The 230,686-nt window shown below is 61.7% G+C and carries 161 protein-coding genes and 2 tRNA genes (2 of these 163 only partly in view); 85 read left to right on the top strand and 78 right to left on the bottom strand.

Annotated elements, in window-relative coordinates:
* From S7S_RS11700 to S7S_RS11680, 5 genes are all read right to left on the bottom strand, one after another.
* On the bottom strand, positions 1 to 1,266 hold the 5' portion of the coding sequence (locus S7S_RS11700; RefSeq protein WP_008736959.1) for a DUF3336 domain-containing protein. It extends 219 nt beyond the left edge of the window; 1,266 of the gene's 1,485 nt are visible here — the first part of the coding sequence; it begins with the start codon at positions 1,264 to 1,266; its stop codon lies beyond the left edge, outside the window.
* A gap of 148 nt (positions 1,267 to 1,414) precedes the next feature.
* Positions 1,415 to 2,449, bottom strand: coding sequence for a M14 family metallopeptidase (locus S7S_RS11695; RefSeq protein ID WP_052269327.1), 1,035 nt, complete (start codon positions 2,447 to 2,449; stop codon positions 1,415 to 1,417).
* Positions 2,446 to 3,903 carry a glutamate-cysteine ligase family protein gene (locus S7S_RS11690; protein WP_041025988.1) on the bottom strand — a complete coding sequence of 486 codons (1,458 nt, stop codon included), beginning with the start codon at positions 3,901 to 3,903 and terminating at the stop codon, positions 2,446 to 2,448. The genes S7S_RS11695 and S7S_RS11690 overlap by 4 nt, the downstream gene beginning before the upstream one ends.
* Before the next feature lie 24 nt (positions 3,904 to 3,927).
* Positions 3,928 to 4,950, bottom strand: coding sequence for an AraC family transcriptional regulator (locus S7S_RS11685; protein ID WP_008736963.1), 1,023 nt, complete (start codon positions 4,948 to 4,950; stop codon positions 3,928 to 3,930).
* A gap of 2 nt (positions 4,951 to 4,952) precedes the next feature.
* Complete coding sequence (locus S7S_RS11680) at positions 4,953 to 5,657, bottom strand: SIMPL domain-containing protein (RefSeq protein ID WP_008736965.1); 705 nt, start codon at positions 5,655 to 5,657, stop codon at positions 4,953 to 4,955.
* Between the two features lie 159 nt (positions 5,658 to 5,816).
* Here S7S_RS11680 and apbC point away from each other — a divergent pair, with 159 nt between their 5' ends.
* Both apbC and dcd read left to right on the top strand, forming a co-directional pair.
* Positions 5,817 to 6,920 carry an iron-sulfur cluster carrier protein ApbC gene (gene apbC, locus S7S_RS11675; RefSeq protein ID WP_008736968.1) on the top strand — a complete coding sequence of 368 codons (1,104 nt, stop codon included), beginning with the start codon at positions 5,817 to 5,819 and terminating at the stop codon, positions 6,918 to 6,920.
* 97 nt (positions 6,921 to 7,017) lie between these two features.
* A complete protein-coding gene (dcd, locus tag S7S_RS11670; RefSeq protein ID WP_008736969.1) occupies positions 7,018 to 7,587 on the top strand; it encodes a dCTP deaminase in 570 nt (189 codons plus the stop codon).
* 35 nt (positions 7,588 to 7,622) lie between these two features.
* Here the strand turns inward: dcd and S7S_RS11665 are convergent, their stop codons facing one another.
* The 4 genes from S7S_RS11665 to purM are packed head-to-tail and all read right to left on the bottom strand — an operon-like array spanning position 7,623 to position 10,795.
* Positions 7,623 to 8,387: a DUF3108 domain-containing protein gene (locus tag S7S_RS11665; RefSeq protein ID WP_238582895.1), complete on the bottom strand. Its 765-nt coding sequence runs from the start codon at positions 8,385 to 8,387 to the stop codon at positions 7,623 to 7,625.
* Between the two features lie 35 nt (positions 8,388 to 8,422).
* Positions 8,423 to 9,133: a DUF3108 domain-containing protein gene (locus S7S_RS11660; protein ID WP_008736973.1), complete on the bottom strand. Its 711-nt coding sequence runs from the start codon at positions 9,131 to 9,133 to the stop codon at positions 8,423 to 8,425.
* Entirely contained in the window at positions 9,054 to 9,761 is a 708-nt protein-coding gene (gene purN / locus S7S_RS11655) for a phosphoribosylglycinamide formyltransferase (RefSeq protein WP_008736975.1), read from the bottom strand. The genes S7S_RS11660 and purN overlap by 80 nt, the downstream gene beginning before the upstream one ends.
* Complete coding sequence (purM, locus tag S7S_RS11650) at positions 9,758 to 10,795, bottom strand: phosphoribosylformylglycinamidine cyclo-ligase (protein WP_008736977.1); 1,038 nt, start codon at positions 10,793 to 10,795, stop codon at positions 9,758 to 9,760. Before purM ends, purN begins: the two co-directional genes overlap by 4 nt.
* A 134-nt stretch (positions 10,796 to 10,929) precedes the next feature.
* Here purM and S7S_RS11645 point away from each other — a divergent pair, with 134 nt between their 5' ends.
* From S7S_RS11645 to S7S_RS11635, 3 genes are all read left to right on the top strand, one after another.
* On the top strand, positions 10,930 to 12,006 hold the full coding sequence (locus S7S_RS11645; protein WP_008736979.1) for a DUF2066 domain-containing protein: 1,077 nt from the start codon (positions 10,930 to 10,932) through the stop codon (positions 12,004 to 12,006).
* 7 nt (positions 12,007 to 12,013) lie between these two features.
* Positions 12,014 to 12,703, top strand: coding sequence for a DnaA regulatory inactivator Hda (gene hda, locus S7S_RS11640; protein ID WP_008736980.1), 690 nt, complete (start codon positions 12,014 to 12,016; stop codon positions 12,701 to 12,703).
* 255 nt (positions 12,704 to 12,958) lie between these two features.
* Entirely contained in the window at positions 12,959 to 17,041 is a 4,083-nt protein-coding gene (locus tag S7S_RS11635) for a choice-of-anchor Q domain-containing protein (protein WP_144401654.1), read from the top strand.
* Here the strand turns inward: S7S_RS11635 and S7S_RS11630 are convergent.
* Positions 17,035 to 17,313 carry a LapA family protein gene (locus S7S_RS11630; RefSeq protein ID WP_008736984.1) on the bottom strand — a complete coding sequence of 93 codons (279 nt, stop codon included), beginning with the start codon at positions 17,311 to 17,313 and terminating at the stop codon, positions 17,035 to 17,037. The genes S7S_RS11635 and S7S_RS11630 overlap by 7 nt on opposite strands.
* A gap of 417 nt (positions 17,314 to 17,730) precedes the next feature.
* On the opposite strand from S7S_RS11630, the gene sthA reads away from it, so the two are divergent.
* On the top strand, positions 17,731 to 19,128 hold the full coding sequence (gene sthA / locus S7S_RS11625) for a Si-specific NAD(P)(+) transhydrogenase (RefSeq protein WP_035204493.1): 1,398 nt from the start codon (positions 17,731 to 17,733) through the stop codon (positions 19,126 to 19,128).
* Between the two features lie 13 nt (positions 19,129 to 19,141).
* Here the strand turns inward: sthA and smrA are convergent, their stop codons facing one another.
* Entirely contained in the window at positions 19,142 to 19,717 is a 576-nt protein-coding gene (smrA, locus tag S7S_RS11620; protein WP_008736989.1) for a DNA endonuclease SmrA, read from the bottom strand.
* A gap of 143 nt (positions 19,718 to 19,860) precedes the next feature.
* On the opposite strand from smrA, the gene S7S_RS11615 reads away from it, so the two are divergent.
* On the top strand, positions 19,861 to 20,196 hold the full coding sequence (locus S7S_RS11615; RefSeq protein WP_008736991.1) for a PilZ domain-containing protein: 336 nt from the start codon (positions 19,861 to 19,863) through the stop codon (positions 20,194 to 20,196).
* Here S7S_RS11615 and S7S_RS11610 read toward each other — a convergent pair.
* Positions 20,193 to 20,642 (bottom strand): methylglyoxal synthase, encoded by a 450-nt coding sequence (locus S7S_RS11610; RefSeq protein WP_008736993.1) that lies wholly within the window; start codon positions 20,640 to 20,642, stop codon positions 20,193 to 20,195. The two genes, S7S_RS11615 and S7S_RS11610, sit on opposite strands and share 4 nt — an antisense overlap.
* A 143-nt stretch (positions 20,643 to 20,785) precedes the next feature.
* Positions 20,786 to 20,950 (bottom strand): hypothetical protein, encoded by a 165-nt coding sequence (locus S7S_RS19865; protein ID WP_159558476.1) that lies wholly within the window; start codon positions 20,948 to 20,950, stop codon positions 20,786 to 20,788.
* Positions 20,951 to 21,221: 271 nt separating this feature from the next.
* On the opposite strand from S7S_RS19865, the gene S7S_RS11605 reads away from it, so the two are divergent.
* The 3 genes from S7S_RS11605 (at position 21,222) to S7S_RS11595 (ending at position 24,275) form a co-directional block, all read left to right on the top strand.
* Positions 21,222 to 22,679: a phospholipase D-like domain-containing protein gene (locus S7S_RS11605; RefSeq protein WP_008736994.1), complete on the top strand. Its 1,458-nt coding sequence runs from the start codon at positions 21,222 to 21,224 to the stop codon at positions 22,677 to 22,679.
* 14 nt (positions 22,680 to 22,693) lie between these two features.
* Positions 22,694 to 23,176: a hypothetical protein gene (locus S7S_RS11600; RefSeq protein WP_008736996.1), complete on the top strand. Its 483-nt coding sequence runs from the start codon at positions 22,694 to 22,696 to the stop codon at positions 23,174 to 23,176.
* A gap of 385 nt (positions 23,177 to 23,561) precedes the next feature.
* On the top strand, positions 23,562 to 24,275 hold the full coding sequence (locus S7S_RS11595; RefSeq protein ID WP_008736999.1) for an START domain-containing protein: 714 nt from the start codon (positions 23,562 to 23,564) through the stop codon (positions 24,273 to 24,275).
* Here the strand turns inward: S7S_RS11595 and S7S_RS11590 are convergent.
* On the bottom strand, positions 24,232 to 24,411 hold the full coding sequence (locus tag S7S_RS11590) for a PLDc N-terminal domain-containing protein (RefSeq protein ID WP_008737002.1): 180 nt from the start codon (positions 24,409 to 24,411) through the stop codon (positions 24,232 to 24,234). The genes S7S_RS11595 and S7S_RS11590 overlap by 44 nt on opposite strands.
* An 89-nt stretch (positions 24,412 to 24,500) precedes the next feature.
* Positions 24,501 to 24,577: transfer RNA gene (locus S7S_RS11585), tRNA-Arg, on the bottom strand.
* 110 nt (positions 24,578 to 24,687) lie between these two features.
* On the opposite strand from S7S_RS11585, the gene S7S_RS11580 reads away from it, so the two are divergent.
* Genes S7S_RS11580 through S7S_RS11570 form a run of 3 tightly spaced genes read left to right on the top strand, consistent with a single transcriptional unit; the run spans position 24,688 to position 26,420 of the window.
* Positions 24,688 to 25,416 carry a TIGR04283 family arsenosugar biosynthesis glycosyltransferase gene (locus S7S_RS11580; RefSeq protein WP_008737004.1) on the top strand — a complete coding sequence of 243 codons (729 nt, stop codon included), beginning with the start codon at positions 24,688 to 24,690 and terminating at the stop codon, positions 25,414 to 25,416.
* Positions 25,406 to 26,029 (top strand): TIGR04282 family arsenosugar biosynthesis glycosyltransferase, encoded by a 624-nt coding sequence (locus tag S7S_RS11575; protein WP_008737007.1) that lies wholly within the window; start codon positions 25,406 to 25,408, stop codon positions 26,027 to 26,029. Before S7S_RS11580 ends, S7S_RS11575 begins: the two co-directional genes overlap by 11 nt.
* Before the next feature lie 46 nt (positions 26,030 to 26,075).
* A complete protein-coding gene (locus S7S_RS11570) occupies positions 26,076 to 26,420 on the top strand; it encodes an Hpt domain-containing protein (RefSeq protein WP_008737009.1) in 345 nt (114 codons plus the stop codon).
* 704 nt (positions 26,421 to 27,124) lie between these two features.
* On the opposite strand, the gene fdxA is transcribed toward S7S_RS11570, so the two are convergent.
* Both fdxA and mutS read right to left on the bottom strand, forming a co-directional pair.
* Positions 27,125 to 27,448 (bottom strand): ferredoxin FdxA, encoded by a 324-nt coding sequence (gene fdxA, locus S7S_RS11565; protein WP_008737011.1) that lies wholly within the window; start codon positions 27,446 to 27,448, stop codon positions 27,125 to 27,127.
* A gap of 117 nt (positions 27,449 to 27,565) precedes the next feature.
* Positions 27,566 to 30,142 carry a DNA mismatch repair protein MutS gene (gene mutS / locus S7S_RS11560; protein ID WP_008737013.1) on the bottom strand — a complete coding sequence of 859 codons (2,577 nt, stop codon included), beginning with the start codon at positions 30,140 to 30,142 and terminating at the stop codon, positions 27,566 to 27,568.
* A 304-nt stretch (positions 30,143 to 30,446) separates the two neighbouring features.
* Here mutS and S7S_RS11555 point away from each other — a divergent pair, with 304 nt between their 5' ends.
* Complete coding sequence (locus S7S_RS11555; RefSeq protein ID WP_008737017.1) at positions 30,447 to 31,790, top strand: tyrosine-type recombinase/integrase; 1,344 nt, start codon at positions 30,447 to 30,449, stop codon at positions 31,788 to 31,790.
* A 7-nt stretch (positions 31,791 to 31,797) separates the two neighbouring features.
* Here the strand turns inward: S7S_RS11555 and S7S_RS11550 are convergent, their stop codons facing one another.
* Positions 31,798 to 32,814 (bottom strand): prolipoprotein diacylglyceryl transferase, encoded by a 1,017-nt coding sequence (locus tag S7S_RS11550; RefSeq protein ID WP_041025987.1) that lies wholly within the window; start codon positions 32,812 to 32,814, stop codon positions 31,798 to 31,800.
* A 61-nt stretch (positions 32,815 to 32,875) separates the two neighbouring features.
* On the opposite strand from S7S_RS11550, the gene S7S_RS11545 reads away from it, so the two are divergent.
* From S7S_RS11545 to S7S_RS11525, 5 genes are all read left to right on the top strand, one after another.
* A complete protein-coding gene (locus S7S_RS11545) occupies positions 32,876 to 34,366 on the top strand; it encodes a hypothetical protein (RefSeq protein ID WP_144401653.1) in 1,491 nt (496 codons plus the stop codon).
* A 321-nt stretch (positions 34,367 to 34,687) separates the two neighbouring features.
* Positions 34,688 to 35,404 carry an inovirus Gp2 family protein gene (locus S7S_RS11540; RefSeq protein ID WP_008737023.1) on the top strand — a complete coding sequence of 239 codons (717 nt, stop codon included), beginning with the start codon at positions 34,688 to 34,690 and terminating at the stop codon, positions 35,402 to 35,404.
* Between the two features lie 12 nt (positions 35,405 to 35,416).
* Positions 35,417 to 36,097, top strand: a complete 681-nt coding sequence (locus S7S_RS11535; RefSeq protein ID WP_008737025.1) for a YagK/YfjJ domain-containing protein — start codon at positions 35,417 to 35,419, stop codon at positions 36,095 to 36,097.
* A 47-nt stretch (positions 36,098 to 36,144) separates the two neighbouring features.
* A complete protein-coding gene (locus S7S_RS11530; RefSeq protein ID WP_008737027.1) occupies positions 36,145 to 36,342 on the top strand; it encodes a helix-turn-helix transcriptional regulator in 198 nt (65 codons plus the stop codon).
* Entirely contained in the window at positions 36,320 to 37,600 is a 1,281-nt protein-coding gene (locus S7S_RS11525; protein ID WP_008737029.1) for an ATP-binding protein, read from the top strand. The genes S7S_RS11530 and S7S_RS11525 overlap by 23 nt, the downstream gene beginning before the upstream one ends.
* Before the next feature lie 69 nt (positions 37,601 to 37,669).
* Here S7S_RS11525 and S7S_RS11520 read toward each other — a convergent pair whose 3' ends face one another.
* Together S7S_RS11520 and S7S_RS11515 are read right to left on the bottom strand one after the other, a co-directional pair.
* Positions 37,670 to 38,266 (bottom strand): WYL domain-containing protein, encoded by a 597-nt coding sequence (locus S7S_RS11520; RefSeq protein ID WP_008737031.1) that lies wholly within the window; start codon positions 38,264 to 38,266, stop codon positions 37,670 to 37,672.
* A gap of 435 nt (positions 38,267 to 38,701) precedes the next feature.
* Complete coding sequence (locus S7S_RS11515; RefSeq protein ID WP_008737034.1) at positions 38,702 to 39,766, bottom strand: coiled-coil domain-containing protein; 1,065 nt, start codon at positions 39,764 to 39,766, stop codon at positions 38,702 to 38,704.
* A gap of 199 nt (positions 39,767 to 39,965) precedes the next feature.
* Here S7S_RS11515 and S7S_RS11510 point away from each other — a divergent pair, with 199 nt between their 5' ends.
* Complete coding sequence (locus S7S_RS11510; RefSeq protein ID WP_008737035.1) at positions 39,966 to 40,205, top strand: helix-turn-helix domain-containing protein; 240 nt, start codon at positions 39,966 to 39,968, stop codon at positions 40,203 to 40,205.
* Here the strand turns inward: S7S_RS11510 and S7S_RS11505 are convergent.
* The gene (locus tag S7S_RS11505; RefSeq protein ID WP_008737037.1) at positions 40,192 to 41,112 is read right to left on the bottom strand and encodes a recombination directionality factor; all 921 of its coding nucleotides are present in this window, start codon (positions 41,110 to 41,112) and stop codon (positions 40,192 to 40,194) included. The two genes, S7S_RS11510 and S7S_RS11505, sit on opposite strands and share 14 nt — an antisense overlap.
* 59 nt (positions 41,113 to 41,171) lie before the next feature.
* A complete protein-coding gene (locus S7S_RS19620) occupies positions 41,172 to 41,339 on the bottom strand; it encodes a hypothetical protein (protein WP_008737039.1) in 168 nt (55 codons plus the stop codon).
* Positions 41,340 to 41,539: 200 nt separating this feature from the next.
* Here S7S_RS19620 and S7S_RS11500 point away from each other — a divergent pair, with 200 nt between their 5' ends.
* Positions 41,540 to 45,298 carry a hypothetical protein gene (locus tag S7S_RS11500; RefSeq protein WP_035204512.1) on the top strand — a complete coding sequence of 1,253 codons (3,759 nt, stop codon included), beginning with the start codon at positions 41,540 to 41,542 and terminating at the stop codon, positions 45,296 to 45,298.
* A 251-nt stretch (positions 45,299 to 45,549) separates the two neighbouring features.
* On the opposite strand, the gene S7S_RS11495 is transcribed toward S7S_RS11500, so the two are convergent.
* Both S7S_RS11495 and S7S_RS11490 read right to left on the bottom strand, forming a co-directional pair.
* Positions 45,550 to 46,551, bottom strand: coding sequence for a YqaJ viral recombinase family nuclease (locus tag S7S_RS11495; RefSeq protein WP_008737042.1), 1,002 nt, complete (start codon positions 46,549 to 46,551; stop codon positions 45,550 to 45,552).
* Positions 46,548 to 47,057 carry a hypothetical protein gene (locus S7S_RS11490; protein ID WP_238582894.1) on the bottom strand — a complete coding sequence of 170 codons (510 nt, stop codon included), beginning with the start codon at positions 47,055 to 47,057 and terminating at the stop codon, positions 46,548 to 46,550. Before S7S_RS11490 ends, S7S_RS11495 begins: the two co-directional genes overlap by 4 nt.
* Positions 47,058 to 47,332: 275 nt before the next feature.
* Here S7S_RS11490 and S7S_RS11485 point away from each other — a divergent pair, with 275 nt between their 5' ends.
* On the top strand, positions 47,333 to 48,532 hold the full coding sequence (locus S7S_RS11485) for a hypothetical protein (RefSeq protein ID WP_008737047.1): 1,200 nt from the start codon (positions 47,333 to 47,335) through the stop codon (positions 48,530 to 48,532).
* Between the two features lie 10 nt (positions 48,533 to 48,542).
* Here the strand turns inward: S7S_RS11485 and S7S_RS19860 are convergent, their stop codons facing one another.
* From S7S_RS19860 to S7S_RS11445, 9 genes are all read right to left on the bottom strand, one after another.
* Positions 48,543 to 48,686, bottom strand: a complete 144-nt coding sequence (locus S7S_RS19860; RefSeq protein ID WP_008737050.1) for a hypothetical protein — start codon at positions 48,684 to 48,686, stop codon at positions 48,543 to 48,545.
* Between the two features lie 145 nt (positions 48,687 to 48,831).
* Complete coding sequence (locus S7S_RS11480) at positions 48,832 to 49,791, bottom strand: DUF932 domain-containing protein (RefSeq protein WP_008737052.1); 960 nt, start codon at positions 49,789 to 49,791, stop codon at positions 48,832 to 48,834.
* Positions 49,792 to 49,902: 111 nt separating this feature from the next.
* Complete coding sequence (locus S7S_RS11475; RefSeq protein WP_041025831.1) at positions 49,903 to 50,769, bottom strand: IS3 family transposase; 867 nt, start codon at positions 50,767 to 50,769, stop codon at positions 49,903 to 49,905.
* Positions 50,766 to 51,059 carry a transposase gene (locus tag S7S_RS11470; protein WP_041025832.1) on the bottom strand — a complete coding sequence of 98 codons (294 nt, stop codon included), beginning with the start codon at positions 51,057 to 51,059 and terminating at the stop codon, positions 50,766 to 50,768. The genes S7S_RS11475 and S7S_RS11470 overlap by 4 nt, the downstream gene beginning before the upstream one ends.
* Positions 51,060 to 51,118: 59 nt before the next feature.
* Positions 51,119 to 51,613 carry a JAB domain-containing protein gene (locus S7S_RS11465; protein ID WP_008737069.1) on the bottom strand — a complete coding sequence of 165 codons (495 nt, stop codon included), beginning with the start codon at positions 51,611 to 51,613 and terminating at the stop codon, positions 51,119 to 51,121.
* A 76-nt stretch (positions 51,614 to 51,689) separates the two neighbouring features.
* Positions 51,690 to 52,022: a hypothetical protein gene (locus S7S_RS11460; RefSeq protein ID WP_008737072.1), complete on the bottom strand. Its 333-nt coding sequence runs from the start codon at positions 52,020 to 52,022 to the stop codon at positions 51,690 to 51,692.
* Positions 52,023 to 52,245: 223 nt separating this feature from the next.
* Positions 52,246 to 55,281: an efflux RND transporter permease subunit gene (locus S7S_RS11455; protein ID WP_008737074.1), complete on the bottom strand. Its 3,036-nt coding sequence runs from the start codon at positions 55,279 to 55,281 to the stop codon at positions 52,246 to 52,248.
* 11 nt (positions 55,282 to 55,292) lie between these two features.
* Positions 55,293 to 56,420 (bottom strand): efflux RND transporter periplasmic adaptor subunit, encoded by a 1,128-nt coding sequence (locus S7S_RS11450; RefSeq protein ID WP_008737076.1) that lies wholly within the window; start codon positions 56,418 to 56,420, stop codon positions 55,293 to 55,295.
* On the bottom strand, positions 56,417 to 56,962 hold the full coding sequence (locus tag S7S_RS11445; RefSeq protein WP_008737077.1) for a TetR/AcrR family transcriptional regulator: 546 nt from the start codon (positions 56,960 to 56,962) through the stop codon (positions 56,417 to 56,419). The genes S7S_RS11450 and S7S_RS11445 overlap by 4 nt, the downstream gene beginning before the upstream one ends.
* Between S7S_RS11445 and S7S_RS11440 the strand changes: the two genes are divergently transcribed.
* The 8 genes from S7S_RS11440 to S7S_RS11405 are packed head-to-tail and all read left to right on the top strand — an operon-like array spanning position 56,961 to position 65,573.
* Positions 56,961 to 58,094, top strand: coding sequence for a metal-dependent hydrolase (locus tag S7S_RS11440; RefSeq protein ID WP_238582893.1), 1,134 nt, complete (start codon positions 56,961 to 56,963; stop codon positions 58,092 to 58,094). The two genes, S7S_RS11445 and S7S_RS11440, sit on opposite strands and share 2 nt — an antisense overlap.
* Positions 58,094 to 59,113 carry a BtrH N-terminal domain-containing protein gene (locus S7S_RS11435; protein WP_008737080.1) on the top strand — a complete coding sequence of 340 codons (1,020 nt, stop codon included), beginning with the start codon at positions 58,094 to 58,096 and terminating at the stop codon, positions 59,111 to 59,113. The genes S7S_RS11440 and S7S_RS11435 overlap by 1 nt, the downstream gene beginning before the upstream one ends.
* Positions 59,114 to 59,148: 35 nt before the next feature.
* The gene (locus S7S_RS20020; RefSeq protein ID WP_008737081.1) at positions 59,149 to 59,622 is read left to right on the top strand and encodes a PaaI family thioesterase; all 474 of its coding nucleotides are present in this window, start codon (positions 59,149 to 59,151) and stop codon (positions 59,620 to 59,622) included.
* Entirely contained in the window at positions 59,615 to 60,079 is a 465-nt protein-coding gene (locus S7S_RS20015) for a PaaI family thioesterase (protein WP_144401652.1), read from the top strand. The genes S7S_RS20020 and S7S_RS20015 overlap by 8 nt, the downstream gene beginning before the upstream one ends.
* Before the next feature lie 30 nt (positions 60,080 to 60,109).
* Positions 60,110 to 61,660 (top strand): long-chain-fatty-acid--CoA ligase, encoded by a 1,551-nt coding sequence (locus S7S_RS11420; protein ID WP_008737085.1) that lies wholly within the window; start codon positions 60,110 to 60,112, stop codon positions 61,658 to 61,660.
* Between the two features lie 34 nt (positions 61,661 to 61,694).
* Positions 61,695 to 62,855 (top strand): acyl-CoA dehydrogenase family protein, encoded by a 1,161-nt coding sequence (locus tag S7S_RS11415; RefSeq protein WP_008737086.1) that lies wholly within the window; start codon positions 61,695 to 61,697, stop codon positions 62,853 to 62,855.
* 8 nt (positions 62,856 to 62,863) lie between these two features.
* The gene (locus tag S7S_RS11410; RefSeq protein WP_008737087.1) at positions 62,864 to 63,979 is read left to right on the top strand and encodes an acyl-CoA dehydrogenase family protein; all 1,116 of its coding nucleotides are present in this window, start codon (positions 62,864 to 62,866) and stop codon (positions 63,977 to 63,979) included.
* Positions 63,966 to 65,573, top strand: a complete 1,608-nt coding sequence (locus S7S_RS11405; protein ID WP_008737090.1) for a GMC family oxidoreductase — start codon at positions 63,966 to 63,968, stop codon at positions 65,571 to 65,573. Before S7S_RS11410 ends, S7S_RS11405 begins: the two co-directional genes overlap by 14 nt.
* Before the next feature lie 186 nt (positions 65,574 to 65,759).
* Here the strand turns inward: S7S_RS11405 and S7S_RS11400 are convergent, their stop codons facing one another.
* The 6 genes from S7S_RS11400 to S7S_RS11375 all read right to left on the bottom strand — a co-directional run bounded on the left by S7S_RS11400 (position 65,760) and on the right by S7S_RS11375 (position 71,886).
* Positions 65,760 to 66,644 (bottom strand): metal-dependent hydrolase, encoded by an 885-nt coding sequence (locus S7S_RS11400; RefSeq protein WP_008737093.1) that lies wholly within the window; start codon positions 66,642 to 66,644, stop codon positions 65,760 to 65,762.
* A gap of 28 nt (positions 66,645 to 66,672) precedes the next feature.
* On the bottom strand, positions 66,673 to 67,533 hold the full coding sequence (locus tag S7S_RS11395; RefSeq protein WP_008737095.1) for an SDR family NAD(P)-dependent oxidoreductase: 861 nt from the start codon (positions 67,531 to 67,533) through the stop codon (positions 66,673 to 66,675).
* Positions 67,534 to 67,567: 34 nt separating this feature from the next.
* The gene (locus tag S7S_RS11390) at positions 67,568 to 69,070 is read right to left on the bottom strand and encodes a flavin-containing monooxygenase (protein ID WP_008737097.1); all 1,503 of its coding nucleotides are present in this window, start codon (positions 69,068 to 69,070) and stop codon (positions 67,568 to 67,570) included.
* Entirely contained in the window at positions 69,067 to 70,035 is a 969-nt protein-coding gene (locus tag S7S_RS11385; RefSeq protein WP_008737099.1) for an alpha/beta fold hydrolase, read from the bottom strand. Before S7S_RS11385 ends, S7S_RS11390 begins: the two co-directional genes overlap by 4 nt.
* Positions 70,036 to 70,457: 422 nt before the next feature.
* A complete protein-coding gene (locus S7S_RS11380) occupies positions 70,458 to 70,631 on the bottom strand; it encodes a rubredoxin (protein ID WP_008737100.1) in 174 nt (57 codons plus the stop codon).
* A gap of 1 nt (position 70,632) precedes the next feature.
* Positions 70,633 to 71,886 (bottom strand): alkane 1-monooxygenase, encoded by a 1,254-nt coding sequence (locus S7S_RS11375; RefSeq protein ID WP_008737102.1) that lies wholly within the window; start codon positions 71,884 to 71,886, stop codon positions 70,633 to 70,635.
* A gap of 111 nt (positions 71,887 to 71,997) precedes the next feature.
* On the opposite strand from S7S_RS11375, the gene S7S_RS11370 reads away from it, so the two are divergent.
* A complete protein-coding gene (locus S7S_RS11370; RefSeq protein WP_008737103.1) occupies positions 71,998 to 73,041 on the top strand; it encodes an AraC family transcriptional regulator in 1,044 nt (347 codons plus the stop codon).
* Positions 73,042 to 73,170: 129 nt separating this feature from the next.
* Here S7S_RS11370 and S7S_RS11365 read toward each other — a convergent pair whose 3' ends face one another.
* From S7S_RS11365 to S7S_RS11305, 13 genes are all read right to left on the bottom strand, one after another.
* Positions 73,171 to 74,367: a GGDEF domain-containing protein gene (locus S7S_RS11365; protein ID WP_008737104.1), complete on the bottom strand. Its 1,197-nt coding sequence runs from the start codon at positions 74,365 to 74,367 to the stop codon at positions 73,171 to 73,173.
* Positions 74,368 to 74,541: 174 nt separating this feature from the next.
* Entirely contained in the window at positions 74,542 to 77,613 is a 3,072-nt protein-coding gene (locus tag S7S_RS11360) for an Ig-like domain-containing domain (RefSeq protein ID WP_008737105.1), read from the bottom strand.
* A gap of 36 nt (positions 77,614 to 77,649) precedes the next feature.
* Positions 77,650 to 79,050, bottom strand: a complete 1,401-nt coding sequence (locus S7S_RS11355; protein WP_238582892.1) for an OmpP1/FadL family transporter — start codon at positions 79,048 to 79,050, stop codon at positions 77,650 to 77,652.
* Positions 79,051 to 79,175: 125 nt separating this feature from the next.
* Positions 79,176 to 80,408, bottom strand: coding sequence for an NAD(P)/FAD-dependent oxidoreductase (locus S7S_RS11350; protein ID WP_008737107.1), 1,233 nt, complete (start codon positions 80,406 to 80,408; stop codon positions 79,176 to 79,178).
* A gap of 28 nt (positions 80,409 to 80,436) precedes the next feature.
* Complete coding sequence (locus S7S_RS11345) at positions 80,437 to 81,846, bottom strand: cytochrome P450 (RefSeq protein WP_008737108.1); 1,410 nt, start codon at positions 81,844 to 81,846, stop codon at positions 80,437 to 80,439.
* A gap of 30 nt (positions 81,847 to 81,876) precedes the next feature.
* Positions 81,877 to 82,197: a 2Fe-2S iron-sulfur cluster-binding protein gene (locus S7S_RS11340; protein WP_008737109.1), complete on the bottom strand. Its 321-nt coding sequence runs from the start codon at positions 82,195 to 82,197 to the stop codon at positions 81,877 to 81,879.
* Positions 82,198 to 82,334: 137 nt separating this feature from the next.
* Positions 82,335 to 83,582, bottom strand: a complete 1,248-nt coding sequence (locus S7S_RS11335; protein WP_008737110.1) for a ferritin-like domain-containing protein — start codon at positions 83,580 to 83,582, stop codon at positions 82,335 to 82,337.
* Positions 83,575 to 84,327: a MerR family transcriptional regulator gene (locus S7S_RS18880; RefSeq protein WP_144401651.1), complete on the bottom strand. Its 753-nt coding sequence runs from the start codon at positions 84,325 to 84,327 to the stop codon at positions 83,575 to 83,577. Before S7S_RS18880 ends, S7S_RS11335 begins: the two co-directional genes overlap by 8 nt.
* A gap of 8 nt (positions 84,328 to 84,335) precedes the next feature.
* Positions 84,336 to 85,439 (bottom strand): ferredoxin--NADP reductase, encoded by a 1,104-nt coding sequence (locus tag S7S_RS11325; RefSeq protein WP_008737112.1) that lies wholly within the window; start codon positions 85,437 to 85,439, stop codon positions 84,336 to 84,338.
* A 116-nt stretch (positions 85,440 to 85,555) separates the two neighbouring features.
* On the bottom strand, positions 85,556 to 87,160 hold the full coding sequence (locus S7S_RS11320) for a flavin-containing monooxygenase (RefSeq protein ID WP_008737113.1): 1,605 nt from the start codon (positions 87,158 to 87,160) through the stop codon (positions 85,556 to 85,558).
* Positions 87,157 to 88,110: an alpha/beta hydrolase gene (locus tag S7S_RS11315; protein ID WP_008737114.1), complete on the bottom strand. Its 954-nt coding sequence runs from the start codon at positions 88,108 to 88,110 to the stop codon at positions 87,157 to 87,159. The genes S7S_RS11320 and S7S_RS11315 overlap by 4 nt, the downstream gene beginning before the upstream one ends.
* Before the next feature lie 29 nt (positions 88,111 to 88,139).
* Positions 88,140 to 88,967 carry an SDR family NAD(P)-dependent oxidoreductase gene (locus S7S_RS11310; protein ID WP_008737115.1) on the bottom strand — a complete coding sequence of 276 codons (828 nt, stop codon included), beginning with the start codon at positions 88,965 to 88,967 and terminating at the stop codon, positions 88,140 to 88,142.
* Positions 88,964 to 89,908 (bottom strand): metal-dependent hydrolase, encoded by a 945-nt coding sequence (locus S7S_RS11305; protein WP_008737116.1) that lies wholly within the window; start codon positions 89,906 to 89,908, stop codon positions 88,964 to 88,966. The genes S7S_RS11310 and S7S_RS11305 overlap by 4 nt, the downstream gene beginning before the upstream one ends.
* Positions 89,909 to 90,093: 185 nt before the next feature.
* Between S7S_RS11305 and S7S_RS11300 the strand changes: the two genes are divergently transcribed.
* Positions 90,094 to 90,711, top strand: a complete 618-nt coding sequence (locus S7S_RS11300) for a TetR/AcrR family transcriptional regulator (RefSeq protein ID WP_035204639.1) — start codon at positions 90,094 to 90,096, stop codon at positions 90,709 to 90,711.
* Positions 90,712 to 91,624: 913 nt separating this feature from the next.
* Here the strand turns inward: S7S_RS11300 and S7S_RS11295 are convergent.
* Positions 91,625 to 93,178 (bottom strand): phospholipase D family protein, encoded by a 1,554-nt coding sequence (locus tag S7S_RS11295; RefSeq protein ID WP_008737118.1) that lies wholly within the window; start codon positions 93,176 to 93,178, stop codon positions 91,625 to 91,627.
* Positions 93,179 to 93,269: 91 nt separating this feature from the next.
* Entirely contained in the window at positions 93,270 to 94,874 is a 1,605-nt protein-coding gene (locus tag S7S_RS11290; RefSeq protein ID WP_008737119.1) for a phospholipase D family protein, read from the bottom strand.
* A gap of 103 nt (positions 94,875 to 94,977) precedes the next feature.
* On the opposite strand from S7S_RS11290, the gene S7S_RS11285 reads away from it, so the two are divergent.
* The 16 genes from S7S_RS11285 to S7S_RS11215 all read left to right on the top strand — a co-directional run bounded on the left by S7S_RS11285 (position 94,978) and on the right by S7S_RS11215 (position 159,783).
* The gene (locus tag S7S_RS11285; protein WP_008737120.1) at positions 94,978 to 95,703 is read left to right on the top strand and encodes a glutamine amidotransferase; all 726 of its coding nucleotides are present in this window, start codon (positions 94,978 to 94,980) and stop codon (positions 95,701 to 95,703) included.
* A 135-nt stretch (positions 95,704 to 95,838) separates the two neighbouring features.
* Positions 95,839 to 96,738: an AEC family transporter gene (locus tag S7S_RS11280; RefSeq protein ID WP_202966502.1), complete on the top strand. Its 900-nt coding sequence runs from the start codon at positions 95,839 to 95,841 to the stop codon at positions 96,736 to 96,738.
* Positions 96,739 to 96,765: 27 nt separating this feature from the next.
* On the top strand, positions 96,766 to 97,245 hold the full coding sequence (locus S7S_RS11275; protein ID WP_008737123.1) for a CinA family protein: 480 nt from the start codon (positions 96,766 to 96,768) through the stop codon (positions 97,243 to 97,245).
* Between the two features lie 141 nt (positions 97,246 to 97,386).
* A complete protein-coding gene (gene recA, locus S7S_RS11270) occupies positions 97,387 to 98,427 on the top strand; it encodes a recombinase RecA (RefSeq protein ID WP_008737124.1) in 1,041 nt (346 codons plus the stop codon).
* Positions 98,428 to 98,459: 32 nt separating this feature from the next.
* The gene (locus S7S_RS11265) at positions 98,460 to 98,981 is read left to right on the top strand and encodes a regulatory protein RecX (RefSeq protein ID WP_008737125.1); all 522 of its coding nucleotides are present in this window, start codon (positions 98,460 to 98,462) and stop codon (positions 98,979 to 98,981) included.
* Positions 98,982 to 99,206: 225 nt separating this feature from the next.
* Positions 99,207 to 101,807 (top strand): alanine--tRNA ligase, encoded by a 2,601-nt coding sequence (alaS, locus tag S7S_RS11260; protein WP_008737127.1) that lies wholly within the window; start codon positions 99,207 to 99,209, stop codon positions 101,805 to 101,807.
* Between the two features lie 116 nt (positions 101,808 to 101,923).
* Positions 101,924 to 103,153 (top strand): aspartate kinase, encoded by a 1,230-nt coding sequence (locus S7S_RS11255; protein ID WP_008737129.1) that lies wholly within the window; start codon positions 101,924 to 101,926, stop codon positions 103,151 to 103,153.
* Between the two features lie 199 nt (positions 103,154 to 103,352).
* On the top strand, positions 103,353 to 103,541 hold the full coding sequence (gene csrA, locus S7S_RS11250) for a carbon storage regulator CsrA (protein ID WP_008737131.1): 189 nt from the start codon (positions 103,353 to 103,355) through the stop codon (positions 103,539 to 103,541).
* Positions 103,542 to 103,661: 120 nt separating this feature from the next.
* A tRNA-Ser gene (locus S7S_RS11245) sits at positions 103,662 to 103,751 on the top strand.
* Positions 103,752 to 104,700: 949 nt separating this feature from the next.
* On the top strand, positions 104,701 to 145,068 hold the full coding sequence (locus S7S_RS11240) for an Ig-like domain-containing protein (protein WP_169745567.1): 40,368 nt from the start codon (positions 104,701 to 104,703) through the stop codon (positions 145,066 to 145,068).
* A gap of 19 nt (positions 145,069 to 145,087) precedes the next feature.
* Entirely contained in the window at positions 145,088 to 145,897 is an 810-nt protein-coding gene (locus S7S_RS11235; RefSeq protein ID WP_008737138.1) for a peptidylprolyl isomerase, read from the top strand.
* Positions 145,897 to 146,739 (top strand): peptidyl-prolyl cis-trans isomerase, encoded by an 843-nt coding sequence (locus S7S_RS11230; RefSeq protein ID WP_041025985.1) that lies wholly within the window; start codon positions 145,897 to 145,899, stop codon positions 146,737 to 146,739. Before S7S_RS11235 ends, S7S_RS11230 begins: the two co-directional genes overlap by 1 nt.
* 75 nt (positions 146,740 to 146,814) lie before the next feature.
* The gene (locus tag S7S_RS11225; RefSeq protein ID WP_008737144.1) at positions 146,815 to 151,200 is read left to right on the top strand and encodes a Thrombospondin type 3 repeat family protein; all 4,386 of its coding nucleotides are present in this window, start codon (positions 146,815 to 146,817) and stop codon (positions 151,198 to 151,200) included.
* Between the two features lie 101 nt (positions 151,201 to 151,301).
* Positions 151,302 to 158,213 (top strand): hypothetical protein, encoded by a 6,912-nt coding sequence (locus S7S_RS11220; RefSeq protein ID WP_035204642.1) that lies wholly within the window; start codon positions 151,302 to 151,304, stop codon positions 158,211 to 158,213.
* A complete protein-coding gene (locus S7S_RS19615; protein ID WP_144401649.1) occupies positions 158,213 to 158,950 on the top strand; it encodes a hypothetical protein in 738 nt (245 codons plus the stop codon). Before S7S_RS11220 ends, S7S_RS19615 begins: the two co-directional genes overlap by 1 nt.
* Before the next feature lie 404 nt (positions 158,951 to 159,354).
* Complete coding sequence (locus tag S7S_RS11215; RefSeq protein WP_008737148.1) at positions 159,355 to 159,783, top strand: hypothetical protein; 429 nt, start codon at positions 159,355 to 159,357, stop codon at positions 159,781 to 159,783.
* A gap of 128 nt (positions 159,784 to 159,911) precedes the next feature.
* Here the strand turns inward: S7S_RS11215 and S7S_RS11210 are convergent, their stop codons facing one another.
* The 3 genes from S7S_RS11210 to S7S_RS11200 all read right to left on the bottom strand — a co-directional run bounded on the left by S7S_RS11210 (position 159,912) and on the right by S7S_RS11200 (position 163,280).
* Positions 159,912 to 160,289: a 3D domain-containing protein gene (locus S7S_RS11210; protein ID WP_008737150.1), complete on the bottom strand. Its 378-nt coding sequence runs from the start codon at positions 160,287 to 160,289 to the stop codon at positions 159,912 to 159,914.
* A gap of 70 nt (positions 160,290 to 160,359) precedes the next feature.
* Entirely contained in the window at positions 160,360 to 160,833 is a 474-nt protein-coding gene (locus S7S_RS11205) for a hypothetical protein (RefSeq protein ID WP_008737152.1), read from the bottom strand.
* 128 nt (positions 160,834 to 160,961) lie between these two features.
* Positions 160,962 to 163,280 carry a hypothetical protein gene (locus S7S_RS11200; protein WP_008737154.1) on the bottom strand — a complete coding sequence of 773 codons (2,319 nt, stop codon included), beginning with the start codon at positions 163,278 to 163,280 and terminating at the stop codon, positions 160,962 to 160,964.
* Between the two features lie 205 nt (positions 163,281 to 163,485).
* Between S7S_RS11200 and S7S_RS11195 the strand changes: the two genes are divergently transcribed.
* The 7 genes from S7S_RS11195 (at position 163,486) to S7S_RS11165 (ending at position 173,279) form a co-directional block, all read left to right on the top strand.
* A complete protein-coding gene (locus S7S_RS11195) occupies positions 163,486 to 166,122 on the top strand; it encodes a winged helix-turn-helix domain-containing protein (RefSeq protein WP_008737155.1) in 2,637 nt (878 codons plus the stop codon).
* Positions 166,123 to 166,277: 155 nt separating this feature from the next.
* Positions 166,278 to 167,714: a circularly permuted type 2 ATP-grasp protein gene (locus S7S_RS11190; protein ID WP_008737157.1), complete on the top strand. Its 1,437-nt coding sequence runs from the start codon at positions 166,278 to 166,280 to the stop codon at positions 167,712 to 167,714.
* Positions 167,708 to 168,637, top strand: a complete 930-nt coding sequence (locus tag S7S_RS11185) for an alpha-E domain-containing protein (protein ID WP_008737160.1) — start codon at positions 167,708 to 167,710, stop codon at positions 168,635 to 168,637. Before S7S_RS11190 ends, S7S_RS11185 begins: the two co-directional genes overlap by 7 nt.
* A 13-nt stretch (positions 168,638 to 168,650) precedes the next feature.
* On the top strand, positions 168,651 to 169,445 hold the full coding sequence (locus tag S7S_RS11180) for a transglutaminase family protein (RefSeq protein WP_041025983.1): 795 nt from the start codon (positions 168,651 to 168,653) through the stop codon (positions 169,443 to 169,445).
* Positions 169,446 to 169,464: 19 nt separating this feature from the next.
* Complete coding sequence (locus tag S7S_RS11175) at positions 169,465 to 170,187, top strand: proteasome-type protease (protein ID WP_008737164.1); 723 nt, start codon at positions 169,465 to 169,467, stop codon at positions 170,185 to 170,187.
* A 111-nt stretch (positions 170,188 to 170,298) separates the two neighbouring features.
* A complete protein-coding gene (locus tag S7S_RS11170; RefSeq protein WP_008737166.1) occupies positions 170,299 to 171,780 on the top strand; it encodes a RimK family alpha-L-glutamate ligase in 1,482 nt (493 codons plus the stop codon).
* A gap of 134 nt (positions 171,781 to 171,914) precedes the next feature.
* Positions 171,915 to 173,279: an MFS transporter gene (locus tag S7S_RS11165; protein WP_008737168.1), complete on the top strand. Its 1,365-nt coding sequence runs from the start codon at positions 171,915 to 171,917 to the stop codon at positions 173,277 to 173,279.
* Between the two features lie 264 nt (positions 173,280 to 173,543).
* Here the strand turns inward: S7S_RS11165 and S7S_RS11160 are convergent, their stop codons facing one another.
* Positions 173,544 to 174,299 (bottom strand): glutathione S-transferase N-terminal domain-containing protein, encoded by a 756-nt coding sequence (locus S7S_RS11160; protein WP_008737170.1) that lies wholly within the window; start codon positions 174,297 to 174,299, stop codon positions 173,544 to 173,546.
* Positions 174,300 to 174,582: 283 nt separating this feature from the next.
* Between S7S_RS11160 and S7S_RS11155 the strand changes: the two genes are divergently transcribed.
* The 11 genes from S7S_RS11155 (at position 174,583) to S7S_RS11105 (ending at position 190,961) form a co-directional block, all read left to right on the top strand.
* Positions 174,583 to 175,794 (top strand): acetyl-CoA C-acetyltransferase, encoded by a 1,212-nt coding sequence (locus tag S7S_RS11155; RefSeq protein ID WP_008737173.1) that lies wholly within the window; start codon positions 174,583 to 174,585, stop codon positions 175,792 to 175,794.
* Between the two features lie 32 nt (positions 175,795 to 175,826).
* Positions 175,827 to 177,989, top strand: a complete 2,163-nt coding sequence (locus tag S7S_RS11150) for a 3-hydroxyacyl-CoA dehydrogenase NAD-binding domain-containing protein (RefSeq protein ID WP_008737175.1) — start codon at positions 175,827 to 175,829, stop codon at positions 177,987 to 177,989.
* 472 nt (positions 177,990 to 178,461) lie between these two features.
* Entirely contained in the window at positions 178,462 to 178,977 is a 516-nt protein-coding gene (locus tag S7S_RS11145) for a GNAT family N-acetyltransferase (RefSeq protein WP_035204700.1), read from the top strand.
* Entirely contained in the window at positions 178,974 to 179,300 is a 327-nt protein-coding gene (locus S7S_RS18875) for a DUF6916 family protein (RefSeq protein WP_008737180.1), read from the top strand. Before S7S_RS11145 ends, S7S_RS18875 begins: the two co-directional genes overlap by 4 nt.
* Positions 179,301 to 179,329: 29 nt before the next feature.
* A complete protein-coding gene (locus S7S_RS11135; protein WP_008737182.1) occupies positions 179,330 to 179,755 on the top strand; it encodes a DUF6916 family protein in 426 nt (141 codons plus the stop codon).
* A 13-nt stretch (positions 179,756 to 179,768) separates the two neighbouring features.
* The gene (locus S7S_RS11130) at positions 179,769 to 180,272 is read left to right on the top strand and encodes a phage tail protein (RefSeq protein WP_008737186.1); all 504 of its coding nucleotides are present in this window, start codon (positions 179,769 to 179,771) and stop codon (positions 180,270 to 180,272) included.
* A gap of 21 nt (positions 180,273 to 180,293) precedes the next feature.
* Positions 180,294 to 180,791, top strand: a complete 498-nt coding sequence (locus S7S_RS11125) for a phage tail protein (RefSeq protein ID WP_008737189.1) — start codon at positions 180,294 to 180,296, stop codon at positions 180,789 to 180,791.
* Positions 180,792 to 180,803: 12 nt separating this feature from the next.
* Entirely contained in the window at positions 180,804 to 181,328 is a 525-nt protein-coding gene (locus tag S7S_RS11120) for a phage tail protein (protein WP_008737190.1), read from the top strand.
* A 107-nt stretch (positions 181,329 to 181,435) separates the two neighbouring features.
* Entirely contained in the window at positions 181,436 to 189,028 is a 7,593-nt protein-coding gene (locus tag S7S_RS11115; protein ID WP_008737192.1) for an MBG domain-containing protein, read from the top strand.
* Positions 189,029 to 189,175: 147 nt separating this feature from the next.
* Complete coding sequence (locus S7S_RS11110) at positions 189,176 to 190,252, top strand: OmpA family protein (protein WP_008737194.1); 1,077 nt, start codon at positions 189,176 to 189,178, stop codon at positions 190,250 to 190,252.
* A gap of 295 nt (positions 190,253 to 190,547) precedes the next feature.
* Positions 190,548 to 190,961 (top strand): PaaI family thioesterase, encoded by a 414-nt coding sequence (locus S7S_RS11105; protein WP_035204647.1) that lies wholly within the window; start codon positions 190,548 to 190,550, stop codon positions 190,959 to 190,961.
* On the opposite strand, the gene S7S_RS11100 is transcribed toward S7S_RS11105, so the two are convergent.
* A complete protein-coding gene (locus S7S_RS11100) occupies positions 190,962 to 191,363 on the bottom strand; it encodes a DCC1-like thiol-disulfide oxidoreductase family protein (protein ID WP_008737200.1) in 402 nt (133 codons plus the stop codon).
* Positions 191,364 to 191,434: 71 nt separating this feature from the next.
* On the opposite strand from S7S_RS11100, the gene S7S_RS11095 reads away from it, so the two are divergent.
* The 3 genes from S7S_RS11095 to S7S_RS11085 all read left to right on the top strand — a co-directional run bounded on the left by S7S_RS11095 (position 191,435) and on the right by S7S_RS11085 (position 193,930).
* Complete coding sequence (locus S7S_RS11095) at positions 191,435 to 191,734, top strand: DUF1244 domain-containing protein (protein WP_008737204.1); 300 nt, start codon at positions 191,435 to 191,437, stop codon at positions 191,732 to 191,734.
* Positions 191,735 to 191,815: 81 nt separating this feature from the next.
* On the top strand, positions 191,816 to 192,199 hold the full coding sequence (locus tag S7S_RS11090) for a DUF6394 family protein (RefSeq protein WP_008737206.1): 384 nt from the start codon (positions 191,816 to 191,818) through the stop codon (positions 192,197 to 192,199).
* Positions 192,200 to 192,205: 6 nt separating this feature from the next.
* A complete protein-coding gene (locus S7S_RS11085) occupies positions 192,206 to 193,930 on the top strand; it encodes a potassium channel family protein (protein ID WP_008737208.1) in 1,725 nt (574 codons plus the stop codon).
* 28 nt (positions 193,931 to 193,958) lie between these two features.
* On the opposite strand, the gene S7S_RS11080 is transcribed toward S7S_RS11085, so the two are convergent.
* The 5 genes from S7S_RS11080 to S7S_RS11060 all read right to left on the bottom strand — a co-directional run bounded on the left by S7S_RS11080 (position 193,959) and on the right by S7S_RS11060 (position 198,393).
* On the bottom strand, positions 193,959 to 194,561 hold the full coding sequence (locus S7S_RS11080; protein ID WP_008737210.1) for an NADPH-dependent FMN reductase: 603 nt from the start codon (positions 194,559 to 194,561) through the stop codon (positions 193,959 to 193,961).
* Between the two features lie 21 nt (positions 194,562 to 194,582).
* Complete coding sequence (locus tag S7S_RS11075; RefSeq protein WP_008737212.1) at positions 194,583 to 196,409, bottom strand: monovalent cation:proton antiporter-2 (CPA2) family protein; 1,827 nt, start codon at positions 196,407 to 196,409, stop codon at positions 194,583 to 194,585.
* A 13-nt stretch (positions 196,410 to 196,422) separates the two neighbouring features.
* Positions 196,423 to 197,280: a pirin family protein gene (locus tag S7S_RS11070; protein ID WP_008737214.1), complete on the bottom strand. Its 858-nt coding sequence runs from the start codon at positions 197,278 to 197,280 to the stop codon at positions 196,423 to 196,425.
* 29 nt (positions 197,281 to 197,309) lie between these two features.
* Positions 197,310 to 197,708, bottom strand: coding sequence for an OsmC family protein (locus tag S7S_RS11065; protein WP_008737216.1), 399 nt, complete (start codon positions 197,706 to 197,708; stop codon positions 197,310 to 197,312).
* Positions 197,709 to 197,784: 76 nt separating this feature from the next.
* On the bottom strand, positions 197,785 to 198,393 hold the full coding sequence (locus S7S_RS11060; RefSeq protein ID WP_008737218.1) for a TetR/AcrR family transcriptional regulator: 609 nt from the start codon (positions 198,391 to 198,393) through the stop codon (positions 197,785 to 197,787).
* 81 nt (positions 198,394 to 198,474) lie between these two features.
* Between S7S_RS11060 and S7S_RS11055 the strand changes: the two genes are divergently transcribed.
* A complete protein-coding gene (locus tag S7S_RS11055; RefSeq protein WP_008737220.1) occupies positions 198,475 to 198,915 on the top strand; it encodes a PaaI family thioesterase in 441 nt (146 codons plus the stop codon).
* Between the two features lie 5 nt (positions 198,916 to 198,920).
* Here the strand turns inward: S7S_RS11055 and dauA are convergent, their stop codons facing one another.
* Entirely contained in the window at positions 198,921 to 200,648 is a 1,728-nt protein-coding gene (gene dauA, locus S7S_RS11050; RefSeq protein ID WP_008737222.1) for a C4-dicarboxylic acid transporter DauA, read from the bottom strand.
* Between the two features lie 224 nt (positions 200,649 to 200,872).
* On the opposite strand from dauA, the gene S7S_RS11045 reads away from it, so the two are divergent.
* On the top strand, positions 200,873 to 201,202 hold the full coding sequence (locus tag S7S_RS11045) for a four-helix bundle copper-binding protein (protein WP_008737224.1): 330 nt from the start codon (positions 200,873 to 200,875) through the stop codon (positions 201,200 to 201,202).
* A gap of 40 nt (positions 201,203 to 201,242) precedes the next feature.
* On the opposite strand, the gene S7S_RS11040 is transcribed toward S7S_RS11045, so the two are convergent.
* Positions 201,243 to 201,692 carry a CBS domain-containing protein gene (locus S7S_RS11040; RefSeq protein ID WP_008737226.1) on the bottom strand — a complete coding sequence of 150 codons (450 nt, stop codon included), beginning with the start codon at positions 201,690 to 201,692 and terminating at the stop codon, positions 201,243 to 201,245.
* Between the two features lie 254 nt (positions 201,693 to 201,946).
* On the opposite strand from S7S_RS11040, the gene S7S_RS11035 reads away from it, so the two are divergent.
* Together S7S_RS11035 and S7S_RS11030 are read left to right on the top strand one after the other, a co-directional pair.
* Positions 201,947 to 202,219, top strand: a complete 273-nt coding sequence (locus S7S_RS11035) for a hypothetical protein (RefSeq protein ID WP_008737228.1) — start codon at positions 201,947 to 201,949, stop codon at positions 202,217 to 202,219.
* Positions 202,220 to 202,235: 16 nt separating this feature from the next.
* Positions 202,236 to 203,987, top strand: a complete 1,752-nt coding sequence (locus tag S7S_RS11030) for a hypothetical protein (protein ID WP_008737230.1) — start codon at positions 202,236 to 202,238, stop codon at positions 203,985 to 203,987.
* A 56-nt stretch (positions 203,988 to 204,043) separates the two neighbouring features.
* Here S7S_RS11030 and folE read toward each other — a convergent pair whose 3' ends face one another.
* Together folE and S7S_RS11020 are read right to left on the bottom strand one after the other, a co-directional pair.
* Positions 204,044 to 204,595, bottom strand: coding sequence for a GTP cyclohydrolase I FolE (gene folE / locus S7S_RS11025; protein ID WP_008737231.1), 552 nt, complete (start codon positions 204,593 to 204,595; stop codon positions 204,044 to 204,046).
* Positions 204,596 to 204,716: 121 nt separating this feature from the next.
* Positions 204,717 to 205,619: an SDR family oxidoreductase gene (locus tag S7S_RS11020; protein WP_008737232.1), complete on the bottom strand. Its 903-nt coding sequence runs from the start codon at positions 205,617 to 205,619 to the stop codon at positions 204,717 to 204,719.
* A 390-nt stretch (positions 205,620 to 206,009) separates the two neighbouring features.
* On the opposite strand from S7S_RS11020, the gene S7S_RS11015 reads away from it, so the two are divergent.
* Positions 206,010 to 207,020, top strand: coding sequence for an AraC family transcriptional regulator (locus tag S7S_RS11015; protein ID WP_008737234.1), 1,011 nt, complete (start codon positions 206,010 to 206,012; stop codon positions 207,018 to 207,020).
* Positions 207,010 to 207,900 (top strand): formyltetrahydrofolate deformylase, encoded by an 891-nt coding sequence (gene purU, locus S7S_RS11010; protein WP_008737236.1) that lies wholly within the window; start codon positions 207,010 to 207,012, stop codon positions 207,898 to 207,900. Before S7S_RS11015 ends, purU begins: the two co-directional genes overlap by 11 nt.
* A gap of 46 nt (positions 207,901 to 207,946) precedes the next feature.
* Here the strand turns inward: purU and S7S_RS11005 are convergent, their stop codons facing one another.
* Positions 207,947 to 208,612, bottom strand: a complete 666-nt coding sequence (locus S7S_RS11005; protein ID WP_008737238.1) for an outer membrane beta-barrel protein — start codon at positions 208,610 to 208,612, stop codon at positions 207,947 to 207,949.
* A 93-nt stretch (positions 208,613 to 208,705) separates the two neighbouring features.
* Between S7S_RS11005 and rlmM the strand changes: the two genes are divergently transcribed.
* Positions 208,706 to 209,773 (top strand): 23S rRNA (cytidine(2498)-2'-O)-methyltransferase RlmM, encoded by a 1,068-nt coding sequence (gene rlmM, locus S7S_RS11000; RefSeq protein WP_008737241.1) that lies wholly within the window; start codon positions 208,706 to 208,708, stop codon positions 209,771 to 209,773.
* Positions 209,774 to 209,779: 6 nt separating this feature from the next.
* On the opposite strand, the gene S7S_RS10995 is transcribed toward rlmM, so the two are convergent.
* Positions 209,780 to 210,070 (bottom strand): antibiotic biosynthesis monooxygenase family protein, encoded by a 291-nt coding sequence (locus S7S_RS10995; protein ID WP_008737243.1) that lies wholly within the window; start codon positions 210,068 to 210,070, stop codon positions 209,780 to 209,782.
* 59 nt (positions 210,071 to 210,129) lie between these two features.
* Here S7S_RS10995 and S7S_RS10990 point away from each other — a divergent pair, with 59 nt between their 5' ends.
* Positions 210,130 to 211,398 (top strand): MFS transporter, encoded by a 1,269-nt coding sequence (locus S7S_RS10990; RefSeq protein WP_008737245.1) that lies wholly within the window; start codon positions 210,130 to 210,132, stop codon positions 211,396 to 211,398.
* Positions 211,395 to 211,643 (top strand): sulfurtransferase TusA, encoded by a 249-nt coding sequence (gene tusA / locus S7S_RS10985; RefSeq protein ID WP_008737246.1) that lies wholly within the window; start codon positions 211,395 to 211,397, stop codon positions 211,641 to 211,643. Before S7S_RS10990 ends, tusA begins: the two co-directional genes overlap by 4 nt.
* Positions 211,644 to 211,896: 253 nt before the next feature.
* Here tusA and S7S_RS10980 read toward each other — a convergent pair whose 3' ends face one another.
* The 5 genes from S7S_RS10980 to S7S_RS10960 form a co-directional block, all read right to left on the bottom strand.
* On the bottom strand, positions 211,897 to 212,595 hold the full coding sequence (locus tag S7S_RS10980) for a hypothetical protein (protein ID WP_008737248.1): 699 nt from the start codon (positions 212,593 to 212,595) through the stop codon (positions 211,897 to 211,899).
* A gap of 167 nt (positions 212,596 to 212,762) precedes the next feature.
* Positions 212,763 to 213,773 carry a putative solute-binding protein gene (locus tag S7S_RS10975; RefSeq protein WP_008737250.1) on the bottom strand — a complete coding sequence of 337 codons (1,011 nt, stop codon included), beginning with the start codon at positions 213,771 to 213,773 and terminating at the stop codon, positions 212,763 to 212,765.
* Positions 213,774 to 213,943: 170 nt separating this feature from the next.
* Positions 213,944 to 214,960 carry a putative solute-binding protein gene (locus S7S_RS10970; protein WP_008737251.1) on the bottom strand — a complete coding sequence of 339 codons (1,017 nt, stop codon included), beginning with the start codon at positions 214,958 to 214,960 and terminating at the stop codon, positions 213,944 to 213,946.
* A gap of 139 nt (positions 214,961 to 215,099) precedes the next feature.
* Positions 215,100 to 216,044, bottom strand: coding sequence for an esterase/lipase family protein (locus S7S_RS10965; RefSeq protein WP_008737253.1), 945 nt, complete (start codon positions 216,042 to 216,044; stop codon positions 215,100 to 215,102).
* A gap of 301 nt (positions 216,045 to 216,345) precedes the next feature.
* Complete coding sequence (locus tag S7S_RS10960) at positions 216,346 to 217,281, bottom strand: esterase/lipase family protein (RefSeq protein WP_169745565.1); 936 nt, start codon at positions 217,279 to 217,281, stop codon at positions 216,346 to 216,348.
* A gap of 456 nt (positions 217,282 to 217,737) precedes the next feature.
* Here S7S_RS10960 and S7S_RS10955 point away from each other — a divergent pair, with 456 nt between their 5' ends.
* Positions 217,738 to 218,781, top strand: coding sequence for a lipase secretion chaperone (locus tag S7S_RS10955; protein ID WP_008737256.1), 1,044 nt, complete (start codon positions 217,738 to 217,740; stop codon positions 218,779 to 218,781).
* 6 nt (positions 218,782 to 218,787) lie between these two features.
* Here the strand turns inward: S7S_RS10955 and S7S_RS10950 are convergent, their stop codons facing one another.
* Positions 218,788 to 219,726, bottom strand: a complete 939-nt coding sequence (locus S7S_RS10950) for an AraC family transcriptional regulator (protein WP_144401647.1) — start codon at positions 219,724 to 219,726, stop codon at positions 218,788 to 218,790.
* Between the two features lie 298 nt (positions 219,727 to 220,024).
* Here S7S_RS10950 and S7S_RS10945 point away from each other — a divergent pair, with 298 nt between their 5' ends.
* The 6 genes from S7S_RS10945 to S7S_RS10920 are packed head-to-tail and all read left to right on the top strand — an operon-like array spanning position 220,025 to position 229,026.
* Positions 220,025 to 220,900 carry a hypothetical protein gene (locus S7S_RS10945; RefSeq protein ID WP_144401646.1) on the top strand — a complete coding sequence of 292 codons (876 nt, stop codon included), beginning with the start codon at positions 220,025 to 220,027 and terminating at the stop codon, positions 220,898 to 220,900.
* Positions 220,897 to 222,561 (top strand): GH3 family acyl-acid amido synthetase, encoded by a 1,665-nt coding sequence (locus S7S_RS10940; RefSeq protein WP_008737264.1) that lies wholly within the window; start codon positions 220,897 to 220,899, stop codon positions 222,559 to 222,561. The genes S7S_RS10945 and S7S_RS10940 overlap by 4 nt, the downstream gene beginning before the upstream one ends.
* Positions 222,549 to 223,631: a GNAT family N-acetyltransferase gene (locus S7S_RS10935; RefSeq protein ID WP_008737266.1), complete on the top strand. Its 1,083-nt coding sequence runs from the start codon at positions 222,549 to 222,551 to the stop codon at positions 223,629 to 223,631. The genes S7S_RS10940 and S7S_RS10935 overlap by 13 nt, the downstream gene beginning before the upstream one ends.
* Before the next feature lie 10 nt (positions 223,632 to 223,641).
* Positions 223,642 to 224,670, top strand: coding sequence for a hypothetical protein (locus tag S7S_RS10930; RefSeq protein ID WP_008737268.1), 1,029 nt, complete (start codon positions 223,642 to 223,644; stop codon positions 224,668 to 224,670).
* A complete protein-coding gene (locus S7S_RS10925) occupies positions 224,663 to 225,802 on the top strand; it encodes an efflux RND transporter periplasmic adaptor subunit (protein WP_008737270.1) in 1,140 nt (379 codons plus the stop codon). Before S7S_RS10930 ends, S7S_RS10925 begins: the two co-directional genes overlap by 8 nt.
* The gene (locus S7S_RS10920; RefSeq protein WP_008737274.1) at positions 225,799 to 229,026 is read left to right on the top strand and encodes an efflux RND transporter permease subunit; all 3,228 of its coding nucleotides are present in this window, start codon (positions 225,799 to 225,801) and stop codon (positions 229,024 to 229,026) included. Before S7S_RS10925 ends, S7S_RS10920 begins: the two co-directional genes overlap by 4 nt.
* A gap of 70 nt (positions 229,027 to 229,096) precedes the next feature.
* Here S7S_RS10920 and gpmA read toward each other — a convergent pair whose 3' ends face one another.
* Entirely contained in the window at positions 229,097 to 229,843 is a 747-nt protein-coding gene (gene gpmA / locus S7S_RS10915; RefSeq protein ID WP_041025982.1) for a 2,3-diphosphoglycerate-dependent phosphoglycerate mutase, read from the bottom strand.
* A gap of 507 nt (positions 229,844 to 230,350) precedes the next feature.
* Positions 230,351 to 230,686: the 3' portion of an SMP-30/gluconolactonase/LRE family protein gene (locus S7S_RS10910; protein ID WP_008735019.1), read on the bottom strand. Its footprint extends 747 nt past the window's final position; only the last 336 of its 1,083 coding nucleotides appear in the window; the start codon falls outside the window, past its right edge; the stop codon is at positions 230,351 to 230,353.

Genomic DNA, 230,686 nt, shown 5'->3' with positions numbered 1-230,686 from the left:
GCTGAGCGGCTGGCGGGGTGGAATCAGATTGATGTCCCCGACATAGTTCTGGCTGAGCACGGACTTGGCCTTGTCCAGCATCAGGCCGAGGTCGTTGGAATGGACACGGCTTTGCGCAAGCTCCACACCGTAGCGCAGGTTCATGGCGACATTGCGCACCAGCCAGTCGGTCAGCACCGGCAGCGTGCGCGAGCGGTCGCTGGCGCGGGGCAGGAACGGCACGATATGCGGATTGGTCTGGCTGACGATGGAATGGTTGACGCCATACAGGCGCGCCAGCCGGCGGATCGGCAGGTCGTCCTTGATGGAACCGTCAACAAACTTGCGCCCGGGAATATACGGGACTTTTTCGCCTTCGAGATTTTTCGCCCACAGGTTCACCGGCGGGTAGATGCCGGGGATCGCACAGGACGCCAGGGTTGCCTTGCGGATCAGCACGTTCGGTGAGGTGCGCCAGTTCAGCAGCCGGGCATGCTGGTGGCGGTCGTACGGGCTGACCGTGATGTTGATTTCGCGGCCGGTTTTCCGATACGCCTCTTCGAACGTCAGGTCCGGAATGTTTTCTTCCAGGCAGGCTTCCAGGTGGTCGCCGTCCAGCACCGGCGTGCCGCGCAGGATGCCGGTCCAGCCGATATAGCGGAAGGCTTCGAGGTAGAGGTTTTCCGGTTGCAGCTTGCACTGCATTTCGCTGTCGTCATGGGAGCCGACCACGGACGCGATGATCGAGCCGGCGCTGGAGCCGGAGATCACTGACGGCAGCAGGCCCTGTTCCCACAGCGCCTTGCAGACACCGATATGAAACAGCCCCAGTGCTGCGCCGCCGGAGAGCATCAGGCAACTCTGGCCGAAGGCCTGGCCGGTGGTTTCGAAGAAATCCAGTTTGTCCTTGAACGGAAACTCCTCGAACTCGTTGTCGCAGAGGTAATTCAGCGCCGTGCTGACTTCGGCCAGGTAGTGCTCGATCAGGCGCTTGGTGCCGACGCGGGAAAAACGGTACAGCATCGGGTTGGAAATATTGCCCAGGTTGCCGTGCAACCCTTCGTGCAGGTGAAACACCAGTTTGTTGACGTCGCCGCGCTCGCGGGCCTGGCGGATCTGCGCCAGCCGGTTGCGGATCAGTTCGTAGTCGTAATAGGGCGAGCGGTCGATCTCTTTCCAGTCTTCGGCGCCGGAGAGACGGTCATGTTCTTCGCTGGCCTCGCGCCAGGTGGCGTAGTCGCTGGCGTGGGCAATGGCCTGTTCGAGCTGCCGCAGGGCTCGCTTCATGAATGATCTCCCAGTCTGCCACCGGGTGGGCCCGGCGGCCTGTTGTTCTGCTTGTTGTCGCTGTGACAGTCGTGCAATGACAGGCACGACGATATGCCAGCACTTTGCCACATCCGGGGCAGCGGTGTGCGGCTTGATTGTCGGACAGTCAGGGAAGTTTGTCTTGCCCCGGGGCAACGTAAAAGAGGCAGTCGCTGGCCGCGATGTCGGCCCGCCCGGTGGCCATGAACAGTCGCAGTGGCACGCGCGGCGTCAGCGCGTTGTCGCGGATGGCGAACAGCTCGTTGAGCACGGGGCGGCCGCGATGATCGCGGGCGCTCAGGCGGATTTCGCGGGTGTCACGCAGCCACGCCAGCACATCGCCGGGTTGGCTGACATGAAAGTTGCGGGCCTGGATGTCGTGGCTCAGGGTCACGTCGGCGCCGCTGTCGGTGTCGAAGCTCAGGCTGGCGCCCGGCGTCAGTTCCACCCGCACCGGGTTGCGGAAGACGCGCAGGGTGTCGGTAGCCGGTTGTGCCGCGAACAGCTCGGGGCGGCCGCCGAAGCGCCGCAGCACATCGCCGGCCAGCGAATGTGCGCCGGGATCATCGGCGCCGCCGCATTCCACGGTCAGGGTCGGGAACAGGGTTTCGGCGCAGTCCATCAGTGCGCCCAGGCGCAGGTCGGTGACAATCATGTGGTCGCAGAACATGCCGGCCAGTGTGCGATGACGATGGTCGTCCAGTGCGGCCACGGCAAACGCCGGGCTGCGGCCGGAGGTGTTGTGCAGGTCAACGACGGCTTCCGGCCCCAGCGCCACCAGCTCGGCCAGGATCGCCTGTGCGAGCCGTCCCGGTGCATCGTGCCAGGGGGCACGGAAGCAGCGGTTCAGGTCGCGCTGGCCGGGCAGGTGGCGGTGGCTGTAGCGCGGCGGCGTGCGTGCCGCCTCGACGCTGGCGAGGATGATCACCAGATCGGTGGCCAGGCCGTGTTCCACCGCCGCGCGGCCGTCGCGCAGCCACTGGTGGGTGGCGATCAGGCCGGACGGTTCATTGCCGTGCAGCAATGTGACCAGCACCCGCACCCGGGTCGGGTCGGCACCGTGCAGGTGAATCAGGCTGGGGCCGGGCAGGGTGGCGAGCCAGTCTTCCGGCCGGGGTGGCAGGGGCATCACAAACGGGTTGATGTGATGCAGCGGGGTCATGCCGGTAGCGCCCATTCGTGCACGGGCCGGCCGCCGGCCTGATGACGGTGGTAATCCTTCAGCAGGGCCTGTGTGCCGTGCAACGTGTTGCCGTAGTGCTGCAGGCCGCGCCGCAACCAGCGGCTGCCGGTCTGGCCGCTGGCCAGCCGCGCCTGGATCAACGCGCACTGCCGGTCTGCCTCGGCGGCGTCGACACCGAGCGCCGTCAGGCCTTCGCGGGCGGCGGGCAGCAACTCGCGGACGATATCCGGCAGGGCGCGGTCGAACAGTTCCACCTGGGTGGCGCAGGGCCAGACCAGCCGTGCTTCCAGGCCGGCGCGGGCGGCTTCGACAAAATTGTACTCGCCATAGCGGAACGGCAATGCGGTGATCAGGTGGTCGATACGCTGCCGCAGGGTGTTGGCGGCGCCGATCAGGAACGCCGTGCTGGCGGCCATGTCGGCGCCGGTGGGGCCCGCCGGCAGGGCGCGCATTTCAATGCGCAGATGGCTGCCATCGGCAGGATCGAACACCGGCCGGTTCCACAGCCACACGGTGCCCATGTGCTGGCGCAGTTCGGTCAGGGCGGCCGGATCATCGTTGCTGCAATCGGGCAGGATCGGGGGATATAGCGCCACCGCCGAGGCGAACAGTTCCCAGGCGCTGTCCCGTACCCAGCCCTCGCCGAACGCCACCCGTGCCGGTGCGCGCCAGCGTTGTGCCTGCTGGCCACGGCTGTCGATGGATTGCCGGAACAGGGCGATGCGGGTTTCTTCCCACAGGTGCTTGCCGAACAGCAGCGGGCTGTTGCCGGACAGGCCCACGGCCAGCGGGGTGACAAGCTGGATGGCGTTATACCAGCCGGCAAACTCGTGTGCCGGCACGCGCAGGTGACATTGCCAGGAGGTATTGGCGCCTTCCAGCGTGACGTCCTCGTTGCGGCACTCCAGCGTGTCCTGTGCGCCTTCGATGTGGATATGAAACGGTTCGCCGCGAATGCGGCGCAGCCCGGAGGACAACGCCTGATATCGCGGCTCGTCTGTCATGCAGTCGTGGAAATCGGCGGCTGTCAGTGTCGGCAGAATACCGATGGCCAGGACATGGCCCGGTGTATCCAACTGGCCGGCCAGCTGGTTGAGCCGCGCCAGTTGCTGTTGCACGGCCCGGGCGTAATGGCTGAACGGTGCGCCGGCAATGGCCTGTGGCGCCAGGTTGTATTCCAGGTTGAAGCGGTTGAGTTCCAGTTGCAGCAGCGGGTCGCCGGCAGCGTCGAGCAGGGCCCGGTTGGCATGCAGCGGGGTGAAGGCGGTATCGGTGATATACAGTTCCAGTTCTGCCCCGAGGGTCACCGGGCCGTGGTCGAGGCGACCGCTGCGCAACTGGCTGTGCAGCAGTGGCAATTGTTCGCGCAGGCGGTGGCTGAACCGCAGGTAATCTTCATCGCTGTAATGGCCGGTGCAGGTCTTGGTGCCCATTCGCTGCTCCGTGTCAGTGGCCGGTCAGGGTTTTTCCCGGCTGCGGTAGTCACCGGGGGTAATGCCGTTGTGGCGTTTGAAGCTGCGCTGGAATGAGCGGATGTCGGAATAGCCGAGCCGTTCGGCGATGCTGGCCTGGGGCAGGTCGCTGTCACGCAGGTATTGCAGCGCCAGCTGCTGGCGCAATTCGTCCAGCACCTGCTGCCAGGTGGTGCCTTCTTCGCGCAGCCGGCGGTGCAGGGTGCGCATGTTGATGCCCAGCTCGCAGGCGATCTGTTCCTTGCGTGGTAGCCGCTCGCCGAGGCTGGCACGGATCTGTTCGCGGACCTTGTGCGCCAGTGACGTATCAATGCCCAGCTGCTGGAGCTTGCTGGCGGCGTGCGCTTCCAGTGTCGACAGCAGGTGCGGGTCGGGATGGCGCAGGCGCACGTCCAGCACGCGCGGGTCGGCGCGCAGGGCGGAGCAGGGCTGGTTGAAGCGTACTTCGCAGCCGAACACTTTTTCGTAGGCCGCCACGGCGCTGCTGTCGTGCACATCGTGTTCGAACAGCACCAGTTCCGGCGTCAGTGCATCGTTGTTGGCCAGCCAGCGGCTGTAGCGGACCCAGGAGCCGAACACGTTCTCGATCAGATGCCGGCGGACCGGCTGGCGCGTGTGGCGGCAACACCAGCGCACTTCCACCAGTTGTCCGGCGGGCATGACTTCCGTGGTGCCCATGTCGCCGACCAGTTTCTCGTACAGCGCCACTTTCGACAGCGCTTCGTTGAGGGTGGTGGCGTTCATGGCGATATAGCCCATCACACTGTAGGAACCGGGCTGGACGAATTGCGAGGTATGCAGGCCGAACAGGGGGTCCCCGGAAATGGCGATCAGGCGTTCCAGCAGGATTTCAAAGCGTTCGCCGGGGACGCGGCTGTCGGGTTGTCGTGCGGTGGCTTCATCCAGGCCGGCATCGGCCAGGGCGGGGGAGATATCCAGCCCGGCAGCACGGGCGCTGACCAGATACTGGTCAAGCGCCGCGCCGGAAATGCTGCCCAGGCTGGTCATCGTCAGTCGAGCGTAAAGCGGACCTGGACCTGCTGGCGCACGGTCATTTCACCGGCGGCATAGGCGCTGCTTTCGCGTTTGGCGGCCATGTCCATGGCCATCATCATCGGCTGCGGCATGCTGCCGCCCTGTTCCTGCACCAGAATCACCTGGCCCAGCTTGCGGCCGGCAGCGTCAGCCAGTATCTGGGCCTTGCGGCGGGCGTCTTCCACTGCTTTACGCAGTGCTTCTTCTTCCAGTGCAACCGGGTCGGCCAGCTCGGCACCGGCCTGATTCAGTTCGGTGAAGCCGATCTCGGTCAGTGCTTCCAGCAGCGCGGCGTAGTCGTCGATACCGTCAACGGCGAAGTCGATGTCGCGGGCAACGCGATGACCGATCAGTTTGCGCTCCGGTTGCCATTGCCATTCCGGCTGGATGGTGATGCCGGTGGCGCTGACCTGGTTGTCAGGAATGTTCAGCTCGCCCGCCAGTTTGATGGCGGCACCGATCTCGGCGTCGACTTCCTGTTTCATGGCGTTGATATCGTCGCCGGTGCGGCTGGAGACAGCGCGTACACGGAACCGGTCCGGGGTGGCCTTCACTTCGCCGGTACCGGACACATCCAGGGTGTCACGCGGGGCCGGGTGGGTGCCTGCGCCACAGGCGGTCAGGCCGCCGGCCAACAGGGTCAACAGAAAGAAAGTGCCGGTGATGCGGCGGATAGCCATAATCAGGTCCTCGCAGGCTGGTCGTTGCATTGTGCAGAAAGTAGTCGCAAATGTCTCCGGGGCCGCTGCCTTGGCGGTGGCGGACGCGCTGCTTATCATGGCGCACCACGCCACCGGTCATTGCAGCCGGTGTGCCGCTTGAATCTTGCAGGAGGTGTCATGGTTGCCCCGGATCACGCTATCAGACAGGCACTGGCCACAGTAGTGCCCGATGCGCTGGGCTGTGACCTGATCAGTGCGCATGTTTTACAGTCGCTGACGATTGACGACGACGCGGTGTCGTTGGCACTGCGTTTCGGGTATCCCTGCGACACCCGGCTGCCACTGTACCGCCGTCAGGTCGAGCAGGCGCTGGCGCCGGTGCTGGGCGGTCGCGCGCTGCACCTGACGCTGGACTGGCAGGTGCAACACCACCGCGCACAGCAGCAGATGGCGGCATTGCCGAACGTGCGCAACGTGATCGCCGTGGCGTCCGGCAAGGGCGGAGTGGGCAAGTCCACCACGGCCGTGAACCTGGCGCTGGCGCTGGCCGCCGAGGGCGCACGCGTCGGCATGCTGGACGCCGATATCTTCGGCCCCAGCCTGCCGTTGATGCTGGGCCTGCCGGAGGGTACCCGGCCTGGTGTGCAGGAGCAGAAGTATTTCCTTGCGCCGCAGGCGCATGGCATTGAGGTGATGTCGATCGGCTTTCTGGTCGATGCGACAACGCCAGTGGTCTGGCGTGGCCCCAAGGCCAGTGGTGCGTTGCAGCAACTGGTGACGCAGACGCTCTGGCGTGATCTCGATTATTTGATCGTCGACCTGCCACCGGGCACCGGCGACATCCAGCTGACGCTGGCCCAGCGGGTGCCGGTGTCCGGCAGCGTGGTGGTGACCACGCCGCAGGATGTGGCGCTGCTGGACGCCCGCAAGGGCATCGAGATGTTCCGCAAGGTCGGCATCAGTGTGCTGGGCGTGGTGGAAAACATGGCGGTGCACGTCTGCAGCCAGTGTGGCCATGCCGAGCATGTCTTTGGCGAGGGCGGTGGTGCTGCGCTGGCGGAACAGTACCAGACGACGTTGCTGGGCAGCCTGCCGCTGGCGACACGCATCCGTGCCCAGGCGGATCAGGGTACGCCGCTGGTGGTGGCCCAGCCGGACAGCGCCGAGGCCGCGCTCTATATGGCAGCGGCACGCCGGCTGGCTGGCCGGCTGTCGTTGCAGGCCCGTGGCCAGCAGGCGTTTGCCCGCATGGTGATGACCCACACACCGCAGACGCACTGACACGGCCCGCAGGTGATTTATCCGCCCTCAGGCTCTATGATGCGGCGATTCGCGTGGCGCCGCCGCCTGGCGCTGTTTTGGAACACAGGGGAATGGCATGAGTATCAAATCGGATCGCTGGATTCGCCGCATGGCGGAACAGGAAGGGATGATCGAACCTTTCGCGCCGGAACTGGTGCGCCAGAACGACCAGGGCGGCAAGATCATTTCCTACGGTACGTCCAGCTATGGGTATGACGTGCGCTGCGCGGATGAATTCAAGGTCTTCACCAATATCCATTCCGCCACGGTGGACCCGAAGAACTTCGATGAGAAAAGCTTTGTCGATATCCGGGGTGATTATTGCATCATCCCGCCGAACTCGTTCGCGCTGGCACGTACTGTGGAATACTTCCGCATCCCGCGCAGTGTACTGACCATCTGCCTGGGCAAATCCACTTACGCGCGGTGCGGTATCATCGTCAACGTCACGCCGCTGGAGCCGGAGTGGGAAGGGCATGTGACGCTGGAGTTTTCCAACACCACCACGCTGCCGGCGAAGATCTATGCCAACGAAGGCGTGGCGCAGATGCTGTTCCTGGAATCCGATGAAGTGTGCGAAACCTCGTACCGTGATCGCGGTGGCAAGTACATGGGCCAGCGCGGCGTGACACTGCCGCGCGCCTGATCCCTGCCGGCGGGCGCCGTCGCGCCCGCCCGGATTCAACGGTCCTTCAGATAGTCAAACGGCCCTTCGTAGTCGCTCATGCGCAACTCGCCGAACAGCGCGGCGGATTCGATATGGCGGGCGCGCACCAGCAGGTAATCCAGTTCCGGCGCCAGCCAGAATACCGTGCGGCGCTTGCTGTCCTGGTCGCGGCGTTTCTCGATGCGGATGGTGTCCAGCTTGCCGAGTGGCGTATCCAGCGTTTCGCGGCCGACCACATGGATATAGTGGGTGCGCAGGCGCTTGCCGTAGGCTGTGGTGACCTGATAGTCGGTCTGCTCGTCGTTGATCACGCAGCGTGCCTTGAGCAGCATGGTCAGCTCATCCAGTGTGTCAGACGGGATGTCATAGTCCACGCTTTCCTCGCCATCGTCGTCGCTGCGGGTCGTGGCGCTGACACGTGGCGGGTCCCAGAAGAAATCCATCTGGTAATCGCGCTCACGGCGGAAACCGCGAAATGTGTGCATGTAGTGCATGGTGCGCGGTGCACAGTCGAGCCAGCGGAAAATGCTCAGCTCGGTATTCTTCATCAGCATTGAATCAATGCTTAACTGCATGCGGTAGGTGTCATCTTCACCGGCTTCCAGTGACATGTCCGCCTTGATGGTGGTGGGGATACGGCTGACGTTGATGCGATACTCGACGCGGAACGGTTGCAGGGCGTCGTCGTCCGTGTCCACCGTGTCGGCCGCTGCGGCGACGGGCCACAGGCTGAAGACGCACGCTGTGATCAATCCTCGCAAAAACATCGCTCTGCGCATGGTGTCATCCCGGCTTGCAAGAAAAAGGTGGGCGGTCAGCGACGTTTCAGTTCGAGTTCGTATTCGTCGTCGCCGTTGTCCTGGATCATCCTGACCAGGGTGTAATCGAGCTCCGGCGCAAACCATAGCAGGGTGCGTCGGCCGCTGTCATCGTCGCGCACGCGCTCCAGCTTGACGGCATTGAACCGTCCGGCAGCGGTGCGTACGCGCTCTTCGCCAAGGCGTTGATAGGTCATGGGCTCGCGGCGGCGCTCGCTGGCCACGTCCAGTGTGGTGGCGCCGGATTCGCCGCGTTGCAGCAGGCATTGCAGTGCCAGGGTCTGTGACAGGATGTCGGTGGTGTCCGCATCAATCTCGAATTCGCGGCTGAACTCACCGTTGCGGGTCAGGGTGGCGAGGCCGGTGCGCTGGTCGAGTGTGAGGGTGGCCTGGCGCTCTCTGCCGAGGCCACGGCGGTAATTCCCGTAGTAGAGGCTTTGTGGCAGGCACTCTTCGGTCCAGCTGAAGCGGGTCGTCTCGCGGATCTCCCCGAGCATGTTGCGGGCGCGGATCTGCATTTCCCACTGGCCATCGCCGACCGGTTTCAGTGTGCGCTCGGCGCTGATGGAAAAGGGAACGCCGGAGCCGGAAAAACTGTAGGCAAGGGTAAAAGGCGCGACGCCAGGCTCACTGGCCCGGGCGGCAGGGCTGCTCAGCAGTACTAGCAGCAGTGAGCCGATAACCGGTGTCAGGCAGGACTTGTCCATCGAGTTCCACTCCCTGTTCCGTCAGCGCCAGACGATCCGCGGCGCGCCATGCGATCACCAGCGGGTAGAGCTGATGCTCGGCGGTCTGTACGCGGTTGGACAGGGTTTCGGCGCTATCGTTCGCCAGCACAGGCACGCTGGCCTGGGCAATCACCGGGCCGCCGTCGAGCTCATCGGTGACAAAGTGGATGGAGCAGCCGTGTTCCGTGTCGCCGGCATCCAGGGCGCGCTGGTGCGTGTTCAGCCCGGGGTAGCGCGGCAGCAGGGACGGGTGGATATTGACCAGCCGGCCGGCGTAGTGACGTACGAACAGGCTGCTGAGGATGCGCATGAAGCCGGCCAGCACCAGGGTGTCGGCACCGGCGGCGTCAATGCGCTCCAGCATGGCGGTATCGAAGGCCTCGCGGCTGTCGAAGTCGCGATGGCTGAGTACGGCGGTATCAATGCCGGCCGCGCGGGCACGGTCCAGGCCTGCGGCGTCGGCACGGTTGCTCAGCACCAGGCGGATATCCACCGGCAAGGTGCCGGCGTCCCGGGCGTCGATCAGCGCCTGCAGGTTGGTGCCACTGCCACTGATCAGCACGACCAGCCGGTGCAGTGGCCGGTCGCTCGGGTGGTCAGCGATCATTCGATGATGACGTCCGGTGCGCCATCGTGAGCGACGATGTCGCCGATCAGCCAGGCCTGTTCGCCCGCCGCTTCCAGCAGCGCCAGGGACTGGTCCACAGCGTCTGCCGGCACCACGATCACCAGGCCGACACCGCAGTTGAAGGTGCGGTACATCTCCTGCGTGTCCACCTGGCCCTGTGCCTGCAGCCACTGAAAGACCGGCGGCCATTGCCAGCTGCTGCTGTCGATGCGGGCGCGGGTGCCTTCCGGCAGCACGCGCGGCAGGTTTTCCGGCAGGCCCCCGCCGGTGATATGGGCCAGCGCATGCACCTGGCTTTCGCGGATCAGTTGCAGTACCTGCTTGACATAGATGCGGGTCGGGGCCAGCAAAGCGTCTATCAGCGGCACGCCACCGACGCGGGTATCGGCGTCGTAGTCCGCCTGTTCGAGAATGCGGCGGATCAGGGAGTAGCCGTTGGAATGCGGGCCGGAGGCCCCCACACCGAGCAGTTTGTCACCAGCCTTGACCTTGCTGCCGTCAAGGATTCCGTCGCGCTCCACCACGCCGACGCAGAAGCCGGCCAGGTCATAGTCTTCGCCTTCGTACATGCCCGGCATCTCAGCGGTCTCACCGCCGACCAGCGCGCAGCCGGCCAGCTCGCAGCCGGCGCCGATGCCACTGATGACGCGGGCGGCGGTATCCACATCCAGCTTGCCGGTGGCGTAGTAATCCAGAAACATCAGCGGCTCGGCGCCGCCGACGATCAGATCGTTGACGCACATGGCGACCAGGTCGATGCCGACGGTGTCGTGCCGGTCATGCTGCATGGCCAGGCGCAGCTTGGTGCCCACGCCATCGGTGCCGGCCACCAGCACCGGTTCGCGATAGCCGGCGGGCAACGCGCACAGGGCGCCGAAACCGCCCAGGCCCCCGAGCACTTCAGGCCGGCGGGTGCGCTTGGCCACCGGGCCGATTTTCTTGACCAGGGCATTCCCGGCGTCGATATCCACACCGGCGTCCCGGTAGCTGAGGGGGCGCTTGTTGTCCGTCATGATGAACTCCAGGGAGGCGAGGGCGCACATTCTAGGGCCTGGCCGGTGCGATGTCATCGCCGCGCCGGGGTTCGCGCCCGGTCGGGGAAATATGGATAATGGCGCACGTCCGTCAACCGGCCATGATGAGTCCCATGAGCAGACTTCCGCTGTTGCTGTCCCCGTTCTCCCGCGTTGCCCGCCAGACCTTGCTGCTGATGTTGCTGGTCATGGCCGGTGCTGTCTCCGCGCAGACGCTCAGCGAGGTGACCCTGCCGGTGGCGGACCGCAGCACCGAGGCCCGTGGCGCGACCCTGCGTGCCGGGCTGGAACAGATTCTGGTGCGTCTGACCGGCAGCCGCACCCCGGATACCGTGCCTGGCGCAGCGGCCATGCTCGACGCGCCGGAAAGCTGGGTGGCGCAATACGGCTATGTGGGCAGCAATGACGCGCTGCAACTGCAGGCGCGCTTTGATGTGCAGGCGATCAGTGACCAGCTGGCCCGTAACGGGGCGCCGGTGTGGGGCGCAGCGCGGCCCCCGGTGCTGCTGTGGGTGGTCTCCGACCGGGGTGATATTCACAGCCGGGACAGCGACGCGAACTTCATGCAGGCGCTGCACTCGGGCGCCGAGGCGCGTGGCCTGCCATTGCTGCTGCCGGTGATGGACGACACTGACCGCGCGCGCATCAGCGCCTCCGACATCCGCGGCCGCTTTGACCGTCAGCTGCGCGAAGCCTCCCGCCGCTATGACAGCCCGTTGTCCGCTACGGTGGTGTATTACACCAGCGGCCGGCCCAGCCTGCGCTGGCGTATCGTGCAGGAGGGCAGCACCCTGCGCGAGGGCCAGCTCAACGCCGACAGCGAGGCGGCACTGGCCCGCGACCTGGCCGATACGCTGGCGGACTTCATGGCCGACCTGTACGCCGTGCAGGGCAGCGAGGCCCGTCTGGCGCGGCTGGAGATCGATGGCATCAACAGCCTCGGCGACTGGCAGTCCGTGCGCACGTACATTGCCCGCCAGGCCGGTGTGCGTGATGTGGCACTGGGCCGCCTGGACGGTGAAGTGGCGGAACTGCGCCTGGATTTTGCCGGTGACAGCGCCCAGCTGGAGCGCCTGTTGACCCTCAGTGGTGACCTGCAACGCTGCGCCGCACAACCGGTATCGGGCGAGCTGGCCCCGGCCACGGCCCTGACCGACGGCATCTTGCTGCGGCTGTGCTGGACCCGCTGAGCCACGCATGAGTGCACAGCTTCCCCTGGCATTGCGCCTGCGTGACGGCCTGACCCTGGAGACGTTTGTCGCCGGCCCCAACCAGGCTGCCCTGGCCACCCTGTTGCCGCTGCTGGCCGGTGAAGCCGGGCAGCTTTATCTGTACAGCGACCCGGGCCTGGGCCGCACGCATCTGTTGACCGCCGCCGTGGTCCAGGCCGAGCAGGCCGGGCTGCGCGCCGCGCTGTTGCCTGGCCGCGAGCTGGCCGCGCTGCCGCCCGCGTTGCTGGAGGATTTCGACCATTTCGATCTGCTCGCCCTGGATGACCTGGACCTGCTGGCCGGCCGGCCCGAATGGGAAGAAGCGCTGTTTCACCTCTACAACCGCTGCCGGGACCGTGATGCAGCCATGCTGTTCGCGGCCGCCGGCGCGCCGGCGGCAGCCGGTTTTGCGTTGCCGGACCTGCGCAGCCGGCTGGCGGCCGGCCCGGTGTTCCGCCTGCAGCCACTGACGGACGACGCGCTGATTGAATTGCTGCGTGGCCGGGCCGCCCGGCGCGGCCTGACACTGGCCGACGAAGTGGCCGGCTTCATCGTGCACCGGGGCGCCCGCACCCCCTCGGCGCTGCTGGCGTTGCTGGACCGGCTGGACGAGCATGCCCTGGCCCGACAGCGCCGCCTGACCATTCCTCTGGTCAAGGAAGCGCTCAACTGGTAAAAGCTACCGCTTAACAAATTTACAACAGTGACTGCCTTGCCGGCTGGCTAACATTCCGGCAGCCAATAATAAAATGCGCGTTAACTGATTGTTTCTTCTGGCAACATCGTTCCGTTACAGAAAACCCGATCAGAGCGTTGCATAACGGGCGTATCAGGAAAGCGCGTTACACACGGCTACACAGACCGGCGTGACGTGGCAACACCCATACCAAGAATAATTTCAGCGTCGGGCGTGAGCCTGCTGGAGAACAATATGATTTATCACGGGTCGCGGCCCCTCGCTCTGGGGTTGCTGCTGCTGTGCTTGGGTTCCGGGGTAGAAGCAGAAGTTCTGACCATCACCACGACGCAAGATACGTCCCTGCCCGGTGAATGTTCCCTGCGCGATGCCGTCGAGGCAATCAACTTCCGCAAGGAAGTGAATGAATGCCCGGCCGGCAACGGCAACGACATCATCCGTTTTGCCCCTGGAGCCGTGTATGAGCTGGCTGCGCCCCTGGCCTTTGGTGGCCAGACCATCCAGGTGCCGCGCGTGGACAATGAGGGCGAGCCGGTACTGGACGAGAATGAGCAGCCGATCATCGACGATGTGGAGGTCAACCCGCGCGTCACGCTGCAACTGGACCCGGAAGCACTGGAAGACGACGAGGTGGGCGATAACGCCATCCTGGTTGCCGCCCCCGGTGAGCGGATCATCCATGTGCGGGAGAAATCCACCCTGACGGTGTCGGCCATCACGCTGCGCGATGGCGACGTGTCCGCACACACGGAGCCGGAGGGCGGGCTGATACTGGCCGACGGTAACGTGACGCTGCAGGAACGCACCCTGCTCGAAAACGGCCGGGCCGCCATGGGCGGGGCCATCTACCTCACCGGTACCGCGACACTGACGGCGGTTGACGCCCGGTTTCTCGACAACACCGCCACAGTGGATGGTGGTGCGATCAGCATGGCCGATGACTACAAGGGCACGCTGAACTTTTCCCGTTTCTACTTTGCCGGCAATCACAGCGATGGCCGTGGCGGCGTGCTGTTTGGCCGTGGCGCGGTGCTGACGGTGGTGATGCGCAACGGCACGCTGCTGCGCAACAGTGCGGCGGCGGGCGGCACTGTGCTGCATATGGATGCGTTGACCACGACGCAGAATTTTGCCCTCAACAACCTCACCCTGGTGGAGAACGAAGGCACTGGCAGTGCGCTGGGCGCGGTGTATCTGGAGGAGGCCGGCGACAATGATGTGCTGATCAATTCCGTGCTGGTGGCGAACACGCCGTCAGACTGCGCCGGCCCCGGCATGGCCGACCTGACGCTGGCGTATGTGGTGACAGGCCCCGGCTGTGCGGCACCGCTGCCGGAATACACCGCCTCGTCGAACATCCAGGGCGGCGTGAACCTGTCCAATGCAGGCGATATTTCCGTGCTGCGCAATGCGGACGGCCCATGTGTGGTGGGGACGCCGTGTGATCCGATCGAGCTGGATGAACCCGGTTTCCTGCCGGGGTACCTGCCGGAATTCACTATCGCTGCAGGCAGCGGCGTGCCGGCCCTGCTGGACACGGGCAGCCCGACCACCGGCGTTGAATATATCTGCGAAAGCAGCGACCAGCGCGGTAACAACCGCGCCGAACGATGTGATATCGGTGCCAACGAGTTCATGAAGGCGGAAGGGCAGGTCGACAGCTTCAATATGGTGATCGGCCAGACCACCGAGATGGATGTGGTCGCCAATGATCTGGGCGATGCGCTGATCGACTGCAACCTGGTGCCGTCCGGTGAAGAATGCATTCGTGTCGTGATTCCTTCCACCCGTCCGGGCACGGTGATTACGGCGGACATTGACGCAAACGGCTATCCGGTCCTGGTCTACCAGTTTGGCAGCCGTTACGACGGCTACGACTTTTTCGAGTATCTGGTGCACCGCGATGCGTTCGCCGGTATCACCTTTGGTGGTGCGGATGTCGGCGCGCGGGTGGCGGTCTCTTCCCGCCCGGCGTCCGGCATGACCGAGAGCAAGAACGTGGATGATTTCGGTGGCGTGAATCTGTTCTGGCTGGGCCTGCTGGCGCTGGCCGGAGCCGCGCGCCGTGGTCGCCGCGCCTGGCCGCTGCTGGCGCTGTTGTGCGCCGGTACTGCCAGTGCAGCGGAAATTACCGTGGACAGCCTTGATGATGTGATGCCGCCGGCCTACCTGCCGGGGACCTGTACTTTGCGCGAGGCGATTCACAGTGGCATCGACAAGCAGCCGAACCTCAGTGGCTGTACCAACGGCCAGACCGGGCAGGATGTGATCCTGCTGCCGGAAGGCACCATCACGCTGGCGGGCACGCTGGAAATCAGTGCCCAGAACCGGCTGGTGATTGAGGGAGAAGGCGTCGACAAGACCATCATTGATGCGGACGGCGTGGGTCGTCTGTTCACCGCAGGCAGCCAGCTGGTGCTGCGCAACATGACGTTGCGCAACGGCAATGCCGGCGCGGCGGACGGCGGCGCCGTGCTGGCGCGTGCCGGCCTGGTACTGGAAAACGTGCGCGTGGAAAACAACAGCGCGGCCAGCGGCGGCGCCATCTATCTGGCGTTCAATAATGACGAAAGCAGTTCCTCCGCGTTTCGCAGCGTCTATTTCAATGGCAATACCGCGACCCTGGATGGCGGTGCGATGTCAATGTTCGCGCAGACACAGCGGCGCGATCTGGAAATCAGCAGCAGCACTTTTGCCGGCAATGTGGCCGGGCTCAGTGGCGGCGCCGTGGACGCCAACCAGAAGACCGGCTCGCTGGTGGTGATGAACAGCACTTTTATCGGTAACCAGGCCAGCGTCGGCGGCTCGGCACTGGACGTGCGTGACAGTGCAACCTCCTTCAACGTCGTCAACAGCACTTTCATGGACAACACCGGCGGTGCCGGGCAGATCGACCTGGGTGAGCCGCAGACGGGCGAAGCCGGTAACCGGACCCTGTCGAATTCCATCTATGCAGGCATTGACCAGGCGTGCAGCAGCGGCACCCGGCGTTTCAACCGCAGCCTGTTCAATCTGTTCTCCGGCGCGGATGCATCCTGCACGGCGGCCGGCACGGATCAGGACAACACCACCGGCATCGCACTGCCCGACATCCGCGCGGCACTCAATGGCGGCGTACTGTATGAAGCGCCGTCCGGCCAGGATTATGAGTTGCCGCATTTGCCGATTACCGACCCGCTGTTTACCGACATCATCGATGCGGGTAATCCCGCAGCGCTGGCGGAGGGCAGCACGGGTGTTGATGCCTGCCGTTCAGTCGATCTGCGCAACGCACCGCGTACAGCAGGCGAACAGTGTGATCGAGGTGCCTATGAATTGCAGGTGATCACGGCGGTGGAAGACAGTGGCGGCAATGACAACCGTCGCAGCCGCACGGTCGTGTTCGACGTGCTGGCCAACGATGTACCCGGCGATGGTTACCGCTTCCGGCCGGGCACGATGACGCTGACAAAGGTCACCGGCGATGCCGAGCTGCCCGATACGCTGGGCGAGGCCTTTACCCGCCTGCGCAAACGCAATGAAGATGATGAGGTGGTGCAGGGTTATGACGATGTCTGGGGTACCACCAGCGAGGGCGTGAGCTTTGATTATTCGGTGGAGGACATCAACGATCCCGAGCTGTTCTGCGGTGAAGGCCTGAATACGGATGGCTCCACCAACAATCCCACCGATGGCACCCATCTGGATCAGGATTGCGTGGTGGTTTACCGCCTGGACGAGATCGCCGGCCAGCCAAGCCAGGTGCAGTGTGACGCGCTGCCGTATGACGATTATTTCCGCTACACCGTCGAATCCGAGGATTTCACCCTGGATGCCGAGGACGAAGTGCAGTGGGGCGGTCATCGATTGACGACCACAGGGCTGGTCAAGGTGACGATTGCCAACCTGCCGCCGCGTCCGCCGCGAGAGGCCATTCGCCGGACCATCGAGCCGGGTGGCCAGGTGACTATCGACCTGATCGCTGCCGGGGTGCTGGACGTGGACGGCGAGATCGTCGGCCTGAGCCTGCCGGAGTCGGGCCGGCCACTGTTTGCGGCGCGTGATCCGAACACGCGCAAGATCGAGGGCACCGGCATCATTTTCAATGAAGCGGCTTTGACAGTGACCTACATCCACGCCGATACCACCAAGCGTTTCAAGGACACCTTCCTTGTGCGGCTGGAGGACGACTGCGGCTCGAACACCGATGTGTCCGTGGAAATCAATTTCCCTCAGGTGGACGGCGCGGGCGGCAATCTGGGCGGGGGCGGCAGCCCGGCGCCCTGGGCGCTGTTGTGTGGTGGCCTGCTGCTGAGCCTGCGGCGCCGGGTTCAGTAGCGGTCATGTGGCCTGCGTGGCGGCGGCGCATTGCGCCCCGTCCGCCGGCGCAACACCTCCCAGATCAGCGCCCCGAGCACCATCGCACCGAGCAGCAATACCAGCTTGGGCACCTGCGCAACCTGCCAGAACAGTATCTTCAGCGACGTTGGCTCCAGATTCTGGAGCACGATCACTGCCAGCAATAGTATGCCCAGCCAGAACAGCGCCCGCCCCGGCTTGCGTTGCAGCCAGTCCAGCAACTGGCGAAAAAAAGAACGGTCATTGGCCATGCCGGCTCCTTGGGAACCTCTGAATAACTCCCCGGTGGTTCTGCGGGCGCTACAGCATGCAGTAGCAAGGCGCGGCGCGCCGGCAATGGCATCGCCCTTGTCAAGCGACGCAACGCGGCTAATGCGTGCTGTAGCGCCCGCCCTGCGGGGCTTTCCGGGCGGCACCTGCTCCGCGTTGCGACTTCTCGACGTAGCCCGCTATGCCTTTGAAGTCGCGCCTTGATCAGGTGCCGCCCGGAAAGCCAGAACCACCGGGGAGTTATTCAGAGGTTCCCTTGTACGGGTTATCCCTTCCACGATTGGTTACACTCTAGTCGAATAGGGGCTTGGCGATAAGCATCCCTTGGGGGATGATGCGCCTGCACCGGCGGGCCGCCGGCCTGCCTTCAGATCTGTTCGTCTGGTCAAGGAGCTGCTATGAACACCTCTTCCGGTTGGGACCTCGTAGTGATAGGGAGTGGTCCGGCGGGGGAAGCGGCAGCGATGCGCGCTGCCAAGGGCGGTCTGCGCGTGGCCATGGTGGAAGATCAGCCGCAGGTTGGCGGCAGTTGTACCCACCTGGGCACCATTCCTTCGAAAGCGTTCCGGCATCAGGTACGGCAATTGGTGCGACACCGCCGCAACCCGTTGCTGCAGGGTGTCACCGATCTGCCGGACGTCGGCTGGCCGCAACTGCTGAGCCGGGTGAGCGACGTGATCGGCGCTCAGGTCCAGGTCCGCTCCGGTTTTTATTTCCGCAATCGCGTACAGGTGTTCAACGGCCGTGGCAGCATCGCCGGTGAAGGCCGGGTGCGCGTCAACGATACCCATGACCGCGAATGGTTGCTGGAAACCCGCCATATCCTGCTGGCCACCGGGTCACGGCCCTATCATCCGGCGGATGTGGATTTCAGTCATCCGCGCGTCTACGACAGCGACACCATCCTGTCGATGCAGCATACGCCCCGCAACATCATCATTTACGGTGCCGGTGTGATCGGCTGTGAGTACGCCAGCATTTTCACCGGGCTGGGCATGCGCGTGGATCTGGTTAACAGCCGCGAGCACCTGCTGGACTTCCTCGACGCAGAAATTTCTGACGCACTCAGCTACCACTTGCGGGAACAGGGCGCGACCATCCGCCATGGCGAGGAATATGTGGCGGTGGAACCGGACGAAGAAGGCGTGACGCTGGTGCTGGCGTCGGGCAAGCGTTTGCGGGCCGATGCGCTGCTGTGGTCCAACGGTCGCAGCGGCAATTCGCAGAACCTTGGCCTGGAAACCGTGGGCCTGGAGCCGAATGGGCGTGGCCAGTTGCAGGTGGATGAACGCTACCAGACCCAGGTGCCGAACATCTTTGCGGTCGGGGACCTGATCGGCTGGCCGTCGCTGGCCAGCGCGTCCTACGACCAGGGCCGTTTCTGCGCCGGCATGCTGTGCGGTGACCCGGTGCGGCAGGTGGCCAATGTGCCGACCGGGATCTACACCATTCCCGGCATCAGCTCACTCGGGCCGACCGAGCACGAACTGACGGAAGCGAGAATTCCCTACGAGGTGGGGCAGGCATTTTTCAAGAATCTGGCCCGCGCGCAGATTACCGGCGAGCGCACCGGCATGCTCAAGCTGCTGTTTCATCGTGACACGCTGGAGTTGCTCGGTATCCACTGCTTCGGTTACCAGGCCACGGAAATCGTGCACGTCGGGCAGGCGATCATGTCGCAACCGGCACCGCACAACACGCTTGAATATTTCGTCAATACCACCTTCAACTATCCGACCATGGCGGAAGCCTACCGGGTGGCAGCGATCAACGGGCTGAACCGGTTGCGCCGCTGAGTGTGGCGGGCGGTCAGTCGCTGAAACGCTCTCGGGTGCGGCGCCGGTCCTCCGGGGACTTGCGCAGCAGCACGTAGGTGGCGCCAGTGCCGCCGTGCGGCGGTTTGGCAGTGTGGTAGGCGAGCACCAGGTCGAATTCCTGCAGCCAGTGCATCACGTAGCTCTTCAGCCGGCCCGGCGTCGGGCTGTGCTGGCCCTTGCCGTGCGTGATCATCACCGTGCGCAGACCCTGCGCAAAGGCGCTGTTGAGAAACTCATACACCATGACGCGTGCATCGCGCAGCGTGATGCGGTGCAGGTCGAGCCGATCCTGAACTTCGTACTTGCCCAGCCGCAGCTTGCGATAAACACCTTCCTGTACGCCGTTCTTCCGCTCGCCCACGATATCCAGCGGACCGATCTCCGGCACGTGCTCGGGCAGGCTCAATGGATTGGGGTCTTTCAGATGGGTGCGCAGCGCCGCATCCCGCTGGGCGAGCTGGCTCAGGGAAGGCGCGCGGCGCGTGGGCTCCTCAATGCGGTCTGAGGGGGCGAGAGGGCGCACATCGCCCATCTGTTCCAGAAATAGCTTCCGGTCGTGTTTGTCCATCGTGGCTCTGCCAGGATTCAGGCGGTTTCTGCTGTCCATGGTAACGCCTGTGATGGCATTCAGACAGGTTTTGCCATGCTTGCGGCGTCCGGCCAGGCGGCAGACACTGACGCGAGCTGTCGGAGACCAGGGAGGTGACCGGTATGCAGCGGCTGCATCGCGACCCGTTACGGGTCAATGTTCGTGTGGAAGAAGCGGAATCCGGGCGGCCGCTGGGCCATCTGGTTGACCTGTCACTGGGCGGATTCTGCGTCAGCGGCCCGCGCCCGGCGGTCACTGGCATTGGCCCGGTAAAGGTGCGGCTGGTGCTGCCCTGGGCCATCGACGGTGCACGCGATATCCCGCTGGAAGTCGTGATGCGCTGGGCGCGGCCGGTACGCGGGCGCCAGCGGGCAGGCTATGTCATCAGCCACTGCGATGACGATGCGCTGCGGCGGCTGTCCCATCTGGCAGCGCGCTGTGCGGGGCGAGCGGGTTAGGCAGGACGTTGCCGGTAACTGCTGAAGTCAGGGATGTCGCGCAGGTAGCTGCTGTCCATCATCGGCGAGCTCATCAAAAAATCCGCCGTCGCCTCGTTGCAGGCGACGGGGATATTCCAGACCGCTGCCAGTCGCAGCAGGGCGCGGATATCCGGGTCATGGGGCTGGGCTTCCAGTGGGTCCCAGAAAAAGATCAGGCAATCGACGGTGCCTTCAGCAATGCGCGCGCCGATCTGCTGGTCACCGCCGAGCGGGCCGCTTTCCAGGCAGTGCACGGCCAATGCCAGGTTTTCCGCCAGCAAGCGCCCCGTGGTGCCGGTGGCAAACAGCGTGTGCCGGGCGAGTTGCGCGCGGTGCCGGCCAGCCCAGGCCAGCAGGGCCGCCTTGCGATGGTCGTGCGCCACCAGTGCGATCTGTTTGCGGGCGGGGGCGTCGATGGTTGGCATGGACGGCGCGCTCCTTTCAGCGACAAATTGAGGGGAACAGAGGTGTCGGGAAAAACAAAAAAGACCTACGCGCTCTTCGCGAGGCGTATGCAGTGCACCTGATGTAACCAGCGCCGGAAACAGCCGGCGCACTTGTCAGGTGTTCAGTCGTCGAGGTTGCGACGTGACCGCCTTTCCATGGCGGGTGCAGGCGAATCGTCGTTGTGGCGCCGGCGCTGTTCTTCCTTGCGTTGCCGCTGCCGTTCCGCACGGGAGTGGTTCTCTTCCCATTCGTCCTGATCGTAGTCGTCGAATTGACGGCGTCCCATAGCTCTATTGACTCGTGTATTGCAGGTGGAATCCCCGACTGGCCGGGGGCTGCCGCAGCGCCGGAGGGCGTTGCAACTCCATTTTTAATCGGTTTGCGGAAGCTTGTCATCGTTTTTAACCGGCTGTGGAGGTGCGCCTGCGCGGTGGCGCAATGCCAGGTGACACGCGGCAGGTTGCGCCGGTGGCATTCTGGCGGGCGCTCGGGCACTCTTGGCTGCACCGTCCTGGTGCTGTATGTCGCTATCGGGGCAGGGCAGGAGATTCGGGGTCGTGGAACAGATTGCGTACTGGCAACAGCAACTTACAGCGCGGCTGACACCGCTGTATGAACGGCTGTTTGAATACTGGCCGGGCATGGTGGCATTTGGTGGCCTGCTGCTGGCGGTTGCCATGATGTCACACGCGGTGCTGCATAAACGTGATTCGCGTGCTGCGGCGGCCTGGACCGGCCTGATCTGGCTGGTGCCGTTCATTGGTTCGGTCCTGTACCTGCTGATCGGCGTTAATCGCATCCAGCGCCGCGCCCAGCAACTGGTGGCTGATCATCTTGACCAGAGCAGCGAACCCCATCCCGTGGTGCAGCCTCGCCCGGCTGACCAGCATCTGCATTCGCTGGCGGAGCTGGTCGGGCGGTTGACCGGATTGCCGTTGTTACCCGGCAACCTGATCACGCCGATGGAAGCCCGTGATGCCCTGCCGGCGATGATCGAGGCCATCAATCAGGCCGAGGAATCGGTCTACCTGGCCACGTATATCTTCGGCAACGACATCGCTGGTCGCCCGGTGATCGAGGCTCTGGCAGCGGCGGTGGAGCGCGGTGTGCAGGTGCGCGTACTGATCGATGGCATGGGCTCGCTGTACTCCTTCCCGACGGTGATGCGTCGCCTGCGCCAGCGCAGGATCCCCTGCGCCCGGTTTCTCTATTCCATCGCTCCCTGGCGCATGCCGTACATGAACCTGCGCAACCACCGCAAGGTGCTGGTGATTGACCGCAGCATCGGTTTCACAGGGGGCATGAACCTGCGTAGCGGCTACATCCGCGAGCCCGCCAATACGCGTGACCTGCACATGCGCGTGGAAGGGCCGGTGGTGGGGCAGTTGCTGCGCAGCTTTGCCGCCGACTGGCAGTTCAGCGCGCGCGAAACCCTGAATGTGGACTATGTCGGCCCACTGGTCTGCGGCCCGGTGCTGGCGCGCGGCATCAGTGCCGGCCCGGACGCCGATATCGGCAAGCGACGTATGACACTGCTGGCGGCGATCGGCAGCGCCCAGCATGAAATCCGCATCATGACGCCCTATTTTGTACCGGACCAGACGTTGCTCACCGCATTGCAGCTGGCCTGCCTGCGCGGCGTACGGGTGGAACTGGTGCTGCCGGCACGCAACAACATGCGCCTGGTGCACTGGGCGTCGCTGCATCTGCTGCCGTGGCTGGTACACGATGGCTGCGAACTGTATTTTTCGCCACCGCCGTTTGACCACAGCAAGGTGATGACGGTAGACGGCAGCTGGGCGTTGCTTGGCTCCGGCAACTGGGATGCACGCAGCCTCAGGCTGAATTTTGAGCTGGATATGGAATGCTATGACCCGGCGCTGGTAAATGCGCTTCACGACATTATGGATCGTCGACGGCAACAGGCGCAGCGCGTCAGTCTGGAGAGCCTGCGCCCCTACTATCTGAAACGGCTGCGCCATGCGGTCGCCTACCTGCTTGAACCTTATCTCTGACACGGGAGCTTTGCATGCGCCTGGAATCTGGCACCCAACTTCCTGCCCGCGCCGCGCGTTTGTTGCGCGTGCATTACCTGTTCGTGCTGGCGGTGGTCGTGCTCGGTGTCCTGGTCTGGGTGCCGGAAGCGGAAGGCCGGCTGTTGCCGGCCCGCTGGGCCTGTCTGATGGTGAGCCTGTATCTATGGCAGGTGGCGGGCATCTATCTGGCCGGGCTGTTCCGGCAGGACGATGCGCCGCGGCCCGTCGCTGGCCTTGGCCTGGCGTTGTCGATGCCGTTGACAGTGTCGCTGCTGGCCTGGTTGTTGCCCGAAGCAGGGCGTGCCGCAGTGCTGCTGATTGCGCTGATCTGGCTGGCGCTGATTGAGCATTTGCCATCGCAACGTACGTATTGGCCTGCCGCCTGGCTGCAATCCCGTCGGCAGCAGACGCAGTTGCTGGCGGTTGCGCTGGCGAGCGTGGCGGTTGCAGTGTGGTCAGCCGGGCAAATGTATTAGGGCCTGTTCACACTAAATCCATCGGCCTTGTTGAGTCTGCAAGCGCGCCGATCAAGGCGCGAGGAGGCGAGCTTGGTGGCCCCAAGCGACTGACGAGCAACGCGGAGCGGTGCGGTTGCAGACTCAACTCGAAGGGCTGGCCCTGTTTGGCCACCCCGCTGCGTTAGCCGCTGCTCATGTGGGCCCACCACACTACGCACCGGCTGCCTTGCTGGATGGCCAAACAGGGCCAGCAGGGCCGATGGATTTAGTGTGAACAGGCCCTAGGGCCTGGCATCAGCCCAATGCGGCTGTGGTACCATGCCGCGCGCTGCCGTTGAGGGGAACGGCAGGCAGACCGGACAGCAGGTAGTACTTGATGGGGGCAAGGGCTGTTATTCGCAGCATGATGTCGGTGCTGTGTGTGCTGGCGTTGAACGCGCAGGCCAGTACCGGACGCTGGACACTGGTCACGCAGCGGGAAGGCGTGCGTGTCTATATGGCCCATGACGATGACGCCCGCATCAAGACCTTTCGCGGCGAAGCCCGCATTGCGCTGGATGATTTTTCCGCCCTGTCAGCACAGCTGGACGACTATGCCTTCATGGCGTCCTGGCTGCACATGGTGTCGGAGATAGCAGAAATCTCGCGTGAGGATCCGCTGCGGCGCCAGCTGCATGTCAGCACGCGCCTGCCATGGCCGGTGGAAAACCGGGATATCACACTGGAAATGGCGGTCAGCCAGGACCCGCATACTTATGCGGTGGATGTACTGTTCAGGCAAAGCCGCACGCCGTTGCCGGCCCGCGACGGGTATGTCCGCATGCCGTTCATGAACGGCTGTATCCGCTTTTATCCCCTCGCGCCGCCGGACATGGCTGTCACCTATCAGGTGACACTGGACCCGGGTGGGCATGTGCCCGCCTGGCTGGCGAACCTGCTGCTGCGTGATATTCCGTACTTTTCATTGCGACGCCTGGGCCGTGTGGTCAACCAGCCTTTGCGCGACACAGCACGGCAGGCCTATTTCCGCATACCGCCGGGTTGGCCCGGCGGCGATGAACGCGGCAGGACGGTCAGCGCTTCAAGGGACTGCCCGGTCCCATCAATCCCCAGATAATCAGGCCGATCACTGGCAGGATCAGCACCAGCAGACTCCACAGCACTTTGTGAAGGGTCGGTGCGCTCGATTGCACGATCATCACGATGGCGTAGATGACGAGCGCGAGAATGACGAGGCCGAGAATATTGCGCATGTGTGTGCTCCCTGCGTTGCCGGTGAGAAATGATATCTCATCATGCCGGGAGAGGCGCAGCTGCGCCAGCGCTGCGCGGAAAAGGGAAATGGTGCCCCGGAGACGATTTGAACGTCCGACCTAGCGCTTAGGAGGCACTTGCTCTATCCAACTGAGCTACCGGGGCGTGGCGAGTGGCATGGCCAACAGCGGGTTGGCATGCGTCGACGAGGCGCTATTGTAGTATGTCAGGCTCAGGCTGCCACCCCTGTCAGCCGGATGGACTCAGGGTATTCAATGACACTGCATCAGGTAGCGCCGTCCAGTTGCTGGTTATCGGTGATCGTGCCGACACTGAACGAGGTGCGGGGTATTGCCGCAACGCTCGCGCCACTGCAGGCGTGGCGTGCACAGGGTGTGGAAGTGCTGGTGGTGGATGGCGGCAGTGCCGATGGCACGCTGGCCATGGTGCAGCCCCTGGCAGATCGGGTGCTGGTGTCGCCGGCGGGGCGCGCAGCGCAGATGAATGCGGGGGCGGCGATCGCCTCCGCGCCCCTGCTGTGGTTTCTGCATGCGGACAGCAGCGTCACGTCTCGTCATCTGGAAATGTTGCAGACGATGCATGACGTTCAGGGCTGGGGGTTTTTCCCTGTGCGGCTCTCGGGCCGCCAGCCACTGCTGCGGCTGGTCGGTGCCCTGATGACCCTGCGCTCGCGGTTGACCGCCATCGCCACCGGCGATCAGGGAATTTTTCTCTCACGCAGTCTGTTCACGGCCGTGGGCGGTTTTCCACCACAGCCGCTGATGGAAGATATTGCCATCAGCAGGGCATTGCGACGGCGCGCGCGACCGGTCATGCCGCCAGTGCGCATCGGTGTGGACAGCCGGCGCTGGGAGCAGCGTGGTATCTGTGTGACGATCGCGCAGATGTGGTGGCTCCGCTGGCGATACTGGCGGGGGGCTGACCCGGTGCAATTACACCGGCTGTATTACGGTGCGTCGCGGGGATCGCAGGATGGCGGATGAGTTGCTGCTGGTACTCAGCAAAGGCCTGGAGCCGGGGCGGGCCAAGACCCGCCTGATTCCCGCTTGCGGGGAAGCCGGTGCGGACGCGGTGCATCGGCAGTTACTCGCTGCCACGTTACGCCATGGCGTGGCGAGTGGCCGGCCGGTTGAGTGCCATCTGGAGGGAGACCGTCGTCTGGCGGCAGAGACCCTCGCGGTGCCGGACGTCGCCTGGCGACCGCAAGCTGCGGGCGATCTGGGCTGGCGCATGCAGCATGCGCTGGCCTGCGCGCATGCCGCCGGTGCATCGCGGGTGGTGCTGATCGGCAGCGACTGCGGCGCGCTGACAGCGGATTATCTGACCCGCGCCTTCACCGCGCTGACCCGGTATGATTTTGTCTTTGGCCCGGCTGAAGACGGTGGCTATGTGCTGATCGGCAGCGCACTGCCGTCGCCATGGTGCGGAGCGCCGGTATTCACGGGTTGCCGTTTCGGTGGTTCTGATGCGCTGGCCGACAGTCTGCGATGCCTGGCACCGCATGGCCGTGTTGTGCAACTGGCCACGCTCTGGGATGTGGATGATGCCGCCAGCCTGGCACGGGCGCGACGTGCAGGATATCTGCCGCCGGGATGACCGGTGGTGTGCGAAGCAGTAAGGGCCGCTGGCCCGGGAGTGGACGATGGAGCACTTGCCTGTTCTGGATACGGCACTGGTGGCGGAATTGCGTGACATCATGGGGCAGGACTACCCCATGCTGGTGGCTGCCTGGCGACGTGATGCCACACAGCGCCTGGAAGAACTCACTGGCGCCCGGCAGGCAGACAACCGCGAAGCCCTGCGCCGTGCGGCGCATACGCTCAAGGGCAGCAGCAGTAACCTGGGGGCGGCCCGCGTGGCGGGATTGTGTGCTCTGCTTGAACAAAAGACGATGTCATTGAGCGAAGTCGAGATTGACAGCTGCCTGGTCGCCATTGATACGGCGGTCAGCGAGGCAGGCGACGCCTTGCAGTCCACCCTGGACTGACCTCACCCGATACCTCATGCACTGCAAAATCTGTATGCCCGGCCCTGCCTGGTGTTTTGCCCCGTCGCTTTCCCGGTAAACACGTAAAAAAAACCCCTCTCCAAAGAGGGTGGAGAGGGGGGGTTGTGAGCGCTATGTGTGTATAGCGCCTTGGGGGGATGGTTATGGTGTGTCACCAGTCAGGTAATGCTACGACGGCCGCAGAAAATATGCTGTTAAATCAGGCGTATAAATGTAAGCGGTTACAGCGCAAATGCGGCGAAATGTAAGTATTGGCCGCTGCCGGTGGACGTCATGGCAGGCTGGTGGCACAGACTGCTGCCGGACCCGTCAAAGCGGTCAGACAGGGGGGCTTTGTAAGACATTTCCTACAAGGGTTGTAGGAGAAACCATGAACTTGTTGTCCTTCGGAAGCGCTTCTTTGTACTGCAATAATCGTAACTGACTGATTCAATTGTTATTTTTTGTTGATTCAGCCGAAGGTATGAGAGAAAAGTGTGATTTGTCGCATTTGCGGGCCGGGCTCCGCTGCTATAGTGGCTCCTGTGTCGCAGGGAATGCAGTGCACAAGGATTTGCCAGGGACTGGTAGACACGGATGTCGAGGTGAGCGCAAGACGGGTAAGGATCACTCGAAAAAAAGGGCGGCAGGATGCCGCCCTTTTTCTTTGTCTGCTGCCCGGCGAGAACGGGCAGGCGTGCTGATCAGCGGATCAGCTTCTCCAGCTTGTTCGGCACACCGTCCCATTCCTCGGCATCCGGCATGGCGTCCTTCATTTCGGTGATGTTCGGCCACTTCTCAGCCAGATCCGCGTTGATCTGCAGGAACTCTTTCTGGTCTTCCGGCAATTCGTCTTCGGAAAAAATGGCGTTGACGGGGCATTCCGGCTCGCACAGGGCGCAGTCGATGCACTCATCCGGGTGGATCACCAGGAAGTTCGGACCTTCATAAAAGCAATCCACGGGGCAGACTTCCACGCAGTCCGTGTGCTTGCAGTTGATACAGTTCTCGCCTACTACGAAAGTCATAGCGGGTCCTCATGGTATTGCTGTCTCGGGGCGGCGGTAGTCTAGCCAGTTCCCCCTGTTCAGGCAAACACGCCGGGAGGCCTGTAAAGCCGAGTCCTGACAGCCTGTTAGCCAACGTCAAAGCAGCTTCTGCAGACGATAAACCAGTTCCAGCGCCTGGCGTGGCGTCAGATTATCCGGGTTGGTCTCCATCAGGGCCTTCTCGGCGGCAGATGGCCCGGTGGAGAACATGTCCGGCTGCTGCGGCGCGGGGCTCGGGACCGCTCCGGGGGCGGTACCCTGACGGGGGGCCGGGGGCGTGCCGCTTTCAAGCTCAGCCAGTTTCTCCCGCGCCTGACGGATGACGACGGACGGTACCCCGGCCAGCTGCGCAACCTGCAAACCATAGCTGCGGCTGGCCGGCCCTTCCTGTACCCGGTGCAGGAAGACAATATTGTCACCATGCTCCGTCGCGGAAAGATGCGCGTTGAATACGGCGGGCATGTCATCAGCCAGTTGTGTCAACTCGAAATAATGCGTCGCAAACAACGTAAAGGCACGTAATTCCGACGCCAGATGGCGCGCAGCGGCCCAGGCAAGCGCCAACCCGTCGAAGGTGCTGGTGCCACGGCCGATCTCGTCCATCAGCACCAGGCTTTCGCTGGTGGCGTGGTTGAGGATGTTGGCGGTCTCGGCCATTTCCACCATGAAGGTGGAACGACCGCCGGCCAGGTCATCCGAAGAACCGATGCGGGTAAAGATGCGATCCAGCGGTCCGAGCCTTGCGCTGGCCGCAGGCACACCGCAGCCGATGTGTGCCATCAGGCTGATCAGCGCCGTCTGCCGCATGTAAGTGGATTTACCGCCCATGTTCGGGCCGGTGATGATCAGCATGCTGCGCTGGCGATCCAGATGCAGGCTGTTGGGTACGAAGGCGTCATCGAGCACTTGTTCCACCACCGGGTGGCGGCCATCGATGATTTCCAGTACCGGTTCGTCCACCAGTTCCGGTGTGACATAACCCAATGCCTCGCAGCGTTCGGCGAAACAGCACAGCACATCCAGTTCAGCCACCAGGGCTGCCGTTTCCTGCAACAGGCCGAGTTTTTCGGCGAGGATTTCCAGCAGGTTTTCGTACAGGGATTTTTCCAGCGCCAGGGCACGGCTGTTGGCAGAGAGCGCCTTGTCCTCGAACGTTTTCAGTTCCGGCGTGATGAACCGCTCTGCGTTTTTCATCGTTTGCCGGCGTACATAGTCGACGGGTGCCTGCTCGGCTTCACGGCGGGAGAGTTCGATGTAATAGCCGTGCACGCGGTTGTACTTCACCCGTAGCGTAGACAGGCCGGTGCGCTCGCGTTCGCGTTTTTCGATATCCACCAGTACATCGCCGGCGTTCTGACTGATGGCGCGCAGCTCATCCAGCTCTGCGTTATAACCCGGCGCGATGACGCCGCCATCGCGGATCAGCATGGGCGGGTTTTCGATCACCGCGCGTTGCAGCAGATCGGCTTCGTCCGGAAACAGCGTCAATGCTTTCTTCAGGGACGCAAGATCGGCGTCCTGGTCATCCAGCAGGCTGTGCAGGCGGGGCAGGGCATGCAGACTCTGGCATAGCCGCGTCAGGTCACGCGGCCGTGCGGAACGCAGTGCCACGCGGCCGAGAATGCGTTCCATGTCGCCGATATCGGCCAGCACACGGCGTTGTTCCTCGAACAGCCAGCTCTGGCGCAACCGCGCCACACGTGCCTGGCGCTGGCCCAATGCATCGCGGTCGCGCAGCGGCTGGTTGATCCAGCGGCGCAGCAGGCGCGCACCCATGGCCGTGACGGTGCTGTCGAGCACCCAGGCGAGTGTGTGCGTATCACGGCCGTCCAGGGTTTGAACCAACTCCAGATTCCGACGCGTTGCGGCGTCCAGTTGAATGCCCGCACCATGATCTTCGCGGCGCAGGCACCGGATATGCGGCAGGCTGGTGCGTTGCGTATCACGCGCATATTGCAGCAGGCAGCCGGCAGCCGCGATCTCGAGCATGTCCGGGTTGCCGAAGCCACTCAGGTCATGCGTGCCGAACTGTTGGCACAACTGGCGTTTGCCAACCTCAGCATCGAATTCCCACACCGGGCGGGCACGGGCGCCGGTGCGCTGGCGCACGCTTTCCGGCAGCAGGGCGTCTTCACTGTAAAGAAGTTCTGCCGGTTGCCAGCGTTCCAGCAGGGCAAGCAGCGCTTCATGGCCTTCCAGATGCGTGACAGTAAAGCGGCCGGCGGTCAGGTCCAGGCTGGCTGCGGCAATGGACTGGTCCTGCTGCGCCAACGCGCAGATCAGATTATCGCGGCGTTCATCCAGCAACGCTTCATCGCTCACCGTGCCCGGCGTGACGATCCGCGCCACACGCCGCTCCACCGGCCCCTTGCTCGTCGCCGGGTCACCGAACTGCTCGCAGATCGCCACCGATTCGCCCAGCCGTACCAGCCGCGCCAGATAGCCCTCAGCCGCGTGGTACGGCACGCCGGCCATGGGGATCGGCTTGCCATTGGACTGGCCACGGGCGGTCAGGGTGATGTCCAGCAGCCGGGCCGCTTTCTCGGCGTCGCCGAAAAACAGCTCGTAGAAATCGCCCATGCGGTAGAACACCAGTTGGGTGGGGTGTTGGGCTTTGATGCGGAGGTACTGCTGCATCATCGGGGTGTGTTGCGAAAAATCGTCACTTTTCATATCAAGGCTCTAGGCCACAATTTGGCTATTAATTTCACTAAAAACATGAAGTTAGTTTATTTTTCGGTGTTCCGTCATGGTTCGCTGTTGTTCGCCAAAGAGCGCCCCAAGCCGCAAATCTGGTATAGGTTCTAGTATAGCTTTTTGGCCTTGGCCCGATATGACGTGCTATACTGCACCCGACCTATACTGGATTGGCTGTACGCCGCACCAGCTCTGGTTTTCAGCGTTTCGCTTGGAACCATAGGTGTGTGTGCCAATTTATGAGTATCTGTAAATCAAGGTGCGGGAGCATAACAAACCCATGACAACGCCTCTATCCGTCAGGGCCATTGAATCCATGCGTCCGGGCGACAGCCCCAGGACCGACGTTGGCGAAACGCAGGGGCTGCGCGTCACCTGTGCCAAGTCTGGCGTGCGCACATTCATCTACCGTTACCGCAGTCCCGAGACGGGCAAGCTGGTGCAGCTCAAGCTTGGCCACTATCCGGGTCTGAAACTGGCGGAAGCCAGGATGCAGGTCGTCAGGATGAAAGAGCTGCAGCGCGCGGGTGTGTGTCCCAAGGCGCAGCAGGAACGAGAGCTGGCGGCCCAGCGCGAGGAGGAGGAAAAAGCCCGGCGCGAGCAAGAGGCTGCCGCCTTCCTGGTGGCAGATCTGATCGAGCTGTACCTAACCGAGGTCATCGAGGATCGAATGATCAAGGATGCCCGCACCGGCAAGCCGAAGCGGGTGGCAGGCTCCAGAAAGCCAAAAGGGCAGGCCGAGGTCCGCCGCACACTGTACAACGATCCGGTGCGGGTGCTCGGCGACATGCCGGCCGGCGAAGTCACCAGAAAGCACGTGGTGGACCTGGTTCGGAAGATCCTGGCCCGTGGTGCCAATGTGCAGGCAGGTAACGTGCTCAGGGAGCTAACGGCCGCCTATGAATACGCAATCGCCATGGAGAAACTGCCGGAGGACTTTGCCAACCCGGCAATGCTGGCCAAGGGCAGCTTGCGAACGGCCCGGGTCAAGCTGAGCTCGGAGAAGGGGCGTCGGGCTCTGTCCGACGAGGATCTGCGTGCCTTGCTTGCCTGGCTACCGGGTTCCGGGTTCTCGGTAACGCAGAAAAATGTCATCAGGCTGACGCTGTGGACAGGCTGCAGAACAGGTGAGGTCTGCGAAGCCGAGTGGCGTGATGTCGACCTGGAAAAGGGTGTCTGGCACATGCGTGACTCCAAGAACGGGGCCGAGCGTTACGTCCAGTTGTCACGCCAGGCGGTCGAGTTCCTCCGCCAGCTCAAGCTGAACGGCACCACCTACGTGTTCCCGTCTTCCCGATCAGGTCGGCCAATCCAGCAAAAATCGCTGAGCGAAGCGAAATGGCAGCTGAAGCATCCCGAGCAGGTGCAGAACCGCCGTGTCTATCGACCAGAGCAGCGCTGGCTGACGACGATTGAGGACTGGTCTCCGCATGACCTGCGGCGTACGGTCCGGACCGGATTGTCCCGGCTGGGTTGTCCCAGTGAAGTGGCCGAGGCGGTGCTCGGCCACTCCCGCAAGGGGATCGAGGGGACCTATGACCTGCACCGGTACGAGGACCAGTGCAAGGTCTGGCTGCAGAAGTGGGCGGACCATCTGGATACGTTGCTGCGTCAGAAAGGGTAATTCGGAACTACTCTTTGTCGGTCTGGGTGGAGCGCGGTGGAACCAGATCCAGGATGTTCCTTGGCTCCTGCTGTCGACTGTCGTCTGCGGTGTCGGCTTCATCAGGCTGCTCCGAGGGCGCAGGCGATGCCGGTTCCGGCGTGTCGCTGTCAGGTGCGTATGGTGAGTGGTGTGTAGGCTCAACGGTGCCTTGGGGTGCCTCGGGTGCGGAAGTCTCCGTTGCGCTGTCTTCTGAGTGTGGTTCGGGCTTGGTGGCCAGCGAGGTGGGCGGATGCGCGTTTATGTTGCTGCTATCCGTCGATTGCTGATCAGTGCCCCGAATCTCGCTGGATGGGACATAGCTTGCGCGCCTCGCTTTGCTGCCGGCCTTGGGTTTGCGGGTAACCATTAATGCGTTAACAAGCCTGTCTGCATGCAGTTTGGCCTTTGTAAGGCGTCCTGGCGGCGGGCTTTCCTGTCCAGCTTCAATGGCCTCTTGGATGGCCTCTGCCTCGCACAACTCGTACGCCAAGGTCGGAAGCATGGATTGCAGCTCTGAGACTTGCGCCTTTAGTCGCTGGATCTCCCGGTCTTTAGCCCCTAGCGGGTCGGTCGGTATTGGCTTCTTTCTGCTTTCGCGGATTTCCCTTAAGAGCTTTGCGGTCTCCTCTCTTTTCTCCTTTTCAAGGCTGTCCGCCCGTAACACTAGGTAAGAGAAGTACTCGGCTTGAGACATTTTTTGGGCGCGGGCGAGCGCATTGAACCTGTTTCGGATGTTCTTTTCGACGGTCAGATTGACGGCGGGGTCTCCTTTTTTATTCTTTTTTTTTCTGTGCCAGGCGCCTCGCATTCGCTTTATCAGATTAGCAAGGTCGCTGATGGTGAGGGATGAGCTGTTGGTCAGTTCGTATGCGGCCTGGTCAAGTATTCTGCCCGTGATCTGTTGTGACTTGGGGATGGAGATGTGTCTCTTTTTGATTAGATAGTTGACCGCCCAGTTTACCTGCTCGTCATCTGATTTATCTATCCATTCAAATATGTTCATAGCTTTTAAATATCTCACAAATGATTAATTACTAAGTATAATACCAAGTAATTCAATAAGTATGAGAATTAGTATTTATTTTCTAAAAAGGAATATGTTTTTGGATAATAACTTTACTCCGTGGCCCATGCTTTGGGTTCTTGAGCCTCTTTTCATAGAGAAATCTGGTGAGTTCACAGTGTGGGAGCTGTACCTGCTTGCCAGCTTGATTTGCTCCTTTGGTGACAAACCGTCGTGTAGCACTGTCGCGGATCTCGCGCGGTGGTTTGGCATGTCAAATGCCAAGCTTATCGAGGCCAGAAATGGGCTGGAGAAGAAGGGGCTGATAACCATCGAGCGGATTTTGGCAACGGCGTCAAATAAGCAGATCGGACTTAGTCTCAGGGGGCGCTCAAGGAAGGGGCTGAGGATAAACCGGACAGGCATTAAGTCCTTTCTGGGGCTTCGGCGGTTCAGAGAGCTGCCAGATGAGGCAGGCAACGTGTCTGCTGATCAGCGCTTATTGCAAGTATGCCGTTCTCTATTTACCGGTGGTGAACAGAGTATCAGCAAGGAGACGGTGCCGCGTGGTGGCAGAACGGGTATGGACGAAAGGCTACAACTTGAGGGAAAGGTTCTTTTGGCCATCCTTTGGGCCAAGGCTGACGATAAGGGTGTGGTTACGGGGTTGGGTCGCGCCGATCTTGGCAGGTTGGCCGGGTTGTCCCCTGGGCAGGTGGAAAGTCAGGTCGCCAAACTTAAGAGGCTGGGCTATGTGACCGCTTGGGTGGCGGGTCGATCTTGTAAGGGCCTGTTTGGCTTGGGGGCCGGTGTTCTGTTCCTGAACGCTGGGCTGCCTGAAACTGGGTCGAGGCCGTTACTTCCAAAAGTCACCAAAGTTTCGCACAGCGATGTGCTGGCGCAATTCAGCTCCCTTGTTGCGACTGCTGAATCTGTAAGAACCCTTGAGGGCAAGCTGCGAGGTGCTGTGCGTGATAACGGTGCTGAGCTGTCACAGCTGAGCACATACGCGAACGCCTGTTATGACCTATGGGATAAGGTGTGTTATTTCTGTCCTAGTGATAGTTCTCTGCCACCGCCGATGGAGGCTAAGGAGAGGGATCAAGCGGAGCTGGAATCCCAAATAGAGCAGATTTGGCATAACAGGGTTCGGGTAGATCGGGTTTTTCTAGATGCTCCCGTGGGGGCCATAATGCGTTATCAGCGGAACAGGCTGATTGTTTATGCCGGCAAACTTTATGACTCCGGCCCTTCCGCAGTCGATCAGTCACCCGTTCAGGAGGAATGGACTGATTTGGTGCGCGTCATTCGAGAGGAGGCTGTTCCGAAGCGGATTGGACTCACGGAAACGCAATCAACGTGGGTGGCCGGGCTGCTGTTTGGCATTGCGTGGAGACTGGCTGCCGAGGCAAAACATAAGGTTGCAGCGCGAGAGGAACCCCGGTCGGAGCAGATGCCTAGTCACGTCATAAGAATAATTCCTGCAGACACTGCGTATGGGTACGCGGTTGAGCACTATGGACATCAGGATAACGGCGGCTCATCGGCATAATATATTTGCAGAGTGGATAAGGTTGCCGTCGCGGACGGTTGGGGCCAGCGCATAAGCGAGCTGCGATAGCCTTAAGGCCGGTCACAACTGTTGGTAATTAGTAATATATATCCATCACCACCAACGATATCTATCAGTCTTCATATCCATACCAAGCAGCCCACTTGTGTAGGCTGCGTTCACTCATGACCAATATCTATAGCCAGGCCCACGAGGCCTGGCGCTATATCGTCACGTCGGTATGAGATTCGCTGCCACTAGGGCAGCGTAAATAATTACCCGTAGCACCGTTGCTATGTACTTACCAACAAGGAAATAGCAATGAAAATCCGAAACCCAAAGAACAAGAATCTTACCCTCCACTTCGCACCCGACTGGAACGGCATGCCGGTGAACATTAATCGGGGCCCGCTAATCGTGGAGTACCTGGAGGGCATTGAGCGCACGTTATGGGATGCAACTGAGGATCACCTGAGAACGCTGGTTGTCAGGTTCGATCTCCACTTTCCAGCTGACGGGCAGGAGTATGACTCATCCGGTGCCATTACCAGATTCATTCGTAGCCTGAGGGCATTGATTGAGGCGGATCTTGAGCGCAAGCAGCGCGAGGGGAAGCGAGTACATCGCTGCACTGTTCGCCATATCTGGGCCAGAGAGCGGGAGGAGTCCCTGAACCACCACTTCCACGTCGCGATTCTGGTCAACCATGACGACTATCCAAGTACAGGCCCTTATGAGGGGCCTGGTGGACTGGCATTCATGGCCCGGCAGGCCTGGGCTCGGGTCCTGGGAATTGAGTTAGAGAGCTCGGCTGGCCTGGTGCACCTGTGTGGACCGGGAATCGTTATAGACGTGAACTCGGTCAATTTCGGCACCCAGCACAATGCTGCCTTCTTCGCGCTCAGCTATCTGGCAAAAGCGGCGACTAAGGACTACGGAGACGGAGGACGCAACTTCGATCGTACCCGTTGCCCGGGCGCAGCAGATCCGTTCTGGCGGTTAAGTTCTACGCATCCTCGCCACGGCATGAACTTTTAGAAGGAGAATCTCATGAGAAATAATCCCGATCTTCACTATGCGCGATATTGGCGGGGCCTTCCAACGGTAGCGAAGGCAAGGCGTCCATTGATAACTCGGTATCTGGAGTCGCTTTGCACTACCTTGGATAGCGCGATCCAAGAGCACCCTCGAACCGGCATCGTCTATCTGACGGCACGTCAGCCGGCGATTCATCAGTTTGGTCCGGATGATGTTGCCGAGTCCTTCACGTGCGTGTTGCAGGCGTTGATAAATGGGGATCTGGAGCAGCGGCAGCGAAAGGGTTTGAGCGCGCTTCTCTGTCGTGTTCGCTTGATATATCGCACAGAGCAGCGACGTGATGGGGAAGCCATTTATTACTTGGCGATTTTTATTAATCAAGATGTGTATTTTCCGTTGGGCGGTCTCAAAGGGAGTCTTGACGTGGTTAGTCCATGGTGGCCGGATCAGCATGAGGCCATAGGTAGTATGGAGGAGCGCATCCAAAAGGCGTGGGCATCTGCGCTAAAGGTTGAGGTCGCGCAGGGTGCTGAGCTTGTGCGATTTCCTCTCAATGAAAACGAGAGTCTTGATGCGCGGGTGCCTCCGAGCGTTTGGAAGATCTTTGAAAGGCTGAGTGGTTTGGCCAAAGCCGGAAATAGTGGTAGAGGATACAGCCTTGAGAGTTTCGGCTTCATTGATGGAGGAAGTTAGTTTTTACAGCTTATCGCTATGGCATGAGTGAATACCAGGAGCAACTCATGCGACTCATGCGATTAAAGGAAACCTGCCAGATGGCAGGCATTGAGAAGACCACCGCGTACAAGATGATCAACGAGGGCACGTTCCCGAAGCCCGTAAGCGTTGGCGGGCGGGCCGTTCGGTGGGTCTCCACGGAAATCGAGTCCTGGATTATGGACCGGATGGAAGAGCGGGATGCGCTGGCTTGCGAGGAATAAGAAGGTCAAGCCGGCAGCGGTCTCCCGGTGGCTCCGGTTCCTTGCCAGAAAGGGCGTCCGACCAGGCGTGCCGGCGTACCAGAGCTACCGTGACCTGCTGATGCCGATTCGAGTGCTGCTGGGAAGATCCCCAGCAACGGCGGCCGGTGAGGTGGCTTGCAGCTGGGAGCCCGGGAAGGAGATCAACGGGTTCATGATGGTCACGGGCGGATCAGGGTCAGGGAAGACCGAGGCGCTCAAGCTGATTGGCGGCTCGCTGGTGCGCCATGGCATCCCGGTAGTGACCATCGATTTCCATGGGGATGTCCTTTTCGAGGGGCAGAACACGCTTCACGCGCACGTGCGTCAGGCGACGGGACAGGGTCTCAACCCCCTGGCGATAGACAAAACAACGCTTGCCAAAGAGGGACTGCAGGTGAAGATCGCCAAGGAAGTCGACAGGGTCGGTCGTGCGTCTGGTTGTCTCGGGTATAAGCAGGCAGCGTGTCTGCGACGGGTCATTACTGACGTATACCGGGAGTTTGGCATTTGCGAGGACCGCTACCTCGGATGGCGCGTTGTTTCTCCCTCGCTGGGAGACATCGCTGAGCATCTGCGGATGCTAAGTAAACGCAAGGAGGGTATGGAGGGGTTTGATAGGCAGACAGTGAACGCATGCCTGGCCAGGGTTGAAACGCTCTCTTGCAATGCCCTCTTTCGCCATCCGACATCGGTGAGCGTGCAGGACATGCTTGCATACAACATGCGCCTGGATTGCAGTCGACTCAGGGGTGACGCGCAGCTGCTGGCGGCAGAGACTGTCCTGGACATGATCTTTGAGGCGGGCAGGGCAGCAGGTCCGATACCCGTCAACTCGCGCTCTGACTCCGAGCGTTACCGCGTCTTCATCATTATCGATGAGGCCAAGATACTGAGCCTGGGGCGTGGCAACGCTGAGGACTCCAGGCACATCCTGAACGTGTTGGTAACCGAAGGGCGAAAGTATGGCATCGGGCTGATCCTCGCCTCACAGATGACGTCGCACTTCGGCAGCGAGGTGCATGCCATGGTCTCCACTCGCCTCGCCATGCGGCGGATGGACCCGAAGGAAGCCAGGCGAGTAGCGCCCCAGATGGGGCTCATGCCGGTAGATCTGGTGTCCACGGAAAGCCCTGCAGGCACAGCCTATTTCCGAAGCGCCTCTACGGGCGGCACGGTCATGCTTCAAATGGATCGACTGCCAGAGCCCGAGCACCGGGGATTTATCAGTGAGGTTTGATTTGCCTTGCGCGGTACGGGTCCAGTAGCAACGTCTCTTCGTCGACTGGCCGGCAGGTTCAGCAACTGCCTAACCGGCATCGATTAACCAACGAGCAACCTTATCCCGATTCTTGACCACCACCTGTTGAGCTTCGGGAGACCGCTCCCGAGGAGAAGAATCCACCCTGAGCTGCTGCAGCACATAGCTGACAAGCGCGCCCCTTGTGGGAATGCTCAGCTGCATATTTTTCAGCCCGTAATCTCCGGCTATCACGGCTTTCTGGGCGCGTGATAGCCCGGGGGCGGGAATCAGGGTGAGAGTGACCGAGGCATTCCATGCCTCGTTCTGATTCGCGCAGTGGGTTGCCGGCAGGGTGATGCCGGTTGACTCGCTGATTTTGCTCAGGACGAAGTCCCTGAATTCACCGTTCTTCTCGCACCAGACACGGACATGCCAACGGTAGGCCGAGTGCACCACGGTGTGGGGCTGGATCACTCGATACTCTGGTTCTGGGCTGCTCAGGGAGGCGTACTGGATATCCACCCGTTTGCCCTCCCGGCGGGCTTGCAGGATAGGCCGCAGGACTTCGGTATTCAGCTCGCACACCGCCAGGCTCTCAAAGGAGCAGGCCAGGTCCTCCCGGGCGTGCACCATATGAAGGTGTTTGTCCCCGCCCGTATCCATGGATTGAGCTATTTGGAGGGCGAGGAGTGAGAGGTGCGTGCCTGATTGGTAAGGCTCCAGTCTCCCGGCTTCATTCTCCCGAATACATGTTGCTCTCTACAGGGGAATCCGGGCAGTAGTGGATCATTCTGTTCTATTGAGTATATGTGCCGATACCAATATATTGATACGTGAACGGATTGCTCTTAGATGCTGAAGGAGAAACTATTATGGCTCTCAAACCAGGCCCAAAGCCAAAGGCTAAATCAACAGGAAAGCCTGACCAACGTCGACGTGACAATAAAAATACTCCTGGAAACACAAAAGAACTGAAGCCTAGTAAATCATCAAAGAAGTAGAATTAATTTCAGGCGAGAAAAAAATCTATTCTACGCAGTGGAGAGGCTGTCACAAGCAACAATAATAGTTGCTTGTGACAGATAGGGTGAATGAATTTCAGTAGCCGAGCATCCTCGTCCATGCTTTGGCACCGATGGCTTGCTTGTACTCCCTAAATCCGGTGACGTTGTCCTGATAAACCAGCGCAACGGTATCGGCTGGGTAAGCGTAGGGCTTGTCGCTGAATTCGGCTTGCCCTGGGGGTTTCTCCATGATGCCGCCTCCGACGATCATGAAAGACTCGTCATCGAGAATGGTCCAACGGTAATATTCGTATGCCTGTGCTTCTCCAGAACTTGCAAGAATTTCTTTCGCTTCCGCCTGTTTTTGTGTCTTGTACTCTTGATACTCGACATGCTCTGCATCCAGAGCCTGAAGCTTCCCTTTGATAGAGGCAATCTGATCTTTTGCAGCTTTATATTTCGCTTGAAGTGACTTTTCTGTGTCTTCCTCAACGGTTTCTCTGAGGGAGGCTAGGTGAGCGACTCTTGATTGTGCATCGACCATTAGTGCGTTTAAAGAAGATTTGACCCGTTGGTAAACGCCGTAATAGCCATAATCGTCACCTCCGTCCCGAAGTCGCTTCGCCTGTGTAAGTAACGTGGGGATGCCTAGATCATCCAGAGATTCGGGAATTTCGATTCCGTTACTGATGAAGTCATCCGTATCGCGATTCCTATTATTCTTCAGGAAGTCTGTATAGCTGGCATGTCGAGCGTCATATTCGGCCTTTAACTTCATTGCTACAGTTTTGGGATCGCTAAGAAGCTCGCGGGCATCACTTAGCTCTTTTTCTGCCTGGGCTAGTTTCTCGTTTAGAGCTTCGCGTTTGTGGGCTGCCTTGGCGTCAAGCTCTTCCAGTTCGGCATGAATCGCCGCCGCTTTGTTGGTAAATACCGTGTCGTAGCCATTGAAGTAGCAACGGTACTCAACGATGGCGCGCTGACGTTCATCCTTGAAGGCATCCCAAGATGTATTTTTGCAAACCTTGCGATTATCAAAGGCCTCGCCGACGGTGTACTCCGGCTTCAAATCGAGGCGGCCTGTTTTGATCAAGTCGATGTCCGAATTGAAGCAGCCGGCGATGAGGGTGACACAGAGGAGTAGTGGAGCTCTTTTCATAATGCTTTTCCTTGTTTTCGGGAATGTCGGGTGGTGTAGCGGCTGACAGCCGCTGATTGCCACGGATCTCTGGAGGACCTTTCGACACCTATTATCTTCCTAATGACTGATATAAAGGTCGAAGTGTCCTGTATGGTGCGTGGTGCGTCAATATCCACCTTGCCACCCTTCCTCGCACGTGCGTTGAAGGGTTGCGGCTATGGATATCGGTGTTGCGTTTGGTAGAGCGGTGAAGCTTCGCCGTACTGAGCTGGACCTCAGCCAGGAGGAGCTGGCGGATGCTGCTGGCCTGGCGCGCTCCTTCGTTTCCGGTATCGAGCGGGGGGTGTCGAGCGCATCCGTCCAGTCAGTGTGGAAGCTGTCGGTAGCGCTCGACTGCCTGCCGTCTGACCTGTGGCTGTCTGCGGAAAGGGTCTATCGAGACGCTAAGAAGCGCTGACTTCTCCAGCTGACTGGCTGCGGGCACGCTGATCGAGCTTTGCCTTCAGGCCATTGGGAGTGCCTTCGTTTGAGGCTGCCTCAGGGTGCTGCTGGTTGGCCGCTCCTTCCGGCAGAAACTCCTCAACCACCTGCACCCCCTCATCCTCATCGAAGTCGAACGCTGCCAGCCCGAAACCTGCCCGAGCAGCCTCATCCAGAGCCGCCTGATCAATGCCCCGTTCCTTGCGCTCCCGTGCCACGGCCCGGGCGCCCAGGATGGCGTCCTCAAGCGTCTGCTCGTCCCGGGTGGTCAGGTCCACGTAGTAGATCGGTGCCCGGTGGCTCTGGGTGGTGCTTTTGCCCCGGAGCTTCAGCGCCAGTGGCAAGGCCGCGAGCACGCCCCCGGACAACGCGTGGTAGTAGCGCAGCCGGGCGGCGAGTGTGCGGATGCTGTTGTATCCGGTGGTCCGGAATACGAACACCCCCACGTCCTCGTCGTCACCGACGCGCACGCTCAGGCGCCCGTAGGGTTTGCAGGCACCATTGGCGGCCAGCGGGCACTTGTCGGGGCTTGGGCAGGGCAGGGACTGTACGCCTTCCTCGGTCTGCCGGCGGCAGGTCTCGCCGTCGCCCACGCACAGGGAGCGGCCGTTCTGGCGATCGAACAGGGTGTATTCGGCCCGGAGGTTCAGGTCCGGGTCGTCGAACAGCATCCGTACCGAGATTGAGCGCAGCTTGCCGCCCGGGGCGTCCTTGCGCAGCTGCTCGTCCAGCGGGTGAAGCAGCCAGCCGTCCCGGGTCTGGATCTGGGTGGTCAGGGTGAACTGATCATCCTTCTCCGGCAGGCGCTTGCCGTTCTTCTCGACCACGCGGCCGATGCTGATCCGCCCGACGATGGGCGGGGTAATGGCCAGGTTCTTGATCATGGGTATCTCCTGCAAATAGCCCTCCCCGGAGTCGTTCCGGGGAGGGCTATGCGTGGGTGTCAGGTCTGCACCAGAAAGCGGCGCGAACCGGGTTTGGGGATGCCGTACTGGCTGAGCAGATCCGGCTGGTCCTGAAGCAGTCGCTTGCTGTCCAGTACCGTGCTGTCCTGGCTGCGTTTCCAGGACACCTCGTCGGAGGGGAGGAGGGCTTTGCTGCCATCGACCATGGATTGCTGGATGCGCTGCTTGCGAACCTAGAGCCAGTCCATACGGCTCATGACCCTGATCGGGGCAGTGAATATCGCTCGTCACCTGAGTTTGACTATGAGGAGCAATCTGGAGTTGTCGGCAGAGCGAGGTAGACTCTTGCTTGGCGGGCGCGCCTGCAGCGTCAAGCTGGCACCTGATAGTCATAGAGGAACTCTCGATGCGAATAACCGCAACCCATCTCGCACAGTGGTCAGATCAGCGTAATGCTCAAGGCATGCTTCCTGTGCTGGCGAGACGGCTAATCTCGGCAACGGCTCGCATCACTGCACTCGCGATGCCAGGAGGCGACTCGGTCAATGCACCTGGCTGGGATGGCGTCGTAGAAACTGTTGAAGGAAGTCCCTGGGTGCCAAGTGGTGCTAGCTATTGGGAGCTGGGCACCTCAAAGGACTCGGCCGCTAAGGCCGGAAGGGATTTTGAAAAGCGCTTAGATTCGACATCCAAAGCAGATGCTGCTCAAGCTACTTTCGTGTTTGTGACGTCTCGGCGCTGGCCCGGGAAAAGCGCATGGCAAGAGAGCATGAGAAGTCTCAATGTCTGGGCTGACGTCTGGGTATGGGATGCAGACGATCTGGAGGCCTGGCTGGAAACATCCCCTTCAACCGCCTTGTGGCTGGGTATGCAGCTGGGCATTGCTGGTTACGGTATAGAGGCGGTGGAGAAGCGCTGGGAGCACTGGAGCAATCAGTCCGATCCTGCCATTACACCCACGGCACTATTTTCAGGGCGAGAGGATTCAAAAGCCACCCTCAGGAACGCTATTCAGCAGAAGAAAAACTTGATCCCCGTTGTGGCTGACAGCCAATCGGAAGCTGTCACATTCGTCTGTGGGCTGCTGATTGAAGAGGGCTACTCCCAGCGTGCTGCCTGCATTACATCAGAAGAAGGCTGGCAGTTTGTGGACTCCAATCCCGGTATAGAGTTGGTAGTGATTGCCGACAATCGACTGGCTAATTATCGCGCTCCACGTGATGGAATGAGCTTGATAGTGCCTATGGCGTTCGGAGATCAGAACTTCAACCTTAAAGGAATCGGTGCAAGGGCTGCTGGAGAGCATGCCGTAGAGCTTCGCCGACCAAAACCTGATGAGTTCGAAAAGTCTCTGCTTGAACTGGGTATAGCTGCGTCTGATGCTTCCAGATTAACTCGCACCCTAGGAAGGTCCTGGACAGTGTTTCGCAGATGGCATGCACAGAATCCAGCCATACAACGGCCAGATTGGGCTGATGCTGCCGATGTTTCGAGCTTGCTCATTCTCACATTGGCGGGAGCCTGGAACGGAGCATCCGATGGTGATAAGGCGTGCATAGAGACAATTGCCAACAGCGCGTATGAAAAAATTGAAAACGAACTGTTAAAGCTGGTCGCGCTTGATGATGCGCCCGTCGTAAGAATCGGCTCTATTTGGAAGGCCAAAGCGCCGTTGGAGTTACTGCATCTGATGGCTCCCAGGTTGACAGATGCTCTCCTGGACAGGTTTTTTCAGGTTGCGACAGCAGTGTTTCAAAGTCCTGATCCAGTGTTGGAGCTTGAAGATGAAAAACGCTGGATGGCTTCCGTCTACGGGAAGGTTCGAGATCAGTCGGGCGTAATTCTTGAGGCCATGGCGGAATCAATGGCAAAGCTGGGCTACTTTTCTGATAGCGCTGGCCACCTTGCTGTCGGAAACCATGTGCGGAGCTTTGTTGATCAACTTCTGTCCAATGCTGATGAGGAGCGCTGGCTTTCTGTTTCAGGCTTCCTTCGGTCATTTTCTGAAGCTGCCCCCGATGTGTTCCTAAGCGCAATACAGAAAAGCCTGCAGCAGCCTGAAAGACCAGTTACTCGCTTGATAACTGAAACACAATCTTCAGGGGCATTCGGCCGCTGTTGGCATGCCGAGCTGCTTTGGGCGCTGGAGTTGCTGGCATGGTATCCCACTAGACTCGGTCGAATTGCGAGCATCTTTGCTGAAATGTCCGATGTAGAGGTCAAGGGAAATTGGATCAATACACCGTTCAACTCGCTGGTCTCCCTTTTCCGATCATGGTATCCACAGACGGCGGCGTCGAAAGAGATACGACTTAGAACGATTGCCAGCCTTCGAGAGAGATACCCTGAAACGACTTGGAATCTTTTGCTGGCGTTACTTCCTGGGCATCAGGATAGCGCTTCGCCAAATGCAAAGCCTCGGTGGCGGGACGACGATGCAGGCGCAGGAGATGTTGTCACTGATGAAGAAATTAGACAATTCCTTCTCTCAATAGCCGATGTACTAATTGAGCTAGCAAAGGGCAATGCTAGGCGTATTGCGGATCTGATTCCGAAAATTGATCATCTAGATGAGAGCTTCCGTGACAAGGTCATAGCGTTGGTTGCCAGTGCAACGGATTTTCTTGATGAGGATCGGGAAACTGTTCGCAATGCAACCAGAAAGTTTTTGAGTTGGGAAAACTCATTTAATCAAGATGGCAACAAACATGATCGTTACTCGGCTGATGCTCTTAGGCCTTTGTTTGACCTGCTCACTCCAGACGACTTGGTCATCCGGCATGCTTGGATTTTCTCTAATGGCTGGGTCGAACTTCCTGATGGGCAAGAGGAGAACTATGAAGAGGCTGAAAAGACAAGGGCTGCATTGCGTTCTTTGGCGGTCAATGAAGTTTACAGCACACTAGGCTGGTACGGCATAGAGCGATTAGCCATGCAGTGTGGAGACCCTAGGCTAGTTGGTTGGGCGCTGGCGAGGGATTCCTTTGATAATGGCGATTTATCAGTATGGATTTGCGACTGGTATATCAATTTACAGAATGCGGCTTTGCCAGACTCGTTGACATGCGGGCTACTACACGCAATGCCACAAGATAAATTCATCGATTTTCTGCATAAATGTCTGGAGCAGCTTGAAGATAAAGCTGAGCCAGGAAATGCCATAGCCAGCTTTGTCGCGAGCGCGCCGCAATCAATGGAATTATGGGTCATTGTTGAGAATCAGCCGACGGAGGTTCGTGATCATTTTTGGAAGATAGTCAGGCCACTCTACTATCAAATGGATAAAGCGGATCTTTCTTTCTGTATTGAAAAGCTATTGGCCGCTGAAAGACCAAGAACCGCCCTGGAGGCTCTAGGAAGCAGAGCAGGGGATGTGTCCGGGGACCTTCTGGCCGAAATGCTAAAGGGGATAGCTTCAGGCCAAGAGGCTGATGTAGGTCTTGCGCAGCCCTGGCATATAGCTCGTGTATTTGAAGCCCTTTCAGAAGCGGATTTTAGCCAATCCGATCTGGTGGGCTTGGAATTCCTTTACTACCCAGTTCTGAGTCGTGACAAGTATGGGGCGCCTCATCTGATGGCCGAGATACTCAGTAATCCAGATACATTTATCGAGTTGATCTGCCTTCGCTTCAGGCCCCGTGGTGCCGAGTCGGAGTCAGTATCTGAGGACTTGCGCTTTGCAGCGGGAGCCGCCCGCTCACTGATTGATGGCGGGCGGGGTGTTCCGGGAAGAGACCAAGATGGAAGCATTGATCGAGAGCAGTTTTTCTCTTGGGTGAACAGGGTGCGTGAATTGGCAAGGCAGAATGACCGAGAGGCAGCCACTGACTATACGGTGGGCGCCTGGCTATCTGACTGGCCGCTGAACAAGGGTCAGGAATACTGGCCAGATGAAGTCATTGCCGAATTACTGGATCAGGAAGATTGTGAGGACATCAGGCGAGGTTTCTGTACGGGGGTGCGCAACGCCAGAGGAGTTACTTCTCGGATGCCATACGATGGCGGGAAGCAGGAACGTGAAGTGGCAAGGGAGTTCAGGCGCTTTGCTTCTTACTGGGAAGAATCGAAACCTAGCCTGGCCGCAATGATAGAGAACCTTGCCAAATCATACGAGCATGAAGCTCGGCGACACGATGAAGATGGATTGTGGAACCAGGAATCATAATGGAGTGGCTAATCGCCGGGGTGCCGAGATTTAGCCTGCTCCCGAAGCTGCGATCGGTACTGGGCATTTCTCTGGGCTCTCTGCTTTGCGGGGAGAGCGACGCTCCGCCACCGAGCGCATCATAGCGGCACGCAATGAGGCAGAGGCACTGCTTCTGAATACGTTCAGAAAGCTGCCCGCCATGCGCCTCAAGTCGCTACTCGACGTTCTCAAGTACAGTGCTTTCGGTAGGCGGAGCATCGCTGAGGGGCTCATGACCGCACTAGGAAGCGGCGCGAACCCGACTTAATGGTCCCGTACTCCGCCAGCAGATCAGGCTGGTCCTGAAGCAGTCGCTTGCTGTCCAGTACCGTGCTGTCCTGGCTGCGTTTCCAGGACACCTCGCCGCTCGGGAATACCGCCTTGCTGGCGTCACCCATGGTCTGCTGGATGCGCTGCTTGAGGGTCGATTCCCGGGTTTGCAGGCGGCTGAGCCGCTCACGGATATCCAACAGCTCGTCGAAGTCGCCGCAGAGCGAGGCGTTCCCGGACAGGTCCAACACCGTGCCGGCATCGCGGGGGTAGAGCGCCTGCAGGGCGCGCCCCGCTGAATCACTGCCGTCCGCCTCTGGCGGGGTGTCCGTTTCCACGTGATGCCAAAAGGCACGCTCCAGCGCGATCAGGCGCTCGATGACCTCCTCGTCCCGCTCGATCCGGAACACCTGCAAGTCCTGCCCACAGAGCAGCACGCAGACGTCCGCTGCCTGCTTCCCGGTGACCGCCAGCTGATGTTGCACCTGGCACTGAATGTACTCAGGCACCCCATCTCGCCACAGTCGGGCACCGAACTCGCCCGCCGTCTTGCACTCCAGGATCTGTACCGCGTCGTTACCGACCACGGTGTAATCCAGGTTGGCCAGCATCCAGGCCTTGTCTGGGTCCGGATGCTGCAGCACGGCATTCAGCCGACGGACCTTGTTGCCGGTCTTGCGGGCATAGTGCTCGGCCACCACCGGCTCCAGCACATGACCCCAGTACAGCGGTGAACTCATGTCCTCCGGGTCAGGTTTGGGCAAGTCCTGATCCCGGCCGGTCTTTACCATCCAAAGCTCCAGCGGCGACTGGTACGGGTTGAGGCCTACGGCAGTCGCGGCATCGCTGCTGCCGATGCCTTGCTTGCGTACCTGCAGCCAGTCCTCCCGGCTCATGTCCCGGGTGGAGACCAGCCGCAGGGCCGGGCGGTGGTTGTCCTTGCGGATACGGGAGGTACTCATGCCTCACCTCCCGCCAGCTGGTCCAGCCGTTCGCGGAAGCGCTGGTGCAGATTCACCAGGCGCTCGGTGGGAATCTCAGGGTCGTCTTCCTTGACGACGATGTCGCCCTGGCTGAAGAAGGTCACTACCAGTGCGGTAATCATCCGCTCGGCTTCCGCCTGGGAGGGCAGGTCGCCATCGCGCTTGAGAATGTAGTTACCCAGCTGCTCGCCCAAGATGGACACCACCTCGTACTCGAACACGCCGGGAAAATCCTGTGGGCCATACCAGTAGGGCTGCACCTGCTTCCAGATGTCGGGGATGAACTCGCAGACGGCCATGATCAGCTCGACGCACCCCTGACCCCATAACTCCAGGATCGCGGAAGCGCGCCCGCCGTTCTTGGCGTTCAGCATCAGCCCTTCATGCAGGAAGGCGCCCCAGACGGCCATAAGGTGAGGGGAAAGGGATGGCGTTGGGGCGCCCGCCTGCATCGGCTGCTCGTGATGTTCGTTGGTTGGTTTCATGTGTTGTGCTCCTGAAAAGCAAAAAGCCCGCCCGGTTTCCCGGTCGGGCTTGTGATGATTGGTGGTGTTCCGGGGCTGATTGGGTCCCGGGTCACATCGGTATTATGTTTTTGAAAAATGCTGGGATAGGCTACGGGAATAGCGTCGAGCGAAGTGGGTCCGAAGGCATTAGCTAAGGCCACCGGATTTTGATATTCAAGGCTCCGGCAGCGACTGATGGTGGTGGCCAAGGATTGTTGCAAGCAGTCGATAATTTATAGTGGGATGAAAGCCGAATGGCGAAGAAGGTAGTGATCGATTTGCCCTTGGTGGAGACGCCTGTCTTGCCTCCTTTGAAGGATGTGATGACATGGTTCGGCTTGCCAGCGACTCCTGCCGAGGCCGTCAGAGAAATGGCGAGGCGCGAGGGAGTTGCACCGCCAGCAGACTCAAAAACCCTTAGGAAATTGACGTCAAGCGATGGAATATCGACCCGAAAGGCTTCGGAGATCGAATCATTCATCGCGCGAGTAAGTCCAGAGATAGAGGCGCTGTCTGAGTCGGTTTCAGACTGTAAGTACTACAAGCTCTCGAATGGCTGGCAGTGGGACATGTGTATGCGTTCATTTGCTGAAGAGCGATTGCTCGCTCCAGGGCATGCGGCTGGCTTCGTAAGAGAGCGAATCAAATCTGAGCAGCGTCTTATTAAGCGGGCAAGAGAAGCTATAACGAATGGTGGCTCAAATGAAGATATCGCTCGTGTAATTACTGACTCACTGGACTACAAATGCTCGGTTCCGAGAACTGTTGTCGAACGGGGTGTGGAGGGCTGGGTGGTGTTGCTCGCGGATAGCGATAGCCCATCCCAGGCGGCGCTTCTACGGTGGCTACACTACGGCAGAATCGACTTCTACTACCGGCTGCTATGTGAGTTCTCTCTTGATCTCTTGGTGGCCATGAAAGAAGCGCCGAATTTCTCAGAAGTTAAAGAAAGAATGGTGTTGGAGGGGGCGTTCTCTCGCATGGCACCGCAAGAAGGTGGAGCCTCTGATTGGCGGCCATTTGAGGCCCTCATGGATAGCTGGCGATTACAATTAGGCGATGGAAAGCCTTTATCCTGGAGACGGCTTGCTTCCTACATGCCTACGCCTAAACGGCGCCTAGCGGAGACTATGGAGCCAGAACGAGAAAAAGATCAGGCTGCAGCAGATTTCGAGACCCAATGGCGGCGCCTGCATGAGTGGCGTAATGGAACCGTTCCTCAAGACGATCAACTGCGCGCATTCGTGAAAAATATACTGCCCGAAGGATACGACGTCAGACTCTCGCTTCTTATGGCAAAGATATCTCTCGCCTGGAGCGCCTTCATAAGACAGGAGGCAGAGCTGGCAAACTCGCATGGTGCCCTTAAACCAAAGGAACATAACTCGCTTTTGGCGTCGTTCCCTGATTATTGGAATGAATACCGAGATCAGGCCGCTGAACTAGCGGCCTGATCTGGTTGTGTCACTTGCCGCCATTGCGTGCGGCTGCGCGTGTGGCACGGGCAGAAAAGGAGCCCTTAGACACCTTGCCTCCCTGTTGCTGCGCAGTGTTTGACTGAATCCGGCTGGCAGCCTTCTGGTTCATCGGGGTTTTGGTTTTGCTCATGGATATGCTCCTCAGGTTGTTGTTGGAGCGCCCAATATGAGCTATCAGTTCGGGGCTTGGGAGGTGAGTCGCGGAGGGAATTTCTGGGGGCGTTGGTTGGGATATCCAGCCAGCAGGCATAGCGATAAACCTTTCCGGGCAGCGGCTAGGCTACCAAGTCTAAGGTCAGATCCAGTGCTTGCTGCTTTAGCTTGGCCCCATGGCCAAACCAGGCAGAGTCGAGCCGGTAATCATTACTCCGTGCCCGGCGTTCATGGTCGACAAACTCTGTCACCGCGTTCAGCAGGCCATAGGCGGTGCTCCGGCAAGAGGGCAGGTCAGCCCCCCGGCCTTCTCCCTCAAACAGCCCGAGGACTTTCGCCATAGCGCGTTCGTTCGATTTCTGCTCAGCCTGGCCCGGGCGAGGCTGGAACAGGGAACGGATGAACTTCTCCGCTTCCGACTGCCTCACCTTGCGCTCGCTCAGCGTCTTCAGGCTGTACATGAAGTCGTCCCAAGCGGACACGGAAATGCCCATCTGCTTTTTGACCGCCTCCGCATCGAACACGCTGCGGTGAGACACCTTCACGCACTGGGACTGGCCATTGAGCGCCACTGCTAGGGTGTTGTTGCACACCACACGGACACTGGTGAACTGGGCCGTGGTCGCGAGCGTGCCGTCGCAGGCCGTGGCTAGTAGCACGTAGGCATCGGTGCGGTCGTTGCCTTTCAGCAAGCCACTCTGGCCGGTCTTCGCCAGAGCCCAGATCTTCCGTCCGCCCTTCAGGCTGCCGGCGGTTTCCAGCTCGAAGCCGGACTTCTCGGTGAGATCGCGATAGAACTCCATGATCTCCCGGGGCTGTACCACCTGGTAGCGCTGGCTGACCACGGACAGTGGGGCATGGGTGTCCGAGCGATACAGCACCTTGTGGTCATCGAAAGAGAGGATCTCCCCGAGGTGGCCTTTATCGCCATTGATGAATCGGACGGGTGTCTCGCGGATGGTCCAGTCCAGACCGGCCTGTTCCATCCAGACTTCCAGCGGCTGCTTCTCCGCCAGCTTATTGCCCAAGCCATGCCAGGGCGTGCGGCCCACATAGGCCATTTGCTCGACTTGATGTGCCATGGTGTTTCTCCTGTAACGGCATAAACGCCCGGGCCGGAGTGGCCGGGCAATGGGAATAGGGAGGGTTACAGTGAACCTGTCCCGCGAAAACGTACGCCAAGAAGCCGTGAATCAAGCTGCGTGTTTCAGTCTGCTTGCATAGTCATTGGGTGACACGTATCCGAGGGCTGAGTGCAACCTTGTGGGGTTGTAAAAGCCGTGGATGTAGCTGGCAATAGCGTTATGTGCCTCCGCTTTGCTGGCATACGCGCCCGTGACTTCCTCGTTTTTGAGCGTCGCGAAGAAGCTCTCAGCCACGGCGTTATCCCAGCAATTACCTTTGCGACTCATGCTCGGCACGAAGCCCAGCGCAGCGATCATCGCACGGAAGTCACCGCTCGCATATTGGCTGCCACGATCGGAGTGGAACAGCACGCCCTCACCGACCGGCGAAGCGGTCCAGGCATTGAGGAATGCCTGCTGCACCAAGTCGTCAGGCATGCGCTCGGACAGGCTGTAGCCGAGCACCTGCCGGGTTTGCAGGCTGAGTACCACAGCCAGATACAGCCAACCCTCCCTGGTGGGAATGTAGGTAATATCTCCCACCCAGGCCGGCACAGGACTGTCTACGGCGAACTGGCGATCCAGCAGGTTCTGAGCCACCTGCCGCCTGTGCTGGCTATCGGTAGTGCGGGGCTTGAAGCCGCCCTTCACCTTGCCCTGAAGCGCCTCCTCGCGCATCAGGCGGGCAACACGCTTGTGGCCGACAACATGAGCACGGGCTCGCAACGCCCTGACCAGACGTGGACGGCCGTAGGTCCGGCGGCTGACCGCATGGATGGCATGAAGGTCCGCCCGAAGCATCGCGTCTGAATCCCGGCGCGGTGCTGACTGCCGACGCAGGTAGTCATAGAAACCGGACACCGAGACTGCCAGCACTCGGCATAGCAACCTGACCGGAAACAGAGCCCGTTCACGAGCGACGAAGGCGTATTTCACTTGGACTCCTTGGCGAAGAACGCCGTCGCTTTTTTTAAGATTTCACGCTCGATCTTGAGCGTGGCATTCTCGGCTCGGAGCCGCTCCAGCTCACTTTCCAGGTCGCTAACCGGTGCACGCGAGGGTGAGCTCACGGGCCGCTCGGCCCGTGATGCATCCAGCCAGTTGGCCAGTGTTTTGACGGATATATCCAGCTGTCGTGCCGCTTGAGCACGACCGATTGAGCCGGCCAGCGTGACCGCCTGAGCCTTGAAATCGTCTGTGTAGCGACGACGGGGTATACGTTGCATGAGAACCTCCAGGTGCGATGAGAATATCGCTTCCTGGCGTCCGTTTCAGCGGGGCAGGTTCACAGCCAGCCGCGTTCGGCCAGGCTGACCCAGGTGCTCTGTGATACGACGAAGTGATCCAGTACCCGTACGTCTACCAGGCCGAGGGCCTCGGTGAGACGGCGGGTGATGGCCCGGTCCGCCTCTGAGGGATCGGGGCATCCGGAGGGATGGTTGTGCGCGAAGATCACCGCTGCCGCGTTGTTCTCCAGGGCGCGCTGGACCACCACCCGGGGGTAGACGGCAGCGCCATCGATGGTGCCGGTGAACAGCCGCTCGAAGCTGATGACCTGGTGCTTGTTGTTGAGGAACAGGACGGCAAAGTGCTCGTTCTTCTCTCGGGCAAGCGACAGTTGCAGGAAGCGGGCGGCATCCTCCGGGCGGGTCAGGTTCTCCTGGCCGGCGAGATCCTCAAGCAGGATATCGGCGGCGATCTGGACCAGCTGGTCCGGGCTGACATAGCCGCGAACGCGATACAGCCCTTGATCGTTCTTGATGTAGGGTGTTTTGGACATAGGGACTCCAGAAAGCAAAAAGCCCGTACGAGGCGGGCTTGGGGCGGATAGGGGTTAGGGGGCGGATGCTGGCGGATCAGTCGGTATCCACGCTGAACGTGTGTCCGCAATCCAGGCACTCGAAGTTGTCGAGAATGTTGTCATCGACGAAATCGCCAAGAGCAGCGCCGGCAGACCCGCCGGCAATAGCGCCGACTACTCCGCCAAGCAGGGCACCGGTCAGGCCGCCAAGGGCGGACCCGGCAGGGCCAGCGATGGCTCCGACCGTTGCACCGATGCGAGCGCCAGTGGACGCTGCTGCGACGCCGCTGGCAGCACCTGCAACTGTGCCTACTGAGGTGCAGACCTTGCGGCCAGTGTGATGGGCTGCGATCCGGGTGGACCGGCAGCCGGGGCATTGAAGGATCATGGGTTCTCCTGAATTGGCCATGCGCTAGACGGGCTGGAGCGCACCAGGGAATAACTTGGCCAGCCTCAGGAGGGTGTTATGTGTTTGAAGACATCTGCAATATGCCAGGCGCTTCTTGATGGCGTGTTCGGTTTCGGCAAAACTCAGCCGGATTATGTGATCGTCGGCGGACACGTGAGAGCAGGCCGAGTTATGCCAGAATGCGTGGTGTTGAAGAGCATCCTTAGAACCGCACGCGGAAGAAAAGGGCGTACAGCACCGGTACGGCCACCATGGTGAGCACGGTGGCAAACGCGAGGCCGGCCATGATGGTAATCGCCATGCTTGAGAAGAAGGCGTCCCACATCAGCGGAATCATGCCGAGAATGGTGGTGAAGGCCGCGAGGAACACGGGACGCAGACGGCTGACACTGCCATCTACCAGTGCATCGCGCATCAGCTTTCCGTCCTCGACCTGTGCATCGACTTCGTCAATCAGCACGATGGCGTTCTTCATCAGCATGCCGGACAGGCTGAGGAAGCCGAGCATCGCCATGAAGGTGAACGGTTGCCCGGTGAGCAGCAGGCCGATGCTTACGCCACAGATTGACATCGGCACGATCAGCCAGATCACCAGCGGCTGGCGCACCTTACCGAACAGCAGTATGGAAATCACCAGCATCACCAGGAAGCCGATCGGCACCTGTTGCGCCAGTGACGCCTGCGCTTCGCTGGCGTTTTCATATTCGCCACCCCATTCCAGTACATAGCCTTTCGGCAGGGGCATTGCTTCCAGCGTGCCGCGCAGCTGTCGCAATGCCTGGTCGGCGGTCAGGTCGCCGCTCGGGTCGGCTTGTACTTCCAGGGCGCGTACCCGGTTGCGCCGATGGATCAGCGATTCTTCCGTGGCAATCTCGAGGCCACTGACTACCTGGCTGACCGGCACATAAGCTTGTTCAGCACTGCTCCACATGACGCGATCGGCGAGGCGGCCGACACTGCCGCGCTCGTTCTCCGGCGGACGCACCACGATCGGGATATGGGTGTCGCGCTCACGATAGGTGCCGGCCTGAATGCCGGTGGTGGCAAACAGCGACGACGTTTTCACATCGGCACGACCAACACCGGCGATGCGCGCGCGTTCCTCGTCGTAATGTGGCACCACGACAATTTCCTGGGTCCGCCAGTCGATGCGGATATCCTGCACCACGCCGCTTTTCTCGAACAGCAGTCGTGCCTGTTCACCGAGATGACGCAACACCGCCGGGTCGCTGCCCTTGAAGCGGGCCTCGATCTTGGCGCCGCCACCGGGGCCAAACATCAGTTTCTGCGGATAAATTTCGATGGACGGATACTGCTTTGCCAGGGTGACGCGCAGCTTCTCAATCAGGCCGTCAATCAGGTGGCGATCGGTCACGCGCACAATCAGCTGGCCATAGGACGGGTTGGGCAACTCCGGTTCGTAGGTCAGCATGAAGCGGCTCGCGCCCTTGCCGACAAAGGCGGTGACGGCTTCCACTTCGTCGTGCTCGAGAATCAGTTTTTCCATGCCGGCGAGCTGGCGCGCGGTTTCCTGGATGTCCGCACCCTGGCGCAGCCAGACATTGAGATAGAACATCGGCGTGTTCGACGGCGGGAAGAACGCATGGCGAACAAAGCCGAAGCCCACTACCGACAGCACGGTAATCATCACCAGCGCGGTGATGGTTAGTCCGCGGTTTTTCAGTGCCGATATCAGGATGTTGCGGTACTTGACGTAGCTGGCATGCGCGTAGGGATCTTCGCCTTCTTCATACTGGTGGCCATCGAACAGGTAGTGGCCCATCAGCGGCGTGACCGTAATCGCCAGCAGCCAGCTCAGCAGCAATGAAATGGAAATCACCGCGAACAGCGAGAACAGGAATTCGCCGGTGACATCCTGCGACAGGCCGATACCGGAAAACGCCATGATGCCGATCACAGTGGCGCCGAGCAGTGGCATCTGGGTGCGACGGCTGGCGTCACTGGCGGCATCCTTGGCGCTTTGCCCGCGCTGGATACCGATCAGCATGCCTTCGGCAATGACGATGGCGTTATCCACCAGCATGCCCATGGCGATGATCAGGGCGCCGAGGGAAATGCGCTCCATCTCGATGGCAAACATGGCCATGAAGAATACGGTGCCGAGCACGGTAAGCAGCAGGGTGCTGCCGACGGCGACGCCGACGCGCCAGCCCATGGTCAGGCACAGCACGCCGATAACAATGGCCACCGACAATGCCAGGCTCACCAGAAAGTCATCAATCGCCTTGTCGACCACCAGGTGTTGCTGGTAGATCGGTTCGATGTGCACGCCCAGCGGAATGCGATGGCGAATTTTTTCCAGGTGCTCGCTGACTGCATGGCCGACGTCAACGATGTTGGCGGTTTGCAGGCCCGCCACCGCGAGAGTGAAGGCGCGCTCGCCGTTGTGGTAGATCAGTTCGCTCGGCGTGTCGGTGGCGCCGCGGTACACCGTGGCCACGTCGATCAGGCTGACCTGCTCGGTGGAGCCAGGGCGGCCGATGCGCAATGCCTCAATGGCTGCAACGGAATCAAAACCGGGTTCACCGCTGATGCGGATACGGCGCCCGTCAATTTCCACCGAGCCACCGGACTGCACGCGGTTTTCCGATTGCAGGGTGTTAAGCACCGCCTCCAGCGGAATACCGAGGCTGACCAGGCGTTCCTGGGAAATTTCTACATAGATCACTTCCACCGGCTCGCCGGCGGTGGTGACTTTCGACACGTTCGGCACGGTCAGCAATTCGCGGCGCAGGAAGCGCGACAGTTCACGTATCTCGGCGTCGCTCAGGTCTGGCGCAACCACCGAAAAGAAGATGCCGAAGACGTCGCCGTAATCATCGTAGACGGTGGATTTCACCGCGCCGCGTGGCAGTGAGCTTTGCGCATCGCCGACCTTGCGGCGCAGTTCATCCCACACCTGTGGCATGGTATCGCCGTCGTACTGGTTCTTGATCTCGACCTTGATGATCGACTCGCCGGGACGCGAGCGCGAGGTCAGTCGCTTCAACTGTGGCAGCTGCTGGATGGCGGATTCCAGTGGCTCAGTGATTTCCTCTTCCACTTCGGCAGCGGTGGCGCCGGGGTAGGGTGTGATCACCAGTGCCATCTTGATGGTGAAGGCCGGGTCTTCGAGACGACCGATATTGTTCATGCCCCACAGGCCGCCAAGCAGGCAGGCGAGAATAATCAGCCAGGTGTTGACCGGGCGTTCGATGGAGGCGCGTGCGATATCCATGGGCCGGCCTCTCAGAATCCGTCGAACGGGGTAACCGGCATGTCATCGTGCAACAGTTGCACGCCGGCGCTGACGATCTGTTCGTTACCGGCAAGGCCGGCAACCATGGCGTCGCCCTGTTCGGTGACGCCAAGCACCTTGACCGGCCGGGCGACCACGGCCGATTTTTCCGGTTGGTATACCCACACACGGAAATTGCCTTCGGCATTGCTGTCGAGTGCCGATTGCGGGATTTCATAAATGGTATCCGGTCGGTTGATGACACTGCGTACCCGTACGGTGACGGTCATGCCCGGCAGGATGGTCTTGTCGGCCTGGCGTGCCAGGCCGAAGGTGACGCGATAGGTTTGCGCCACGGCATCCGGTTCGGTTTCGTGTTCGCGGTATTCCAGTGGCAGCGGCTGTTCCGGGTTGTTGCTGAAGATGGCTTCGGCTACCAGCAATTGCGGCGACTCAAGCGCGGCCATCAGGTTTTCCGGCACGTTGATGTGGACGCGGAATTCTTCCACGTTTTGTACGCGCACGATGTGTGCGCCGGCGGGCACGTTGGTGAACGGATCCACCAGGCGTCGTGTCACCAGTGCATCGAACGGTGCGACGATGCGCGTGTAGGCGAGGTTGCGGCGTGCCGTATCCAGCGCGACCTTGCGCAGGTTGTGCGCGGTTTCGGCCTGGTCGAAGTTGGATTGCGACACGGTGCCGCGCTCGAGCAGGGTGCGGGTGCGTTCAAGGTCACGCGCGGCCTGTTCGAGTTGCAGTTCGGCTTCGCGTACCGCGAGCTGGTAATCGGACGGATCAAGTGCGGCAATCAGCGTGCCCTTGGTAACGAAGCTGCCTTGCTGGACCGGCATGTCGATGATGCGGCCGCCGACCTGGAACGACAGGTCAACGGTGTTGACCGCATCGACGCGGCCGACAAAGTGGCGCGCGGCGTCAGCATCGTTGCTGCCGACCTGGTGCAGGCGCACCGGGCGAGGTTCGATTGCGGCGTTGTCATCGCCATTGCCGCCGCAGCGCGACAGCAACAGGGTGAGCACGATCAGGGCGGCAAGGGTAATCCAGCCGTTGCGTCGCTGGGTTGGCGACAGGTTCTGGTAACGCTCGCGCAAGCGGGAGATGGACGCATTGAGTTGACTCATTTGAGCAGGTCCTCGGCAAGCTGTTGCAAATGTTGGTGAAGCCGGTCGCGCTGGTCGGCGGGTACCGGTGAGATATCGAGCAGTTCCTGGAACATCAGGCCGTCGGCGGCGGCCCAAAGTAGCCATGCGGCGGGTGAGTCGCCGTTTTCCGCGATGATGCGTTCGCGCATCTGCTGGATGTGTTGGCGCAATGGATCGAGCAGGGCGGGCTGTTCGGCGACTGCGGTAAGGATGGCCATGGCGACGCTGGGGTCGAGCACATCGGGGTTCATCCGCGTTGCCAGCATGGCGCGCAGGACGCTCCAGGGCTGGCCGGCAAGCGTTTGTTCGTGGTTCGCGCGCACGGCGCTGGTGCGGGCGATCAGGCGTTCGAGCATGGCCTGCAGCAGGGCTTCCTTGCTGGCGAAGTGGTACAGCAGGCCGCCCTTGCTGAGGCCGCTTTCGCGCGCCACCTCATCAAGGGTAATGCGCCCGGCGCCGCGCTCTGCGGCGATCCGCTGGGCGGCATCCAGAATGGTGTCTCGGGTGGAGGGGGCGCTCATGGCGGCTCCGGATACAGTCTACACAGGCTTGTTACTATACCGGCTGGACGGTGTGGTTTTCCACTCCCTTCACGTCCCGTTCGGACGTCGGTCTTGCTCGATCCTGGCTGGTCAATGGAAGTGGTTGATCTGCCGCAGGCGGGTTGATGAGGAGCCCACGCACATTGACATTTGGTTGATCGGCCAAATAAAATCCCCCTCAGGCGCGCTGCTTTCTTTGCCGCTCGACCATTTCGAGGAGCCTTGTCCATGTGGAGGAACCATGCACTCTATTCCCATAAAGCCCCGCAAAGTCGCTTTTGATGTCTCGTCTGTCCCGCGCCACTGGAATGGTGGCGATCCGGTGCTGACGCGCTTTTTTGATGCCCTGTCTGTACATTTCCCTGAAGGCGAGCGGTTTTTTATCCAGTCGGTACGCCACTTTCAGGATCAGGTGACGGATACCCGTCTGCGCGATGACATCCGTCACTTCATCCGTCAGGAAGGTCAGCACGGCATCGTCCATGACCGCTTCAATGACGTCATGGCCAGTCAGGGTGTGGATGTCGAGAAGGTGACAGCCAATCTGCGCTTGTTTATCCGGACCACGCAAAAATACCTGCCGAAGAAATACCAGCTCGCCATGACTGCTGCCTTTGAGCATTTCACGGCCACCCTGGGTGAGGCCATGATCAGCGACGAGAACGATATGTTCCGCCAGGCGGACCCGGTAATGCGGGCGCTGTTCCTGTGGCACGGTGTGGAAGAAGTGGAGCACAAGGCGGTGGCCTACGATCTTTACCAGGGCGCCGCAGGCGGCGGCTATCTGACTCGCGCCTCGGCATTGGTGGTGGCCACCCTGATGGTGCATCTGGTGGTGGCGCCGGTGTTCTGGAATATGCTCAGGCTCGATGGTGTGACTCGCCAGCCCGGTGTCATTCTGCGTGGTCTGAACAAGCTGTATGGCCGCAAAGGCATCCTCACCGGCATGTTGCCGGAGTTTCTGGCCTGGTTCCGCCCCGGGTTTCATCCCTGGGATACCGGCATGCCCGAGCAGGTCGCCGCCTGGCTTGAGGAATATGAAGCGCACGGTGATCCGATGCGGGCCTCGCAGGTTATTTACGGTCCGGCGACAGTCGGGGAGGCTGCCTGATGCAACCCGTCGATGCGGGGGTGTCCGTAGCGGCCGCCTCGGTCAGCCCGATGGTGCCGACGCACCGGCCGGGGCGTCATTGTGGTAGCTCGGCGATTCGCGATCTGCTTGAGTTTCACGGGCTGACGCTGACAGAGGCCTTCTGCTTTGGTCTCGGGGCCGGGCTTGGTATTACGTATGTGGAGCTGCCCGACTCAGACACGCCCTTTATTGTCCACGTTCGTTCGATGGGCTTTGAGGAGAAGGTGTTTGCCACCCTGGCGGTGCCGTTTCATTGGGAGAGCTGGCAGGATCCCTCAGAAGCGGCAAAGGCGCTGGACCGGTATCTGGATCAGGGTCGGCCAGCGCTGTTGCTGACCGACATCTATCATTTGCCGTATTTCAACAGCAGCACCCATTTTCCCGGGCACGCCATTGTGGCGTGGCGCCGTGTGGCTGATGGCGACACCATCATGGTTAGCGATACCGAGCGCCCGGATCTATTGCCGGTGCCGCGTGACAAGCTGGCGCAGGCGCGTTTCTCGCTGTCACCGCCGTTTGTTCACCATGGCTCGTTGTTTGCGCCGGAGCAGCTGTCGGTCGAGCTGTCTACCGAGCAGGTTCGCAGTGCAATCGTTGCTAACGCGACTGCCCTGAAAAATGGCAATCGCCACAGTGGCATTGCCGCTTTGACCACCTGGGTTGATGACCTGCCGCGCTGGCAGGCGTTTGCTAAGTGGCCATGGTTATTGCGTTTTGCCTATCAGGTCATTGAGAAACGTGGCACCGGTGGCGGCGGCTTTCGCACCATGTATGCCGAGTTCCTCGACGAGGCTCAGGCAATGTTGCCGGAGGTCGGTATGGCAGATCTGCCGCGGTTAATGCGCGAATGTGCCACCGCCTGGTCGGCACTGGCCGAATGCCTTCGCAAGGGTTCTGAAAGTGAGCAATTCCCTGTGGCTGCCATTGCTCAGGCAATTGAGGCGGTTTGGGTTGCCGAGTTGCGCTATGTGGATGCCGCATTGACGCTGCAGAACTAAATCAATGCAGCAATAAAGAGGAGCAGGTGGGGAATATGACAGCATCCAGTCCGGTGTCTCCGTCGTTGCTGGCAGCGAAAGCCTTTTTTGGCACAGCGCATCCGCTGTTCAGTGCGCTTGGTATTGAAGTGGAAGAAATGAGCCGGGAAGGCGCCGCCATGAGTATGGCCTGCGTTCATGATGTGCAGGATTGTCGTGGCGCTGCCCACCGGGGCGCGATCAGTACGCTGCTGGATACCACCTGCGGGCTGGCGATCTTTGCACGTCTGGGCGACATGCGGCCGATTGCGACCATTGATCTACGCGTCGATTTCATTGCGCCGCCGACGCCCGGTGAGGGCGTATATTGCAAGGTGACCTGCTTTGCCGTTGCGGGAGAAGTAGCTTACGTCCGGGGTGAGGCCCGGGGTCGCGACAGCGGCAGTCTGCTTGCCTCGACCTCCGGCAGTTTCGCCATCGGTACACTCGGCCCTTCATTTGATCGTGCCGCAAGGAGGAAAGATGAATAAGCTATTGTCGACGGACCCGATTGATGCCGTCAGCGGCACGGGTCCGGAGGTAGAAGCAGCTTTGCCGCCGGTAGCGTTTGGTGATTCCCCTTACGCGCGTTTCCTCGGTATCGAACAGGAAGCAGTCGATGGCGCGCTGCTGTACCGAATGACATTCCGCGAGCAGCATATCGGCAACCCGTTAATCAAAACCTTCCATGGCGGCATCATCGCCAGCTTTGCCGAAGTGGTCGCTGCACGCCACCTGCAGGCTACTGGTGTGCTCGATGACCCGTCTGCCTGCACGAGCATGACGTTCGATTATCTGCGACCTGCCTTTGCCGGCAGTCTGAGGGCCGAGCCCGAGGTGGTGCGTGCGGGCCGGCGCTTTGTCGTCGTGGAGGTCAATGTGTTCCTTGAGAAATCGCTGGTATCACGAGGGCGATTTATCTATCGCCGTCCGAGCATCGGCAACTGATCCAGCCTGCCTTAACAACGGAGTCCTGCCATGCATATTTCGCAGACCTTGCGCCGCGCCGTTCAGCTGAACGGTCAGGGCACTGCCACCGTCTTTGCCAACCGGCGGCAGAGCTGGATTGCCTTCGAGAATCGTGTGGCGCGTTTGGCTGCCGGCTTGATCGGCCTGGGTGTAAAACCCGCTGACCGGGTTGCGATTCTGGCACTGAACAGTGATCGCTATCTGGAGTATTTTTATGCGGTGCCGTGGGCCGGGGCGGCAGTCAATCCGGTCAATATTCGACTTGCGCCGCCGGAAATCGCCTACACATTGAATGATTCCGGCTCCAAAGTGCTGTTTGTTGATGACGCCTTTGCCGCCATGCTGCCGGCGCTGCGGCCGATCCTGAAATCGGTTGAACATGTTGTCTTCACCGGTGACGGCACGCGACCGGACGATTGCATCGACTATGAATCGCTGATTACGCAATCGACCCCCATGGCGGATGCCAACAGCGGCGGCGATGATCTTGCCGGGCTGTTCTATACCGGCGGCACCACAGGCCGCTCGAAAGGCGTGATGTTGAGCCACGACAATCTCGTATTCAATGCACTCAATGTGGTTGCGGAGATGGGCTATGACCCTGACACGGTCTATATGCACGCCGGACCCATGTTCCATCTGGCGGACATGGCCAGCACCTTTGCCGTTACTCTGGCCGCAGGCACCCACGGCATCGTGCCGCGCTTTGATGTTGATACGGTGCTGGCGTTTATCCAGCAGGAAAAGGTGACCAATACGCTGCTCGTGCCGACCATGATCAATCTTCTGGCCTCTTCCGTGCGCATTGGTGAATATGATGTCAGCAGCATGAAACGCATGCTCTACGGCGCATCACCGATGCCGGAGGCCGTACTGAACAGTGCTATGGAGCAGATGCCAACAGTGTCTTTTGCCCAGGGGTATGGCCAGACTGAAGCCTCACCGATCATTACCTCTCTCGGTCCGGAGCATCATGTTCCCGGTGGTGCGAAATTGCGCAGCGCCGGACGGGCGGCGATAGGCGTGGAGGTAATGGTTCTCGATAAGGATGATCAGGAGGTCGCACGCGGCACGGTAGGGGAAATCTGTGCACGCGGGCCGAACGTAATGCTTGGCTACTGGGGAATGGAGTCAGCTACTGCGGAAACCCTGCGCAATGGCTGGCTGCACACCGGCGACCTTGGCTACATGGATGAAGACGGCTTCGTGTTCATTGTTGATCGTGCCAAGGACATGGTGATCAGCGGCGGTGAAAACATTTTTTCGGTGGAAGTCGAAGGTGCCATCTACAGTCATCCGGCGGTTCAGGAGTGCGCTGTGATCGGTATTCCTGATGAACACTGGGGCGAAGCCGTCCATGCGTTGGTGGTGTTGCGAGACGGTGTCAGCGCCAGCGAGACGGAGATCATTGCTCATTGCCGGGAGAAAATCGCTGGCTACAAGGTGCCACGCAGCGTCGAGTTCCGCTCGGAGCCGTTGCCGGTCAGCGGCGCCGGAAAGATTCTGAAGAACGAACTGCGTGCGCCTTATTGGGAAGGCAAGCAGAAGCTGGTGAACTGATTGTTGTTCTGCTGCAGACATCTCGGAGAAGAGTGTGAACCTGGAATTCAGTGACGAAGAATTGGCGTTTCGGGAAACTATACGCCAGTGGATGAAAGCGAATGTGCCGGACGATCTGCGCCGTTGCACCGCCCGCGGCGCAATGCCGGGCAAGGAGATGCAACAGCGCTGGGAGCGCCTGCTCGGAAAGCAGGGCTGGCTGACAGTGACCTGGCCGGAGCAGTATGGAGGCCCCGGCTGGACCGCGACGCAGCGATATATTTTTGATCTTGAGCGCGCATCGGCTGGTGCTCCACCGACCAGCCCGTTCGGGGTCGCCATGGTAGGCCCGGTGCTTTATACCTTCGGCTCGGCGGAGCAAAAGGATCGCTGGTTGCCCGGCATCCGCAGCGGTGAAATGCTCTGGTGTCAGGGGTACTCCGAGCCCAATGCCGGTTCTGATCTGGCATCCTTGAAGACCCGTGCCGAGCGCCATGATGATCACTATCTGGTCAATGGCCAGAAAATCTGGACTACCCAGGCACATTGGGCAGACATGATGTTCTGTCTGGTGCGTACCGACAGCACGGTCAAGCAGCAGCAGGGTATTTCCTTCCTACTGATTGACATGAAAACGTCGGGCATCGAAGTGCGCCCTATTTACTCGATTGATGGCCATCATCATCTCAACGAAGTCTACTTCACTGATGTCAAGGTGCCGGTCGAGAACCTGGTCGGCACCGAGGGTATGGGCTGGACCATAGCAAAGTTCCTGCTGACGCATGAGCGAACGACCATTGCGGGGGTGGCGGACACTCAAAATGAGATCAATCGCCTCAAGGCGGCCCTGGCAGCCATGCCGGACAACTATGACAAGCATCAGGCAGCACGTCGTGTCGCCGCGCTTGAAATTGATCTGATGGCACTTGAGTACACCAACTTCCGCACCGTGGCAGCGACCGACGAAGGAAAGCCTTTTGGGCCGGAGTCTTCCGGGTTAAAGATCAAGGGTACCGAGCTCCAGCAAAGTGTTTCACAGGCCATGGTCGAGCTCGGCGAGCTGATGTCCTTGCCCTGGGATAATGAAGAGCCGATTGGCAATGAGGTATTCAATCGCGCCAGTCGCCGTTACAACTTTCTACGAGCCTGCACGATATACGGTGGCTCCAATGAAATTCAGAAGAACGTATTGGCAAAAATGCTGCTTGGATTGTGAGATAAGCCATGGATTTCAAGCTCTCTGAAAACACGACAATAATCGCCGATACGGCGCGTCGTTACCTGAAAGACAACTACTCGTTCGATGTCTATCGGTCGCAGCTACAGGAAGCGGATCATCTGCATGCTGCGCGCTGGCAAGCGATGCTGGAGCTTGGCTGGTTCGGATTGCCATTTCCGGAATCCTGCGGCGGTTATGGCGGCAACTTGGTGGATGTTGCGGCCATCGTACGCGAAGCCGGAGCGGCTCTGTGTCTCGATCCTTTCGTAGATCTCGTCGTGTCACCCGGCAAACTGCTCGAATACATCAATACACCCGAGTCGCTTGCGATACTGGAGGACGTCATTGCCGGGCAGGCTCGTGTGGCCTGCGGGCTTTATGACCGGCACGCCGGTTATCAGGTGACCAGACCTTCGTTGCGGCTGAACGGCGATCGCCTGTCCGGACAGAAGCATGTGGTGCCGGATGGCGGCTGCGCAGAGACGGTGCTGGTGTCGGCCATGAATGGTGATGAGTTGCTGATTCTGGCGCTGCCGGTTGAGCAATGCCAGATAGAGCGTTACCGCCTGCTTGACGGCGGTCGGGCAGCCAGTCTGACTCTGGATGATCTGGAGGTCAGCGATGCCATGATCCTCTGTCGTGGTGAGGTGGCAAGGCAAGCTGTCAGCGGCTGGTTCGACTATCTGTGTGCGCTGGATTGCGCGCGCATGTACGGTGCCGCCAGTCAGGTTTTCCAGCACACGCTGGAGTACGCCCGCACACGCAAGCAGTTCGGCAAAGCCATCGGCAGTTTTCAGGTAATCCAGCATTACCTTGTCGATATGTTTATCGATCTTCAGCAGCTTGAGTCAATGCTGCTGATGGTACTGGTGAAAGCAGAAAGTGAAACGGTGTCCGAGCGTGCGCGCGCCACGTCCGCAGCAAAAGCCTATTACGCCAGCCAGGCGGTGCGGATTGCCCAGCAGGGCATCCAGATTCACGGTGGTGTTGGTGTCACCGAAGAGCTGAATATCGGTCATTACTTTCGCCTGATCACCCATTGTTCATTGAGCCACGGCAGCCGCGACTATCACGTCAGTCGTTTTATCGAAGCGGAGGCAGCTGTTGATGAGCAAGTATGATTTCATCATTGTCGGTGCCGGTTCTGCGGGCTGTGTGCTCGCTAATCGGCTCAGCGAGGGTGGCCGCTATCGTGTCTGCCTGATCGAGGCAGGCCCCCATGACAACAGTGGTTTCGTTAACGTGCCTTTCGGAGTAATCGGCCTGATCAAGGAAGGCAAGCGCAACTGGGGTTACTATACCTCGGAGCAGAAGCATCTCGGCAACAGAAAGCTCTACTGGCCGCGTGGCAAGACTCTGGGGGGCAGCAGCTCGATCAATGCCATGGTCTACATCCGTGGCCAGCATCAGGATTATGACGACTGGGCTGCCGAAGGGGCATCTGGCTGGGACTGGGAAAGCGTTCGACCGATCTTCAATGCGCACGAGAACAATGAGCATTATCCTGCGGATAGTTGGCATGGCGTTGGTGGCCCGTTGAATGTTACCCGGGTCCGCGATATCAACCCGCTCACGCCGTTGTTTGTCAAGGCGGGCGAAGAGCTTGGCTATCCCCGCAACGACGATTTCAACGGTCCCGAGCAGGCCGGTTTCGGGCTTTTCCAGGTGACGCAGAAGGACGGTCGGCGCTGGAGTGCTGCGCGGGCCTTTCTGGACCCGGCAAGAGCGCGCGAAAACCTGCATATTCTGACCGACACACTGGTTACCCGAGTGCTGATTGATAGCGGCAGGGCAACCGGAGTTGAGGTTTGTGACAGCGCCGGGAAGATTTCAACCATCGAAGCAAGTGCCGAAGTGATACTGGCCGGCGGAGCAATCAATTCGCCACAACTTCTGATGCTGTCCGGGGTGGGTGATCGAGAGCATCTGGCCGAGGTCGGCATTGCCTGCCAGCACCACGCTCCGGAAGTGGGTGGCAATCTTCAGGATCATCTGGACATGACGATCATGGTCAAGGATCGGAGTCGGCAGGCCATCGGCATGTCGCCGTTTTTCGTGCCACGGCTGATCCGGGCGTTCTACGACTATTTCCGTCACCGTCGCGGCTTTCTCGCCAGTAATGCTGCTGAAGCGGGAGCTTTTGTCAGCGTGCTCAGTGAGCCGTCGCGACCGGATGTGCAGCTGCATTTTCTGCCGGCATTTTTGCGTGATCATGGTCGCGAGCTGACGCCGGGATTTGGTTGCACCATTCATGTTTGTCAGTTGCGCCCGAAGAGTCGAGGTCGCATTCGCCTGGCCAGTAAGGATCCGTTGGCCGCGCCCCTGATTGATCCTAACTATCTCTCTCATCCGGATGACATGGCAGTGTTGCGCGAAGGGGTCAAGCTGGCTAGAAAAGTGTTCCACAGCGAGGCATTTTCTCCGGCCTTTGGTGGCGATGATCAGCCTGACGTGAGCATCGTCAGCGACGCGGATATTGAGAAGGATATTCGCGCCCGAGCTGAAACTATTTATCATCCAGTGGGAACTTGCCGCATGGGCAATGACAATCAAGCGGTAGTGGATACGCGTCTGCGTGTCAATGGTGTACGTGGTTTGCGGGTTGCGGACGCATCGATCATGCCTCTTATTATCAGTGGTAATACCAACGCATCCTGCATGATGATCGGAGAGCAGGCGGCACGTTTTATCCTCGAGGAGCAGGGGCGGGCATGATAGCTGACATTATCACGTGCCAACTTCCAGGAATTTCTCCATTGATGGTGGTCTCACAGAATATCTTCCTCTCCATAAGCAAGACTCATGCCGTTGCGGACAGGATGGCGGGATCAGACTCGGAACAATAGAATACGCAGTCGGTGACCGCCATTTTCGCATTGACGGTCACCGAAACGCCGATGGTTAGGCTACGTTGTTGCGGTACTCATGGTATAGATCACCACCCTCCGCGAATAGCTTATCACGCCAACGGCTTTCAAGTGCCTTGGTATCGTGATTATCAGGGTGGAAACATGCGCCCATAAATTCTGGAAGGCGCGGCAAAATGCGGGAAACAAAGCCGCCGCGGCCGAACAGGATACTGAGGCCCTTGATGTTGTCAGGCACGTTGCCCAGTTGGCGGTCCTGGGCCAGCATCCAGCTCCAGGTGATGCCGAGCATCGGTAACAGCACCAGCATGGAGGCCAACGCGGCAGCCACGCGCTCGGTACGGGTATTGCCGACAAGCTCGTAAACGTCATAGGCGACAGCCTTGTGCTCCAGCTCTTCCAGCGCATGCCATTGCCAGATCTTGATCATTTCCGGATCCGCCTGCTGACGAAACTGTTTGTCTTCGAGTAACTGCTCGGCCAGAAGCGCGGTAAAGTGCTCCATGAAGGTGGTGGCTGCCAGACGCGTACTTGCAGGCAGTTTTTCGAGAATGGCAAGGCCGATTCTGACAAATCTGTCTGGCGCCTTCATGTCAAAACCCCGTTCCGCGAGCAGCTCATTCAGGCGGTCATGCTCACGTCCGTGAATCGCCTCCTGACCCATGAACCCGGATATCGCTGCGCGCAGGTTGTCGTCTGTGACGCGGTCTCGGAACTGTCGAACAGACTCCATGAAGTAGCGCTCGCCGGGCGGAAAGAAGCCGGACAGCATGGCAAAGAAGGTGGTGGCGGTAGCGTTACCACCGTAAAAATACTTCGGCATCGATTCCGGAAAGCGGAAATCGATATGGCGTGGTGGAATGCCGACCATGGCGCCAGTCAGCTTTCTGATCGCGGTCACAGTGCTGGATTTTTTCATAAGACCTCCGGTTGTCGGATGATGAAGTTCAGGCGATGCCCTGCGATGTCTTTTTCTTGCCCTGATTCATTCTGAACAGTGCCTCCAACAGGCGTTGATAGCCAGTCGGCATCAGGCGCTGGGCAGTGTCGAGCATTACCGCATCCGCACCCACCAGCACCCGGCGCTGATTCTTGCGCACGCCGGCGAGAATGGTTCTGGCGGCAGATTCCGGTGTGGTCATGGCGATTTTCTCAAACATTGCGGCGATATCTTCTTTGTCGCCCATGCCGAAGTCCCCCATGTCACCCATGCGGCTGTTGCGGGCGATATTGGTTTTGACGCCGCCCGGATGCACCGAGGTGGCGCTGACGCCGCATTGCTCAATGTCCAGCTCCTCGCGCAGCGACTCGGTAAAGCCGCGCACGGCAAACTTGGCCGCGTTGTACGCCGACTGGGTCGGCACGCCGATGATGCCGAAGACGCTGGAAATATTGATGATATGGCCGTCGCGGGAGCGTTTCAGGTGCGGCAGGAATGCCTTGGTGCCGTACACCACGCCCCAGAAGTTGATATTCATGAGCCATTCAAAATTGTCGTAACTCATGTTTTCGACAGTTTCGCCGAGACCGACACCGGCATTGTTCATGATGATATTGACCTTGCCATGCTCGGACACCGTGTCGTCCGCATAGCGATAGACAGCATCACGATCACTCACGTCGACCAGATGGGTGCTGATTCTGACCGGATAGCCGGCCAATCTCTCGACGGTCCCTTCCAGACTTTGCTCACTGATGTCGGAAAGGGCCAGATGACAGCCTTCCCTTGCCAGAGCAATAGCAGTGGCCTGACCGATTCCCGAACCGGCGCCAGTAATGGCGGCGACTTTGCCGGAGAAAGTTTTCATAGTGCGGTTCCTCTTCGTGTTTTTTCAGCGCAGCTCAGCTGCCAAGAAGTTGCTGCACCAGCCCGCGTTTGGATGCATGCAGGTTGACCCCTTCAAAATGCAGCTTGCCATCGTCAAGGTTGCCGTAGCGCAGTGCTGGCAGGTCGCGCAGGTAGTCGTTCAGGTTCTGCCATGGCAGCTTGCTGCCCTGGCGCGGCAGGCGGTCATTGGCACGCTGGATGTAACCCGAGCGCAGGTTCAGGAAGTTCAGGTCGGTCCCGCAGTGCTCATCGTCCACCGGCGTCACCTTGTCAGCACCGATGCTCTTCATATACTTGAGCAGGCGACAGACAAACTCGCAGGCAATATCGGCCTTGAGTGTCCAGGACGAATTGGTATAGCCGAAAACCAGCGCCATATTCGGCACGTTTTCAAGCATCAGCCCCTTGTACAGCATGGTGTCGGGGATGCTGATATCCTTGCCGTCGACACGCAGCGCGGCACCTCCGAACATCTGCAGGTCGAGTCCGGTGGCGGTGATAATGACGTCGGCGGGTAGCAGCTCGCCGGATTTCAGCTTGATGCCGGTTTTGGTTACCGTGTCGATCTGGTCGGTGACCACCGAGGCTTTGCCTTCGCGCAGCACCTTGAACAGATCGCCCTTTGGCACCGCACACATGCGCTCTTCCCACGGATTGTAGTGCGGCTCGAAATGCGTCATGTCGAAATCCGGCCCAAGCTGCTTGCGCGCGGCGGCCAGCAGCAGTCGGCGAATCGCTTTTGGTTTGCTGATAGACAATTTGAAAACGGTCCGCTGAAGCAGGATGTTGCGGGCTCGGGCCATCCGGTATACTGCCATCTCCGGCAGGAATCGGCGCAGATTGTGTGAAATCAGATCCTGTTCCGGCACAGTTGCTACATAAGTCGGTGACCGCTGCAGCATGGTGACATGGGCTGCCTTGTCGGCCATCGCTGGTACCAGCGTCACGGCGGTGGCGCCACTGCCGATCACCACAACACGCTTACCACTATAGTCGTAATTTTCCGGCCAGTGTTGCGGATGAATCACCTCGCCGCCAAAGCGGCCGATACCCGGTATTTTCGGGGTGTAGCCGGCGTCATAGTTGTAATAGCCGGTGCAGTTGAACAGGAATCCGGCGGTAAAGGTTTCCTCGTCGCCGCTTTCCTCGTTTAGCGCGGTTATGGTCCAGCGTTTCTTGCTGCTGTCCCATTCTTCCGAGATGACCTTGAGGCCGAACCGGATGTGCTTTTTGACCCGGTACTGGTTGGCTGTATCTTCAATGTAGTTACGAATTGACGGGCCGTCGGCCAACATTTTTGTATCGGTCCAAGGGCGAAAATTGTAGCCGAGGGTAAACATATCTGAGTCCGAGCGGATGCCTGGATAGCGAAACAGATCCCAGGTGCCGCCCATGCGTTTGCGACGTTCAACAATGCCGTAGTGCAGATCCGGGCACTTGCGGCTCAGGTGACAGGCCGCGCCGATGCCGGACAGGCCGGCGCCAATGATGAGCACATCAAGGTGAGGATGTTTCATAGGGTGACTCCCTGCTTGCTGGGGGAAGATAAAGGGGCCGCATTATTGCTTTCCAGGTCGTAAAGAAAGCGCTGGACTGCAGAGGTAAAAATGCTGTTGCGATCGCCGGCCACCATGTGTCCGGCCTGCTCAAGTACGAGGTAGTGCGCTTGCGGCATCAACGCCATCAGCTCCCGGGCACCCTGGTCGCTGAGAACATCGCTGTGATAACCGCGAATAAGCAGTACCGGCAGGCTCAGGCGGCGCGCCGCCCGGTTCAGCCGGGCCTGACCGAACATGCCTTCATCGCCCTCGGGAATGACAGCGTGATCGAGAAACGCCGGGTCCCAGTGCCAGTGCAGACGGCCACTGCTGTCCTCGCGCAGATTCTTGCGCAGGCCTTGTGCATCCTGTGGTGCCTTGCGTGCGGGGTTATAGGCGGCGACCGCGTCCCGCACCTGCTCCAGCGAATCGAAGCCGTCCCGGTGGCGCCGCATGAACTCGATGATCCGCCGCACCCCGTCACGTTCCAGCCGCGGTGCCACATCCACTAGCACCAGCCCGCGACAGGCCAGTTCAGGGTGTTCTCCCAGCGTCAGCATTGCGGTCAGCCCCCCCATGGAAGCGCCGACAATATAAGGGGTGCAGGGCAGTGACTCGAGTATGGCGCGAAGGTCGCTGATCAGGGCGCGGGCGCTGTAGTCGCCCTGTGGGCACCAGTCGCTATTGCCGTGGCCGCGGGCGTCCAGAGCAATAGCACAGTAGCCGGCTGCGGCCAGCGCTCGGCCGGTATCGGCCCAGGCGTGGCGGGTCTGGCCGCCGCCATGCAGTAGCAGCACCACAGGGGCATCCTGATCACCGAAGCGGGTGGCGCGCAGTACCAGATTGTTGTCACCAACAAACAGCGTGGAGGTACCGTCGTGAGCGGCACTGGCACTGGCACCGGTACTGGCGGCGCGGGCCGAGATCCGATCTTGGTCAGGCATATATGAATCTCTTATTTGTTTGGTTGAGCAGCCAAATGGTATCTGATCACTACCCGGATGAAAAGCCGGGACAACACGAACGGCAGAGGAGAGTCCTGCCACCAGGGGCGCTCGGCTATTCTAAGACCGGGAGTTTCTGGTTGTGCGGGAGGGCGGGTGCGTTCGCTATAGCCGGCCGGCCACCAATCCTGGCCGACAGGTACGCCCGAAGCGCTGCCGCTTGTTCTCGTCAGGCATTCAGCAAAAAAAGCAGGGCCGTCGCCGCGTGACTGGCGTTAGAAACGGGTGGGTCTGCCCGGCGGCGACCCGGAAACGGCGGGGCCGGGGTGTACGCCGCCGGATCTGATGATCCGGCGGACTTTTCGGTTGTTCCTGCACGGCCCTGAAAGCCCGGGCCGCGTCAGCCTTTACTGTGGACGGGTTTACTCCCCCCTATTTTCGTCGCGGACAAAGTCCTCCTTGTGCCGAACACCACAATTGGGGCAGGTGAAGTCCTCCGGCAAGTCGGCGAAGGCCATGGGTGGGTAGCCCTCGCGCGGATCGCCCAAGGCCTCGTCAAACGTATGGCCGCAGCCACTGCAACGGTAAATCGCCATGTCACACCGCCTGCTTACCATAGTGGGCTAGGATAGCGTCCCGTTTGGCCGGGTCGATATTGACCTTGCTCAGGTCTCCCTGAATATGTGGCAGTGCCAGCAACCGCTTGTCCATCACCCGATACCATAGCCACGGGATGTAGGCGACCAGGAACATGCCGAAGTAACCGTTGGGTAGCTCCGGAATGTTGTCAAAGTTGCGAAGACTTTGATATCGGCGTGTTGGGTTAGCGTGGTGGTCCGAATGACGCTCAAGGTGAAACAGCAGGATGTTGCTGAAAATGTAGTTGGCATTCCAGCTGTGGTGAGGCTGACAGTGCTCGTAGCGGCCATTTTCCTTACGCTCGCGCAACAACCCGTAATGCTCGATGTAGTTGGCGCTGGTCAACTGGAACCAGGCCCAGAAGTTGTGAATCAGAAGAAACGGCACCATGACCCAGCCGAAGGTGGCAATCAGTCCTACCTGTATGACTGCGCTGAGCGCGTAGGACTGTAGGATTTCGTTTTCGAGGCTCCAGACTGATTTCCCCTTGCGCTGTAGCCGTTGCTGCTCTTCTTCCCAGCCGCGACGGAAGGCGCCGGGAATTTCCCTAAGCATGAACTTGTAGATGGATTCCCCCATCCGTGAAGAGGCCGGATCCTCCCCGGTGGCAACATCACGATGGTGGCCGCGATTGTGTTCCACGCAGAAGTGGCCGTAGGTGCTGACCGCCAACGCGAGCCGGGCCAGTCGGCGCTCCAGCAGCGGTTTCTTGTGGCCAAGCTCATGCGCCGTGTTGATGCCAAGGCCGCTGTAAATGCCAGCGGTCAGGGCGACGGCTACCATAGCCCAGAGGGACAGCTCCGTGGTGCCGACAAACCAGGCCATCGCAAACAGCACGATAAAATGCATCGGCACGGTCAGCCAGGTGAGAATGCGGTAATATCGGTCTTCTTCCAGCTGCGGCACCAGTTCTTCGGGCGGGTTGTTTTCGTCAGAGCCGAACAGATTGTCGAGCGCAGGGACCACGCCGTACAAAAAGACCAAGGGCGCAAGCAGGGCCCACTCGCTAGTCAGCCAGAAATAGCCTGCCACACCGGATACCGCCAGAAGAGGCAGCAGGATGGATGCCATCCACAGATAGCGTTTTTGATCGGTGTACTGGATCAGCCCCTTTTCGGGGTGGTTGATCTGATAGGTTGTGCTCATTGTCAGCACCTCATTCAGCGGGTTGTTGTTTTTGATCGGCCACCGAGCAATGTGGTGTACGATCATGTTTTCCTGACTCTACGGAGCTGGCTCGCACGGGGACATTTCACTTAATGACATCTTTATAGTCATTTAATGACATGAGGCGTTATGGCCCGATCAGAAAGGAGTGAAACGATGGCTGGTGTTTCGGCTGCCTATGTCCGTCTCATTCTTCAGGGAGAGATTTCGGCGGACCGCCTGCTGGCCGGCACGGGCCTAACGGCAGCTACCCTTCGAGATGTGGAGTTTGTCCCTTGGCAAACGCTTGCCCGGGTATTTGAACGGCTGGATCAGCATCAGGGCGAGCGCGAGCCCGAATGGCCGATTCGGCTGGGTGAGCGTCTCAACATTACTAGTCATGGTGCGGTGGGCTTTGCCGCCCTGACCGCCGCCACGGTCGGTGAGGCACTGGAAACGCTGGTAAGCTGTTATCGTGCGCGTATTACCGCCGTCGAGCTGCTGCTGCATGAGGAGCAGGGCAAGTATGTCCTGTCCCTGAAAGACCTGACTGGCGACAGGGTGTTTTTCTGTCGGGTGGCGCTGATCATCATGAAAGTGGTTGAAGCGCTGCTCGAGGCGCTGCTCGGCCAGCTTCCCGCCAGGGCCGTGCAGCTGACCCTGCCGAATTGGGTGGCGGATGTCGGTTCTGTTGCCCGGCTTTACCGGGCGGATACGCAACCTGGCAGCCGCTTTGCTGTTGCCCTTCCCGTTGCCTGGCGCCACCTGCCCTCGCCCCTGAGTGAGCCGACCGCACACCGGGAAAACATCCTCGAAAGCCGCCGGATCATCGGTCAGCGCGGTGGCTTCTCCACCACATCCGGGATGGTGGAGTTTCTTGTGCGTAATGCCCTGGAAAGCGGTTCTGCCGAAACTGTGAAGGCGGGCGTGCCGCCAACACTTGAGGCAGTGGCAGGGCGGATGAATGTCACTTCCCGCACTCTTATCCGTCGTCTGAGGGCAGAGGGAGCAAGCTACCAAGGTATCGTCGAGTCGTTGCGTCAAGAATACGCCCGGCGGCTGCTCACTGATGCAAGGTTGACTGTGGCGGATGTGTCTCTGCGTCTGGGCTACACCGAGCCGGCCAATTTCGGCCGGGCTTTCCGGCGCTGGTATGGGGTTTCGCCAGCGGCCTGGCGGAAGCAGGCTCCTGGGGCGGCTGGCGGGAATCCGGGGAGTTGATGAAACAGTGCCGAAATATTTGTCTGCGCGGTGATTTCCGTGCGGATTTTGTCTGGTATGCGAATGAGCGTCAGCCCGATCGAAGCAGTATTCGACGACCAACGTAAGCTCGCAGGTATTCTGCAAATATCACGCAGCGTCAGTCATGGCCTCTACCCGGTTACGACCGGCTTGCTTCGCCCTGTAAAGGGCTTTGTCAGCGGCCTTGAGCAGATCGTTGAGGTTGTTGATCCCGGATGCCGGGTAGACGGCGACGCCGAGACTTGCCGTGACGGGGATCGGGTAATCGTTTGCCCGGATATCGGTGAGGGCAATTTTCCCGCGAATACGCTCGGCGATGGCCAGCGCCGTGTCCAGCGTGACCCCCGGCAGAAGGATAACGAATTCTTCGCCGCCAAAGCGGCCTACCTCGTCATAGCGGCGCGCGCAATTCATCAGGATATCGCCCACCGTCACCAGTACCTCGTCCCCGGCATGATGCCCCCAGGTGTCATTGATCTCCTTGAAATGATCGAGGTCGAGCATGATGCAACCGAAGCCTGATGTCGCCCCGGTCGGCATGCGCTGGGCTCTTGCGAGCTCCTTCTCGCCGCGCTCCAGAAGGGCGCGACGGTTGGTCAGCCGGGTGAGCCCGTCGATGATAGACATTTCCCGATAGAGGCTTTCGCGCTCCACCCAGCGGCGCACCGCAGCGACGCAGACCCCGAGCAGCATGAGCAGTACCGAGCCGGTAATGATCTGTATGGCCAGCCAGCCGGACACCGGTTGGCCGTCGATCAGCATCGGTGATCGCTGGAACAGCGGGGCATGGGGCCAGAGGTGGTAAATATCGCCGGCGACGGTGAAAACGACAGTCAGGGTGAAGCCTGCGATATAGGCAAGCCGCACCTTGCCAACGTCGGCCAGTGCGGAGGCGATATTGATCCCCAGAAACAGCGTCAGCAAACCGTTGCTTAGATGGGTGCCGGTCAGGAAGCCGGTCGTCATAACGCTTGCCATAAACAGGATAATCAATGCGTTTTCGAGTGCCGGATAATCGGAGTGAAAGGCGCGCCGGTAACGGGCCTGCAGCAGATAAACGCTGAGTACCACAAACTGGGTTGCATAAAGCGTGAGTAGGCCATAGCCGACTCCCCGGTTGATATATTCCGGGGCGAAGGCAAGCGCGAAGGCGAGGGCGCCGCCGAATAGTATCGGTGCCAGCATGACCAGAGCGGCCAGTAGGATCAGCCGTTCTATCGGCCTCCAGTCGAGCGGATTGCTGAACCAGCTGAACTCGTCCTGGAAATTCCTCTGGTACATGGGCCTGTTTTTGTGGTCTGGCATTGGCATCAGGGTTCCTTTCCACGGTCGTTTATTCAATCCGCCTGTTTCTTGCTGCTCAATAGCGTATGGCATGGGACAGGATGGCGTAGCCGGGTTGCAGTGAGCAAAAAGAGCCCCCCGGAGGGGGCTTGAACGGGCTGGTTAGGAAAACGGGCCGGGATGAGCCGGTGCATACTAGAAATCTTTCACCGGCAGGAAGGTGAAGGTCAGGTCCACGGCAAGGGGCGGTACTTCCAGTACTACACCGGCAAGACCAATGCCCAGCAAGTCTATATTTGCGGGTATGACCAATGGGTCAGGATTTCTTACCTTGAGAACCAGTCGGCCATCGTCAACGAAGCGCAACGGGCCCTCGAGCGTAACATTTTCGACGCGCTTGCTGCGGATATCATGACCAAGCTCGATCAGAAGTCGGGGTTCCAGCTCCGGCGCGTCGATCAACAGGTCAAAGGTCGTGCTGAACCAGGGTCCGTCCGCTGTATCGGTGATAAAGCCCTGGATTGGCTGGTTATCCTTATAGTCTAGCCGCAGTACGAGAGGCCCCGTATTCAGCGGGATGGTGATCAGGCTTAAGGCGCGTGCCTCAAGAAAAACGCCGGTTGTAGTCAGGGTGTTGGGGAACACGTCGGCCATGATGGCGCCTGTAGTCCAGTCGTCCGTGTCGGGGTTGCCGTCGAGTAGGCGTCGGTTGACCTCCGCCTCTGCATCATAACGCCGGACTCCGGCCTGCAGGGCGCCGCTGGCGACGTAGACGAATCGTTTCTCTGGACAATCCTCGCCAATAGAGCAGCCCAGATTGGCACTCGTCACCACCCCTGAGGTACTGACAAGTCTCATTCCAAGAACATTGGGCGGTATGACAAGAGTACCGCCGACGTCCTGCACACCTTGTTCCGCACCATCCAGCACAAGATTGGCATTTACATCTGCCGCCGGCAGTGATCGCAACGAAACCACGGTGAAGCGACGATCTTCGCCACTGACGAGGAAATGGTTGACAAGGTTCGGCCCGCCTTGGCGGGGGCCGGGGGCAGTGCTGCTACTTTGTGATATCTGGCGGGTCTGGATGGGGGCGCCATCGAGTGCGCAAATCGCATTAACACCGCAGTTCACGGTATTGTTGGTTGAACGCAGGGTATAGCGATACAGGCTACCCACCTGCCAGGGTCGATCGGGGTGAAACTCGATCCTTTGGGGCAGGATGGTGAGGTGACCGGGAATGGCTTGCCAAGTGCCATCTTCGATGCGGCGCTCAACAAAGAAAGTGCTTTCGTTAACGCTTCCGGGATCAATGCTGCGGTTAAAAATTACCCGCAGACTCTGCTCCACGAAGAGCTCCGGGATCGGATAACGCGGGTCATCGCTTTGGCCGCCGTCACACCGGCCATTGCGCCAGTCCTCCTGCGGACCCGTGAGCACTGCGTCAACCAGGGCACAGGGATAGCCTGGGTAGACACTGGCAATCAGGGGGGATCGAAGGTTGGCCGGACTCCCGCCGGGAAGAACAAAATCAGCCAGGCGCAGATAAAGGGTCTGATCCTGATTGAGTGGATTGCCCTGAAGATCTCGCAGTAACGACGTCAGGGTTATCTCGATGTCGATGTTATGAACAATCTGGCTGCCATCGATAATAACGGTCGCGCCGTCATGCCGCATGGGGGCAAGATCGGGGGCAACCGGTGCGCCGTCAATGCTCACCTGAATGGCGCCATCAAGCAACACGGAAGCCGGGTCTAGCGGTTTGTTGAAGTTCAGAATAATCGGGTCCCCCGGCCGGGCGTTGGGTTGAAAATCATCACCCGGTACCCAGGACTGCAGCTGCAACGGGCGGGTATCCTCGACCGGTACCGGGGCATTGCGCTGATCGGCATAGGCCTCCATGCGGAAAGACAACAGCCCGGAAGCTCGTTCGAGACCGAGCACTTCCGGTTCCGCCACACCAACGGCATCCAGTACCAGTACACCATCCTCCACGATGGCCAGACCAGCAATCTGTATATGGAGCAGGTTCTGGCTGAGTGCGGCGTTGGTTTCAGTTCCCTCGGCCGTCATTGCCACATCCATATTCAATAGCGCATAACGTGGTGCATCGTCAGCACTGCTGAGCGGGTTGGGGATCAGATAACCGTTGGCATCGGTGAGCAGCGTGACCAACACACCGCCGGATTCGAGGCCGGAGTCAACTTCGCCAATAATGTTGATATCCACCGGCGAGCCGCGCAGCACTGACCCAGCGGGCACGCGTAGCGGCACGGCGTCCGGGAAGTCAGGGACAAAGGCGAGATCCGCAGCAAGATCGCCGACCAGATCCGTGCTGCTGTCATTGCCAATAATGAATGACCTTACCGGGACGGAATTCAACGGTTCCCCGGTAAGGCGTGACAGCATATCAGGCTGCTCCTCACCGAGTGTGCCGACTCTGAGAATGGCCGTTTCCCTCGGCATTGTCTGCATCGGCGTGAACCGGCGCTCTAACGAGGGAAACGTTTCATTTTCTCGACTGCGAACACCATCAATCACAAGCCGGTGCTCGACGCTACCAAGATCGTTCTTGGGGTCAAGCGCGAGATACCGCCCCTGCAAGTACAGGGAGGCCTCGACAAGCATGTCGTTGTTGTCAAGCAAGCTGACGGTTTCACCATAAGTTACGCTGGCAGGGTCAAGCGTTCGGTTGAACACCAGGCGCAAGGTATCCATGTCACCGGGATGCGCCGCATCCGGGTTGTCAACCAGTAACGAGGCCTGATCCAGTGGGGCCACCGATAGCATGGCAAACGGACCCGAGCCAACCAGGTCCCGGGAGCCGGACTGAAGCCCGGCAGTGTGGAACCGGAAGTCATCAAACGGTGCCGGATTGATCGACCCAAGACCGTCTCCGGTGAGCACCAATTGGTAGCTGCTGTTGGCGACCAGGGGGGCAGCGGCAGGGCGCAAAACCAGCCCGCGGCCTTCGCTGACAATTTTGTAATCTACCGTGACAACGCTGTCGTCCGGAAGGTGACGAAGCTGCACTCTGTTCTCGATATCCGCAGCAACGTCGTCGTCGAGGGCTTTTGAAAATCTAAGCACAACGGGAGTGCTGACGGGCACCTCGTCCTGGTCCGGAAAAGGAAACGCAAAAATCAGGCTGTCCGGAGGCTGCCATGGGTTGGTGATCTGGCCGGCATCGTCACCACAGCCGACGATAAGCGAGGCAAGTATTAACGTGGTCATAAGGTGGTGAACGGGAACGGGCATTCTGCTCATTGTTATTCTCCTCTACTTCGCACCCTGGATCAGGCATCAGAACTTCAGCGAAGCTGATGCGGAAAATACATGAATGTCGCCGTCGGCCTGAACCCGTTCATAAGGCTGCGGATCTGTGGGTGAATTGATCGAAAGCAGATCGAATTCGGCCTTGTCGAGCTGCTGATACTGATAGGCAACGCCAAACTCTAGGGGCTGCTTGACGACGGGAAAGTCATTGAAGCGATAACTGGCGCCGACGGCGAAAATCTTTCTGTCGGAATCAAGGAAATTCACATCCTGTGATTGCGTGGATTTAAGCGGTGAGTCCTCCACGGAAATACCAGTATGGAATTTCAATGCGTCGGACCACTGATAGCTGGCACCGAGGCGCACGATGGTGATGTCATCAAAGCGGGTATTGGCCTGATCGCGAACGGTGTCACCGGCGAATCTCTTCTCCAGCTGCGACCAGCGATGCAACTCAACAGATGCCGCAAATTCCAGTTGGTTAACGGGGTACAGCAAGCCGAACCCGAGAACCTCGGGTTGATAAGAATCGATGGTGTCGAGGACGAGATCCAAGCCAGGCTCGGGAATCACCCCTGGAATGACCACGTTGGCGTCCACAGACACGCCAAAATCACTTTCGTCACGCCAGAACAGGGCTGTTTCAAGCGCATCGAGGCCAAATGGCAGGCAGTCGCTGGACCCACACAGCATCTCCCCTGGCCGGAGCGTTACGCCGACGGTCGGGGACAAGGAAGGGGAGGCCTCCAGAGACAGCTTTTCGGTATCAGTATTGCCGGCGAGATCGCTGACGGCTTCAAGCCGGGCGTTGGCGCCAAGTGTCAACCGGAAGGATAGCCCTACATCGACACCGCGCAGGAGGTTGCCGACAGCGCCGCCGAACGCCAGATAAAGCGGCTGGGACTGATAACGCAGAAACTGCCCTTGCTCCGACGTATCGGCCTGAAAGGGCAGAATATTGCCGGAATATTCGTCGACGCCGACGTTCAGGCCAAAATAGACCGGCCCGATAGAATCCGAAGCGCCCGCGAGCCGCGTTTTCAAGCCGAAAAGCAGCAGCTCCGAACTCTGATCGTTCAGCACGTTATTATCACGTACGAGCGGTGCATCGCCGCCAAGGGATTTGGCGCGCAACTCCTGATCGCCATGCTGAAGCACTGCAATGATTTCACCCTCCGCGGAGCGCGCCATGGCGGCAGGATTGTAGTAAACCGCGAAGGCACCTGAGCCGAACGGGCTGAATGCCATGGCTGTTCCGACATTCAACGGACCAAGACCATAAGTGTTTGCGGTGTCTCCGGCGCCCGCCATCACTGGCGAGCTGCACATGGCTGCCATCAGGGCCATAACCCAAGAAGTGACGGGGGCCGCCAGAAGCTTCATTCCGCTTCTATTCGTACTCTTGTTGTTAAGACGTGAATCCTTCATCTAGGGCACCTCACGACGCATTTTTATTTGTATGACCAACCAAAATAACGATTGCAAGAAGTTCTGGCAATAAGAAGTAGGTATGAATATCGCGGCCTTATGTTACGGACTAAGGCCAATTGGCTTCATGCTAGCGACTTGATGTCAAACTCGATGTCAGCGAGTAACTGCGCGTCTACGGTAGCTCGTCGGGCAACCAGCTTCTTTCCCACCATAAACGCCAATGGCATGTTCACGGCATCGACCGCGACAACATGGCTGTTTCGAAGGTAGAAAACCGCAAACGTTTCGCTGTCCGGGCTCCCTCGGACCACGCTTTGATCATGACCTGCGGAAAGACCCACCATCTGCAAGCGAACACCAAACTGATTCGACCAGAACCAGGGCACACTGTCGTAGGGTTTATTTTCCCCCGTCAGCATCGCCGCCGCTGTGCGTGCCTGATCAACCGCATTGGAGACACATTCCAAGCGCTGCGTGTTGTCAAAAAAAAGATTGCGGTGACGTGTGCAGTCGCCGATTGCCAGAATGGAAGGATCGTTAGTCCGTACATACTGATCAACGAGAATGCCATCGTCGCAGGTGATACCGGCGGCTTCGGCCAGATCCGTTTCGGCGACAACGCCGATAGAAACAAGCACGACGTCGGCGGGCACACATTCACCGTTGGCAAGCAAGACGCCCTCAACATGGCCCTGATGCCCGATTTTGAAACCCTTTACCGCAGAGCCCAGACGCACATCTACGCCGGCGCGAGTATGCTTGTCATGCAGGAAAGCTGACACTTGTGGCCCGGTCACTCGCTGCATCAAACGCTCAGCGGCTTCCAGAACGGTAACCTTGACGCCGCGCTTGGTCGCGCTGGCGGCGACTTCCAGGCCGATATACCCGCCACCGACAATCACCAGTCGTTTTCCGGCGGCTAATGCATCGCGAAGGTGATCTGCATCAGCGATATCATGCAGGTAATGAATTCCGGTTGATTCAACCCCGGGGGCACTCAGTCGGCGAACCTTCGAACCAGTGGCCAGAACCAGTCGATCGTAGGTTAATGTGCTCTGATCCGATAACGAGACGCATCTGTTGGCGCGGTCTATGCTGTCCACACGCACACCGAGGCGTATCTGAAAGCCGGCACTTTCGTAGGCAGAGAGTGGCTTCATCAGCAGAGCTTTCTGGTCGGTCTCACCAGAGAGGTACGCTTTTGACAGCGGTGGGCGCTGATAGGGTGGATAGGGTTCCTCTCCAACCAGAACCACCGTGCCCTGATATTTTTGTTGTAGCAGGTTTGCCAGAAGCGCACCTGCAGCGTGTCCACCGCCAACAATAACCGTCGTATCCTGCTTTTGTTCTGTCATGGGCCTGTCTGCGCCTTGAGTAGGTTTGTCAGTCCTTCGCTGTCAGTTTGACCATCAATGTTGAATAGCCACGGACAAAGTTTGACTGCACCCGTTCAGGTTCGCCGACCACCTCGATATTGTCGAAGCGCTTGAGAAGTTCCTCCCAGAGTATGCGCAACTGCAATTCCGCCAGGCGATTGCCCATGCAACGATGGATGCCGTATCCGAATGCGATATGGTTACGCGCTTCCTTGCGATCGATAACAAGCCGGTCCGGGTTTTCGAACTTTCGTTCGTCGCGGTTTCCTGATGCGTACCACATTATGACACGGTCCCCTTTTCTGATGGTCTGGCCGCCAACTTCGACATCCTGGGTTGCTATACGTCGCATATGCGCCAAGGGGGTCTGCCAGCGAATTATCTCGGATACCATGTTGGGTATGAGATCCGGGTTCGCTTTCAACTTGGTGAACTCTTCGGGAAACTGATTCAACGCCAGCACACCGCCACTCATTGAGTTACGTGTGGTGTCGTTACCGCCAACAATCAACAGGGCGAGATTGCCGATGAACTCCATCGGCCGGTTGATCAGGTCCTTTGTGTCGTCGTTGCTCTGCATCAGGCTGATAAGGTCAAAGCCAGGTTCTTCGCCAGCGGCGCGGCGTGCTTCTTTGCTTCGCCAAAGTGTTGAAAAGGCCTGAGCCATGTCGGCTGCGTCATCAAACATGGCACCTTCGTCAGAAAACTCGCCGCCGGTTGCTTGCGCGGCGCCAGACAATCGGTCGGACCAGTCAACCAGCTTGTGGCGCTCCTCATAAGGGAAATCAAGCAGCGTGGCCAGCATGCGACCGGTCAGCTCTTTCGATACCACAGGCACCCAGTTGAAGGGGACGCCCAGCGGCAGGCTGTCAAGCACCTCTTCCGTGCGGCCGCGTATCAGGGTTTCCATTTCCTTGAGGTTCTTTGGCGCTACCACGCTTTGCACAGCCCGACGCTGAATGTCGTGCTTGGGTGGATCCATGGCGATAAACATCTCCACCGACAGGCCGTCTGGCGGGTCGCCCAGCACGATCTGCGGCTCGGAAGAAAACAGCTGATGATTCTTGTCAACAAAGAGTATGTCTTCGTAACGCATCACTGACCAGAACGGGCCAAAATAGCTGCTTTTCTGATAGTGCACCGGCGCTTCATCACGTAGACGCTTAGCATAGGTATCCCACTGATTCTGCCGATAAAGGAACGGGTTGCTGAGGTCGATATCCTCGAGTTTCAGGGTTGTCACATCGGCAACGGGCTTCTCGATAAAATTCGGTGCCGGTCGACTGGCACCAAAGATCTTCTTTTTGGCCGCCATGACATTCTTGAGGGCCCGAATCTGAAGATGCATTGGGATAATGCGAGAAGTTGCGTTGACGATTTTCGTCTGGGTCGTGGTCATATTCTGCTTGTTGGGCATGTCTGTCTCCTCGGTACGATGATCGTCGGATTACATCTGGAATTCTGGTAGCCGAACAGTCATGCCATCCATGTTTTCGGTGGCTTCAACCTGGCATCCCAGCCGCGATGTCTGGCTTCTTTCGGGCGTCATCGACAGCATCTGTTCTTCCGTTTCACTGATGGCACCGGTTTTGTCGAACCACTCGTCGGGAATGATCATATGGCACGTACCACATGCGCACTCACCACCACAATCCCCATCAATGCCTGGAATCGCATTGTCGACAGCAACCTGCATCAGGGTGATGCCAGCCTCGAAGTTCACCGCATGTTCCGTATTGTCGTGCTCGATAAAAATGATTTTTCCCACAGCTTATCTCCTCAAAGTACTAACTTGCGGGCAATGGCCCGGGTATTTCAGTTGCTTCAACATTTGGATCAACGCTTCGGAGCCGGCGAGCTGATTTGTGATCGAACTGATTTGCGATGGCTGCAGCAGGTCCATGCTCAGGCCGCGTTACGGGCATCCTTCATGGCCTGTTCAGCCAGTTTGTCGTTGTCGCGCAACAGGTCCTGTTCGGTCAGCTCGCTGGCGTTCTTGCCGCCCACATAGGCCATCAAGCCAGCCTTCTCGTAGTAGCTTTCCATGCGCGGCGACAGTAGGCCGATATATTGCAGGTTCGGCACCAATCGCTGGAACATGATGCTGCGGAACTTGGTCATGGCTGGTGACTCCGACATCAGCCGGTTCCAGGTGGCACGGGACAGCTTGTGAGCAAACCATTCGTCATAGATCTCATGGGCGAAGAAACGGTTGCGCATCAGCATGGCGACCTCGAAGGCCCAGTCCTCACGCTCACGCAGTTCTGTCCCGCTGAGGTTTTTGGTGAAATGTTCGCGCAGTGCCAGCACGCCATAGTGGACATGGCGCGCTTCATCCTGAATCACATAGCGCAGCAGGTTTTTCAGCAGCGGCTCGCCAGTCTGGTTGTACATGGTCGAGAAGGCTCCCAGTGCCAGACCCTCAACCATGATCTGCATGCCAAGAAACTTGATATCCCAGCGCGAATCGGTGAGCAGGTCGTCGATGATCACGAACAGGTTGTCGTTGACCTTGTACATGCGCTCCAGCTTGGTTTCCAGATAGCGCAGGAACACCTCCAGATGGCGGCCTTCATCCATCACCTGGGTGGCGCCGTACAGTTTGGCGTCGACCCATTTGACCGACTCGGTGCACTGGGCAGAGGCGTAAAGTGCACCCTGTTCGCCGTGCATGAACTGCGACAGCATCCAGGCCGAGAAGTGGTAGGTCAGCTCCTGCTTTTCCCTGGCGCTGAGCTTGATGCCTTCAGCTTCCAGATCATCAAAGGGAATAAAGGGCGTGCTGCCGAGAATCGGTACTTCCGGGTTCATCGGGTCGACCTGGGTGCTCCAGTCGAGCTGCCATTCGCCATCCCACTGATTGGCGACGGCGCGACGGTAGAGGTCGTACATTTCAGGAAAATCCGAGCCATAGTTGAGGTCGAAATGCACCGGGTGGCCGGACTTCATCAGCACACCATCCTCACTCTTGCCTTTTTTCTGCCATAAGCCACGGTAGGCCGACGGCAACATGCTGATGCCAACTTTCGGGTCCCGTATCTCGGCAACCAGGGAAATGTTTTCCAGTACCTGGGTGACCTTGTTCTGCATCTTCAGGGGCATGCCATTCAGCATGCGCTCCAGTCTGGGTCGGGCGATCTTGCTGTTATCCATGGTGAGGCTCCTCGGACGATTCGGATGGTGTTGCGTGCGCTGCCGCGTCGCTGGCAGTGGCATAACTTTCCAGCAGCGCGGCGATCTTGCGTTCATGGCGCAGGGAGACCAGCCGGTTGATAGCCGGTATCACGGTGTGCAGCAGGGCGTCGGTTTCCTTTTCACTCAGGTTGTGCAGGCGTTGCTGGAAAAAGGTCACTTCCTGCTGAAACAAAAGGTCCGCCGCCTGATTGATATAGGCCATGTCGCGTGGGCTGAAGCCGCGCGCGGGCGTCAGGCCGGCGTTGCGCAGCAGGGCCCACAGGCGCAGCGTTTCGGCCTCGTCCTGATCCGCTATTTCGTTATCGTCGGCCGACAGGAAATGGCCGGCGCGCAGCTCGGCCAACTCGGCATCGGAAAGTGCCAGTTCGTCGGCCAGTTGTTCGGTGCGCAGGCTGTTGTCGGCGTCGGCAGTCTGGTTGCCCAGTTTGTGCCGCCGCAGGCGCGCCAGCGTGGCGAGCTGATCCGGGGTAAAACTGAGCTGTGTCTGATCTGCCAGCAGACCCTTGATCGCTTTCAGTGACAGCAAGTGCTCATCGCGCAGTGAGCGGATCAGGGTCAGACGCTGGACATGCTCTTCACCATAAAGCGCGGTGTTACGCGCGGTTTTTTGCGGGCGCGGCAGCAATCCTTCGCGCAGATAGTAATGAATGGTCTCGCGGCTCACTCCGGAGCGACGCACCAGCTCGGCCATACGCAGGTTCATGGCGGCGCTCACAGTCCGGTCTCCGCTACCTGCACCACCGCCTTGCTGTGCGGCCAGGCGCAGCAGGCCAGTGTCTGGCCTGCCTGACGCTCGGACTCGGTCAGGCAATTGGGTTCATCAGTGGCGACATCGCCTGTCTCGATGGTGACCTTGCAATGACCACAGCCACCCATGGTGCAGCTGAACTGCAACGGCACGCCGCCACGCAGGCCGGCCTCCAGCAGGCTTTCGCCCGGACGCACGGTTACCTCGTGTTCGCTGCCGTCGGCCAGTCGGAACTGCACCGGATGCGGGTCGGCAGGGTGCGGGCGTCTCTCGTCGGAGCTCTGGGTGAATTGCTCCGTGCTGATCGCCGTACTACTGATGCCCAAGTTCAGCAGCGCTTCACGCAGACTGCTGTTGAAGGTGTCCGGCCCGCACAGGAAGTAATGTGTGCCCGGTTGTTGCGGCAGGGCTTCGGCGCTGATCCTCCCCTGTTGACCTTTCCAGCGCTTGCCCGGCCGGGTGAGGTAATAGCTAACGCTCAGGTTGGCATGCGCACTGACCAGTTGCTCAAGACGGTCCCTGAACAGAATGTCTTTTTCGCGACGATTGCCAAAAAGCAGGGTAATCGGGGTTCTGCACCGGTCAATCTCAAGCAGCTGTTCAAGCATGGCCATGATCGGGGTGATGCCGGAGCCGGCGGCGACGAAGGCGTAGTGGGCCGGGACGCTGTCCGGCAGCAGGAACTCGCCGCTGGGACCGGCAAACTGGAGAAGGTCGCCGGCCTTCAGTGCGCTGTTGAGGTGGCCGGACATACGCCCCCCGGCAATCGCCTTGCAGGTGACGGTAAAGGCGTTCTGATCAGGCAGCTGGCTGAGGGAGTAGGCGCGCTTGATACGCGCGCCGTTCACGTCGGCGATCAGTGTCAGGTACTGCCCGGCAGCGGCGTCACAGGGCTTGTCATCCATAGGCGCAAGAGTAATCGACACGGCATCTTCGGTCTGCCGCTCGACCGCTGCTACGCGGGCCTGCCGGTACAGCTGCTCCGGTCTGACAAAGCGTGTCCAGCGACTGGCGCTGGGGCGCGGGCCGGCAACGATCAGCGAGGGATGAAAGGCGGCTGTTTGCATGGGGTTAAATCCTGATTCTGACAAATCATGTAGTGCAGAGTAGCACTACATGATTTGTTTGGCCATACAGCCAAATGTATTATTTTCAGTGTCCGAGCGTGCTGGAGGCGGTCTCGTCAGGACGTGCCGGGGACCAGCCGGGCATGGGCCTTTATCCGGGCAAGATCCGGGATGTCGGGCGGATCCGGGTAGCGGCTGAAGCGGTAATGGTCCATCGGCAGGTGTTTCGCCCGCCACAGCATCTCCATCGAGGTGGAGGGGCGTAACATCGGCGCGTCCCCGTGATGATCGAAGTAGTAGCTGTTCGACAGGGCGCAGTTGTGATTCAGGAACACGGTGTTCTGCTGGCGTTTCTGGATGTCGCGGAAGTAGGCATCATGCTCGGATTGTCGAATTTCTACCCGCGTTGCACCACGCTTGTTGGCCTCGCGAATGCAGCGTGAGAGGTGGATGGCATTGCCCTCCACCATTTTGAAGTAGGAGGTGCCAATCAGCGCGTAGGGGCCGAGCATGATGTAAAAATTTGGATAGCCCGGCACGGTCAGGCCCTCATAGGCTTGATAACGGTGGTCGTGCCAGAATTGGCCCAGGTCGACGCCGTTAGTGCCGATCACCTCGAAGGACGGAATATTGCCCTTCTCGAAGGTCTTGTAGCCGGTGGCCAGAATCAGGGTATCGATGCGCCGTGAGCGACCGTCGCTGGTGGTGATGCCGCGCGCGGTGATGTGCTGAATCGGGGTGGTCACCAGCTCGACATCCTCGCGGGCGAAGGTGCGGAAATATTCGTTCGAGAAGGTGGGCCGCTTGCAGCCGAAACCGTATTTCGGTGTCAGTTTGTCCCAGAGTTCGGGGTGATCAGGCAGCTGCTCGCGCAGGTTGTTGATGCCGGCCTTCTCACACATTCGCACCAGCCAGGGGGCCTGCCGATAATAGATCGCCGACAGCACCATAAGGGTTTCACTGGCGGCATCGGTGGCGCCGCGCAGGCTGCGTTGCAGCCCCGGCGCGAACCGGAACAGGGTCTTGAGCCAGCTCGGCAGGACACGGTCCGGCTTTTTCAGCACCCAGATCGGGGTGCGCTGATAGACATCCAACTGCTTGGCCTTGCCGGCAATTTCCGGGATCAGCTGCACCGCCGTGGCGCCGGTGCCTATCACGGCGACGCGCTTGCCCGTCAGGTCGAGGCTGTCAGGCCAGCGGGCGGTATGGATGACCTCGCCCTCGAAACGCTCCAACCCGGAAATATCCGGCATTTTCGGCGAGATCAGTCCGCCACCGGCGGAGATGATGTGGCGCGCACGAAGTTGCCGACCGTCGTCAAGCTCGATCACCCAGAGGTGGTTGGCGTCGTCGAAGCGGGCACGGGTGACTTCCACGCCAAAACGAATCAGCGGATAGATACCGTACTTGCTCGCCACCCGGCGCGTGTAGTGGTGCAGCTCGTTGCCCGGCGCGAATACCCGCGACCAGTTGGCGTTCTGCTCGAACGAAAACGAATAGGTAAACGAGGTGATGTCGACGGCGATACCCGGATAGCGGTTATCGCGCCAGGTGCCGCCGACATCCTCGCTGCGTTCGAGAATCAGGATGTCGTCGATACCATCGGCGCGCAGCTGGATGGCAACACCGATACCGGAAATGCCGGCGCCAATGATGATGACCTCGTGGTCCGGGACGATGGTCTGTGTGCTTGCCGGTCGGGTAAAGGCGGGCATGTTCATGCCGGGGCTTCGCTGACAACAGTGGCGGCCTGCGCCGGGCGGTCCGCAGACGTGCTGCCGGTCGGGGCCAGATGCCGACGCAGGGCGCTGACGATGATGCCGAAATCGCGGCGGGCTTCCGGCAGCAGAAAAGTAAATACCGGCCAGACATGGGGCAGATCCGCCCGTTCCAGGAGCTGTACCGGCACGCCGGCATCACGGGCACGCTGGGCTACCGCATGGGCGTCATCGCGCAGGCATTCCTCGGCACTGACGGTCAGCATCAAAGGCGGCAGACCGCTGTAGTCCCCCAGACAGGGTGAGGCGTAGGGAAGTGTCGGGTCGGCCCCAGCCAGATAGACCCGGGTGGCGACATCAATCATGCGGCGCGACAGCATGGCATCGCTGTCACTGTTGGCCTGCCGCGACATCAGTTCACCACGGGCATCGGCGCCGGGCGAGATGGCCAGCGCGCAGGCCGGCATCGGCAAGGCCAGGTCACGAGCGCGCAGCAGGGTAACCAGGGTCAGATTGCCGCCGGCGGAGTCGCCGGCAATGATCATCGGGCGCGGGTCATCAAGCAGCTCGCGGTAGACAGCCAGCGCATCGTCCGGGGCTGCCGGGTAGGGATGCTCCGGGGCCAAACGGTAGTCCGGCAGGAACACCCGGGCGTTGAGTGCCTTGGCCAGACGCCCGCAAAAATTGTGGTAGGTCGCGAGCCGCCCGCCAATAAAGGCGCCGCCATGAAGGTACAGCACTGTCACCGTCGGGTCCGGCGAGCTGAGCCACTGGCCCGGCACCCCGCCAACGCGGGCGTGTTGCAGGCGTACGCCCCGAGGTACCGGCGAGGGCGCCAGCGGCGCATTCATCACCCGACGCAGGTGGCGCACCAGCTTGTCCGGATCACGGATGTCACGTTTGACGCCCACGCGCAGCATCAGCTTCATTATGTTGGCAGGGATCGAGGCCATGTCGACTCCTTGTATCCTGATGTCAGTGGTTAATCGGCCAGCAGCCGGTAGGTTTCGCCGACCGCCCGGGCGTACAGCCGTGGCGCCAGACGCTTCAGTCGCCAGGCGATGCGGCCATCAATCTGCGGCAGCATGTACAGATCACCCCGGTCCAACGCATCAAGGGTCTGGCGTGCCACCCGGTCAGCATTGGTCAAGGCAAACCGGGTCATTGCCGAGCGGGCAAAATCCCGGCGCCGTTCCGGTAATCGGCCATCCTCAACGATATTGGTCGGTACCACGGTCGGGCACAGGGCGGTGACGTGCACTCCGGTGCCAGCCAGCTCCGCTGCCAGTGTTTCCGACAGTGCCAGCACCCCGGCCTTGGTTACGTTATAGGTGGTCATTTCCGGGGCGGCGCCGAATGCGGCGGCGGAGGCAACATTGATGATGCCGCCGTAACCGAGATCGCGGAGCGCCGGGGCAAAGAAATGACAGCCGTGGATAACGCCCCAGAGATTGACGTTCATGCACCAGCGCCAGTCATCTAGTGATACTTCGCCGATCGGCCCACCGAGACCGACGCCGGCATTGTTGATCACCAGAGTCACCGGGCGGCCAAGCAGGCCCTCGGCGTCCTCGGCCAGCGATTGCATCTGCGCCGCATCGCCAACATCGCACTGCCGGGCCACCGCGTGACTGCCCAACGCCCGCAAACTGCTGGCCACCTGAGCGGCGCGTTCGGCATGGATATCGACACACACTACGGCGCCGCCGCGGCGGGCCACTTCATAGGCGAAGCTGCGACCGATGCCGCTGCCAGCGCCGGTAATGACCGCAGCGGCACCGCGCGATGGCGGCAAGGGCTTTTTCTTCATGCCTGTCCCCAAGCCGCCTCGGCTGTGGGTGCCGGGGTTGCCCCCCGGGCTTTGCCAGCACGGTGATCACGCAGTGCCTGATAGGCCTGTTGGGTATCGCCGGTCTTTTCGTAGGCCCGCTTCCAGATACGGATCACCTCCCGGTTGTCATCATCCCAGGGGTGGAAGGTCGGCGAGAAGTAGGGCAGCACCCCGCCGAGCACCTTCGAGAGAATGCCCGGGCGCCAGAACAGGACTTTCAGCATGTGTGCCGCCGAGCGCAGATTCAGCACCTGCCGATCCTTGTACAACAGATAGGTCTGGTTGCCGATCATGATCGGGAACCCCAGCGCGATGGCCAGCAGCATGCCGCTGGTGCGCAGCCGGTAGCTTCGCAGCCCGCCGCCACTGGCGTCGACAAAGACGTCGAAGCTGACGCTCTTGTGCTCGGTCTCCTCGACGAAGTGCCAGTACAGCATGGCGCGCAACTCCGGGTGGGTATCGTCAAACAGCTCCGGGTGCTCAAGTAGCACCGACGAGATAATGGCGGTGAAATGCTCGAAGGCGGCAGCGATGGAGCTTTGCATGTCATCGCTGAGGCGATGTTGCAGCTGCTTGCGGATCAGTTTGAATACACCCTCGACCTTGTCGATCGGCACCCCGTGTTGCACGCCGATGGCATTCATCTCGTCGTGTTCGCGGGCGTGGATGCGCTCCTGACGGATGAACTCGATGGCGGCCTTGCGTACTTCCGGGTCATCGAGCTTGTCCAGTTGCCGACGGGCCGAGTTCATCACCCAGCGCTCGCCATCCGGTACTGCGGCGAGAATGGCGTTCATCCAGTGGGTGGTCCAAGGATCATTGTTGAGCCAGTGGCGCGCGACATTGTTGACATTCATCGGGAAATGGATGTCGCGGGTGACCACTTCGTCGTATCCGATCTTGCGATTTGCGAGGGCCATGACATTGCTCCTGCAAGGGGTGGACTTGTTGGGAATGTATTTGGTTGGTTGGCCAATTACAATGATGCGCAGGTTACAGTGCGGAGAAATATGTATAGCGGTGCGCCCTGTGTAAGGGGGCGGAGTGGTTCAGGCGTCGGCATGCTAGACTATTTGGCCTGCGGCCTGCAGTGAAAGGGGGGTATGTGAAAAAGCGAAAGAAACATCAGACCAGACCGGTCGCTGAGTCTGACCGGGAGTTTGTGCTTGCTGCGGCGGCCGCCCTGTTCCGGGAGCGGGGCTATGAGCGCACCACGGTCAAGGAGATTGCCGAAGCCTGTGACATGCTGCCGGGCAGCTTGCACTACCGCTATCCGTCCAAGGAAAGCCTGCTGGTCGATCTTATGAGGCTGGCACTGGAGCAGGCCTCGAGTGCGCTTGCCCGTGCCACGGTCGGCGTGTCTGATCCGGTTGAGCAGTTGCGTCGCGGCATTAACGCCCATCTTGACCTGCTGGTTGACGGCTCGGACATGGTTTACGTGCTGCTGTTTGAATGGCGCTCGCTACGCGGAGAGGCGCGTCAGGAGATGATCGACCTGCGCGATCGTTACGAGCGGCTCTGGGCCGCCATGCTGCAATCTCTGGCCAGTCAGGGCATCATCCGGGCCGATGTTGATCTCAACCTGCTAAGACTGTTCGGTCTTGGCGGGCTTAACTGGGTGGCCACCTGGTTTGATAAAAAAGGCCGTTATTCACTTGAGGATATCGGTAATTTCGTTTGGCAGTTGATCAGGGATGCCGTTATTAACCAGGCGGACCGTTAGCCAGGTTTGGTGAATATCAATGGGCCAATGCCATCAGGCGACTCGGCTCAATATTTGGATATTACTGTGTGCATTGGTCGTCGATTGAGGGCGACGGGAGAGGTTGGCATGGAGGCCGGGCTGTTGTTCTTTCAGCGCATTTCTATGGGGCTTGGGGTTGAGTGCCAAATAGTCGTGCTTCCCGGCGAGACTATTGCCGAAGGCGCTTATGCCTCAGTCAATATGGGGCTGCGTCTGTAGTGATTTAGAACGCATGGAGCGTCCGCGCTTGGCTCTCCGCTTAGCGGAAATACTTCGTCCGTTATGGTTCGCAGATATTCATGGAAATCCGGCGCGCTGGTATAGCTTTTAGTATAGCTTGTGACCCCTAAAAACACTTTAACCTATTGAAAATCAAGGAACACACGCTGCTGCATCATGGGTGTATGGGCGCTGAGATCGTCCTTTGACATGGCGGCGGTATCTGCCTTCGTAGCTCTGGATTGGGCGGTATTCCGGTCACTTTGCGCGGCGGCCGGTAGGCGAAGCCTGCGAGGATAGCAAAGCTGTGGCGCGGGCTCTATTGGCGCGAGACACCGTTTTGCGGAGGCGCGCCGCCGGCAGGCATCGTTCCACCCCCCGGCGTTGGTATCGTCACCCAGCTACGTTCAGCGCACTGCGCCGTTGTGAGAGCGCGTTACAGCCGGATCTGGATTGCCGTGAGGGTTACCAGGCCTCGGGTAATGTGATGATGATCATCAAGGCATCGTGGCCTGGCGACGATTGTGCTCCCCGCCAACGGTGTCGCTGTGCCGGACAAGAGATCCCCGGCCCTGCTCTGCCGGGTCGATGCCGGTATATCACTGGCGGTCCTTGGTGAGACGACTGGTGCAACGGAACGGCTGGGCGCCCATTGGGAGCCATGCGCCACACGTTACAGTAGCCATTCGATCGGCAGCCACGACAACACCTTTACCCCCAGACGCTTGAGCAGGCTGGTGCCGGGTTCGCGGGCATGGATGATTTCTTCGTCGCCACGCTGCTCTGTCCAGTACAGGCGCCCGCGCGCATCCTGTTGCACGCGGTAGGCTTCTTGCGGAATGCGTTGCTCGAACGCGTCGCTGATGGCCCCGGCCAGCGTCGGGCTGTCGATGACAAAACCCAGCTCGGTGTTCAGCCGCGCGGAACGCGGGTCGAAATTGAACGAACCGATAAACACAGTGCGGCGGTCCACGGCAAAGGTCTTGGCGTGCAGGCTGGAGCCGGAACTGCCGAACGGCCCGGCGCTCTCGTTACGGCCCGGTGCGCCGGGTTGCCGCTGGGTTTCCAGCAGGATGATGCCGGCTTCCAGCATGTCGCGCCGTCGCTTGGCATAGCCGGCATGCACGGCTGCCACGTCGGTAGCCTCCAGTGCATTGGTCAGCACGCGGACCCGCACGCCGCGCGCGGAGAGGGCCGCCAGTGCCCGGACACCCTCGGCGGTCGGCACAAAATAGGGCGAGACCAGATCAAAACTTTCGGTCGCCTCGCCGATCAGTGCCGGCAGCGCGCTGATCAGCAGTTCACTGTCGTCGGCGTCGCCCAATCCTTTGGCCGGATCATCACTGACCAGGCGGGTCGGCGCCCATTCAAAGCGCAGTGCATCCAGGGCGATATGGTCGCCACGCGCCTGCGTCTGCAAGGCCTGCAGGTACTGTTCAGCGCGCGGATCATGCTGCGCCTGTTGCGCGGCATCGGTCAGCGCCGCGAGGCGTTCTGCGCTGACGGCCGGCAGAATCAGCGATACCGGATAGGACGAACCACTGGCCCAATAGCGATCAAAATCAAGGGCGGTTTCCCCGACCACCGGGCCGATGGCGAGCACATCCAGGTCGGAAAACAGCAGGCCGTCGGTGGCGGCAAAATATTCGTCACCGATGTTGCGTCCACCAATGATGGTGGCGCGCTGGTCTGCCGTGAATGATTTGTTGTGCATGCGCCGGTTGGCGCGGGAAAAATGCGTGATGAAGCCAAGCGTTTTCGGCTTGCGGATACTGAACGGGTTGAACAGCCGTACTTCCATGTTCGGGTGCTGGTCCAGCGCTGTCAGTACATCGTCCATGTCACGGATGCCGTTGTCGTCCAGCAGCAGTCGCACGCGCACGCCCCGGTCCGCCGCATCGTGCAGGGCTTCCAGCAGCAGTGTGCCGGTAATGTCCATGTGCCAGATGTAGTACTGCACATCCAGGGTGCGCTCCGCGCTGCGTGCCAGCATCATGCGCGCGGCAAAGGCCTGGCGTGGGTCGGCCAGCGGCAGGATGCCGGACGTGCCGGGGTGATGACCGGTCAGCGGGGCGGTGGCGGCGTCCAGCCAGGCGCCCTGCAATGCCTGTTCGGGCAGCACGCGACTGTCGACGCGATCGTCCAGCGCGGGCAGGGCACAACCGCCAAGCAGGGCCAGCAGGCTGCCCAGTATGAAGGTGCGGAGCGAAACGCCGGTGGGCGTCATTGCGCGCTGGCCCCTGTGGTGGAGGTGATCGGGGAAGCATAGCGGGCCCGAAGCAGCCCTGCCATGCGTTGCGTTGTCATGCCTGACGATGTCACAGCATCCATTCGATTGGCAGCCAGGACAGTACCTTGACCCGCGCGCGCTTGAACAACCCCACCTTCGGATCACGTTCAAAACGCTGCTCGTTGTCGCCGTGCTGTTCCGTCCAGTACAGTTTGCCCCGCTCGTCCAGATGCACCGCGTAGGCTTGCCCGGGTACCTGCTGGTCGAACACATTGCTGATACCCCGGGCCAGCACCGGGCTGTCGATGATGAAGCCGAGCTCCGTGTTCAGTTCCGCCGAACGCGGATCAAAATTGAACGAACCGATAAACGCCTGGCGGCCATCGATGGCAAACGTCTTGGCATGCAGGCTGGCGCCGGAACTGCCGAACGGACCAGCGCTCTCATTGCGCTCCATATCTTCCGACAGCTTGCGCATTTCAAACAGCTCGATGCCAGCGGCCAGCATGTCTTTTCGATAGCGGGCGTAGCCGGCGTGTACGGCGGCCACGTTGGTGGCTTCCAGCGAGTTGGTCAGAATGCGCACGCGCACACCTCGCTGGCTCAGAGATGTCAAAAGCGCCACACCGGGCCGGGTGGGGACGAAGTAGGGCGAAATCAGGTCCACGGAATGTTCTGCGGCCAATAGCAATGGCGGTAGCTGGCTGATCATCAGGTCACTGCGCGCAGCCTTGCCGAGGCCCTTGGCCGGGTCGTCGCTGATCATGCGGACCGGCGCCCACTCGAAGTGGATCTCGCCGCTGTCGAGGCGATCGGTAAAGTGGCTGGCTTCCAGTAGTCCGAGATACTTGACCGCGTCGTCATCCCGCCCGGCCTGTTCCACTGCTGCGTCCAGTAACGACACCCGGTCGTGTTTCGGTGCCGGTAATATCTGCGCTACAGGATAGGCGGACTGGCTGGCCCAGTAACGATCGAAATCCGTGGTCACCTGCTCCGCCGCCGGGCCGATGGCGAGCACATCCAGATCGGTGAACTGCACGCCGGTGCTGGCGCCGAAATATTCGTCGCCGATATTGCGGCCGCCGATAACCGCCACACGCTGGTCGACGGTGAAGGATTTGTTGTGCATGCGACGGTTGGTGCGCGGAAACCCGGCCAGGAAGCCGAGCATCTTCGGTTTGCGCAGGGCAAACGGATTGAACAGCCGGATCGTCATGTTCGGGTGCGTGTCCAGCGCGGCCAGCAACTCATCCATGCCGGGCACGCCGTTGTCATCCAGCAGCAGCCGCACACGCACCCCCCGGTCGGCCGCGTCGTGCAGTGCGTTCAGCAACAGCGTGCCGGTGACGTCCTGGTGCCAGATGTAATACTGCACATCCAGCGTGCGTTCAGCGCTTTCGGCCAGCACCATGCGGGCGGCGAACGCCTGGTGGGCATCGGGCAGGGCGATCAGGCCGGAGAGGCCGGGATGGGCGTTGGTCAGCGGCAGCGTGGTGCTGTCCAGCCAGGTGCCGTGCAGGGCGCCGTCCGGCAAGCGCTGGGCGTTGAGGCCCTGATCCACAGCCGGCAGGGCGCAGCCGCCAAAGGACAGGTAGCAGAGCAGGAGAAACAGCAGTCGGGCGAAGGGCGGCATGGTCTGGTCCGTGATCATGGCGTCCTCACGATCATAGCCGCCGGCAGCGCCGACAGCCATGCGTATGCCGGCGGACCAGATGGTACACTTCGCGCCGTGCTGTAACCGGACCTCTCCGGTGAGGCCGGAGAATGAAGCTGCATAGTGAGGTTGGAGAATATTGATGGCGTCCAAGCCGATTCTGATTGCCTGTGCTGGCCGCACCTTCCCCGGGATCAGCGCCCGCCTGGGCGATTTCGACAACTGGATTGCCGATGGCCTGGGTGAACATCTGCCGGTGACAACGCTGGATATCCGCGAGGCAGATACCTTGCCCGCCGCCGACACCCTGGCCGGCGTGGTGGTGACCGGCTCGCACAGCATGGTCAGCGACCGGGAGCCCTGGAGTGAACGTGCGGCGGACTGGCTGCGGGCATTGATCGGGGCGGGTGTGCCAATACTGGGCATCTGTTACGGACACCAGTTGCTGGCACACGCCTTCGGCGGGCGAGTCGACTATCACCCCGGTGGCATCGAGATAGGGACGGCCGACGTAACGTTGCTGGAGCAGGCGCGTGATGATGCCTTGTTCGGCGACACAGCACCGCGTTTCGCCGTACAACTGGTGCACCGCCAGTCGGTGCTGGCGTTGCCGGAGGCTGCCGTCCTGCTGGCCCGGGGCGAACATGAACCTCATCAGGCATTTCGTATCGGTGCATGCGCCTGGGGCGTGCAGTTTCATCCGGAATTTTCCGCAACTGCGATGCGTTGCTACATCGCGCAGATGGCCGACGTGCTAACCGGGCAGGGGCGTGATCAGGCAGCGCTCGCTGCCGAAGTGCGTGACACGCCGCAGGCGACGGCGCTGCTGAGCCGTTTTGCAAAGATCGCGGCGCATGCGCAGCAGTGACCGCGGTGAGATGCACCCCGACTTTCGCCCAATAACCACCCCATGCGCGCAGGCGCAGTGGTACACTGCGCAGCCATCATGTGACCTGCCGTGCCGGCGGGTTTTTTCGTTCACGCAATCTGCAGAGGCGAGTCAGTGAGTGCGCTGTGGCTGGTGGTGATCTGTATCGGTGCCGGGGCGATTGCTGCCCGTTTCCGGCATCCCGAGGGTTTGGTGCCTGGCCTGAACTGGTGGGTGTTGCATGTGGCGCTGCCGGCGCTGGTGCTGCAGCAGATCATCCTGCTGGAATGGTCCAATGACCTGTTGTTTCCTGCCGTCGCCATGTGGCTGGTGTTTGCCGGTGCCTGGCTGCTGATCAGCCTGGTGGGCCGCTGGCGTGGCTGGAGTCGCGGTCAGGTGGGTGCGCTGGTATTGACCGCCGGGCTGGGCAACACCTCTTTTGTCGGTTATCCCCTGATCGAAGCGCTGCGCGGGCATGATGCGCTGGGTGTGGCGGTGATCGCCGATCAACTCGGGTCGTTTCTGGCGTTGTCGTCTGCCGGTGTCATCGTGGCCGCGCTGTACTCCGGCCTGCGGGTTCACCCGGCAGCGCTGGCGAAACGCGTGGTCACTTTCCCTGCCTTTATTGCCCTGGTGGCGGCGCTGCTGCTGCGTCAGGCCGGTGGCTTGCCGCCGGTCCTGATGGAAGTCGCCGGGCGGCTCGGCCTGACGCTGACGCCGCTGGCGCTGTTTTCGGTCGGCATGCAGTTGCGGCTGCGTGCTTCCGGTCATGACCTGGGTCCCATGCTGTACGGCCTGGGCTGGAAACTGATGCTCGCGCCGTTGATGATATGGGGCATTGCCATGGCCATCGGCGCGCCGCCTGCGTCGGGCGATATCGCCGTATTGCAGGCGGCCATGGCGCCGATGATCACCGCCGGTATTCTGGCACAACAACACGGGCTGGCGCCGTCGCTGGCGAATCATATCGTCGGCATTGGTATCCTGCTGTCTCTGGTTACGGTGCCGCTGGCCAATTATCTGCTGGGCCTGTAGGCATCGCGCCGCAACGGAGGGCATCACGTGCGACACTGGCAACTGGCAAAGGAAGTGGGTGAGGCGCTGGGTCGGGCGAAGGTCTCCCTGGCCACCGCGGAATCCTGCACCGGCGGCGGTATCGCTGCCGCCATCACTGATATCCCTGGCTGTTCCGGCTGGTTTGAACGTGGCTTCGTGACCTATTCCAACGCCGCCAAGATGGACATGCTCGGCGTCCCCGCCGCGTTACTGGATGAGCATGGCGCGGTCAGCGGCCCGGTGGTGCGGGCCATGGCCGAGGGGGCGCTGCAGTACAGCCTGGCGGACATCAGCGTGGCGGTCAGCGGCATTGCCGGCCCGGACGGTGGTACGCCGGACAAGCCGGTGGGCACGGTCTGGTTTGCCTGGGCTCGCCGTGGCGGCCGTACCGACATTCACTGCCAGTGCCTGTCCGGCGACCGCGATGCGGTACGCGCCGGTACCATCGAAATTGCCCTGCGCGGCGTGCTGGCGCGGCTGCGCTGAGCCCTGATCACATTCCCGTTTTGCCGGGGTTGCAGGGGCAGGCCCTCCTGAGCATAATACTGTCCATATTAACAGTGTCCGGTCCCGGGCCATCCCCTGTGCCATTCACCACCGAGCATTCACCACCGAGAGGGTTTTGCAATGGATGACAACAAGAGCAAGGCGCTGAGCGCTGCGCTGTCCCAGATCGAGCGTCAATTCGGCAAGGGTTCCGTGATGCGCATGGGTGATCGCAAGCGCGAGCCGATGCCGGCCATCTCCACCGGCTCCCTGGGGCTGGACGTGGCGCTGGGCATCGGTGGCCTGCCAAAAGGCCGTATTGTTGAAATCTATGGCCCGGAATCCTCGGGTAAAACGACGCTGACTCTGTCAGTGATTGCCCAGGCCCAGAAAAATGGCGCCAACTGCGCCTTCGTTGACGCCGAGCACGCGCTGGACCCGGACTACGCCGAGAAGCTGGGCGTCAACGTCGATGACCTGATCGTCTCCCAGCCGGACACCGGCGAGCAGGCGCTGGAAATCACCGACATGCTGGTGCGCTCCGGCGCAGTGGATGTGGTGATCGTCGACTCCGTGGCCGCCCTGGTGCCAAAGGCGGAAATCGAAGGCGAGATGGGCGACCACCACGTGGGCGTACAGGCACGCCTGATGAGCCAGGCGCTGCGCAAGATCACCGGCTCGGTGAAGAACGCCAACTGCCTGGTGATCTTCATCAACCAGATCCGCATGAAGATCGGCGTGATGTTTGGCAACCCGGAAACCACCACTGGCGGTAACGCCCTGAAATTCTACTCCTCCGTCCGCCTGGACATCCGCCGCATCGGTGCAGTGAAGCAGGGCGACGAGGTGATCGGCAGCGAAACCCGCGTCAAGGTGGTCAAGAACAAGGTCGCGCCGCCGTTCCGCCAGGCTGAATTCCAGATTCTCTATGGCAGTGGCATCAACAACCTGGGCGAAATCCTGGACATGGGCGTGCAACTGGGCCTGATCGACAAATCGGGCGCCTGGTATGCCTACAAGGGTGACAAGATCGGCCAGGGCAAGCAGAACGCCTGCGATTTCCTGCGGGACAACCCGCAGGCACGCGATGAAGTCGAAGCACAGATCCGCGCCCGTCTGCTGGCTCCCGTGAACAAGGAGAGCAGCAAGGAAGAGGCACAGGTGGTCGAGGAAGAGGATTGATTTACCAGCCTTGCTGAGCGGGGTGCCACAGCATGATCGGTGACGATATCGATGGCGCTGGCCGTCGGGGCACCGCATCTGCCGGTGATGATCCCCAGGCGCGTGCGGCAGAAATGCGGCGTGTCGCGCTGGGCATGCTGGGGCGGCGCGAATATGCCCGCGCGGAACTCCAGCAACGTCTCACCAGGCGCTTCGGCGAGGACGCGCCGGTGGGTGCGTTGCTGGACTGGCTCGAAGCACAGCGTTTCCTCGACGACACCCGCTACGCCGGCATGCTGGTACGTAGCCGGATCGAGCGTGGGCAAGGGCCGCTGCGTATCCGGCAGGCGCTGCAGCAGAATGGCGTGAGCAACCTGCTGGCGGAGCAGGCCCTGGCCGAAGCCGGTTGCGACTGGTTTGCGCTCGCCGCCGAAACCTGCCGCCGTCGCTTCGGTGCCGGGCCGCCAGCCGACCTGAAGGACAAGGCCCGCCGGCTGCGCTTTCTGCAATATCGCGGTTTCACCGCAGACCAGTGCTTCGAGGCACTGGATGGCGATGGCGCTGCCTTCGACTGATCAGCGGCCCGGTGTGCCCGGGCCTGTTCGTCACTGAAGATACGTTCCCCCGTGGAGGGCTCCGCGCTGCCATCATCCCCCCCCCGGAAGGCAGGGTGGGGCTCTCCGCGTTCTAACCTGCCTTCAACCATTGCATCAGGCCCTGCGGTCGCATGGCGCCTGCATTCTGGCCCCGTTATACTTGCCGCTTTCCGTCATACCCCGACTGATACGACAGCGAGACTTATGAAGAGCGCCGACATTCGCCAGGCTTTCCTTGATTACTTTGCCCGCCAGGAGCACGCGGTTGTGCCGTCCAGTTCCCTGGTGCCGGCGAATGACCCGACCCTGCTGTTCACCAACGCCGGCATGAACCAGTTCAAGGACGTGTTCCTGGGCCGGGAGAAACGTGACTACACCCGCGCCACCAGCAGCCAGCGCTGTGTGCGGGCGGGCGGCAAGCACAACGACCTTGAAAACGTCGGCTATACCGCACGCCACCACACTTTCTTCGAAATGCTGGGCAACTTCAGCTTCGGCGACTATTTCAAGCGCGAAGCGATCCGCTTCGCCTGGGAGTTCCTGACCGTTGACATGAAACTGCCGCCGGAACGGCTGTGGGTCACGGTCCACATCTCCGACGACGAAGCCGCCGACATCTGGCTCAAGGAAATGGGCGTCAGCGCCGAGCGCTTCTCGCGCCTGGACGAAGACAACTTCTGGCAGATGGGTGACACCGGCCCCTGCGGCCCCTGCTCGGAAATCTTCTACGACCACGGCGCCGACGTGCCGGGCGGCCCGCCGGGCTCTGAAGGCGATGACCTGGACCGCTACATCGAAATCTGGAATCTGGTGTTCATGCAGTATGACCGCCAGCCCGACGGTGAACTGGTGCCGCTGCCGAAACCCTCCGTGGACACGGGCATGGGGCTGGAGCGGATTGCCGCCGTGATGCAGGGCGTCCACTCCAACTATGAGATTGACCTGTTCCAGGCGCTGCTGAAGGCGGCTGCAAAAGCCACCGGCACCCGCGATCTGGAAGAAAAATCCCTGCGCGTTATTGCCGACCATATCCGCTCGGCCAGCTTCCTGATCTGCGACGGTGTCATTCCGTCCAATGAAGGCCGTGGCTACGTACTGCGCCGCATCATCCGCCGGGCACTGCGTCACGGGCACAAGCTTGGCTGCGAAAAGCCGTTCTTCCACACTCTGGTGGGCGCGCTGGTGGAACAGATGGGCGAGGCCTATCCCGAACTGCGCGCACAGCAGGCGCGGATCGAAAAAGCCCTGCTGGCGGAAGAAGAACAGTTCGGTCGTACCCTGGCCCAGGGCATGAAAGTGCTGGAACAGGCTGTCAGCGGCCTCGAGGGCACCGTCATTCCGGGCGACGTGGTGTTCACCCTCTATGACACCCACGGTTTTCCGCCGGACCTGACCGCCGACGTGGCCCGCGAAAAAGGCCTGTCCATTGACAGCGCCGGGTTTGAGGCGGCCATGGAAGCCCAGCGCCAGCGCGCCCGGGGTGCCGACGCCTTTGCCAACGATTACAACGACCGCCTGCAGATCGACAGCGAAACGGCATTCTCCGGCTATGAACTGCTGGATGACGACGCCAGCATCGTGGCGCTGTATCGCGAAGGGGAGCCTGTCCAGACCCTCAACGCCGGCGACGATGGCCTGGTGGTACTGGACCGCACGCCCTTCTACGCCGAATCCGGTGGCCAGGTGGGCGATACCGGCCTGCTGACCGCCGGCGACAACCGCTTCCGCGTGGCCGACACGCGCAAGCGCCAACAGGCCTACGTACACCACGGCAAGCTCGAACAGGGCAGCCTGAGCGTCGGCGACACCGTCGCCGCGCGTGTCGATACCCGCCGCCGCCGCGCTGTCATGCGCAACCACTCCGCCACCCACCTGATGCATGCCGCCCTGCGCCAGGTGCTCGGCGAGCATGTTGGCCAGAAAGGCTCGCTGGTGGGGCCGGACTACCTGCGCTTTGACTTCTCCCACGGTGAGAGCGTGAGTGCTGAACAGATCGCTGAAATCGAGCAGCTGGTGAACGAACAGATCCTGGCCAACAGCCCGGTGACCACCGAACTCATGGATATCGACGCCGCCCGTGCCGCCGGCGCCATGGCGCTGTTTGGCGAAAAATATGACGACCAGGTGCGCGTGCTGACCATGGGTGAAGCGGCCTTCTCGAAAGAGTTGTGCGGTGGCACCCACGTCGCCCGCACCGGCGATATCGGCCTGTTCAAAGTAACCGCCGAAGGGGCCTCCTCGGCAGGTGTGCGCCGTATCGAAGCCGTTACCGGCGAACAGGCGCTGGCCGCCGTGCGGCGCCTGTCAGACACCGTCAGCCGTGTCGCAGCGCTGGTCAAGGCGGCGCCGGACCAGGCGGCTGCCCGCGTCGAACAGATGGTGGGCCGGACCCGCGAGCTGGAAAAAGAGATCGAGCGCCTGAAGCAGAAGCTGGCCTCCGGTTCCGGCAACGACCTCAGCAGCCAGGTCAATGAGATCGGCGGCGTCAAGGTGATCGCCACCCAGCTCGACGGTGCCGATGCCAAGACGCTGCGCACTGCCGTCGACAGCCTGAAAGACAAACTCGGTTCAGCCGTGGTGCTGCTGGCGGCCGTAGACGGCGACAAGATCAGCCTGGTGGCTGGCGTCACCGACGATCTGTCCGGCCAGTACCCGGCCGGCGACCTGGTGCGTCATGTTGCCAGTGCCCTCGGCGGCAAGGGCGGTGGCCGTGCCGACATGGCACAGGGCGGTGGCAGCGATCTGCAGGCCCTGCCGGCAGCACTGGCCCGGGTGGCCGACTGGATTGCTGCACGCCAGGGCTGACGGGGCTTTGCGCGGCCGGCTGTCACATATTTGTACAGTCGCGCCGCGCGGCCTCCATGCATCTTTGCTGCGCAGATGCTAAAGTAGCGCGCCCTTTTTGCTGACAACTTCTTTATATGGCCCTCATCGTACAGAAATATGGCGGTACCTCGGTCGGTACCGTGGAACGCATCCAGGCGGTGGCCGAGAAGGTGGCCAAATTCCGTGCCCGGGGGGATCAGATCGTGGTGGTCGTGTCCGCCATGAGCGGTGAAACCAACCGCCTGATCGAACTGGCCAAGGGGATCACCGACGAGCCGACACCTCGCGAGATGGACGTGCTGGTGTCCACTGGCGAGCAGGTGACCATTGCCCTGTTGAGCATGGCTCTGCACAAGCTCGGTCTGGATGCCCGCTCCTACACCGGCTCACAGGTGCGCATCCTCACCGACAGTGCCCACACCAAGGCGCGCATTGAGGACATCGACGACCACAACATGCGCGCCGACCTTGATGCCGGGCGCGTAGTCGTGGTGGCCGGCTTCCAGGGGGTCGACGCTCAGGGCAACATCACCACCCTCGGCCGTGGCGGCAGCGATACCACCGCCGTGGCACTGGCCGCCGCGCTGAAAGCCGACGAGTGCCAGATCTATACCGATGTGGATGGCGTCTATACCACCGACCCGCGTGTGGTCGACAACGCCCGCCGCCTGAACACCATCACCTTCGAGGAAATGCTCGAAATGGCGAGCCAGGGCTCGAAGGTGCTGCAGATCCGCTCCGTAGAGTTCGCCGGCAAATACGGCGTCCCCCTGCGTGTGTTGCACAGCTTCCAGGATGGCCCTGGCACCCTCATTACCGTCGACGACGAGGTAGATATGGAAAAGCCGGTTATCTCCGGGATCGCCTTCACCCGTGATGAAGCCAAGATCATCGTGCGCGGCGCGCCGGATACCCCGGGCATCGCCTACAAAATCCTCGGCCCGGTCGGTGCGGCCAACATCGAGGTCGACATGATCGTGCAGAACGTGGGCAAGGACGGCGCCGCTGACTTCACCTTCACCGTGCACCGCAACGACTTCAAGCGCGCCCAGCAGGCCCTGCGCAACGCCTCCGAAGAGCTGGGCAACCCCGAGATCATCGGCGACGACAAGATTGCCAAGGTATCCCTGGTGGGCGTGGGCATGCGCTCACACGCTGGCGTGGCCTCGAAAATGTTCGAGGCCCTGGCAGGCGAGGGCATCAACATCGAGATGATCTCCACCTCGGAAATCAAGATTTCCGTGGTGATTGCCGAGAAATACCTGGAACTGGCCGTGCGGGCGCTGCACACCGCGTTCGAACTCGACCAGCCGGTCGCGGGCTGACAGAATGACCCGCCCGGCGCCCCCGGGCACCGGGCGGGTGACTGCTGGCGGCAAGACATCGCCGCCGGCATGCTGCATAATGATCACCCGCATCAGGGAGCGGGTATGTGGTCCCGGGCCCAAGGAATCACCCGGAGGTGCCGACCCCCTGAGCAGCGGACATGCGCTCATTTACTGAAGGACCCAGGAGGGACCAACCATGCTTATTCTTACCCGGCGAGTAGGCGAAACCCTGATGATCGGTGACGATGTCACCGTGACCGTGCTTGGTGTCAAAGGCAACCAGGTGCGTATCGGCGTCAACGCGCCGAAGGAAGTCGCCGTGCACCGCGAAGAAATCTACCAGCGGATCCAGCACGAAAAAACGGCGGATGGAGACGCTGTCTGATTTTTCCCCAACCGATTGTATTAGGGCTGGGATTTCAGATCAGAAATGGTATTATGCCCGCGGTCGGCAAACGCCGACCCCGAGCTTGGCCGGCAGTGTTGCCAGGCCCTGCAAAAATCCGGTGAGGTGGCCGAGTGGCTGAAGGCGCTCCCCTGCTAAGGGAGTATACGTTAAACCGTATCGAGGGTTCGAATCCCTCCCTCACCGCCAGACATAAAAAAACCCGCGCACTGCGCGGGTTTTTTTATGTCTGGCGGTGAGGCTTGGCATGATGAAAACCCCCGTTCGACAAGCCGCCGCAGGCGGCGCAGGACGTCATCGCAGATGACGGGGCGCAGCCCCGAGCGCGTAGCGCGAGTCAATCCCGACCGATGCCGCAGCGCCCAACCTGCTTGAGGTACTGCGCGGTTTTTTTATGTATTTGGTTCGGGCCCACCGTTTCGACCAGCCGTTAAGACGGGGGCCGTAGGTCGGGTAGAGCCGAAGGCAAAACCCGCCGGCATCGTTCGGGGACCTGATTCGATATCCATGCCTGCCGGAGCGACTCGGGGCCAGGCGTCATAGAAAAAGGCAGGGCGAAGGCCCTGTGCATGCTGCCGAAATCAATCCTGACGGATGCATCCCCACAAGGAACTTGTTGTCGCGATGTTTTCGGTCCGAACGCATCAAAATAATTAGTGAAACAATCACAACCATTATGAAGGGATTATTTCAGGTACCCCGATGCAGTGCCCGGAACTGTATGCGGACAGGGAGCTGGAGCTTTGAAATTCTATGGAATTTCCAGAATATGGATTATCAGATCATTACTCATGAAATGATATCTTAATGATATTATTCATGTTTGATTAAAATGCGCACGATCAATTTTTTTCCGACGAATGACATGCAGGGTGCATACAAAAATAATTGTTTAGTTTCATGCGTTTGAAGAGTTATGCCCCGTCTTTGCTCCATATATGCCTGATTTTGACGCAATCTTTTCGGTTGTCGTCTTGCATCATCGAACATTATTATCGGTGCCGCTGCCATTTTCCGGGGGAGAAAGTGGTGGTCGATTTTAGTTCGGGGCCTGTCTGTCAAGTCGGGGAATCCAGGAATTCAGCTCTAGGGAAGGTGTCTTTTGCTTGCGGGGATGCTGCCCGCGGGTATCCGTCTGTTGACCAGAATCACCGCCATTACTGGAATAATGGTGGCGGTAGCTCATGCTGCGGCGGACGATATCCGTGTCGAATCGGTAATTAACCACACCTCATCGGGGCCGGTGCCCTATGTCGTCACGCTGGGTGAATGTGATGACGTAGCGAGACTTGCCACCCCGGACAATGCCGGCCTGGTGATGACACGTGATGCCCGTCGGGGTGTCTGTGAAGCGCGCTTCTCGGCCTCGGGCGCGGAGCGCTTGTCACCATCCGTGATCGTGCATCGATTGGACGGCAGTACAAGTACTCTCTCCGAACAGTTCCCCTCAGCGGATGACACAGCGCCGCAGCTTGCCTATGTGGGGTTGGGCATTGACGGCAATGACCAGGCACAGCAACTGGTGCTGCAATTACAGGCTTCCGACAACGTTGATCTGCGCTATGTGTCGGTGGATGTGCTGGGGGTGCGTGCATCCACGTTACGTGCCGCTGGCGGCGTGCTTGGTGCGGTGGAGGATCAGGCGTTCGCACACGTGTCCGGTTTGCGGGCTTATCCCGTGGAGCATGGTCAGAACAATTTCAGCATTATCGTTCCGCTTTCTGAAATACTCAGTGCTGAGGCCATTGCCAGTGATGCGATGGTCATTCTGGACGCGCGCGCGGTGGATGCGCACGGTAATGAAGCCGCTTTGTCGAAAATCGCCTTTGTAGGCGGTGAAATCAATGAGCGCGTGGACGGCCTGAATGTGATGCCGGGCCGCCTGGTCCTCACACACCCGTTGCAGACCCCGGCGCTGGTGCCGGTGGCGCAGTTCCAGTTCCGGGGTGAAGTCGCGTTGCCGGGCGCAGGCAGTGGCGTCAGTTACGTCAGCAGCAATCCGTCCGTTGTCGGCGTTTCTGCCAGTGGCATCGTCTATCCCCTGGCAGAAACCCAGGGTGCACCGGTCATCATCACCGTCAGTTATCCCGGTACCACGAGCGTTCAGGTTCCGGTCACGGTGGACTTCTCGGTGACCATGGAAAGCCTTCTGCTGGAAGGCGTAGACGACAGCAACCCGCTGGTCCTGCCACGCCTGAATCGCTTTATCAGCCTGCCGCCCCTGTATGCCGTGCTCAGCAATGGCGAACAGGTGGCGATGCCGGACAACTGGCGTCGCCAGGTCGAGATCGAAGAGGACCAGGGCCTGCTGGAAAGCAATGGCCAGGGTGATCTGCGCGCGCGCGGGGCGATCCACGGGGGAGCGCCGGCACGCGTACGGTTGCGTCTCAACGAGGCGCCTGGCCTGAGTCTGAGTTTCCCGGTGCATGCGCATGACGCAGCGCCCGACGTGAGCCTGCAGGCGCCAGCCTCGGTGGCGGTGGGCGAAGAACTGATCATCGGCGCGGTGGCCACGGATGATGTGGCCATCAAGCGAGTGACTTTCCTGGTGGATGGTGCGCCGCTGACGTCGGACGAGACAGCCCCCTACGGCATGACCTTGCCGGTGGGCGAGAGCCTGCTCGGCAAGACTCTATCGGTGGCCGCCATGGCGGTGGACAGTGCCGGCAACCAGGCCTTCACACCTGCGCAGGACGTGGCAATACAAAGCCAGGATAAACCGCTGGACGTGCCGGGCATGCAGATCGAGGCACCGGCAGATGGTCAGCGCGTGGTGGAATCGTTGCCGTTGACGGTACAGGTGGCGCGTAATCTGGGTGGTGAATTCGCTGAACCGGATGGCCTCGTTCGGCAAATCCAGTTGACCCTGGACGGCCAGCCCGTGGGGCAGATCGGTGCGCCGCTGTACGAAACGCGCCCGGGCGGTGACGGTGAGGAAGTCTTTGAAGTCTGGCGTGGCCGCATCACCTTGCCGGCCGTGTCGGCACGGGAAACCTCACTGGCGTTGCAGGCGACGCTGATCGGCGCGGATGGCGCCATGCAGGCATTGCCGGCACAGCTGATCCGGGTGCTCGCCAACCAGCCGCCCTCGGGGCGCGTCATGGCGCCAGTGGAAGGGGCTTCAGTGACGGCCGGCAGTCCGGTCAGGGTATCGGTGCAGGCGGTGGATGATGCAGGCCCGCTTGGCGTGGAGGTGGCACTGCTGAACGGCGAACAGGTGATCGCTACGCAGGTACCCGCGCAGGCACAGAGCGAACTGCCGCGTGATGCGCTGGACCCCGTGGTGTCGCTGCTGTCGTTTGACGTGCCCACTACACAGGAAGACATGGGCCGGCAACTGGCGCTCAGCGCCCGTATCACGGATTACCACGGCAAGGTGTTCCGTACCGAAGCGGTTCGCGTCAGCGTCGTCGGGGATCAGCCGCCGACGGTAGCACTGAGTCACCCGCAGGAAGGCAGCGCCCATGTGGCCGGGTTACCGCTGGATATCCGTGCCCAGGCTGTGGATGACGTTGGCATTGAACGGGTGGAATTCTACCTGGATGGCCGGCTGGTAGGGTCGGACTATCAGGCCCCCTACACCGTCACCGTGGCCACTGATCCGATCCAGCGCGAAGAGCAGCGTGTAGTGTTGAGTGTACGTGCGTTCGACAGCGCCGGGCAGCAGGGCGATGGCGCGCCCGTGGCGATTGTACTGGGGCATGATGAACAACCGCCGGTCATCAATCTGGCATCGCCAGTGATCAGCGAAACCAGTGGCGGCACGGATATCGCGCCGCTAATTGAAAATCAGCAGTTCGTTTTCAAACTCACCGGCTACGACAACGTCGGCGTGACGGCACTGGAAGTCAGCGGCCTGCGCCGCGCCGCCAACGGCCGTCTGGTATTGACCGGCCAGCCGGAAGACATGCTGGATCAGAACGCGTTACCGCTTCAGTCACTGCCAGGTACCGCCAACGGTTATTCGGCAGCCGCATTGGTCAGCGCGCCGGCATTTTCCGGTACCGGCACCCAGGATATCTATCCGCTCAGTGCCCGCGTACGCGACCAGGCGGGCAATGAATCGACACTGCACTTTGCCGTGGCGATCCGCGCCGACCAGGCGCCGGAAGTGAGTCGGCTGTCCGCGGATAAACCCGCCTATGCGCTTAACGATACCCTGTTGCTGGGTGTGCAGGCGGTGGATGACCAGCAGGTGGATCAACTGCGCCTGCGGCTGCGCAATGGCGGCGGCGTCTTGTTGCGGGAAGTGACACACCGCAGTCAGGACGGCGATTTCGTTTCCATGCGCAATGTACAGCATCGTTTTACCTTGCCGCTGGCGGATTTTGCCTTGCCGAACGTGGTGCAGACGCTGAGCGCCGAAGTCGTGGCCCTGGACAGCCTGGGTCAGTCCTCGGCGGCGGTGACGTTGCCGATAGCGGTGCAGGCTGACGAACAAGGGCCGGTGATTACGCTCTATGACCCGACACCACAATCGGTGCTCACCGCCGGCGCGACCGTCACGTTCCAGTGGCGTGCCACCGATGAAAACGGATTGCAGGACCTCACGGTATCAGGCCCTGGCGGCATACTGCTGACGCGCACCTTGTCTGGCCTGGAGCAGAGCGGCAGTTTCACCGCACAAGTGCCGCAGGAAGCGGATGAACTGGTACTCGACGTCACCGGGACAGACCGTTACGGCAACACGGCACAACGTGCCTGGCGCTATGCGGTGATGCAGGATACGCCGCCAGTGATTGATATTCGCAGCCCGGCGCCGGGGCTGCGTGTCCGGGAAGGGGAGCAGCTCTCGGTCAATTTCACCGTCAGTGATGATAAAGGGGTCGAGCAGGCCCGGGTGCTGGTGGAGCAGCAAGGCAACATTCGTTTCGAGAAGGTGTTTACCGCATCGCAGATTGCCGCAGCGACCAGTGCGGGCAATTTCCTGAATGCATTGCTGCCGGTGCCGACGGCCCCGGCGCAGGGCGAAAGCTTCCGCTTTGTGGTGCAGGCCACCGACAGCGCTGGCCAGACCAGTGAAAAGCCGGTCGACGTCATGATTGTCGATGACGAAGAAGCGCCGGTGGTGCAGATGACGCAACCCGCCTCGGACCTCAGCGCCTTGCCGGGGGAGATGCTCTCCATTCAGGGCATCGCCGTGGACGATATCCATGTCGCGGACATTCGTGTGGTGCTGCGCAATCAACAGGGGCGTCATGTGCTGCCCTGGTCGGGCAATCTGGTGCGCTCCGACGAGATCGAGGAAATCCGGCAGCCAAATCCCGGCAGCTTTGGCAGTGTGATCATCGGCCGCCGGCACGTCAGCACCTTCTCCGGCACGGTGCGGTTGCCGCGTGATTTTGTCCAGTACACGGGCCAGATGTTCGAACTGTTGCTTGAAGCCGATGACAAAGGCGTCAACACCGGCGAATCGCCGGCGCGTACCCTGACGATACTGGCCGACGAAGACGCGCCGGGCATCCGCATCGACAAACCCGGCGACGTGGTGGTGGAGCGCACCGACGCGGTGCTCGAAGCACAGATCACCGACAACCTCGAACTGGATACCGTCAGCGTCACGCTGATCGGCCACAGCCAGCAAGTGATCTACAGCGAGCAGGCTGTGGGCACTGATGTGCTGGCGCTGCGCAATGTGGCCATCCCGCTGGAGGCCTACCATCCGGTGCCGGAAAGCGGGCACACGCTCACCCTGCGGGTCACGGCCACCGATACCAGCGGCAATGAAGCGTCACTGAACCAGCACTTCATGCTGTTGCCGGATCAGGCGCCGAATGTGGTGGTGACATTGATGGAACCCGCCGACCGTGCTCTGGCGGGCCGGCTGGCACACGCTGCGCTGGAAGTGCGCGATGACGCGCCGGAAGAAGGCATCCTGACGCTGCCGCTGGTGACCTCGCTGGCAGACACCGTTGAACGCGAGTTCAGCGGCAGCAGCCTGCCTGCCCAGACACCCGCGACCCTCCCTGAGCCATTGATCCAGTGGCAATATCCGGAAGCTGCGCAACGGCCTGTCCAGGTATTGCTGAACGGGCGTCAGGTACTGGCGCTGGGCGCGCAGGCCAGCCTGCGCGGTGTGGCGGAGATCACCGGCGAATTGCGCGTGCAGGCAGAAGGCGCGGTAGTGAGCTACCGCCTGACGCGTCACTGGGATGATGCCTGCCAGCGTCACAGTACGGTCGATACGGTGACCGATCCGGCGCTGCTGCTCTCAGAGTGGCTGGTCGAAGGTGTGGTGGTGCTGGAAGTAGAGCCATTGTTTGACGGTGTGCCCGGGGGATATCCGCTGCGTCGTCTGAGCTTTGAACAGCGTCGCACCGATGCGCTGAGCGAATATGTGGTGGGTGAGCGGCGTCAGTCGATTCGTGGCCGCGCGATCCTGCGTGCTGACGTGGCGGATGCTGCGGCATTCGGTGGCGTTGGTGTATTGCAACTGTTCGCCCCGTTGCGCGGACAAAACAGCCTGGATCGTTTCGGATTGGCTCATGCCGTGCCGGCGGACCTGCCCGGCGTTCGCAGCCTGCAATTGCTGGCGCATGCCACCGACCGCTTTGCGCAGGAGCGCCCCGATCAGGCACTGTCACCGCTGCAACGCTTGGATATCCTGCCGGACGAGCGCGCGCCGTCGCTGTTGCTGAAGACGCCGCAATCCGGGGCCGAAGTGGTACAGGGTCAACAGGTGCCCTTCCAGTTGCAGGGTGACGACGACACCGCGCTGATCCGCCAACTGCGTCTGCTGGCGGCGGACGGCGAGATACTGCACGAACAGGCGGGCCGCTATGGTGTGCCCGAGCAGACATTTGCCTGGCAGATCCCCAATGATATCGCGCCGGGGCTGCTGTCCGTCTTCCTGGAGGCGGAAGACCCTTCGGGCCTGCGCACCAGTCAGGAAGTGCTGTTGCCGGTACGGCCCAATGCACCGCCGACCATGGCGTTGAACGCGTTCCGCAGCTATCGCACAGATACCGGTTATCAGCGTAATTTTACTGAACAAAGCCGCCTGGCACTGAACGAATTCTGGGTGCGTTCCGGCGAACTTTTCCGTGTCGAACTGGAAGCCGAGGACGACACGGCATTGCGCAATATATCGATCAGCCGCCTGACGCCGGAGGGGAGTGAAGTCCTGCTGCACCAGTGGGATTTCCCCGCGCTCTGTCCGGATGAACCACAACAGCGCGTGGCCCGTGTGCAGGATGTGGTGTTCGATCAAGCCGCGCCGACGGAATACGTGCTGCGCGCCGAGGACCGGCATGGCCAGCGCACCCAGCGCCGCTTTATCGTCAATCCGGAAACCAACGTCGCACCGGAGCTGCGCATCGTGACGCCGGCACCGGAGCAGAAAATCGCCGCCGGCACCTTCGCCATTCAGGTCGGCATCGCCGCCAGTGACGACCGCATCCTGTCCCGCAGCGATATCAGCGTCTACGCCAATGGCAGGCTGCTGCAACGCTATGGCAGTGGCAGCGCGACCCTGCCACCGGGTGGAGAAGGCCGTATCGACAACGCCTTCAACAGCATCTACGACAGTTTCGAAGCCCACTACGGCGTCGATGTGGCCAATGAACATGGCCGCAAGAACAGTCCGCATGCGCGGCAGGAAACGTTCCTGCTCGAGCTGCCGGAAGGCATTCTGGCGCAGAACACTGCGCTGGAGATCACGGCGGTCATCACGGACAGTGACGGTGCCACGGGCCGTCATGCGGTGACCATCGAACTGGCGCCGGACGATATTCTGCCGGAAGCCATCCTGGGCCGCCCGCAGGTGGGTGACCGCCTGACCGAGGCCGCCTTCCTGGATGTCCGTTTTGCCGCCTACGATAACGTCAAGGTCCAGTCCTTGGAACTGTATCGCGGTTACGGCGCCCTGACCGCAGACGGCTATGTGCAGAGCGAATTCGGCACACCGTTACGCGTCGAGAACGCCATCCCGGCGGTGGACGCCAACCCGATTACTACCCAGAACATCGATACACCGGACTATGTTCACCGGCTGCAATTGCCACGTCTGCCCACGGTGGCCGAGGCACTGCAAGTGGATGTCGCGGCGGTAGAGCGCCTGGATATCTGGTTCCGTCTGGTGGTGCGTGATGCCTCCGGCAACGTGCGTACCCGTGAAGTCAGCTTCCCGATCCGTGCCGATGAACGTCCGGTGCTGGATATTATCGAGCCGCTGGCCGGCAGCCGGCAGGTCGAGCACGCGCCCCTGTATGTCAACGTCAATGCGTTCGATGATGTGGCGCTGGACAATGTGCGCCTGATCGCACGACACGACGGCCAGGAAATCTATAACGTGCCGCTGTCGCAGCCGCCGTATGCGTTCAGCGTACCGATGCCGGCGTTCGATGCGGAACAGCCCGCACGCAACAGCGTGACGCTACAGGTCGAAGCCATCGACAGCTATGGCGCCGCCTATGGCGATCTGGACAATCATCGCGCCACCGAAACTCTGATGGTGGAAGTGGTCGGCGATGAGCCGCCGGTGGTGGTCATCGCCTCACCGGCAAACCAGAGCAGCGTCACCGAAGGCGAAGTGCTGGTGGTGGAAATCAACGCTATTGATGACGTGGGTGTTGATCGCGTGGCATTGCAGGTGGCCGGTCTGGTCACCGGTGAACGCACGCTGGTGGATTACGAGTACCCGTATGAATTCCTGATTACCGTGCCCTATGGCCAGGCGGGCAAGGACATCGTGCTGTCCGCCGCCGTCACCGAACAGCGGGCTGCTGAGGCACGCACGGTGAACGCCGTGTCGCCCGTGGTGGTGCATGTGGACGCCGACACCGAGGCGCCGGAAATCCAGGTGCAACAGCCGGCGGGTGCCGGCACGGCAGTGGAAGGGCGGCCATTGCCGTTCCAGTTTACGGCGCAGGACAATGTGCGCGTTACCTCGACATTGGTAGAGCTGCTGATGGATGTGAACCGTGATGGTGCTGCGGCCGATGACGAAGTGGCTGCCAGTGTCGCGTTCGTCGCGCCACCGTATCAGTCGGCCTTTACGCTGCGACGGTTTGATGACTATCTGGGTGAGTTGGCGGACGAGGTCACGCAACTGGCCGCGCGCTTGCGCATCACCGCGCGCGATGGCGCCGGCAACGAATCGGTGTCGTCGGTGCCGGTTACGGTATTGCGCAACCAGCCACCGGATGTCACCGCAATCAATATTCTCGACAATCGCGGGTTCTCCCTGGGCGCGGCACTGGCGCAGATCACCGAAGGCCGTCGCATCATTGTCGATGTGCAGGCGCAGGATCTGGAAAGTGGCCTCGGCAGTGTATCGCTGTACCGCAGCCTGGGTGATACCTCGGCGCCGGCAGTGCTGGTGGGCACGGATGTCACCGCGCCGTATCAGTTTTCCTTGCAGGTGCCGCTGGGCCATGTGGGCGAGACGTTTGCGTTCCGTGCCACGGCCGAGGATGTGGACGGCAATCTGTCGCTGATGTCCGCGCCGCGCACTCTGAGGATTGTCGAGGACCAGGCGCCGGGCGCGGAGATTATCCAGCCTGCCAACGATCTCTCCGCCGTGGTTCGCGGCGAGCCCATTACTGTCGCCGTGCGTGTGACGGATGATCTGGGTGCCGAAGGCATCGAAAAAGTCGTCTTCCTGGTCAACGACGAACCGGCGCATACTGCATGGCAGTCGCAGACTGACCAGGGCGGCGGCAGTGCACAGGAAAATATCTTCATGGCGCAACTGTATGCGCCGGAAGGCAGCAAGGGCGTCACACTCCAGGCCATTGCCCACGATATTCATGGCAAGACAGGTACCAGCCAGGTGGTGCGGGTCGGCGTGGTCGAGGATACCGTGGCGCCGGTGATAGAGCCGCTCAGCCCGGTGGAGGGTGATGTGCTGACCGCCGGTGAGCCTGTGTCCGTGGTGGTGGCCATCAGTGACATGGGCGACGAAACGGAACGCACCGTGACCCAGGCCTGGGTGCGCGAATTCCGTGATGCCAGCGGCGTCTGGCAAACGCTGGCGGAAACCTCGCTGGTGCTGAACCGCGACGATACCCGATTGCCGGGTGACACGCGGCCGGTCAGTGACCCGGACAACTATTACTTCATCTACCACGCGGAAATGGCCAACGGCAATTTGCTTCGCCGCGAGATGAAACCGGATGAACGCTTGCGTGTGGTCACGCAGGTACAGACAAGCACACATACCCGCACCAGTGAAACCCGCCACGAAGTGGGCCTGGCGCTGGACCGCCGCCGGCATGTGCTGGCGGCGCACAGTGGTGAGACGGTGTCTGCCGCGCAGCGGCAACAGGCGCAATCCGTCTATTATTCTGCGCTGACGCAATTCCAAGGCGAAGACAATATTGGTGCGCTGCTGGCCGCCTGGAACACGCTCGACCCGTCGCAGATCGATCCGGTCACTGGCGCGCCGGATGTGCGCGCGCTGTTCAGTGATCCACAGCGGCCTGCCATGCGCACCGGCCTGTTTATGCTTGACGCCATGCCAGTAGTGGACGCTGCCGGTGACGGCCACGAATTCCTGTTCTCGTCGCTGCTCAACGGTGCCGCGGAAGTCTTTGCCGGCGCCATTACCGACCTGCACGCGGATGCCTCCCTGGTGCTGGCCGCCAAGGCCGGCCTGCCGGAAACCGGCGTCGTGCGGGCGGAAGACGAATCCGCATTCAGCAACGCTCTGGCGCAGACGATCACGCAGGACCCGGATACCGGGGCGCGGTATCTGGACAACATCGGTGGCGAACTCCTGCTGTTCACCACGCGCAATGGCGAAGGTCAGTTCGGCCTGCCGTATCAGCTGGCCGGCCGTGTCGACATGCCGTTCCCGGAAGTGCTCGGTATTGCGCGCGCCGACAATATGGTACTGGTCGCCAACGGCCACGGCGGCGTACAGGTGGTGGATATCGGCCGCTTCGGGATGCCGTACCGTATCGGCTTTATCAAACCGGATGGCTATGCCCGCGATGTCGTGATCCGCGACGGTTACGCGTTTATCGCGGCGTCCGAGCAGGGCGTAGTGGTAGCCGATATCAGCGACCCGGCACTGCCGATTGTGGCGACGCTGGATACGCTGGGTGTGGCCAACCGCCTGCAACTCGCCGGTGATCATCTGTATGTCACCAATCTTGGCGCTAACGGTCTTGCCGCAGAACTGAATGTGATCGACGTGCGCAATCCACCGCAGCCCTACATGGCGCGCACTATCCGCCTGACACCCCCGCGGGCCGACCACCGTTACGACGGTATTGTCGATGTGCTGGTGGCCGGCAACCTGGCCTACGCCAGCGTGCAGTTGTCGGATCAGGAAGACCAACCGGCGCAATCCGGCCTGGAAATCATCCGTCTGGGCGAACAGAACGCCGACAGCGATGCCACGGTACCGGTCATTACCCATCGCCAGGCAGGCTGGCTCGATTTCAGTGTCCGTGACCTGGCACTGGCCAACGGCGCAGTGGAAATTGCCGCCGCGCGCGGCGGCGTGGCGCGCTTGCAACTGGCCGAACTGACCGTGATGCGGCATACGCCGGTGCATGACGAGACGCAGGTGCCGTCAACGCTGCCACTGGTCAGCATTGAGCTGTCATCCGTGCTGGACCCGGCGACGTCGCTGGCAGACAACGTGCGGCTGTACAGGGGGCAGGGCGAATTCCCGGAAGACATTTCCGATCAGGTCAGCGTGCGCTTTGGCACCCGCGACGGGCAGGACGCGCGCCGGTTTATCGAACTGCTGCCACCGGAAGACGGCTGGCAGGCTGGCGAAACCTATCAGGTGGCCGTGCTGCCGGGGCTGCAACCGTTCGGCAGCGATATGCTGCGAATGAGCAGTGCCTACCGTTTCAGTTTCCATATCTCGTCGGCGGGTGATGCGGACAAGCCGGATATCGTCGATATCGTCCCGGCAGAAGGCGATGTGCGCGGCGGCACACGCGTGACATTGCGTGGCCGCGCATTTGGCACACAGCCGCGTGTGCTGTTCGCAGGGCAGGAAGCCGCCCTGGAAAGTGTGATCCCGGGTGACGAGGGTGCGCTGGATGCCCTGGTGGTGGTGACGCCGCCGAATTATGCTGGTCCGGCGGCCGTCACCGTCATCAACGACGACATGCTGCGCAATACCGTGCAGGCCGGTTTCCGTTATGTAGATGAACTGCGGCTGAGTTTTGTCGATCCGGGCGTGGTCAGTGTTTCGCAAAGCGGCGAGGGTGACCGCGTCAATGTGGTCGGTTTCGGATTCCATCCGGGGGTATCGCTGCGTGCCTGGCCGAGCGAGCAGCCACAACAGGTACAGACCACCTCAGCAGGCAGTGACCGCCTGCAACTGCTCAGTGCCGAGCGCATGAACTGGACGGTGCCGGATTTCGGCACGGCCTATCGGGGTTTCCTGGATGTGGAAGCCGTGGACGATGCGGGCCGTCGCTACTGGCTGCCGCGCGCGCTGTTCTACGGCAAGCTGGAAGCAGCGTCGGTACTGGAAACGGCACCGCCTGTCACGGGTGGGCCGGGTGATGAGCCGGCCGTGCCGGATGCCACACTGTTGCCGCCAGGCCGCATCATGGACCTGGCCGCCGATGACGCCTTGCAACTGATCTATGTACTGGGTCGTGGCCGCTATACCTCCGGGACACCGGGCAGCGGCGTGCTGAGTCCGGAAGCGTTCGTTGCCACCCAGCCACCGGGCTGGATCAGCCTGGTGCATTATCGTCGTGACCAGCTCGACGATGCCGCGCCGATGCTTGGCTTCGGTTACATGAATCTGCCCCAGGCGCTGACGCCAGTGGCCATGACCCTGAGCGACACGCAGTTGTATGTCAGTGCGCAAGGGCTGGACTTCGATTACATCGACGTGCCCTTTGAGGGCCTGCCGCATCTGCTGGTGTACGAACGCGAAACCCGCGTGCCCGACATCGATCCGGATGAAGAACAGCCGCCATCGCTGGACCGTGACCTGCTTTACGCGTTGCCGCTGCCACTTGCCGAAGCGCCGCAACAATTGCTGGTGTCCGGCCAGTTACTGATCGCTGCCGCGAGCGACGGTGTGGCGTTGCTCAATGTCGCCAACCCGACGCGTCCGGGTATCGTGCAGGTGCTGCGCAGTGCGGTCATCAACGGCGCGACGACCTCATTGCGGCCAGTACAAATCCATCTGGAAGGCCAGCATCTGGTTGTCGAAAGCGGTACCTCGACCCGAGCCCATCGGGTGGTGTTCGATCTGTCGGAACCGGGTGCGCCGCAGCTCTCTGCCGTATCCGTGCCGGCGGGCCACAAGGCCGACCTGCGCTGGCGTCCAGTGACGGTCTATGCCCGAGGCAGCACCCTGACCCTGCATGATCAGCGCCAGCCACGTCTGCCGCCGATGATCGGTGCCTACCAGCCGTCCGGTTTTGAATTGCCGGGCGATGTCTCCGGCATGGCCGCCGGCAACAGCCTTGTGGCTGTGCAACTGCGTTATGGTTGCGAGCGGCAAAAAGTCGAGTATTACGTCCAATTGCTGGATGTCAGCCGCAGCACCGATCCTGCGTTGCTCGACGCCATGAAGACCTACGATTGCAATGGCATTGTTGATCGCTACGGCGCGTCACCGGCGCTCACGGGTTACCCGCGCCGTGAGCCGGTGCTGCTGACCGACGATGGTCTGCTGTTGACCGCAGAACAGTCATTGCGCATTACCGACACGCTGGTGATGGATCTGGTGGCGATGACGCCGGAACCGGACAGCGAAGGCGTCAGCCTGGAGAGTCAGGTAGAGCTGCGCTTTACCCATCCGGTGGTGGTGCCCTCGGCGCAGAGCGAAGCGGACTGGCTGGCCCGCTACGTGGCATTGGTGCACGAAGACGGCAGCAGTGAAGGGGAAACCGTTGCGGCGGATATTCACCTCGACAGCACCGACCCGCGCCGTGTGTTGATTGCACCAGCGCAACCGCTGGCCGCGCAAAGCGAATTCCGGGTGATGCTGCGTGGCGATGCCGCCGGGCGTCGCACCGAAGGGTTGTTTGAATACAGCGCCCGCTTCCGCACCGGGCAACGCAGTGGCGATGCGGTACAGATCGTCAGCGTGGAAACACCCTATGTCTCAGTCAACGGCGGGCCGCTGAGCCTGCTGCTGCATCATCCTGGCGAGAACCCCGCTGTGCTGGTGGCTGGTCGCAATGCACCACTCACCTCACTGACCCCCCTGCCGGACGACCTGTTCCGTGCCGACGTGGATGCACCGCCGGGACTGCCGGGCAGCGCCTCCCTGGAGGTCGTCACCAGCGACGGTTCCTCCGACACGCTGCTCGGTGGCGTGCTGTACGTGGAACCGCTGGTGCTGTCATCGCTGTCGCCGGCCACAGGCAATGTGGATGGCGGCACACAGGTCACCATCAAGGGCCGAGGTTTCCGTGCTGATGTGGGACGCCTGCAGGTGTTCTTCGGCAATGCCCAGGCCAGCCCGGATCAGGTCCGTATCGTGGATGAAGGTACCCTGTCCGTGGTCGCCCCCGCTGGCGCGTTGGGCACGGTGGATGTGACGGTGACGCAGGACGACGGCCAGAGCGAGACACTGCCGGCGGCGTTCGAATACCGTCAACCGCCGCAGGCCAATATTCCCCATGAGGGCACCGTGCGTGACATGGTGCTCGATCCCACCGGCACCTGGGCCGCCGTCGCCACCAGTGACATGGTGTATCTGATCAATATTGCCGCCTCGACCTGGACCGCCCGCGCACAGGATCCGTTGTTGCCGGCCGATCTGCTGGCGATGATTGATGAAAATGGCAACGACATTGATGATCGCATTGTGTCACGTATTCGCCTGCCGGGCGGCTGGCAGGCCCAGCGTCTGGCGCTGTCCTTCGAGCGTGGTACGGATCGCATTCTGGTGTCGGCACGGCGCGAACAGCAGGGCGAAGCATCGTCGGCGCTGTTTATCGTTGCTGTCGATGCGCTGGATATCAGCAAGAGCGCCCTGATCCGCGAGTTGCCATTGCCCGGCGACGGCGCGCGCGGTCTGGTGGCCAGTGGCGAACGGGCGCTGGTGACGCTCGGCACGGCGGGTATCGGCATGGTCGATACCTATCTGCATACCCGCGCTTTCCTGCAGGCCAGCCTGGCCATGCCGCACCAGGTGCCGGCGCTGGACGTGGCCGCGTTGCCTTCGGCGGCGGGCGAGGGCAGTCACTATGTCGTGGTGGGCGGCCTGCTGGATCACGCGACACAGCGTCTGCAACAGGTACAGCAACCCGGCGCGAAGGGCTTCCAGGTATTGCGCAATGATGCGGCCGGCGGCCTGCAATGGATCAGCGCGCTGGATATTCTCGGCACCGCCGTGGACACGGCCGGGCACATTGCTGTGGTCGCCGCCGGTGACGGTGGTGTGGTGCTGGTCGATCTGAGCAACCCGCAACAGCCGGTGATCGTCTCGCGCCTGAATGACCTGGGCTATGTGCGCGACATCAGTGTGTTTGGCCATGTGCTGTACGTGGCGTCGCAGGATGGCCTGTCCACGTTCGACATTACCGACCCGGCGGCGCCGCTGCGATTGCACGGCCAGATGGGGGGCGGCAAGGCGCCGTGGGTGGTCACCGCCACACCGTACGGCGTATTGCTGGGCGGTGTCGAGATGACGTCTGTGCTCAACGACGTGATGCTCAAACTGATCAGCGCTGAACCGGGCAACGGTATTCTGGATCGCCAGCCGGACGGCAGCGTGCTGATTCGCCTGCGCTTCAACAAGGCCATCAGCGACTACGCGCCCAATCTCGACAAGGTGCTGTTGCGTAACGCAGCGGGCGAGCCGGTTGCCCATCAGGTGCGCACCGAAAACAACGATCTGCTCGTGACGCTGACGGCACCGCACACCCTGGCGCGCGGTGAATCACTGCGCCTGACCGTGGAACAGGATCTGGCCTCGGTGAAACAGATCGCCGGCCAGCCGCCGCTGGTGCTGTATCGTTTACCGCGCACACAACACCGTGACTTTATCTGGCGTGGCGGCAGCATCGACACGCTGAGCGTGGAGACTGTGCTGCCTCGTCGGGTACTCGTCGGCGAGAGCGCCCGCCTGTTTATCAGTGTTCGCGGAGGGCCGCGTGACCTCGATGATGTCAGCCTCTGGCTGGGCAGCCTGCCGCTGACCCTGCGCAGCGTGGCCGTCAGCGATGACGATCCGCGTGCGGTGATCTACACGGCGGATACGCCGCCTCTGCCGGTGGCAGGGCAGTACGACCTCACACTGCGTGCATTGCGCACGGATATTCCCGAATACGCCACGCGTGCCGGCGCTGTCACGGTCGATGCGCGGCTGGTCTTGCAGGCGGCCACACCGCGCTGGGGGCAGTTGTCCGGTGGCGATGTCATCACACTGACGGGCGAAGGGTTCGAGCCGGGCAACTCTGTGGTCGATGGCATGCAGGTCAGCATCGGCGGTGTGCCGGCGCGGGCAGTGCAGGTGCCGGCGCATGACCGCATGCTGATCACGGTGCCGGCGGGCGCGCCGGGCCGTACCGATATCCGTGTCCAGCATCGCAACGGCCAAAGCGCCGTGCTGGCGGATGCCTGGGGCTACGGCCTGCGGCAACTGGCGCACAGCCAGCCGTCGCGTATCTACCCGACTGATATTCACCTGGACCCGGCCAGCGGCGTGGCGGTGACGACCACCGGCCTGTTCCCGTACAGCGAACCGAATATTGTCAACGTCCTCGGGGCCGAAGTGCCTGATGCCTATCGGCTGGCGACGTTCGATGTCCAGCGCCGCGACCGTCTGCCGCTGGCTGGAGGTGTCTCCTCTGTCGCGGCCACCGGGCGGCCTTACGCAGAAATGGCCCGCTGGCTGACGGCCGGCCAACTGGCGCCGAGCCTGGATTGCTTCCTGACACCGGGCGATTGCGAAGAACATCGCAGCGAAGAAGAAATCGCCCTGTACGAACGCAGCTCCGGCACACGCTACGTCACCAGCACCGACTCCGTGCAATTGCAGTGGCTGGAAGAAATTGAGCAGGGTGTGACACGGCAACGGCTGTATCTGGCCAGTGGCGCAGGCGGCGTGGCGCGTTTCAATGCCGATGACCTCAACGGCGTACAACTGACCAGCCAGTTATTCTCCGAAAGCGGCAACGGTGTGGCCGCGATGCTGAAAAACGGTGATGCATTGTACGCCGCGTCATTCAGTCTTGATCCCGGTGACGCTGACCCTGGCGAGTGCAGCGGTCATTCCACAGGTCAATTCACCGAAGCGCGGCCGCTTAAAATGTACGGCTTCCAGGTGCCGGAAGACCCGGTGCTGATGGGCCAACTGAACGACGTGCCCAGTGGCTACCGTTTGCGCCGCCAGGGCCAGTGGCTGCTGGTGGCGGGGAGTATGAATACCGGCCGTGGCCCGCAACCGGACTGCCCCTGGACCTTCGAATCCGCCACGCTTGGCCAGGGTTCATCCGGCAACACCGTGCAACTGCTGGATATTAACGATCCGCTGCTGCGCCAGAGCCTGGTGTTCGATGGTGTGGTGCACGACGCACTGCTGTATGGCCGTTATGTCTTCGCAGCGGTGGGCGAATCGCTGCAAGTCGTGCACCGTGACCGCACCGAAGAACGGGCGCGCGTTGATTTTGCGGCAGAGCAACCGTCCACGGGCAATGCCCTGGCGCTGCGCCGTTTTGGCCAGTTGCTGATGGTCTCTTCCGAAACCGGCCTGTATGCGGTGGATATTGGCGACCCGATGGCACCGAAAGTGCTGTCCGCCGGTAACGTCGAACGTGCCGAGCAGGTCGCGATATTCCGCGACCGGCTGATCGTGGCTTCCGGCACCGAAGGCATACGTGCCTTTGAACTGCCTGGTGCCTTTGTCACCGCGGCGAGCGTGCTGGATACCGCCGCGCGCTATGCCGGCACCGACGATCTTGAGGTGTTGGCTTTCCAGGCACCCTTGACGCTCGATTTCAATGAAGCTGTCGAGCTGGCGTCGCTGCAGGAAGCGGATGCGTTATCGCTGGTGAACGTCACGACCGGTGAAGCCGTACCGCTGCAGATTATTGACAGCGCTGCCGACGAACAAAGTACCGGCGTGCTGTCGGTGACCCTGGATTTCGCACGGCAGGCGGGCGAGCGCTACCGCCTGGAAGTACATCAACTTCGTAATCTGCGTGGTGGCGACCTGTGGCTGCCGTTCAGCACCGAATTTCGCGTGGCCAGTGAAACGCAATCACAACCTGAGGTGCATGACGTGACCGGCGGCGTGCGCCATCGGGGCGATGACAGCGCGGTCCTGATTCATGGCGACGGCTTCTCTGCCAGTGCCTCGGTGCGTGTCAACGGCATGCCGGTCAGCAGCCTGTACCAGGACGAGCAGACATTGCAGATTCCCGCCGGTGCGCTGGATATGCTGCCGCTGAACCCGGGCATGCACCACCTTACCGTCGCCGACGGCGAACTGGTGGCTCACGCCCCCGGCGCCATCGTGCTGGGCGACACGCCGCAGGGTGTGGACCTGACCCTGTCACCGGACAGCGCTGATACCGCCGGCGGCTATCTGGTCAGCATCCAGGCTGGCCGCGATGTGATTCTGCCAGGCAGCCGCGTGGTGTTGCGTTCGCGCACCAGTGATCTGGAGCTCAGTACGTTGTTCACCCCGGAAGGCGCGGAAATCGTCGATCTGCACGATGACGTGGTGGACCTGCGCCGCTTCACCTTCTGGTTGCCCGGCGTGGTAACGCCGGATGTGTTTGCCGTGTTCCTGCGCAGTGGCGAACGTGAACTGTACGTTGGCGATTTCTCCTATCAACTGCCGGCGGGGCGCCCGCTCGACCTGCCGAATTATCCACCGATGACGCTGGGCGCCGCGCTCAATGACCAGCATCTGCTGTATGTCGGTGTGGCGGACGGGCAGCCGCCCGGTGCCAACAACCGCTTCCTGATGGAAGCCGGTGTCGAAATTTATGATGTCACCCTCAGCGAGCGGCCGGTGCGGCTCGCGCAACTGGCGACCGAAGGCGGCGTGACGGGTCTGGCACTCAGCGGCAACGTGCTCTGGGCTGCGGCCTCTGAGCAGGGGCTGTTGCAGATTGCCGTCAGCGATCCGGCGCAGCCCTTGCTGGTGCGCACGGAAGCCGTCCCCGGTTATCGCGTCACCGATGTAGACCACAATGCAGGCCGTGGCTGGCTGGCCATGGCAGCGGCGTCGGACCTGGGCACCGGTTTCGTGCGCATTATCGATACCGCGTCTGATTATCTGGCTTCGCCGACGGGCGTGACGCCGATTGCCTTCGCCGAAGGCGAGCGGGCCGGGCAGCCCGTGGATGTGGCCTGGCTGGGCGATACGCTGTATGTGCTGCTGGTGCGGGGCACGGGTAACGATCAATCGCTGGCGCTGGCCACTGTGCCCGATGTCACCGATCTGGCGTCGATGACAGTACAACCGTTGGCACAAAGCTCGGTGGGCGAACAGTTGCCGGGCCTGCTGGTGCAGCATGGTCAGGTGCTGGTGTCCAGCGATGGCCGCCTGACCAGTTACGGCTGGCAGCAGGACGACGAACGCTGGGAAGCGGATTACTGGTCCGATATCACGGACGGCAGCGGTGTGTTGACGCGTATGGACGGCAGCATTCTGGTCGGCGGTAATCGTGGCCTGCAGACCACACGTCAGCCGAACCTGTCTGTCAGCGGCGTCACGCCGGCGGACGGCAGTGTGCTGGGCCAGGGGCAGCCGGTACGGATTCGTTTCTCCGATCTGATCAATACCGACATCGCTGCCTCGGCGGTCAATCTCAGTGATGATCAGGGCCAGGATGTGTCGGGCAGTGTGACGCTTGAAGCGGTCAATACGCTGCGTGGTGGCTACATCGAACTGATCCCGCATCTTTCCGGTGACACCACCCTGCATGTGGCGGTCAACGACACCCTGCGTTCGCTGGATGGTCGCCTGTTACAACAGCCGGTGAGTTTCAGCTTCCCGTACCGCGATGCCATGCCGCTGCATATCGAACGTGTTGCCAACGCAGCGTCCGACCGGCCATTTGTCCATGCCGAAGGCGGCGAGCGCGTCGTCATTCACGGCAGCGGCTTCGGCCATAACGCTGCGGCGCTGTCGGTGCAGGTCGGCCAGACCCAGCTGGGTGCCGAGGCCATTGTCCAGGTCAGCGACAGTCAGATCGAACTGGAACTGCCGCCATTGCATCTGGGCGCGCAATCGCTGGCGGCCACGGTCACCGTGCGACGCGACACCCTGCACGCGCGGCTCGACGGCGCGCTGGTGATCGTGCCGCGCCTGGAAATTGTCAGCATCAATCCGCACACCGGCCCGCCCAAAGGCGGCAACTGGCTGGAGATTGTGGGCCGGGGTTTCCATTCCGGCGTGGTGGTGACCGTGGGCGGTCGACAGGCCGGCAATCTGGAACTGCTGTCGGCGAATCGCCTGCGCGTGCGGGTGCCTGGCGGCGCCTTCGGTTATGCGCAGGTGGCAGTGGAAAGCGCGTTCTTTGATGACGAGCGTGCTTACTCGCCGCAGGATTATTTCTATGCCGGCAGTGCCACGGGCACGACGGCCCTGCCGGACGACCGGCCCAGCCCGGTGGCGGCCATCGCTGCCGGCGAACAACTGATCTACGCCGTGACCGGCGGCAGTTATGACATCGAGGATCAGGACGGCCGCGTACTGCGGCGCTTGAACAGCGCGGTGGCGCGGCTGATCGTGGTAGACACTGCCGATGCCGTGCGCCCGCAGGTACTGGAAAAGGCGCTGGCGGACGAGACTGTGCCGTACTTCCACGAAGTGCACGGTGGCCTGCCCGAGACCAACGGCTTTGTGGATATCGCCCGCGATGGCAGCGATCTGTATGTGGTCGGCGGCAACCGCGTGTTCCACTTCGATGTGACGGTGCCGAGCGACCCGATCCTGATCAGCGAAGTGCCGCTGAATGAAATCGTCGGCGGGCAGACGCTGGATGCACGCCTGCGTGCCGTGGTGGCAGACAATGGCCTGGTGTACACGGCCAGCAGCATCGGCATTCATGTATTGCGCCGTGACGAATTCGGGCAACTGCGCATACTGAAACATATCGACCGGTTGGCCCTGGGCGGCACACCGGACCGGCTGGTGCTCGCCAACGATCGTCTCTGGTTCAGCATGGAAATCGGTCGCCGCGTGGCGGCGGTGGAACTGCTCAGTGGTCGTTACGATCTGGTCGCGGATGTACCGACGGTTGATGCCGGTGGCACACGCTTCCGTCCGCGTGACCTGCTCGTGCACGGCGAGACCGTGCTGGTGTCCACCGGCGAACGTGGTTCAGTGGTGGCCTATGAACTCGATGGTCAGGGCGGCGCCCGCTTCGCCGCCGAACGGCCACTGACCTATCTGCTGCGCAACGGCGCGCTGAGTGCCGGCCGCATGACCCTGGTGGGCCAGACGCTGCACGTGGTGGCAGGGCAGGGCGACCTGCAACTGTACGATATCAGCGACTGGCTCGCGCACCGCTTCAGCGACGCACCGCCGCTGCGGCATTATTTTGCCGTGACCGGCGACGTCAACAGCCTGCATGTGACGGCACGTGCGGTCTACATTGGCGCGGCGTTCCCTTACATCAACGGCGCACCGGGCGAAAATCCGGTCAGTGACCTGCAAGCTGTACAGCAACTGGGTGGCAGCGTCAGTGCACTGGAAAACAGCTTGCTGGTGGTGATGTCACACACCCCGGACGCAGAAGCCGCGCACCCGGCCGCCGAGCCCGTCAGCGTGTCGTTCAACCGCCTGCTTGATCCGTCACAGTTCAGCGCCGGTGCACCGCCATTGCTGGACGTGCTGCATAATGGCGCGCCAGTGTCCGGCGCCCTGTCGCACGAAGTGACGGGCGAAGGCAGCCGTCTGGTCTTCCGTCCCGCGCAGCCGTTCCAGACAGGACAGCGTTACCACGTCCGTCTGAGCGCCGGTACCCGTGATCTGCACGGGGCGACGCTGGAGCATGAATACAGTTTCCGGTTTGTCGCTGCGGCAGGGCAGCGTCCGGTGTTCGACAGCATTGACCTGGACAGCGGCAGTTGGCGCGGTGGGGAGGAAATCTCTCTCTTCGGCAGTGGCTTCGACAGCGACACCGTCATTCGCATCGGCGATATCGTACTCACCAGCGACGATTTCCTGTTGCTGACTGCCAATGAAATCCGCTTCCGCCTGCCGGCACTGGCCGGCGCACCCGGCAGCAACCTCCCGGTGGCGATACAGATCATCAACGGCGGCCTGACCACCACCGTAACGGCGACCATCACTTACGTGACCGACCCGAGTATCGAAGCCATCGGTGCGTTCGATCCCGTGGCCCGGACCCTGGACCCGGCCCTGGTGCGCTTCGGCTTTGGCGACAGCCGCCTGATCGCCGTGCAGGGGCAGGGCATTGCCGACAGCACCCGCGTACTGGTGGCGGGCGCGCCGGCACGTGAACTGCAACGGGTGCGTCATGATCGCCTGGTGTTCCGCCTGCCGGATAACCAGATCGGCCCGGTACCGGTCACGCTCTACAACCAGCCGGATCGCACCGACGCGGTGACCAGCGAGCAGTTGGCGATTGATTTCATCGCGAGTGCGCAACTCGATGGCCGCCTGAGCGTCCGCGACGAAGACCGCATCGCGCTGGCCCAGCCGACAGGCTGGGGCCTGTATGCGGGCAACGGTGCCGCCTTGCCGCAACTGATTTCGCAAGTTGATCTGGGCAGCCAGCTGCGCGCCAACGAACAAATTTCAGCGCTGGCGCTTCAGGGCGCCAATGCGCTGGCGCTGACCAGTGCCGGTCGCCTGTTCGTCCACGATCTGAGCAACCCGCTGATGCCGCGCCTGCGTCACCAGTGGGACAATCCCGAGCAACGCGCGCTCAGTACGCCGTTGCTGCACGGCAATGTGATGCTGCTGCGTGACGCGCAGCACTTCCTGCTTGGCACTTTGGCGCCGTTTGCGCTGGCGCCGCACGATGCGCCGGGCCTGCGCGATGCTGTGCTGACCGCGCGCGGTGTCTACCTGCTGTTTGCCGACCGGGTGGAATACCGTCTGTTGGCCGACCCGGATGCCGTGGCCGAAAGCTACCCGCTGCTGATGCTGAACCCGGCACGCCTGCAATGGCGCGACGAGCGCCTGCTGGTGATCGGTGCCGGCGAACTGGAAGTGTTCGATACCCATTTCCCGGCCTCGGACCTGCGCGCCGGGCTGGGCATTGCCAGCCTGCCGGGCCTGCAGGATGCGGCACTGAACGGCGAACTGCTTGCGGTGCTGACACAGAGCGGTGCCAGTAACCGTCGTATTGCGCTGTACGATATCGGGCCGCACGCGGGCAACTATGTATTGCGCAGCGCTTATGTCGCCAGTGTGCGCGCCACTGGTGGCGGCAGCTGGCAACCGCAGGGCGGCCTGCGCTATCGCGGCGACCGGCTGGAATGGCACAGCGGCAACGCCCTGTGGGCGGCGTCCGTGCCGCTGGACAACCTCTGGCGGGTAGGCCCGTCACCCATCGATGGCCCGCGTCAGGAACTGTTTGCGAACAAGACCGGCCGCACCGAAAGCTGGCATGCAGTGGGGCTGGATGTCAGCGCTACCGATGCCGCCGTACCGATCATGGGCTATCAACGTAACCTGGGCGACAGCCTGCGCTTTACCCTGCACGGCGACAATTACCAGCAGGGCGAGCGTTACCGGATCGCGCTCAGTGACACACCGCTGTTGTCCATTGCCGGCGGGGCGGTGCAGTTCGATATGCCCTGGCATCTGGATGCCGCACCGCTGTTTGGTTTCGACACGCCGCAACTGACCGGCCTCACACCGGCCAGCACCATCACCGGGCGCCCGGTGACGCTGGTGCTGAGTGGCCAGCATCTGGACAACGTGACGGCGCTGCGCATCGGCAACGATCTGTTCGCGCCATCGGACTGGCAAGTCAACGCCGATGGCAACCTGCTGCAACTCACCGTGACGCTGTCTGAACCCGGCCTGCATACCGTGGTGGCGACGCTGGCCGATGGCGATGCACGGGTGATGCCCGGCTCGCTCATCGTGACCCAGGCGCTGCGCATGGATGACATCAGCAGTGCAAAAACACCGGCCAATACCGTCAGTGATACACGCGCTACCGATATCACCGTGACGGGTGCCGGTTTTGAAGGTGATCTGCGCGTCCACCTGCTGCGCACGGCACAACAGGAGCAGCCGGCAGACAGCAATCGCGTCACGTTCAGCCGCCCGGCGGGCAGCACGCAATTGCGTCTGCAAACGCAGGGCGGTGTGCCCGGTGAAACATTGCAGCTTGTGGTGATTCGCGAGGCCACCGATGAATTCCTGCTGGCCAGCGAGGCGCAGTGGCTGACGGTGGTCGATGATACCTTGCCGGAGGTCACGCTGGCGCAGCGCCCGGCCTATATGACACCGCTGGAACTGCTCGCCAATGAGGCCATCTCGGTGGGTGGTTTCAGCGTGCTGCGGACGCCGCTGGATTACAGCGGCCAGCCTGCCCAGGACGTCAGCAGCGAGTTCACGCTGCAACAGCTTTCCCCGGCACGCTGGCAATTGCGTCTGCGCGATGGTCACACGCTGTCGCATAACGCCTACTACGATTTCAGCCTGACCGATATCGCCGATACCGCCGGCAATGCCGCCACTGGCAAATACCATGGCGGCACGGGTTCCACACCGCTGGCCGATCCTGCCTTTACGCAGTCGCCGGTGGCCGGCGAGGCGCGTTTCCGTTTTGTCGCCAACGATACGCTGGCACCGCGCAATCTGCGTTTGCAGATCATCAGCGAAAGCGGTCGCAGCGTACCGGCTACTCCCGTCACGCTGGCGGTGGCACTGACCCGTGGTCGCGAGTACGGCCTGCAATTACTCGCCGAAGACAACTACGGCGGCCAGGTGCAGCACCGTTCTCGCCTCTCCAGCCATTACCCCGGTCAGTACAGCAGTGGCTATGTGGGCACCGGCAATGACGGGCGGCTCGCCCAGCGCATCCTGGAAGATTTCCAGCGCTTTGAGCTGGTGGCCGAGAGCCATGATACGCAGGGCAATATCGCACGCGGTAGCTTTGAAGCCCTGCTGCGCGACCCGCAGATTGAACTGGCGGCCTTCCACACCGACCCGGACGAGCCGGAAGAAGCGGTGCGCACCGTGCTGCATTACCGCATCAGCGGCGATGTGGACATGCTCAAGAGCTTGCAGATGCGCGTCACCGACCTGGCCTCCGTGGCGCCGATGAATGCCATGGAAGGGCTGATGCTCGCTGCCGACGGACAGAGCGTGACCGGCAGCCGCAGTTTCCTCAATCCGAAGATCCGGGACATCGCACCGGAGCTGGCCGGGCAGACGGATATCCAGGTGCCGGTCTACCTGGATGCCACCTTTGGCTTCAGCGGCGAAAAACGCATGACGGCGGGTTACACCCTCTACCGTGACCGCACGCCACCGACGCTGTCGATCGTGTCGCCGCAGGACGGTGATTTCATCGCCTTTGATGAACGCACTGATGTGCTGATCCAGGCGTTCGACAAGTACGGCATCGAGCAGGTGGACGTGCGCCGCGATGGCGGCGCCTGGATGACGCTGGATGATCCGCGCCGCTACAGCTTCACCGTCAGCGCCGATGAGTTCGCCGAAGGCGTGGTCCCGCAGGTACAGATTGCCGTACGCGCCAGCGACCCGAACGGCAATGTCACCACGGACGGCATCACGCTGCGTGCCTACGACCCCAGCGAAGGCGCGCCGGAAGTGGCCATTCTTGCACCGCGCAACGGTGACACTTTCTATGAAAACGAAGCGGTGACCTTTGAACTGGCCCTGCGCCAGGTCACCTCGGCACAACTGTGCCTGGATGTGGGCGGTGAACTCTCCGCGCCGGAAGACTGCGTCGCCGTCACGCGCGCGCCGGAAGACGATGAGCGCCGCTTCGTCACACTGCGCCTGCCGCGCACCGGCGAAGACATCGTCGTGATCGCGCGCGTACAGTCCGGCTCCCTGAAAGGCTATGCCTTCCTCAACGTGCGCGCCGACGATGGCCTGAGCCATGTCCCCGAATGGCAGGTGACGCCATCGCAGCGTGTGCTGGCCGGCACCGGTCTGCGTCTGCGCGCCGATGCACCGCTGGACATGGTGGATTTCAGTGCGGCGTCGACGCTGGATTACCACGACCCCGACGACGCAGCACCCGTGTCGCTTCCCATGGCCGGGCTCGACAGCTGGCAGCCGGTGACGGCACAGGGCGAACAACTGCGCATTGACGCAACACTGCGGGATCGCTCCGACAACAGCGTCACCGACAGCCGCACGCTGCACAAGCTGCCCTTCTTCACCGGCGAGCAACAGACACTCTGGCAGAGCCAGCCGGGCGAAACATTGCAGACGCTGGTGCACGCACCCGCCACGGGTACGGTCTGGGCAGTGCGCGATGCCCAGGGCGTGGCCCTTTATGCGGCGACAGCATTGGTAGGCCGCCTGCCGGATGGCGCGGAACTCATCAGCCTCCACGCCGGTGGCAACGCGCTGTACGCAGAGATCGAGTTGCAGGCGCAACGCTATGTGCAGCGTTATCTCAATCAGGGCACACAGTGGCTCGACGCAGGCCGGCAACCGCTGGCCGGTGAGGTGCTGGCGGCGCACGGCAATATGCTCTGGGTCAGCCTGCGGCAGGCGGTGGAATTGCTGATCTTCAATGGGTCGGGTGAGGGCATCCCGGTGGCTGGCCTTGCACTGCGCGAAACGATCCGCGACGCCGTCACGCGCCAGGATCATCTGCTGGTGCTGACCGACAGTGGCATTACCGAGATCGCGCTGGATATCGGCCAGGCGCCGACGCTGGTCAGCGTCGCTGAACATGCCGCCGTGGCGTTTGGTGTGGACCGCTTTGATGGCCTGGCGGTGCAGCAGGATGTGCTCTGGGCCTGGCAGGGGCAGACCCTGGTGCTGCTGCGCACGTTGCCGGCGGGCGCCGGCTGGGCCGCGGGTGATGCCCTGACGATGCTTGCGCCGGTACAGCAGGTCCTCGCAGACGGCAGTCTGCTCCGTGTGTTGACCGGCAGTGGTGCGCAACGTGAATGGACACTGCTGGAGCAGGGCGAAGTCGTTGGCCTGTTGCCGGACAACGGCGCACCGGGCGTGTCGAGTGCCAGTGCCTGGATACAGCCACAGACGGATGCCGGCGGTGACACAACGCTGGTGGCGCGCGCAGTGGATCGTCAGTTGGCAGCCCCGGCACCGCTACTGGATGTCGTCGCGTCAGCGACGGGCGTACACGTGCAGATCAGTGGTCTGGATGCGCGGCGTGCAGAGGCCGTCTTTACGCGCACTGATGGCGGGATTGTGCCGGCGCGTCTGCAACGCCTCGAACGCACTGCGGACGACATGACGTATGTCTGGTGGCTGGATGCCGCTGACCTCAGCGAGGGTGAATCCTTGACGCTGACGCTGCAACAATCCGGGCGCAGCGACAGCTTGTCACTGACGGTACCCGCTGCGGTGACACCGACCACCGGGCAGGCGATGCCGGCGTCGGGTACTGTGTTGGCGCTGTCGGCAGACATGCCGGTACAGATTCCGTTGAGTGCGCCTGCCCAGGCCGCCTCGGCGACCTGGCAGGCTGAAGACGTCCTCGCTGGCGTGACGCGCATGGCGCTGTTCGAAAATGCCGACGGTGAGGCGCGCGCGTGGCAGTGGGCGCGCGCGGCCTCGACGCCGGCCAGCGGCGTGGTGACTTTCCGCGTCGAAGACGCCACGGTGGCGACGCATACCGTGGCCACGGGTGATGTCAGCGGCGACGGCATCCAGGCCACGCTGCTCAGCCCGGCCAATAACAGCAGTTTCCGTTCTGGCGACGCGGTGCCGATCGAATATCGCGTCAGCGATGCGTTGGCGCGCACTCTGAAGCACGTCGAGATCAGCCTGCTGGATTTCAATGGCAACCTGATTCAAAACACACGTCTGGCCAATGCGGCGGGCCGCTTGGCATGGCTGTTGCCGGCGGTGAACCAGCGTGAAGTGTTTACGCTGCGGCTGCGCGGTTATTTTGGCGAGGCGCACGCCTGGCAGGAAACCACCGTGGGGCTGACCGTGCTGCCGGTACGTGGCATCGCTCAACCCGTGTTGCAGGCGCCGTTGCTGGTGCGTGCCGGCGCACAATTCAGCGCCGGCCTGGCCGAGCCGCTGCCGGCAGGCAGCACACAGGTGGTGATCCGTGACGCCTCGGACAACACGCTGGCGCGCGGCACGCAGAATGTGTCGCTGCAGGCACCGGCGGCCGGCAGCCGCCTGCGCGTTACGGCCAGCGCGGAGGACGGCCAGGGCAATCACAGTCAGGTGCAGCGCGCTATTAACGTTCTGCCCGGCTACGACTGGCAGCCCGACGGTACGCTGGCCGCAGATCATCTGTTGCCGGATGTGGATCGTCTGTGGGTGGCCAATGACCGTGACCTGCTGGATCGCCAGGGCACAGTGCTGCGCCGCTTTGACGCGCCGCTGACGTCACTGGTCAGCCTGGGTGACCGCCTGCTGGTCAGTGTGGCGGGACAGGGCTTCCATGTGCTCGACCCGGGCGAGAGTTTCGCCTCGGTGGCAACGCACCCGCTGGCGGACGATATTCAAAGCATCACCCGCTACGGTGAGTGGCTGTTTGTGCAGCTGGCGGACGGTATCCGTGTGTTCCGCGTCAGCGGCAACACGCTGACACCGCAACCGCTGGCCGAGACGCGCCTGCGCCAGTTGCTGGGTGCAGAACAGATCGTGGCGTTGCGCGCGGATGCACAGGGCCTGCTGGTGCTCGACGACAGCGGGCTGCACCGCATCACCCGCGACGGATCGCAATGGACGGTAAACACATTGCACGTCCTGGCAGGGGGTGTGGCACTGGCCCGCGTTGGTGAGGCGCTGGTGATCGCCGATGACCGGGGCGGCCTGACACGCCTTGATCGTCGCGGCGCCTTCCGCCTGCCGGCGACGCGTCCCATCGCGGCGTTGGCCGTGGCCGGTACCGATGTGCTGGCGGCCCTGACCGATGGCCGCACGCTCGCCGTTTTCGACGCCGGCACAGCCGGCACGTTGCAGTCGCTGGGCGATTACAGCCTGCCGGCATTGGGCAGTACGCTGGTCATGCAGGGTGACCGGCTGTACAGCGGCGGTCGTGTGTACCGCTGGCAACAGAGCGGCGCGCCGGTGCTGCTGGCAGACATGACAGCATTGGACACCGTGGTTGCCTCGGCGGCCCGCGACGGTGAATTCATGCTGGCCGGCGCACTGGCTGGCGCGGGTTATGTGCAACCGTCGGCGGAGACCGACAGCGGCTGGGCGTTGCGCCAGCTTGGCGCGCCGTTCACCACGCTGGTGGACAACGTGGCGTTCTCGGCCACACAGGATTATGTGCTCGAACGGGATACCGGATTACTGCACCGCTACCTGCCGGGAGGCAACACACCGGCGCAGACGGTCAGCCATGCCGGACGTCTGCCGTCGCTGCTGCACAGTACCGGGCATTTCCTGATCGCGGTGGCCGGTGACAGCCTGCTGATCCACGATCCCGCAGACCTGAACGAACAGACGGTGTTCACCGTCCTGCCGGGCGACAATATCGTGTCACTGAGCAGCCACGGTGACGTGTTGTATGTCGCCACCGCCAGCCGGCGTCTGTTCCGTCTCAGCGGGCTGGCGTTGCCCTTGCAGGTGCACGACATCCGCCGCACCGATGTGCTGGACGGTGGTGCGGCACAGTTGGCGAACCTGGTCACCAGCGGCGACCACCTGTTCTTCACTGCGGATGATCAATTGCATCGCCTGGATACCGGCTCCCTGCAGGATACGCTGGTGCCACTGGCCGGCACGGTGGACGCACTGACGGTGATGCACGGCCGCCTGTGGGTCGCGCTGCGCGATGGCAGTGACAACCGCTTGATAGCACTCAATCCGTTTACGCTGAGTCAGGACGACGTGTCGTCTCTGCCATTGCCGGCACGCGCCCGTTCACTGGCCAGCAGTGGTGATCGCCTGCTGGTGACGTTGCAGGGCGGCGGCGTGCGTCTGTATGCCGTCAATCTGGCAGACGCCGGTGGCGTGGCCGCGCCGTTGCTGCCCGCGCCGGGCGTGGTGTTCAGTCAGGGCGGCGAACTGAGCCTGAGCCTGACCGATACCTTTGCACTCGACAGCGTGCGCTATCTGGTCAACAACCGCGTCGTTGCTGCACGGCACGAAGCGCCGTTCGATGACCAGGTGCCGGTGCCGGGCTTCCTGCGCAACGGCCAGCCGTTCTCGGTGATTGCCGAAGCCAGCCGCGCCGACGGCACGGTGGTGCGCTCTGTGCCGCGCCAGGTGCTGTTGCAGGGTGAAGATCTGCCGGTCAACGGTTTCCGTGTCGTCATCACCGAACCCACCGCCGGTGGTGTCAGCCATCTGCCTAAGCCGCTGGAAGTGCGCGCCGATGTGCTCGACAGCAGCCTGCCGGTGGAGCAGGTGGAGTTTTATCTTTCCGAAACCACCGATGCGTTTGGTGCCTATCAGATCGACGGCAAACACTACGGCCCGCAGTATGTGATCCGCCGCGACTACGATGAAAGCTACAACGGCCGCTGGCTGAAAGTGCGCGCCATCGACATGTTCGGCAATACCACCGAATCGGCACCGGTGGCGATTCATCGCGTGCTGGATGCCGATGCACCGCTGATCGGCGGCGTTGGCATCGACGAGGATCATCTGCTGGTATCGCCGGGCCGTGTGGTGGAAAAACATCCTTTCACACTGCGCGTGCCGGTCAGCGACCCGGGCAGCGGCGTGGATCGGGCTCTGCTGCGTCGTAACGGCACCATTGTCGCCGCCCTGTTCAGCGACGGTGACCTGGTCTTTACCGAACGCACGGCGCTGCGGAATGACGTACTGGATTACAGCGTCGAAGTGACCGACCGCGCCGGCAACCCGGCGCAGGCGAACTTCAGCCTGCAAGTGGTGGAAGATACCCGTCCCGTGCCGGCGCTGGTGCAACCGCCTGTGTCCGTACTGGAGCAGGGGCCGCTGAAGCTGATCGTGTCAGCGCAGGACGACGTGGCGCTGCGACAGGTGCGTGTGAGCTGGGACAGCTTCGCACTGGGTGCGCGTGAATTCAGCGGCTACACCCGCAGCTCGGGCGAGCTGGCCTTCAACGGCCGTGATCGCCGCGCGGGCCGTATTGCCGAGGTGACGACGGCGACGTTGCTGATCGAGGCGCAGGATGATCTGGGTCAGGTCGGCCAGCTGCAGCAGAGCATTAGCGTACAGCCCGACCGCGCACCACAGATGGACGCGCTGATGCTCAGCCAGCCTGACAGCAATTTCTACGGCAGCACCCACACCGTCAGCCTGAGCAACCTGCTGGCCGTGGATGAAGGGCAGGACGCGGCGGAAATCGTGTTGTTGTCCGAACAGAATGCGGTGCTTGCCTCAAGAACCCTCTCGGCGGGCAAAGGCACGCTGTCGATGACCGTGCGTCTGCCAGACGCTGACCTGCCGGACGACCGTTTCAGTTTCCGCGTGCGCTACACGGATCATCTTGGCCAGCAAGGGCTGTCGGCCCCTTACAGCGTGCAGATGTCGCGCTTCCCGAACGCGCTGCAGTTCGATGACGGCGATGGTTCGCTTAACCCACGCGTGTTCCGTGCCGGTGCACCAGCCCGCTATCAGGTGCGGGTGATCGACAGCGCCGCGCGGCCTGTGGCAGCGCAGACTGTTGACTGGCAATTGCTGCGCGATGGCCAGACCGTGCAACAGGGCAGCGTGAGCACGGGCCTGGGTGGCCTGGCGGACTGGACGCTGGATACCGCATTGCGCACCGGCATTTACGATTTGCAGGCCTCCGTACGTGGTTTCGCCGTACGCAACATTTTGCGTCTGCGTGTCGATGCGGGTGCGCTGGCTGCGGTGAATGTGGCGCATATCCCTGCCGTACAGGCAGGAGAGCATATGGCCCTGTCCATTGAGGCCGTCGATGCCGGTGGTAACCCGGCCCTGCTGCCGGAAGACGCACAACTGCAACTGGCGTTGCCATACCCCGGTTTCTATTTCGGCTTTATCAATGATGCTCAGGCTGAACCGATGGGCGAAGGGCAGCGCATCACCCTGACTCTGCGTTCGCCGGCGGTCACATTGCCGGTGCGTGCAGGCACTGTCGCGGGCCTGTACCAGGGCGAGGTGAGTTTGCAAGGCAACGGTGTGGCATTGCCGGTGCGCTATGACCACGACGAGCAGGTGGCCACCGCGCCTGTGGTGGTCAGTGCGCTGCCGATGGAAGTGGTGCATGCCGCGCCGGCACGCCTTGCCCTGACACTCGCCGGCTTCGATAACCACGCGCAGGGCGAAGCAGACGTCCTGGAGGCGGACGAAACCGCCACGGTACAGGTGAGCCTGGAAGACACCTTCGGCAACCGCGTTTACCAGTTTGCCGACGCGCAGACGGCGTTTGTTGCCACCGTGGCTGTGGACGGCGATGCCACCGTGGAAGGCGAGAGCAGCCATACTGCGACGCTGACCGCCGGCGAAACCACCGTGGCGGTTACCACCACCGTGGCAGGCGAGGTGCAGGTCAGCATCCCCGAGTACCAGCCGGGTGTGGGTGAACTGTTGGCGGAGCCGTTGACACTGAGTTTCCGCAAGCGTCGTCCCGCTGTGGACAACATCGAAGTCGAGCAGGCGGTGAACAGCCTGATCACCCCGATTGCATTGACCTTTAACGAACCACTGGCGATTGAAGGTGTGACGGATACCGGCATCCAGGTACTGCTGGAAGGCCTGCCGGTCGCCGGCCACTGGCTGCTGGACGACACGCTCGCACGGTTTGTGCCTGACACGCGGTTGCCGCTGGGCGAGTGTGTGACGGTGGATACCACGTCATCACCGCTGCTGGGCCTGGCGGAAAGCGATGCGTTGCTGCCGCAACAATTGCAGGCCTGTGTCGCGCCGTTCGCGTTTGCTGTACCGGAGCAGGGCTATCTGCTGGAACAGGCCATGCTCTCGCTGGTACTGGACAGTGAGTCACCGGCCGGGCTGCTGCCTGACCTGTATTTTGACTGGCCGGAGCTGGGCAGCGTGCAGCCGACCCAGATGCCCTGGATGCTCCAGGTACCGTCACTGGCTGAACGTGACGACGGCACGCCTCTGGTCATCAACGCCTATGCAGCCGGGCTTGACGAGGAATATATGGCCTCCGCCAACCGCCTCGAATTGCCGGTGCTCGACCCGGCGGGTGATGTTGACGGCGATGGCCTCAGCAACCTGCTCGAATCGCAGTACGAGGCATTGAACCCGCTGCTGGCCGACAGTGACGGCAATGGTGTGCTGGATGGTCAGGAAGATTTCGACGGTGATGGCCTGACCAACGTGGAAGAAGCTGCGTTGGGTACGTCATTGATCGACAGCGATAGTGACGGCGACGGCCTGGGTGATTACGACGAGGTGAATATCCACCTCACCGATCCGTTGTCCGGTGATAGCGACGATGATGGCCTGCCAGACTTTGTCGAAGTGATTTCGGGCGGTGATGCCACGGATGCGATGGTGCGCTTTATCGATCCGTTCTTCATCACGCAATTGCTGCCGACGCAGAGCGCCGTGACGCTGGACCCGCTGCTGAATCCATATGCCGACCTTGGCCTGACGGTGGTGTTCGAGGCAGAAGGCCGCCGCTATGAGCTGGATGCCGCGCTGCTGGATAGCCACGAACTGCTGACCGTGACCAGTTCGAGCCCGTCCGTTGCGAGTGGCGAAGGTCTGGGTGTGCGTGGGCACGCGCCAGGTACGGCGGTGATGACCCTGGCGCTGCTGGAAAATCCGCTGGTGTCCACACTGGTGTCTGTCACCGTGAACGTGCCGCCGGAACGTGATGCCGACGGCGATGGCGTACCGGATTACCTGGAACTGCTGGAAGGCAGCGACCCGACCGATCCGGACAGCTACCAGCTTGATGGCGCGCGCGTGGCCTCGCTGTCGCTGCCGCAGTCCCTGAGCGTGTCGCTGAGCGCAGGCACCTATCGGTTGCCGCTGGTTGCCCGCATTGATCATGGCGGCCATCAACTGACGGTGACCGGTGCGGCGCTGGACAGTCTCGTCACGCTTATCAGTGCGGACAGCAGCATTGCCAGAAGCCAGCAGGGCCTGCTGGAACTGTTGCGTGATGGCGAGACGCTGGTGACGGCATCGCTGACGGACTATCCAGGGGTCATGGCGTCCACGACACTGACGGTGACACCGTCGGAAGAGGAAATGCCGCTGATTGTGGCATCGAATTCTCCGGTGGATCGTCTGTATCGCGGTGCGGAATACGGCCGGACGGTGTTGCTGGCGGTGGGAGATTTCAGTCAAATTCCCTCGTATGCAGCGATGGATCTGTATCTGGGTAACCAACGTGTTGCGCAGGGCCTTCACGAGTTGTACTCCTGCACTGAATGCGCTCCTGGTGTGTATGCTCAATGGCGTAGTTCCGGGGAACTGGCGCTGGTAATGCCATGGGGAGTGCCCGCTGATCTGCCGGAGCAGATTGAAGTGCGGTTCACGAGTGGTGGCGCGAATCTTCAATTGACCCTGAGGTTTGATGATTATCCCGAAGAGACTTCCTGGAGGATTCAGAATCAGGCATCAGAGGTGCTTCGCTCTGGCGGGAACTATTCTTCGGGCCAGGCAAACGATCAGGTCGTTTATATCGAGAGCCTGCCTGCAGGATGCTATGACTTCCTCATCGAGGATGACTTCGGCGATGGTATGTGCTGTGGTGAGGGAGATGGCGGGTACGAACTGCTGGATCTTCTGACCCATCAGGTGTTGGCTCAAGGTGGCATGTTCGGCGACGCAGACCAGGCTGGTTTCTGTCTGGCTGAGGCGGGAGAGAGTGAACTCATTGCGAGCTTCATGATTCCTTTGCCTGTCCATGATGATGAAGCTGCTACGCTCGAAAACGGGTCGGTATCGCTCACGTACTTTGAAGGTGAAATATTCCGGCCGACCTTTACGCTGCGCTCGTCACCTTTTAACAGTTCACGCGTGACTTATCTGATTGACGGTGAGCCCGTCAACCAGCCGGAACCTGTCTATGTCGACGGTCTGGATGTGTCGCGTCCGGATGCCTTGCCGGTATCGGGACAGCGTATCCGCATGCGGGCCAGTGAGGTCGGCTTGCCCGGCATGGAAGCAGTGCATCTGTACCGGTTCAATCTGCCACAGGAGGCGAGCCCGTACTTTGAGCTGGTTGATTGGGACCACGCCGCGCAGTTGGACTACATGGCGATGATTGTCTCGGTAGCGACGCAAGTGTCGTACCCGTGGGATCTGGCCAATGGGCTGTTTGCAGAGACGCTGCCAGCCGGTGACTATTATCTGGTGCTTATCGCCGGCCATGGCATTCCTGATCGTGAGCCGATGGCCTATACCACGGAAGAGGGTAGTTTCCGTCCGCCGCTGGCTTCGTTCCGCCTGCTTTATGACAGCAGCGCAGCGGTGCCCGTCCACACGCAACCCTATATCTCGTTCACGCGCAACCAGGATACGCAGGCGCATTTCCATGAAATGAACCTGTCGCCGCTGGTCATGGAAACCTGGATGGACGGACGCACGCTCAGTGTGGTGCTGGAGGAATATACAGGCGCCGACACGCCGATCCGTGTTTCACAGCAACTGCTTGGCACGCTGTCCGTGTCGGCGGTAACCGAACCGGCAAGCTGCCCGGCGGTGACGGTACGCCGTACAGGTGATGCCATGCAGATGCCCCTGGTCCGCTATCATGCAATGCCGGTCATCGCTTTCTCGGGTCCATTGGACACTGCTCATGCCTACGCTGTCTGGGGGCTGGAACTGAGTCAGGTTGGCGCGAACTTCATCGGTCTGGCGGACGAGCTTGGCAATTTGCTGCCGAACCAGCCGGATATCGTCGAGCATGGTAATGGTCTGCTGGATATCTATTTGTACAGCGGTATGTACCGGGAACTGGTGGCCCAGTATGGCAGCACGGATACGATCCATTTGCTGGTCGAGAATGCCTGCTCTGGTGAAGAGGATCTGGTACCGCTGACATTGCCGCACACGCTGCATCTGGCGGCGCCAGAGATTCTCGATGCCAGCTATACCGGCTCCGGTATGCCAATGCAGGGTGGTTATGTCGACGTGTCGGTGAAAGACACGGACGGCGATCTGGAGTGGATCGGCGTGAAACGCCTGACTCAGGTGTGCCAGCCGTATGTCTATACGATGGGAGCTGGTTCAACACCGGCATCCTGTCCGGGACAGTGGGTTACCGAGGAAGAAGAGTTGGCGAGCCTGGATCTGCTCTCCCGAGGGTTGCCAATGGGAGGCTATGCCTGGAACCGGAACGCACCAGTCGATACCACGCTGCGCTTGCCCTTCATGCTGACTGAAATGCCTCTGCTGCCCAGTGATGAGCTGGTTGTATTCGCGGGAGACGGCGATGGAAATTATATTGAGTACGCGCTGCCACCAGAGAAACGTCATTACCATGGTGATCGGGATGGCGACGGCCTGCTGGATATCATCGAACTGGATATCGGCACTGACCCTGATACGGCAGATACGGACGGTGATGGCCTGTCGGATCGGGAAGAATATGTCGAGCATGGTACCGATCCGCTGAATCCGGACACGGATGGGGATGGTGTTCCCGATTTTGTCGAATGGGTGTCCGGCAGTGATCCGCTGGACCCGGGCAGTGTGCAAGTGGCATCGCAGTTTGTATCGCGCCTGCTTATGCCTGCGGAAATGAGCGTTTTCCTGTCCGATGCTCCCTATCGGCCCGATGTCACCGCCGTGTTCGAGCATGAAGGCGTATCAGTTTCCTTTAACGCGGGCGCCATTCCCGGATTGCTGCTCTATAGCAGCACCAATCCGACGGTGGCCGAAGTGGAAGGCGGAGCCTTGCGACTACGGTCTGCCGGGCAGGCCACCATCGAAGTATCCCTGGCATCGATCCCTGCACTCAGTGCAACGGGGGAGCTGCATGTCGCCGAAGCCGTAGTGCTGGGCAGGGAACCACTGTATCGCGGTGCGGAATATGGCCAGGCCAGAGTGTTGCTGAAAGACATGGGCGGTGATTTCCACGTCGTCAGTGCCACCCTGGATAACGTGCCGGTTACTGTGGTGAACCGATGGGGCGGTGCCTGCGAGATCTGTGCAGACGGCATTACGCTGCACACTCTCTCGCCGTACGAAGGCCTGCTGCTGACGTTTGATCACGGTGTGCCGCCTGATCTGGAAGGCGAGCTGCGTCTGGCCATTGAACTGGACACCACGAATGGCGGCTACGAAAACCGGGTGGTGACTACACAGCTGGCTGTGCAGGACCTCGAGGGGATCGCCGTGGCCGCGACTGATGCCGTGCAGGAGGAACTGGTGCCTGGGCAGGTGTTGATGCCGGTAACAATAGTGCCCACCGGGGCACATAACTCAACGGAAATCACTTACCTTCTGGATGGTCAGCCAGTGGGTGTCCATCACGCGTTACCTTTGATAGGTGATACCGCACGGTTGCGGACCCGCTATCACTCGGTATCGGTCCCTGAATCACCCATGGGACAGATTCAGTATTTTGGTTTCACCGTCGGACCGCAAGGGGCGAGCCCGGTGTTCCGGAATGTTCGTTATCTTGATCATGTAGAGGTAGCCCTGGCTATTGTTGACGCCACGACGGGTGAGCTAGTGCCTGGTACCGAGGTTACGCTTGAAGAGACGGATGCCTTCGCGCTTGATGTGGCTATCCCGGAAGGTGATTACCTGCTCGCCATGGCGGTGAGCCCTGAAAACAACGATTGGTATGAACAGGGCGCCTCCGGGGACGGGTACTTTTTTGACGACGGTAGTTTCCCGACACCACCACCTGGCGAATACGCGTTGCCTGAGTATGGTGCGGTGCTGGAGTTCCAGCTTGCATATCATCCTCTGATGATGGCACCGCGAGGGGCGGCAGGCATTACCCTTGCGTCAGCTCACAACACGCTGGAGGCATTCCATGTGCGTCGCGAGATGCCGCTTGTAGTGACGGAGGATATGAACGAGGGATTCCTGTCCGTCAGGGTGATGGAGTATCGGGCTCATGGGCTTGAACCGCTGATCACAGAAGTACCGCTTGGTGTTCTGAGCGTTTCTCCGGCGCCAGCGTTTTGCGGCGAGGGGACTGTTGAAATCGTCTCTGGCACATTGACGGGGCTATCCGGGAGTCATGGTTGGTCTTCAATCCCGCTGATGCCGGCTAACCAGCCCGTGATCGACCTGCTTGATTCGATCCCGCTGTATGACACGAGCGGACTACTGGAGTGGGAGCCCGCACAGGACTATATTCCCGGCCAGTATATGCTGCTCAGGGCATCGTCTTCCCTGATGGACATTGCCCTGGACTTTGGTGATGGCCCGGCGGCGGATTCCTTTGCGGTTGCGCCAGGGTTGATCGCAGTGGACATCGGTACCGTTGAACCTGGTTCATCCTACCTTGAAGCGATACTCTCTGAGCCGGGCTGCCCCTCGCATACGCAGGTGTTGCTCGACAGGCCATCCAGTGCCCCCATACTACAGATCAATGATTACCCCGATTATCTGGCACCTGATATGCTCACGGCGGTGTCTGTGACGGCCGTTGACGAAGACGGTGACCTTGACCGCCTGATACTGCTTGGTGAGCGGGCGGCCATCTGTATTGACGATGGCGATTCATGTGACGACCGTCATCTGGTCATGCTGGGTTATCAGACGTTTGCCGAGCGTTACGAGCATCGTGGAGAAGTGGTTGCACGTTTGCCGGCGGTTGGTCATGACCGGGTGGGCGGCAAGATGGATGTGCCGGTTTTTTACTCTGAGCGTCCACTTGATCTGAACAGGCCGGCAGGCATCACTCGAATACATGCCATCCTGATTGATAGTGCAGGCCATGCCACGCTGGTGAGCACCGACGTTGTGGATCTGGGTGACGCCACGGACAGCGACGGAGATGGCCTGCCGGACGCCAAAGAGCGGCTTTTGGGTACTGATCCTCTGCGTAACGATACCGATGGCGACGGCATCAATGACCTGGTCGAAGTCCTGCTGGGAAGCGACCCGGTCTCGGCCTCGGATTATCCCGGTGCGTCGCACATTGCTGGTATCGCGAGTGATATTCAGTGGGCGAGTTCTCCGCAAGCAATTGAACATACGCTCGGGGTTGATGGTGTGCGGGTGAAGCTGCCGGATGTCAGGTTGAATCTTATGGGGCGCGATGTGGTATTGCCTCTGTACCGGATTATCGAACCTCATCAGATATCCGTATCGGAAACCGGCATTGCAGTGGTTTCCGGTGATGCGGAGCGTTATTGTGGTTCTGACGAGTTTGCCTGCCTGATGTCGCAGTGGCTGGATGACAAGTTCGGGTACGGAACAGGTCTTTACGCGTTACGGCCTGGCTTGGCCGAGGTAACCGTTTCCTTGCCTGACGGAGAGCCTGTTACTGTGCCGCTGACCGTCAACCGTCTCTCGGGCCCGATACCCGCTCTCAATCAGGCGAGGGTTCCAGTGGCTCAGGTCTACCAGGGAGGGGATGGTCAGTGGTTCGCAAATGCGATGCTGAACATTGATGCGCCCTACGACGTTGACGCCGTGTATCTGGCTGAAGGTGTGGATGATTACTCCAGCATGTTGTATGCCCCGTCCTGCAGCGGTTGCGGGTCAAGCAATATAGGCTGGGCAGGTTACAGTGAAGCCACCAGACAAATGCGTCTGGATATCAATATAACGCCTTCAGACCCGCTGCCACTCTATGCCGGGTTGTTCAGCGAGCAATACGGATATTTCAGCACCGACGTTGTGGTGCAATTGGACCCACCTGCATCGCCTGCGGTAGTGCATGATCCGGTGTTCAGTGCAGCCTCCCCGGTAGACTCCGGCTATATACTGGAGATGCCTGCTGTTGCCGCGCCGGGCCTCCCTGGCAGTGCCACGCTGCAAAGCGGACTGGGCTTCCTGGCCGAGACCATGCTGGAGCCGCTACGCTGGGTCAATAACCAGTTCATGCGCTACAGGACTACTGTCAGCGCTTCTGTTTACGCCGCGCACCACCGCCGTTTCTGGTTTGATGGGTCCGTGCCGCCAGGTGACGCGCTGATCAATATTGAACTGAACGCTCCTTACGGTATTGTGGCTCGTCTGCTGAGAGGGGATGACGTCAGGTCTGGCTTCGATGTGTCGGATATCGTGGCGGGTGCCGTTGAATATATGGGTGTGGTTGGGGATAAACGTCGTTACCAGGTAGTGGCGCCGGATACGCCGGGGCTTTATTACCTGGTGATGAGTGTGGCCCACGATAATGGTACGCCGGCCATGACTGACGAGCAGGCGGTAGATGGCACCTATAGCTGTTACTCGAGCTCCGTGTGTCGTAATGGCGCATACATCTCTGTAACGCCAGCCGTGCCTGGCTATGCACCCTTTATCGTCTATGAGACGGCCGCCTCTGCCGAGGACGCGGGCATCATATCTTCGCGGCGGGAAGACCGTCTGGAGCAGCCCGATGGTTCTGTACTGTTCCGCGAGTATCCTCTGAATGGCCCGAAGGCATGGCGTTTGCTGGATGAGCACGATGGCCATGCCTGGCAATCTGCTTTGCTGACAATGATGGGCGAAGATGTGGAACGGGTGACCTTGCCTGCCGTACAGATTGCCACTGCTGCCACGTGCCAGGTGGGAGAGGTTTCAGCTGTGTGGCTGGGTGATGGTGCCTATTCCTCCTTGCCAGGTTATGTGGACCTTCCGTCTCCACTTGACGCCGTTGGTAGAATGGTGAACACCGTTATGACCGAGCCAAGAAAAGTGGTTCGTGATTACTACGGTCAGTACAGTGTTTACGACGGTGTGTCGTTGCTTGAGTGGTGGGACAGTGCCGTACGCAGAGAGCACTATCTGGATGATGGCATCTTCGGCATTCGAGTCGAAGCCAGCGATGCCGTGAATCTGTCGCTGCGCAACGTGGGGGATGAGTACTCCCTGCGTTCCCCGGACGGTGTGTACTTCTATGTTTATCGGTATGACTTTCCTGCCAACGCGCAGGATATCCTGCAGATGCAGCTGGTGGACGACGTGTTGCCCTTGAGTATCCGCACACGATGCGGTACGGCGATGGATGTTGATGTCTCGTTGCGCGAGAGCTATCCCGAGCCGGAAATAGTCCTCCTGGATGAGCCGGTTACGCTGCATGCCAACGCGGTGTCACGGGTTGCCTTCACGCTGCGTGATGAACGAAGGGACATTGTCATGCTGGCACTGGGCCTCGATGTGATGGGGCAGACCACAGTGATTGCCGAACAATGGCTGGGTGATCCGCCGCTACTCGATAATGGCAGCGGCACACCCTATGTACGATCGCGATATGGCGTGGACGAGCTTTCCTTTGATATGCCGGTGGCATTGCCGCCGGATATCACACCGGGTCTTTATCCTTTGCAAATCATGTTGCTGGATACGCGGGGCGATTTCCATGTCGAGAGCTTCGAGATCGAAGTGTTGCCGCAGCACAGTATCCCAGGCCTGCCTGCCTGGCAGCCGCCGATATTGCGTCGTGTTCATTTGATCGATGCACCGCCCCCTACTTGATTGATGTGGAGTCTGATAAATGCGTTACCTGAAACCGGTATTGATCGCCTGTGTATTCCTGACGGCGGGCTGCTCGGACGGCATTGCCACCGTGGATGGCCGGGATATTTCCGAACAGGAATTCAATGCCTATCTGCAATCCAAACGCATCTCCCCCGAGAACGCCGAGCAGCGCCGTCGCGCCCTGGACGATTACCTGCACCGCGAGGCACTGGCCGCCGCCGCGCTCAAGGCCGATCTGCTCGACCAGGCGGCGATCGAGGTCGAAGTCAACGAATACCGCAAGCAGCTGGTCATCAGCCGATACTTCGACGCATACCTGCGCGATAACGTGGACGATGCCGCAGTCGCCAACTACTACGCCGCCAATGCGGACAAATATCGCGCCCGCAAGGCGCACCTGGCGCACATTTTAGTGCGCACCCGGCCGGAAATGTCGCAACAGGAACGTGAAGCCCGGCTGACTACCATCACCGAAGCCCTCAGCCTGATTAACCGGGGCGAAGACTTCGCCGACGTCGCAGAGCGCTACTCGGAAGATACCTTGTCGGCGGGCAAGGGCGGCGACCTGGGTTGGATGAAAGAAGGCGCGGTAGCCCCGGCCTTTTCCGACGCAGCGTTCGCGCTGTCGCCGGGCGAAACCTCCGGCATCGTGACCACGCCGTTTGGTTTTCATGTGATTCGCCTGATCGAAGGGCCGCAGGTGGCGAGCCAGTCGCTGCAAAGTGTCGAAGGCGATATCCGTTACCAGCTGCGCCAACAGGCAAAAGATGAAGAGAGCCAGCGCCTGATGTCGTCCGTCAAAGTGACGCGACAGGAGGCCGAGTAATGTCCTGCATCCTCCGCGCCCTGGCATGCGTTACGGGTGTCCTGCTGGTGGTGGGCTGCAGTGAGTCGGCCCCGGAACACCAGGTGCTGGTCACCGTCAATGGCGTGCCGGTGTACGACTATGAGCTGGCGCTGGCCCGCGAGCGGACACTGGGCGAACAGGGCATGCTGCTGGCGGACGCCTCCACTGATCGCAAGGTACTGGAAAGCCTTGTGGCGGGGCGTGCCATGGCGTTGCTCGCAGAACAGGGCATGAGCGAACAGGAGCGTACGGCGCTCGCGCATCAGGTGGCGGCGTGGCGCGAAGAACAGTTGGTCAAGCGTTATCTCTCCGAGCACGTCGTGCCTGTGCCGGTGCCACAACACAGGGTCAACGAGTATTACCAGCGGCACCCGGAGCTGTTCGGGGGCGGTACGCGCTATCGCTATGAACAACTCAGCGTCGCAACGGGCCAGGACACCGCGCTGCGTGACAAAGCGGTGCGCTGGCTGGGGCAGGCGGTCGGGGAAAACGACTGGCAGGCGCTGACGGACGCCGGCCGCACGGCGGGCCTGCCGGTGAACTTCCGCCAGGGCACCGCCGCTGAGTCGCTTGGCAGCGAGACCCTGCGCGCGCGCCTGAAAGCCATGCAGCCGGGGGAGGTCAGCGCCGTATCACTGGAAGCGGGCGAAGCCAGCCTGCTGAAGCTGGTAGCCGTGGAGACGGTGCCGCCACGTCCGTTGTCTGACGTCAGCGATGACATTCGCCTGCGCCTGGCGCCGATGCAATTGCGCCAGGGCATTCGCGAGGTGATGGACCAGGCCACGGCACAGGCGGATATCCAGTATCTGCGGGAAGAATAACCAGGACAGGATGGTTCAATGACAAGGGGATCGAGAGTCGGGGGACTGCTGGCCGCCATCGTGTTGATCGCGGGAATGACCAGTGAGGTTCGTGCGGACACCACGCAGGAATGTACGGCGCTGTTTCCGACACCTGTGGCAGCACACGACCCGCAGGCGAGGCTGTCTTTCTGGGGCGGCCATGTGGCGGGTGGTGCCGATACACTGGTGGCACGCAGCAAGCTGGATCTGTCACTGCTGCCCCTGTCCTGTGGCAATACCGCCTGTGCGATCACCGGCTCGGCTGCCGCGCAAGCCATCCTGCCACCGTTCCCCTCGGCTCAGGGCAGCGCCCGCCTGAATGTGGGCTGGCTGGGCAACGAGTTTTACCAGGGCAACTCCCGCGATTTTCGTGACGTGAATATCGGCCTCTGGGGCACGCTGCGATTGCCGGCGTCCGAACAGCCCTGGCGTATCCGTAACCTCTCCGTCGGGCTGGACGGCACCCTGATCCTCGGGCCGGGTGATTACTGGGTTGAAAACCTGTCCCTGGCGCTGGGTGCGGAACTCAAAGTACAGGGCGAGGGCACGGTGCGGCTGCATGTGCGCAATACCTTTTCCGTGCCGCTGTCGGTGCACTTGAATGCCGGCGGCGAGACGACGCAGCTACTGGTGGTGGCGTACGACAACCTTTCTTTGCAGACCTCCGCCGGCGTAACCGGCTCCGTCTATGCCGTGGGCGATGTGTCTCTTTCTACGGGCGCCAGCGTCACCGGCGACCTGTCGGCGTCCACGGTCAGCCTGCAACTCGGTGCGCGGGTTACTGCCATCAGCGATAGTCAGCGTGGCCAACTCGATTACGGCGATCTGTGTCATAACACCCTCGACCCTGACCTGGAAGTGCCCGACGAAGAAGCGCCGGTCATCACACTCGATCAGCCTGATGGCCAGCGGCAGGAAGCCGCTACGGCCACACTCAGCGGCCATGTCACGGACACAGGTGGCCCGTCTGCCGGTGTGGCCGGGCTGTGGATCACGCGCAGCGACACCGGCGACACCATGCAGGTGGCAATATCCGGCACAGCGTTTTCCACATCGCTGCCTGTCGCGTTCGGTGATAACCATTTCGGCGTGCTGGCACGGGATCATTCCGGCAATGAAACCACCCTCGGCTGGCACGTGATCCGCGAAGATGTGACCGCGCCGCTGGTATCCCTGTCGGGGCCGCAACAGGAAACCGTGCAGCGTTCACCGTTCACGCTGGAAGGCGAGGTGGACGACGGCGAGCACGGTAGCGGTGTGGACACCATTGTCGTCACGCGCGCCGGGCAGTCAGAGACAGCGCCCGTGACGCGCGATGGCAACCAGTTCACTGCAGCAGTGCCCGTGCAATGGGGTGACAATATGCTTCAGGTCACGGTGACAGACGTTGCCGGCAACAGCACGATAGCCGAGAAACAGGTGACGCGCGCAGACCAGATGCCGCCGGACCTGGTGATCCACAATCCGCCCAGCGCCATCGTCGGCGCCGCCACCGTCACGGTGACGGGCGTGGCACAGGACGATACCTATGGCAGCGGCGTCGCCCGTATCCTGGTGGACAACACTTCTGTACCGGGCACCGTTATCTCTGTTACGCCCGGCGCCAACGGCGAATTCAGTGCAAGCATCAACCTGGGCGCCGGCCTGAACCAGATCAGCATCACCGCCGAAGACCAGTTCGATAACCGCAGCGTGGCGGCCATCAGCGTCACGCGCCCGGACCAGGATGGCGATGGCATCCCCGACGACATCGACCCGGACCGCGATGGCGACGGCTACAGCAATGAAGAAGAAATCAGCCGGGGCACGGACCCGGATGATCCGGCAGATTACCCGGACGATGTGGCGCCGGTACTGACGGTGAACAATCCACCCGAAGCGCGTGTGACACGCGCCGATATCCAGGTGACCGGCACGGCGGTGGATGACCGCGCCATGCACAGCGTGACGTTGCTGAATCACCGCTTTGGCACCCCGCTGGCCACCACGTTGCAGTCCGGTGGCCACTACAGCGGTCTGGCGCCACTGGAAGTGGGCGACAACGCCATTACCGTGACGGCCCGCGACGCCGCCGGCAATGAAAGCAGTGAGGTCATTCAGGTGCTCCGCGTCGAGCCGCCGCGGCTGGTCAATGTGTCGCCGGCGCAGGGTGCGATCGTTCATGATCCGGTCGTGACGTTGAGTGGTGAAATTCACGGCGTGCAGACTGCGGAGATGCTCACGCTTCAGGTCAACGGCGCACAGGTGATGATCGGAGACGGCCAGGGCGACGCGCAGACCGGCTTTGTGTATCCATTTGCCGTGACGGACCTGCCTCTGGCCTTTGGCGTCAATCGCTTCGTGCTGCAACTCAACAGCCCGGACGGCCACGACAGCCGCACGCTGGACATCAGCCGCCTGCCGGAAGATGAAGACAGCGTGCCACCGCCGACGCTCACATTGCTGACACCGCTCGATGGTGCCTGGCAGGGGACGGACACGGTGCAGGTGCGGGGCCGGGTAGAAGGGGGGGGCGGTGCAGTGGAGATCACGGTAAACGGCGCGCCCGCCAGCCGGGTAGGGGGCGCAGCGTCGGGCACTTTTTCTTCCTCCCTGACCTTTACCCAGGGTGCCGGCTCATTGACCGTATCCGTGACGGCGACAGACCAGCTGGGACGTGCCGCGACACAAAGCGTGACCGTTTACAGGGACACCGGCGCGCCGGTGATCACCCTGGATAATCCCCTGGCGCCGCTGCCGGCAGATAACCCGGTCAACGAAACGCCCTACCGGCTTGCCGGCACGGTGACCGACCCGCGTCTGGCCGGCATGCTGATCGATGGCGCGCCGGTGATCCTGGCGGCCACGGCGGCGGAAGGCGAATATCGTTTCGTCGCCGATGTGCCGCTGTCTGCCGGCACCCGTACCGTCAGCCTGGAAGCGCATGATCTGGCTGGGAACCGGGTGCGCCAGAGTTACCAGTTCACGCTGTCGCCATCTGCGCTGCTGACGCCCATTCTCCCCGTGGCCAACACCCGCTTTGTAGTGGTCGATCATGCCACGACATCTGTCGTGGCCCGGCTGGCGGGCCAGGCACCCGGCGCCACGGCAGTGGCGCTGCTCGATGGCGAAGCCTTTCCCCTGACCCTGGACGGAACGCTTGTGCAGGGCAACGTGCAATTGCCGGTGGAAGAAGGCCCGCACAGTCTGCGGATCGAGATCAATCACCCTGACGCCGGGCTGGTGGCGGCGGCCAACATACCGATCAGCATTGCCAACCCTTCGCAGCAACCGCTGACGCTGGTGCGGTCATCACCGGCGTCGGATGCGGGCGTGATTGCACCCAACCAGGCCCTGACCTTTCATTTCAATCGCCCGGTTGATCCCGCAATGCTGAATGTGTCCGTCAAAGAAACCCTGCACGGCCTGACTTATATCAACCAGGATGCATCGGGTACGGATTTCCTCCGCGCACAGGGTTACAAGCTGGAAACCGTGCACCGGGCGCTGGAGCCTGTACCGGGCACTGTGGACATCCTGCCGGGCGCCCGCGCGGTCACGTTTGTCGCTGACCGCTACTACGGTTATGGCGCCACACTGGATGCAGAGATCATCGCAGACGGCATTTCACTGGGCCGCGCACGGTTTGCCGTGGAACCCTTGCCGACGCAGGTTTCCGGCAACATCGCCGACCAGTTCGGCAATCCCGTGGCCGGCGTCACCGTCTCCCTGGGCCCGTTGCGCACGACCACGGACGCCAAGGGCGGTTACCAACTCGGTTTTGGCGAGCAGTCCGGTCATGTGGCCGGTGGCGTGACTGAACTGGTCTTCAATCCGGCCATGCAGGATCCCCGTTTTGGCACACGACGGCAGCCCGTCACCGTACGCCAGGGCGAACACAATCAACTCGGCCTGCGCACCTTGCTGCTGCTGAATGAAAACACCGGCTTCTCCGGCCTGCGCAGCGGCGCCACAACCAGGCTCGCCAACGACCAGCTGGAAATTGATCTGACCCAGGCCGTGTTGCATGGCCCGGAGGGGGCGGGCAGCGTCACGGTGAATCCGCAGTTCCTGCCCCTGGAACGCCTCGGCCTGGAAACCACCGGCCTGGTGCCGCTGTTCGGTGTGTATGTTCTCCAGCCTGACAGCCTGCGTGTAGAAGGCCAGGTAGGTCTGTCGATGGCGGTGCCCGTGTATCAGGGTACCCGTGAATGGATGCAGGACGACTCACTGGTGGTCGTGCTGGGGCTGAACGACAACCGCTCCGCGCTTGCGCCGGTGGGTGTCGCGGAAGTGGTCGGCGAGCGCGTCATCCTGCGCCGCGCTTTCCGTGGCCGCTGGCTCGATTATCTGGGCATCGCGCCCGTCACCGAGCAGGCCCTGCCGGCGTTGCAGGCATGGGTTGCAGGCGAGGGTGGCTGGGCCACTGTGCAGACGGCTCTGGGGGCCGGGGGGCGGTGATGAAAAAGACAGTCGCACTGATGACAACACAGCACAACAGAAGAGGTTCAGGGATGTATCGGGGAAGTCGGGGACGGGCGATCAGACTGTGCTGCGTGGTTATGGCCACGCTGCTGTCAGGCAATGCTGCGCTGGCCAGCCTGCTGGGCGCTGGCATGTTTGTGGCGACACCGGAAGTCACGCCGGTGATTTCCCAGGGCTACGTCATGGCCCGCGCCCAGGTGGTCGGCCCCAACGGTGGCCCTATCCTCATCAAGGCCCGCACGCAGGGCAATGCGGTAACGGCCGAAACAACCGAAGTCGAAGAGATCGGCGAGGTCGTGGCGGGTGGCCATCTGGACGGCAGCTACATTCTCTCCGGCGATGAATACCGGGAAGTGCTGTCCCGCTGGGCAACGCTGCGCGCGACACAACCGGAGCTGGCCAGCCGGGCAGAATTTATCACACGGGATATGCTGGCCCAGGGGCTGAAACTCGCCAACGGAGACATCAGTGAGCCGCTGACCTTGCCGACGCACATCCACACGGTGGTGGTACTGGGCGAAGAAGACCGCTTCGGCAAAGATACCCGCCGCCATGTACTGATTGCAGCACCGTTCCTGTTCGACCGGGACACCGCACTGGAAGACAGCGTGTCATCACTGCTCATGGGCGCGGACGGCAACATCATCGACACGGCACAGGGCAGCGGCGTGGGTAGTGGCGATTTCGATGTCGAGGTGTTCACGTATCGGACCGCCTTCTATGCTGAGCCCGGCGCCACGGAACAGTCAGAGCAACGATTGCAGGAGGGCGACGACATCTTCGGCCCGGTGGCCAATGCCACGATTGAACAACTGGGCTGGTACGGCCCCAGCTACGCCCTGACGGGCAGCGATGGCCGCTACAACGTCAATGCGCCCATGCTGTGCATGCGCACCGGCTGGGGCTATTACCTGGTGCCGGGCATCGAGTTCCCGCTGACCCTGACCGTGCCGACGGTGCCCTTCAACCCCAATCGCCTGGGCATCCCGCCTTACTACGAATTGCGCACGGTCTACGCCGCCTGCGGCGATGCGGGCTACCGGCCGAACCGCTTCGATTTCCTAATTGATGTGCTGTGGCTGGTGGGTGAGATGCACCTGGCCAACACCCCCGGTGGCGCGCCGATTCCGGTGGGCGATACGGTGACCTACGAAGGAGAAAACCGGGAAGGCGATCCCACCACACAGGAATGGGATTTCGACGGTGACGGAGAAAACGATACGGTCCTGCTGGCCGATAAAGTGACCGAAACCGATGACGAAACCGGCATGGACTATACCGTTCCGCAGGAAAATGAAGAGGGTGCCTGGCAGGCGGTTTATTTCTCCTCCGGCTCACGCAGCCCGGAGGCAGAGACCCTGGCTGAACGGGTGCCGGACCTGTGGCGTCTTGCCGATCGCAGCCTGGATCAGCGCGCCACCGGGATACTGACCGGCATCAGCGAAGACGCACTGCGCCACACCGATGTCTATATCTTCCGGGAAAGCACCGGCGAATTGCTGGTGGAAGTCAGCGGCCTGCCGGAAGGCCCCTATGCCGGCCGCGCCAGCCGCGTCGAGAACAACCGCTACCTCTGGCACACCCTGCTTCGTGGTGCGGAAAGCCGCCGCAACAGCTACGCCGCCTACGGTCAAAGCGGCATCACCGGCGCGCCGGATGAAGAGAAATTCAGTGCCGAAAGCGAAGAACTGGGGTTCAGCTCCCGCTACCAGGCTCGCGAAGTGGACCTGCCCGCCCCGGGCGAATCCCTGCATATCGTGGCCATCAACCGGGTCACCGGCTACACCGGCAGCCTGCGCTTTGAGCTTGGCCGGCCCGGCGCCGGGGATGGCGCCGCCCGCCAGGAAGTTCCTGAACTGGAATTGCTGCCACCCAACGTCAAAGTCTGGGCTCAACGCCTGACAGAAATCGAAGCCGGGCTGACCCAGGGCGAGGAACGGGAATACCTGATCAGCCACGAGGGCGCGGCCACCAGCAGTGACATCATCGTCGGGCTCTATACCGAATGGCTGGCACCGGATGGCTCACCGATGCCCGCAGCGCTGGGGACCAACCGGGGAGAAGACTACGGCCTGACCGGGCGGCTGGCCAAAGTGGTGGACGGCAATCTCGTGGCAGTGAGTGCCGGGCAGGCGGTGGAGGACAGTACGTCCCTGGATGAAGCACTAACGGCCGGCAGCGCCGGCAGCGCCGGCAACGTGGCGGAGTTCGGTATCGGGCCAGGGCGGCAACTGCAACTGCTCCGGCTGCCGGAATTTGGGCAGGGCAACGAGCATTACTACCTGAACCTGTTCGGCCGCGCTCTGAACAAGGAGGTGTGCAGTCACTGCCAATACGACCAGAGCGGTGCCCACCCGACCCTGGCCGGGCGGCCCAACCACTTCGCGCCGCTGTACGTCCCCCGCTATGACGAAGCCACTACCCTGGCCCTGCGGGCGGAGGCGCGCAAGCTGGCGGAAGAGAATGAAGAAGAAATGGCCGAGATTGATCCGCAGTATGCCTGGGTGGTCAGGCCGGAGTATCGATTCAGTCAGATAGATTTCAAAGTCGATGAGCTGGAAGCGATCAGGACAGATGAAGAGGGCAACGAAGTCAGTCGAAACCTGCTAGACAGCCCTAATCCGGTGATTGCCAGCGGTGATGATCTGATTCGGGCACTCTATGGTCTGGTATTACCGGGCAGTGATCCTCTGGCCGGCTTCGATGGCGAGCGTGAATTTGTTCTGGCCGTAGGAGAAGAGGAAATCACTATCCCCGCCGGGGGAGAGCTGCCAGCCGAGTTGGGCAATCTTGAGCATCTATCATCGCTTGATGCGCAGGACTTCCTCAGTATCAGGCTCTATATGAGTCATGACCCCGAAAATGTGCTGTGGGAATGGGCGTTTTGGCACCTTGCGGTGGGTGTTGAGGAAGATAGTGATTTAGTCAGTAGCCAGGCTGTATATGTTTATGCAGATAATCCAGAGATCAACCTTTATGCAGTCCTGATGGGCTACACAGCGTTACTGGAAGATCAACGTGACAAGGCGCCCCAGTTTATAGAATGGCGAGTTGTTGAAGGGGATGCCCAGCTTAGCCAATCCAGAGTTGTGCTGGATGAACACGGTGCATCACAAGTGACTGTCACGCTTGCGCCGCACACAGATAATAGAGTCCGAGTCGAGGCCCTTCTGGAGGGAGACGATGCATCGACGGTAAGTTCCATGGATTTGGTGGTGATAGCAGGGAAGCCTGCACTGATCGTATCAACTATCACAGGGAGGGCCTATTCAAAGCGAGCCGGCTCTGCGACAGTTGAAGCAATTGTGTACGATCAGTACGGTAACTTGGTTGAGGACGGCTCTCCCATCATGTTTAGGGAGGAGGGTCATATCGACCTGCTTTCTTATCAGGGTTTTACTCAAGATGGCAGAGCCACAGCACTAGTCACGGGTGGCAGTGTCAGCGGTAATTTTGACTTGCAAATTAGTGCCGGTGAGGCCGATTCATCAATTTCGGTCCCGGTTTCGGCCTTGAGCGTCTCGCTGCTTAATACCCCGGGGCAAGCTGTTGCCGGTGAGCGCTATGAGCTTCAGGCAAAAGTGGGCGGTGGCCCTGGTGCTCATGGAGGGATTTTTGTCGATATAGGAAGCTCCGGCGGGACTATTGAGGCGATGGATCCTCAAACCAATGCTGAGGGTGTGGTGAACTTTACCTGGCGGGCGCCAGAAATACCCGGCACGTATCAGATCGCCGCACGTTTGCATCTGAATGACCCTCAGGTCACAACAGTGGCTGTGGAAAGCCGCACGGCCGACTCGGTTGAACAAGATCATTATGTTCTGGTTGACACTGGCGTGGCCGGGAACGCCAGTGTAACCACATTTACAGGGGCCCAGGCGCAGGTCATCTATCCCGTTGATCCTGTTGTCACTCTGCGTGGCACACCGGGAGATGATTACGCAGTCGTATTCGACAGCTACCATCTGCCCAATCGTGAGCCCGTTATTCTGACCAGATTTCAGGATTTTCCTTACGATCAGACACGTACTTACCGTACGACTACCCGTGGAGTTGCATTGGCTTCCTCGCCTTACCCTGGGTTTCAGGCTTTATCCTTCAATACACCAACCGCCGCCGCGCCACATAGTGAGTGGGACCTTCTCGGGTTCGACGGCGTAGCAGTTGCGCAGCCGTCCTACAATTTCTGGATCAACCCTGATGCACCGGGGCGGGTGCTTGATGTCGGTGGGGGGGCATTTGTCCTGGTGCTGGAAGAAGGCCGCCTCGATCTGAAGGCAAAAATTGGCGATGAGTCGGTTGTTTTGCAAGGCCCGTCAATTCAGATGGGGCAATGGCAGTCGGTCAGTGCGGGTTACCGTGATGGCGAGCTTTATGTCGCGGTTGACGCCGAGATATTGAGCGTGGTCGTAGCCGGTGCTTTGAGAAACCCAGTGGAGGAAGACGCCCGCTGGCTTACTCTTGGTAGTGGGTTTGGCGGCAAGATTGCCGGCTTTCGTCTCTATGACTGGGAAAGCCCGGCTTTGTTGGCATTGCAATCGCCTCAAGGTACATACAACAGTGAAGGTATTGCTCACGTTTCTTTGTCAGCAACGTCTTACCTGCAACAGAACCCGATTCAGTTGCCCTCCGTATCTGTTGGCCTGCGAACAGACAATGACATCCATATTCATCATAATGTACTGAGCAGATCCGTTTATGATCGGCTGGCTGCCACATATGCGGGTGTTCTCGATGAGAACATAGTAGCCCCGAGTCAGTTGGCCAGTATGTTGCCTATGGAATCACTCTTTCCAGACCCTCGTGTTGCAGTGACTCAACTTGCACATAGGTTTTCGTCCGAGTCGGCTTATAACAATGCCCGAGAGAATGTGGCCGGTGCCATTGCATGGCTATCCTTCTCACCGAGGTATCAATCACTGCAGTCCAACACTGAGTTGATGCAGAGCTATTTCGCCACTCACAATGATGGCGATTTGGCAATCTATGCATTGGATTATCTACAGCAAGCGGTGCTTCAGGCTAACCAGGGAGAGGAACTTCTCTTGCAGGCTCTGGTGACAGGGTTGGTGGTCTGGAGTGAACTTGAGGAAGTCCGGCCTGATCTGGCAGAAATCGTGGGTCAGGCCATCAGTAATCGCAGAGATTTCTGGACCTGGATCCGTGTTTTATCGCTGCCTGCCAATGGCTGGGCTACCGAAGGCATTCCCATGCCGCGTTACGACGTTACCTGCGACCAGGTACCGGCTACCGTCAATGTGGGTACACCTCTGGCCTGGAATCCGACGCCTTGCCGGGCCACGGGCTGGCAGATGGCTGCATTCCTGGATGAGTTTCTGGCCGTTGATCAGGATATCTACCAAGAGCCGGAATTGCTGAGTGTGTACGTCATTACCTTGCTGTCAGGCCTGAAGACGGCACCCACTGAGCTCAAGAAACTCTTTCCTAATATGGTGCCGACTGGCGTGGGTGCAAACGAGTGGCAGTTCTCGCTCTTGCCGCAGGCGCATGCTGCTGGACCACTGGTGTATGGTCTTCGCGCTTTGATGGTGGTACTGAGGCAGGCTGTCCGCAAGGCGGGGGGCGCGGCACCGGCAAATTTCATTGCCTTTATGCAGGGAGGAACCACTTCAAGAGTGACGCCAGCGGAGATGTTGCCTGCAGTGGCATACTTGATGTCGCGCCTAGAGATGGCTGATTGCGATAGCTGCGCTAAACTGGAACCACAAGTGAGTGAAACTGTTCAAGCTGACATCGCAGCCTGGTTTGTTGGTATGGGCTTGGCAGTAAATGGTGAAATTGAAGATGAGAATGAACGGGATCGTAAGTGCACGATAACAAACCGCACGCATGGTAAGGCGTTCGAAATTCTAGTGACGGGAGCTTACCATGCCCTCTACGAATTTGGCGGCGCTCTGGGAATAGAAAATCCCGATCAGTATGAGATACTTTATTCAGACCCCCGCTCCGGTGAAAACAAGATAAAGGTGGCTATGATGAAGGAGAACCGTCGGGGAGAATTGGTTCGTCATGGTCATCCTTTCTACAGGAAGCCTGACTTGGTACTCGCTGGCGAAGGTAATCAGAAGAGATACTGGATCGAAGTCAAGTCTTGGATGTATAGAAATCCGAGTCGGTTTACCCATTGGGATGGGCGGCAGACCCGTGGTCTGGATTTCCGTCAAGCCGCACATCGCCAACATTTCTACGACTTTGTCGCTTCGCGTGATGCGCTCAGGGAAGATTATTGGGATGTGGAGTATAAAAACGATCCAGACATGCAGATCAAGCCAGCCCGCCACCGATTGTGGTTCCAGATGTGGAAAGCGGAGCGCCGTACCTGGAGGAAGCTGAAAAAGACACCAAACGGCCGTTATCGTTTGTCCGAAGAAACAGAAACCAAGAACGTTGCAACTCCCTGGATTGATGCACCGAGCCCTCTGCAGCCATTGGGCGCTACCGATGACCGGCTTGGACGCTTTGCTGAACTGCAGGAGTTTATATTGCAGCGCCCTTTGAATATTGATGCTGTAGCGTTCAAGCACTCCACCGGGATGAATGCAGAGGAATATCGCCGCTATATACTACGCCAATCTGGTCAAGGGCTTGCCAAGTGGCGGGATAGCACAGTGGCGCCCTTTAGCTTGGGTACCTTCTTTGCTATTGAGGCGGGTGATGCCGGTAGAGATTTGACGAAGCGCCTGATGGATGAGTTGGGTGGTAATGATTTTGCTGATTTGCAAAAGGCGTTAAGTGACGGGGAGTTTTCGCAAGAGCAGATTGAGGAATTCCGCGTTCTTATCGGTGACCAGATAGACGAGCTGCTGGGGCCGCTGGAATATCTATTTTTCGAGATTCCCCTTATATCCAGGGCGGAAAATGCTGCGGCAGACTGGGTGCTGGGCGAGGAGGTCGAGGCGCTACAGGAGTGGGTGGCTGATGTGTCCTTGCCCACCTGGCTCATGGAAAACCTATGTGAGGTACAATAATGTCGTTGAGTGAAGCACACAAAGAAGCATGTGCCCGTATTCGTTACCTGTGGCGTACTGACGATCCAGCCTGGATGGAGCAACGGAAGGCTGATTTCAGGGTTTTGTCGAAGGCTGTATGGTCAGGCGCCTCCGCTAAAGAGAAGGCGCAGATAAAGCGGTATTTTTTGAAAGGAGAAATTGATTCATACATGCCGCCAAGAACGAAGTTTATCTCTACGCCATATGACTCTCCAGATATATGCAAATGGCATTTTGATTCTGAGTGTTTTAGTGCGATGGGAAGGTTGGCGGTTCTAGGTGGTTTTATTGGATGTTATGACAGTTTCTATCGTGGGGTATTCTGGTTTGAGCAGCATTCAGAATCATTTATTAATGGTGTCATGTGTCATTGGGATGATTTTCTATCAGGCAATTATCCCGAAAAAATTCACAGAGAGTGGTCGCATGTGATGTGGTGTCGTACTTTCATTTCTCTATCAATTGATTTTTTGAAAGGAGATAGAGATTCGGCACTTATTTGCAGATTGTTTGACTTCTTTATTCGTGCGTTTGAAACTCCTCCAAATATGAAATGGGAATCGAAAAGAGTTACTGTGCCTGCTATGTTTTCAGTAATTGATGAGATTCCGTTGTCCGATATGTCTCCGGATGCCCGGCAGCTTGCTGAACTAATGGGTCATAGAAAGGATGATATTTTGAGATTGTGGAATTTATATTACAGTAACGATGATTAATGACGCCCCGGTTTCTGGCATGTCTTTGTCTGCCTGGCGGCATGCAGAATTATCTAATGATAAAAGGAATTATATGTTGAGGATTTTTGGTGCGTATTAAATGTATGATGTACGCTGATGATTTCTATTTATGATTTCTAAAGTGGCTTTGTTTTACCCTGATGGTAAAGTTATGAGATTTCCTTGTTTGATAAAGCACGAGAAGATATTGCAATATTCGTTGTCAGAGATCAGATAGATGTTGTTGCAGTGGTTGGCTGCTACGTCCTTGTCTGCCAGGTTCGTCAAGAAAATGTCTGGTCTGAGTATGGTCAAAATGAGAGGGTTAAAATCACTGAGGATTTGGACGTTTAAGTATGATAAATGAATGATTGATGCATGAATTTTTATTGAGGAGCTGACGGATGTCGCTTAGATTACATGTTTTGATCCAATGTCCCGATGACAACTCAGCAAGAATGCTGGCTGATTATCTTCTCGAGGATACGCGCCCTCTTCTGGACGATGATGTGGAACCTGGTTATGAAGCTCTCTATTCTTCAATTGAAGAGCTGGCGTACCCTGATGAGGTTGAGGCCGATGGAACTCAGGTTATGGCATGCTGGGATGGCAATGATGAAATACAGTTCTCATCCTTGCGTCCGTTGTTGAAAATCGACGGCTTTACCCTCGTGTTGGGTTATGAATTCCCCGACTATGCAGATCATGAAGATGGTGGTTATTTTTGGATTTATAAAGATGGTAGGTTTGTAGACCTTCCTCAACGTACTCCGCCGTCTGGTCTGGATAAAGATACTGTTGAAAGGGTGTTCAAGGGGCTGTGGAGAGTATAGTGTACAGTGATGGTTATTGCCCGCATGACTGGGTGTTCAGAGTCACCGGATTAGCCAATCAGTGAAGGCTGGTCAGTTGCATTGAGTGAGCGCGATACTCTCGGTGATGTCTGCGTAAACCGCGCTTTTCAATCCCAGCTAATCACCACCCGCCGATTTCCCCATTCCCTGGCCGCCTCCAGGTCCTCCCCAAAATAAATATCAATCTTCCTTTCCCACCGCCGGTGCATCTTGTCCAGCACCAGGTATTCCCCCGGCAGCCCCTCGATCCGCACCACACTGCGGTGGTTCAGAATGCCGGACTCCAGCAGGTCACGGGAAACGGCAATGGCCTTCATGCCGGGCTTGAGGTGGTCGCCCCAGGCGCCGATGGACGGGTTGCCCATGCCCTGGCCGGGCAGGGAATTGTAGGCAGAGGCACGCACGGTCATCTCACGCGGCTGGGAGGCCAGCGCCAGGCCGGGGAGGGCGAGCGTGAGCAGCAATGTCAGCAGGGCGTGGCGCATAGACTGTGGTTCGTGGGTTGACCGGCGCAGTCTGCCAGCAGCCCCGGGCCGCCGGCAAGGGCCGGAAGGGTCAGAGTTCGGCGCGCAGGGCGGGGTCGAACAGCAGCATGCCGGCCAGGATCACGGCGAACAGGGCGATGATCATCAGGATGCTGATGCCGAAGGCTTTCCAGTTGGATTCAAAGCGTCCGCCGGCGGTGTCGTGCTGGGCGAGCGCCGGGCCCTGAAGGCTGCGGGCCAGGTGGACCATGATCAGGATCTGCGGCACCACGAATACGGCGGAGGGAATGTTCTCCGGAAGCAGCAGGCCCGCCGCGATGACGGCGCCGGTGGCCAGCAGGGCGCCGCCGAAGTAGTGCAGCATGGCGTTGGGGCGGCCCAGGCGCTTGCCGTTCAGGGCCAGCAGCAGGCCGCCGGCGGCGAAGCCGGCCAGCAGGGTAGCCAGCCCAATGCCGGAAATCCTGTATAGCGCGGTATCGGCAGCGGGGGCGCCCTGTGCGGGTTGCAGCTCGGCTTCGGGAGCCTGATAGGGGGAAGCATCCATTCACGTGTCCTGAAGATGAGGGTCAGTGATGGCGCTGAGGGTAATGGCTCTGGCGGGAGGATGACACGACGGAGTGCTCACTCCGGTAAAACAGCACCGCCCCGGGCTGGCCGGGGCGGTGGTCCTGGTTACAGGGTCAGGACGTACTGTGTCAGGTCCATGACATCGCCGGCGCTGGCGGCGCACCAGGGGTGTGGCGCGGCCGGCAGGCCGATGGGGCCATCGGTGCCCATTTCATCCGGGCCATATTCGGCACGCATTTTCTGATAATCCCAATAGTAGTGTTCGTCGTCCCAGGCCACTTCGACGAAGTACTTGTGGCGCTCGATGAAGCGGTTGCGCTGGGTGGACGGGTCATTGCTGCTGTATTCCACGTTCTTGTAGATGCGGAACACGTCACCCTTGCGATTCACGTCTGGCCAGGGGGTTGGCTGGTCCGGCGTGCCCGGAGCGGGGCGCACGGGCGCGTGCAGGGTGTAGTACTGGTTGTACAGCGCAGTGCCTTCGGTGCAGCGGTCCGGGTGCACCAGATCTTCCACATTGCGCACATGACCGTCGCTCAAGAGGCCGCGGGACTGGGTCCAGTAGACGTCGCGCAGGAAGTTGACGCGGATCGACTGCTGGTCTTTCTGGTAGATGGTCGGGGCGAAGAAGCGGCCCACTTCATCCAGGCGGAACATTTTCTCGTTGGTGTGCGAGCCCAGGGCATCGGTATGGCAGCTGCCGCAGTCGCGATCAAAGGCGGTCTTGCCGGTGTTCACGGCACTGACCACGCCGGGGAAGGACTGCCAGCCGGCCTGGACGAAGGCGCCTTCGCTCAGGCCCGGGTTGCCGGTCTGGGCCGCCAGGCGCCCGGTGGATTGCAGCCAGCGGTACAGGCCTGCGTTGCGCAGATCATCGTCGTCCTGGTCCAGCACGGTCATGTAGGCGGTCAGGGCTTTCAATGAGGGGGCGCCCATGGAGCCCATGGCGCCGTCCGGCTCTTCGGAATGAATGTAGGAGCCTTCGAAGCCGACGTAGGACTCGGTGTGCGACAACGAGCGGCGGATCGGCATGTAGTAGCTCACGTTTGGAATGGCGATGGGTGAGAACTGGTAGTCGTTGTCTGTCTCGCTGCCTTCGTCGGAACCGCGAATCAGGTTGTGTTCACCGGTGCCGGCGGGCATGTAGTAGACCAGCGTGGTGCGGTCGATGTTTTTCGAGTCCGGGTCGGAGGGCGGGCCGGGTTCGGCGCGCACGATGCCATCGAAGGTGGCGGTGGTGGCTTCGTTCTTGTCACCGAGAATAGTCCACTTCATGGTCCATTCCGGGTTCGGCAGGCCGGGGAAGACTTTCGTGACTGCCTGCCCGGGTGCCTGTTCATAGGTAATGCGATAGCCGTGGCAGGAGGCGCAGTTGAAGCCGATCCATTCGCCACGTCCGGTGTAGGGGTGGCTGGATTGTGCGTAACGGTAGCCTACCCAGCCGGAGTCCCTGGTGTTGCCTTTCATGAACTGCGGTTCGATGGTCAGCCAGCCGGGAATCGGGTTCGGTTGCGGATACGGATCAAAATAGACGTCGTTGATTGCTTCGGGCGGCACTTCGCCGGCCACCGTCGGGTGGGCACCGAACAGTAGCGCCGGGTCGGCCGGCAGGCGGGTGATCGGGTCGGTGGTCTGGTAGTTGAAGATTTTGGTCCAGTCCAGGTTGCGTACCTTGTGCGCCAGCCCGATGTTGTAGTCGTAGGCCCAGAAAATGGCGCGGCCCTGGGCGACCAGGTTGTCAAAGTCCGGGTTGCTCACTGTCACATTGATCGGTGTGATGGCCTTCACTTCGTCGGAAAGCACTGACACCACGTCGCAGGTGTGGATAAAACTGTCATCGGTGATGCGCTTGGTCTGTGCATCAATGATGTTGTGCGCCTGGCCCGGCCGCAGCAGGGATTCGTTGTAGCCGATGCGCTTTTGCACTTGCAGTTTCAACGGACCGCCGCTGACGTGTACTGGCACCCGGAACACGACCTGGGTGTTGGTCCAGCTGATGACGTCCTTGTCCCAGGTGGAATGGGTTTCCGGAATTTCGAAGTTGACCTGTGCGTTGAGGTCGAGCTTCTGCTTGTACATTTTCAGATCGGTTTCCAGCACGCGGCTGTTGCCAATCATGAGTTTGGTGAAATCAACATCCGGACCATTACCCAGGCCGGTGCCATTGAGGGTGACCACATCGCCGGGTGAAAGCGTTGGCGCTGCACCGGGCAGTGTGGCGCTCCAGGCCAGGGCGCCATTGATCAGCAGGGTGTCGACCACAGGTTGCGGAAACGAAACGGCGGAAGCCGCTCGCGCCAGTTCGCGGGTGCTGTCGAAATCGCAGAGTTCTTCCTGATGCGGGAAATCCCCCACGGTGTCGCCGATGCACCCCGACATCAGGGGGATGAACAGGCAGGTCAGCCAAAGTGTGCGCGCCGTCATTGTTATGCTCCTTTACAGGCGTCTCTCGGGTGGTCATAACATTGGCACACAAGTACCGTTCAGGGCGCCCTCCTTAAGTAGGGGCGCAGGGGTAACAGGCGGCGCGCCAATGTATGCGCGCTCACACAAAAAGACGGCACGGGCATCGCAAGCTACGGAAAAGGCATGAAGCAAGGCATGAAGCGGCACCTGTTCAGATAAAAAAATGGCAAAACACCATCATCGCACACAGTCCGGCGGGCGTTTCTGGATCGAACGGCCTGCGCTGCTCGACCGTCTGGACCAGGCGGCCGCGTACACGCTGACGTTATTGCCGGCGCCGGCCGGCTCGGGCAAATCCACGTTGCTGCAACAATGGCGGGTGGCGCGTTCGCAATGGCAGATTGCCAGCCTTTCACTGACGCGGCGCGATGCAGACCCGGTGAGTTTTTTTTCGCGGCTGGACGCGGCCATCCGGGAAGTGGTGCCGGAATTTGAAGGCCTGTCCTATAACGATCTCAGTGCCGAGGCTGCGTTGCCGGCAGCGGCACTGGTGGATGCCTTGCTGCAGGCGCTGGCAGGGGTGACGGCGCCCTTTTTCCTGATGATCGATGAATTCCAGTTCGCCGATGACGCGCTGATCCACGCTGTGCTGTCCGGTGTATTGCAGGCCTCACCCGCGTCGCTGCATTGGGTCATCGCCTGCCGTGGCCAGCCGCAACTGGCGTTGAGCCGCCTGCAACTGGAAGACCGCGTGCAGGTCATCGACCGCACGGAGATGTGTTTCAGTGCGGCGGAGCTGGATGTGTTGTGCGCGCACTATTGCCCCGGGCTGGCGCCCGTGGAGCGGCAGCGGTTGCTGTCGCTGACCGAAGGCTGGGCGGCTGGCATCAAGCTGGCGTTGCTGGCGCAGGCGCCGGCTGGGCCGCTGCGGTTTTCCGACCAGCCGGCGCTGCTGGATTATTTTGCCGAGGTGGTGATCCATGATCTGCCTCCGGCAGTACATCGTTTTTTACTGCACACGGCAGCACTGGAGCGTTTTTGCGAACCGTTGTGTGATGCGCTGCTGGACGGACCGGGCAGTAGCGCACCGGTGCTGTCCTATCTGCAATCGCGCGAGCTGTTTCTGCACCCGGTCGAGGACCACCCAGGCTGGATGCGCTACCACACGCTGTTCCAGGAGTTTCTGCTGGCGCGCTTGCAGACCAGTGCGCCGGACACGCTTGACCAGCTGCATCGCCGGGCGGCCTGTTGGTGGCGTGACCATGCGGAGGAAGAGAGTGCGTTGCAGCATGCGCGCCAGGTGGCGGCTCCGCATTTTTTCGAACAGATGCTCACGCAGTGCTGCTATCTGTGGCACCAGCGCGGTGACTACACACGCATCATGCACTGGCTGCTGGCGTTGCCGGAAGCGCAGGTGGTGCCGAATACGGATCTGTGCGGCCCGTTGATCGGTGCGTTGATTCTGTCGCGGCGTTTCAATCAGGCGCGCTACTACATTGACGCCTCGCTGGCGGTGCCGCCGGCCGAGCGCCAGGGGCGCTTTGCGGAAGCCTGGACGCCGGCCTTTCTGGAAAGCATGTTGCTGTTTTTCCAGCGCGACTGTCATTTTCGTATCGATGATGATCAGGCAGTATTGCTCGCCTCCACCGGGCAGCATGATGTGCGTGCTTTTTCGCTGGCGATCATTGCTTACCATTATCTGTTGCATGCGGAATTCGACACGGCGTTGCATTACGCCCAGCGCGCAAAGGATATTCTCTCGCGGCTCGGCTACCGTTACCTGGAAAGCTACGCCGACCTGATCCTGGTGCTGTGCGACCGCAATCGTGGCCGTATGCTGCACGCCACCCAGTCGGTGCATGAGATGTTCCGGCGCTACCAGCCTGATGCGCCGGGCCCGGCCTGGGTCAATGCCGCCACGGCGATGATGGTGTTGCATTACGAGATGAGCCAGCTTGACCAGGCCCGTCATCTTGGTGACAGCCTGTTGCCCAGGGTCAGTTCCTCCTGCGCCACCGAGGTGATTGCGGCGGCGTATCTGAATATGAGCCGGTTGTTCGATCTGGCTGGCCAGCCGGGCCGGGCGCAACGGCTGTTGCAGCATCTGGAACGGATTCTCACGCTGGGGAATTACGACCGTTTTGTCAGCCAGCTTGTGCACGAAAAAATGCGTCAGGCCTTCGCCGCCGGCGATCACCATCGCATGGAGCAGGTGATGACGGAATATCGCCTGCTGCCCCGTTTGCTGGCCGGCGAATGGCAGGCCGCCGGGACCTATGATGAAAACCGCGAACGGGCCGGCATGGGCGTGGTGCTGTGGCTGTGGTCGCGGCAGGATTATGACCGTGCCGACGGTGTGCTCGCGGCCATTGCCGGCATGTTGCGCCGGCAGGGCGCCAATGCCAGGGCGCTGGTGGCCGATGCCTGCCGGGTGGCGGGCACCTGGCGTCGGGGGCGGCCTGCTGCCGCGCGACAGCAGTTGAAAGCGCTGATAGCACGTTATGGCCTGGAAGCGCTGAATCGTACTGCTTTTGATGAAGCACCGGGCCTGGCGCTGGTGGTCGCGGAGGCGCACCGGCTTGGCGAGGTGACCCTGCCGGATATCTACCTGCAGATGTTCGCCTCGCTGTTGCCGTCCACTCAGATGCCGGTGGCTGCACCCGTGACTGCCGCGCTCACGGCCCGCGAGGCGGAGATCCTGACGCTGCTGCGTGATGGCCTGTCCAACCGCGAGATCAGTGAAACCTCCGGTGTGGCAGTGACGACGATCAAATGGCACATGAAGAATATTTTCGCCAAGCTCGGAGTCAGCAGCCGTGCCGAGGCCATTGTCTGGCTGGCCCGGCATGGACAGCCCTGATACGTTGCCTGGGTGCGTTGCGTTGGTGCGCGAATTGATCCGTTGTGGTGCGGTGCGCCATTTTCGGGCCTGAAGCAGGCGGATTTACGCAGTGGTTGTTGGCATGGTGGTTGCTGAGGTCCTCAGGCAGGAGACGATGTCGAGGGCAGGACCTGATGATCAAGGTGACTACACCGCCCGCAGGCGGGTTTGACGAGATGTTTGGCGCACCCGGCAAGGTGCGGGAACAATATGCCGCCTACTGGCGCTGGCTCGAAGGGGTGTCGATGGACACCATCGAGCGCAAGCGCAAGGAAGCGGATCTGCTTTTTCACCGGGTCGGGATTACCTTCAATGTGTACGGCGCCGAGGAGGGCACCGAACGGCTGATCCCGTTCGACAGCCTGCCGCGCATCATCCCGGCGGCCGAGTGGCAGGCGCTGGAGCAGGGCATCCTGCAACGGGTCGAGGCGCTGAACCTGTTTCTGCACGATATCTATCACGACCAGGCGATCCTGAAATCCGGCCGCATTCCGGCGGATCAGGTATTTGCCAATGCCCAGTACCAGCCCTGCATGCAGGGGCTGGACCTGCCAAACGCCATCTATGCGCATATCGCAGGTGTCGATCTGATCCGCAACAACGACGGCGATTATTATGTGCTGGAGGACAACCTGCGCACGCCGTCGGGGGTCTCCTACATGATCGAAAACCGCCGCATGCTGATGCGGCTGTACCCGGAATTGTTTGCGAAGCATCGCGTGGCGCCGGTGGACCATTATCCGGCACTGCTGCACGAAATGCTGGCGCAGAGTTGCCATGTCGCAAGCCCGTGCGTAGTGGTGCTGACACCCGGCCGCTACAACAGTGCCTATTTCGAACATGCCTTCCTCGCCCGGCAGATGGGCGTGGAGCTGGTGGAAGGTGCTGACCTGTTCACCAAGGGGGGCTTCGTCTACATGCGCACGACCGCCGGCCCGCAGCGGGTGGATGTGATCTATCGCCGTATTGATGACGCCTACCTGGACCCGCTGGCGTTCGAGCCGGATTCCATGCTTGGTGTGCCGGGCCTGATGTCTGCCTACCGTGAAGGCAATGTGGTGCTGGCCAATGCGGTCGGTACCGGTGTGGCGGATGACAAGTCGATTTACCCCTATGTGCCGGACATGATCCGCTTTTACCTCGGCCAGGAACCGATCCTGAAAAACGTACCCACCTGGCAGTGTCGCAAGGCAGATGATCTTGGCCACGTGCTCGACAACCTGCATGAGCTGGTGGTGAAGGAAGTCCATGGCGCCGGTGGCTACGGCATGCTGATCGGCCCGGCCAGTACGCGCGAGCAGATCGAGCAGTTCCGCAAGCAACTGGTGGCGTATCCGGAGAACTACATTGCGCAACCGACGCTGTCGCTGTCCAGTTGCCCGGTCTTCGTCGAGGAGGGCATCGCGCCACGGCATATCGACCTGCGGCCGTTCGTCCTCAGTGGCCGCGAGGTGCGTCTGGTGCCGGGCGGGCTGACCCGTGTGGCCATGAAAGAAGGCTCGCTGGTGGTGAACTCGTCGCAGGGCGGTGGCACCAAGGACACCTGGGTACTGGAGGCGCCGTCATGCTGAGCCGGACCGCATCGGAACTGTACTGGATGTCGCGGCACCTGGAGCGCGCGGAGAATATCGCCCGGATGCTCGACGTGGCCTGGAACCTGTCACTGATCCCGTTTTCGGAAACGGTGAACGAGGAAGTCGCCGCGCCCCTGAAAATCACCGGCAGCCTGGAACGCTATATCGAGAAATACGATACGGTGCAGGTCAACAATGTGCTGCACTTTTTCGCTCTGGATGAAGACAACCCCGGCAGCATTTACTGCTGCATCCGCCAGGCACGCGAAAACGCCCATGCGGTGCGTGGCAAGATCACCAGTGAAATCTGGGAGAGCATCAACACCACCTGGATCGAGCTGCAGAACATCCGTCGCTACGGCCTGATCGCCATGGGCGCCAGCGCTTTCCTGGACTGGGTGAAGGAGCGCTCGCACCTGTTTCGGGGTGCTACCTACGGCACCATCATTCGCAACGATGCGTTCCGTTTTATCCGCATCGGTACCTTTATCGAACGCGCCGACAACACCGCCCGGATTCTGGATGTGAAGCACCAGATACAGGGGCCGAAGGGCAATAGCGCGGTGGATTATTACCGCTGGAATGCCCTGTTGCGGTCGGTCGGTGCGTTTGAGGCGTATCGTGAACTGTACAGTGACCGCATTACCCATGAGCACGTGGCAGAGATGCTGATCCTGCGTGCGGAAGTGCCACGCTCGTTGCGCTCCTGCATGGAAATGCTGTGTGAACTGTTGCCGTCGGTGGAAGGCGACTCCGGCCTGGACGCCAAGCGCCTGGCGGCGGTGTTGTACGCGCGCCTGCAGTACGGCGATATCGACCACGTCTTTGCCATCGGCCTGCACGAATACCTGACCGATTTTCTCCGCCGTGTGAATGAACTGGCCGACACCATCCAGTCGGCTTACCTTGAAGTCATATGAGGCTGGAGGTCTTATGAGACTGTCCATCGAACACCTGACGACCTACCGCTATGACGAACTGGCGCGCCACAGTACGCAGTACGTGCGCCTGACACCGAAAAGCTCGGCACGCCAGCGTGTGCTCGACTGGCAACTGGACATGCCCGCTGCGCCGCTGATCAGCACGGACGGTTTTGGCAATATTCTGCACGTGCTGACGCTGGACGAGCCGCACCGTTCCATTTCCATTCGCGCGCACGGCGAGGTGGACGTGCTGGACGAGGACATGGAGGACGAGGACGATAGCCTGTCGCCGCTGGTACACAGCCGCTTCACGCGGCTGACCCGGCCGAGCGCGGCACTGACGGAGTTCGCCCACCAGTGCATCCGTCAGCCGGGGCGGGCCGGGATGGAAAAACTGATGGTCGAAGTGCTCTCGCACATGCCCTACACGCCCGGCAGCACCCACGCGGGCAGCACCGCCGGTGAGGCGTTCGCGCTCGGGCAGGGCGTCTGCCAGGATCACACCCACGTGTTCCTGGCCTGCGCGCGGCTGCTGGGCCTGCCGGCCCGTTATGTCAGCGGCTATCTCTACAGCCAGGACGAAGGGCATGTGGCCAGCCATGCCTGGGCCGAGGTCTGGCTGGACGATGGCTGGCACACCTTCGACATCACCAACCAGCAATGCCAGCCACGCAATCACCTGAAGCTGGCGGTGGGCATGGACTATCTGGATGCCTGCCCGGTGCGTGGCGTACGCTATGGCGGCGGCCCCGAGTCCCTGCACGCGGTGGCCACCGTGGAGCGGCTCGACGAGCCGCAACAATAGCCTTCGGAGCACACGACAGATGACCTATTGCGTCGCCATGCGCCTGGAACAGGGCATGATTTTTGCGGCGGATTCCCGCACCAATGCCGGCGTTGACCACATTGCCACCTTCCGCAAACTGCATCGCTTCGAGGTCGACGGTGAACGGCTGGTGGTGATCATGAGCGCCGGTAACCTGGCCACCACGCAGAGTGTGCTGAGCCTGTTGCGCCAGCGCGCCCGTGACGCTGCGCCGAAGCACATTCTCAATGTGCCGAGCCTGTACGACATCGCCGAGTTGGTCGGGGGCATCCTGCGCGAGGTAATTGATCGTGATGCCGGCCAGCGGCAGAGCGGGGTGGATTTTGGCAGCAGCTTCCTGGTCGGCGGGCAGATCCGGGGGGAGGCGCCAAGGCTGTTCCACGTCTACCCGGCGGGTAATTTCATCGAGGCCACGGTGGATACGCCGTATTTCCAGATCGGCGAGAGCAAATACGGCAAGCCGATCATCGACCGGGTGGTGGATTTCCGCCTGCCGCTGGAGCAGGCGATGAAATGCGCGCTGATCTCGTTTGACTCCACCATCCGCTCGAACCTGTCGGTGGGGCTGCCGCTGGACGCCATGCTCTACGACGCGGACAGCTTTGACGGCAGCCGCCACTACAATATCGACGAGCACCACGCCTTCTACCGTGAACTGCGTGAAGCCTGGTCCGACGGCCTGCGCGACACCTTCCGCTCGCTACCGCCCCTGCGTCTGTAAAACCTGACGCCGGCCCCCCCCCGGCGTCCTCTCAATCCACTGGCGGAGGTGGGGCGTATCCCCTAAAGTGCGAGGCAGCCATCGTCAATTTCCGGTACTGCAGGGAGTGCCATGACCAATGTGATTCTGGTGGTCGAAGACCGCCGAGACTGGGCCGCCTATTACCCCGCCAAACACCTGATGACCGCGCAGGAATACCTGGACAGCAGCACCGTCTTCCCCAGTGGACGGGTACAGGTGATCAACCTCTGCCGTAATTACCGTTACCTCAGCCCGGGCTACTACTGCTCCCTGCTGGCGGAAGCCCGTGGTCATCGGGGGCTGCCGTCGGTGCGTACGGTCAACGACCTGTCGCGCAAGGCGCTGTACGGGCTGCACTTCGAATCCTTCGAGGCGGCGCTGGACAAGGCGATGAAAAAGCGCCGCCAGGATGGTGACCAGCTCACCATCAAGATCTATTTCGGCCAGACCGAGCATGCCGGCCTGACTGAACTGGCGCGGCAGATCTTCGACCAGTTGCCGTGCCCGATCCTGCAACTGACATTCCGCCGCCGTGAAAGCTGGACGGTGGAGTCGGTGCGCCCGATCGGCCTGCATCAGCTCAAGGGCAAGGAAGAAGACGCCTTCGCCGCGGCGCTGGAGGCCTTCAACGCCCGCGTCTGGCGCAAGGCCGGCAGCCGCCGCAAGTTCCGCTATGACCTGGCCATGCTGGTGAACCCGGACGAAAAACTGCCGCCGAGCGACAAGGGCGCACTGCGTCAGTTCGTGCGTGCGGGCGCGGGCCTGGGTATCAATGTCGAGTTGATCGGCCGCGAGGATTATCCGCGCCTGGCGGAGTACGACGCGCTGTTCATCCGCGAGACCACGGCGCTGGACCACCACACCTATCAGTTTGCCCGCAAGGCCGAGCAGGAGGGCATGGTGGTGATCGACGACCCCGGCTCGATCCTGCGCTGCACCAACAAGATCTACTTCGCCGAACTGATGCAGGGCAACAAAGTACCGGTGCCGAAGACCCGCTTTCTGTTCCGGGGTGGCAGGCACGATGTGCAGGCGATGGTCGAGGACCTCGGCCTGCCGGTGGTGCTGAAGATTCCCGACGGCAGTTTCTCGCGTGGTATCAGCAAGGCGGACAGTGCCGAGGCGCTGGAGACGGCGCTGGTGGAATACTTCAAGCAGAGTGCGGTGGTGCTGGCGCAGGAGTTCATGTACACGGACTACGACTGGCGCATCGGCGTGCTCAACAACCGGCCGCTGTTTGCCTGCCAGTACTTCATGAGCAAGGGCCATTGGCAGATCTACAACCATGCCGGCGGCAAGACGCTCTCCGGCGGTTCGCGCACGCTGCCTGTGCAGGAGGTGCCGTCCAAGGTATTGCGCACGGCACTCAAGGCCGCCCGCCTGATGGGCAACGGCCTGTACGGCGTGGACATGAAACAGTCCGGTGATCGTGTCGTGGTGGTGGAAGTGAACGACAACCCGAACGTGGACAGCGGGGTCGAGGACGCCTGGCTGGGCGAGGACCTGTACCGGCAGGTCATGCTGGAGTTCTTGCGGCGCATGGAAGCTCGCCGGCTCGGGTTGGCGGTGTGACAGGACGATAGCGGCGAGCTGCGAGTTGCTGGCGTTATGGCTCGCAATTCGTAGCCCGCCCCTCACAAACCTTTTTACACCCCTCCTCCGCCAGTGGGTCGCGGGGTACCCGGTGCGCTGCTAGACTGCGGCGCATGAAAGCCGTACTCGTTTCCGTCGTCGCGCTGTTCATGAGCCTTGCGTTGCTGGTCAGCGGCAGTGCCATGCTCGGTACCCTGGTGGCCCTGCGCCTGGATATGGAAGGCGTGCCCAAGCTGCTGCTCGGTGTGGTGATGGCCTTCTATTCCACCGGTTTCGTGCTGGGCGCCATCTATGGTGTCGGCGTGATTCGCAAGGTGGGTCACATTCGTGCCTTTGCCGTGTTCGCGGCGCTGGCCTGCGCCACCACCCTGGCGCACCCGCTGTTTGTCAGTGCCCCGGCGTGGGCGCTGATGCGCCTGGTGGTCGGCTTCTGCCTGGCCGGCCTGATGACTGTCACCGAAAGCTGGATCAACGACCGCGCCACCAATGATTCCCGTGGCAAGCTGCTCGGGGTCTACACCATTAACTTCTATATGGCGTCCGCAGCGGGCCAGATACTGGTTGGCTTTGGCAATCCGATGGAATTCGTGGCCTATACCGTGGTGGCGATGCTGATCGTGTTGTCGCTGGTGCCGCTGTCACTGACCCAGAGCCTGATCCCCACGCCACCGTCCTCGACGGAATCCATGGGCTGGCGCCGGCTGGCCCGGCAGGCGCCGGCCGGGACCACCGGCGCGCTGGCGTCCGGCATTGCACTCGGTGCCTTCGCCGCACTGGCGCCGGTGTATGCCCTGCAGGCCGGGAGGGACGTTTCCGAGGTTGCCTGGTATATGGCGTTCAGCGTGTTCTGCGCGGTGCTGTTGCAGTGGCCGGCGGGCTGGCTGTCAGATCGCTGGGGCCGGCTGCCAGTGCTGACCGCGTTGCTGTTCACCGGGGCGCTGGCGGCAGTCGGGACGGCGCTGCTTGGCACAGCCTCGGTGATCGCGCTGTTCGGGCTGTCGGGTGCCCTGTATGCGCTGGCCACCGGCATGTACCCGGTCAGCGTGGCGCTGGCCAATGACCAGTTGCCGAATGATCAACTGGTGGCCGCCTGCGCCGGCATGCTGCGCACCTACGGTGTGGGCACCATGATCGGCCCGTTGCTGGGGGCGGCGTTGATGGGGGTGTTCGGTGACCCGGCATTGTTTGTGTTCATTGGCCTGTCACTGTTGCTGGCGGGGATAGCGGTGCAGTACCTGTTCCGTGTCAGCGACGCGGTGCCGCTGGAAGAGCAGGGCGAATATGTCACCCTGGGCCCGATTTCCACGCCGGTGCTGATGGAGCTGGACCCGCGTAACGAGGAATTCGAGGAACATCATCCGGGTGAGCCGGCGGAATGGGATCTGGCGGACAAACTGGAAATGATGGTGATTGACCCGGAGCAGATCGAGCCGCTGCCGGACGACGACGTCACCGGGCCGGACCCCGAACACAAATAACGAGGGGCATCGCGGGTTAGGGTGATGATGTAGGGTCGGACGTCGGACGTCGGACGCCAGAAGCCAGAAGCCAGAAGCGCTTGGTATCCGATGCGGGAGCACTGCCCTGCTGCGTTGCGGCGTGATCCTGTTCAGGGCCGACCGCCCCGAAGAGCGTGAAGCCCAACAGACAACACCACTTCTTCATGGGCAGAATCGTTTGTTTCGGGTTTGGCGTCCGACGTCCGACGTCCGACGTCCGACGTCCGACGCCCGCCCCGCTCCTCACGCGTATTCGCCGTTCAGATAACGAATGATCTCCTGCGACTCGAACATCTCCACGCCCGTGTTCGGATCAATCAGATAAGGCACTGCCACACGGCCGGCGCGCGCAAGCAACTCCACGCGATTGCGCTGCGTCGGCCGGTAATCCGGTGCAATACGGTCGCGTATCGCCGGCAGCGCCCAGTCCATTGCCTGCGTGCGGCCGGTCTGGCGCAGGACGTAGGGGATTTCCAGCTCCGTCAGCAGTTCACGCACCGGGCGCGCAAACGGGCTGGCCTCGAAGCTGAACAGTTCCAGCGGCTCCTGTGGCATGCGGGCCTCGCGGGCGCGCAGGCCCCGGCCACGGCGCAGCACCGAGGCGCCGAGTGAGCCGGCGGTGTGGACGGATTTGGTCAGCCACTGGCGCGGTGCCGGGCGGTCGCCGTAGGTGGCATAGAGATAGGCGATGATGTCGGCGGATTCATACAGCGCTTCGTCGGTGTTCGGGTCCATCAGGAACGGGAACTGCTGTACGCCACCGAGTTTTTCCACCAGCGGGCGGAACCGGGTGCCGCCCTTCGGGCAGGGGTAGATCATCGCGTCCAGGTCCAGGTCCGTCAGTGCTTCGCGCACCAGGCGGCAGAACGGGCAGCCCTCCATGTCATACAGTTCCAGCAGCTCTTCCGGCTGGCGTGCGGCGGCACGGGACTGCACGCCACGGCCCTGCTCGCTCAGGGTGGCCAGCATCGAGGTACTGAAATCGAGCACTGCGCTCATAGACAATCTCTCCTGTGGTGTGTCTGCCCGGCACATTAGGCCGCTCCCGGCGACCGGTCAACGCCTGCCAGCCTATTGGCCCGGGCGGGCCGGCAGGTACGCAGGTGCCTGGTTTTGCGAGGTTTTTTTCACGCTGAGCGGATTAGCCAATCTGATCAGCGCGGTTGAGCACTCCTGTCATTGTCCGGCTCCCCGGGCTGATGCAAGGTAGTGGCCCTCAACCGGCGAACTCGCCGTGCGACCGACATCATCCTGCTGAGACGAAGGCGAAAGGACCCTCTCCATGACCGAAGCCTATATTTACGACGCGATTCGCACCCCCCGTGGCCGGGGCAAGAAAGACGGCTCCCTGCACACGGTGAAGCCGCTGGACCTGACCGTGGGCCTGGTCCACGAGCTGCAGGCCCGTTTCCCGAACATGGACCCGAACCGGATCGACGACATCCTGCTCGGCGTCGTGACCCCGGTCGGTGACCAGGGCGCCTGTATCGCCAAGACCACCGCGCTGGCCGCCGGCCTGCCGGACACCGTGGCCGGTTACCAGCTCAACCGCTTCTGCGCCTCGGGCCTGGAAGCCGTGAACACCGGCGCGCAGAAAGTCGCTTCCGGCTGGGATGACCTGGTGCTGGTCGGTGGTGTGGAATCCATGAGCCGCATTCCGATGGGCTCTGACGGCGGTGCCTGGGCCATGGACCCGGTGACCAACTACCGCACCGGCTTTGTGCCGCAGGGCATTGGCGCCGACCTGATCGCCACCATCGAAGGCTTTTCCCGTGAAGACGTGGACACCTTCGCCGCCGAATCCCAGCGCCGCGCGGCGGAAGCCTGGGAAAAAGGCTACTTTGCGAAATCCGTGGTTCCGGTAAAAGACCAGAACGGTGTCGTGGTACTCGACCGTGACGAGCACGTCCGCGCCGGCACCACTGCGGAATCCCTCGGCAAGCTGCAACCCTCGTTCGCCATGATGGGCGAGATGGGGGGCTTCGATGCCGTGGCGCTGCAGAAATACCACTGGATCGAAAAGATCGACCACGTACACCACGCCGGCAACTCCTCCGGCATCGTTGACGGCGCCGCGCTGGTGATGATCGGCAACGAAAAAGTGGGCAAGGATTTCGGCATCACGCCGCGTGCCCGCGTGGTCGCCACCGCCATCAGCGGTGCCGACGCCACCATCATGCTCACCGGGCCGGCCCCGGCGGCGAAAAAGGCCCTGGCGAAAGCCGGCCTGACCGCCGAGCAGATCGACCTGTACGAAATCAACGAAGCGTTTGCCTCCGTGGCCATGCGTTTCATGAAAGACCTCAACCTGCCGGCGGAAAAAGTCAACGTGAACGGCGGTTCGATTGCCATGGGCCACCCGCTCGGCGCCACCGGCGCCATGATCCTGGGCACCGTGCTGGACGAGCTGGAGCGCCGCAACCTGCGCTACGGCCTGTGCACCCTGTGCGTGGGCGGCGGCATGGGTATCGCCACCATCATCGAGCGTTTGTAAAAAGCCGCGTTGAACGAATCCGGAGAAAAAGCATGAGTGAACAAACAGCCATCCGTTGGGAAAAAGACGCGGACAACATCGTGACGCTGACGCTGGATGATCCGAACCAGTCCGCCAACACCATGAACGAGCTGTATGGCCGTTCCATGGCGGCCGTGGTCGAGCGTCTGGAAAAGGAAAAGAACGACATCGCCGGTGTCATCATCACCTCTGCGAAGAAAACCTTCTTTGCCGGCGGCGACCTGCGTGACCTGCTGAAAGCCAAACAGGAAGACGCCGAGCGCTTTCTGGCCGGGGTGACCGAGATCAAGCGCCAGCTGCGTGTCATCGAAACCCTGGGCAAGCCGGTCGTTGCGGCGCTCAACGGCACCGCGCTGGGCGGTGGTCTGGAAATCGCCCTGGCCTGCCATTACCGCGTGGCCATCAACGACAAGTCGGCACAGTTCGGCCTGCCGGAAGTGACCCTGGGCCTGCTGCCGGGCGGCGGCGGTGTCACCCGTGTGGTGCGCATGCTGGGCATCCAGAACGCGCTGATGAACGTGCTGATGCAAGGCCAGCGGATGAAGGCGGAGAAAGCCAAGTCCGTGGGCCTGATCCACGAACTGGCGGACGACCGCGACGACATGCTGGCCAAGGCGCGCGCCTGGATCAAGGCCAACCCGAAGGCGCAACAGCCGTGGGATGTGCAGGGCTACAAGATTCCGGGCGGCGATCCGAAGACCCCGGCATTTGCCATGAACCTGCCGGCGTTCCCGGCCAACCTGCGCAAGCAGATCAAGGGTGCCAATTACCCGGCGCCGCTGGCGATCATGTCGGCGGCCGTGGAAGGCGCGCAGGTGGATTTCGATAACGCCTCCACCATCGAAGGCCGCTATTTTGTGTCACTGGTGACCAGCCAGGTGGCGAAGAACATGATCACCGCGTTCTTCTTCAACCTGCAGGCCATCAACGCCGGTGCCAGCCGTCCGAAAGATGTGCCGAAGTACAAGGCCGAGAAAGTGGCCGTGCTGGGTGCGGGCATGATGGGCGCCGGCATTGCCTACGTCACCGCCCGTTCCGGCGCCGAAGTGGTGCTCAAGGATGTGTCGCTGGAAAACGCCGAGAAGGGCAAGGACTACTCGCGCAAGCTGCTCGACAAAGAAGTCTCCAAGGGCAAGATGACCAAGGAGAAGAAAGAGGAAATCCTGGCGCGCATCACGCCGACGGCCGACGCCAAAGACCTGGCCGGCGTGGACTTTGTGATCGAGGCGGTGTTCGAGAACACCGAACTCAAGCACAAGGTATTCCAGGAAATCGAAGACGTGGTGAACCCGGACGCCGTGCTCGGCTCCAACACCTCTACCTTGCCGATTGCCGGCCTGGCCGAGGGCGTGAAGAACCAGCCGAACTTTATCGGTATCCACTTCTTCAGCCCGGTGGACAAGATGCCGCTGGTGGAAATCATCCGTGGCAAGAACACCAGCGACGAAGTGCTGGCAAAGGTGTTCGACTACACGCTGCAGATCAAGAAGACCCCGATTGTCGTCAACGACTCCCGTGGCTTCTTCACCAGCCGTGTGATCGGTACCTTCATCAACGAAGCGATTGTCATGGTCGGTGAGGGCATCAGCCCCGTCTCCATCGAGCAGGCCGCCACCCAGGCCGGTTACCCGGTCGGCGCGCTGAAGCTGATGGACGAGATCAACATGAAGCTGTCACTGAAGATTGCCGGTGAATACGAAGCCGCGGCCAAGGCCGCTGGCCAGGAGCCGATCAAGCATCCGGCGCTGGCGGTGATGGATCGCATGGTCAACGAGTTCAAGCGGCCGGGCAAACTCGACGGTGCCGGCTTCTACGAGTACCCGGAAAACGGCAAGCCGCACATCTGGCCGGGCCTGAAAGACGCCTTCGGTGGCGATCAGACAATCCCGTTCCAGGACATGCAGGAGCGGATGCTGTTTGCCGAAGCGATCGAAACCGTGAAGTGCTTCGAAGAGGGTGTGCTGGAATCTGTCGGCGACACTAACATCGGCTCCATCTTCGGCATCGGCTTCCCGGCCTGGACCGGCGGCGTGATGCAGTACATGAACCAGTACGAGGGTGGCCTGCGTGGTTTCGTGCAGCGTGCCGACGCGTTGAAAGCAAAGTACGGTGATCGCTTCACCGCGCCGAAGCTGCTGGTGGAAAAAGCGGAAAAAGGCGAAGTGTTCAAGTAAGTCTGGATGCTGCGTGACGAGAAGCCCGCCGACCGGCGGGCTTTTTTTGTTCATCGCGGATTGGCGTGACAAACAGGGTCGGACGTCGGACGTCGGACGTCTGACGCCAAACCCGAATCAAACGAGTCTGCCAATAGCGATGCGGTGCTGCCTGCATCGGATATCAAGCGCTTTTAGCGTCAGACGTCAGACGTCAGACGTCAGACCCAATAAGGCGCGTCGGACACCAAAATCAGGGGGCGCCAGCTTTGCCAAAGCCCTATAGACCGTTTGTCTCACGTTGTGATCATGACGCCATTTTTTTTGTCCTGTCGTCCAGCATGTCCTGGGAAGGGGGAAAGGGGCGGCGTGAAGATGGACAGTGGCGTGAGCGTGCTGATATCTTGCGCGCCTAGCCGTGATCGGTCATTTTTCATGCTGCGGACCACAAGAAGTCTGCAGCCATATGGCCATCATTTTCGGGGGAAAGGATATGTTGGCCGCTGGTGTTCGCCTGCCCGGGGGATTGTCCCTGCGGCCGGCCAATGATGGGGATGCCGCGTTCCTGGCGTCGCTCTACAGCTCCACCCGCGACGACCTGCGTATCCTGCCGGACCGTGACCTCGCCGAATGCCTGATCGAACTCCAGTTTCGCGCCCAGACCGAAAGCTATGGCACCGACTTTCCGGAAGCCATGCATTTCGTCGTCGGACTGCATGATGACCGTATTGGCCGGCTGATCCTCGACTTCAGCCGTGGCACGGTACATATCGTCGATATTTCCTTTATTCCCGCCGCACGCGGCCACGGTTACGGCCAGACGCTGATTCAGGCCGTGCAGTCCGTGGCACAGCAGATCAACACCCCGGTTTCCCTGAGTGTGGCGAGTGACCGCGCCGATCTGGCCCGTTTCTATGCGCAGTTCGGTTTTCAACTGGACGGCCAGAGCGCGCCGGCCCATGCGCGCATGGTCTGGTACCCGCAAGCGGCCCGCCGGAGTGCCTCATGAGCGATCTGCTGACACTGGCGCAGGCTCATGCGGCCTGTGGCAGTACATTTGTCACGCGGGTGCGAAGCACGGCGGGCGAGGTGTGCGTGCCGCTGTTGCTGGAGCAGGTCACGGAAAGCCCGGCCCGGTCGGGCTATGTGCAGTTTGCATTGTTGTTCACTGCGCCGGCGGCCCAGCCGCTGGTGCAGGCCACGTTTCTGCTGACCCACGACACCCTTGGCGAAACGCCGGTGTTTCTGGTGCCCGTCGGGCAACGTGGCGACTTGATCGAATACGAGGCGGTCTTCAGTTATCCGGAGCCGACCGAGCCAGCAGGTACATGACAGATCCAGCGATCTGAAACGGGGGCAGCATGGAAAGACGAACCTTTATTGCCGGCCTGATCGCCACACCGGTGGTGCTCAGTGCCTGTGGTGGGGGCGGCGGTAGCCAGGGGGCGCCGGCGCCGGTCTCGGCCAACGAGCCGATCGGGCGCGCGCGCCATTTTCGTGGCCGCGAGGGTGACGTGTTTTATGTCGAGCACCCGCTCTACGGTTCGGTCGATGCCGAGCTTGTCAGCCTGGTGGACAACACCATGGACCCGTCGCTGGAACAGTTCCTGCTGACGTTTGCCCTGCCGGCGGGCAGCAATCTGGGGGACGGCATGCGCCGCCTCACGCACCGCACGCTCGGTGAAATGGCGCTGTTTCTGCAGGGTGGGCGTGATGACGGTGTACACCAGTTTTATTCCGCGGCGTTCAGCCACCTGCTGGTGGCGAACACGCCGCCGGCCGTGTGAGGGAGGGTAAGACATGGCGCAACCCTATGTAGGGGAAATTCGCCTCTTCGCCGGCAACTTCGCGCCGGCGGGCTGGATGTTCTGTGATGGGCAGTTACTCCCGATCTCCGAAAATGAAACCCTGTTTCAACTGATCGGCACGACCTACGGCGGCGACGGCTTTTCGACCTTCGCCCTGCCGGACATGCGTGGCCGGCTGCCGATGCATCAGGGCAACGGTTTTATCCTGGCGGAAACGACCGGGGTGGAACAGGTGACCCTGACGGTCAACCAGATACCGCCGCACCGCCATTTTCCCTCGGCGAGTTCGCTGGAAGGCACGTCCAACACCCCGGCCGGCAACGTCTGGGCGGCGGGGCCCTCGCCCAGCTATGCCGCTGCGGGGGCACCCCTGGTCGCGCTGCGCAATGACCTGGTGCAGCAGACCGGTGGCAGCCAGCCCCATGAAAACCGCATGCCCTATCTGGGGCTGAATTTCATCATCTCGTTGTTCGGGATTTTCCCGAGCCCGACCTGACAAGCGACGGAGCAGGCGGTCATGGCAGAGCCATTCCTTTCAGAATTCAGGATGTTTTCGTTCGTGTTCGCACCCAAGGGTTGGGCGCTGTGCAACGGACAGTTGCTGCCCATCAACCAGAACCAGGCGCTGTTTTCCCTGCTGGGCACCACCTTTGGTGGCGACGGGCGCGTCAATTTTGCCCTGCCGGACATGCGTGCCCGGGTGCCGGTGCATGTCGGCGGCGACGTCACGCTCGGGCAGCGGGGCGGGGCGATGGAGGTCACGCTGTCGCTGTCGGAACTGCCGGCGCACGGCCATGCGGTACGCGTGCATTCCGGCGTCAGCACCGAGCGCAGCCCGGCCGGCAAGACCTGGGCGCGCACGTCGGAAAACATGTTCCGGGCCGATGCCAACACCGGCTTGTCCAATTCACTGGTGTCGAATATCGGCGGCAGTCAGGCGCACACCAATATGCAGCCGTCGCTGACCCTATCGTTCTGCGTTGCCCTGCAGGGCATTTTCCCCAGCCCCAACTGAGAGAGCGAGCACATGGCTGATCCTTTTGTCGCAGAAATCCGCATGTTCCCGTTCAATTTCGCACCGAAAGGCTGGGCCTGGTGCGATGGCCAGATATTGCCGCTGTCGCAGAACACGGCGCTCTTTTCGCTGCTGGGCACCACCTATGGTGGCGACGGTAAAAGCAACTTTGCCTTGCCGGACCTGCAGGGCCGGACGCCGCTGCAGCCCGGGCAGGCGCCAGGTCTGTCGCTGTATGACCTGGGCGAGCAGGGCGGCCAGTCTTCGGTCACCTTGCTGACCACCGAAATCCCGGCGCATGTGCACACACTGTCGGCAGCGCAGGCCTCGCCGACCTCGCTGTCACCCTCGGGTAACGTCTGGACAGGTGATCGCCGGGCGAATGCCGTGGCGTACACCGCTGCCGCGCCGGACACCGAGATGTCGCCCAACGCGTTGGGGCCGACCGGTGGCAGCCTGCCGCATAACAACCGGCAGCCGTATCTGGGGGTTTATTTCTGCATTGCGCTGCAAGGGGTGTTCCCGCCACGGACCTGATGTTTGACGGGCTTTGTCGAGTGCCGCAGGGGCGGCGGGTAAACAACAATATTCTTTTTCGGGGTGAATTCATGGATGCGGCAATCATCGGGGCAGGACGCCCGTCAGTGTGCAAGGCTGTCCGGGGACAGTGGCTGACAGCGTTGTTCGGTACGCTGCTGTGGTGCGTCAGCGCACTGGCGCAGGCGGACCTGACGTTCAATGTGAACACCACCGATGACACGACGACGGGCACCAGTTGTGCCACAGCGGGGCTGTGCAGCGTGCGCGCGGCGATCAATGAAGCCAATGCCATGGACGATGGCGCCCCTGCGGTCATTACCGTCGCCATCCCGGCTGGCACTTATACGCTGAGTACACCGCTCGAGTTGCGCCGCAATATTCGCCTGATTGGCAGCAGCGGCGATCAGGAGGGCGACCCTTCACAGACCATTTTGCAGGCGGGGAATGAGGCATTCCAGCCGGGCAATGGTCAGGTCATGCTGATCAATCCGGATTATGACAACAGCTTCGACACCTACCTTGCCGCGTTGACGGTTCGCCACGGCTACAACACCACCTCGCTCTATGGCGGCGCCATCGACTGGGACGGCGAAGATACCGTCGGCGGCGAGAACAACGGCACCCTGACGATCTACAACAGCGTGTTTGCCGACAATGCGGTGGCCATGGCCGGCGGCAACGGCGGCGCCATTGCCGCGTATTTTGGTGCCCGGGTCAGCATTTCAAAATCGGTCTTCCGCAATAACCGCGTCGTCAAAGACGGCTTCCCGTCCGGCGCCGCCGGTGCGCTGGTGGTGGTGGAAACACCGGAAGTGGAACTGACCGATGTCGTCATCGAGGACAACCGTGCGCAGGGTTACGGCGGCGCGCTGTTGTCGGGTATGTCGACCAGCGTGGAGATCGAACGGACCACCGTGGCGGGCAACCGTGCAGAGCAGTCTGGCGGCACGGGCGGCCAGGTCGGCGGCCTCGGTGTGTCGGATTACACCGGCACGGTCAGCATTATCAACAGCACCTTCTCCGGCAACGAAGCCGATGGCAGCGCCGGTGGCCTGCGCCTGGCGCCGCTCGGGGGTGCCGGTGCGGAATTGCTGCACGTCACAGTGGCCAGCAACCGCGCCGCGAAAACCTACGGCACCCCCGGTGAACAGGGCGGCGGCCTGCATGTGGTCTCTGACCTGGCGCCGACCGTGCTGCGGAATACGCTGGTGGCCGATAACCTGGGCGGCACCGGAACGGTGGCGGACAACGCACGCGGACCGCTGGCGCCCGCCAGTGCCCACAACCTGTTTGGCCCCGGTGTGGCCACGGGGCTGGCCGATGGGGTGAATGGCAACCAGCTCGACGTGGCCGATGCGCGCCTGCTGCCGCTGGCTGACTACCATGGGTGGACACGCACCCACGCGCTGGACAACGGCAGCCCGGCGCTGGACGCCGGGCTGGATTCCGGCACCCTGCCCGCCACCGACCAGCGCGGCTGGCCACGGCAGTTGATCGCCGCCGGCAGTGGTGTGGCGCTGCCGGATATCGGCGCGTATGAAGCGCACCCGACCATGACGCTGATCCCGGATCAGGAAGTGCTGGGCCAGCTGGTGGGCGTTCCCACCGTCGATGTGGATTTTCAGGTGGGTGACGTGACGTTGTCAGGCGGTGTCACGGTGGAGGTCATCGCGTCCTCCAATCCCACCCTGGTGCCGCTGGTCAATCTCGTGTTGAGTGGCGCGGGCGCCGAGCGCAGCCTGGCCATGACACCGGCGCCGGGCGAGTGGGGCAGCACTGACGTCACGCTGCGTATCTCTGGCAGCTACAACGGCGAGCAGCGCCAGCGGACGCACAGCTTCACCTTTACCGTCGTCCCGCCACCGGAACTGTCGGTGAGCAAATCCCATAGCGGCGATTTCTATCAAGGACAGACAGGCGCGACGTTCACCGTCGATGTACAGAACATCGGTGACGGCCCCACCATCCCCGCCGCGGGTGCGGTCACCCTGGTGGACACTCTGCCGCCGGGGCTGACGGCTACTGCGATCAGTGGCACCGGCTGGAGCTGTACGCTGGCCACCGCCACCTGTACCCGCAACGACCTGCTGGCGTCAGGCGCGAGCTACCCGCCGGTGATCGTCACGGTGACCGTGGATGACAACGCCGCGACGTCGCTGATCAATACCGTCACGGTGCAGGGCGGTGGCGACGCGGCGGGCGATGACGCCGACGATCCGGTCAAGGTGCTCTACCGCACGGCCACGGGCATTACCGTGGGCAGCAGTGTGTACGGCACGGATTTCCAGATTGCCGCCGAACTGACCACGCCGGGGCCGTCGCCGGCCGGCAACATGATTCTCGAATACTACAACGGCACCGCCTGGGTGACGGCCGCTTCCCAGGCGATCAACGATTACAGCGCCGTGTTTACGCTGGACGGTGACAGCTACAACGCAGGCACCCATGCTTTCCGCGCCGCCTTCCCGGGCAATGCGGATTACCGGGGCAGCGAGTCCGCCCCGGCCAACCATATCGTGCAGCAGGCACCGCAGACGCTGAGCTGGACACCGCCGACGAACCTCACGTTCGGTGATCCGGCCGTGACCGTGACGGCCACCTCCAGCGTGGGCCTGCCGGTGACACTGAGCAGTTCGGACACCGATGTGTTCACGGTCAGCGGCAACGTGCTGACCATCGTCGGCGCCGGGTCAGCGACGCTGACCGCATCGCAGGCGGGCAACACCAACTACAGTGCCGCCACCTCCCTGACGCAGGTGGTCACCGTGGCGCGGCAACCGGCCACGGTCACGCTGGGCAACCTCGCACAGCAGTACGACGGCACGGCGCGTGCCGCCACCGCCACCACCACGCCGGCGGGCCTGGCGGTGTCCCTGACCTATGACGGCGCCGCCACCGTGCCGGTCAATGCCGGCAGTTACGCGGTGGTTGCCACCATCACCGACGCCAATTACACCGGCAGTGCCAGCGGCACGCTGGTGGTCAGCAAGGCCGACCAGAGCATCAGTTTTGCCGCCCTGGCCGAGCGCACGGTGGGGGATGCGCCGTTTGCGCTGGCCGGCAGTGCCGACTCCGGCCTGACGGTGAGCTACACCAGCAGCGACACCACGGTGGCTACCGTCAGCGGCAACCAGGTCACCGTGGTCGGTGCGGGGACGACATCCATCACTGCCGGGCAGGCCGGCAACGGCAACTACAACGCCGCCACACCGGTCAGCCAGACGCTCACGGTGAACCAGGCCAGCCAGACGATCACCTTCGCGGCGCTGGCCCCGGTCACCTTCGGCGATGCACCGCTGACCCTGACAGGCAGCAGCGATGCGGGCCTGCCGGTGAGCTACGCCAGCAGCGACAGCAGTGTCGCCACGATCAGCGGCAACACCCTGACCATCGTCGGCGCGGGCAGCGCCACCATCACGGCCAGCCAGCCCGGCAATGACGATTACCTGCCGGCCACCGATGTCGACCAGACGCTGGTGGTGAACAAGGCCGCAGCCACCGTGACGCTCTCTGATCTGACGCCGACCTATACCGGCGCCGCCCAGGCCGCCACCGTGACCACCACGCCTGCCGACCTGACCGTGGACGTGACCTACGACGGCGCGGCGAGCGCCCCGACTGACGTGGGCAGCTACGCGGTGGTGGCGACTGTCAACGAAGCGAATTACCAGGGCAGTGCCAACGGCACTCTGGTGATTGGCCAGGCCAGCCAGACCATCACCTTCGATGCACTGCCGCAACGCACCTACGGTGATGCAGCGGTGACCCTGAGCGCGACCAGCAGCAGCGGCCTGGCGGTGACCTTCGCCAGCGATGACCCGTCTGTGGCCAGCGTCAGCGGCAACACCCTTACATTCACGGGCGTCGGCACAGCCCATATCACGGCCAGCCAGGCCGGCGATGCCAACTATCTGGCCGCCACCGACGTGGTGCGTGCCCAGGTGGTGGCAGCCGGTGCCGGCACCGTGCAACTGAACGACCTGACCCAGGTGTACGACGGCACACCGCGTGCGGTGACCGTGGTCACCGAGCCGGTGGGGCTGAGCGTCGACATCACCTACGACGGCGCCGCGACGGTGCCCACCGACGCCGGCAGCTATGCCGTGGCGGTGACCATCACCGACCCGCTCTATACCGGTGGCAACACCGGCACGCTGGTGATCGAAAAAGCCGACCAGAGCATTTCCTTTGATCCGCTGGCGAACCGCACCGTGGGCGACGCCGCCTTCAGCCTGGGTGGCAGCGCCAGCTCCGGGCTGGCCGTGAGCTACACCAGCAGCGATACCAGCGTGGCCACGGTCAGCGGCGATCAGGTGACCATAGTGGGTGCGGGCAGCACGTCGATCACCGCCGAGCAGGCCGGGGATGGGAACTACAACGCCGCCACGCCTGTCAGCCAGACACTGACCATCGACAAGCGCGACCAGGTGATCACCTTTACCGCGCCGGGCCCGGCCACCTTCGGTGATGCGCCGCTGGCGCTCACTGCCAGCAGTGATGCCGGCCTGCCGGTCACCTTCGAGAGTGACGACACCAGCGTGGTCAGCATCAGCGGCAGCACCGCCGTCATCGAAGGTGCGGGCACGGCCGTCATCACCGCACGCCAGGTGGGCAACGAGGACTACAACCCGGCCAGCACCACACAGACGCTGGTGGTCAATCTGGCCTCGCAGACACTCACCTTCCCGCAGCCGGCGGACCAGGATTACCCGGGCAGCCCGGTCACCCTGACGTTGTCGGCCACCTCCAGTGCCGGCCTGCCGGCCACCTTCACGCTGGACAGCGGCCGCGCCACGCTGGACGGCGACACCCTGACACTGACCGGCCCTGGCCCGGTGACGGTGACGGCGTCCCAGTCCGGCGACGGCAATTACACCCCGGCCTCCGTGACCCGGAGCTTCAACGTCGTCGCCACCGCCAACGCCGAATGGACCGTGACGCAGTGCGGCAATACCGGTGACGGTGCGCTGGTCACCGTGCTGGCCGATGCCGTGGCGGGCAATACCGTGCGCTTCGAGGCGGATCTGGTCTGCCGTGACGGCACCGCGATCCAGCCGGGAACGGAACTGCTGGTGAGCAACCTGCAGATCGACGGCGAAGGCGCCGATATCGAAATCAACGGCGGCGGCAGCCATCGCCTGTTCCGTATCGAAACCGGCGAACTGCTCCTGCGCCACCTGATCCTGAAAGACGGCTTTAGCGCCGGGCAGGGCGGTGCGGTGCTGGCGAACAACGCCTTCCTGACGCTGGAGAACGTCCAGCTGCGCGACAACATTGCCGTGCAGCAGGGTGGCGCGGTGGCCGTGACCGGTCCCGACACCAACCGGGCGGTGCTGCGCAACGTGACCGCCACCGGCAACCAGGCGGACGAAGGTGGCGCGCTGCGCTTCGAGCGGCCTGACCAGGCGGCGCCGCTGTTCAATGTGTGGCTGGAGAACGTCACGCTGGCCCAGAACACCGCCACCCTGCAGGGCGGCGCGATATCGTTCTCGGATAACGGCGTCTACGACCTGTCCGGTGGTGGCACCCTGAACGGCCTGCTGTCCCTGCGGCACGTCACGCTGATGGACAACAATGCGCCGTCCGGCACGGCGCTTCACATGGTGCCGGCACAGAGCCGCCTGGAGTTGATCAACACGGTGGCGGCTGGTGCTACTGCGGCCGGTGAGTTGGTCGTCGGCGCGCCGGCCGGCACGGATGTCACCGGCTCGCTGATCAGTTTCGGTGATCTGGGTGCGCTGGACAGTGATCCGCTGCTGTCTGCCGTCAATGAGCAGGGTGAGCTGGCGTATTACGCCCTGCTGCCGGGCAGCGCGGCCATCGGCGCCGGTCACACCGGCCTCTGCATGGGCGTCGATCAGCGCGGCGTAGGGCGTGTGGCCCGGTGTGATGCCGGGGCGATCCAGTCGCGGGGCTTTACGCTCACGCTGGTCAGCGGGGATGAGCAGAGCGCGCCCATTGATGCCGCTTTCGATGCGCCGCTGGTGGCCAGCGTGGCCAGCGCCTCCGGCGAGCCCGTCGCGGGCGGCCGCCTGGACTTCCAGGCACCGCTGACGGGCGCCAGCCTCAACCCGGCAGCCCAGCAGGCGACGCTCGACGCCAGTGGCCAGGCCTCCCTGCCGGTCACGGCCAATGGCGTGGTGGGCAGTTACGAGGTGGTCGTGCAGGCCACCGGCCTTGACGGCAGTGACAGCTTCGCGCTGGAAAACCTGCCGTTGACCACCAGCGTCAGCCTGTCGCAGAACGGCCCCGTGGCGGTGGGCGAGAGCTACACCGTGACCGCCGTGGTCAGCGCCAGTGGTGCCTTGCCGAGTGGCAATATCGTCTTTGAACGTCACGACGGTGACGCCTGGCAGCCCTTCGACAGTGCGGCGCTCACGGGTGACACCGCGCTGTTGCAGCGTGTTGCCGACACGGTGGGCAGCCTGTCACTGCGGGCACGTTTCCCCGGCAGCGCCACCCATCTGGCGAGCGACTGGGAAGAGATCATCGTGGTCGTCTACCCGCCGCTCTCCGTCATTGATCCGCAAGGCGGCCCCGTGCAGGCCGGCGGCAGCCGCAGCATCGAGATCGCCGGTGGCGAAGGCGGCAGCTACGCCATTGATGTGAGCGGGCCGGCCGGTTTCACCGACGGTGAAACACTCACCTGTGGCCTGGCCAGTTGTGACTACAGCTTCAACGCGCCGTCCACCGGGGCGTTTGCCGGCACCTACGACATCACCGTCACCGACCAGAGCACCGGCTGGCACGAGACGATCAGTATTGATGTGCCGCTGCGCGTCTCTGTACAGCGGCTGGTACTGCTCAGCCGTGACGCCGACCGTAACCAGACCGCTGTTGCGGTGACCGGCGCGCCCTCAGGCACGTCGATCACGCTGCAACCGGATTCGGCGGACAGCCTGGACCTGGCGCAGCCCTCTGTCGTGGCCGAGGACGACAGCGCGCTCGGCAACCCGGCCGTGTTCAGCCTGCGCCTGCTCGACACCCTGGCGGCCAGCCGTGACGTGATCCTGACCGGCAGCGCCAGTGGCCTGCCGGACGGGGAGGCCAGCCTGCGTGCCGAACAGTCCGTGCTGTATCAGGGCAGCGTCAGCGGCCCGCTCAGCGAAGTGATTGCCGGCGCCAGCATCACGCTGCTGCGCGCCAGCGGCGGCAGTGACGCGCTGCCGCTGGAAGACGATCAGGGCCGCTTCCTGGCCACGACCGATGCGCTGGGTGCCTTTACGCTGATTGCCCCGCCGACGGTGGTGGGCGCGGACGACAGCCTGGAAGTGTCGGCGGTGGATTACCGCACGCTCGTGGTACCGGTGCCGGATTGCCTCACGCCGTGTGCACTGGTGCTGGAAGCCGCCGTGGATGCCGAGACGCCGCGCTTTACACCGCCGGCCGGCACCTATGCCGGTGGCGTGCAGGTGCGCCTGGAAAGCACCACGCCGGACGCGATGCTGCGCTACACCACCGACGGCAGTACGCCCACCGCGACCCACGGCACGGAAGTGGCGAACAACACGCATCTGCTGCTGACCGAGACCACCACCCTGAAAGTGGTGGCCTACAAAGTCGGCCTGAATGTGTCGGCGGTGGCCGAGGCGGAGTTCCGTATCACGGATGCGACATTGAAAGTGGGCAGCGGCGGTGCAATAGGCAGCCTGTTGCTCGCCCTGCTGTCGCTGCTGGGGCTGCGTCGTCGCCGATAAATCGCTTGCGCCGTCACCTGCAAGGGTGACGGCCCGATCATGATCAGTTGCGGCCTTGCTGGTCGCATCGGGAAAGGGAAACATGTAATGCGCAATACATGGCAGTCAGCATCGCGGGGCGCTCGCGGTCGTCTTCTGGGAATGGCGATGCTGTTGGCACTGGCGGCACCTGTGGCGAACGCGGGCGAGCTGTATCTGGGGGCCGGCATCGGGCAGGCGCGTACTGCCGTGGATGACAGCGACATCAATGATCGTCTGGCTGCGGCTGGCCTGGGGGGCAGCGGGCGTGTCTCGGACACGGAACGCACCGGCTGGAAGGCCTACGCCGGCTATCAGTTCCTCGAATTCATGGCGCTTGAAGGCGGCTATACCAGCCTGGGTGAAATGAGCCTGGATTTCAGTGGTGTCGGCATCGCCTCGGCAAAACAATTGGCGGAGATCGCGCCGGTCTCCGGCGACCTCTGGGAACTGGCGCTGGTGGCGCGTTACCCCATGAGCGAAACGTGGCACCTGCTGGCCCGTGCCGGGGCAGCGCGCTGGGACATGGAATATGCGCTGGGCAGCGACAGCGGCAACCTGACCGGCACCGATCCCGTGCTGGGTCTGGCCGTGGAACGGCATATCGCCAGCCACTGGTTTGCACGCCTGGGCTGGGATCACTATGTGGTGCCGGAGGAAGACACTGATCTGTTCTCGCTGGGTCTGGTGTACCGCTTCGGCGAACCGGCAGCGCGGCGTGCGCCGGTGCTGCCCACCCAGGCACCGCCGGTACGGCAACCGGCCCCCGAGCCTGTCCAGACACAAGAGCCTGTCCAGACACAAGAACCTGTTCCGGCACCGAAGGCTGAACCCGAGCCGGTCGTCGAGTCCGCTCCGGCTCTGGCGCCGACGCGGGAAGCCCCCACTGTGGCCAGCATTCACTTCGAACTGGGCAGCGCTGACGTGCCGCCAGGCGAGCTGGACGAGGCCATCGCCTGGCTGAAGGCCAACCCGCAGGCGCGGGTGGAAGTGCACGGCTTCACCGATACCACCGGCCCGGTGGAATTCAACCGGGCGCTGTCGTTGCGCCGCGCCGAGAATGTGCGCGCCGTATTGCTCGAAGGTGGTGTCGAGCCTGACCAGGTGACCGTGGCCGGCCACGGTAGCCAGACGCCGCGTGCGGACAACGATTCGCTGGCAGGCCGTCGTCTCAATCGCCGGGTCGAGGTAACATTGCTGCCCTGAGAGCGACGTCGGAGCATGTCCCATGCAATCACTGGATGAAGCACAACGGGTCAGGGCCTGGCCACACTATATTCATTGGCCCTGCTGACCCTGTTTGGCCGCCCGGCAAGGCAGCTGATGCGTAGTGTGGCGGGCCCACATGAGCAGAAGCTAACGCGGTCGGGCGGCCAAACAGGGTCAGCCCTTCGGGTTGAGGCTGAAAAAGCGCCGCTCCGCGTTGCTCGTCAGTCGTTTGGCGCCACCAAACTCGCCTCCTTGCGCCTTGATCGGCGTTTTTTCAGCCTCAACAGGGCCAATGAATATAGTGTGGCCAGGCCCTCAGCAGGCGCCTTTTATTCGGGCACTTGGCATGCAGGCCGAGCACGTCGCGCCGGGGGAAATCACCACCCGGCTGGTGTGCCGGCCGGATCACCAGCAGCACGATGGTTTCATCCATGCCGGCGTGCTCGGCACGATGGCGGATCACAGCGCCGGCGCGGCGGCGGCCACGTTGTTGTCGCCGGGCCAGATGGTGCTGACGGCGGAATACAAACTCAACCTGCTGCGTCCGGCGCAGGGCGAGCGCATGGTGTGTGAAGCACGCGTGCTCAAACCCGGCCGCACACTGACCGTGGTCGAATCCGAAGTCTGGGCTGAAAGTGACGGCGTGCCGCGCAAGCTGGTGGCCAAGGCTACGGTGACCCTGGCGGTGATCACGCGCCCGGCCTGATCAGAAGCGGTCGCGGCCTGTCAGGCCGAGATTGTTGATACGGGTCTTGCGCAGCAGTTTCAGCAGCAGATTGCGGCAGGCCCGCAGCAGCGGGTAGAGCACCCGCGACAGGTGACGCGAGCCGAACAGCCAGCGGTTGAAACGGTTGAACACCCACGACGGCGAGCCGAGCAACGCCAGCATGTGGATCGCATCGGCGCCGTAGTAAAGCTGATGATCCAGTTTCAGCACCATGCCCTGATCGATATCCAGACCGGCGGCGGTAATCTCGTCCATCAGGCGCCCCGGTTCACGGGCATCCACCAACACCAGCTCCCCGACCGATTCGCGAATCCGGACCAGCCGGCAGTAGTGATCGCAGGCGGGGCATTCGGTGTCGTAGACCAGATAGATTTTCTGCATGGATGTGCCCGGGATGGTATTCAATGGCGCCAAGGTTACCATAGGACATCATCGCCAGACCGGAGCACCTCATGCCCACCGAACTCCCGCCCGACACGCAGCAGGCCATCGAGGCCGCCGTCTTCCGCCGCCTGCTGGCACACCTGGACAGCCGCCGCGACGTACAGAACATCGACCTGATGAACCTGGCCGGCTTTTGCCGCAACTGCCTGTCAAAGTGGTACGCGGCCGCCGCAGAGGAGCAGGGCGTCACGCTGGACAGCGACGGCGCCCGCGAACGCATCTACGGCATGCCCTATGCCGAATGGAAAGCGCGCTATCAGCGTGAAGCGACGCCGGAGCAACTGGCCGCGTTCGCCAGCAAGGACTGACGTTGCGCTGGCGCCGCAAGCTGGTAGTCTCGGCGGAACCACACCCTCGTCGTCACCGGATAACCGATCAAGGAATGCGTGATGAATCTTGAGAAAGTCGTGTTCGGCTTCTTTATCCTGCTGGCCCTGACCCTGAATTTCGGTTTCTTTCTTGGCGAAATCGACAATGTGCATCATCACAATGTCTATGAACTGTTCGCCGCCATCATCGTCAGCCTGATCGCCACGGCGCTGAAATTCGGCGAGCGCACCCAGATCGGGGCGGTGTTGCTGGCGGCCAGCCTGGTGGCCGATCTGCAACTGATTGCTGCGGCGCTGGTGTGGACCATTGCCGTCCACGTCACCGACGTCGGCCTGACGCCGGCGGTGATGGCGAGCATCGTCTCGCTGTCCGGTGGTGCGCTGCTGGCCAATCTGGTGTCGGCGGTGTTGCTGGTGGTCGAGACCGCCAGCCTGCACCGGTAACCGTTGATGATCCGCTCGGTCGTCCCGTTGCTGCTGCGGCGCATGCGTGTGCCGCTGGCGGTGCTGATCGGCGTCTACGGCGTAGCGGTGCTGGGTTTCACGCTGATGCCCGGTGTCGATGACCAGGGCAACGTCTGGTACATGAGCATTTTCCAGGCGTTCTACGTGGTCAGTTACACCGGCAGCACCATCGGCTTCGGCGAAGTGCCGTATCCGTTTTCCGATGCGCAGCGGCTGTGGACCATGGCCAGCATCTACATGACGGTATTTGCCTGGCTGTATTCGGTCGGTACCATCATTTCCCTGTTGCAGGACACCGGCTTCCGCCAGGCGCTGTTGATGGCGCGCCTGCAACGCAGCATGAGCAGCTTCAACGAGCCGTTCTATATCATCTGCGGCTACGGCGACACCGGCCGGCTGCTGGCACGTTCGCTGCTCAACCGTGGCCGTCGCGTGGTGATCGTCGACAAGGACCCGCACAACGTCGAAGACCTGCGTACCCGTGACCTGGGTGTCTACGTGCCGGCGTTCTGCATGGACGCGGAAATTCCCGACAACCTGCTCATGGCCGGCCTGCAGCACCGCTGGTGTGCCGGCGTGCTGGCGGTGACCGACGATGACCATGCCAACCTGAAAGTCGCGATCACGGTGAAGTTGCTGAACAGCAAGATCAAGGTGTTCTGCCGCGCCGACGCATTGGCAACGGTGGACAACATGCTGTCGTTCGGCACCGACCTGGTGGTGAACCCGTACCAGGATTTTGCCCACCGGCTATTGATGGGTATTTTCGAGCCGGACAGCCACCGCGTGTACGACTGGCTGACCTCCCTGCCGGATTACCCGCTGCCGGAACGCCCGGTACCGCCGCAGGGGCGCTGGATCATCTGCGGTTACGGACGCTTTGGGCGCGCGGTCTATCGCGCACTGACCTCGCGCGGTATCGAAGTCACGCTGGTCGTTGAAAATGCCCGGGAAAAAGGCTGCCCGCCGGGCGCTATCGAGGGCAAGGGCACCGAGGCGGTGACCCTGCGTGCCGCCGGCATCGAGAGCGCCAGTGCGCTGGTGGCCGGCACGGAGGATGACGCCGACAACCTGTCGATCATCATGACCGCGCGTGCGCTCAACCCGGACATTTATCAGGTAGCGCAGGAAAACCGGCTGCACAATCGCGCGCTGTTCCAGGCCGCCGATGTGGCGCTTGCCGTGCAGACCAGTTACATCATCGCCAGCCGCTTTCTGTCCGTGCTGGGGGCATCGCTGCTGAAGGAATTCCTGGAACAGGCGGGCGAGCAGGGCAACGAATGGAACCGCGCACTGGCCCTGCGCATGCGCCAGGGCTGTGACGCCCTGACACCGGAAAGCTGGACATTGCGCGTGAGCAAGAACCGGGCACCGGCGGTGGCGATGGCACTGACGCTGGACGAACCGATCATGCTCGACACCCTGTGCCGCGATCCGCGTAACCGCGACAACCAGCTTGATGCGATTCCGCTGCTCCTGGAGCGGGAAGGTGAGTGGCAATTGCTGCCAGCCGGAGGCACCAGGCTGAAAATGGGCGATCGGGTCCTGTTCTGCGGTACCGAACGGGCGCTGGACCTGATGAGCTGGAACGTGTCGCACCTGAGCGTATTGCGCTACGTCCACAACGGCGAGCAGCACCCGGACGGCTGGATCTGGCGACGCCTGGCGAAACGCCGCCGGGAACGGGCTGCCGCCACGCCGGAAGTCTGAACAGGCGGCGCCAGCCCCGGCGCGGCGGTTACCGGGGGTTGAGCGTCTGCAATGTGGTGACGAATTTTGCCGCCATGCCCTGCAGCTTTGCCTGTTGCCGCGCATCCTTCAGTGTGTCGTCGTCACCGAATGCTTCGTGCGCCCGGCCCACGGCCAAGGAATCCGGCATCAGCATTACACCGAGGTTGGTCAGTAACTGCCGCGCCAGCGTCAGGCTGCGCAGGCCACCGAGGGCGCCGGGGGAGGCGGACAACACCAGCGCGAGTTTGTCGCGAAACAGCGCCAGCCCGTCCTGGTCGCCGTCCGGACGTGACAGCCAGTCGAGCGTGTTTTTCAGCAGCGGCGTGATAAAGCCGTTGTATTCGGGAGACACGACCAGCAGCCCCTGGTGTTCGGCCAGCAACGCCTTGAGGCGCTTGCCCTGTTCGGGAATGCCTTCGGCGGCTTCCAGGTCGCCTTCGTACAACGGCATCGGATAATCCTTCAGCTCGATCAGCGTGATGTCGCCGCCGGCCTGGCGCACGCATTCGGTGGCGACGCGCGCCAGCCGGCGATTGAAGGAGGCGCTGCGGGTGCTGGCAGCAAAGGCGAGAATGCGGGGAGGGTGGGGAACATGGAGAGTATCGGCCATTTATCTGCTCCGGTCATGCATTCAGGAGGGTTCGTCGCCGACCAGTGCGGCGGCTTCGTCGTTGAGCGTCTTGCCTGCGTGTTGCGGGCGAACCAGCGGCGCGGTCTGCGGCAGGTTGCCGAAAGTGTGGCCACGGCCAGCCTCCAGGCCGCCGTCGGCGGTTTCCAGTTCAAAGCGCGTGGCATCCAGCCGGCGCACTTCTTCCACGGTGTCGGCGGCATCGTTCTCCGCAAAGCCCATGGCACGCAGCGCTGCGTCACCGAATACCAGCGCCGATTCAAAGGTTTCGCGTACCAGAAAATCGACGTCGTCGCGGATCAGTGTCAGCGCATGGCGGCGGTCGTAGGCGCGCACCAGCAACTGGCACAGCGGGAATTCATGCCGCACCAGCCGGGCAATGCGGCTGGCAGCGTCGGCGTTGTCCACGCATACCGCAATGGCGCGGGAGCGTTCGGCGCCGCAGGCGTGCAGCACATCCAGGCGCGTGCCGTCGCCGTAGTAGACCTTGAAACCGAACCGGGTGGCGTCGCGGATCTGGTCCGGATCGACGTCGATGATGGTCACGTCCACATTGCGCGCCAGCAGCGTCTGGCTGACCACCTGGCCGAAGCGGCCGAAGCCGATGATCAGCATGCCGCTGGACAGATTCTCCGGGGCCTCGACGCCTTCCAGCGACGGTGCCGGCCGGGTTTCCAGGCGGCGCAACAGCAGCAGGGTGACCGGTGTCAGCACCATCGACAGGATCACGATGGCGGTGTACGTGGCATTCACGTTGGCATCGAACAGCCCGGACTGGCTGGCCGCCGCGAACAGCACAAAGGCGAACTCGCCGCCCTGGCCGAGCAGTGCGGTACGGTGCAGGGCTTCGCGGTGATCACTGCGGGTGACGCGGGCGACCAGATAAATACCGAGGGATTTTGCCGCCGTGTACGCAATCACGCCGGAGAGGATGAGTTGCCAGTCAGCCGCCACCCGCGACAGGTCCAGCGACATGCCGACGCCGACAAAGAACAGCCCGAGCAGAATGCCCCGGAAGGGTTCGATATCGGTTTCCAGCTGGTGACGAAAACTGGACCCGGACAGCAGCACACCGGCCAGGAACGCCCCCATGGCCATGGATAGGCCGCTGAGGTCCATCAACAGCGCCGCGCCGAGCACAATGAACAGCGCGGCGGCGGTCATCAGCTCCCGGGCGCGGGCATTGGCCAGCGTGCGGAACAGCGGGTTCAGCAGCCAGCGGCCGGCCACAACCATGGCGGCGATGGCGCCGACACCGGTGATGACCGCCATCAGCCGTGAACTGTCCGGGTCTGCATGCCCTGGCGACAGGAACGCCACCAGCGCCAGCAGCGGCACGATCGACAGGTCTTCCAGCAACAGGATCGACACCGTGCGCTGGCCGGCGGGCGTCGACATGGTGCCTTCCTCTTCCAGCACCTGGAACACGATCGCGGTGGAGGAGAGCGTAAAGCCCATCGCCGCGATCAGTGATACCACCGGCGACAGGCCGAACACATAGTGGCCCAGCCCGCTGAGCAGGGCGCCGCAGAGCATTACCTGCAAGACACCCAGGCCAAAGATCTGCTGGCGCATGCACCAGAGTTTCGACGGCTGCATTTCCAGCCCGATCAGAAACAGGAACATCACCACGCCGAGTTCGGCGATATGCAATATCGCCCCGGGGTCGGTGAACAGCGCGAGGCCAAAGGGCCCGATCAGCAACCCGGCGGCCAGATAGCCCAGCACTGAGCCGAGCCCGAGACGCTTGAACAGGGTCACCGCGACGATGCCGGTGCCGAGCAGGGCGACCATCGGCATGAGTTCGCGGGCGTAACTTTCTACCGCCATGTTGCGCTCCTGATCAGCGTGGCAGGGGGATGCGTTCGCTTTCGCCCGGCACCATGGGGAAATCGCCGTTCTGCCAGTCTTCCCGCGCGGCCTCGATCCTTTCCCGACGCGACGAGACGAAGTTCCAGTTGATGTGCCGTTCGCCCGGCAGCGGCTCACCACCGAACAACAGGCAGCGTGCGTCGCTGCCGGCGTTCAGGGTGATCTCGCGCTGGTCGTCCAGCAACAGCACGTGGTTCACCGGCAGCGCTTCGCCGTTGACGTCCAGCGTGCCCTGGGCGAGGTACAGCGCCAGTTGATCCGGTCGTGCCGGCAACGTCAGCGAGCTGCCGGCCTCGAGTTGCAGGTCCACATAGACCGTGGGGGATGCCGTCTGCACCGGCGACACCCGCCCGAAGGCTTCGCCGAGCAGCACGCGCGCCACCACGCCGGGGGCTTCGTGCAGCGGCAGGGTATCGGCCGCATGATGCACAAACGCCGGCGCGCATTCCTCGTCCTCGAGCGGCAGCGCCAGCCAGGTCTGGATGCCTTCGACCACGGCCTGGCTGTCGCGGATGTCGTCGGGAATCCGTTCCGAATGGCTGATGCCACGCCCGGCGGTCATCAGGTTGATGGCGCCGGGCTCAATGCGCTGCACACTGCCCAGGCTATCGCGGTGCATCATGGCGCCACTGAACAGATAGGTGACGGTGGCCAGGCCGATATGCGGGTGCGGCCGCACGTCGCCGCTGTGCGTCTGCGCCTCGAAATGCGCCGGGCCCATGTGGTCGAAGAAAATGAAGGGGCCGACGCGCTGTTGCACGGCGGCGGGCAGCAGGCGCTGCACTCTGAAGCCAATATCGCGCTGATGGGGCCGGATCAGTTGCGGCATGAGGGTGCCCTCTGTTGAGCGTCCGGCGGTCAACCGAGACGGGTGTCGATATGAATCTCGGTCTGCGTCATCAGTTTGTGTACCGGGCACTTGTCGGCGATCTCCAGCAGCTTTTGCCGGGCGTCGTCATCCAGGTCGCCATTGAAGTGCAGGTTCACGGCCAGCCGGTAATGGCCGCGCTGTTCCTCACTGCTGTCGCGTTCGATGACCACGTCGATGCTGTCCAGGGGCACTTTTCTGCGCCGCGCCACCATCATGACGGTGATGGCCTTGCAGGCCGCCAGTGACGCATCGAACAGATCGTGGGGGTCCGGTGCAGAGCCGTCGCCGCCCAGTTCACGGGTGACGTCGGCGAACAGGGTGTGTTCATCAATGCGCAGACGCTGACGGTAGCTGCCCGTCTCGTCCTTGTGCAGTTCAACAGTCATGGGGAATCCGTGTCGGTGGGGTTGCCCGAAAGCGTCGCGTTTTTTGTCGCGGGCGTCCAGTGCCGGGGCGAGGGAGTCAGTGCGGGTCCGTGGCACCGCAGGCCTGCATGGCAGCCCAGCCGGCCCGGACGAACAGCTCGCGCAGGGCAGCGGGCGAGCGCTTGCGGCGGCCTTCCAGCCATTGCCGGGCATAATCGTGCACCGGCCCGGCCAGCAGGGAATGATGCAGGCCGCTGTCGCGGGACGACAGTGCCGCGGCGCCGGGCAGGCTGTAGAAGCGCTGCCACAGTCGCTTGTTGGCGTCGGCCACTTCGGCGCTGAATTCCGCCTCGCGGTCTGCCTGCGACAGCACCACGCGATGATTGAACACGAAACGCGCCCAGTCCGGGTGTGCGCTGATCCAGTCGATATTGGCGCCAACGATGGCGGCCACGGCCTCGCGGGCGGTGCCGGCGGCATCGGTGGCCTGCGCCAGCCGCGCGCGGAAATCACGCAGGCCGGCAATGTACACCTCGGCGGCGAGCCCTTCCTTGTTGCCGAAACGGTGGTACAGGCTGCCGACACTGGCGCCCGAGGCGGCACGAATCATGTCGATGGTGGTGGCTTCCACGCCGTGCTCCGCGAAGCAGCGCAGGGCGGCGTCGATGATCTGCCGGTGCCGTTCGGTTGACGTCAGCTTTGTCATTAGAATAATCTTCTAGAACAATTTTCCAGTCATGATACACCCCCACCGGCCCGTCCGGCCATGTTGCCCAGGAGTCCCGCAATGAACCCCCGTGAAATGACCGGCCTGCAGATCATGCAGGCATTTGCTAATGGCGCATTCCCGCGTCCCCCGATCTCCGTCACCATGCCGATGGAGGTCGATACCGTGGAAGAAAACCGGGTGGTGTTCCTGGCCACGGCCAACGAAACACATACCAACCCGCTGGGCGGTGTACACGGGGGCTTTGCTGCCACGGTGCTGGATTCGGTCACCGGCTGCGCCACGCACACCGCGCTCGGGGCAGGGGAAAGCTACGGCACCATCGAACTGAACGTGAAGATGTGCAAGGCCATCCCGTTCGGCAGGACGTTGCGTGCAGAAGGGCGGGTGATCAATGTCACCCGCCGGCTGGTGATTTCCGAAGGCGATATCCGCGATGACAACGGCGTGCTGTACGCGTTTGCCACCGCCACCTGCATGATCCTGCGGTCGGGCGAATAAACCGCTTACGCCGCCTGGCCGACCGTTTCCAGCGCCTCGGCCAGGGTGCCGGTAAACCGCAGTTGCCCCGGTCGCGGCTGCACACTGGCGCGGGCCAGGGTACGCAGCGGCTGGAACTGCAGATCGGCCACCACGATTTCAGTGCCTTCGCGCGCGGCCAGGTCAGCGAACTTCAGGAACGCATTCAGCCCCCCGGCGTCCAGCAGCGGAACGCCGTCCATGTACAGGATCAGGCCGCGCTGACCGGGACACTGTTCCAGCAGTTCGTCGAACACCCGTTCCGCCGCAGCGAAGAACAGCGGCCCGGAAATCTTGATCAGGCGCCAGCCCTCCGGCAGCGGCGTCTCGCCTACCAGCTTGCGCTGGCTGCTGACATCGCTGATGCGGGTCATGGCCGCAATCTGCTGCATGAACAGCAGCGACGCCAGCACAATGCCCACGGCAATCGCGATCACCATGTCGAGCAGCACTGTCAGCGACAGGCAGACCAGCAGGATCAGCACGTCCTGCTTTGGTGCCCGGGCGAGCAACTCGCGCACCTTGTGGGCTTCGCTCATGTTCCAGGCGACCAGCAACAGCAATGCCGCCATCGTGGCCATCGGCAGGTAACTCAGCCAGCGCGCCAGAAACAGCACAGCGGCCATCAGTACCAGCGCATGCACCATGGCTGCCACGGGCGAGGTGGCGCCGGCACGGAAGTTGGCGGCCGAGCGGGCCAATGCTGCCGTGGCAGCAAAACCGCCAAAGAAGGGTGCCGCCAGATTGCCCAGGCCCTGGCCCAGCAATTCGCCGTTGGCGTTGTGGCGGCGGCCGCTCATGCCATCGAGCACCACTGCGCACAGCAGCGATTCAATCGCACCGAGCATGGCGATGGTAAAGGCGGCCGGCAATAACGCGCGCAGCGTGTCCAGATTCAACAGGCTGCCGCCGTCCGGCATCGGCCATTGCCAGGGCAGTTCAAAGGCGGGGAAAAACGGCGGAATACCGGCGCCGGTGCTGCCGTCCGGCAGGATGAAACTGAAGCGGCTGCCGATGGTGTCGACCGGATGCCCGGCCTGGCTGAGCAACAGCGATACAGCGACCCCGGCGAAAACGGCGGGCAAGTGACCGGGCACGGCGCTGCCCAGGCGGCGCCAGCCGATCAGCACGGCCAGCGTTACCGCACCCGTGAGCAGGCTGGGCCAGTGCAGGGTCGGCAGGGAGGTTGCCAGCGCGGCCAGTTTTTCCAGATAGTGTGGCGGCAGGTCGGTCACCTGCAGGCCAAGAAAATCACGCAATTGCAGCGTCGCAATGACAATCGCGATCCCGGCGGTAAAACCGAGCGTCACGGGTTCGGGGATGTATTCGATAAAACGCCCGAGCCGTGCCACGGCCATCAGCACCAGGATCACACCGGCCATCAGCGTGGCCAGCAACAGGCCGCCGAGGCCGAACTGGTACACCACCGGTTGCAGCACCACCACGAACGCGGCTGTGGGGCCGGACACGGAAAACCGCGAGCCGCCGGTCAGCGCGATCACCAGCCCGGCGATCATGCCGGTGTAGAGGCCGTATTGCGGCGACACGCCGATGGCCACGGCCAGTGCCATGGACAACGGAATCGCAATGATGCCCACCGACAGGCCGGCCAGCACGTCGCGCAGCAGGCGATCACGGCCATAGGGTTCTTTCAGGCAAGCGGCGGTCAGGGCGCTGGCAAAGCGCAACGAAGTGAGGTGCGAACGGTCGGCCATCAATATCCCCCAGGGCAGGCAGCCGGAACGGTGCGCGGTACGGATGGCCGCGACACGACCTCCGCCCGGCACGGCGGGCAGTGCTGACGTGTCGGCGGGACGCAGCATTATAACCTGACAGGCCTGATTTGTATCCGGTCACGTGGGTGTTGGTTATATCTCAGTGCGCGCCCCGGGGGGGCTTGCTAGGGTGGGTGATTCCACACTGAAGAGGAGTTCACATCATGTCTCAAGCTCTTTATCGGGACGTTATCGATGCCTGCAACCGGTGCGCCAGCGCCTGTGATCACTGCACTGCCGCCTGCCTGGAAGAAGATAATCTGGCCATGATGGCCACCTGCATCCGGCTGAATATTCAATGCGCGGCGATATGCCGTCTGCTGGCGCTGTATCTGCATCACGACAGCCAGTTCATTGCCGCCCTGGCGAAACTGTGCCGGACGGTCTGCCAGAACTGTGCGGAAGAATGCGCGCAGCACGAGCACGCACATTGCCAGGCCTGCGCCGAAGCCTGCCAGGCCTGTGCCCGGGCCTGTGAGGTGCTGCCGGATTGACAACACCCGGCCCGGATGGGCCGGATGCGGTGACTGCCGGCTAGTGCATGGCGCTGCGCTGGTAGGGGCGGCTGCATTCGGAAATGGCGCCTTGCAGGCTGTGGTCCGTGCTGCTGGCGGCCGCGATATCCGACAGTGAAATAACCCCGCAGAAGCGCTTGCTGTTGCGATCATCCAGCACGATCAGGCGCTGTACATGCTGGCTGTCCATATTGCGCGCCACCTCGGCGACGTCGTCGTCACGGAAACAGTAGAGCACCCGGTCGGTCATGCAGGTGGCGGCTTTCTGGTCCGGGCTCAGGCCTTCGGCCATACCACGCACCACCATGTCGTGATCGGTGATGATGCCCATCAGTTTGTCCGGGTTGTCGGGGCTGGCGATCGGCAGCATGCCGCAGTTGCATTCGCGCATCATCTGCGCGGCGTCACGCAGCGTGCTGTCGGCTTTCAGATGGTGGGGGTTGGTGCTCATGATCTCTTGCACTTTCATCGATGTTCTCCCTGCATGGTTCGGGTGAAAAACCCCCGCGTCCCTCGCGTGTACCCCGATGCACAGCGTGAGCGCGCACGCAGGATGCCGCAAGGTGCGAGCTGGAACGAATAGGCATAAGCGCGCGCTGGATATACCAGTGGGTGATAAAGCCTGCTTTGTGTGATGACCAGCAACGCCGTTGGGGGGTGCCAGCCGGACGTTGCTGGGGTATAAAGGCGACAAGGATAGGGTCGCGGACAAGGGGGTCCGGCATGAAACAACTTCTCACCAGGGTACTGTTCTGTACCACTCTGACCTGTACGGTCCTGGCGCTTGCGCCTGCGGGGGCACTGGCCGCACAGGAACTCACGACTATTCACCACGCTGATGGCAGCCGTACCGAAGTACACACTGATGAATCAGGCACGTACGTGCGCTATTTCAATCAGCAGGGCGACTTGTTTGGCAGTGAGGCCAACCACGAAAGCCACCAGGAAAACGTGGAGCGCCACGCGGATGAAGGGGATCGGGTAGAGCGTCACTGAGGCTTGAGGCCTGCAGATGCACCGGACGTTCTGGGCGATGGGTAATCAGCGGTCGGCTGGTCGTATTACACAAGAGGGAACCGCGATGCGGGTATTGAAAGGGAGTGTCATCGGCCTGGGGCTGTTGCTTCAGGCAGGGGTTGTGGCTGCAGTAGATTTTCTTGATCCCAATACGTCTTTTTTCTCTGTAGAAAATTTCACCTACTTTGATGGCAGTGAAGTCCAGCATTTCAATGTGGCTGGGTACTACACGCGGGCGGCAGGTGATGTGCCGGCGCGGATCGCCATCCTGCCCCGGCTCGGGGCGGACATCAGCCGCTTGGAAGTGATTGACCGGCAGGGGCGGATGGTGCCCGGTGGCGAGGTTGCTGACGCGAGTCAGATCAGCGTGCTGCGGATACCATTGCGTTACCGTGGCGCCTTGCCAAATGCCTCTGAGGGTGCAGCGGTTGCTGCCCAGGTCAGCGGTAATCCTATTGCGTCGCTACATCCGGAACCACTGCTCAATGGTGGATTCCCTGTGGTATATCCGCCAGCACAAATGAGCCCGACCGGCGGCATGGTGATCAGCGATACGCAACAGTACATGGCGCAGGTTCAGGCACAGAAGCAGTTTTTGGATGAGTGGCAGCGCATGCGGGTGGAAACCGCGTCAATGGATGAGCTGACGGTGCGTCTCGTTATTGACGGCGAGATAGTGTCCGAGCGCCGTTTATCGGGCTCGGCGGTGCTGTCCAGCGGTACCTTGCCGCAGCTGCACATTCGAGAGCCTACTACGGAGCAGTACAACCGTTTGCGCGAAGGCACCTACGAGGTGGATGTCAGCTATTACTTTCGTGACTTCCAGACCGGCAGTATCGTTGCCAATTACGATTTCCGGCGTTTCATGTCGCAGTTTGTCGAGCGCAGCCGGCAGGCCGTGACGACCAGCCGTTCCTCTGGCTGGAGTATCTTCAACATCGGTTCGCGCCGCACCTCCGTACGCCAGCACGTCCGTGAATCGGACAATATGAACTCCACATTCGACAGCCGCACCAATACGGTGGTCGAGATGGTCGATGCCGATGAGGCGTTGATAGAACAGTTCGAGCGCCGTTTTTTTCCGCCGTTGAGTCAGCAGCAGGTGGTGGAAAACCATCTGGCTGCCGCGCGGGAGGCAGACGCTGCCGGTAATGCCGAGCTTGCCAAAGCGCACCGGGACTATGTTGCGGCGCTGAACAGCGGTGACAAGGATAGCGAGATGGACGCAGTGGGCGCGGCCGCTGCGCTGGCGTCGGGGAACTATGCGTTGTTTGTTGCGAAAGGGGTGCGTTTCAGCAGTAGCTCGTCGTCGATGGCGGATTCCTTCCATCAGGTACTCAGCGCACAGTCGCAGGAATCGGGAGGAGAAAACTGGACTTCGAGTCATTCCCGCAGCGCGAGGCGACGTGTCTCGGTATGGCTGACGCCTTCGGCAGAACGGGCCTATCGTCCCTGGATGGGTATATGCCACCTTCAATTCGTTTCCGGACACCTGTATGGCCAGCCTCATGTCTATGTGGTGCCGACGTGCCTGGCCAATGGTGGGCCCGCGCACCGGGCGGGTCTCTGGCCGGGCATGTGGATTGCTCGCATGGGGGGGAGGTCAATCAGGAATCTGGGCCAGATGGAGCAGTTGCTGGAACAGTATGAGCCTGATGAGACTCTGGTTCTGGATGTGCTGGGTGCCAACAACCAGCTTGAAAGGCTGCAGCTGAGGCTTGGACAGGGGCTGGAAATTGTCGATTAGCGTCTGTCATCCAGCGGTTGCCGCTGATGTGAAAGAGAGAGGGTGGCAGCCGCTGGTCAGGTGACCAGCGACAGGAATTCGGAACGGGCCGCAGCGGATTCGCGCAGCGTGCCCAGCATGACCGAAGTTGTCGTGGAGGCATGCTGCTTTTCCACGCCGCGCATCATCATGCACAGGTGGCGGGCATCCATGATCACGCCGACACCCCGGGCGCCGGTGACATCGCCAATTGCATGCGCCACTTGCAGTGTCAGATTTTCCTGGATCTGCAACCGGCGCGCATACATGTCCACGATGCGTGCGCATTTCGACAGGCCGAGCACTTTGCCGTCGGGAATATAGGCGATGTGGCATTTGCCGAAAAACGGCAGCATGTGGTGTTCGCACAGGGAGTAGAACTCGATGTCGCGTACCACCACCATCTCGTCATTGTCGGAGCTGAACACCGCGCCGTTGACCAGCGCCTCCAGAGACTGCTGATAACCGCCAGTGAGAAACCGCATCGCCTTCGCGACCCGTGCCGGCGTATCCAGCAGGCCCTCGCGGGCGGGATCTTCCCCCAGTTGCGTCAGGACCTCACGGTACAGGGCGCTGAGTGAATCGGTCATCGGTTGTCCCTCGCCATAGTGGCCGCAGTATTGGCCGGGGACGGTCAATGATACGTCAAACAGGACAGGCCGTTGGCATGTTGCGCGCGGCCCCGGGCGGGGCCGCGACAGGCAAGTGTCGTCAGCGGTTTTGCAGATTGCCGATCATCGACATCAGGGCGGCCTGGCCGCTGGCGGGATGGTCGGCGTCGGTGAAGTCGGTGATGCGCTCCCATTGCGCAACCACGTCTTCCGGTGTCAGCGGGGCGCTGACCGGAAAGCCATGGCCTTTGCTGCGTTCCCAGCGCAGCTTGCCCATCCAGCCGGCGCCAACCTCATACAGGCCGCCGCCGTCACGCTGGGATTCATGGCACAGCTTCAGCACCAGCGGGGTGACAAAGGCAGGTTTCAACTGCTCGACGATCTGTGGCGGCATGATGGTGGCGGTCATGCGGCTGCCCGCAATCGGGGCGATGGTGTTGGCGACGATATTGCGCTTGGCACCCTCGATGGCGAGTGTTTGCGCCAGGCCGTGCAGGCCGAGCTTGGCCATGCTGTAGTTGGCCTGGCCGAAGTTGCCGTAAATGCCGGCGGCGGAGGCAGTGAAGATCAGCCGGCCATATTCCTGTTCGCGCAGGTAGGGCCAGGCGGCGTGGCTGACGCTGTAAGCGCCGCGCACATGCACGTTATAGACCAGGTCCCAGTCTTCGTCGGTCATGTTGTGGAATGCCTTGTCGCGCAGGATGCCGGCGTTGTTCACCAGCACGTCCACGCGGCCAAAGTTGTCCAGTGCGCATTCGACGATGCGGCCGCCATCGGTCACCGAGTCGTGGTTGGCCACGGCTTCGCCACCGGTGGCGATGATCTCCGCCACCACCCTGTCGGCGGCGCTGGCATCCCTGCCTTCGCCGGTGGCCGAGCCACCCAGGTCGTTGACCACGACCCTGGCGCCGCGCGCGGCAAACGCCAGTGCGTGGCTGCGGCCCAGGCCATTGCCGGCGCCGGTGACGATGACAACCCTGTCGTCGAAATTCAGTGCGGGCATAGACGTCTCCTGGTTGTTGTTCTGATACGGCAGCAGGTGTACGGCCCCATGCTGCCCTGTGCCGGCAGAACTGGCGAACGCCCTGCCGACGGAAAATGGTATGGTCCTGTGCGGAGTGCATGTGCCATCCACTGGCTCCCCGGCGTCAAACTTTGCACAATGGCCGGCCTGACTGGATGGTCGGACCATTATCGAAAGCGTCCGGAGCACCCTCCATGACGCAATGTGCCAATTTGTCTGACATTTACTATCATTGGCGGCGGCAATGGACGCGGGGGCGGACCGAGGGGCCTATGACAAGTTGCAATATGATGATTTTAAAAGAATTAATGCCACGGTCTGCGGCTGGCGGCACAGCGATCATCGTCTGCGGAACGGGCTGGCCAGCGCATGATTAACCGCAAGAGCATTGCCATCAGTCGGGTCATCCGGGTACTGCAGGGGGCGGCCCGGTCCGGCGCATCAATTCCCGCGCTGCTGGAAACCGCAGGCATTCCGCGCCGTTTACTGGACGACCCGGATGCGCGTATCGAGCGTGACAGTTTTATCCGCCTGATGCTGGCGGTCATGCAGCAGACACAGGACGAATTCCTCGGTTTCGGGCAGGGCCGCAAATCCAAGCCCGGTACCTTTTCCATGATGGCGCACGCGGTGATCAACTGCTCGAATCTGGAAAAGGCAGTGCAGCGTGGCATCAAGTTCTATGAACTGTTCGACCTGCAAGTGCACACGACGCTGCACCGCGAAGGGGACATCGGCTGGCTGGAAGTGCAGGCCAGCCAGCGGCTGGATTTTCGTGAAGTGATCATCGAGTCGCTGATGATGCTGTCGCTGCGTTTCATGAGCTGGCTGGTCGGCAAGGCTGTGGAACCACAACAGGTGCAGCTGGATTTCGGGCGTGGTACGGAAGGCGATTACCGCTCCATTTTCACCTGCCCGGTGCAGTTTGATACAGGTGTCAACCGGGTGGTGTTTTCTGCCGAGTTTCTGGATCTGCCACTGGTACAGAACCAGTTATCGTTGTCGCGTTTCCTGAAGGATTCGCTGGCGCAGCTGATCGACGGCAATATCCATAACGTCGGCCTGCCGGCACAGATCCGCGCCATTATCTCGAAGGAATACGGCAATAACTTCCCGGATTTTTCCGAGATATGCGAAAAGCTCAACATGACGCCGCAGACCCTGCGCCGGCGTCTGAAAGAAGGCAACACCAGTTACCAGGAAATCAAGGATGCGATCCGCAAGGACGCCTCCGTGTATTACCTGTCGAAACCGGACCTGTCGATTGACGAGATTGCGCTGCTGATGGGGTTCAGTGAGGCCAGCTCGTTCCACCGTGCATTCAAGAAATGGACCGGCAAAACCCCGTCGGCTTACCGGAGAGAATATTTTGGAGACTAGCGCGAACCCCGCGCCGGCGGATGCCACCACCGCACGCCTGTTGATTACCTGCCCCGACCAGCCGGGCATCATCAGTGCGGTGAGTACCTTTTTGTACCATCACGGCGCCAATATTACCGATTTCGACCAGCACGCATCCGATCCGCGCGAGGGCACGTTCTTCCTGCGCATGGAGTTCCAGACGCCGGGGCTGGACTGTTCCTGGGACGCGCTGAAAAACAATTTCCAGCAGAGCGTGGCGAAGAAGTACGGCATGGAATGGCGCCTGACGCTGGCAGCGCAGAAGAAGCGCATGGCGATCCTGGTGTCCCGTCATGACCACGTGCTGATGGAGTTGCTGTGGCGCACCATGCGGGGTGACCTGCCGGCGACCATCCCGATGGTGATCAGCAACCACGATGACCTGCGCGGTGAGGTGGAACGCTTCGGCATCCCCTATCATCACATTGCCGTTTCCGGTGACAACAAGGCCGAGGCCGAACAGCAGGCCTTGTCATTGCTGGAAGGGCAGGTGGATCTGATCGTGCTGGCGCGTTACATGCAGATTCTCAGCCCCGCATTCGTGGCGCAGCATCCGCACCGCATCATCAATATCCACCATTCCTTCCTGCCGGCCTTTGTCGGCGCCAACCCGTACCAGCAGGCCTGGGAACGCGGGGTCAAGCTGATCGGCGCCACCAGCCACTACGTGACGGATGACCTCGACCAGGGGCCGATCATCGAGCAGAACGTGGCGCGTGTGTCGCACCGCAACAGTCCGGCGGACCTGAAGGCGCTGGGGCAGGATGTAGAGCGGCAGGTGCTGCTGCGCGCCGTGCGCTGGCATCTGGAAGACCGGGTGATCGTGGACGGCAACAAGACGGTCGTGTTTGTGAAATGAAGCAGGGCGAACAGCCCCGCGGTGAAACCCGCCGCGGGGCTGTTCATCAGAATGTGAAGTGCAGCCCTATGCCATAGGTGCCGACCTGTTCTGAATCCACCTGATACAGGCTGTAGTCCGCCGCCAGGCTGATGCCGCCGGTCAGTGGCAGCATCAGCCCCAGGCCGGCATAGCCGCCAGTCTTTGAGCTGGAGTCACTTTCCGGTACCGGCTCAAAGACCTGCGGCGAACCGCTGCCGTAGTTCAGGGTGCGTATTTCTTCATGGCGTGTTTTGACGCGGTGCATATACAGGCCGGCGCGGGCATAGACGTACCGCGCGATCAGCATGCGAGCGCCCAGTTCATAGCCACTGACTTCCAGCCGGTCGCGCGCCAGCACGTCCACCGATGTGGGCGGGGACGGCTGCTGCAGTTCCTCGGCGCTGGGGCCACGGCTGAAAGCGCTGTCGGTGGTTTCCCGCGCCAGCTGGTTCAGGCCGGCTTCCAGCGCAAAGCGCAAGTGACGCGTGGAGAGGCTGTTCAGCCACAGACCGCCGCGCAGTCGATAACCGTCAGCGATGCTGTCGAGGCCGAAATCATCCAGGTCGGCACCGCCATACTGCGCTTCCAGAAACAGGTCCACGTCGGGCGGGGCCAGATCTTCCTGGGCGGTGGCGATCAGGGGCAGGGCGGTGACAATCAGGGGGAGCAGCAGTGATTTGTATGCAGTCATGGTTGTTTTACTTGTTATAGCGACGACAATGGCCGCCATTGTACCCACTGCCATCACGGCACGCTAACCTTTCGCAAAATGGGGCCTTCGTGCATGAACGGTAAGACCATACAGGCGGACACCCTGCTGGTGCTCTGTCGCCCCGGCTTTGAAAACGATTGCGCGGCGGAGCTGACGCAGCAGGCGGCCGGGCTGGGCCAGGGAGGCTATGCCCGGGCAAAGGACAATGCCGGGTTCCTGACCTGGCATATGCCGGGCGAATCCGTGCTGCCGCTCTGGCAGAGTGCCCGCATTTTCCCCCGCACCGCCTGGCCGGTGCTGGCGCCGTTCCGGGAGCTGCCGCAGGAAGACCGGATCGGTCCGTTGCTGGCGCTGGCGCGCGAGGTCGGCCCGGTGGGCGCGGTGCGGCTGGAATACCCGGATACCAACGAGGGCCGGGGATTGCAGCGTTTCGTGCGCGGCTTCCGCAAGGCCTTCGAGCAGGCGCTGCGGAAACAGGGGTTGCTGGTGCCGGGGCAGGGTCAGCGCATCCTGCAGGTGTTTTTTGAACATTCCGGGCAGGGTTTTCTTGGCTGGGGCGATACCGCGCACAGCGGTATCTGGGAGCAGGGCATTCCCCGCCTGCGCCTGCCTGCCGAAGCACCCAGCCGTTCGGCGCTGAAGATCGAGGAAGCCTGGCTGCGGCTGATGACGCCGCAGGAACGGACGCACTGGCTGGCCGCCGGTCGTAGCGCGGTGGACCTGGGCGCGGCGCCCGGTGGCTGGACCTGGCAACTGGCCCGGCACGGGGTACGGGTCACTGCAGTGGACCATGGCCGTCTGGTGCCGGCGTTGCTGGCCGATTTTCCCGTCAGCCATGTCTCCGGCGATGCCTTCACCTGGCGCCCACCACGACCGCAGGACTGGCTGGTGTGCGATGTGGTGGACAAGCCGGCGCGCACGCTGGCGCTGATGGAAAAATGGCTGGTCAACGGCTGGGCCAAGGTTGCGGTGTTCAACCTCAAGCTGCCGATGAAACAGCGTCACGCGACCGTGGCGGCGCTGCTGTCGCGGCTGGACGCGGCGTTGCCGCCGGGTACGGTGATCCGCGCGGCGCAGCTTTATCACGACCGCGAGGAAATCACGGTGGTGGTCCTGCCTCCGTTGATGGCTTCCCGGTAAACGATATCAGCGCACGACGGGCTCCAGCATCGTGATACGCTCGGCATCGGCCAGGAACGGCCGGATGGCTTCCAGTGCGTTTTGCCGGTCGGCTGATTGCTGCCAGCGTTGCCAGGCGGCTTCACTCTGCCAGCTGGAGAGAATGTAGTGATGAAGGGGATGCTGTATATCCCGCAGCGATTCCCCCGAGAGATAGCCCGGGGCACGTACGATGGCCTGCAGCATGCCCGTCACGGCCTGTGCGTAGGGTTGTTCGAGGCCTTCCGCGATATGTCGTTCGATCAGCACGCGAATCATGCTGGTTTCCCCTGTCCCAAAAAAACGAAGGCTTTCAGTGTAGGGTGATGAGCACGGGAATGCATGCCTCGAAGCAGCTCTGGCAACACCGGCAATTGCTGTCGGTGCTGCTGCTGTTTTATTTCGCCCAGGGGCTGCCTGCGGGCCTGCTGGCGAAGGCCATTCCGGCGCTGGCGCGTGAGTCCGGCATGGCGTTGCCCTACATCGGCCTGCTCGGGCTGGCGGCCATTCCCTGGGCGTTGAAATTTGTCTGGGCGCCCTGGGTGGATCGTCTCGGGCGTGGCCGCGCCGACCACCGCAAGCGCTGGATCATCGGCTGCCAGCTGGGTGCCGCCGGTGTGATGATGGCCGTGGCGATGGTCGATCCACGGCAGCTTTTCAGCAGCGGGTTTCTGTCTCTCATTGCCTTGCTGGCATTGCTGAACCTGTTGTGTGCCACGCAGGATATCGCCGCCGACGGCATGGCGGTGCGCCTGCTCACGCCGGCCCTGCGCGGGCCGGGCAACAGCATCCAGGTGGTCGGCTACAAGGCGGGGCTGATCCTCGGTGGTGGAGCGCTGCTGATCTGGATCGGGCTGCTGGGCTGGCAGCTGACGTTTCTTTGCGTGGCCCTGTTGCTGGTATTGATGCTGTGGCCGGTCAGCCGCTTTCCGGAACCGGCCGCGCCGCTGGCCGACGGTGACCTGTCGCGACCGGGCTTGCGCTGGTGGTGGCGTATGCTGCGCGATTTCTGGCGCCGGCCGGGCATGGGCTGGTGGCTGCTGATCCTGCTGGGCTACAAGGTCGGTGATGGCTTCGGGACGCGCATGCTCAAGCCGATGCTGGTGGACGCGGGCTGGAGCAGTGCGGCGGTGGGGCAACTGGATGTGGTCGCTTCCCTGGCTGGGCTGGCGGCGGCCCTGCTGGGCGGCCTGTGGTTGCTGCGCCTGCCGCGCCTGCCGGCGCTGGTCGGTTTTGGGCTGCTGCAGGGGCTGGCCTTCCTGTTCTGGGCCATGCTCGCGCGTTTGCCGGCACCACCGGATGGCCTGCTGTGGTCGGCGGCGCTGTTCGAGCAGTGTGCCGATGCGCTGTCCACGGTGGTCCTGTTCACGCTGATGATGGATCACTGCCGGCCAGGGCATGAGGGCACGGATTACACGCTGCAGGCGTCGGTGCAGTTGATGGCGGTGGGGCTGTTTTCCCTGGCCAGCGGCTTCAGTGCTGCCTGGCTGGGCTACAGTGGCCATTTCCTGCTCTCGGCGGGGCTGTGTCTGGCCGCTATACTGGCCGCCCCGGCCTGGTGGCGCCGCCGCCGGACATTCACCCGTATGGACTTCACCGCACCATGACTGACCCGGACACCCTCATCGCAGACCACCACCTGGACGCGCGCGGGCTGCTGTGCCCCGAACCCGTGATGATGCTGCACAACAAGGTCCGTGACATGGCCCCCGGGGCGGTGCTGGAAGTCATCGCCACCGATCCGTCCACCGAACGCGATATCCCGCGCTTCTGCCAGTTCCTCGGCCACAGCCTGCTGGCCCAGGACACTGCAGACGGCCTGTACCGCTACCTGATCCGCAAAAAGCCCTGATCTCTCGCGCACCGCCCGCAACCCATACAAAAACGCCCGGTCACGAATCCATTTCGCGCCGGACGTTATCAAAGAGGCGGTGAGCGCCAGGTAAATTCGGGCTGGCAGCCTGTATGGTGGCGGCCAGCGCTGCATTCAATGGGGCCAGACTACCGGCCTGTACCGGAAGGCGGAAATGCTTTCCGCGAATACACGCAATAGAGGAATGCTATCACGGTGCCAGCCCCGCTGTCCGGGGCTGTTCATATCCCGTTCAGTCCGCGGCCAGGGTGGCGATGGCAGCCAGTGCTTCCGGGTCCTGATCCTTGATGCGGTTGGCAATGCCGTGCTGGAAGAAGTAGCGGAAGTCCGGCTGTGACTCCGCCTCGACCAGACAGGGGTCGCCGGGCAACACGGGAGTGCGCGTGATGCGCTGTTCATCGGCGATCATCGCATGGACCTCGCCGTCTTCATCCAGTTGCCAGCTGATCACCTCTGTCAGGCTGATGGTGTGGAAGCCGTCGTCGGAGAACACCACGTGGGTGCCGATGGTGTCGGGGACCTGCTGTGGTTCCTGATCGCCGAAGAAGTCTACGGCGGCGCTCAGTTCACTGACTTTGTAATCCGGCGCTTCCGTAAACAGATACTGGCTGTCCGGCAGGCGGTAGCCGACCCAGCGCCCGTTCAGCGGGTCGGCCAGTTCCGGCGCCCGGACCACGGACTTCAGCCACGGCACCATGGCCGTGACCTCACCGTTATCGAGCATGGCCCAGGCCAGCACACGCAGTGAAAACAGTTTGTCGGGTTGGCGGTCGTTGGCGTAGAGAAGTTCTATCCCGTCGTATTCGGGGGAGAGGCGCACAATGCGCGGCGTGGCGGCGCGTCGTCTTTCACACAGCGACACCACATTGTCGGGGCCGCGCTGTTTACCGTTGTGTCTACCCTGTGAAGCCTGGCGTTGCATGTTGGGCATGGTGCCCCCCTTGCAGCAGGTTGGTCGGTGTCACGAACGACGTTTTCACAGTAGCGCCTTGTCCGGGCGGCTGCAAGCGTGGGGATGTGAAAAAGGATTGAGGACGGTGCGTGGCAGGACGGTAGCGGAACAGGCGTCAGGTGCCGCAACACCTGACGCCGGCATGATTATTCCACCGGGTTGGTGCACTCACTGCGGCCGCCGTCGATACGGCAGCGGATGCGGCGTTGCAGGGTCAGCATCTCGGCGTCGTAGTGGCCCTGTTCACGCAGCTGGACGCGTGCTTCCTGCATCAGGATTTCATATTCCTGCTTGTCTGCTTCCGGAATGTCCTGCATCCATTTCGGGTCCACATGGCTGGCTTCGCGGTTCAGCTGTTCCAGCACATGGTCGAAGTTGTTATAGAAGTATTCGCGTGATTTCTGCATCGCCTCGGCGGAGAAACGATTGCTGTTGGCCACCAGTTGCAGGGTGATCTGCATCAGCGGGTAATTGATGATGGCGCCGTTCGGGGTCAGGCCGCGATACAGCTCCAGCGCGCCATAGGCGGCCAGCGGGGCGCCGATCACATCAACCTGGCCGTTGTTGAAACGGGTCGAGAAATTGGTGATGTCGGAGGCCACCGGGGTGGCGCCGATCTGGGCCACCATCTGTGCCTGGGTCGGATCATATTCCAGCACCGCGACTTTTTTACCGGCGGCTTTGGCCAGGGTATTGATCTCGCGGTCATTGACGAAGATATAGGCGGCGCCGGCCGGGGCAATGCCCATCACGGTGAACGGGCCCTGGGTCATTTTGTCGGCGGACTGCGGGTGGGCCAGCACCTGCAGCAGGATGCGCAGGTGGTCGTTGTCCGGCACGCTGCCGATGGAATCCAGCGTGCCGCTGTAGCGGTTGAACAGGCGTGCCCGGATGCCGGTCATCAGGGTGGCGTCGCACTGGCCGGATTTCAGCTCTTCGGCGGCGATGCCCTCATTGGTGTGCGGGAGCAGTTCGGCGTCCACGCCCCATTCCATTGCGGCGATCTGCCATTCGCGCATGGCCTGCATGGCAGGGCCGGCGTTGCCGGCGATATCCCAGACACAGATTTTTACCTTGTCGGCCTGGGCCGTGCCGGCAGAGAGCAGGGGCAGGGCGCAGCAGCCAGCGAGCAGCAGTTTACGGGCGAGCATTTTCATAATTCGATGTCCTGTCGCGGTGTTGTTCTTTTGTCGGCGCAGCATAAGTGCTGCGCCGGACCAATGCCATGACCGTTTGGACATCACGTTGACTGCAAAAGTGCCAAGGGCAGCTCTGAGCTGCGAGCTGAGCCTGTCTGGCCCCTGGCTCGCAGCCCGCAGCTTGCCGCCTACTCCTGCGGGTTGGTGCACTCGCTGCGCCCGGCGTCGATACGGCACCGCACGCGCCGCTGCAAGGTCAGCATCTCACCGTCGTACTGCCCCTGGTCACGCAGCTGGATACGCGCTTCCTGCATGGTCATTTCGTATTCCTGCTTTTCGCTGGTGGGGATGGCCTGCATCCATTTCGGGTCCACCTGTCGGGCTTCCTGCTCCAGCATCTGCACGTAGCGATCGTACTGGCTGAAGAAGTAGCTGCGTGACTGCTGCATGATCTCCGCTGTGAAACGGTCACTGCGCGCCACGACCTGCAATGTGATCTGCAACAGCGGGTAGTCAATGATCGCGCCGTCGGGAGACAGCCCGCGATACAGTTCCAGTGCGTTGTAGACGATCAGTGGTGCGGCAATGATGTCCACCTGGCCATTGTTGAACCGGCTGGAGAAATTGGTGACGTCCGAGGCCACCGGGGTGGCCCCCATCTGCGCGACCATCTGTGCCTGCATCGGGTCGTGCTCAAGCACCGCGAATTTCTTGCCGGCCGCTTTGGCCAGGGTGTTGATCTCGCGGTCGTTGACAAAAATATATGCACCGCCGGCCGGTGCCATGCCCATGATCGTGTACGGCCCCTGGGTCATCTTGTCGGCGGACTGCGGGTGAGCCAGCACCTGCATCACCAGCCGCAGGTGTTCGTAATCCGGCACGGCGCCAATGGCATTGATGGTGCCGGTGTAGCGATTGAAGGGGCGCGAACGGAAATCGGTCACCACCGCCGCGTCGCATTGGCCGGCTTTCAGTTCTTCGGCAGTGATGCCCTCGTTGGTGTGGACCACCAGTGTCGCATCCAGGCCCCAGTTGAGGGCTTCGGTGCGCCATTCACGCATGATCGCCATGGTCGGGCCGGCGTTGCCGACCAGGTCCCAGACACAGATGGTGCGTTGCAGCGGTTCGGCAAGGGCGGGGGTGGTAAGGCTGCACAGCAGCGCGAAAAACGGCCATAACGGGCCGCGACGGACGTGCCTGTCCATAAGTGTTTCCTGTCGTTGTGGTGTGAGAGTGAATAGTTGTGCGCATCCCGAGCATAGCGGGATGGGGACGGGCGTGCGAACAGAACTGTGACCGTGCGGTCGAGATATGCGCCGGGCGGAGCCGCCCGGCGCGGGCGGGTTACAGGCCGGCGTTTTTCAGCCGATTGGCCTGTTGACGGAATACCGTCACCGGGCTGGTTTCGAAAATGTCACGCAGGCCGAAGGCCTGGTTCACCTCATCCAGATGATTCATGCGGTAGTCGTCGCGGATGATCTTGCCAAGATGGCTGGAGCAACTGCTGACCAGGCCATCGTTCTTTTCACCCAGGAACACGATCGAGAGTGCTGCCATGAACGGATCGGTCACATCGAGCAGGTTGGTCAGGGTGCGGCCACCGCTCCAGGAGTAGTAACGCACGCCGTTGCTGCCCACTTCCTGCCCGGCACCGCAATAACGGCTGGGCATGCCTTCCGGGTACAGCGCATTGAAGCGCAGCGTGTCGGCGGTGGTGAGCGATTTCATCGCGGCGCTGATGTCCTGCTGGGCGCCGCCACCGGAGAGCAGGTTGATCAGGCCGGCCAGGGTGTTGCCCAGCCCGTTGATCACGTCGTCACCCAGCGGGATGTGGTCGGACACGCCCTGCAGCACGTCCGCCATGGGGGCGCCCCAGTTGACGCCGGCCACGGAAGAGGCCGAGGCGACCATGTGCGGGTACACCGACGCCACATAGCGGATGGTCGGGCCGCCATGGCTGTGGCCGATCAGGTTGACCTTCTGCGCGCCGGTGGCAGCGAGGATGGCTTCCACCTGCCGCGCGAGCTGCTCGCCACGGACTTCGGTACTGTTGGCGGCGGCGACCTGGGCCACGAATACGCGTGCGCCGCTGCGTTGCAGTTCACCGGGCACACCGTAGAAGTAGTCGACGCCGAGCAGGCTGTCGAAGCCGAACAGGCCATGCACCAGCACGATCGGGTAACGGGTTTCTGTATAGGTATCTTTCAGCCAGCCGAAAAAGGCGCTGGCGGGCAGAGACAGGGTCAGGCAGAGGCAGGCGCATAGCAGCACCGGCAGTCGTTTCAGCATGGGACATCCCCTCGTTATTGTTTTGTGCAGTGTTCAGGTCGCGCCGGAAATGCGGGGAGCCGGCGGCCGGATAGTTTGCTGTGTTGTGTGTGATACGTTTTCGATCGTGACGGACCGGTCATCGGTACTGGTCATCGGTGCGGGTCGCGTCGAGTCGGCTGCACTGCATTGTTTCAGCCGTGATCAAGAGTAGCGGCGTAGGTGCGGGGCTGTCTCTAGTGGAAGTTTCTTATTCCGATATTTGGGAAGCGGGCCGCATAACGGGTCGGCGCCGCGGGATCACCGCGACGCCGGAATGCCATCACAGGCCGACGTTTTTCAGGCGGTTGGCCTGTTGACGGTAGAGGGTGGGCGGATCAGCGGCCAGGGACGAGATGGTGCCCAGGGCCTGATTCACTTCATCAAAATGGTTGTGGTAGTAGTCGTCGCGAATCACGTGGCCGAGGTGCGAAGAACAGGCCGATACCAGGCCGTCGTTCGGTTCACTGAATGCAGCGCTGGTGGCCAGCACCAGGTAATCAAACGGGTCCAGGCCGTTGGTATAAATACCGGTGCCACTCCAGGAATAATAGCGCACACCATTGCTGGCCAGCTCTGCGCCGCTGCCACAGTAAGTAGTCGGCATGCCTTCCGGGTACTGGGCATTGAACGCCACGGAACCGGCGGTGCTCAGATCGTTGATGCTGGCATTCAGATCCTGCGGCAGGCCGCCGCCGCTGGCCCAGTCGATCATGGTGGCAAAGGCTTCGCCAATGGCGACCACGAAACTGTTTGCGGCACTGCCTTCCTCAAGATATTGCCGGTACACGTCAGCCACCGATGAGCCCCAGTTCACGCCGGCCACACTGCTGACCGATGCGACCATGCCCGGATAGACCGACGCGACATAACGCGCGGTCGGCCCGCCATGGCTGTGGCCGATGATGTTGACCTTGCTGGCGCCGGTGGCAGCGAGAATATCCTGGATTTGCTGCGCGGCCTGTTCGCCGCGCACCTCGGTGCTGTTCAGCGCCGAGACCTGCAACGTGTACACCTCGGCACCGCCGCTGGCCAGTGATTCACCAACCTGATAGAAGTAGTCCACGCCAAGCACATCATCAAAGCCGAACATGCCGTGAATCAGCACGATCGGATGTTGCGTCCTGGTGTAGTTGGGGAACAGCCAGTCCATCCAGGTGGGCTGGGCGGACACGCTGGTGGCGACCAGCACGAGCATGCTGGCGAGAGCAGTTTTCAAACACAGTCTGTTTTTTTTCATATTGTGACCTTCCTTAGATGTAGGGATGGAACATCACGGGCACCCTGCCTGTGACGTCGCCGGCGTCGCGCCGGAAGTGCGGCAAGTGACGATGCCGCGATTGGCCGGCTGGCCAATCCGTGCCCCGCTGGCGGGGCGGTTGGCGTGGCGATTCACAGAAAGCACCGCGCCGCTGGATAACTTAAAGGCGCGCTGCGCGCGAATCATTCAGGCAGACGTCGGAATCGTTACGCCGGGCGGATACGCAGAACGCAGCAGGCTGTCGGGCTGGAACAAAAAAGCTTGTCTGTTCCGGCCAGCAGCAACATAAAAGCAGCGTGCCGGTTGTCCGGGTACAGCCCGCCTCGGCACACTGGTTCAGCATCGGCCGGGTTACGGGGCGCTGTCAGCCCGCCCCCGCGCCGGATAACAAAAATACGACGGAGGCAACGGAAAATGCTGAAAGGAAAGGGGCTTGCAGTGTTCACTCTTGTGCTGGTGGCCGTGATTCTGATCGGTTGGCGCATGATGTCGTCACAGCAGCAGCGGCACGCTGATATCGGTGAAAACGTAGCGGGTGTTACCTCGGGTAACAGCGATGCGCCAGCGCAGGCAACGATGAGTGGAAAACACGACCTGGCAGCGGACAATGGCTTTTCTGCCTACCTGGCTGCTGCCGCCGGTCTGGGTGCGTTGCCGGCCTCACTGGAAGGCACCGACGTGGACGGCGAGCTGCGCAGTGACGCGCAGGGCAATCTGATCATCGGCAACGAGATTCGCCGCGTGTTCGATTATTTTCTGGCAACACTGGGCGAGGAAGATATCGAGAGCATCAAGGCGCGCATTGCCCTGCACCTGCATCAGCACCTGCCCGAGAGTGCCGCACGGCAAGCGTGGGAGCTGCTGATCCGCTATCTGGATTATGGCGAGGCCCTGGCGGCATTGCCGCCGCATGACGGCAGCGTTAAAAGCATGCACGAGGTGCTGGTGCAGCGCCGCGACATGCGCACCGCCTGGCTGGGCCAGGAAGTGGCCGAGGCGTTTTTTGCCCAGGACGATGCCTTCGATGCCTATTCGCTGGCGCGGGTGACAGTGCAGCAGGACGACAGCCTGAGTGCAGAGGAAAAACAGCAACGCCAGCGTGAGCTGGAAGCCATGCTGCCGCCAGAGATGCGCGAAGCACGCGAACGTATGCGCGCACCGGTGGAAGTGGCGCAGCAGGTCGAGGCGTTGCGCGCACAGGGCGGGAGCGAGGCGGATGTGCGCCGGCTGCGCGAGCAGACATTTGGCAGCGCCGCCGCCGACCGGCTGGAGCAACTGGATCGTGAACGCGCTGCCTGGGACCAGCGTTACGCCGACTGGCGCGCCGAGCGCCAGGCCATCGAGCAGAGCGGGCTGGCGCAGGAAGACCAGGCACGGGCACTGGAGGATGCCATGGCACGTCGTTTCAGCGAACAGGAGCAGCGCCGTGTGCAGGCGCTGGACCGCATCGGTGGGTAAGCGTCGCTAGCGCTGCCGCCGAAGCTGGCCGGGTGGCACACCGGTCCAGCTGCGAAACGCCTTGGTAAAGCTGGCCTGATCGCTGTAGCCGAGCCGTTCAGCGATATCAGCAATGCTCAGGTCAGAATATTCCAGATACTGCCGTGCCAGTTGCTCGCGTGCGCTGTTGCGCAGATCGCTGAACAGCAGGCCGGCTTCCTTCAAATAACGGCTGACTGTGCGGCTGGTGCTGCCGAGGCTTTCGGCGATCCGGTCCAGCGTGCAGTCGCGTCCCGGTGACTGGTGAATGCGCTGGCGCACCAGCGTGATGATCTGCTCGTTGCCGGCTTCCGACGAGACCGCCTGCATGCCACCGGCGGGCGCCGCCTGGCGCCGTTCACGGCGCGCCTTTTCCAGCACCAGCGCATTGCTGTGCTGCCCGAACCGCACTTCGCACCCGTAGATATCCTCATAGTCCGGCTTCATGTGCAGCGGTCGCTGCTGCATGTGGACCCGATAACGGCGAGTGAGGGTAGAGGCCACCCGGCACATGCTGCCCAGATAGGTATCAACGATAAAGTCGCGCCGTCTGTCGAGGGGCCAGATATCACGCAATTGCACCATCGCCTGTTGCCCCTGGCTGATCAGATGCAGGCCCATCAGCGGCGTGCGTGCGTTCAGAAACTGCACTGCCCGCCAAGTGACACTGGCGCGGGCGTGGCGATGCAGCAGCGAAAAGGCCTGCAGACCGTGTGCGGACAGATCCAGCTGCATGCCATAGCGTGCGCCAAGGGCGGGACGTACGTCGGTGCGCTGGCAATGATCGATCAGATGGAAGAACTGGCGCACGGAAATATAGGCTTCCGGGTTGTCCAGAATCGACTCGCCAATCTGGCTTGCAGCGACAATCCGGCGCCGTTCGGCGAGGTTCTGGGACGACAGTCTGAGAAGTATACGTGCGTACACTATTGGCACCAGTGGTGCATCAGACAGTAGCGAAGCTTTGAACTTCACTTTGTTAAGCCTCCGTATTTATTGATGTTATGGTGATATGTGAGGGAGGTCACAGAAAAGTGTCGAATAACTTCCCGCTGTTAAGCGAGTGAATATATGTACACATTTTAGGTGCATTGGGGCAATAGGAAGGAGTTACTAGCACTGTCTTCAAATGACAAGAAACTGGCGGTGACTATCCTGTCGCCGCCATGGGCCTGCCCATATTGTGTCGCTCTCCGTTGAACGCAAAAAACAATCGGGTGACACCATGAACGAGATGTGCAAGGACGTGCCGGCGGTGAAGGGCGATGGCATGGCGGCCGGGTCTTTTTCAGAGAGCAGGCTGTCCAGCCAGACGGGCGGTGGCCAGAAACCGGCGGTGTACGGCAGTTATCGGCCGTTGCGGAAAATCACACCGCTGGACCTGCAGCAGATGTACGGCATCTTCTGCAACTACTATCACAACACCAGCCTGGATATTTTCCTGCATGACCTGAGCAAGAAGCAGGGACTGTTCCTGATCCGGCGACGCAGTGACCAGCGCATTGTCGGTTTCTCCACCCTCGCCGTGCTGACCCTGCGTGATGGCCACCGCACCGTGCGCGGTGTATTCAGCGGTGACACCATCATCGAGCGCGAATACTGGGGCAGCCGTGCGCTGCAGACGCAGTTCTTCCTGCGCATGCTCTGGCTGCGGCTGCGCTATCCCTTTACGCCGCTGTTCTGGCTGCTGATCTCCAAGGGCTATAAAACCTACCTGCTGCTGGCAAACAATTTTTTCCGCTTTTATCCCAACCCGGCCGGTGATGACCCGCGTCATCAATCGCTGGTGGAGCAGTATTGCGAGCAGATGTTTCCGGGCCGCTATGACAGCCAGCGCCGCCTGCTGGATTTTGGTGATGACTACCAGCGCCTGCGTGACAACGTGGCTGACATTACCGATGACATGCGAGAGCGATTCCCGCGCATCGCCTTTTTTGAAGCGCGTAACCCGAGCTGGCGCCAGGGCACCGAGCTGCCGTGCCTGGGGCAACTCGGTTATTCCGACCTGCTGCGCTATCTGTTCCGGTTTGTCGCCAAGCAGTGGCGTGTAAGCGAAGGGCGTTCGGTGGCCACACCGGCCACCGGGCGAGGCGCGCGATGAGTGTTCGTCACCGGCTCGGCCATGCCGTGCTGAATCGTGTTGTGGCCGCCGGGGGGCGACGCTTTGTCCGCGACAGCCATGCGCTGGAGCGGGTACAGCGTGCACGGCTGGCCGGGTTGGTGCGACGGGTGGCACAGGCGCGTCGGCATCCGTCACTGCCGCCGGTGAATGGCGACTGGCGCTGGGAGGAGTTCAGCCGTGCATTGCCGGTCACCGATTACCGGGACTGGTCCGCGCCCGTGGAAGCACAGCGGCGCTGGCAGGAAGGGGCGCTGATCAATTCGCCGGTGATGCGGTACCAGCCGACCAGCGGTTCCACCTCCGAGATCAAGTGGGTGCCATACACGCGCGAATTCCTGCATGAACTGGACGGCGCCATCGCACCCTGGCTGCACGATCTGTACCGGCAGTTCCCGGGCATTCGCCGTGGCTCGCACTACTGGTCGGTGTCCTGGCTGCCGGATGGCATGCGCGACAGCGGGCAGAGCCATCTCAACGATGACATGAAAGTGCTGACCGGCGGCAAGCGGCTGCTGGCGGCCATGACGCAGTCGGTGCCGGAACTCATCGCGCTGGCGCGTACTTCCGATGACGCACAGTTCGCCACTCTGGCCTGGCTGGTGGCGGACGCACAACTGACGGTGTTGTCGGTGTGGAGCCCGAGTTTTGCCCTGACACTGTTCGAGCGGCTGGTGGACTGGCGCGATGAACTGATCGACGCGTTACGGCATGGCGACTGGGGCCACCGGCGCGTGGCCCTGCCCGACAGGTTGCGTTGCCCGCGCGCCCCGCAGGCGGCGGCATTGCTGGCCGAGTGGGATGGCCAGCTGACGGCGGATTTCTTTCTGCGCCTGTGGCCGCGCCTGGCGCTGGTCAGTGCCTGGGACACGGCTGCCGCCGCACCCTGGGCAACGCTGTTGCAGCGGCTGTTGCCGCAGGCCGCGTTCCAGGGCAAGGGGCTGTGGGCCACGGAAGGCGTGGTGACGGTGCCGTGCCAGGGACAGTGGGTGCTGGCCTATCAGTCCCATGTGTATGAATTCGAGGATCTGGACAGCGGTCGCATCCTGCCGCCCTGGGCATTGCGGCCTGGCCAGGAAGTGGCGCCGTTGCTGTCCACAGGCAGTGGCCTGTTGCGTTACCGGCTGAACGACCGGCTGCGTGTGGACAGCCATCTCAACAGCCTGCCGGTGCTGCGCTTTCTGGGCCGCAACGACGGTGTCGACATGGTCGGCGAAAAAATCGGTGCGGTATACGTGCAGCAAGTGCTGGATGCGCTGCCCTGGGGCGAAACATTGCGTCCGGTGACACTGCTGGCAGCCCGGCAGAGCAACAGCGCCGGCAAGCCCGGTTACGTGCTACTGGTGGAATGTGCCGGCGCGAGTGCGCCGCAGTCTGCGGTGCAGCGTATTCGCGAGCGACTGGAAACCGCGCTGGCGCAGCACTTTCACTATCAACTCGCACGCGGGCTGGGTCAGCTTGCACCGGCGCGTGTGGTGTGCCGGCAGGACATGCGCGAGTTCTACCTGCACCAGTGCCGGCTGCGCGGCATGATCGAGGGCAATATCAAGATCGAACCGTTGCGCGACTGGCCGGAGGTTTTGCCGCCGGCCCTGCACGATGTCAGCGACGCGCGGGGGAGCCTGTCAGGATGCGTTATCTGATCCGGCCTGCCACGCCGGCGGACGATGCGGGCATTCTTGCGCTGGTCGATGCCACGCCACAGCACGGCCGCGTGCTGCTGAATTTTGAACGCCAGCCGGCGTTCCTGCATGGCAGCGGCGTCAGCTGCGAGACACCGGAACTGTGGATCGCGGTGGATGAGCAGGACACGGTGATCGCCGTGTTCAACGTCGGCTGCCGGCGCGTGATGGTCAACGGCGCAGCACGCCCGGTGCGGTATGCACACGACCTGCGTCTGGCACCGGCCTGGCGCGGCAGTACGCTGCTGGTGCGGCTGTTCCGCCAACTGCGACAGATCCTGCGCAGCGGCGAGTGGATGCAGACCGTCATTCTCAGTGACAACAGCGCATCCCTGGAAACCGTTGGCAGTGGCCGCGCCGGGTTGCCGGTGTATTACCCCTGCGGCGAGATCGAAACCAGCCTGCTGTTCAGCGGCGCACGCCGTCGCGCGCACGGCTACCGCGTGACGCAGGCAACGCCGGATGACCTGCCGCTGATGCAGGCATGGCTGGATGAATACGGGCCGCGCCGGCAATTTTTCCCGCGCTACGCACTGTCGGATCTGATTGCCGGGCACGATTACTACCGCGGCCTGTCAGTGCAGGATTTTCTGCTTGCCTGGCGCGGCAGCGAACTGGTCGGCATGACCGGCACCTGGTGCCAGAAAGGGTTCAAGCAGACCCGCGTGCTGCGTTATCCGTTTGCGCTCGGCGGCCTGCGTCATCTGCTCAATCTGTACAGCCGGCTGCGCGGCGGGCTGCACCTGCCCGCCGCAGGCGGCACGCTGAATTACCGGCTGCTGCACAGCACACTGGTGCGTGACGATGCGCCGGCGGTACTTGATGCCCTGTTGCAGCCACTGGTGGAGCAGGCGCGGCGTGACCGCTGCGCGCTCTCCGCCGGTTTTTTTCTCCAGGACCCGTTGCGCGAAGCGGCCAGTGGCTATCGTCGCCAGCGCCTGGCCAGCCGGCATTTTCTGGTCAGCTACGGGCAGGACCCCCGGCCGCTGCTGGACGGTCGCCTGCCGTATGTCGAAGTCGCCCGGTTGTAGGAGTGTTGCCATGACGGCCCCCGCATTTCATCCCGATGTCGCCGCGCCCTGGTTCCGTGCCAGGGCGCCGCTGGGTATTGATGACACCATGTATTTCGCCGTGATTGATCCCGTCAGCGGGCAGGTGCGGTGGGAATCTGTTCCGCACCGCGAAGCCGACGGCATCGGCGGATTTCTGCGTCTGTTCCGGCGCTGGGGCGTGACCCGCTTTGCCGCACCACCGGCGCGCGCGCAGACGGTGCCCGGGCTGTGGCAAAGCTGGCGGGCGGCGCGGCGGGCGAGCCAACCCGTTGCGCCATCTGCGCAATGGCGCCCGGGCGGTGCGGGCGTTGCACTGGGCCGGCCTCCGATATCGGTATGCTGGTTTTCCCGGGCGCAGACGCGTGCGCTGACCGAGCAGGCCCAGGCCCGGCAGGTATCCCTGGCGACCCTGGTGTTCTGGGCGTTGCACGAAACCGTGATGGCGCGGCTGGCGCTGTCCAGCGGCGGCAGCTGGTTCTACCCGGTCAGCCTGCGCGGTGCACTGCGCCTGCCCAGCGAAGAACATAATCACGCCGGTGGCTTTTACGTGACGCTGCCGCGCCGTCTCAGTGCGGTGGCGCTGCAACAGCACCTGCGCGAATCACTGCGCGCCGGCCGGCACTGGTGGCTTTGGCATCAGGCGCATCTGGTGTCGCGGCTCGGGCAGGCCGTGGTCAACCGGATTTACCGGCGGCTGGTGTCGCGGCATTGCCACCTTGGTTCCTTCAGCGTGTTGGGCGAATGGTGGCTGGGTACGCGTGGCACATTGCTGCCGCCGCAGGCGCTGTTGTGTGCGTGCGGCCCCGGCAGTCCGAATCACCCGGTGGCCAACGGCATGATGATCACGAACGGTCGGCTGGCCTTGGCGTTGCGGCTGGACCCGGTGCTGGGGCTGGACGATGCCGCGCGTGATGCCTGCCTGGCGCACTGGCGCGACGTGCTGCTGGCGCAGTGCCCGCCGTCGGAGAACGCCCGGCAAACCGGCCCGCAGAAGCAGGGAGTGACGCACAGTGTCTGAGCGACGTTATCGACAGGCCGGCGTGCTGGCAGGGCTGGTGGTGGTGACGGCCGCGCTGCTGGCCGGTCTGTATCTGACCGCGCCCTCTGCGCACAGCCGCACGCCGGAACAGGTGGTGCCGGAGGTGGCGGTGTTGCCGGTGCGCTGGCAGTCGCTGACGCTGCCGATCCGGGCGGAAGGCATCGTGCAGCCGGCGCGCCAGATTGCGCTGATCGCCAGCGTCAGTGGCCGCGTGATGGACACCGACGATGCATTCCGCAATGGCGGCCTGGTTGAGGCGGGCACGCGCCTGCTGCAACTGGACCCCGAACCCTTCGAACTGGCGCTGGCGCGCCAGCGCCACGATACCAGCTCGGCCAGTCTGCACCTGGCGGAAACCCGCGCGCGGGCCCGTGTGGCGCGGCGCACCAGCGGCCCGGATGCCTCGCCCTATGCACTGCTGCAACCGCATCTGGCCGAAGCGGAAGCGCGGCTGGCCGCCGCCAATGCGGCATTGCGCAACGCGGAACTGCAACTGGCCGACACCCGTATTGCCGCGCCCTTTACCGGTCGCCTGAAGGACGTGGCCGTGCAGACCGGGCAGTACGTCAATGCGGGGGAACGGCTGGCAACGCTGTACACCACCGAGAGCATGGAGGTGCGCCTGCCGGTGCGTGACCGCTGGCTGGCACTGTTGCCGGCGGCCGGCGAAGAGACCGCCCCGCGGGTGACGCTGCGCGGCGATTTCGGCGGCACGACACGTCGCTGGCAGGGCCGTATCGTGCGTCGCGAAGGGGGGCTGAACGAAAACCGCATGATCTATCTGGTGGCGCAGATTGACGTCGCCGCTGACGAAATCCCGCCTGAGCCCGGCCTGCTGGTGCAGGCGGACATTGAAGGCCGGACACTGAGCAGCGTGGTGCGCCTGCCGCGTTCCGTACTGGCGGGCGAGCGGCAGATCTGGCGACTGGACTCAGCGCAGCGGCTGCGCCGGCAGAGCGTCACGCCATTGTATGAAGACAGCCAGTGGCTGTACCTGCCGGCGGAATTGCCGGAAGGCACGCGCATCGTGCTGCATGGCGGCCTGCGCTGGCTGGAAGGCAGCCGCGTGCGGCCGCACACCGATGCCCTGGTGCAGGCGGGTACACCGTGAGCGGTGCGCAGCACTGGTTTATTGAACGGCCGGCGGTGGTGCGGCTGCTGTTGTGCCTGTGGCTGGTGGCCGGTGTACTCGCGATCAGCAAAACCCGCCAGGAAACCTTGCCGAATGTGCCACTGGACCGCATCGGCGTGGTCACGCTGTTGCCGCAGGCGGCGCCGGCACGGGTGGAGCAGTTGCTGTGCACCCCGATGGAAAACGCCTTGACCGGCATCGACGGCCTTACCGATCTGGTCAGCGAGGCGCGCGAAGGAAGTTGCCACCTGACGGTGGATGTGCAGCAGGGCTACAACACCCGCGCGGTGCTGGAACGCGTGCGTGCTGCACTGGAGACCCTGCGTGACCTGCCGGCCGGCGCGGAGCGGCCGCAGGTGCAGGAGTTGATCGTGCGCAACCGGGTGGTGCGGTTGCTGCTGTCCGGCGACCTGGACGATCTGGGCCTGTACCGGCTGGCACACCGCATTCGCCATGAACTGCTGGCACTGGATGCGATTTCCGTGGTGGATATCGAAGGGCTGCCCGAGCGGGAAATCGCACTGGAAGTGCCGCGCGACGTCCTGTATCAGCATCGCCTGTCACTGGCGGACATGGCCGCGGCATTACAGGTGCGCACCGACACCGTGCCCGGCGGCCTTCTGCGCAGCGAGGACGGCAACCTGCTGCTGGAGACCGGTCGCCGCGCACAGCAGCCGCTGGATTATCTGGCGCTGCCGCTGCGCCAGCTGCAATACGGCGATACGCTCCACGTTGGTGACGTGGCGCGGCTGCACGACGCCTTTGCCCGTGACAGCATGGGCGCCTGGCTGGATGGTCGGCCGGCGGTGGCCATTGATGTGTACCGCGTTGGCCGGCAACAGGTGCTGGACGTGGCCGATGCCGTGGCGCTGTATCGGCAGCAACTGGCGTTGCCCGAAGGCATCAGCGTCACCCTGTGGCAGGACGATGCTGCGGAGTTCCGCGAGCGCTCCGGGCTGCTGTGGTCGAACGGCCTGCAGGCGCTGGTGATCCTGATGCTGGTGCTGGGGCTCGCGCTGGGGCTGTCACTGGCACGCTGGATTGCGCTCGGTATTCCGGTGGTAATGCTCGGTGCCTGCGTGGTGTTGCCGCTGCTGGGCGAATCGCTCAACACCATTTCGCTGTTCGCCTTCATTCTGGTGCTTGGCATTGTCGTCGACGACGCGATCATTGTCGGCGAGAGCGTGCATCACCAGCGCCGGCTCGGTTATCGCGGTCGCGAAGCGGCGCTGCGGGGTGTGCGGGCGGTGGCGCGGCCGATCTGCTACGCGGTGCTGACCACCGCACTGGCGTTTGTGCCACTGCTTTTCCTGCCCGGCCCGGAAGGGGCGCTGATGCGCGTGGTACCGATTGTGGCCATCAGCATCCTGATGTTGTCACTGGTGGAATCACTGTGGATGCTGCCGACACATCTGGCGCATGAAACCGAGCGCCCGTCGCGCCTGCTGCGCGCGTCCGATGCGCTGAGCGAACGCTTCAATGTGCGGCTGGACGCGTTGCTCGCCGGCGTTTACCGTCCCTTTATCCGGCGGGTGCTGCGCTGGCGTTATGTGCTGATGTCGGCGTTTGTGGCCTTGCTGCTGCTCAGTGCGGCCCTGATGCATACCGGCTGGGTGAATACGGTGCTGTTTTCCGAAGTGGCGTCGAATCAGGTCGTGGCCGAGGTGGTGTTTCCGCAGGGCTCCCCCGCGCACCGTATCCGCGAGGAACTGGCGCGGCTGGACAGCAGCGCGCAGCGCCTGGCAGCGGAGTATGAACGTGACACGCTGTTTGCACACCGTTTTGCCGAACAGGGTTTTCGCTACAACATTTCCAACGCGGCGGAACCGGATGCACCACACCGTGCGCGCTTGAGCCTGCGGCTGGCGCCGGACACTGCGCTGGACGTGCGCCGTATGGCGGACGACTGGCGGCGTGTGCACGGGCCGGTGCGCGACGCGTTGTCGGTGCGTTTTGATGCCAGCCTGCTGCAGACCAAGCCGGATATTCACATCAACCTGTATCACGCCGACATGGCCACACTCGATGAGATGGCGCAGCGCCTGCAGCAATTATTGCGCGGCATTGAGGGTGTCCACGAAATCAGCAACAGCCTGGAAGCGCGCCGCGACCAGGTGAACCTGACGCTCACGGACGAAGGGCTGCAGGCGGGGCTGACGGTGGCGATGCTGGGGGACCAGGTGCGCCAGGCCGTGCATGGCATCGTGATCGACCGGCTGCCGGAACAGGATCGCGATGTGCCGGTGACGCTGCGTTTGCGTGGGGCGGACAGCAATTCCCTGTGGCATCTGCGCCAGTTGCCGGTGCATCTGCCCGGTGGTGAATGGGCACCCCTGGAAGTGGTGGCGCAACTGGCTGTACAGGATCAGCCCGCCCTGATCGGCCACTACGACAACCGCCGGCATGCTGCGGTCACCGCGCTGGTCGACAGCGGTGTCACGTCGCCTGCACAGGTGATGACCGTGCTGCGTGACGCCATGCTGGATACGCTGGCGGAGGACTATCCTGCCAGTGCCAGTGCGGCAGCGGCGGACTGGGGCATCGCTGGCAAACCGAAAGCGATCAGCGAATTCCTCGGCACGCTCGGCTTCGCCTATCTGTTGTCACTGATCGGCATGTTCTTCCTGCTGACCGTGTTGTTCGGTACCTATTCGCAACCGTTGCTGGTCATGAGCGTGATCCCGTTCGGGCTGGTCGGGGCATTGCTGGGGCATCTGCTGCTGGGGCTGGACATGACGCTCTGGTCGGTGATCGGCGTGATTGCGGTATCCGGTGTGGTGATCAATGACAACCTGGTGCTGATCGACGAGATCAACCGGCTGACGCGCGAAGGCAGTCCCATGGCCGAGGCGGTGGTGGAGGCGGGCGCCAATCGCTTCCGGCCGATCATGTTGACGACCGCCACCACGTTTTTCGGTGTCGCCCCGCTGATTATCCAGGACAGCCCGCAAGCTGCATTCCTGGTACCGATGGCGGTATCTCTCGGTTTCGGCGTGGTGTTTGCCACACTGGTTACGCTGCTGTTGGTGCCGACGTTGCTGATGGTGCTGGATGACCTGCGCCGGCGCAGTGCAAAACCGGAAGACGATCTGGAGCAGGCCTATCGTGCCGGGCGTGCGGCGGCGTTTGATCGGCAGGTGACCAATCCATACCAGGACGAAGTCCTGCAGGCGGCCTGGCAGGCGGGCCGGGAAGGGCGTTGAGGCAGCACACACTCAGGCACGGGCAGGTGCCTGAGTGTGTGGTGTGCAGCGTTTTGCAGGCGCGTGGTGATCAGGCCTTGCCCTGGTTGGCGACAGCGGCGGCCGCTTTTTCGGCGGCGTCGGCGTCACCCAGGTAACCGCTCTTGATCGGCTTGAGGTTGTCGTCCAGTTCATACACCAGCGGAATGCCGGTGGGGATGTTCAGCTTCAGGATGTCTTCGTCGGAGACGTTGTCCAGGTGCTTGACCAGTGCGCGCAGGCTGTTGCCGTGGGCGACGATCAGCACCTGCTTGCCGGCCCTGATCTGCGGCGCGATCTCGGCGTCGAAGTAGGGCACGAAACGGTCCACGGTGTCTTTCAGCGATTCGCTCAGCGGAATCTGTTCTTCAGTCAGGTCGCGATAAACACGCAGCTTGCCGGCGTAGCGCTCGTCGTCGCGGGTCATTTGCGGTGGCGGGGTGTCATAGCTGCGGCGCCAGATCAGTACCTGTTCGTCACCGTACTTCTGGGCCGTCTCCGCCTTGTTCAGGCCCTGCAATGCACCGTAGTGACGTTCGTTCAGGCGCCAGTTGCGGATCACCGGAATCCACATCTGGTCCATGCCGTCGAGGATCGTCCACAGGGTGCGGATGGCGCGCTTGAGTACCGAGGTGTAGGCCACATCGAACTCAAAGCCGGCTTCCTTGAGCAATTCGCCGGCGCGGGCGGCTTCGGCGCGGCCCTGGTCAGTCAGGTCGACATCTTTCCAGCCGGTAAAACGGTTTTCCTGGTTCCATTGACTCTGGCCGTGACGGACCAGCACCAGTTTCGTGGTCATGGGGTGTTCCTGTGGCTAGTGACGAAAGCGCGCGTAGGGTAGCAGAAAGTGCCGGGGGCGGGGAGGCCGCCCCGGCCCGCTTCACTAGGGCCTGTTCACACTAAATCCATCGGCCCTGTTGAGTCTGCAAACGTACCGATCAAGGCGCGAGGAGGCGAGCTTGGCAGCCCCAAGCGACTGACGAGCAACGCGGAGCGGTGCGTTTGCAGACTCAACCCGAAGGGCTGGCCCTGTTTGGCCACCCCGCTGCGTTAGCCGCTGCTCATGTGGGCCCACCACACTACGCATCGGCTGCCTTGCTGGGTGACCAAACAGGGCCAGCAGGGCCGATGGATTTAGTGTGAACAGGCCCTAGCAGGCTGTTGAAAAACAGCCTGCGCTGACGGCTCAAGCAAGCCGTCAGCAAAATCAAACGCGATAAGCGATTGATTTTCTGTGCCCACCTTTGCGGACCTGTGCCGCAAAGGTGGCTTGAAAAAGCCTCAAAGAGGCTTTTTCAACACCCTGCTAGGGGTGGCGCAGGGCGGGTGGCAGCGGCCATTTGCCGATCCGGTCACCGCTGAGCGAGCCCAGATAGAGGTGCCCGTCGTGTTCCACCGCCGAGGTCAGCTCGTGCAGCAACTCGCCACCGGGGTCCTGCGGTGCCGCGACGATCTGCCCGGCGTTGTCCAGCAGCACCATGCCGTAGTGCTCCGGGCTGGGCTGCAGGCGCTGCGGCAGGCGTGCCAGCAGGTTGCGCAGCGGCACCGAGTGACTGATCTGGTCGAAGTCCGGGTTGCGGCGGCTGGGAATGGCCACCCAGTAACCGTCGCCGGCCGGGCGGCGCGACAGGTTGTCGGGGAA

It is taken from the genome of Isoalcanivorax pacificus W11-5, assembly GCF_000299335.2.
GTDB classification, from domain to species: Bacteria; Pseudomonadota; Gammaproteobacteria; order Pseudomonadales; family Alcanivoracaceae; genus Isoalcanivorax; species Isoalcanivorax pacificus.
The sequence above is the reverse complement of the archived record's forward strand: the minus strand, read 5'-3'. Positions and strand labels throughout refer to the sequence as shown.

Coding starts and splice junctions, on each gene's coding strand:
- S7S_RS10930 (WP_008737268.1), top strand. CDS start 223,642: ATGACGGCCCCCGCATTTCATCCCGATGTCGCCGCGCCCTGGTTCCGT.
- S7S_RS11305 (WP_008737116.1), bottom strand. CDS start 89,908: ATGGCCCTCGCAAATCGCAAGATCGGATACGACGAAGTGGTCACCCGC.
- S7S_RS11465 (WP_008737069.1), bottom strand. CDS start 51,613: ATGTCCAAAACACCCTACATCAAGAACGATCAAGGGCTGTATCGCGTT.
- S7S_RS11100 (WP_008737200.1), bottom strand. CDS start 191,363: ATGCAGAAAATCTATCTGGTCTACGACACCGAATGCCCCGCCTGCGAT.
- S7S_RS10940 (WP_008737264.1), top strand. CDS start 220,897: ATGAGTGTTCGTCACCGGCTCGGCCATGCCGTGCTGAATCGTGTTGTG.
- csrA (WP_008737131.1), top strand. CDS start 103,353: ATGCTTATTCTTACCCGGCGAGTAGGCGAAACCCTGATGATCGGTGAC.
- S7S_RS11165 (WP_008737168.1), top strand. CDS start 171,915: ATGAAAGCCGTACTCGTTTCCGTCGTCGCGCTGTTCATGAGCCTTGCG.
- S7S_RS11265 (WP_008737125.1), top strand. CDS start 98,460: ATGATCGGTGACGATATCGATGGCGCTGGCCGTCGGGGCACCGCATCT.
- S7S_RS11480 (WP_008737052.1), bottom strand. CDS start 49,791: ATGGCACATCAAGTCGAGCAAATGGCCTATGTGGGCCGCACGCCCTGG.
- S7S_RS19865 (WP_159558476.1), bottom strand. CDS start 20,950: ATGGGACGCCGTCAATTCGACGACTACGATCAGGACGAATGGGAAGAG.
- S7S_RS11610 (WP_008736993.1), bottom strand. CDS start 20,642: ATGCCAACCATCGACGCCCCCGCCCGCAAACAGATCGCACTGGTGGCG.
- S7S_RS11460 (WP_008737072.1), bottom strand. CDS start 52,022: ATGATCCTTCAATGCCCCGGCTGCCGGTCCACCCGGATCGCAGCCCAT.
- S7S_RS11135 (WP_008737182.1), top strand. CDS start 179,330: ATGGAAAGACGAACCTTTATTGCCGGCCTGATCGCCACACCGGTGGTG.
- S7S_RS11490 (WP_238582894.1), bottom strand. CDS start 47,057: ATGAAACCAACCAACGAACATCACGAGCAGCCGATGCAGGCGGGCGCC.
- S7S_RS11060 (WP_008737218.1), bottom strand. CDS start 198,393: ATGACAAAGCTGACGTCAACCGAACGGCACCGGCAGATCATCGACGCC.
- S7S_RS11350 (WP_008737107.1), bottom strand. CDS start 80,408: ATGACAGAACAAAAGCAGGATACGACGGTTATTGTTGGCGGTGGACAC.
- S7S_RS11550 (WP_041025987.1), bottom strand. CDS start 32,814: ATGAACATATTTGAATGGATAGATAAATCAGATGACGAGCAGGTAAAC.
- S7S_RS11525 (WP_008737029.1), top strand. CDS start 36,320: ATGCGCTGGCTTGCGAGGAATAAGAAGGTCAAGCCGGCAGCGGTCTCC.
- smrA (WP_008736989.1), bottom strand. CDS start 19,717: ATGGACAAACACGACCGGAAGCTATTTCTGGAACAGATGGGCGATGTG.
- apbC (WP_008736968.1), top strand. CDS start 5,817: ATGGTTGCCCCGGATCACGCTATCAGACAGGCACTGGCCACAGTAGTG.
- S7S_RS11235 (WP_008737138.1), top strand. CDS start 145,088: ATGCGTTACCTGAAACCGGTATTGATCGCCTGTGTATTCCTGACGGCG.
- purN (WP_008736975.1), bottom strand. CDS start 9,761: ATGATCGCTGACCACCCGAGCGACCGGCCACTGCACCGGCTGGTCGTG.
- S7S_RS11520 (WP_008737031.1), bottom strand. CDS start 38,266: ATGGATACGGGCGGGGACAAACACCTTCATATGGTGCACGCCCGGGAG.
- S7S_RS11310 (WP_008737115.1), bottom strand. CDS start 88,967: ATGAAGAAAAAGCCCTTGCCGCCATCGCGCGGTGCCGCTGCGGTCATT.
- hda (WP_008736980.1), top strand. CDS start 12,014: ATGAGTGCACAGCTTCCCCTGGCATTGCGCCTGCGTGACGGCCTGACC.
- S7S_RS11510 (WP_008737035.1), top strand. CDS start 39,966: ATGGATATCGGTGTTGCGTTTGGTAGAGCGGTGAAGCTTCGCCGTACT.
- S7S_RS11420 (WP_008737085.1), top strand. CDS start 60,110: ATGCATATTTCGCAGACCTTGCGCCGCGCCGTTCAGCTGAACGGTCAG.
- S7S_RS11695 (WP_052269327.1), bottom strand. CDS start 2,449: ATGACCCCGCTGCATCACATCAACCCGTTTGTGATGCCCCTGCCACCC.
- S7S_RS11555 (WP_008737017.1), top strand. CDS start 30,447: ATGACAACGCCTCTATCCGTCAGGGCCATTGAATCCATGCGTCCGGGC.
- S7S_RS10990 (WP_008737245.1), top strand. CDS start 210,130: ATGCATGCCTCGAAGCAGCTCTGGCAACACCGGCAATTGCTGTCGGTG.
- S7S_RS11170 (WP_008737166.1), top strand. CDS start 170,299: ATGACCAATGTGATTCTGGTGGTCGAAGACCGCCGAGACTGGGCCGCC.
- S7S_RS11005 (WP_008737238.1), bottom strand. CDS start 208,612: ATGACTGCATACAAATCACTGCTGCTCCCCCTGATTGTCACCGCCCTG.
- folE (WP_008737231.1), bottom strand. CDS start 204,595: ATGACCGATTCACTCAGCGCCCTGTACCGTGAGGTCCTGACGCAACTG.
- purM (WP_008736977.1), bottom strand. CDS start 10,795: ATGACGGACAACAAGCGCCCCCTCAGCTACCGGGACGCCGGTGTGGAT.
- S7S_RS11345 (WP_008737108.1), bottom strand. CDS start 81,846: ATGCCCAACAAGCAGAATATGACCACGACCCAGACGAAAATCGTCAAC.
- S7S_RS19860 (WP_008737050.1), bottom strand. CDS start 48,686: ATGAGCAAAACCAAAACCCCGATGAACCAGAAGGCTGCCAGCCGGATT.
- mutS (WP_008737013.1), bottom strand. CDS start 30,142: ATGAAAAGTGACGATTTTTCGCAACACACCCCGATGATGCAGCAGTAC.
- S7S_RS11545 (WP_144401653.1), top strand. CDS start 32,876: ATGAGAATTAGTATTTATTTTCTAAAAAGGAATATGTTTTTGGATAAT.
- S7S_RS19615 (WP_144401649.1), top strand. CDS start 158,213: ATGTCGTTGAGTGAAGCACACAAAGAAGCATGTGCCCGTATTCGTTAC.
- S7S_RS11405 (WP_008737090.1), top strand. CDS start 63,966: ATGAGCAAGTATGATTTCATCATTGTCGGTGCCGGTTCTGCGGGCTGT.
- S7S_RS11090 (WP_008737206.1), top strand. CDS start 191,816: ATGAATCTTGAGAAAGTCGTGTTCGGCTTCTTTATCCTGCTGGCCCTG.
- S7S_RS11435 (WP_008737080.1), top strand. CDS start 58,094: ATGCAACCCGTCGATGCGGGGGTGTCCGTAGCGGCCGCCTCGGTCAGC.
- S7S_RS11210 (WP_008737150.1), bottom strand. CDS start 160,289: ATGCGCCACGCCCTGCTGACATTGCTGCTCACGCTCGCCCTCCCCGGC.
- S7S_RS11020 (WP_008737232.1), bottom strand. CDS start 205,619: ATGCCCGCACTGAATTTCGACGACAGGGTTGTCATCGTCACCGGCGCC.
- S7S_RS11395 (WP_008737095.1), bottom strand. CDS start 67,533: ATGAAAACTTTCTCCGGCAAAGTCGCCGCCATTACTGGCGCCGGTTCG.
- S7S_RS11450 (WP_008737076.1), bottom strand. CDS start 56,420: ATGAGTCAACTCAATGCGTCCATCTCCCGCTTGCGCGAGCGTTACCAG.
- alaS (WP_008737127.1), top strand. CDS start 99,207: ATGAAGAGCGCCGACATTCGCCAGGCTTTCCTTGATTACTTTGCCCGC.
- S7S_RS11075 (WP_008737212.1), bottom strand. CDS start 196,409: ATGGCGGTAGAAAGTTACGCCCGCGAACTCATGCCGATGGTCGCCCTG.
- S7S_RS11440 (WP_238582893.1), top strand. CDS start 56,961: ATGGCGGCTCCGGATACAGTCTACACAGGCTTGTTACTATACCGGCTG.
- tusA (WP_008737246.1), top strand. CDS start 211,395: ATGACTGACCCGGACACCCTCATCGCAGACCACCACCTGGACGCGCGC.
- recA (WP_008737124.1), top strand. CDS start 97,387: ATGGATGACAACAAGAGCAAGGCGCTGAGCGCTGCGCTGTCCCAGATC.
- S7S_RS11130 (WP_008737186.1), top strand. CDS start 179,769: ATGGCGCAACCCTATGTAGGGGAAATTCGCCTCTTCGCCGGCAACTTC.
- S7S_RS11320 (WP_008737113.1), bottom strand. CDS start 87,160: ATGAACATGCCCGCCTTTACCCGACCGGCAAGCACACAGACCATCGTC.
- S7S_RS11600 (WP_008736996.1), top strand. CDS start 22,694: ATGCGCCTGGAATCTGGCACCCAACTTCCTGCCCGCGCCGCGCGTTTG.
- S7S_RS11540 (WP_008737023.1), top strand. CDS start 34,688: ATGAAAATCCGAAACCCAAAGAACAAGAATCTTACCCTCCACTTCGCA.
- S7S_RS11370 (WP_008737103.1), top strand. CDS start 71,998: ATGGCTGGTGTTTCGGCTGCCTATGTCCGTCTCATTCTTCAGGGAGAG.
- sthA (WP_035204493.1), top strand. CDS start 17,731: ATGAACACCTCTTCCGGTTGGGACCTCGTAGTGATAGGGAGTGGTCCG.
- S7S_RS11355 (WP_238582892.1), bottom strand. CDS start 79,050: ATGAAGGATTCACGTCTTAACAACAAGAGTACGAATAGAAGCGGAATG.
- S7S_RS11295 (WP_008737118.1), bottom strand. CDS start 93,178: ATGACGCCCACCGGCGTTTCGCTCCGCACCTTCATACTGGGCAGCCTG.
- S7S_RS10980 (WP_008737248.1), bottom strand. CDS start 212,595: ATGCCCAACATGCAACGCCAGGCTTCACAGGGTAGACACAACGGTAAA.
- dauA (WP_008737222.1), bottom strand. CDS start 200,648: ATGGCCGACCGTTCGCACCTCACTTCGTTGCGCTTTGCCAGCGCCCTG.
- S7S_RS10970 (WP_008737251.1), bottom strand. CDS start 214,960: ATGGACAGGCACGTCCGTCGCGGCCCGTTATGGCCGTTTTTCGCGCTG.
- S7S_RS11255 (WP_008737129.1), top strand. CDS start 101,924: ATGGCCCTCATCGTACAGAAATATGGCGGTACCTCGGTCGGTACCGTG.
- S7S_RS11180 (WP_041025983.1), top strand. CDS start 168,651: ATGAGACTGTCCATCGAACACCTGACGACCTACCGCTATGACGAACTG.
- S7S_RS11470 (WP_041025832.1), bottom strand. CDS start 51,059: ATGCAACGTATACCCCGTCGTCGCTACACAGACGATTTCAAGGCTCAG.
- S7S_RS10965 (WP_008737253.1), bottom strand. CDS start 216,044: ATGCTGAAACGACTGCCGGTGCTGCTATGCGCCTGCCTCTGCCTGACC.
- S7S_RS10935 (WP_008737266.1), top strand. CDS start 222,549: ATGCGTTATCTGATCCGGCCTGCCACGCCGGCGGACGATGCGGGCATT.
- S7S_RS11285 (WP_008737120.1), top strand. CDS start 94,978: ATGGCGTCCAAGCCGATTCTGATTGCCTGTGCTGGCCGCACCTTCCCC.
- S7S_RS20015 (WP_144401652.1), top strand. CDS start 59,615: ATGAATAAGCTATTGTCGACGGACCCGATTGATGCCGTCAGCGGCACG.
- S7S_RS10945 (WP_144401646.1), top strand. CDS start 220,025: ATGAACGAGATGTGCAAGGACGTGCCGGCGGTGAAGGGCGATGGCATG.
- fdxA (WP_008737011.1), bottom strand. CDS start 27,448: ATGACTTTCGTAGTAGGCGAGAACTGTATCAACTGCAAGCACACGGAC.
- S7S_RS11590 (WP_008737002.1), bottom strand. CDS start 24,411: ATGCGCAATATTCTCGGCCTCGTCATTCTCGCGCTCGTCATCTACGCC.
- S7S_RS11595 (WP_008736999.1), top strand. CDS start 23,562: ATGATGTCGGTGCTGTGTGTGCTGGCGTTGAACGCGCAGGCCAGTACC.
- S7S_RS11570 (WP_008737009.1), top strand. CDS start 26,076: ATGGAGCACTTGCCTGTTCTGGATACGGCACTGGTGGCGGAATTGCGT.
- S7S_RS11195 (WP_008737155.1), top strand. CDS start 163,486: ATGGCAAAACACCATCATCGCACACAGTCCGGCGGGCGTTTCTGGATC.
- S7S_RS11635 (WP_144401654.1), top strand. CDS start 12,959: ATGATTTATCACGGGTCGCGGCCCCTCGCTCTGGGGTTGCTGCTGCTG.
- S7S_RS11690 (WP_041025988.1), bottom strand. CDS start 3,903: ATGGGCACCAAGACCTGCACCGGCCATTACAGCGATGAAGATTACCTG.
- S7S_RS11365 (WP_008737104.1), bottom strand. CDS start 74,367: ATGCCAGACCACAAAAACAGGCCCATGTACCAGAGGAATTTCCAGGAC.
- S7S_RS11205 (WP_008737152.1), bottom strand. CDS start 160,833: ATGGATGCTTCCCCCTATCAGGCTCCCGAAGCCGAGCTGCAACCCGCA.
- S7S_RS11505 (WP_008737037.1), bottom strand. CDS start 41,112: ATGATCAAGAACCTGGCCATTACCCCGCCCATCGTCGGGCGGATCAGC.
- S7S_RS11615 (WP_008736991.1), top strand. CDS start 19,861: ATGCAGCGGCTGCATCGCGACCCGTTACGGGTCAATGTTCGTGTGGAA.
- S7S_RS11160 (WP_008737170.1), bottom strand. CDS start 174,299: ATGAGCGCAGTGCTCGATTTCAGTACCTCGATGCTGGCCACCCTGAGC.
- S7S_RS11065 (WP_008737216.1), bottom strand. CDS start 197,708: ATGACTGTTGAACTGCACAAGGACGAGACGGGCAGCTACCGTCAGCGT.
- S7S_RS11410 (WP_008737087.1), top strand. CDS start 62,864: ATGGATTTCAAGCTCTCTGAAAACACGACAATAATCGCCGATACGGCG.
- S7S_RS11385 (WP_008737099.1), bottom strand. CDS start 70,035: ATGCCTGACCAAGATCGGATCTCGGCCCGCGCCGCCAGTACCGGTGCC.
- S7S_RS11535 (WP_008737025.1), top strand. CDS start 35,417: ATGAGAAATAATCCCGATCTTCACTATGCGCGATATTGGCGGGGCCTT.
- S7S_RS11105 (WP_035204647.1), top strand. CDS start 190,548: ATGAATATAGTGTGGCCAGGCCCTCAGCAGGCGCCTTTTATTCGGGCA.
- S7S_RS11455 (WP_008737074.1), bottom strand. CDS start 55,281: ATGGATATCGCACGCGCCTCCATCGAACGCCCGGTCAACACCTGGCTG.
- S7S_RS11035 (WP_008737228.1), top strand. CDS start 201,947: ATGAAACAACTTCTCACCAGGGTACTGTTCTGTACCACTCTGACCTGT.
- S7S_RS11200 (WP_008737154.1), bottom strand. CDS start 163,280: ATGACGGCGCGCACACTTTGGCTGACCTGCCTGTTCATCCCCCTGATG.
- S7S_RS11375 (WP_008737102.1), bottom strand. CDS start 71,886: ATGATCGTACACCACATTGCTCGGTGGCCGATCAAAAACAACAACCCG.
- S7S_RS11685 (WP_008736963.1), bottom strand. CDS start 4,950: ATGACCAGCCTGGGCAGCATTTCCGGCGCGGCGCTTGACCAGTATCTG.
- S7S_RS11055 (WP_008737220.1), top strand. CDS start 198,475: ATGAACCCCCGTGAAATGACCGGCCTGCAGATCATGCAGGCATTTGCT.
- S7S_RS11015 (WP_008737234.1), top strand. CDS start 206,010: ATGATTAACCGCAAGAGCATTGCCATCAGTCGGGTCATCCGGGTACTG.
- S7S_RS11220 (WP_035204642.1), top strand. CDS start 151,302: ATGGCCACGCTGCTGTCAGGCAATGCTGCGCTGGCCAGCCTGCTGGGC.
- S7S_RS11400 (WP_008737093.1), bottom strand. CDS start 66,644: ATGAAAAAATCCAGCACTGTGACCGCGATCAGAAAGCTGACTGGCGCC.
- S7S_RS11225 (WP_008737144.1), top strand. CDS start 146,815: ATGACCAGTGAGGTTCGTGCGGACACCACGCAGGAATGTACGGCGCTG.
- S7S_RS11120 (WP_008737190.1), top strand. CDS start 180,804: ATGGCTGATCCTTTTGTCGCAGAAATCCGCATGTTCCCGTTCAATTTC.
- S7S_RS11575 (WP_008737007.1), top strand. CDS start 25,406: ATGGCGGATGAGTTGCTGCTGGTACTCAGCAAAGGCCTGGAGCCGGGG.
- S7S_RS10995 (WP_008737243.1), bottom strand. CDS start 210,070: ATGATTCGCGTGCTGATCGAACGACATATCGCGGAAGGCCTCGAACAA.
- rlmM (WP_008737241.1), top strand. CDS start 208,706: ATGAACGGTAAGACCATACAGGCGGACACCCTGCTGGTGCTCTGTCGC.
- S7S_RS11630 (WP_008736984.1), bottom strand. CDS start 17,313: ATGGCCAATGACCGTTCTTTTTTTCGCCAGTTGCTGGACTGGCTGCAA.
- S7S_RS18875 (WP_008737180.1), top strand. CDS start 178,974: ATGAGCGATCTGCTGACACTGGCGCAGGCTCATGCGGCCTGTGGCAGT.
- S7S_RS11155 (WP_008737173.1), top strand. CDS start 174,583: ATGACCGAAGCCTATATTTACGACGCGATTCGCACCCCCCGTGGCCGG.
- S7S_RS11325 (WP_008737112.1), bottom strand. CDS start 85,439: ATGCAAACAGCCGCCTTTCATCCCTCGCTGATCGTTGCCGGCCCGCGC.
- S7S_RS11150 (WP_008737175.1), top strand. CDS start 175,827: ATGAGTGAACAAACAGCCATCCGTTGGGAAAAAGACGCGGACAACATC.
- S7S_RS11145 (WP_035204700.1), top strand. CDS start 178,462: ATGTTGGCCGCTGGTGTTCGCCTGCCCGGGGGATTGTCCCTGCGGCCG.
- S7S_RS11530 (WP_008737027.1), top strand. CDS start 36,145: ATGCGACTCATGCGATTAAAGGAAACCTGCCAGATGGCAGGCATTGAG.
- S7S_RS11085 (WP_008737208.1), top strand. CDS start 192,206: ATGATCCGCTCGGTCGTCCCGTTGCTGCTGCGGCGCATGCGTGTGCCG.
- S7S_RS11070 (WP_008737214.1), bottom strand. CDS start 197,280: ATGCCGCAACTGATCCGGCCCCATCAGCGCGATATTGGCTTCAGAGTG.
- dcd (WP_008736969.1), top strand. CDS start 7,018: ATGAGTATCAAATCGGATCGCTGGATTCGCCGCATGGCGGAACAGGAA.
- S7S_RS11500 (WP_035204512.1), top strand. CDS start 41,540: ATGCGAATAACCGCAACCCATCTCGCACAGTGGTCAGATCAGCGTAAT.
- S7S_RS11185 (WP_008737160.1), top strand. CDS start 167,708: ATGCTGAGCCGGACCGCATCGGAACTGTACTGGATGTCGCGGCACCTG.
- S7S_RS11215 (WP_008737148.1), top strand. CDS start 159,355: ATGTCGCTTAGATTACATGTTTTGATCCAATGTCCCGATGACAACTCA.
- S7S_RS11485 (WP_008737047.1), top strand. CDS start 47,333: ATGGCGAAGAAGGTAGTGATCGATTTGCCCTTGGTGGAGACGCCTGTC.
- S7S_RS11495 (WP_008737042.1), bottom strand. CDS start 46,551: ATGAGTACCTCCCGTATCCGCAAGGACAACCACCGCCCGGCCCTGCGG.
- S7S_RS11660 (WP_008736973.1), bottom strand. CDS start 9,133: ATGGACAAGTCCTGCCTGACACCGGTTATCGGCTCACTGCTGCTAGTA.
- S7S_RS10955 (WP_008737256.1), top strand. CDS start 217,738: ATGCTGAAAGGAAAGGGGCTTGCAGTGTTCACTCTTGTGCTGGTGGCC.
- S7S_RS11125 (WP_008737189.1), top strand. CDS start 180,294: ATGGCAGAGCCATTCCTTTCAGAATTCAGGATGTTTTCGTTCGTGTTC.
- S7S_RS11175 (WP_008737164.1), top strand. CDS start 169,465: ATGACCTATTGCGTCGCCATGCGCCTGGAACAGGGCATGATTTTTGCG.
- S7S_RS11080 (WP_008737210.1), bottom strand. CDS start 194,561: ATGGCCGATACTCTCCATGTTCCCCACCCTCCCCGCATTCTCGCCTTT.
- S7S_RS19620 (WP_008737039.1), bottom strand. CDS start 41,339: ATGGTCGATGGCAGCAAAGCCCTCCTCCCCTCCGACGAGGTGTCCTGG.
- S7S_RS11335 (WP_008737110.1), bottom strand. CDS start 83,582: ATGGATAACAGCAAGATCGCCCGACCCAGACTGGAGCGCATGCTGAAT.
- S7S_RS11360 (WP_008737105.1), bottom strand. CDS start 77,613: ATGAGCAGAATGCCCGTTCCCGTTCACCACCTTATGACCACGTTAATA.
- S7S_RS11580 (WP_008737004.1), top strand. CDS start 24,688: ATGACACTGCATCAGGTAGCGCCGTCCAGTTGCTGGTTATCGGTGATC.
- S7S_RS11445 (WP_008737077.1), bottom strand. CDS start 56,962: ATGAGCGCCCCCTCCACCCGAGACACCATTCTGGATGCCGCCCAGCGG.
- S7S_RS11110 (WP_008737194.1), top strand. CDS start 189,176: ATGCTGTTGGCACTGGCGGCACCTGTGGCGAACGCGGGCGAGCTGTAT.
- S7S_RS11095 (WP_008737204.1), top strand. CDS start 191,435: ATGCCCACCGAACTCCCGCCCGACACGCAGCAGGCCATCGAGGCCGCC.
- S7S_RS11190 (WP_008737157.1), top strand. CDS start 166,278: ATGATCAAGGTGACTACACCGCCCGCAGGCGGGTTTGACGAGATGTTT.
- gpmA (WP_041025982.1), bottom strand. CDS start 229,843: ATGACCACGAAACTGGTGCTGGTCCGTCACGGCCAGAGTCAATGGAAC.
- S7S_RS11290 (WP_008737119.1), bottom strand. CDS start 94,874: ATGGCTGTCGGCGCTGCCGGCGGCTATGATCGTGAGGACGCCATGATC.
- S7S_RS10975 (WP_008737250.1), bottom strand. CDS start 213,773: ATGAAAATGCTCGCCCGTAAACTGCTGCTCGCTGGCTGCTGCGCCCTG.
- S7S_RS11380 (WP_008737100.1), bottom strand. CDS start 70,631: ATGGCGATTTACCGTTGCAGTGGCTGCGGCCATACGTTTGACGAGGCC.
- S7S_RS11030 (WP_008737230.1), top strand. CDS start 202,236: ATGCACCGGACGTTCTGGGCGATGGGTAATCAGCGGTCGGCTGGTCGT.
- S7S_RS11315 (WP_008737114.1), bottom strand. CDS start 88,110: ATGGCCTCGATCCCTGCCAACATAATGAAGCTGATGCTGCGCGTGGGC.
- S7S_RS11515 (WP_008737034.1), bottom strand. CDS start 39,766: ATGAAAAGAGCTCCACTACTCCTCTGTGTCACCCTCATCGCCGGCTGC.
- S7S_RS11230 (WP_041025985.1), top strand. CDS start 145,897: ATGTCCTGCATCCTCCGCGCCCTGGCATGCGTTACGGGTGTCCTGCTG.
- S7S_RS18880 (WP_144401651.1), bottom strand. CDS start 84,327: ATGAACCTGCGTATGGCCGAGCTGGTGCGTCGCTCCGGAGTGAGCCGC.
- S7S_RS11045 (WP_008737224.1), top strand. CDS start 200,873: ATGTCTCAAGCTCTTTATCGGGACGTTATCGATGCCTGCAACCGGTGC.
- S7S_RS20020 (WP_008737081.1), top strand. CDS start 59,149: ATGACAGCATCCAGTCCGGTGTCTCCGTCGTTGCTGGCAGCGAAAGCC.
- S7S_RS11390 (WP_008737097.1), bottom strand. CDS start 69,070: ATGAAACATCCTCACCTTGATGTGCTCATCATTGGCGCCGGCCTGTCC.
- S7S_RS11040 (WP_008737226.1), bottom strand. CDS start 201,692: ATGAAAGTGCAAGAGATCATGAGCACCAACCCCCACCATCTGAAAGCC.
- S7S_RS11645 (WP_008736979.1), top strand. CDS start 10,930: ATGAGCAGACTTCCGCTGTTGCTGTCCCCGTTCTCCCGCGTTGCCCGC.
- S7S_RS11665 (WP_238582895.1), bottom strand. CDS start 8,387: ATGCGCAGAGCGATGTTTTTGCGAGGATTGATCACAGCGTGCGTCTTC.
- S7S_RS11680 (WP_008736965.1), bottom strand. CDS start 5,657: ATGGCTATCCGCCGCATCACCGGCACTTTCTTTCTGTTGACCCTGTTG.